The following is a 230,686-nucleotide window of genomic DNA, read 5'->3' as shown; positions in this document are numbered from 1 at the left end:
TACGACATCATCGACTGCGCCGGGCTGGACGAGGCGATCGAGGTCGCCTCCAAGCATCCGATGGCAAAGTTCGGGAAAATCGAGATCAGGCCCGTGTGGCCTTTCGGATCCTAGGCGTGGACGGCGGGGGTAGTGTGATGGGCATGGAGATGCGCCTCGAAGTTGTCCAGGTACCGGTCGCCGACGTGGATGCCGCCAAGGCGTTCTACACCGAGAAGATGGGGTTCGCCCTGGACCACGACGTCGAGTACATCCCGGGCATGCGCGTAGTCCAGCTCACGCCGCCCGGGTCGGCCACCTCGGTGGTCATCGGCACGGGAATGACCGGCATGGCGCCGGGGAGCCTCGAGGGCCTGCAGCTGGTGGTGCCGGACATGGCCGCCACCCGCACGGAACTCCTGCGCCGCGGGGCGGAGATCAGCGAGGTCCAGGACATGGGCGGGATCGCTTTCGCCTATTTCAGCGACCCGGACGGGAACCGCTGGGTGCTGCAGGAGGCCACGCGGCCCGAGGTCAAGGACGCCCCCCAGCACTGAAACCAGGTTAAAGAACTGTGGCCACTCACCCGAGGGGGGAGTGGCCACAGTGCTGTGTGCCGCGACGCGCCGTGTGCCGCGACCGGCTAGAGCCGCAGGATGGCGGTCATCCGGGCGATGTCATGCCGGGCGCGGGTCCTGCCGAGGAACAGTGCAGCACCTACCGCGGCCGCGGCGCCCAGCAGCAGGGGCAGTATCCACGGAATCCAGGTCAGGCCGGGCTGGTAGCCAAAGCCCGCAGCCATAAAGATAATCCAGCTCAGCGTTCCGACCCCGAGGGCGATCCCGGCCGGAACGGTGATGCCGTACTTTGCGTGGCGCCTGTCGTTCGCCCACACCACAAAACCCGCGGCCACGGCCACCATGGCGACCACAATCAGGGACAGCATTCAGACTCCTTTGTGAACTGCGGGTTGAGGGTTCGGGACGACGGCGCCGCTGGGCCGGGCGCGCGCCGGGTGGCTAGAGGGCGCCGAAACCGACGCGGCGGACTTCTTCGGCGCCGATTTCCACGTAGCCCAGGACGTTCGCCGGGATGATGACCAGACGGCCCTTCTCATCGGTCAGGCGGAGCTCGGTTCCTTTGGAAATGGCCTCGGCAACGAGCGTCGCCACCGCATCCGCGTCCTGGTTCGACTCAAGGGCAATTTCGCGGCCGATGTTCTGAATGCCGATCTTTACTTCCACAGCAAGGCCTCCCAGCCAATCAAAGTGTTCAGGGTGTTTTCTATTTCTACTCTAGGACTCTTTGGGGAAGCGTGAGATTCCGCGCCAAGCTAAACGGTAAATCAGGTCACTGGCCACATCGAGGTCCAGGTTTCCGTCCGTTTCGAGCCAATAGCGGGCACTGACCTGCGCCATGCCGGACAGGCCGCGGCCCAGGAGCTGGGCTTCCAGGAGCGGCAGCTTCGTGTCCTCGGCGATGACCCGGGCGATCGCGTCGGCGAAGGTCTTGTTGAAGGTTTCCAGCCGCGCGCTGACGTCGTGGTCGTTGACCAGGTCCGACTCGAAGACCAGCCGGTGCGCCTGGTCGTCGTTGGCGATGAAGCGGAAATAGGCCCGCATCACAGCCTGGACGCGCTCGTCGTTGTCCGTGGTGGAGTTCAGCGCCCCCAGCAAGAGCTCGGTGAGGGTGGATAGGTGGCTGTCCAGCAGGGCCAGGTACAGCTCGCGCTTGGACGGAAAGTGCTGGTACAGCACCGGCTTGCTCACGTGGGCCGTCTCGGCGATCTCGTCCATGGCAGCGCCGTGGTAGCCGTTGGCTACGAAAACTTCCTGCGCGGCGGCGAGCAACTGCGCCCGCCGCTCGTCCCGCGGCAGGCGCGCCGAACGCTGGGTGCCGCCCCGTGCCTGGCCTGCCGACGACTTTCCGGTGTGGCCGTGCTCGACCGGTGCCTGATGAACCACTGTAGGCCCGCCTTCCCTCGCTGTTAGCTCCACTTTACGCGGGGGTAATATGACCTGGCCGCATCTTCGGGCATACATTGAAGTATGGCTTCCCAGTTGACCGCTAACGGCACCCCCGCAACCCCGGCCCCTGCCCCCGGGCCGCTGGTTGAACCGGCCGACGCACTGACACCCGAAGAGGTGGAGCGCTACTCCCGGCACCTGATCATTTCCGAGATCGGCACACTCGGGCAGCGCCGCCTCAAAAACGCCCGCGTCCTGGTCATCGGGGCCGGCGGCCTCGGCTCGCCCGCCCTGCTCTACCTGGCCGCCGCCGGGGTGGGAACCCTGGGCATCATCGACGACGACGACGTTGACCTCAGCAACCTCCAGCGCCAGGTGATCCACGGCGTCGCCGACGTTGGCCGGCCGAAGACCGAATCCGCCCGCGATGCCATTGCGGCCCTGAACCCGCTGGTTGATGTCCGGTTGCACAACGTCCGGCTGGACGCCGGCAACGCGCTGGAGCTCTTCGCCGGCTACGACCTCATCGTCGACGGCGCCGACAACTTCGCCACCCGCTATCTGGTCAACGATGCCGCGGCGATCCTCGGCAAGCCCTACGTGTGGGGCTCGATCTTCCGCTTCGACGGGCAGGTCAGTGTGTTCTGGGAGCAATACGGCCCCACCTACCGGGACCTGTACCCGGAGGCCCCGCCGGCGGGCTCCGTCCCGTCTTGCGGCGAGGGCGGCGTCTTCGGCATGCTGTGCGCCGCCGTCGGCTCGCTGATGGTGACGGAGGCGGTCAAGCTGATCACCGGCGTCGGACGTTCCCTGCTGGGACGGGTGGCGCTCTTCGACGCCCTGGGCGGCAGCTGGCGCGAAATCAAAGTCTCCCGTGACCCGGAGGCGGAGCGTATTACCGGGCTCACCGACTACGAGGCCTTCTGTGGCATCACCCCCGCCGCGGACGCCGGAACCGAGCACACCGTCACGGCGACCCAGCTCGCCACGATGCTCGCCTCCCGGAAGGCCGGGCTCAAGGACTTCCAGCTGGTGGACGTGCGCGAGAGCGGGGAATTCGACATTGTCCGGATTGAGGGCGCCACGCTCATTCCGCAGGGCAGGATCCTCGCCGGCGAGGCCTGGGCCGAACTGCCGCAGGACACGGACATTGTGTTCCACTGCAAGGCCGGGACCCGGTCCGCGGCAGTCCTGGCAGCCGCCCGGGCCGCCGGCTACGAGCGGGTCAGCCACCTGGAGGGCGGCATCCTGGCCTGGGTGCGCGACGTCGAACCGGAAAAGCCGGTCTACTAGCGTCCGACCCAAAGCTGTCCCCGGCCACCCTGCCCGGCGACGATTCCCCGGCCCGCACGGGCCCAACCGGAGAGGCACCGCCATGACTGAAGACAGCAGCACCACCCCGCAGCACCGGATCGGGTCCGGGTTCGGCCCGCGCACGACGGCGGCGGAGGTGGTCGCCGGCGTCGACCTGCACGGGAAAACCGCGCTGGTCACCGGAGGGTATTCGGGGCTGGGCCTGGAGACGGTCCGCGCGCTGCACTCGGCCGGTGCCCGCGTGATGGTGCCGGCACGCCGCCCCGACCACGCCCGCAAGGTCCTGGACGAGGCCGGCCTCGGGGATGTCATCGTCGCCGCGCTGGACCTGGCCGACCTCGACGCCGTGCGGTCCTTCGCCGCCGACTTCCTCGCCTCTGGGTTCCTTGGCGAGCGCGGCAGCCTGGACATCCTGATCAACAACGCGGCGATCATGGCCAGCCCAGAGCAGCGGGTGGGTCCGGGCTGGGAATCCCAGTTCGCCACCAACCACCTGGGCCACTTCACGCTGGCCAACCTGCTCTGGCCCGCCCTGTCCGCCGGGGACGGTGCCCGGGTGGTGGCACTGTCCTCGACCGGCCACAAGCTCTCGCCGATCCGCTTCGACGACATCAATTTCGACACCGGCTACGACAAGTGGAAGGCCTACGGACAGGCCAAGACCGCGAACGCCCTGTTCGCTGTGCAGCTGGACGCACTCGGACGGTCCTCCGGCGTGCGGGCCTTCGCGGTGCACCCGGGCGGCATCATGACCGAGCTGCAGCGCCACCTTCCCCGCGAGGAAATGATCGCCTCCGGCTGGATGGATGCGGAGGGCAACCTCAACGAGCACTTCAAGACCCCCGCCCAGGGCGCCGCGACGTCGGTGTGGGCGGCTACCTCCCCGCAGCTTGACGGCAAGGGCGGCGTCTACTGCGAGGACTGCGACGTCGCCGATCCCACCGAGACGGGGACTCCGCTGGCCCGGATCAGGGGAGTCGACGCCCACGCCGTGGACCGGGCCGACGCCGGACGGCTGTGGCAGCTGTCGGCCGGGCTGACGGGTGTAGACGCGTTCGCGACGGAACACTAGTCCGAAGGGGAACCCGGCGCGGGCCGGCCACTGGCGAAAGGACGGCGCCGGTGCAATAGTGGCCCGATGATCAGCCAGCAGGAGCTCTGGGACGAGGACGCCGCCAAGCAGTACGACACCCCGGGGGAGGGGATGTTCGCCCCCGAGGTCCTCGGGCCCACCGTCGAGGTCCTCGCCGCGCTGGCCGGCGGCGGACCGGCACTCGAGTTTGCTGTCGGCACCGGCCGGGTGGCCCTTCCCCTCACCGAGGCGGGCGTGCAGGTCAGCGGGATCGAACTTTCGCACGCGATGATCGCCCGGCTCCGCGAGAAACCGGGGGCGGACGTCATTCCGGTGGTCCAGGGCAGCATGGTCGACGCGTCGGCCGGGACAGGCTTTTCGCTGGCATTCCTCGTCTTCAACACCATCGCCAACCTCCTGACCCAGGACGAACAGGTCCGGTGCTTCCAGAACGCCGCCCGCCACCTTGCCCCCGGCGGCCGCTTCGTCATTGAGCTGTGGGTCCCCCAGCTGCGTTCGCTGGCCCCCGGGAGGGGCGGAACTGTGGAAGTGAGCGAGCCCGGATACCTGCTGGTCGACACCTACGATGTGCTGCGTCAGCACGTCGTCTCACACCATGTGCGGTTTGGCCCCGAACTCTCGGACGGCAGGAATGCCGGGATCGGCCGGACGCCGCACCGTTACGTCTGGCCCAGCGAGCTTGACTTGATGGCGCGTCTGGCCGGCTTCGAACTGGAATCCCGCTGGGCGGACTGGGACCGCAGCGAATTTACCGCGGAGTCCCGCAGCCACGTGTCGGTGTACCGGCTCAGCGGAGGCTGACGTGGCCGAGGTGGCCTGACGCCGAGGGTCAGGCGGTTTCCCGGCGGCCGTCGACGGCGGGGAGGGAGTTGTGGTCCACCGGGCATTCGGCGGCGGCGTCGGCAGCCGGCCGTGCAGCGGCGGGCTGTTCAACCGTGATGCCGTAGACCGCCTCGAGGCCGGCCACGTAATCGTCCTGCTGGCCGTTGGCAGCAAGCTCGCGGGCCCGGACCGTGGGGACGTGCAGGAGCTGCTTGACCATCCGGCGGAGCGCGAACTCCACTTCCTCGGCAGCGGCCGTGCAGCCGTGCCGGGCGCGGACCTTTTCCATTTCGGCGTCGAGCACGTCCATGGTGTGGCGGCGCAGGGCGACAATGGCTGAATCGACGGAGCGGGACTGCCGTTCCTGCTCGAAGGCGGTCGCGGCGCCGTCAACAATCCCGCTGGCCTGGGTCAGGGACTCGGCCTGTTCCTGCGGGGCGGCCAGCCGGACCGATTCGAGGGTGAGCAGTTCCACGCCGTCGAGCTCCGCCACGGCCGGGTCAAAATCGTGGGTCAGCGCCAGGTCGATGGCGATCAGTGGCTGCGGCGAGGCCGAGCGGATCCGGGCGAGCTCCGGCGCTTCGACACGGTTGTCCGAGCCGCTGCAGCCGATCATCACATCGGCGGCCGCCACCGCGGCGGGCAGGGTTTCGCTGTCCAGGGCGGTGCCGCCGCGGGTGGCGACAAAGCCGGCGGCGCGTCCGGAGGAGGAGAAGACGGAAATGTCGGTGCAGCCCCGTTCACGCAGCAGGGACATGGTGGCCCCGGCATACGCGCCGGTCCCGAAGACCACGGCCTTTTTGCTGGACCAGTCGGGGTTTTCGGACAGATCGGTGGCCAGGTCCAGGGCGACAGAGACGATCGAGAGCCCGCGGGAGCCCAGGGCGGTTTGCGCCCCGACGTCCTTGGCGGTCTTGGAGGCGGCCTGGAAAAGGCGCACGAGTCCGGCGCTGGCCGTCCCGTCGTGCTGGGCCGCGATCAGGGCCCGGCGCACCTGGCCGGCAATTTCCCGTTCGCCGACGACGGCGGAATCCAGGCCCGAGCTGACGGCGAACAGGTGCCGCGTGACATCCGGGCCGGTGCGGGTATTAAAGGAACGGGAGACGAGCTGTTCGCTCAGGCCGCTGGCGCCGCTGATCTGGGAGACCAGCGCGGCACGCGCCGCCTCGACGTCGTCAGGGTGCGGGGCTTCGCCGTAAATCTCGAACCGGTTGCACGTGGCCAGGACAACGGCACCCGACACCGCCGGCGATCCGGCGAGGGCGGATGTGGCGAGCCCGGAAGCGCCGGTGCTCAGTTGAGCAACGGTTTCCAGGTCGATGTCGGCGTGTGTAGCCACCAATGAGAAAAGAACCACAGCACCACAATCATAGCTTTTTCGTGCCCGTGTAGAACAACTACCGGACGTGGGACTGCGCACCCCCGGCTGTGATTCCCGCCACGACAGGGGACCGGCGGCCTTCGCTGACAGGTTGTCGTTATCTTTTGGGGCCGATTTTCGGCACAATCAAAGGCATGACACCTAGCGCTGCGGCAACGAACGGCACCGCCGTCGACGGAACGGCAATCGACGGCACTGCAATGAACGGCCTCGACGCCGGCCACCCCCTGATGGACGGCCGCACCGCCGATTCACCGCTGATCACCGCGTACCGCGGCGGCAAGCCGTCCCGGCGCCCGGTGTGGTTCATGCGCCAGGCCGGCCGGTCGCTGCCCGAATACCTCAAGGTGCGCGAAGGCGTGGCCATGCTCGATTCCTGCCTGCGCCCGGAACTCGCCTCCGAGATCACCCTCCAGCCGGTGCGCCGGCACGACGTCGACGCAGCGATCTTCTTCTCCGACATCGTTATCCCGCTGAAGCTCGCGGGCGTCGGCGTCGACATCGTCCCCGGCGTCGGACCGGTGCTGGAGAAACCGGTGCGCACCGCCGCGGACGTCGCTGCCCTCCCGCAGCTGACCTGGGAAGCCCTCGAGCCCATCCGCGAGGCCGTGCGCCTCACCGTTGCCGAGCTTGGAAGCACCCCCCTGATCGGCTTCGCCGGAGCCCCGTTCACCCTGGCCGCCTACATGGTTGAAGGCAAGCCCTCCCGCGACCACCTCGGCCCGCGCACCATGATGCACGCCGACCCGGAAACGTGGACGGCGCTGGCCAACTGGGCCGCCGATGCCTCCGGGATGTTCCTCCGGGCGCAGCTGGAGGCCGGCGCCTCCGCAGGCCAGCTCTTCGATTCCTGGGCCGGCTCACTGGGGCTGGCCGACTACTCCCGCTACGTCGCGCCGGCATCGGCCCGGGCCCTGGACCACGTCCGGCACCTCGGGGCCCCGCTGATCCACTTCGGTACCGGCACGTCGGAACTCCTGGTTGCGATGCGCGATGTCGGTGTGGACGTTGTGGGGGTCGACTACCGGCTGCCCCTGGACGAAGCCAACCGCCGGCTCGGCGGGACCGTCCCGCTGCAGGGCAACATCGACCCTGCGCTGCTGTCCGCGCCCTGGGAGATCCTCGAGGCCCACGTCCGGGATGTCATCGCCGCCGGCGCCTCGGCTCCGGGCCACGTCCTGAACCTGGGCCACGGCGTGCCGCCCGAGACCGACGCCGCGGTGCTGACCCGCGTCGTCGAACTGATCCACTCGATCGACCCGGAGTAGGCCCCGGATGGCCACAGGCCCTGCCGCAGGCTCCGCCCTTCCCGCGCCGACCGCCGTCGTGGTGGGCGGCGGCATCTCCGGCCTGCTTGCCGCCCGGGAGTTGGCCCGCGCCGGCGTCCGGACCACGGTATTGGAGGCCTCCGCGGAATGGGGCGGCTGCGTGGGCAGCCACGTGGTGGCCGGCCTGACCCTGGACAGCGGCGCCGAGTCCTTCGCCACCCGGTCCACTGCGGTGGCGCGCCTGGCCGAGGACCTGGGCCTCGGCCCGCAGATCGTTCCGCCCAACCCCGGGGGCGCCTGGGTCCAGCTCCCCGAAGGGCCCCGGGAACTGCCCAAGACCGGGGTCCTGGGCATCCCCGCTAATCCCTGGGACCCCGAGGTGCGGCGTTCGCTGGGCCTGTGGGGATCCCTCCGCGCCTCCCTGGACGCAGTGCTTCCGGCCACGGCCGGCACGTCATCGCAGGCCACCAGCGTCGCTGACCTGGTCCGTATCCGGATGGGACGCCGCGTCCTGGAACGCCTGGTGGCCCCCGTGGTGGGTGGCGTGCACTCCGCGGACCCCGCCCTGCTGGACGTGGACATGGTGGCCCCGGGGCTGCGGGCCGGCATCCGGGCCCACGGTTCCCTCGCCGGCGCCGTCGCCGCGCAACGCCGCGGACCCGCCGCCGTCGGCGCGCAACGCCAGCAGCCTGCGGAGCGCCCGGAGCACCCGGAACACCCGGGGCAGGCGGCCGGCCAGCCGGGTCCCGCGAAGGCGGGATCCGCCGTCGCCGGTCTCCGTGGCGGCATGCACACCCTGATCGCGGCGCTCCTGGCCGAGCTCCGCGGCCTGGACGTCAGCCTGCTCAGTTCCTCGCGGGCGGACGCTGTGGAGCGGCAGTCCGGCGGCTGGCGGGTGACCTCCGGCAACGCCCGGTACGAGGCCGAACGGCTGGTGGTGGCAATCGAGGGGCCGGCCGCCGTCGACCTTCTCGCCGGCACACTGCCGGCCCTGGAATCACTCCGCCCGGAAGCCGGCCCCGACGTGCGGCTGGTGACCCTGGTGCTGGACCGCCCCGCCCTCGACGCCGCACCGCGCGGGACCGGGGTGCTCGTGGCCCCGCAGAGCCCCGGCGTCCTGGCCAAGGCCCTGACGCACGCCACCGCAAAATGGGCGTGGCTGGCCGAACGGACGGCGCCGGGCCGGCATGTCCTCCGGCTCTCCTACGGTCGCGGAGGGGACGAACCCGCCGCCGGCAGCCCCGCGTCCCGCAGCGACGGCGAGCTGTTTGATGCCGCGCTCCGGGATGCCTCGGCGCTGCTCGGTGTCCGGCTGTCCGCGGGCGACGTCGTCGGCTGGGACGTGGTGCGCTGGTCCGGCGCCCTGCCGTTCGCCACCCTGGGCCACCGGCAGCGGGTGGACCAGGTCCGGCGGCTCTGCGCCGCTGAAGGAAACCTCGCCGTGGTCGGGGGCTGGCTGTCCGGAAACGGGCTCGCCGCGATCGTCGCGGACACCCCGAAACAGGTGGCGTCCCTGCTCCCTTGACGGGTCCCAGCGGGCCGCCGTCCGGCTCCGGACGGGGACGCGCTAACCGGAACAGGGGTGTTTCCGCAAATTTTCCCCCGCGCCGTTCAGCGGCTAGGGTCGATGACCATGGTTATGCACAGGTCCGAGGTTCCAGAAACGCCGGCCGGTCACCATGGGGGACTTCGACGCGGCACGGCAGTGGCAGCGCTCGGAGCGGTACTGGCTCTCACCGCAGGAGTTCCTGCCACACAGGCGGCCACCCCGTCGCCCAGCCCGGACGGCCCTTCGGCCTCGATTTCCGTGGGCATCGGCGACCTGATCGGCGGCATCGTGTCGCCGTCGCCGTCGCCCTCCCCGACGTCAGGCTCCAGCAGCCCCACCCCTACCCAGAGCACCGCGCCGCCGTCGTCGGCCGCGCCGGACCCGACTGAGACGCCGGCGCAGCGCGCCACCCGGCAGGCCAGTGCACCTGCCGCACCGGGGACCACGGCCCCGCAGCCGGCGCCCGCCGTGCCCGCAACCGGCCAGGCCACCGGCACCCAGGCCTCCGGCACCCAGCAGGCACCGGCCCCCGTGCAGGCCCCCGCCGCCGGCAGCCAGGCCGCCGCGCCCGGCACGCCGTCAGAAGCCGCTACCGGCACCGCCGCCGGCAAGGCCGGCACCCCGTCGGCGACTCCGAGCGGAACGCCCCGGTCCGCCACCACCATGTCCGCCGCCAAGGAAGCGACCCCGGCGTCGCCCAGCCCGTCCGGGGACACCATGCAGGCGGCGTCCTCGGTGCAGTCGTCCGGGCCCTCCGCACTGGTGGGCTGGGGGATCTGCCTGGTGGCTGTGTCCCTCGGAGCAGGAGCAGTGGTCCTGCGGATGCGCCGGATCTAAACCCGCCAACCCCGCCCCGCTGTGAAATTGAGCACTTCTACGCCTTGTAGAAGTGCTCTGTTTCGACTTAGCCCGGGGGAGGGGGCAAACTGGTATGCATGAGCCACACTTCTGCCGAATCTGTCACTAAAACCGGAGCAGCAGCCGAGGAATCGACCGAGCAATTCTTCACGCTCTGGACGGTCTTCAAGCGCTCCGCGGACGTCCTGCGCAGCGGCGACGCCGCCGAGGACTTCGACGCCCTGATCGGGCGGCTCGCCGAAGACGGCGTTGTCCACCGCGGCAGCTACGACGTTTCGGCAATGCGGGCGGACGCAGACATCATGGTCTGGCTGCACGGTCCCCGTGCCGAGGCCCTGCAGCGGGCCGTGCGCGACATCCGCCGCAGCAAGCTGTTCACCGGCACCGAGATCGCATGGTCCGCCATGGGCGTGCACCGCGAGGCCGAGTTCGCCAAGAACCACACGCCCGCCTACTCCCGCGGCGTCGAGCCGGCCGAGTGGCTCTGCGTTTACCCCTTCGTCCGCTCCTACGAGTGGTACCTGCTGCCGGACGCCGAGCGCGGCGCAATGCTCCGTGACCACGGCCTCCTGGGCAGGGACTTCCCGCAGGTCATCTCCAACACGGTGTCCTCGTTCGCCCTCGGCGACTGGGAATGGATCCTCGGCCTGGAAGCCCCGGAACTGGTTGACCTGGTTGACCTGATGCGGCACCTGCGCGCCACCGAGGCCCGCCACCATGTCCGCGAGGAAATCCCCTTCTACACCGGGCGGCGCATCAACGCCACGGAGATCGCCGAGGTCCTCGCGTGAGCCCGATCGACGCCGCGCTCACCGCCGTGAACCCCATCACCGAGGCCGGCCGGATGGCGCCCAAGGAGTACGACGCCGTTCTGCTCGCCTCCTTCGGCGGCCCCGAGGGGCAGGAGGACGTCATCCCGTTCCTCCGCAACGTCACCCGTGGCCGGGGCATCCCGGACGAACGGCTCGAAGAGGTCTCGCACCACTACCGCGCCAACGGCGGCATCAGCCCGATCAACGAACAGAACCGCCAGCTCAAGGCCGCCATGGAAACCGAGCTCGCCGCCCGCGGCATCGGGCTCCCGGTGTTCTGGGGCAACCGCAACTGGGACCCGTACATCCCGCAGACCCTGCAGGAAATCTACGACGCCGGTCACCGCAAGGTCCTGATGATCACCACCAGCGCGTACTCCTGCTATTCCAGCTGCCGGCAGTACCGCGAGGACATCGGCATGGCCCTGACCGAGACAGGTCTGGACGGCAAACTCGAAGTGGACAAGGTACGCCAGTACTTCGACCACCCCGGCTTTGTGGAGCCGTTCATCGAAGGCACCGCCGCCGGCCTCGCCGACGTCCGGGCCCAGCTGGCCGCCGCCGGAACCCCTGACGCGCCGGTCCACATCCTGTTCGCGACCCACTCGATTCCGACCCGCGACGCCGAGGCCGCCGGACGGTCCGACGGCGAACCGCGCCAGTTCGAACAAGACTCCGCCTACGTGGCCCAGCACCTCGCGGCAGGCACCGAGGTCATCCGCCGGGTGGAAGCCGAGACCGGCCTGACCGCACCGTGGTCCCTCGTATACCAGTCCCGCTCCGGCGCCCCGCACGTGCCGTGGCTTGAGCCCGACATCAACGACGCGATCGAGGAACTCGCCGGCCAGGGAGTCAAGGGCGTGGTGATCGTGCCGCTCGGCTTCGTCAGCGACCACATGGAGGTGGTCTGGGACCTGGACACCGAAGCCCTGGAAACCTGCGGCAAGCTCGGCATCGCCGCCACCCGTGTGCCCACCCCCGGAACGCACCGTAAATTCGTGGCCGGAATCGTGGACCTCATCAGCGAGCGGACCGCGGCGAACACCATCGCCGACCGGCCCCACCTGACCAACCTCGGCCCCTGGTACGACGTCTGCCGCCCCGGCTGCTGCGCGAACTTCCGCGGCGAAAAGCCCACCATCGCGGGCGCAGACACCTCTGTTGGGACCGGGCACGACCCCTACCCGGCCGGCACGGCGTCGTCCACGGCCGGCCAGGCCGCGCTGTGACGGTCCGGATCGGCACCCGGGCCAGCAAACTGGCCCTGACCCAGACCCAACAGACCGCGGACCAACTGGCCGCCGTCGGCGGTTTCCCGGTGGAACTGGTGCACATCCGCACCGACGGTGACGTGCTGACCGGCCCGCTGTCCCAAATGGGCGGCACCGGTGTGTTTGTGGCCGCGCTGCGCGACGCCCTCCTGCGGGACGCGTGCGATGTCGCCGTGCATTCACTGAAGGACCTGCCCACCGGCGCGGCGCTCGGACTGAGCCTCGCGGCGACCCCCAAACGCGCTGACGTCCGCGATGTGCTCTGCGCCCGGGACGGCCTCACCCTCGCCGCGCTGCCGGCCGGCGCCACCGTCGGCACCGGCTCGCCCCGCCGCGCGGCCCAGCTGCGCGCGGCCCGCCCTGACCTCGACATCCGGGACATCCGCGGCAACGTTGATACCCGCCTGGGCCGCGTCCCGGGGCTGCCCGGGAACACGACGGACGACGTCGTGGAGGGCAAATCCTGCGACCTCGACGCCGTGGTGCTCGCCGCCGCCGGCCTGCACCGGATCGGCCGGCAGGACGCCGTCACCGAGTACCTCGACACCACCGTGATGCTGCCGGCCGCCGGCCAGGGTTCCCTCGCGATCGAGTGCCGCACCGGGGATGCCCCGCGGAAGGCAGGGTCCACTGAGGGATCACAGGGGGTGCTCGCCCAGGCCCTCGCGGCCCTGGACGATCCCGACACGCGCCTGGCCGTCACGGCCGAGCGCGCCCTCCTGGCCAGGCTGGAAGCCGGTTGCGCAGCCCCGGTGGGAGCCTACGCCCAACGCAAGGGCAGCATGCTGCACCTCGAAGCCGTGGTGTGTGCCGTGGACGGGACCGCAACCGTCCGGGACTCCAAGGTCACCGACGGGCTGACCGAGGTGGGGGCCACCCTGCTGGGCATCGAACTGGCCGAGGCGCTGCTCGCGGCCGGCGCTGCCGACATCGCCGACCTGGCAGCTTCCTGAGCCGGACGGATTCCAGCCTGATGGGACGCCGCAGCGCCAGCCGCCGGCCGGACGGGGAGGCCGGGCCCAGGGTGCTTGAGGGTGCCCGGGTCCTGGTGACCCGCAGTCCGGACCGAGCCGGTGCGCTGGTGGCGGCCCTCCGCGAGACCGGGGCCGAACCGTTGCTGCTGCCGCTCATCGACTTTGAGCTCGCCCCGGACCAGCACTCCCTGGACGTTGCCTTTGACGCGCTCGGCGCCGGAGCCTACTCGTGGCTGGTGGTCAGCAGCGTGACCACCGTCCAGGTCCTCGAAGCCAAAGCGGCCGAACGCGGTAAGGACCTCAGCGCCTGGCTGCCGGGGAGCCTGCAGGTCGCCGCCGTCGGCCCGGCCACCCGCCGCGTGCTGGAGGCCCGGGACATCGCCGTCGATCTCGCCCCGGCCGGGCAGCAGTCCGGCGCGGGCCTCCTCGACATCTGGCCCGGCGGCCAGGGCAGCGTGCTGCTGCCGCAAGCGGACATCGCCGACCCGCGGCTCCGGCGGGGACTGGCGGCGCGGGGCGCCTCGGTCCAGGCCGTCACCGCCTACCGCACCGTCGACTATCCTGCGGACCCGCGGCGCAGCCTCCCCGGCAGCCCGGCGGCCGCAGCCGACGACGCCGTCGTCCTGGCCATGGCGGACGCCAAGGCTGCCCTCGACGCCGGAGCCCTGCACGCCGTCGTCGCCGCCTCACCGAGCGCGGCCCGCCGCATCCATGCCGGCCTCTCGCCACTGGGTGACTGCCTGCTCGTGGCGATCGGACGCTCGACGGCGGCCGAGGCCCTCGCCCTCGGGCTCCCCGTCGCCGCCGTCGCCGAGGAACCCACCGCCACCGGACTCGTCGCCGCCGTTATCCAGGCCCTGGACCCGGTTCACCCCGCACCCCACCCTGACCCCGAGCACACTGTGAAGGACCCAACATGAGCTTCCCGACCCACCGCCCCCGCCGGCTCCGCACCACCCCCGCGATGCGCCGGCTGACGGCCGAATACCGCCTCTCCGCGGCCGAACTGATCCTGCCCGCCTTCATCCGCGAGGGCCTCAGCGAACCGAACCCCATCGCCTCGATGCCCGGCGTGCAGCAGCACACCACCGACTCGCTCAAGCGCGCCGCCGCCGAAGCCGTCCAGCTGGGCGTCGGCGGCATCATGCTCTTCGGCATCCCGGCCGAACGCGACGCCCGCGGCACGGCCTCCCTGGACCCGGACGGTGTCCTGAACAAGGCCATCCGCGACGTCAAGGCCGAGGTCGGCGACGAGCTGGTGATCATGAGCGACGTGTGCCTCGACGAATTCACCGACCACGGGCACTGCGGCGTCCTGGACGCGAACGGCTACGTCGATAACGACGCGACGCTCGAGATCTACGCCCGGATGGCCGTGGCCCAGGCCGAGGCCGGTGCCCACGTGCTTGGCCCGTCCGGCATGATGGACGGCCAGATCGCCGTCATCCGGCAGGCCCTGGAAGAAGCCGGCCACGCCAACACCGCCGTCGTGGCGTACGCAGCCAAGTACGCCTCCGCCTTCTACGGGCCCTTCCGCGAAGCTGTCGACTCGCAGCTCACCGGAGACCGGCGCACCTACCAGATGGACGCCGCCAACCGCCGCGAAGCGATCCTCGAAGTGGAACTGGACCTCGAGGAAGGCGCTGACATGGTCATGGTCAAACCCGCCATGAGCTACCTCGACATTCTTGCCGACGTTGCCGCGATGAGCCCGGTCCCCGTTGCCGCCTACCAGATCTCCGGCGAGTACTCGATGATTGAGGCCGCAGCGGCCAACGGCTGGATCGACCGGCGCGCCGCCATCACCGAATCCGTGCTCGGCATCAAACGGGCCGGCGCCAACATGGTCCTGACCTACTGGGCCGCGGAACTCGCCGGCTGGCTGAAGGACGCCCGATGAGCGCCCCGGCCACGCCCGGCCCGGCGGCAGGAGCCAACCCGACCGCCCCTGTAGGAACGGACACCATCCTGCTGGGCCTGAACACCTTCGGCGACGTCGGAGTGTTCCCCGACGGCCACCCGGTCCCGCACGCCCAGGTTCTGCGGCAGCTGCTGGAACAGGCCGAACTTGCCGACCAGGTGGGGCTGCACGCCTTCGGGGTGGGGGAGCACCACCGCAAGGATTTCGCCGTGTCCGCACCCGAGGTCTTCCTCGCCGCCGCAGCCGCACGCACCAAGAACATCCGGCTGGGTTCCGCCGTCACGGTGCTCAGCTCCGATGACCCCATCCGCGTATTCCAGCGCTTCGCCACCGTCGATGCCATCTCCAACGGCCGCGCCGAGGTGATGCTGGGCCGCGGGTCATTCGTCGAATCCTTCCCGCTCTTCGGGCTGGACCTGGCCGATTACGACGTCCTGTTCGAGGAAAAGCTGGAACTCTTCGACAGAGCCAGGGCCCAGGAACCGATCAGCTGGGAGGGCCGGACCCGCCGGCCGATTCGCGGGCTCAGCGTCTACCCGCCGCTGGAGCACCACCTGCTGCCGGCCTGGATCGGCGTCGGCGGCACCCCCGAATCCGTGCTGCGCTGTGCCGAGTACGGCTACCCGATCATCTTCGCCATCATCGGCGGCCAGCCGCGTTCCTTCGGACCGCTCGCCGGGCTCTACCGCGAAGCCATGGCCAAGTACGGGCACCCCATGCAGCAGATGGCCACCCACTCGCCCGGACACCTCGCCGCCACGGACGAGGAAGCACGGGAGGAGTTCTTCCCGCACTGGCTCGGACAGCGCAACCAGATCGGCGCGGAGCGCGGCTGGGGACCGGGCAGCCGGGAGGAGTTCGACCACCTGTGCAGCCCCGAAGGGGCCCTCTACGTCGGCTCACCGGAAACTGTCGCCACCAAGATCACGCTGCTCAAACGGAACCTGGGTGTGGACCGTTTTGACCTCAAATACAGCAACGGAACCCTTCCGCATGCCGCCATGATGCGCTCCATCGAGCTGTTTGGCACCGAGGTGGCGCCCCGCGTGCACGCGCTGCTGTCCGGCGCGGCATCCGCACCCGACCAGTCACTGAAAGAATAGGGACCATGACTTCCAGCCACCCTCGCAACGAGGAACTCTTTGACCGCGCCCGCAGCCTGATGCCCGGCGGCGTCAACTCTCCGGTCCGTGCCTTCGGCTCTGTGGGCGGTACGCCGCGCTTTATGGTCTCCGCCAAGGGCGCCTACCTGACTGACGCCGACGGCGCCGAGTACGTGGACCTGGTCTGTTCCTGGGGGCCGGCGCTGCTGGGCCACGCCCACCCCGACGTCCTCGCGGCCGTGCACGCCGCCGTCGACCGCGGCCTCTCCTTTGGCGCCTCGACCCCTGACGAGGCGAACCTCGCCGCCATCGTCCAGGAACGTGTTCCGGCAGCCGAGCGGGTCCGGATGGTCTCCACCGGCACCGAGGCCACCATGACCGCCATCCGGCTGGCCCGTGGCTTCACCGGACGCAACCTCGTCATCAAGTTCGCCGGCTGCTACCACGGCCACCTGGACGGTCTGCTCGCGGCCGCCGGCTCCGGCCTCGCCACGCTCGCGCTGCCGGGTTCGGCCGGCGTCACGGCCGCCACCGCCGCCGAGACCCTCGTGCTGCCGTACAACGACCTCGCCGCCGTCGAAGCCGCCTTCGCGGCGCACGGACCCAACATCGCCGCCGTGATCACCGAGGCCGCACCGGCCAACATGGGTGTGGTCACCCCCGGCGAGGGTTTCAACGCCGGGCTGGCCCGGATCACGCGCGAGCACGGCGCACTCCTGATCCTCGACGAAGTCCTCACCGGCTTCCGCACCGGGTACTCCGGCTACTGGGGCCTGACCGGCGGGGCCGCCGACGCCGCGGAACCGTGGACCCCGGACCTGCTGACCTTCGGCAAGGTCATCGGCGGGGGCATGCCGACGGCGGCCCTCGGCGGGCGTGCCGAGGTTATGGACTACCTCGCCCCGGTGGGCCCGGTCTACCAGGCCGGCACCCTCTCCGGGAACCCGGTGGCCATGGCCGCCGGCGTCGCGACCCTCACGCATGCCACCAAGGACGTGTACTCCTTCGTGGATGCCCGGTCACTGGAACTCTCGGGCGCGCTGTCCTCGGCGTTGGACACCGCCGGCGTGGACCACTCCATCCAGCGGGCCGGGAACCTGTTCTCCGTCGCCTTCGGCACGTCGGCTCGCGGCGTGCACAACTACGACGACGCTCAGGGCCAGGAAGTCTTCCGGTACGCGCCGTTCTTCCACTCGATGCTGGACTCCGGGGTGTACCTGCCGCCGTCCGTTTTCGAGGCATGGTTCCTTTCCGCCGCGCACGACGACGCCGCGATGAACCGGATCTTCGACGCCCTGCCGGCAGCAGCAAAGGCCGCCGCGGCCGCGCAGCCGTAAGCGGGGGCCGCGGCGGGCCGGGCCAGTAAGCCCGGCCCGGCCCGGCGACCCCGGCGCGGCCAGCCGGCTATCCCGCGCCGCGCCGATGCCCATTGCGCACGGCGGCGACCGTGTGCGAATATTCCGGTGATCGTAAATCAACCACAGGAGGTGAGACCCATGTCCGCAGTATCCACAATGGGTGCTCCCCTGAAGTCAACGATCGCGCGACGGGCATAGTCGCAGCTGGGAGCGCCCGCCAGGCAAAAACGCGAAAGGCGACTCCCATGAACACCACACCAGCTTCAACTTCCCACACTTCAGTTCCGCACACTCCGGGCCGTCGTGCACTCGTCCTGGGCGGGGGCGGGTCCACCGGCAACGCATGGCTGATCGGCGTCGTCGCCGGACTGTTCGACGCCGGACTGGACGTCAACGGGGCCGATCTGCTGATCGGCACGTCCGCAGGATCCACTGCCGCAGCCCAGATAGCCGGCGCAACACCTGGCGAACTTCTTGCCGCCACGCTCGCCGCCGTACCTCCGCGCCGGACCGGCCCCAGGGGCTCGGGCGGACAACCCGGGCCGACCGGGCAGGTGGTCAACCATCTGGAAAGAACCGACAGAATCATCGGCGCGGCCGAGGACGCGGCGGACATGCGCCGCAGGATGGGCGCAGCGGCACTGGCGCTCGCTGCGTCCTCGGACGGGTCCCGCCAGGCGCAGTGGCGGGACACTGTCGCCGCACGGCTGCCGCGGCAGGACTGGCCGGACCGTGCGGTGTTGATCACCGCCGTCGATGCCGAAACCGGTGAACCGGTGGTGTTTGACCGGCACAGCGGAGTCGAGCTGGCGGACGCCGTCGCCGCCAGCTGTTCCAGCGGCTTCGCCTACACGATCGGGAAGCGCCGGTATATCGACGGCGGCTACCGCCGCAACGAGAACGCCGACCTTGCGGCCGGCTACCAGCAGGTGCTGGTTCTGTCCCCGTTCGGCGGACGAACCCGGATGCCGCTGGCCTGGGGCATGCAGCTGGCAGCCCAGGCCGACGAACTGCGGTCCCATGGCGCCAGGGTCGAAACGGTGGGCCCGGACAGCGCAGCGGAGCATCTGTTCGGTGCCAACGCGATGGATCCGTCGCTGCGCCCAGCGGCGGCCCGGGCCGGGTACACCCAAGGCACGCTCCTCGCCGGCCAGCTCACCGGTTTCTGGGGGTGACCTGGCCCACGCCAGGCCCGCCGCCGTGCAGGCGCTGCATTTCCTGGGCGAGGGCCGGGTTGTGGTCCCGGACGTGTGCGGTGATGTTCGCCGCCACCTCGGGGGACTTGTTTTGGCTCAGCTTGGCGCGGGCGTCGAATCGGTCGACCCGCATGCGCAGGCCAACCGTGCCTTTCGCGGCCCGGCGGGTGCCCGCTTCATTCTCGGCAAGGCTGCGGCCGTCCGGCTGGTGCTGTTCGAAGTGGTCGGTGAGGCGGGAGAGCATGGCATAGTTCTCCTCCTCGCCGAGGATCTCCGGGGTCCCGTAGAGATGGGCCGTGATGTGGTTCCAGGTCGGAATGAGGTCGCCGGGGGCGTACCAGCTGGGGGAGATGTAGTCGTGCGGGCCCTGGATGATGACCAGGATCTCGTGCTGCCCGAGCTCGTGAAGTGTTTCGTCGGGGCGTCCGAAGTGGCTGACGATGGTGATGCCGTCGCAGTCGTCAACCAGGACCGGGTAGTGCGAGGCGACCAGGCCCTTCGCGGTCGCCGAAACGAACGTGGCCCAGGGGTTGCCGTGGATGAGGCGCTTCACTGCAGCGGGGTCGGTCATCAGGAAATGGGGGCTGTGGCGCATTAGACGGACTTTCTGTTGAGGCGGGTGCGGACGGCCAGGCCGGCGCAGAGGATCACCGTGATACCTCCGGCCAGCGTGGACCATGTGAGTTCTTCACGCAGGATGAGGGCGGCCCAGAGAAGACTCAGGACCGGCTGGACCAGCTGCACTTGGCTGACCTTCGCCATGGGGCCGATGGCGAGGCCGCGGTACCAGGCGAAGAAGCCCAGGAACATGCTGACGACGGCGAGGTACGCGAAGGCCAGCCACTCCGGCCCGGTGGCTGTCGGGGGCTGCGCGGCAAGGGCGGCCAGCGAGGTTGCCGCCATCACGGGGGCCGCCAGGACCAGCGCCCAGGAAACGGTCTGCCAGGACCCGATCTCCCGCGCGAGCAGGCCGCCTTCCGCGTAGCCGACGGCGGCTGCCGCTACGGCAGCGACCAGGAGCGCGTCGGACCAGCCCAACCCGCTGAGGCCGCCGTTCTGCAGGGCGGCGAAGACCAGGACCGCGGCTGCCCCCAGCGCGGCAAAAGTCCAAAAGGCGACCGTGACGCGTTCCTTGCCGCGAACGACGGCGGCGACGGCGGTGGCCGCAGGCAACAGGCCGATCACCACGGCCCCGTGGCTGGCCGGAGCCGTGGTCAAGGCGAAGGAGGTGAGGAGGGGGAATCCGGCCACGACGCCGCCGGCGACAACCGCCAGCCGGGCCCACTGCGTCCTGCCGGGCAGCCGCTGCCGGGTCAGCGCGAGGGCGGCGACGGCGAGGACGGCCGCGACGGCGGCCCGGCCTGTGCCGATGAACAGGGGAGAGAACCCGCCGGTGGCGACGCGGGTGAGGGGCACGGTGAAGGAGAACGCGGCGACGCCGAGCAGTCCCCAGCCCAGACCGGACCGGCCGGGTAACGCTTTCCCGACTGGGACGATAACGCTACTATGTACTGTCATGAACAACGATAGCACTGACCGGATTGTCTCCGGCTTGCGGCGCTGGATTGCCCAGGCTCCGCCGGGAGCCCAGGTGCCGTCCAACCGGGCACTGATGGCCGAATATGCCGCGAGCCCGGTCACGGTGCAGAAGGCGATGCGCCTCCTCGCGGCCGCGGGCCTCGTGGAGAGCAGGCCGGGCGTGGGGACATTTGTGCGCACGGTACGGCCCACCCGGGGTGCCGACTACGGCTGGCAAACGGCAGCGCTGGGCGCCCCGCCGCGCCGGTCGATGCTCCTGTCATCGACCCAGCGCGTGCCCGCCCCGGACGTGATCGGGCTGCATTCGGGCTACCCCGCCAAGGAATTACTGCCCGAGCGCCTGGTGCGCGCCGCCGTCGCCCGCGCCGCGCGGACTGAGGCTTCCCTGACCCGGTCTCCGGTGGCGGGTCTTCCGGAACTGCAGGCCTGGTTTGCCCAGGAACTTGCCGACGCCGCACCCGCCGGTGTCCGGGCGCCGTCGGTCCGGGATGCCCTGATCATCTCGGGCAGCCAAAGCGGCCTCAGCTCCATCTTCCGTGCGCTGATCGGCCCCGGGCAGCCGCTCCTGATCGAGTCGCCGAGCTACTGGGGTGCGATCCTGGCGGCGGAGCAGGCCGGGGTGGTCCTGGTTCCGGTTCCCGCGGGGGCGCAGGGACCCGACCCGGAGGAGGTGGACAGGGCGTTCCGTGCGACCGGCGCGCGCGGGTTCTACGCCCAGCCCACGTTCGCGAACCCCACCGGCGCCCAGTGGCCTGCCGAAACCGGGCGGGCCGTGCTGGAGACAGTCCGGCGGCATGGAGCCTTCCTCATTGAGGACGACTGGGCCCATGACCTCGCGATCGACTCCGAACCCCGGCCCGTGGCCGCCGCTGACGACGACGGCCATGTCATCTACCTCCGGTCACTCACCAAGAGCGTCTCACCCGCGCTCCGGGTCGCTGCGGTCATCGCCCGCGGGCCGGCCCGGGACAGGATCCTTGCCGACCGCGCCGCCGAATCCATGTATGTCAGCGGCCTCCTGCAGGCCGCAGCCCTCGACGTCGTCACCCAGCCGGGCTGGCGCGGCCATCTGCGGGGATTCCGGCAGCAGCTGAGGGGACGCCGGGACTCCCTTGTGGACAGCCTCCGGCAGTACGCCCCGGCGGCCGAAATCGCACACATTCCCGCCGGCGGGCTGAACCTGTGGGTCCGCCTGCCCGAGGGAACGGAGGTCTCCCGCCTCGCCAGGGAGTGCGAGGCCCGCGGGGTGGTCATCGCACCCGGGACCGAGTGGTTCCCGGCCGAACCGGCGGGACCCTACATCCGGCTGAACTACTCGGGCGAGAACCCCGAACGGTTCCCGGAAGCCGCCCGCATCCTCGGTGAGGCGCTCGCCGACACCGCCTGACGGGCCCGGCCGCCACCCGCCGGCGGTTGCGCCGCCCCCGGAGCCGCACCCGCCGTCGTCGTCCTTAAACACCTTCGGCACCCGCCATGGCGGGTGCCGAAAGTTGACTTGCGGTCCGGACTAGAAGGCCGGAGTCACGTCACCGTTGGGCCATTCCTTCTCAATGAAGGCCTTGACCTCGGGGGAGTGCAGCAGCTCGTCGAGCTTCTTGATCCGAGCATCGTCCTTGGAATCTTCACGCCAGGCCAGGAAGTTGGCGTACGGGTTGTTGTCCACGGACTCCACCGCCAGGGCGTTCTTGGTGCTCAGCCCGGCCTTGAGGATGAAGTTGCCGTTGATCAGGGCCAGGTCCACCGACGGGTCCTTGAGGTCGTTGATCAGCAGTTCCGGCTGGTTCTCGGAGAACTGGAGCTTCTTCGGGTTTTGCTCATCGCTGAGCGTCAGCACGGTGCTGTCATCCTTGATGTCCTTGACCAGCCCGGCCACCTGGAGGACCTTCAGGGCGCGGACCTGGTTGGAGGGATCGTTCGTGATGGCAACCTTGGCGCCGTCCTTGAGATCCTTGATGTTCTTGATCTTTTCCGAGAACGCGGCGTACGGCTCGATGTGCACGCCGGTGCCGTGGCCGAACTTGTAGCCCTTGGTCTTGACCTGGTCCTCGAACCACGGCAGGTGCTGGTAGAAGTTCGCGTCGAGGGAACCGTCGCTCAGCGCGGTGTTCGGCGTCTGGTAATCCTCGATCTCCTTGATGTCCAGCTTCAGGCCGGCCTTGGGGGCGAGTTCCTGGTTGATGAATTCAAGGATCTTGGCGTGCGGAACCGGGCTGGCGCCGACCTTCAGGGTGGCCGGTTTGGCCGGATCCAGGGTCGTGACCTGGGCGCTGGGGGTGGAGGAACCACCGCAAGCCGTCAGCGCCAGGGCAGTGACAATGCCGGTGGCCAGGAGGGTGAGTGACTTACGCATCGGATGCGTTCCTTTCGAAAGAGGCGGAGGACACGACGGCGGGCCGTGGTCCGCGCAGGTGCAGAGGGCGGCTACCCGCTGCAAGGCTGTGGTGGTTTGGTGCCTGGCTCAGCGGTGGTCGAGGCTGCGGGAAACCCGCTCGCCGACGAGCTGGATGACCTGGACGAGGACGACGATCAGGACGATGGTGACGATCATGACCGTGACGTCGAAGCGCTGGAAGCCGTAGTTGTAGGCCAGCTTGCCCAGCCCGCCGCCGCCGACGAGGCCGGCCATAGCGGAGTAGCCCACGAGGGTCACCACCGTAGTGGTGATGGCTGCAACGAGGGCAGGCAGTGATTCGCGCAGCATCACCTTGCTGATGACCTGCATGGTGGTCGACCCCATCACCTGGGCGGCGTCGATCTTGCCGTGGTGCACATCGCGCAGGCAGGATTCGACCAGCCGGGCGAAGAACGGGATGGTGCCGATGGAGAGGGACACGGACGCGGCGATCGGGCCCAGGCTCGTCCCGGTCAGCGCACGGGCCAGCGGAATGAGGGCAACCATCAGGATCGCGAACGGGATGGAACGCGTGATGTTGACGATCACGTCGCTGAGGATGCGGTTGGTAACAGGCATCGGGCGCAGGCCGCCGGGAGCGGTGACGTGCAGGAAAACGCCCAGCGGCAGGCCGATCAGCACCGTGAAGAAAGCCGAAATGCCGACCATCTGCAACGTTTCCACGATTGCGTCGGGGAGGGCCCGGACCAGGACGGGGTTACCGAAAATGTCATTCATTAGTTCACTCCTTCTTCCGCCGCTGCAGCCTCGGCGGACACGCGCTTTGCGCTGATGCCGCGATCGTGCAGGTAGCGCAGGACGGCGTCGAAGTCGGCGTTCTCGGCGAGCTGGACGCGGAGGTGGCCGAACTGCTGGCCGCCAAGGGTCTCGACGCTGCCGGCGAGGACGTTCAAATCCATGTCGAAGTGCCGGGCGACGCCGGTCAGGACGGGCTCCCTGGCGCTCTCACCGGAGAACAGGATTTCCAGGACCGGCCCGCGCTGCAGCGCGCCGTGCAGGGGTTCCGACGGCGGCAGCGGAAGCAGTGCGCGGGCCAGCTTGCTGTCGAGTTCGCCCGCGACGTCCTGCAGGGCCCCGTGTTCGATGATCCGGCCGCGGGACAGCAGGGAAAGGGAGTCGCAGACGCGCTTCACGACGTTCATCTCGTGGGTGATGATGAGCACCGTCAGCTGCAACCGCCGGGTCAGATCCTGGATCAGGTCCAGGATCTCCTCGGTGGTAGCGGGATCCAGGGCCGAGGTTGGCTCGTCGCACAGCAGCACCTCGGGATCCGTGGCGAGTGCCCGGGCGATGCCGACGCGCTGCCGCTGGCCGCCGGAGAGCTGGGACGGGTACGCGTTCTCGAATCCTTCGAGCCCCACCAGCTTCAGGAGCTCGGCCACGCGCGCGCGGATCTTGTCCTTGGGGGTCTTCACCAGTTCCAGCGGGTGCGCCACGTTGCCGGCCGCCGTCCGGGAGTCCATCAGGTTCGCGTGCTGGAAGACCATGCCGATGCGTCGCCGCGCAGCCCGGATCTCGGAGTCCCGCACGGAACTGAGCTCGGTGCCGTCAATGCTGACGGAGCCGGAGGTGGGGCGGTCCAGCAGGGTCAGGCAGCGGACCAGGGTGGACTTGCCGGCACCGGAGTGGCCGATAATCCCGTGGATCGAGCCTTTGGGCACGGAGAGTGTGACGCCGTCCAGCGCCACCACTTCCTTTTTGCCCTGCCGGTAGACCTTGCGAAGGTCGGTAACTGTGATCATTTATCCCTTGGCGGTCGGATTTGGGCGCGGAATAACACACGCCCTGTTCTGAACTAAATTATGTCAGCGGGGCAAAATGGCATCCACTCGCGCATAACATTCGTCACAAAGGGAATTTGGGTGCAGGAAATTTCGGATTCGGCGCCGGGTGGCGGGAATGGGGTGCGGGGTTGGGCGCACCGCGGAATCCCGGGGTGCCCTAAGGAGCCGCAGGGAGCAGGGACGCGGCTGTGATCTCCGTCCCAGCTACTTGGTGCCGGGCGGTGAGGGGGCTAGAAGTCGCCCCGGCCCGCGTCCTCGGGAGGCAGAACCGGCCAGTCGCCCTCGATCACGGCCGCGGGCTTGGTTTTGCGCAGGTAACTCTGGAAATCCGTGGCCTGGGCCGACGCCCACTCGATCTGGAGCTGGTGCAGATTCCCGGCCGGCATCCGCAGCTTGGGAAACTTTCCGGCCATGGCATCGAGCACCCGCAGGGTAGCCAGGGCATCGGCCGCCGAGGTATGCGCGTTGTCCAGGTTGACCCCGTACTCCTCGCAAAGGGCGGTCAGTGTCCGTTTGCCCTTGCGGTAGCGGTCCACCTGCTTGTTCATGATGAACGGGTCCAGCACCGGGAAGCGGCTCAGCTGCGGCACACCGTAGCGGGCCGACTCCGCGGCGAGCACCGTGAAGTCGTAACTGGCGTTGAAGGCGATTACGGGGACCCCGTCGTCGAACAGTTCCTGCAGGACGGCAGCCAGCTCCCGCGTCACCTCGGCGGCAGGCCGTCCCTCCCGGCGGGCCTGCTCGGTGGTGACACCGTGGACGTCGCTGGCCTCGGTGGGAATCTCCACCCCGGGATCCGCGAGCCATTCGTGTTCCTTGATGACCGCACCGTCGGCATCCACCACGGTGACGGAGGCCGTGACGATCCTTGCCGCGCGGGAGTTCCGGCCGGTGGTTTCGAGGTCAAACGCTGCGCGCGGAAGGGTATGCCAGGTGCTCATACTTCAACGCTACCCGCTGCCACCGACACTTCCGGCAACGCCCCGCGGTGAGGTCCGACGACGGTCCGTGGCGCTCCGCGACGGTAACCTTGGGTGCATGCGGACGGAGTATGTTGAGGCAGTGCTGGAGCTGGCGGCCATGGTGCCGGCGGGTACCGCCGTCGCATACGGGGATGTTGCCGAACTTCTTGGCTCCGGCGGCCCCCGCCAGGTCGGCTCCGTCATGAGCCACCACGGCAGCGCCGTTCCCTGGTGGCGGATCCTCAAGGCCAACGGGGACGCCCCACCCGGCCACGAATACGAGGCCCTCGGCCTTTACCTGGCCGAGGGGACGCCGTTGCGCGGCAGCTATGAGGACTACAGGAAAACCGGCGAGGGCCGGTGGCGGGTGGACCTCGCGGCAGCACGGTGGGCGCCGTCGGAGCAGGACTTCGACCGGATTGACGCCCTCGCCGAGCGGCTCGAACGCGACCTGCATAGATTGTCGGTCCCCAATGATGAAATGACCGTGTGAGTAGCTCAACCACCACCAGCCCCACCTCCACCAGCCAGAACCGCTCCCGCCCGGCCGCGCCCGGAACCCCGGGTGGCGGAACCGGGCTACGGCTGCTGCCGCCCCGGATGCAGCACAGCGTCGTCCCGGTGCTCTCCCCGGACCAGCGCGACGCCGTCGAGCTCCGCCACGGCTCGGGCCCGGTGCTGGTTCCCGGGGCGCCCGGCACCGGCAAGTCCACGGTGCTGGTGGAAGCCGCGGTACGCCGGGCGCAGCACGAGGGCGTGGATCCGGAACGGATCCTGATCCTGGCTCCCAACCGGCTTGCCGCCGATGCGCTGCGTGACCGCTTCACGGCGCGCCTGGACCGCAGCCTGAGCACGACGCCGGCCCGCACCTGGGCGTCCTACGCCTTCGACCTGATCCGTCGGGCCAAAGCCGAGGGCATCCTTCCCCTGCCGCGTGCCCCGAAGCTGCTCTCCGGGCCGGAACAGGACCTCATCATCAAGGAACTCCTCGAAGGCCATGCCCAGCCGGGGCTGGAGCTTCCGTGGCCGGAGGACCTCGGCGCGGCCCTGCAGACCCGCGGCTTCCGGCAGGAGGTCCGCCAGCTGTTTGACAGGATCATCGAATCCGGGCGCACTGCAGAAGACCTCGCGGACCTCGCGGTGCGCTGCGGCCGGCCCGACTGGACGGCCGCGGCGGCCCTGTACGCCGAGTACCGGGACGTCCTGGACCTGCGGATGCCCGAATCCTTTGACCCGGCCGGCATCATTACGGCGGCACGCCAGATCTTCCAGGACGCGCCCGGCTTCCTGGCCGCCGAGCGGGACCGGCTCCAGCTGATCCTTGTCGATGACATCCAGGAGGCAAACCCCGCCGTCTTCGAACTGCTCGCCGACATCGCCGCCGGAAAGGACGCCCTTGTCACGTCGTCCCCGGACACCGTGGTGCAGGGGTTCCGCGGCGCCCGGCCGGACCTGGTAGCCGAACTGCCCCGGCTGCTTGCCCCCGCCGGGGGCACTGTGCTGGAGCGGCCGCTGTGGACGGCCCACCGCCACAGCCCGGCCGTCGCGGACGCCTGGCAGGGCGTCGCCGAGCGGATTTCGCTGCGGTCAGGCGGTTCCTCGGCTCGCCGGCTCGAGCAGCCGCACCCGCCGGCATCCGGAGGCAGCGGGGTTGTTGAGGCGCACCTGCTGCCCTCCCCTGTGCATGAACTGCGTTACGTCGCCCAGCGCATCCTGGAAGCGCAGCTCAACGACGGCCGGGACCTCTCGGACATCGCCGTGATCGTCCGTAACGGCGGCCAGCTCAGCCAGCTGCAGCGCCACCTCGCCGGCCAGGGCATCCCGGTCCGGATCCCGGTGGCCGAATCCGCCGTCCGGGACGAGGTGGCCGTCCGGCCGCTGCTGGACGCGTACGCCGTCGCCCTGGACCCCGCGGTCCTGACCCCCGAAGCCGCCGTCTCGCTCCTGACTTCAAGGATCGGCGGCGCAACCTCCATCGAATTGCGCCGGCTCCGCCAGTCCCTCCGCCGAGAAGAGCTCCTGGGCGGCGGCGGCCGGACCAGCGACGCGCTCCTCGTGGAGGCGCTGCTTGAGCCGGGTGCCCTGGCCACCCTTGGCATCGAGGGGCACTCCGCCCGCCGGGTCGCGAGGATGATCCAGGCCGGCCGCGAGGCCGCCGGCGCCCCCGGTGGCAACGCCGAGACCGTCCTTTGGGCCCTGTGGCATTCCACCGGCCTCGCCCGCCGGTGGACGGAGGCAGCCCTCTCCGGTGGGGCCGCCGGAGCCCGTGCCGACCGGGACCTGGACGCCATGATGGCCCTGTTCCACACGGCCGAACGGTACGTGGACCAGCTCCCCGGATCGGGCCCGGAGCAGTTCCTCGAGTACCTGGTCAGCCAGGAACTTCCCATGGACACGCTGGCGGCCCGCGCACAGCTGGAAGACGCCGTGGAGCTTATGACGCCGGCCAGCGCGGCGGGACGCGAATGGCCGGTGGTGATCGTCCCTGGGCTGCAGGAAGGCGTGTGGCCCAACACCCGGCTCCGCGGCGAACTGCTCGGCAGCACCCTGTTCGCCGACGCCGTCGAACACGGAGTCCAGTACGCCCTGCAGCTGGATCCGATGAGCCGGCTCCGCGAGATCCGCTACGACGAGCTCCGCAGCTTTTCCACTGCGGTTTCCCGCGCCCGGGAAGTGCTGGTCTGCACCGCCGTCTCCTCCGAGGATGAACAGCCGTCCTCCTTCCTAGATTACGTCTCACCCCTGCCTCCGGATCAGGACCGCCGCGGATTCACCCCGGTGGAACGGCCGCTGACCCTGCGCGCGCTGGTCGCGGAGCTGCGCCAGTACGCCCAGCTCGACGGCGGACACAGCGACGCGGCCGAGGCGGCTGCCGTCCTCGGCGCGCTCGCGGCCGCGCAGCCGCCCGTCCCGGGAGCGCATCCGGCCGACTGGTGGGGGCTGGCGCCGCTGTCATCGACGGAGCCGGTGGTGCCGCCCGGCGGCACCGTCTTCGTTTCACCCTCCAAGGTGGAGACGGTGCAGAAGTCGCCGCTGGACTGGTTTGTGCAGGCGGCCGGCGGAGAAGCCGCCACGGATTTCGCGCGCAGCCTCGGAACCCTGGTTCACGCCATCGCCCAGGACCTCCCCGATGCCTCGGGAGGCGAGTACGTGGCCGAGCTCCTCAAGCGCTGGCCGTCCCTGGGCATGAAGGACAACTGGGAAGGGAAACTCGATTACCAGCGGGCCGAGACCATGGTCCGTAAGCTCGCCCAGTACGTGCTGGTCATGCGGAGCGAGGGCCGCAGCCTGCTCGGCGTCGAGCAGGACTTTGAAGTGAAGCTTCCCGACGTAGCCCCCGCGGAGACTCCCGGGACCGGCGAGGCGTGGCCGGCCCGGCCCGCCGTGCTGCGGGGCCAGGTGGACCGGCTGGAGATCGACGCCGACGGGCGCCTGGTGGTGGTGGACCTCAAGACCGGGAAGCGCCAGCCCGGCAAAGCGGAGCTGGAACGCCATCCGCAGCTGGGGGCCTACCAGGCCGCTGTGCTTGCAGGAGGGTTCACCGGCCCGGACGACGGACCGCCCCCGCTGCCCGGCGGTGCCGTGCTGGCCCAGCTCGGCACCAGCACCAAGAGCCCGGGCGTGCAGAGCCAGCCGCCGCTCGATCCGGACGCGAACTGGGCGCTGGATCTGGTGGGCGAGGCCGCCCGCGTGATGTCCGGCAGCACCTTCGAAGCCCGGCACGACCCCGCCAAAGGCGGCCACGGCGGCCACGGCTGCAGGCTCCCGGAAGTCTGCCCCCTCTGCGCCCGCGGAAAGCAGGTCACCGAATGAACAACCAGACCGTGACGGACGGCCGGGACGCAGCTGTGAATCCGGGCGCTGTGGAGCCGGGCGGGGCCCTGCCGGCACCGCTGCCCGAGCCCCGGTTCAGCCCAGAGGAACTGTCGGCCATGCTGGGGGAGAAGAACAGCCCCACCGCCGAACAATCACTGATCATCTCCTCGCCGCTGGCGCCCCGGCTCGTCATCGCCGGGGCCGGATCGGGCAAGACCGCCACCATGGCCGACCGGGTGGTGTGGCTGGTCGCCAACGGCTGGGTCCGGCCGGAGGAGGTCCTCGGCGTGACCTTCACCCGCAAGGCCGCCGGCGAACTCGCTACCCGGATCCGGGCCAAACTGGCTGCGCTGGCACGGATCGCAGCCGCTGATCCCGGGCACAAGATATTCCCCGCCGGACTGCTGAGTACGGACGCGCTGGAACCCAAGGTCTCCACCTACCACTCCTACGCCAGCGGGATTGTCTCGGACTACGGCCTGCGGCTGGGCGTGGAACGGGACGTGGTCCTGCTCGGCGGCGCCCAGTCCTTCCAGCTCGCCAGTGAGGTGGTGGAGGCTTTCGACGGCGACTACCAGCACTTCCGCGCGGCCAAATCCACACTGGTCAAGGCGGTCATCCAGCTCGCCGGGGAGTGCGCCGAACACCTGCAGGATCCCATGCAGGTCCGGGCATGGCTGCTGGAGCGGGTCAGTGAGTTCGAAGCCCTTCCCTACCTCGCCACCGCCCGGAAAAACCCGACCCAGGCCGCGGGCGACCTCAGCGCACTGCTCCGGACCCGCGCCAGCGTCGCGGAGATGGTGGGCCGGTACGCGGAGGCCAAACGGGCCCGCGGCGCTCTGGACTTCGGCGATCTGGTTGCCCTCGCGGCCCGGGTGGCCAACGAGATCCCGGTCGCCGCCCAGACCGAGCGCCAGCGCTACAAAGTGGTGCTGCTGGATGAATTCCAGGACACCTCCCACGCCCAGCTGGTCCTGTTCTCCCGGTTGTTCGGCGACGGCCACGCCGTCACGGCGGTGGGGGATCCCAACCAGTCCATCTACGGCTTCCGCGGCGCGTCAGCGGGCCAGCTCTTCCATTTTGTCCGCGAATTCCCGGTCAAGGTGGCCGGCAGCGGCACCCGCGATGCCGGCAGCGTGCCGGCGTTCGCGCTCGCTCCAACGTCGTACCTGACCACCGCCTGGCGCAACGGCCGGAACATCCTCCAGGCCGCGAACGTCATCTCGGCCCCGCTGAGCAAGGCGGCGGCCCAGACCGGCGCAGCGGGGGCCCGGGACAGCGCCGGGACGGTTGAGGTCCCACCGCTGCAGCCCAGCCCCGCCGCGGTCCAGGGCCGGGTGGTGATGGGCCGGTTCGGCACTGACGAGGACGAGGCCGCGGCCATCGCCTCCGACGTCCTGAAGTTCCGCCGCACGGACTTCAACGCCGACCAAGCCGAGCCGGAGCCGCCCGCCATGGCCGTGCTGTGCCGCCGCCGGGCCCAGATGGAGTGCATCCGCCGCGAATTCGAGGCGCGCGGCATTCCCTACGAAATTGTCGGACTCGGCGGCCTGCTGGACACCCCCGAAATCGTCGACCTCGTGGCGACCCTCCGGGTGCTGGCCGATCCGGGCCGCTCGGACTCCCTTATGCGGTTGCTGGCCGGCGCGCGCTGGCGGATCGGCCCGGGGGACCTGATGGCTTTCCGCGACTGGTCGAGCCACTTGGCCAGGCGCCGGGGCCGCCCGGGTTCTCCCGGGAGCGGGGACCCCGACGCCGATCCCGCCACGGACGACGACGCGGCGGCGGTCATCGAGGGTGACCTGACGGACGCCGCGAGCCTCGTCGAGGCGCTGGACTGGCTGCCCCGCCCGGACTGGACATCCGCGCACGGCCGCCGCCTGAGCCCGGAAGCGCAGGAGAGGCTGCAGCGGCTCTCGGCGGAGCTCCGGCAATTGCGGAGCTTTATGGGCGACGACCTCAGTACCTTGCTCGGCGAGGTGGAGCGGGCCATGCTCCTGGACATCGAAGTCGCGGCCCGGCCCGGCATCAGCATCCACCAGGCGCGGCGCAACCTGGACGCCTTCCAGGACGCAGCGGCTGGATTCCTGCACACCTCGCACCGCGTGGATGTGCTGGCATTCCTTGCCTGGCTGGAAGCGGCTGCGGCGGAGGAGAACGGCCTCGATGCCGCAGCGCCCGAAGTCAACCACGAGGCAGTCCAGCTCCTGACGGTCCACGCCTCCAAGGGCTTGGAATGGGACGTGGTGTTTGTCCCGGGCCTGAACGCCGGGGCCTTCCCGAGCAGCCGGGATTCGCGCTGGAGCAGTGGATCCGCCGCGCTTCCGTGGCCCCTGCGTGGCGACCGGGCCGACCTGCCGCAGTGGGACCTGGATCAGCCGGACCAGAAAGGCTGGCTGGACGCCGAGAAGGAATTCAAGTCGGCCGTGCAGGCCCACGGCGAGGCGGAGGAACGCCGCCTCGCCTACGTGGCCTACACCCGGGCCAAACATGTGCTCTGGGTATCCAGCGCGGCCTGGGTGGGTTCGCGGGCCGGACTGGCTGAGATGTCCCCGTTCCTGACAGACCTCGAGGTCCTCCCGGCAGCCGGCACAGCGGAGATCCACCCGCTCTCCGTCGCCGAGGACGCGCTGCCGGAGGAGAGTCCGCTGACGTCCGAACTTGAGGTCGCGTTGTGGCCGTACGACCCCCTGGAAGGTCCCGTGCACCCGCAGACCGGAGCCCGGCTCCGCCTCGTGCCGGGGCGCCGGGCAGCGATGGAGTCCGCTGCCGCCGCCGTCCGGGAAAGGCTGGAGCGCCAGGATGCCGGATCCCTGCCCGGGCTGGTTCCTGGAGGGGTGCCCGGTACGGCGCCGGGAGCCCGGGCGCAGCGCGGGCCTGCCGCCGGGTGGGCTCAGGAAGCGGCAACGCTCCTGGAACGGCGCTCCCTTCGGTCCGCGGGCCAGGACATCCATCTCCCGGGGCACATTTCCGCGTCCACCTTGGTGGACCTGGACGAGGACGCGGCCGCCGTGGTGGCCAGGCTCCGGCGGCCGGTTCCCCGCGAACCGGGGATGTCCGCCCGCAAGGGCACGGCCTTCCATGCCTGGGTTGAGGAGTACTTTGGCACCACCGGAATGCTGGACCTTGGCGAAGCCGCGGGCTCGGATAACCACATTGACGAGGCGTACGGCCTGGATGCCATGGTGGAGACCTTCCGCCAGTCCGAATGGGCCCACCGGGCGCCGGCGCACGTTGAGGTTCCCGTGGAAACCCGGATCGGCGACGTCGTGGTCCGTGGCCGTATTGACGCCGTCTTCCGCGACGCCGACGGCGGCTGGGACCTGGTGGACTGGAAGACCGGGCGGCGGCCCTCGGCGGGTCAACTTAAGACCAAAGCCGTGCAGCTCGCCGTGTACCGGTTGGCGTGGTCCCGGCTGAAAGGTGTTCCACTGGACGAGGTCCGGGCCGCGTTCTACTACGTGGCGGACAACGCCGTGGTCCGGCCCCACGATCTTGGTTCCGCGGAGCAGCTCGAAGGGATCGTCGCCGCGGCGCTGGCCGGCTAGGCAGGGCTAACTGGTATGGCGGCGCTAACTGGTACGGCGGGGCTAGCTGGTGCGGGTTGTGCCGCTCGACGGAACCACCGTGAGGGCCGTGGTGGAGGTGTCATCGGCCGCAGACGGCGTCGGACGATCGCGCCGGTCCTCGCTGTCGGCATCCGAGGTGGCATCCGTTGCGGCGTCCGCCTCCGCGGCGGACGTACTGGCGTCGTCGACCCCGGCCCCAGGATCGTGGTCGCCGGCCGGGGCGTGGTCGTCCGGTGCCACGGCGGGGACCTCATCGCTGGGAATCGGAGTGACGTGCACCGCGGTCGACGTTCCACCGATCGGCTGAACAGTGACGTTTGGCTTGGCAGCGACGTTAGGCTCAGCAGTGACATTGGGTTCAGCAGGGTTGTTGGGCCGAGCAATGTCATCGGGCCCAGCAGTGTCGATCGGCTGGACCGTGACCGCCGGCTGCGGCAGCGGCTCAACGCTGATGGGCTGCCCGCCGTGTTCGGCCACGTCCTCGGCCAGGACCTCCAGCATCGACTCGGCCTCACTGATCATGTCCTCGTCGCCGGCGGCAAGGCCCTTGACCAGGTACTGCGCCAGGGCGAACTCCGCGGACAGCGCGGCGCGGCGCAGCAGGTGCGCGTCAGGAACGTCCCGGCGGCTGGAGGTGTAATGCGCCACCACAGCATCCACAAAAGCCTGGTTGTTGGACGCGACCAGCCACGCCAGGTCGTCGGCGGGGTCCCCGATCCGCAGATCCGTCCATCCGGTGACCGCCGTGACCCGGGACCCGTCGACCAGCAGGTTGTCCTCGTGCAGGTCGCCGTGCACCACGCTGGGATTAAAGCGCCATAGCGAGACGTCTTCCAGCGCGTGCTCCCAGCGGCGCAGCAGCAGCGCGGGAATCTTGCCAGTGGTGGCGGCCTGGTCGAGCTCGTTCAGCCGGCGCTGGCGGAACTCGTTCGGCGTGTAGCTTGGCAGGTCGGCATTGCTGACCAGCGAATGCGGAAGGTCGTGGATGGCAGCCAGGGCGGCGCCCAACTCTCCTGCCAGGGCTGCGGAACCCGTGCTGAGGTCCTCCACCGAACGCGTGGAGCCGCCAAGGTGCGAGTAGACGAACGTGCTCAGCGTCCCCTGCCGGACGGTTCCAGCCACGGTGGGCATCAGGAAGGGAAGTTCGGCGCGGATGCCGGGGGTGAAAGCTCGGAGAACCAGGAACTCGGTTTCCAGCCGGGCGCTGGCCTCGGCGTGGCGGGGGGAACGCACCCGCCAGCGCTTGCCTTCGGAGTCCAGGAGAAGGGCGGAATCGAAGTCTGCCGGATCGTCCGGAGCGGAGCTCACGGCGGTCGGGGTCAGGCCGGGAACTGCCGCAGTTGCTACGGCTGCCAGTTCGATGGGTTCTCTTCTCACGCTTCCACGGTAGATTGACCCGCGCCCAAGACGGCGATGCATCACGGCGAGTCTGAAAGATCGGCACGAAATAGCGCAGGAAGCCTTGCCAGACAAGCTGGCAGTCCGACGCCGGCGCATCGGCAGCCCGGATGCCGGGCCGACGCCGGCGGTGGCCGCCCCCGCGACGGCGCCTGAAAATGTCAATTGTCGGCGGGGGTCGGTACGGTGGGTACATGAGTCTTGCGGAGTCACCGGAGTCCGGCGCCGGGCACAGTACCGGACACATTGATCCTGAATCTGCGCGCGCGGGCGGGGCAGCAACAGCAGACCACCTACCGGACAGCCACCCCGCCAACCACCTGCGGGACACGGTACTGCCGGTCCGCCCGGCCCTCATTGACAGGGGCTCCGCGGCCCGGCTGAAGCCGGAGATGTTGGACGAACTGCTCCGCACCAGCGGCGTGCAGGCGATGGTGCTGTCGCGGCGCCAGGCCCTCGTCAGCGGCAACGGGCTCGTCTTCCTGGACGCGGCCGCGCTCGCCCAGCGGCTGAGGGGAACCGACTACGCCCCCGAACACGTGGTCTACCTCGGCAGCGCGCTCCCCGGGGCGGGCACCGCGGCCGGCACCCAGTTCCTGCTCTTTATCCTTCCCGAACAGTTCGAAGTCCGCGCCGAGCCGTTCGAGCCGCACGTCGACGGCATCCCCGCCGGAGCCCAGTGGGCGGGTTTCCGCGAAGTGGCCGCACAGCTGGACCCGATCGACACCGCCCTGTTTATTGAGGCCAGCGCCATCGCCAACTGGCACGCCACCCACACCCACTGCCCCCGGTGCGGCGCCGCCACCGTCCCGGAAGCCGGCGGCTGGGTCCGGCGCTGCCCGTCGGATAACTCCGAGCACTATCCCCGCACGGACCCGGCGATCATCGTCACCGTCGTCGGCCCGGACGACCGGCTGCTGCTCGGCGGCGGCGGCCCGCTCGATGCCCGGAACTATTCGACCCTTGCCGGCTTCGTTGAGCCGGGCGAATCCCTCGAACAGGCCGTGGTCCGCGAAATCGGCGAAGAAGTCGGGGTCCGGGTGACCGCGTCCCAATACCTGGGCTCTCAGTCCTGGCCCTTCCCGGCCTCCCTGATGCTCGGCTTCACCGCGACGACGGCGGACACGGAGGCCACGCCCGACGGCGTCGAGGTCACCCGGGCGCGCTGGTTCAGCCGGCAGGAGCTCCAGGAAGCCGTGCTGAGCGGCGAAATCGTCATCTCCAGCAGGCTCTCCATTGCGCGCGCCCTCATCGAACACTGGTACGGGGGCGTTATCCAGGACCGCCCGGATACTACCTAACGCGCGTGTGCCAGCACCCCGGGACACCGTTTGGCGGCTTCCCGCGGGACCCATGGCGCGGCCCAACCCCGCGCACCCTCCAACAACTAAGCAGCAGAAGTGAACACTGAGATTTTTCCTTCCAGCGACCTCCCCAGTGGACAGGCGCACCACGGCAGCCCGGCCGCGGAGGCCCCGGACCAGGACAGCCGCTCCCTCGAGGACAGGATCCTTGGCGGCCTTGACGCGGAACAGCGCGAGGTAGCCAGCACCCTGAACGGGCCGATGTGTGTGCTCGCCGGAGCCGGCACCGGCAAAACCCGGGCCATTACCCACCGCATCGCCTACGGAGTGCATTCCGGCGTCTATAGCCCGCAGCGTCTTTTGGCCGTCACCTTCACCGCCCGGGCCGCCGCGGAAATGCGCAGCCGGCTCCGGGACCTCGGCGTCGGCAGTGTCCAGGCCCGTACTTTCCACGCCGCCGCGCTGCGCCAGTTGCAGTTCTTCTGGCCGCAGGCCATCGGCGGGGCACTGCCTAATCTGCTGGACCACAAGGCCCAGATGATTGCCGAGGCGGCCCGCCGCCTGAGGCTCAGCACCGACCGTGCCTCCATCCGGGACCTCGCCTCCGAGATCGAGTGGGCCAAGGTTTCCATGCTCACCCCCGCCAACTACCTGGAAAAAGCCCGGGGCAGAGGCACGCCCGGCGGTTTCGACCTGACAACCGTCGCGCGGGTCTTCCACTCCTACGAGGACGTCAAGACGGACCGGAACGTGATCGACTTCGAGGACGTCCTGCTGATTACGGTGGGCATCCTGCAGGAGGATCCGAAGGTCGCCGCCACGGTACGGGAGCAGTACCGGCATTTTGTGGTGGATGAGTACCAGGACGTGTCGCCGCTGCAGCAGCGGCTCCTCGAACTGTGGCTGGGTGGCCGGGATGATCTCTGTGTCGTCGGCGACGCGAGCCAGACCATCTACTCGTTCACGGGCGCCTCGCCGAAGCATCTGCTCGGCTTCAAAGCCCAGTACCCGGACGCCACCGTGGTCAAGCTGATCCGCGACTACCGGTCCACGCCGCAGGTGGTGAGGCTCGCCAACCAGCTGCTGGCCGGCCGGCGCAGCGGCGGACCCGTGGCCGATGCCGCCTGGGCGACGCCGCTGCAGCTTGTGGCGCAGCGGCCGGCCGGCCCGGCGCCGCAGTTCACGGAATGTTCGGACGACGAGGCCGAGGCAGCCACGGTGGCCGTGAAGATCCGAGAGCTCCTCGACGCCGGAACGCCGGCCAGCCAGATCGCCGTGCTGTTCCGCACCAACGGCCAGTCGGAGGCCTACGAACAGGCCCTCGCGTCCGCCGGGATCGGCTACCAGCTGCGCGGCGGCGAAAGGTTCTTCGCCCGGAAGGAAGTCCGCGACGCGATCCTTCAGCTGCGTGCCGCGACCCGGGCCGTCGCCGAAACCGCTGAACCGGAGCCGCTCGGCCAGCTGGTCCGCGACATTCTTTCATCCCTGGGCTACACCGAGGCGGCCCCGCATAACGGCGGCGCACTCCGGGAACGGTGGGAGTCGCTCGCCGCGCTCGTGGCCCTCGCCGACGAGCTGGTAGTCAGCAGGGGAGCGCAGTTCAGCCTCGCCGACTTTGTCAACGAGCTGCAGGAACGCTCCCTCGCCCAGCACGCCCCGACAGTGCAGGGCGTAACGCTGGCCTCCCTGCACGCCGCCAAGGGCCTGGAATGGGAGGCTGTGTTCCTGGTCGGACTCAGCGAGGGCCTGATGCCGATCTCATTCGCGGACACTCCGGAATCCGTGGACGAGGAGCGCCGCCTGCTCTACGTCGGCGTCACCCGCGCCAAGGAATTCCTGCACCTGTCCTGGTCCACCGCGAGGACCCCCGGCGGCCGGGCCAACCGGAAGCCGTCCCGGTTCCTCGACGGGCTGCGGCCCGACTCGGTGGCCAGCTCCACCGTCCGTGGTAAGGGCTCGGCGCCACGCCGTAAAGCGGCCGTGCCGGCGTCGTGCCGGGTCTGCGGCAGCATGCTCTCCTCAGGCGCCGAACGAAAAGTGGGCCGTTGCAACCAGTGCCCGCCGAGCTATGAGGAACAGACGTTCGACGCGCTGCGGCAGTGGCGGAAGGAAACGGCGCTGGGGGCCGACGTCCCGGCCTTTGTGGTCTTCACCGATGCGACCCTGACAGCCATTGCCGAGGCGCGTCCGGAGTCCCTCGAACAGCTGGCAACCCTGCCCGGCGTCGGCGCCTCAAAGCTGGAGAAGTACGGCGAGGCCGTGCTGACGGTCCTCGTGGAAAGCTCCAGCCTCTGATGGCCCGCAGTCTGGCGGACACCGGGGGCACCCCGCTGACCACTGCCGACGGCGCCCCGGTGGAGGTGCGCCGCTCGGCCCGGCGGCGCAGGACGGTGGCCGCATTCTGGGAGAACGGGACCGCCGTCGTTGCCATCCCCGCGCATTTCAGCGGCGCCCAGGAACGCGAGTGGGTGCACCGCATGCTGGAAAAACTCCGGGTCCAGGGCACCCGTGGCCCTAAAGCTGCCGGCAAACGCCGGGCCGGCAGCGACGCGGAGCTTGCCGCCCGGGCCAGCGAGCTCTCCGCTCGCTACCTCGGCGGCAGGGCCGTGCCGGCGTCCGTGCGCTGGGTGACCAACCAGAATTCGCGCTGGGGCTCGGCCACGCCGTCCGAAGGGACCATCCGGCTTTCGCACAAGCTCCAGCCCATGCCGCAGTGGGTCATTGACTATGTGCTGCTGCACGAGCTGGCACACCTGCTGGTGGCAGCGCACAACGCCGCGTTCTGGCGGCTGCTGGCGGCCTACCCGGAGACTGAGCGGGCCAAGGCGTTCCTGGAAGGCGTTTCCTTCGCCACCGCCCGCGGCCTTCCGGCCGAGGGGGAGGACGACGTCGACGGCGCCGGTCCGGCCGCCGACGCCGGGGACCCGGCCCTGCGCTAGGTTCGCCCCGGCGTGGACGGGCCGGTTAGGCCTTCGGGCTGCCGTCGCCGGGTTTGTCACCGGGTTCGTTGCCGGGCACATCACCGGAAGGCCCGGCGGGGCCATCAGTTCCCGCGGCCCCGGCAGTCCCGTCCTGCTCCGGACCGGTGGTGTCGAACCCGCCGCTGAGCAGTTTCTGCAGGGCATCGTCGACTTCGGTATCACTGGCCTCGGCCAGTTTGCGGCGTTCGCTAAAGCCCTTGGGGTCGTCCAGGTCCTCGGCGGTGGGCAGCAGATCGGGGTGCTGCCAGATGGCATCGCGGCCCTCCGCGCCGCGTTCTTCCTTGAGCTGGGCCCATAGCGTAGCGGCCTCGCGCAGCCTGCGGGGCCGGAGTTCGAGGCCGACGAGGGACGAGAACGCGTGCTCCGCGGGTCCGCCGGTGGCCCGCCGGCGGCGCACAGTCTCGCGCAGCGCAGCCGCGGAGGGGAGCATCTTGCCGGTCGCCGCGGCCGTTAGCTCATCAACCCAGCCCTCCACGAGGGCAAGGGCGGTCTCGAGCTTCTCCAGCGCCTGGTCCTGCGCGGGGGTCCGCTGCGGCATAAAGACACCCTGCGACAACGCTTCCTGGATGCCCTCGGGATTGCTGGGATCCAGGTCCCGGGCGAGCTCCTCGATCTTGGAAGTGTCGATGTGGATGCCGCGGGCGTAGGCCTCGATCGCCCCGAGCAGGTGGCCGCGCAGCCAGGGGACCTGCACGAACAGGCGCGCGTGGGCAGCCTCGCGGACCGCGAGGAACAGGCGAATGTCGTTCTCCGGCAGGCTCAGGCCCTCGCCGAACTTCGCCACGTTGGCCGGCAACAATGCCATCTCCAGGTCGGCCAGCGGGACACCGATATCGGTGGAGCTGACCACCTCGGCGGAGAGCGCGCCGATGGCCTGGCCAAGTTGCATACCGAAAATGGCTCCGCCCATGTTCTGCAGCATCGAGGAGGCGCCGCCCATCATGGACTTCATTTCCTCGGGCATCTGCTCGGTCATGGCGGAGGAAAGTGCGTTGGCGATGCTGTTGGCGACCGGCTCGGTCAGCCGCTTCCAGGTGCCCAGCGTCTCCTCGACCCATTCGGCGCGGGACCAGGCGCGGCCGATCAGCCCGGTGGCGGGGAGCCCGGTGACCTGGTCCAACCAGAGCTCGGCCAGCCGGAGGGCCTCATCCACCTCGCGTGACTGGGTGGCTGTAACGGAAGGATCGGATCCGCTGGCCGCGACCCGACGCGCATTCTCATGGGCCAGCTGCCAGTTCACCGGGCCCTCGGAGGGGGCGCTCATCATGGCCTGGACCTGCGAGAACATCTGCGCCAGCAGGTTCGGATCCTCCGGCAGCCCGGCGGCTTTGGCAAGCTCTGCCGGATCGATGTCGCCCATGCCCTTGCCGCCCATCAGGTTCTGCAGCATTTCCGCCAGCGGATCCTTGGGTTCGTCGTCCCCGTTGGACGGAGTTAGTGGGTTAGAGGTCATGATCCCGCCGATCGTCGGTGTGACTGGTGCTCAACTTCACGCTACCCCTCCGGCTCAGCGGCTGTCTCCCGAAACCGGGCCACGTTCGCTGTCGGCAAAGAGCCCCCGCGGTGCCCGAGCGCGTAGTGTTAGAGGCTGGAATATTTGCAGGCTGCGGACCGGCTACGGGGTCGCGGCCGCAGCGCCGCGGTCGCATCCGCAAGGGCACCAGGCGCCGGCACGGAGAGGTCCTTCATTGACGATTACCCAGGGCGGCCAGCCTGCCGGCGAAACCGCGCCCCGCGAACGCGGCGGCGAGAACACCACCCGGTCCTCCACCATGCTGGTCTCCGGCCTGCTGTCGCTGGCCCTCGGGCTCGCGGCGATGAGCCTCCCGGTGCCGTACGTGATCGAATCCCCGGGCCCCACGTTCAACACCCTGGGATCCGACCACGGCAAACCAGTCATTACCGTCTCCGGCCACGAGGCGTTTCCCGCCAAAGGAAACCTGGATCTGACCACCGTCTACGTCGACGGCGGCCCCAACGGCCCGGTGACGGTCTTTGAAGCCCTAAGCGCCTGGCTGAATCCCACCAAGGCGGTCTACCCGGAGGAACTGATCTTCCCCAGCGGCGTCACCAAGGAGCAGTCGCAGCAGGAAAGTGCCGTGGCCATGACCACCTCGCAGGAGAACGCGGTGGCCTCCGCCCTGAAGGAACTGGGCATCGCCTTCGAACAGAAGCTGCAGATCGCCGGCGTCCCGGACGGGTCGGCCTCGAAGGGCAAGATCGAGGACGGCGACGTGCTGGTCTCCATCGACGGTAAACCCGTCACCGCCCTGAGCGTGGTCCAGTCTCAGCTCGCGGCCGGAAACGGCAAACCGGTCACCGTCACCGTGGACCGCAACGGCCGCCAGCTGCCGCTCAGCATCACCCCGACCAAGTCCGAAAACGGCCGCTACCTCCTCGGCGTCGTGCTGCAGTACAAGTTCAAATTCCCGTTTGACGTAAAAATCTCACTCGACCAGGTAGGCGGCCCCAGCGCCGGCATGATGTTCGCCCTGGGCATCGTGGACACTGTGACCCCGGGTGACCTGACCGGCGGCAAACACATTGCCGGCACCGGCACCATCACGCCCGACGGCGTCGTGGGCCCCATCGGCGGCATTGGCCAGAAGATGGTCGGCGCCAGGTCCGGCGGCGCCACGTTGTTCCTGGCCCCGGCGGCAAATTGCGACGACGTCGTCGGCCACATCCCGGCCGGCCTGCAGGTGGTCAAGGTGGCCACCCTGGACCAGGCACGCCACGCCGTCGAGCTCGCCGCGTCAGGGGCCGACACATCCGGACTTCCTGCCTGCACCAGCAACTAGACTGGCCGCGGAACTAAGCACCGGCGCCACTCGTGGCACTAATGACGGCCGCCGCCGCCCCCTGGGCGGCGCCGGCAGTCGCTAGACTGCAGCAACACCTTGCACTTAGACAACTGAAAACCAGCAGCACTGAGACCAGCTATGAGGTACCGAGTTTGTCCCGTCCCAGCACCGTCCCACCCGGAAGGCCACAGCAACGGCGAGGCGCACTGACGCCTACATTAATTGTTGTGGCCCTGATCGTGGTGGGCTTCATTTTCTTCGCCAATGTCTGGACGGACGTCCTCTGGTACCAGCAGCTGGGTTTCTTCGAAGTCTTCCTGACCGAGAACCTCGCGCGGATCATCATCTTCCTCATCGGGTTCGCCGTTATGTTCGCGGCCGTGTTCTTCGCGATCCGGATCGCCTACATCTCGCGTCCGGTCTACGCGCCGGATTCCGAAGTCCGGGACAACCTCAACCGCTACCAGGCCCAGCTTGAGCCCATCCGCCGGGTGGTCATGATCGGGCTGCCGGTGCTCTTCGGGCTCTTCGCCGGAAGCGCAGCCGCCAGCCAGTGGCAGAAGGTCATGCTGTTCCTGAACCAGGAACCCTTCGGGCAGAACGATCCCCAGTTCAACCTGGACATCAGTTTTTACCTGATGACCCTGCCGTTCCTCGGCTTCGTCACCGGCTTCCTGATCAGCGTCGCCGTCGTGGCCGGTGTCGCGGGCATCCTCACGCACTACCTCTACGGCAGCATCCGGCTGATGGAGCGCGGTGTGTTCACGAGCCGGGCCGCCCAGATCCACCTGGCCGTCGCCGGCGCGGCGTTCCTCCTCCTGCTCGGCGCGAACTTCTGGCTGGACCGCTACTCGGCCGTCCTGAACAACGGCGGCCGCTGGGCCGGTGCGCTGTACACCGACGTCAACGCGGTCATCCCCACCAAGGCCATCCTGGCCGTCGCCGCAGGCATTGTTGCCGTGCTCTTTATTGTGGCCGCCGTCGTCGGCAAGTGGCGGCTCCCGGTGATCGGCACGGCCATGCTGGTGATCACCTCGATCCTGGCCGGCGGCGTGTACCCCTGGGTGATCCAGCAGTTCCAGGTCCGCCCCTCGGAGCAGACCCTGGAGAACGAATTCATCAAGCGGAACATCAACATGACCCGCGCCGCCTACGGTCTGGACAAGATCCAGGAGAAGCGGTACGAGGCCACCACCAACGCCACCACCGGCGCCCTCGCCCCGGACGCGCAGACCACGGCCAACATCCGCCTGCTCGACCCGAACCTGATCTCTGACGCCTTCTCCCAGCTCGAGCAGTACCGGCCGTACTACCAGTTCCCGAGCACCCTGAACGTGGACCGCTACGAAGTCAACGGCAAGATCCAGGACACGGTGATCGCGGTCCGCGAGCTGAACCCGGGCGGCCTTGCGACAAACCAGCAGTCCTGGCTCAACCGGCACGTGGTCTACACCCACGGCTACGGTGTGGTCGCGGCCAAGGGCAACAAGTTCACCGCTGACGGCAAGCCCGAGTTCCTGCAGTCCGGCATCCCGTCCACCGGTGTGCTCGGCACCGACACCAGCTACCAGCCGCGGATCTACTTCGGCGAAAACTCCCCGGACTACTCGATCGTCGGCGCCCCTGCGGGAGCGGCGCACCGTGAGCAGGACCGGCCGGCGGCCAAGGAAGGCGACGCCGGAACCCAGTACACGTTCACCGGCAACGGCGGACCGAACGTGGGCGGGTTCTTCAACAAGATCCTCTACGCGATCAAGTTCCAGTCCTCGGACCTGCTGCTCTCCGACGGCGTCAACGCCGAGTCGCAGATCCTCTACGACCGGAGCCCCAAGGACCGTGTGGAAAAGGTCGCGCCGTACCTGACCGTCGACGGAAACGCCTACCCCGCCGTCGTCGACGGCCGGGTGAAGTGGATCGTGGACGGCTACACCACCAGCCCGTACTTCCCGTACTCGCAGCAGGAGCAGCTCTCGGACGCCACGAGGGACTCACAGACCTCGGCCGGACGCACCGCCGCGCTGCCCAGCAACTCGGTCAACTACATCCGCAACTCGGTCAAGGCCACCGTTGATGCTTACGACGGGTCCGTCTCGCTCTATGCCTGGGACGACCAGGATCCGGTCCTGAAGGCCTGGCAGAAGGTCTTCCCGACCTCCTTGAAGCCCTTCTCGGAGATGTCCGGCGCCCTGATGAGCCACGTCCGCTACCCGGAGGACCTTTTCAAGGTCCAGCGTGAACTCCTGGGCCGCTACCACGTGACCAACGCGGACAGCTTCTTCACCAACAACGACGCCTGGTCTGTTCCCAACGATCCGACCGTCAAGGAAGAGGGGGTCAAGCAGCCCCCGTTCTACATGTCGCTGCAGATGCCCGACCAGGAGAAACCGGCCTTCCAGCTGACCTCCTCGTTCATCCCGCAGGTGGTCAACGGCAACGCCCGTAACGTGCTCTACGGCTTCCTGGCCGCGGACTCCGACGCCGGAAACCAGAAGGGCGTGAAGGCGGCGAGCTACGGCCAGCTGCGGCTGCTGCAGATTCCGCCCGAAGCCAACGTCCCCGGCCCCGGGCAGGCGCAGAACAAATTCAACTCCGATCCCACGGTGTCCCAGGCGTTGAACCTGTTGCGCCAGGGCGCGTCGGCGGTGCTCAACGGCAACCTGCTGACCCTGCCGGTGGGTGGCGGCCTGCTCTACGTCCAGCCGGTCTACCTGAAGTCGACGGGGGAGACCTCCTACCCGACGCTGCAGCGGGTCCTGGTGGCGTTCGGTGACAAGATCGGGTTCGCCCCGACCCTGGACGAGGCGTTGAACCAGCTGTTCGGCGGCAGGTCCGGCGCCACCGCCGGTGACGCCGCCAACAACGGCCAGGCGCCGGCCAGCCCGTCACCGGGCACCACGCCACCGGCCACCGGCGGCAGCACGGACGCCAAGGCCGAGCTGAAGGCGGCGCTCGACGACGCCAACGACGCCATTAAGGCCGGCCAGGCTGCCCTGGCCAAGAGCGACTTCGCGGCTTACGGCGAGCAGCAGAAGAAGCTCTCCGCCGCTCTGGAACGGGCGATCAACGCGGAGGCCAAGATCACGACACCCTCCCCGGCGCCGTCGGCCACCCCGTCACCGGGCGCCAGCGCATCGCCGTCGGCCACCCCGTCACCGTCCCCGAGTAAGTAAGCTCCGGAGAACGACAGGCCACCGGGCCGGATTCCCTGCCTCCACGGAGCAGGGGGTCCGGCCCGAGGCGTATGCGCCGGGGATGGGACGCACATCACGCCGCCCCGATTTGGCCTCCCGTTCACCGGCAGGTACAGTTGTTCTTGCGACGCGGGGTGGAGCAGTTCGGTAGCTCGCTGGGCTCATAACCCAGAGGTCACAGGTTCAAATCCTGTCCCCGCAACTGAGAAAGAGTCCGGAACACTGGAAGGTGTTCCGGACTCTTTGCTTTAACCTCCGGCGAGGGGCGGCCGCGGCCTCCGTCCAGCGCCGGCCGGAGACGGGCCGTGGTCGGGCCGTGGTCGGGGCGTCGGCCAAAGTAGGGTAGTGTTGATCAAGCGACGCGGGGTGGAGCAGTTCGGTAGCTCGCTGGGCTCATAACCCAGAGGTCACAGGTTCAAATCCTGTCCCCGCAACCACTGGCAGTAGGAAAAAGGCCCGGATCCAAGGATCCGGGCCTTTTCGTTGCCTGCCCCCGACGGTACTTAGGCGTCCTTCAGCCGCTGGTAAGTCTCCAGGGCCCTAGCCCGGGATTCGGGGAGGCCCACGATCGGCTCGGGGTAGTCCGGGGCCCCGCCATCGGCCTTCCACGGCTCATGCACGGCCTTGTCATCCAAGCCGGACAGCTCCGGTATGAACGCGCGCAGGTAGCGGCCCGCGGAGTCGAACTTCTTGCTCTGCGTGACCGGGTTGAAAATGCGGAAATAGGGGGAGGCATCGGCGCCGGAGCCGGCCACCCATTGCCAGTTGGCCGGGTTGCTGGCCGAATCCGCGTCGACGAGGGTGTCCCAGAACCAGGCTTCGCCCAGCCGCCAGTCGGCCAGCAGGTTCTTGACCAGGAACGAGGCAGCCGCCATCCGGACGCGATTGTGCATCCAGCCGGTCTGCCAAAGTTGGCGCATACCGGCATCCACCAGCGGATAACCGGTCGCGCCCTGCTGCCAGGCATGCAGTTCGGCGTCGGACGGTGTCTGCCATTCGAAGCGGTCAAAATCCGGGCGGTAGTTTTTGGTGGCCAGCTGCGGGTTCTCGTAGAGCAACTGCCAGCAGAATTCCCGCCAGCCGAGCTCGGAGCGGTAGATGCCGACGTCGGCCGGCGCGCCGTGCGGGTAGCGTTCCCGCAGCGCGTGCCAGACCCGGAACGGGCTGATCTCCCCGAAACGCAGGTGCGGGGAGAGCCTGCTGGTCCCCTCCACGCCCGGGACGTCCCGGCCGGTGCCGTACTCGGCGGCGGGCCCGTCGAGGAAGTCATCAAGCCTGCCGTGCGCTCCGGCCTCGCCGGGCGTCCACTCGGCCGCCAAGCCGGCGCTCCAGTCCGGATGCCGGGGGAGGAGCGCCCAGCTGGCCAGCGGTTCGCTCTCCGGCAGTTTCCCCCCTGCGGTCTTGGCCGGCCCCGGGAGGTGCTCCGGGGCGTCCAGCGGCTGCCGGGGCTCGGACGAGTCGAGGCACGCTTTCCAGAACGGTGTGAAGACCTTGTACGGGCCGCCGGAACCGTTCCGGACCGTCCACGGCTCGAACATCAGGCTGGCTTGGAAGCTGGAGGCATCGATGCCCTCTCCTGCTGCCCACTCCTTGAGGCCGGCGTCGACGGCGCGTTCCGGTCCTCCGTAGCGCCTGTTCCAGAGCAGCCGGGTGGCGCCGGTTTCCTCGACCAGGGCGCGGATGACCCGGTCTGCCTGCCCGCGGCGCAGGACCAGTCGCGATCCGGCTGCCTTCAGGTCGGCGGAGAGGGCTTTGAGGGAGTGGTGCAGCCACCACTTGACCGCGCTGCCCAGGGGCCGGATCCCGGGGGAGTCCTCGTCGAGGACGTAGACCACCGTGAGCGGCCCGCCCTGCGAGGCGGCCTCGGCCAGCGCCGGGTTGTCGTCGAGTCGGAGATCATCGCGGAGCCACACCAGGGTCGAAGACATGGCTCCACGCTACTGGATCGGAGGCTGGCCCGCCGCCGGGCTCCCCGCGGGACGGCAACGGCCGGGTCCCTGCTGGGACCCGGCCGTGCTGGTAACTCTGTGCTGCTGACTCTGTGCTGGCTGCCGGCCGGACGCGACCGGAGCGGCCTAGAGCTTGTCGAAGTCTGCCTCGTCCACGGTGCTGCCCGCGGCCGAGCCGTTCCCGGCGCCGAGCGCAGGAGTGGCGTTGCCGGACTTCAGTGCGGCCAGGCGTGCCTCGATCTCGGTCTGCTCGCCAAGGTCCTCGAGGGAGTTGAACTGGGCGTCGAGGCTGGACGCGGCGAGCTCCTGCTGGCCGCGCACCTTGGCCTCTTCGCGGCGGATCTTCTCTTCGAAGCGGCCCACCTCGGAGGTGGGGTCCATGATGTCGATGCTCTTGAGCGCGTCGTGCACCTGGGACTGCGCGGCGGCCGTCTTGGAGCGGGCCACGAGTTCGTTGCGCTTGCTGGTCAGCTCGTTGAGCTTGCCCTTCATCTGGTCCAGGCCGTTCTTGAGCTTGTCCACGACGTCGGACTGGGACGCGATGCTGGGCTCCGCCGACTTCGCCTCGTTCTCGGAGGTCATCTGGCGCTGCAGGGCCACCTTGGCGAGGTTGTCGAACTTCTCGGCGTCAGCGGTGTCGCCCTTGGCACGGTACTCATCGGCCTTGCGGGAGGCGGCAAGTGCCTTGTTGCCCCAGTCCTGGGCGTTCTTGATGTCCTCGTTGTAGTCGTCCTGGAGCATACGCAGGTTGCCGATGGTCTGGGCGACCGCCGATTCCGCCTCGGCGATGTTGTTCGTGTAGTCGCGGACCATCTGGTCCAGCATCTTCTGCGGATCTTCGGCCTGATCGAGCAAGGAGTTGATGTTCGCCTTCGCCAGCTGCGCCATGCGGCCGAAAATGGACTGCTTAACCATGGTGTTACCTTTCGTCCTATCCGGTGGTGGACACCGGATACGGTGAACAGTGAATGTACCGCTTCTACCCGCCGGCTGGAGTAATTCCGCCGGCGCCTAGTCTGTTACCGGCAGGCTAGAAGTCGCCTCCGCCGCCGAAATCGCCGCCCCAGCCTCCGCCGGAATCGCCGCCGCCACCCCAGCCACCGCCGGAGTCACCGCCGCCGCCCCAGCCTCCGCCGCCGCCCCAGCCACCGCCACCTCCGCCGCCGCCGTGCAGGATGGAGTTGATCAGGATCCCGCCGAGGATGGCGCCGCCCAGGCCGCCGCCTCCGCCGCCGCCGAACATGCCGCCCCGGCCGTAGCCCTGGTTGGCGTAGCCACCGAACTGGTCCACGTCCGCCTGGGCCTGCTGGGCCGCCTGGGCGGCGAGTGCGTGCGCCTGCTGGGCGTACTGCAGGGCAGTCACGGGGTCCGTGCGGGAAATGGACAAAGCGTAGTCAAGGTTGCGCTGCGCCTCGGCGAGACGGGTACGCGCTTCGGTGCCGACTCCGCCGCGGCGTGCCGTGATGTAGTCGGACGTGGCGCTGATCTGCGCCTGCGCGGACATGATGCTCTGCTGCAGCGAGGCCTGCGCCCGGCGGACCTGCTCCTGCTGGTCCCGGATCCCGGAAAGCGAGGCATCAAGCGACTGGTGGGCGTTCTCGACGCGCTCCAGCGTGGCGATGGGGTCGATCTTCCCGGCCTGGATCTCGGCTTTCACCTGGGCCAGGGCCGCTTCGACTCCGGCCACGGGCCCGGCGAGCTCGGGGTGCGCGCCCGACTGGATCATGGCCCGGGCCTGGGCGAGGTCCTGCGAGGTGTCTACGACGGCGGCCTCCAGGCCGTTGCGGGCCTCATCGAGGTTGCCCGCCACCTTGGCGATGGCATCGAGCAGCACGTTGGTCTGGTGCAGGCTCTCCTCGGCAGCCCGGACGGCGACGGCGGCGAGGCTGCCTTCCCCGCCGTTGAGCTTCTCCCGGGCCGTGGCGGAGGCGTTCTGCACGAAGGCCAGGCGCTCCTTGGCCTGGGTAATGTTGTCGGCCACCTGGGTCAGTGCGCTGTCCGCGTACTTTGCACGGAGCCCGTCCAGGGACTGCTCCGCCGCAGCGATTTTTGCCTCCGCGGCCTGCGCCCCGGTGCCCACCTCGGCCAGGGCCTGCGGGGCGTTCTTCTCCAGCTCCCGCAGGGAATCGAAGTCCGCTTTCTGTTCCTTCAGGGAGGCCAGGGCGGCCTCCGAGCGCCGGATGATTTCGCCGTACCAGGTGCGCTGCTGTTCCTCGGTGTCAGGGATGTGGTCATCCAGCTGCTGCTGGAGCTTGAAGGACTCACTCATGTGGGCTTTGGCGTCCTGGAGGGCTTTGGTGAAGTTCCCGACGGCGGCGTCCCCGTACTGCGCCTGGGCGAAGCCAAGTTCCTGCTCGCTGGACTTGATGGCATCGTCCGCTTCGATCAGCAGGGATCCGCTCTTGCGGCGCAACTCCTCGACGCTCAGCCCGGCCAGCGGGTCCAGCTCGGCGCCCTGCGGGCCGTACGCACTGCCCGCGGCCGCGCTCTTTTTCCGCCGGTTCCGGAGGTACAGGTACGTCCCGACACCGCCGGCGGCAACGACGCCGACGCCAACCAGCACGCCGCCTCCGGCGCCTGACGGCACCGAACCGCTGCCTCCGCCGGCGGCGTCGCCGATGGCCGCCGCGGTGTCGATGGCGGCCTGCGCATAGTCGCCGTTACGCAGCTGCGGATCGACGGCGTTCTTGATGATGTTCTCGCGCTGGGTGTTCGTGATCTTGCTGTTGACCGGCTTGCTCAGCTGGTACTTGCGGGCCTGGGTGGCGACGGCGAGCACCAGCGAGTTGGATCCCAGGTTCGCCTTCTCGGCGACGGCCTGCGCCCACTGTCCGCTGTCCGTCGGGTTCTGGAACGTCTTGACGTAAACCACGTAGAGGTTCATCTGGTGGTCGGTGCCGAGTTTCTTGATGGCCGCCTCAACGTCCGGCTTCTTGCCGCCCAGGACGCCGGCGGAATCGACAATCTTGTTGGCAGGATCCAGGGTGACCGGATCTTCCGCGAAGGCGGGCGCGGCGGGGAGTGCCAGCAGCCCGGCGACGCCCAGCACGGCGAGGAAACGTTTCGTCATTGACCGCATGTGCAACCCTTCAGCACTTCTGTGACCGGATCGGGCCGAGCCGGTCGTCTCAGAACGCAGCAGCGCCCCCACGCAGGTGTAAAGCCGCAGGTCGCTGTGGCAAGTCCATTTGATTCTATGGTGCACCCCGGAGGCCGTCCACAGCCGGGAATATGCCACCAGCGAAACGCGCTGAACCGGGCGGCAGGCCATGCCGAAGAACCCGCCGGAAGCGCCGCGGCGTTCAGGAACCTCCCAGCAAATGTTCGCCCTTGTTCCAGCGAGTGCGGCCATAATTGAGTGCAGACGAGGATGAAAGGAAGTCCCATGACTGAGAACCCACTGCAGGGCGCGTCACCGGATCCATCAGCAAAGGACCGGGAGCCGGTTGCGGCTTCCGGGTCTTCCGCCGACGCTCCGCAGGCCGCGCCGGCGGAGGACGCAGCCGGGGCCAACCCGACCATGCGGCTCGACCGCCCCGAAGACGCCCCGCGGCCCGTATACCCGCAGCGGGAACCGGCCTACGGCCAGCACGCCGCCCCCGACACACAGCAATTTGGCGGCCCTTACAACTACGGCGCCGGCGGCAACGGCGGCTACGGCAACCAGCCGCCGGCCGGCCCCTACAACCACAACTTCAACCAGCCCGGGAATGCCCCGAAGCGTAAAGCGGCCTTCGGTGTGCCCACGCTCGTCGCGAGCATCCTTGCCGCCGGCCTGGTGGGCGGCGGAGTGGTCGCCGGCGGGAATGCCCTGATCGGCAACCGTTCGCTGGCCGCCACCGGCGGCACCAGCCAGTCCGGCACCGTGATCGTCAACAATAAGGACGACGTCAACGCCATCACCGCCGCCGCCGAGAAGGCCTCACCCAGCGTGGTGACCATCAAAGCCACCAGCGGCAGCGACGGCGGCACCGGATCCGGCATCATCCTCGACGGCGAAGGCCACATCCTTACCAACACCCACGTGGTTACCCTTGACGGCAAGTCGGCGAACGCCGCCGTCGAGGTCCGCACGAGCACCGGCAAGGTCTTCAGTGCCAAGATCGTCGGCACGGACCCGCTCTCCGACCTCGCCGTCATCAAGGTGGACAATCCGGCGGGGCTGGTCCCGGCCACCCTCGGCGACTCGGACAAGCTCAACGTCGGTGACACCGCCGTCGCGATCGGGTCCCCGCTGGGCCTGACCGGTACCGTCACGGACGGCATCGTCTCCACCCTGAACCGCACCATCAGTGTCGCGTCCTCGGCCGCCCCCAAGAACGGCGCCGACAACTCCCAGGGCGGCGACCAGGGCTTCCAGTTCGCGCCTCCCGGCGGGGGACAGGCCCCCAGCACCGCTGACCAGGGCAGCATCTCGATCAACGTCATCCAGACCGACGCAGCCATCAACCCGGGCAACTCCGGCGGTGCGCTGGTCAGCAGCAAGGGTGAAATCATCGGCGTGAACGTCGCCATCGCCTCGGCCGGCGGGGACTCCGCCGGCAGCAGCAGCAGCGGCAACATCGGCGTCGGCTTCAGCATCCCGATCAACAACGCCAAGCGCGTCGCCCAGGAGATCATCAGCAACGGCAAGGCCACCCACGGCCAGCTCGGGGTGAGCGTGAAGGCCAAGGCGGCGGGCACCTCGTCCTCCGGTTTCTCTGTAGGCGCCGACGTGGCCACGGTGGAGCCAAGCTCCGCCGCCGACAAAGCCGGCATCAGGGTGGGCGACGTCATCACCAAGTTCCAGGACCGCTCCATCAGCGATCCGAACCAGCTCACGGCCGCAGTCCGCGAGCAGGCAGCCGGCGCGAAGGTCCAGGTCACCGTCCTCCGCGGCGGAAAGGAACAGCAGCTTGATGTGACGCTGGGCGCAGCCGCGGAGCAGTAACAACAGCAGCAGTAACAACAGCAGCAGTAGCGGCAGCACCTGCCGACGCGGGAAGCACAACGAGGAGCCGGCCGGCACCCTGAGGGGTGGCGGCCGGCTTCGCCGTTCCGGGCACGCACGTCAGCCCGGGACCGATCCCCGGGGGCCGCTCCCGGACGGCCTCTCCGCGGGCAGCTGACACAGGCGTTAACCGGGGCCGCGCCGTGGCGCCGCTATATGGTTAGCTTGGAGCAGCCCGGCCGCCCGGGCACCCCTGGCCACGACCCCACCCGGCTGGCCGCCCCGGCATGGAAGGCTGCTGTAAACACAGTGGAAGAGACTTTGAAAATCATCGTGCTCGTCAAGCACGTTCCGGACGCGCAGTTCGACCGGCACCTCAGCGGTGCGGCCAACACCACCGACCGGTCCGAGAGCATCCTGTCCGAACTGGACGAATACGCCCTGGAAGCGGCGCTGCAGCTGAGCGAGGCCCGCGGCGGCGAAGCCGCGGGAAACAAGGTCATCGCCCTGAGTATGGGCCCGGCCGGCGCCGTCAACGCCGTCAAGAAATCGCTGCAGATCGGAGCCACCGCGGGCGTGCACCTCAGCGACGAGGCGCTGGCCGGCTCGGATGCCGCTGCCACCTCCCTGGCCCTGGCCGCGGCGATCAGCCACCTTGGCGCCGACTCCCCGGTGGACCTCATCCTCACCGGAATGGCCTCCACTGACGGCGAAACGTCCCTGGTGCCGGCCCAGCTCGCCGAGCGCCTGGGCCTGCCCCAGGTGACCTTCGCGGCCTCCCTCGACCTGGACGGCGGCACCCTCACCGCGCGCCGCGACGGCGATTCCCACGCCGACACCGTCGAGGCCACCCTGCCTGCCGTGGTCTCGGTCACCGACCAGATCAACGATCCGCGGTACCCGAACTTCAAGGGCATTATGGCGGCGAAGAAGAAAACCATCACCACCCTGACGCTGGCAGATATCGGCGTCGAGCCCGGCGAGGTGGGCCTCGCGGGGTCCTGGACCACGGTTGAGACGGCGGACCTCCGGCCGCCGCGGACGGCCGGCACCATCATCACCGACGACGGCGACGCCGGCATCAAGCTGGTGGACTTCCTGGCCGCCCAGAAGCTGCTCTAAGAAAGTTCCAGACATGGCAAAAGCACTCGTTTTCATCGATACCCCGGGTCCGGCGCTGAAGAAATCCAGCCTGGAACTGCTCACGATCGCCCGCGGCCTGGGCGAGGTGGCCGTGGCGTTCAACGGCGGCCTGCAGGACGACGTCAGCGCCGCCCTCGCGGCCTACGGCGCGTCCGAGCTCTACGTCCCGTCGGCGGCGGACCTCAACGACTATCTCGTCGGTCCCAAAGCCGCCTTCCTCGCGGCGGCCGCCGAGGCCTCCGGGGCGGACATCGTGCTGGCGGACAACACCGCCGAAGGCAAGGAGATCGCCGCGCGGCTGGGAATCAAGCTCCGCGCCGGCGTCATCACCGACGTCGTCGCCGTGGAACCGGACGGGACCGCGCACAAATCCGTGCTCGCCGGCGCCTACACCACCACGGCCCGGGCCACCACGCCCGTCGCGGTACTGACCGTCAAAGCCAACAGCGCCGAGCCGGAGCCGGCCGCCGTCCCCACCGCCCCCCAGGCCGTGACCGTGGACGTGCCGGGCGGCGCCACCGCCTCGGCGGCCCGGGTGACCGGGCGGACCGAGAAGGCCGCCAGCGGGCGCCCCGAGCTCTCCGAAGCCAGGATCGTCGTGGCCGGCGGCCGCGGCGTTGACGGGAACTTCGGGCCGCTCGAGGACCTCGCCGACGCGCTCGGCGCCGCTATCGGAGCCTCCCGCGCCGCCACGGATGCCGGCTGGATCGGCCACGACGCACAGGTGGGCCAGACCGGCAAGACGGTGTCGCCGCAGCTTTACCTCTCCGCAGGTATTTCCGGGGCCATCCAGCAGAAGTCCGGCATGCAGACTGCCAAGGTGATCGTGGCGGTGAACAAGGACGCCGAGTCGCCGGTCTTTGAGATCGCCGACTTCGGCATTGTCGGTGACCTCTTCCAGGTCCTCCCGCAGGCCACCGAAGAAATCAAGAAACGCAAAGGCTGACCAGTGAGCACCAAAGCCCCCGCGGCGCAGAGCCCGTTCGACCCGGACCACACCCGGATCGGGCGGGTGCTTTGTTTCGCCGCGCACCCGGACGACATCGACTTCGGGGCAGCCGGCACCATTGCGGGCTGGACCGCGGCCGGCGTCGAGGTCAGCTACTGCATCATGACCGACGGGGACGCCGGCGGGTTCGACCCGGAGCAGCGTGAGGAGATCGTCGCCCTCCGGACGCGGGAGCAGGAGCGTGCCGCGGCCCTCGTCGGCGTGACGGACATCCACTACCTCCACCAGCGTGACGGCTACCTGGAGCCGTCACACGAAGTCATACGGGAGGTGGTGCGGCTGATCCGCCGGCTCCGCCCCGACGTCGTGCTGGCCATGCACCCCGAACGCAACTGGACCCGGATCCAGAAGAGCCACCCGGACCACCTGGCCGTGGGGGAGGCGGTGACCCGGGCGGTCTACCCCGCCCTGGAGAACCCGTTCGCCTATCCGGAACTTGCAGCCGCCGGGCTGGAGGCCTACAAACTGCCCTGGCTGTGGCTCTTCGCTGGCCCTGAGGAACGGGAAAACCACTTCGTGGACGTGTCGGCGAACGTCGAGCAGAAGCTTGAGGCAATCCACGTCCACACCAGCCAGCACCCCGACGCCGAGGCCATGGACCGCACGGTGCGGGGCCTGATGGCCGCCACCGGGGAACGCGGGGGACTCGCGCCGGGCCGCAGCGCCGAGGCGTTCCACGTGGTCGCTGTGAACGGCCCGGGAACCATCGCGGGCTTCTAGTGTTGCCCCGGCGTGAGCGCTGCCATATGCTTGCCTCTGTTTAAATCATATTTATTGATGGAAGGCAGACTTTAATGGCGAAGACTGCGCAGCACCCCGTTCTGGTCATCATGGGCGTCTCGGGCTCGGGCAAATCCACCGTGGCGGGCCTGCTCGCCGGGCGGCTCGGCTGGGACCTCGCGGAAGGCGATGACCTGCACCCGGCAGCCAACGTCGCCAAGATGCACGCCGGCCAGCCCCTGACCGACGAGGACCGCTGGCCCTGGCTGGACAGCATCGCCGGCTGGATCAGGGACCACACCACCGCGGACACCCCCGGCATCGTGACCTGCTCGGCCCTGAAGAAGCGCTACCGCGACGTGCTCCGCGGCGAGGGTGTGGTGTTTGTCTTCCTGGAGGGCAGCAAGGACCGGATCTCGGACCGGCTGGCCTCCCGGCACGGCCACTTTATGCCGCCGGCGCTGCTGGACTCCCAGTTCGACGCCCTGGAGGCCCCCACGGGCGACGAGAACTTCATCACGCTCTCAGTCGGGGCCACCCCGGCCGACGAGGCCCAGGAAATCATCGACCGGCTGCACCTCAACGGTGCCGACGCCGCCACCCGCTGACCGGGCACCGGTCAGCACTCTTTCTTCCCGCTAGGAACCCCTTGTGAATTCATTTGCAGTTACGCAGCTCCCCGCCGCCGTCGAGGCCTGGACCGGCCACGACACCCAGCTCCTGGTGGTCGCAGCCCTCGGCATCGCGCTGATTGTGGTGCTGATCGCCAAGTTCAAGCTCCACCCCTTCCTTGCCCTGGTGCTGGGCTCGGCCTTYGTCGGACTCGCCTCGGGTGTGGAACYGGCCAAAATCATCAGCAACTTCGAGGACGGGGTGGGCGGCGTCCTGAAGGAAGTCGGCCTGCTCATTGCCCTCGGCGCCATGCTCGGCAAGCTTCTGGCCGACTCCGGCGGGGCCAACCGGGTGGTGGACACCCTGCTCGCCAAGGCAGGCGGAAACCGGGTGGTCTGGTCCATCACGCTGGTCGCGGTGATCATCGGCCTGCCGATGTTCTTCGAGATCGGCCTGGTGCTGCTGCTCCCGGTAATCGTGCTGGTCACGCAGCGCTCCAAAATGCCGCTGATGCGCATCGCCATCCCGGCCCTGGCCGGACTGTCCGTGCTGCACGGCCTGGTGCCGCCGCACCCCGGACCCCTGATCGCGCTTAGCGCCGTCAAGGCCGAACTCGGCACCACCCTGGCCCTCGGACTCCTCGTGGCCGTCCCGACCGTCATCATCTGCGGACCCCTGTTTTCCCGGCTCGCCGCCAAATGGGTCCCGGTCGGAGCTCCCGCCGTCGCCGGCGGCATCGACACCGAACACGGTGCCGACCTGGAAGGCGTCAAGCGCCAGCCCAGCTTCCCGGTGACGCTGATGACCATCGTCTTCCCCGTGGTCCTGATGCTGCTCAAGGCCGTTGTGGACATCATCTGGCCGGATCCCGCGACCGCGCCGTGGGTCCGGGTGTTCTTTGACTTCGTCGGGCAGCCGCTGGTGGCGATGACCCTGGCGGTTCTGCTGGCCATCGGCACCTTCGGCTACGCCGTGGGGTTCACCGGTAACAAAATCACCACCAAGATCGGTGCCAGCCTGGGCCCGATCGCCGCGATCCTGTTGATCGTGGGCGCCGGCGGCGGCTTCAAGCAAACCCTGATCGGCGCCGGCGTGGGCGACGCCGTCAAGAAGTGGGCCGAGGGCGCGAACATGTCCGTGCTGGTCCTGGGCTTCCTGGTGGCCGTCGCGCTGCGCCTGGCGACCGGGTCCGCCACCGTGGCCACGGTGACCGCGGCCGGCATCGTGTCGCCGCTGGCGAGCTCGCTGACCCCGACGCATGCGGCCCTGCTGGCCCTGGCCATCGGGGCCGGATCGCTCTTCCTCTCACACGTCAACGACGCCGGGTTCTGGCTGGTCAAGGAACTCTTTGGCCTGAGCGTGGGGCAGACATTCAAGACCTGGTCCGTAATGGAAACACTGATCTCCGTGGTGGGCTTTGCCTTCGTTATGCTGCTCTCGCTGATCATCTAGCCACCCGCGGCAGCACCGCCTCCGGGCACAACAGCACCACAAAGCCGCGCCGGCCCCGACTCAGTCGGGGCCGGCGCGGCTTTGTTCTTAAGGTGTGTGGGCTGTGGCCGGTCAGGCGCCCAGCGGTGCGGCGGCCACCGTCGGCATGGTGGGCGTCTTCGAGCCGCCCACCGGTTCCACGGTGATGCCGAGGGCAGCGGCGGAGCCGATGCCCGTGACCACGGCCGGCTTGGACAACGCGGCGGCGTCCATCAGGCCCTTGGAGACCGGCGCGGAGCCGTCCTTGGGGATCAGCCACATCTGGTAGACCTTGCCCGACGGCGGGGCAGGAACGCCGTTCATCTTGACGACGGCGGCGTCCTTCGACGACGAGAGAGTCAGCGATGCCGTGCCGCCGCCGATGACGTCGACTGTGGCCTTGCGTACGTCGCTGGCCTCGAGCACCTGGTTGACGGGGTCGTTCTGGTTGGCGACATAGGCGCCCACCCCCACCCCGCCGACGGCGATCGCAGCTGCGGCTGCAACACCAATAAGCCAGTTGCGCATGCCCTGCGGCCGGCGCCGTTCCTCCCGGCGCTGGCGTGCCGCGCCGAGTTCGTCCACGACCGGACTCTCGGGGTGTTCCCGGACCGGCCGTGCTGCAACGGGGGGAGTGCCGGTGCCGGCGGGCGTGGCGCTGCCTGGCTCGGCAACCTGGACCGGCAGAGCGGCCACGATGCGGCCAAAGAGTGCCGCCGGCGGCTCCTCCTCCGCGGTGAAGCTGGTGGCCAGCGTCTCGCGGGCCTGCCGGACGCGTTCCTCGAACTCGGCGCGGACGGCCGGGGTTGCCTCCGCGATGTAGCGGTCGACGGCGGCGCGTTCGGCGTCGTCGAGGGCGTGCAGCGCATAGACCTCGGCGAGGTCAACGGCGCGGCCGGAGCTGAGGTCTCCGGCGATGTCGGTGGAGAAGCTGCCGGGTGTGCGGCTGCCGTCCTGCGGATCGATGTGGTTCATCTCAACTCACCCCCAAACAGGTTTTCAGTCGGATCAGTCCGTCGCGGATGCGGGACTTGATGGTGGGAACGGCGGCGTTGAGCTTTTCCGCGACTTCCCGGTAGGTCAGCCCGCCGTAGTAGGCGAGCCGGACGGATTCCTGCTGCGTGTCGGTCAGGGTGTCCAGGCACCTGACCACGGCCTCGGCCTCGAGCCGGCTGCCGACCTCGTCGGAGACCGAGTCGTGGTCGATTTCCTGGCTGCTGGCGCCGTAGCGGGCCTCCCGGTCGGTGGATGACTGCGACGACCGGACCTTGTCCACGGCCCGGCGGTGCGAGATCGTCATCAGCCACGCGAGCGGACTGCCGGCGTCGGCGTTGAACTTTGCCGCGTTCTGCCAGACCTGGAGGAAGACTTCCTGGGTGGTGTCCTCGCTGAGTTCGACGTCGATCAGGACCCGGCGGGCCATGCCGAATACCCGGCGCGAGGTGAGCTGGTAGAACTCGGCGAACGCGGCCTGGTCACCGTTGGCAATCTGTCCGAGCAGAACTCCGAGCCGGCGGTTTACGTCGGCTGAAGCGCTGGGGGGAGCGGCGGCCTCGGGATTCGGGGCATTCGGAGTTTCCATCATCTTCAAGCATAGGGTGCCAGCCGCCGGTCGCGGGCCAAGCCGGGGCTGAACTGTTCCGTGCGGGTCCGCAATCTGATGGGTTGGACGTCTATCCACCTGCAACGTTGTCACCTGCCGCTCCTCGCTCCCTTCGCTTCCTTCCGTGGTGTCTCACAAAAGATTCGGAGCGGGCCGGGCGCCGGATGGGCCGGACTGGAGGGCTTTTTGTGCCGGCCGCGACCGCGACCGGGGTCGGCCCGCGGTGCTTGAAGTTGGGCTATAGCTTGGCGCCCGCGAAGCCCTGCTGGCGCCAGGCCTCATAAACGGCGATCGAGGCAGCGTTGGCGAGGTTCAGCGACCGCAGGGCCGGCAACATGGGAAGGCGCACCCGCGAGGTTACGTGCGGATCGTGCTTGACCTCCTCGGAGAGGCCCACGGACTCCCGGCCGAACATCAGCACGTCGCCGGGGCGGTAGCTGATGTCTGTGTAGGACGTTTCGCCGTCGGACGTGAAGGCAAAAACGCGCTCCGGCTGCAGGGCTGCCCAGGCGGCGTCGATGTCGGGGTGCACGGTGACAACGGCGAGGTCGTGGTAGTCCAGGCCGGCGCGGCGGAGCTTGGCATCGGAGAAATCGAAGCCCAGCGGCTCCACCAGGTGCAGTTCGGCCCCGGTGATGGCGGCCAGCCGGATGGCATTGCCGGTATTGCCGGGGATTTCGGGGCTGTGGAAGAGGATGCGGAACACGCCTCCATCCTAGCCAGCCGGCCGCGGGCTAGTGCATTCCGCGCAGCAGCCTGGCGAGCACCGGGACATTCACGGTGTTCGGAGCCGGCCCTGACCCGAGGAACTGCTTCAGGCCGCGGGCCAGCCCGGCGGCGTTGACCGCCTGGACCAGTTCGTGGCTATCCGAACGGTCCCGGGCTGAGCGTCCGTGCCGGTCGATCACAGGCTCGTGCAGGTTGCCGTCCGTGCTGTGGACCACGGTCCAGCCGGTGACATTCAGTTCGGGGAAGATGTCCTGCATCCGCCGCACCACATGGGCCAGCTGGGGCGGAGCCACAGAGCGGCCGCCGTGGTTGAGGGTGCTGCCGTTCCACGCGTAGGCACCGGGCGGCAGGAGCATGGACCCGATGATGGCCAGCCGGTAGCCGGACAGCAGGACGTGGTCGATGTGGCTGTTATCCGCCGGGGACTGCAGGCCGTTGACCAGGCGGGCGGCAGGGATGGCCGGCAGGATCTGCCGGGTGATCAGCTGCACCGTCCGCATCTCACGCTGGATGCGGGCCTCGGCGCCGAAGATGCCCCGCCGGCGGGGCATCCCATGGACCTGCTGCCGCGCCGTCGACTCCGGGATCAGGGGTACCCCGCCGGCAGCCTCGACTTCCTCGAAGGACGGGACATAGACAGGGGCATCCGCGGCGGTGTTGCGGGGTGTATTGGGGCGGCGGACGTGCGCCGAGGCCCGGCTGCCGGCGGCCGGCGCGTCAAAATGTGCTCCGTCGTCGGCCGGGGCCGTGCTGCTGGAGTACGCGGTGCCGCTGCCGTAAGAGCGGTCATAATCCGCGCGGCGCCGGGCATCGATGAGCGTCTCGTAGGCGAGGGTGACCCGGCGGAACGTCGCGGCGTCGCCCCCGTGGTCGGGGTGGGCGGTGCGGGCAGCCTTGCGGTAGGCCACCTTGATGTCCTTGTCCGTCGCGGTGACGGGGATCCTGAGGACCTGGTAGTGCGAGCTGTCGGCCTGCGTCAAGCAAGATTCCTTTGTGTCAGTGGAGCCAGTCCGGCCTGGACCTCCGGCGTGGCCAGTTTAACCAACTGGGGGAATAACGAGCGCGTGACCGCGGAAGGTTCCCGCCGGCTGGCATAATTCAGCGCATGAAGATCGCCCTTGCCGTCAACCCGCGCGCGTCTTTTGGCCGCGGGCAGCATGCCGGCCGGGAGGCGGCGGCTTGCCTCCGTGCCGCCGGAGCGCAGGTCCTCGAGTTGTGTGAGGACAGCTACGACGCCCTGGCCCGCGCCGTGGACAAAGCTCTCGCCGACGGCGTGGACGCCCTGGTGGTGGTGGGCGGCGACGGCATGGTGCACCTGGGGGTGAATGCGCTCGCCGGGTCCGGCGCCGCGTTCGGCGAAACACCCCTGGGCATCATTCCCAGCGGCACGGGCAACGACATGGCCCGTGCGCTCGGCCTCCCGCGGCATGACATCCCGGCCGCGGCCGCACGGGTCCTGGCCGCACTGCCGGCGGGCGGCCGCCTGATCGACGCGGGACGGGTCAGCTCGGCGGGAAAGACGCACTGGTTTGCCGGGGTGGTCTCGGCGGGCTTCGATGCTGCCGTCAACGAGCGGGCCAACAACTGGCGCCGGCCGCGCGGGCAGGCCCGGTACAACCTGGCGATGCTGCGCGAACTGGCCACCTTCCGCGCCATCGATTACACCGTCACGGCCGACGGCGAACGCTGGCAGCAGGGGGCCATGCTCATTTCGGTGGCCAACGGCCAGTCAATCGGCGGAGGCATGAAGGTGGCGCCCGACGCCGTCCTCGACGACGGGTACCTGGACCTCTTCATCGTCCGGCCGCTCTCCCGCGCGGGCTTCCTGGCCGTCTTCCCCAAGGTCTTCTCGGGCCGTCACGTGGCCCACCCGGCCGTGGAACTGCGCCGCGTCCGGCGGGTCGAACTGGAAGCGCGTGGGGTGGTCGCCTACGCGGACGGGGAGCGGATCGGACCGCTGCCGCTGACCATCGACGTTGTCCCCGGGGCCCTCCGGGTCCTGGCGTAGGGGAGGGGATATGGCTACGCGCAACACGCCCGGAAGCCGGGCTGCCGTCCGTCTGGCAACGACGCCGCGCCCCCGCATTGGCCGCGCCCGCGTAACCGGCCTACTCCTGGCGCTGGTGCCGCTCCTGGCGGCCTGCAGTGTGGGCGTCCCGGATCCGGCAGCGCCCCGGCCCACCGGCAGCGCGGCCCCCACCCTGGCCACCCCGACGGTGACGCCGGGGTACGACGCCGACGCTGTCGCGGCCCGGAACCTGCCCCTTGCCGCGGGGGACCGTCTCGCGGCCGGAGTCCCGGTGCAGCTCTCGGACGGACTCCATGACGCGCCGCGGTGGAAGACCTCCAAGCAGGCGGTGGCCGGTGCCACCGAATACCGCAAAGCCGACGGCTGTGTGGTTGATGCCAAGGTCCGCGTAAACCAGTGGCCTTTGGCCGTCGCCGGCGACGACAAGGCGTCCACGGAGGCGCTCTTCCACTACCTGGATCCCACCATCCAGCCGGCCTACCTCAAGACCGCCACCCTGCGCTGGGGCGGCCAGCCGGACAAACCGGCGCCGAAGGTGGAAGTACTTGTCTTCGAAGACGGGAAAAAGGCCGGGTCGCGGGCAACGGCCAGCTATGCCCGGCTGTTCGCGAAGGCCGGCTCGTCCGTGTACATTTCCGTATCCTGCCCCGGGCCCGCCGCGCTCGCGGCCGCGCGGGCCGACGTCGCCGCCCGGCTCGCCGTGGTGCCGCCGTCGTCCTGATCCCTTCCGGGACGGACGAGCGGCGGCCACCAGGAGCTGCCTACCGGCCCTTTGCGGGCGAGAGGCGGTTCAGGGCCAGGGCTCCGACCAGCAGCCCGAAGTCGCGCAGGGCCACGTCGAAGAAGCTGCCCAGGACCAGCAGGTTGATGATGATGCCCAGCAGCCACACCGCCACCAGCAGGGAGCCAAAGCGCGGCCGGAACGCCACGGCGAGGCCGGCGATGATTTCGACGATGCCCACCACATACATAAAGGTCTGCGGCGGGACCGGCACCACCGAAGTCGCCACCGGCGCGAGGTACATCGTCCAGTGGGTGAGCAGGTTGGTGAACTTGTCCAGGCCGAAGATGATCGGCGCCACAGTAAAGACCGTGCGCAGCAACAGGTAGGCCTGCCGCTGCTGGCCGGCAACGCTTATGACCGGAGCCGAAAGGGTTGTTGAAGATTTCATGGGTCTACTCCTTCTAAAGTTGAATACTTTGATTTTAGAATGAGAGTGCTGAATTAAGCAACGCATCTTGTTTTTAGAGTTAGGCTGGGCCCATGAACCGAGTCCCCTGGATCAGCAGGGTGGCTGCCGTCGCCTCGCTGGGCGACGAGAACCGCCGCCGCCTGTTCGACGTCGTCACCGCAGCCCCGGACGCCGTGGGCCGCGACGACGCGGCCGCCGCCCTGGGAATGGCGCGGAGTACGGCGTCGTTCCACCTGGACCGCCTGGTGCGCGACGGACTGCTGGCCGTGGAATTCCGGAAACTCGGCGGCAAGGAGGGGCCCGGTTCCGGCCGGCCGGCCAAGTTGTACCGGGCCGCAGTCGAGGAGGTCTCCGCGTCAGTCCCGGAGCGCAATTACGATCTCGCCGCCGAGCTGCTGGTCTCCGCCGTGGAGGATTCGGCCGCCGACGGCGGATCGGCCAGGGACGCGCTGCTGCGTGCCGCCCGCGTCCGGGGCGGGGCCGCGGCTGACGCCGCCGGCGCCGACGATTTCCCGTCCGTACTGGTCGCCGAGGGCTACCAGCCGGCGGACGACGGCGAGGGCGGCCTGGTGCTGCTCAACTGTCCCTTCCACCGGGTGGCCCAGGGCCATGCCGGCGTGGTGTGCGCGATGAACGGCGCGTTCCTGGGCGGGGCCGCGGCAGCCTGCGGCGTGGACCCGGCCAGGGTGGAGGCGCTCGACATCGAACAGCTCAGGGCCGACGGAGCCGCGTCCCCGGTCCAGTGCTGCGCCCGGATCCTGCCGTTCTGAGTGCGGCCCGGCCCTTAAAGCCGGTCAGCAGCACTCCGGCAACAACCAGGAGGCCGCCGGCTACCTGAACCAGCGTCAGCGGCGTGCCCAGCGCCACCGTGATGATGGCAGTAAAGACGACCATCAGGTTCAGGTAGTTTCCTGCGGTGGCCGGCGGGGTGGTCTTCAGGGCCAGGTTCCAGAACAGGTAGGCGCCGAGGGAGGGGAACACCGCGATGTACGCCAGCGACCAGCCGCCCACCGGGGTGTCCGGGAGCCGCACCTGCAGGGCGAGGGCGAAAGGCGCCAGCATAACGGTCGCCATGGCGACCTGGACCGCCGTGGCGGCAATGGCAGGGACCTCCAGCCGGCGGGCGATGATCGTGTACGCAGCCCACACAACGATCGCACCGACCATCATCAGTTCGCCGGTGTTGAAGGAGAGGCTGAGCACCCGCTGCAGTTCCCCGCGGGTCAGGACCAGCAGCACGCCCATCAGCCCGAGCCCGATCCCGAGCCAGCCGAGTCCGGTGGTTTTCTCGCCGAGCACCACGATCGCCAGCACCACAATGAGGGCCGGGTTTACCGCCGTGATCAGGGAGGCATTGATCGCCGAGGTGTAGCCCAGCGCGCCGTACAGCAGCAGGGTGTAGCTGACCATGCCGAGGACGCTGAGCAGTAGCAGGACAGGCCACCGCCGCAGCACCGCGCGCCAGTCAGGCTTCTCCACCAGTTGGGCGAGGGCCAGCAGTGGCACGGCAGCGAGGGTCCAGCGCCAGAATGTCAGGTCCAGAGGCGTCATCGAGGCAACCGCGGCCTGGCCCACCACGAAGTTCCCGGACCAGAACAGGGTGGCCAGGATGAGGTACAGGGACGCCTTCACCGCTCGAATGTACACCAGCGGTCCCCGGGCGCCGCACAGTAGAATTGGGCTGTGCCCGTATACCTAGACCATGCCGCCACCACCCCGCTCGCCGCAGAGGCGCTGGCCGCCCTGACGCGCGAGCTGGCCCGTACCGGCAACCCGTCGTCGTTGCACGGATCCGGCCGTCGAGCCCGCCGCGCCGTGGAGGACGCACGGGAGACCCTGGCTGCCGCGGCCGGGGCCCATCCCTCGGAAGTCATCTTCACCTCCGGCGGGACAGAAGCGGACAATCTGGCCCTCAAGGGTTTGTACTGGGCCCGCCGCGCCGAAGCTTCCGGCCGGACGCGCATCCTGTGTTCCGCCGTCGAGCACCATGCCGTGCTGGACACGGTGGAATGGCTGGAGCGGCACGAGGGTGCCGAGGTCCGCTGGCTGCCCGTCGACGCCGACGGCGTGCTGGACCTTACGGTCCTGGCCGCCGAGCTGGCCGATGATCCTGCCTCGATCGCCCTGGTCACCGTTATGTGGGCAAACAACGAGGTGGGCAGCATCCAGCCTGTGGCCGACATTGTGCGGCTGGCCCACGCCGCCGGTGTCCCCGTGCACTCCGACGCCGTGCAGGCGTTCGGATCCGTGCCGGTCGATTTCCGCGATACCGGCCTCGATGCCATGTCCATCTCCGGCCACAAAATCGGCGCACCCGTGGGCGTCGGTGCCCTGCTCCTGGGCCGTGCCGTCACGCTGACGCCGGTCCAGCACGGCGGGGGACAGGAACGTGACGTGCGCTCCGGCACCCTGGACACCGCCTCGATCGCCGCCTTCGCCGCGGCAGCCGAGGCCGCCACGGGCCACCTTGCCGCGGAGTCGGCGAGGATCACCGCGTTGCGGGACCGGCTGATCGAGGGGGTCCGCGCGGCGGTTCCCGAGGCTGTACTCCGCGGCGCCCCCGGGCCCGGCCGCCTGCCCGGCAACGCCCACTTCACCTTCCCTGGGTGCGAGGGCGACTCGCTGTTGTTCCTCCTGGACCTTGCCGGCGTGGAGTCCTCCACGGGGTCGGCCTGCACCGCCGGGGTTCCGCGGCCGTCCCATGTATTGCTCGCCATGGGCCTGGATGAGGACACCGCGCGCGGTGCCCAGCGCTTCACCCTGGGCCATGCGTCGTCCGAGTCCGACGTCGACGCCCTCCTCGCGGCCCTGCCGGGGGCCTATGCCCGCGCACGCCAGGCCGGAATGGCCGGACACGAGTCCAGCATCCAGACCGCCGGGACCGTGTTCCGGCAGTCCGCCGCGCAGGGCTAGGCGTCCGGCAGCAGCTGATCCAGCGGGACGTCGGTGTCCGCCAGGGCGCCGGGACTGATGGCGGTCCGGGACGCGATGAGGGCCTTGATGGCTTTCTGGGGCTTATCGGACCGCGGCCAGTTGACGTTCATACCGGCCACCACCTGGCCGCCGCGCTGCCAGAATGCAAGGAAGGCCTTCTCCTCGAGCGAACCCCGGACCACCGGAGGGCCGTCCACCAGGCCCGGGAAGCCCGAATATTCCATACTGACGTCGAACTGGTCCGTGTAGAAATAGGGAATTGTGTCCAGTTCCGCCTGCCGGCCCAGCATCGCCTTCCCTGCGACCTTCCCGCCGTTGAGGGCGTTGGACCAGTGCTCGCTGCGGTGGTGCTTGCCGGTAAACGGATGTAGCGCGTTGGCGACGTCACCGGCGGCGAAGACTCCCGGGGCGGAGGTCCGCAGCGACGCGTCGGTGAGGATCCCGTTGTCCAGGTCCAGGCCGGCCGCCGCGGCGAGCGACGTTTCCGGAACCACGCCGACGGCGACGACCACCAGGTCTGCCGCCAGGACTTCACCGGTGTCCGTGCGGACACCGGAGACCCGTCCGGCATCGCCCAGGATCTCGGCGGCCGACGCCGGCAGCCGGAACCGTACGCCGCGGGATTCGTGCAGGGACCGGAAGAAGCGGCCGAGGTCGGGCCCGATCGCGGCTTCCAGCGGCACGTGCTCCAGCCCCAGCAGGGTAACGGTGTTGCCGTAGGAACTCGCCGCGGCGGCCAGTTCCATCCCGATCCAGCCGGAACCGACCATCACCACGTTCCGGCCGCCGCCGGCGAGGGCGTCCCGCAGCCGGCGGCTGTCCTCCACGGTCCGGAACGTCATCACGCCGTCGAGGTCCTTTCCGGGCAGCGGAATTGAGCGCGGCCGCGCACCGGTGGCCAGCAGGAGCGAGGTGTAGGGGAGCCGTGAGCCGTCGGCGAGGGTCACGGTGCGGGCGCCCGTGTCCAGTCCGGCGGCCGACACACCGGCGCGGAGGTCGACGTCGTTCTCTGCGTACCAGCCGGCCGGAACCACCGGAAGCGCCTCCTCACCGTCCTTGCCGAGTAGGTACTCCTTGGACAGCGGCGGCCGGAGGTAGGGGGCGTGTGCCTCTTCCGCCAGCAGGACCACAGGCCCGTCGAAGCCTTCCGCACGGAGTGTTTTGGCGGCGGTGGCCCCGGCCAGCCCGCCGCCCACGATCACGATGTTCTCGGTCATCTTTGCCCGCCCGTCCTGTGCTTTGTGGAGCCCTTTGTGGAGCCCGGGTTTCTAAAACCGTCAATGCCGACGTTAGAAGCCCGGGGGAGCGCCGTCAAGGCCTTTCGGCCGGCCGCCCAGGAGAGCTTTTTGGGGAGGATTCGGCGTGGCGATAGAATGGCGGAGCGGACACTGTGTTAGCTCCAGCGTCGGAGCCCGGCCGCGAAAACCCCATCTCCTAAAGAAAGCCAGCATGCGAGTTCTTGCAGCCATGAGCGGCGGCGTCGATTCGGCCGTCGCCGCAGCCCGCGCGGTCGAGGCCGGCCACGACGTCGTCGGGGTCCACCTCGCGCTTTCCCGTATGCCCGGAACGCTGCGGACCGGCAGCCGGGGGTGCTGCACCATCGAGGATTCCCGCGACGCCTGGCGGGCGTGCGACGTGCTGGGCATTCCCTACTACGTGTGGGACTTTTCCGAACGCTTCAAAGAAGATGTGGTCCAGGACTTCATCGACGAATACGCCGCCGGGCGCACCCCCAACCCGTGCATGCGCTGCAATGAGCGGATCAAGTTCGCCGCCCTGCTGGAGAAGGCGATTGCCCTCGGCTTCGACGCCGTCTGCACGGGCCACTACGCCAAGGTCATCACGGACGCCGACGGCAACCCTGAACTGTACCGCGCCGCCGACTGGGCGAAGGACCAGAGCTACGTCCTCGGCGTCCTGACCCACGAACAGCTCCGCCACTCGATGTTCCCGCTCGCAGACACCCCGTCCAAGGCTGAGGTCCGGGCCGAAGCCGAACGCCGCGGGCTTTCGGTGGCCAACAAGCCCGACAGCCACGACATCTGCTTCATCCCCGACGGCGACACCGCCGGCTGGCTGGCCGAGAAGATCGAGATGACCACGGGCGACATCGTGGACGAATCCGGCGCCAAGGTGGGGGAGCACCCGGGAGCCAACGCCTTCACCGTCGGCCAGCGCCGCGGCCTGAAGCTCGGCACCCCCGCCGCCGACGGCAAGCCCCGGTTTGTCCTGGAAATCCGGCCCAAGGAGAACAAAGTGGTGGTGGGCCCCGAGGCGCTGCTGGCCATCGATGAGATCCGCGGCATCAAGGTTTCCTGGGCCGGGCTGCCCATCGCCGAGATCGCCACCGGCGCGGAATTCGACTGCCACGCCCAGGTCCGCGCCCACGGCGACCCCGTTCCCGCGACCGCCCGAATGGAACACGCCGACGGCTCGGGCAACCTGGTGGTCACCCTGGCCGAGCCGTTGCGCGGCGTGGCCCCCGGGCAGACCGTGGTCCTGTACCAGGGCAGCCGCGTGCTGGGCCAGGCCACGATCGACGCCGCCCGGTCCCTGCAGCGCGCGGCGTTGTAGGGGACCGTTTCCTGACCGTTCCGCTGGCCCCGACGGACATGCCCATCCCTTGATCCGGTCGGCGGACATGTCCAGGTACAGCCTCGCCCGAGACCGGCATGCCCATTTCTTGCTCCGGTTGAGGGGCATGTCCATCTTTCGCGGCCACCAATGGGCATTTACTAGATATGTCCAGTGCTCGGCGCGGGTAATGAGCATGTCCATCCCTGGGGCACATGCGAAGGGCATGCCCACGCATCGTCGCCTCCGAGTGAGGGACATGCTCATTCTTTGACCGGGGAGGCGGGCATGTTGCTTCACCTGCCCGGCCGACGGGCATGTTGCTTCACTTGCCCGGCCGACGGGCATGCCCTAGTGCAGCCTCGCCCGAGACCGGCATGTCCATTCTTCGCAGCTACCAACCGGCACACATTGCAGTTATGCCCAGTCATCACTCCGGAGATTGAGCATGTCCATCCTCGGGCGTGCGTGACGAGCATGTTCGAGTCCAAGTCCCACCTCGCGCCGGGCATGCTCGTCCGCAGAACGGAGGGAGGGACATGTCCATCCCTGGGCAGCACGGTTGAGCATGTTCAGCCACAGCCGTTTCTTGTGACGCACATGTCCATTGCTCACAGCGTCCAGTGGACATTTAGTGGTTATGTCCAGTGCTCGATCCTGCAAATGAGCATGTCCATCCCTGGGGCTGTGAGACGGACATGCTCCGCCCGGTAGGCGGGCGACGGGCACAGCCCAGGGAGCAGGCGCGCACCCACCCCATGCGGCCGGCCCGTTTCTGCGACCCGGCCCACCCTCTAGCGACCCGGCCCGGCCCACCCCTCAGCGACACGGCTCACCCCTCAGCGGCCCACCCCGCCCCTAAGCGACCCGGTCCACCTAGTGACCAGACCTCGTAGCCCCCGCCGCCCCAACTCCAACCACCCCGCACCAACACCCACCCCCGGTCAAAAGTGCCGAAGATCCGGGGGAAATCGCGAAGAAAACGCTAAGTTCACTCGGTTCGTGTAAATTTTGTGTCTCAACTCACAAGATTGGACGATTCGCCCGCGGTCTTCTGGTTGAATCTAGGAATCAGGACATGGTGCTGCCCAACGAGTCAAGCTACTTCGGGCTGCGCACTAGTACTCATCGAACAGAAAGTTCACAGATGGCAATGAACAAAAAAGCCCTGCAGAGCGCCATCGCGCTCGCCGGGGTTTCCGCCTTTGCACTCACAGCCTGCACCGGACCTTCCGGCGGCGGAACGTCCTCCGGCGGTGCTGCAGGAGGCTCCATTACGTACGGCACCACGGACAAGGTGGTCACCCTCGACCCCGCCGGCTCTTACGATGCCGGTTCCTTCATGGTGATGAACCAGATCTACCCGTTCCTGATGAACTCGAAGCCCGGCACGGCTGACTCCAGCCCGGACATCGCGGAATCCGCGTCCTTCACGAGCCCGACGGAGTACACCGTCAAGCTCAAGTCCGGCCTCAAGTTCGCCAACGGCCACGCCCTCACGTCCTCTGACGTGAAGTTCTCGATCGACCGCGTCMTGAAGATCAATGACGACAACGGCCCGGCCTCCCTGCTGGGCAACCTCGCCTCGGTGGAAGCCAAAGACGACTCCACCGTGGTCTTCAAGCTCAAGCAGGGCAACGACCAGGTCTTCCCCGGCGTGCTCGCTGCCAACGCCGGTCCGATCGTCGACGAAGAGGTCTTCCCGGCCGACAAGCTGATGAGCGATGACGACATCGTCAAGGCCAAGCCCTTCGCCGGCCAGTACACGATCGAAAGCTACAAGAAGAACGAGCTCATCAGCCTCAAGTCCAACCCGGACTACAAGGGTCTGCTCGGCAAGCCGGCGAACGACAGCGCCACGATCAAGTACTACGCCGACTCGAACAACCTCAAGCTCGATGTCCAGCAGGGCAACATCGACGTCGCCGGCCGCAGCCTGACCGCAACCGACGCCGCCGACCTCGAGAAGGACTCCAAGGTCACSGTCCACAAGGGCCCGGGTGGCGAACTGCGCTACATCGTCTTCAACTTCGACACCATGCCGTTCGGTGCCAAGTCCGCTGACGCCGACCCGAAGAAGGCTCTCGCCGTCCGCCAGGCCATGGCCGACATCGTTGACCGCGATGCGATCGCCAGCCAGGTCTACAAGGGCACGTACCTGCCCGCGTACTCCGTCGTTCCCGACGGCTTCGTCGGCGCCATCACGCCGCTCAAGGACATGTACGGCGACGGCAGCGGCAAGCCCAGCCTGGACAAGGCCAAGAAGGCCTTCAGCGACGCCGGCGTCACCGCTCCGGTCACCCTGAAGCTGCAGTACAACCCGGACCACTACGGCAAGTCCTCCGGCGACGAATACGCCATGATCAAGGAACAGCTGGAGAAGTCCGGCCTGTTCAAGGTCGACCTGCAGTCCACCGAGTGGGTCACCTACTCCAAGGACCGCACCAAGGACGTCTACCCGGTCTACCAGCTCGGCTGGTTCCCGGATTACTCCGACGCCGACAACTACCTGACCCCGTTCTTCATCCCGGGCAACTTCCTCAAGAACCACTACGAGAACGCCGCCGTCACCGATCTGATCAAAAAGCAGCTCACGACGGTGGACAAGACGGAGCGCGAAAAGGTACTCGGTGACGCCCAGACGGCCGTCGCCAAGGACCTCTCCACGCTGCCGCTGCTGCAGGGCGCCCAGCTGATGGTCGCCGGCAAGGACGTCAAGGGCGTCGAAAAGACCCTGGATGCGTCCTTCAAGACCCGTCTTGGTGTGATTTCCAAGTAGGTCAATTCCCCATCCGGTCCTGACCAGCCAGTGAGGCGGGGCGCCCGCGCGGCGTCCCGCCTCTCTTGCTGAGGGCAGGACACCCGATTCCCGAAGCCCACGAAGCCGACGGAAACACGATTTTAGGTACCAATGACAACACTTATTGAGGCGCCGCCAAGCGACGCCGACGGCCTATTGCCGACAAAGAAGAAGTCGTCCGGTGGGGGACTGGGCCAATACATCCTGATCAGGTTCCTGCTGATCTTCCCGACCATTTTCATCCTGGTCACGCTCGTGTTCTTCCTGATGCGGATCACCGGTGATCCGATCACGGCTGCCCTCGGCGGCCGGCTCCCTCCGGAGCAACTGGCGGAGCGCATCCACTCTGCCGGCTACGACCGGCCCATCCTGGTGCAGTACTTCGAGTACCTGGGCCAGCTCATCACCGGCAACTTCGGCACCACACTCTCGGACAACCGCCAGGTCTCCGAGATGCTGACCACGTACGGTTCCGCAACGCTGGAACTGTCCATCAACGCCCTGCTCGTGGCCCTGCTGGTGGGCATCCCGCTGGGCATGATCGCCGCTCACCGCCGGGACAAGGCTCCCGACGCCGTGCTGCGGATCTTCGCGATCCTCTGCTACGCGACCCCGGTGTTCTTCGCCGGCATGCTGCTGAAGCTGACGTTCTCGGTCTGGCTGGGCTGGCTTCCGGTCGCGGGCCGGGCCAAGACCTCCACGGAACTGGCACTCACCGCGCTGCAGGCGCCCACCGGCATCTACTGGCTCGACGCCCTGCGCAGCGGAAACATGGCTGCCCTCGGTGACGTCTTCGCGCACGCCGTGCTGCCCGCCGTCGCCCTCGGCCTGCTGACTGCCGGCATCTTCCTCCGGCTGGTCCGCACCAACGTGATCGGCACCCTGGGCAAGGACTATGTGGAAGCCGGACGCTCACGCGGCGTCAGCGAATTCCGCCTGGTCACCAAGCACGCCTACAAGCCGGCCCTCATCCCGATCATCACGGTGATGGGCCTGCAGATCGCGGTCATGCTCGGCGGCGCCGTCCTGACCGAGACCACCTTCGAATGGAAAGGCCTCGGCTTCCAGCTGGCGACCTACCTGACGGCCCGCGACTTCGTGGCTGTCCAGGGCATTGTGGTGCTGCTCGCCGTGATCGTGGCCGTGACCAACTTCATCGTGGACATCGTGGCCGCGCTGATCGACCCCCGCGTGAGGTACTGACATGAGCATCGAACCAACTATTGCCGCAGAAAACCGCAGGGAATCCTGGTTCCGGCGCCTGCCGGTGGTCTCCCACTTCAACAAGAGCGTCGGCCTGCAGCGCGGCATGCTCGTCGCCGGGCTCGTCCTGACCTCGCTGTTCCTGCTGACCGCGATCTTCGCTCCGTTGATCGCGCCGTACGGTTTCTCCCAGATTTCCGACGACGGCGGTAACTTCCCGGCGCAGCAGGCCCCCGGCGGCCGGCACCTGCTCGGCACCACCGTGGGCGGATACGACGTGTTCTCCCGGGTCGTCTGGGGTGCGCAGACAGCGGTGATGGTCATCATCGTCGCCGTCATCATGTCGATCTTCATCGGCGTCATCCTCGGCCTGGTCAGCGGTTACATTGGCGGCTGGCTGGACCGGATCCTGGTAGTCATTGCCGACGCCGTGTACGCGTTCCCGTCCCTGCTGGTCGCCATCGTGATGGCCATCGTCATCAGCGGCGGACGCTCCAGCCTGTGGGGCGGCATCCTCGCCGCAGCGATCTCCATCACCGTGGTCTTCATCCCGCAGTACTTCCGCGTGATCCGCGCCGAAACCATCCGGCTCAAGGCCGAACCCTTTGTGGAATCCGCCAAGGTGGTGGGCGCATCCAACATCCGGATCATGTCCCGCCACATCTACAAAAACGCCACCCGGACCCTGCCGCTGATCTTCACGCTGAACGCTTCCGAAGCCATCCTTACCCTCGCGGGCCTGGGCTTCCTCGGCTTCGGCATTGAACCGACGTCGGCCGCCGAATGGGGCTTTGACCTGAACAAGGCCCTCGCGGACACCACCTCCGGTATCTGGTGGACGGGTGTCTTCCCCGGTCTGGCGATCGTCCTCACCGTCGTGGGCCTGACCCTGGTCGGCGAGAGCATCAACGATCTCAACGATCCGCGCCTGCGCGGCCGCAAGAAGGCTGTCTCCGGCAAGGGCGGACCCGATTCCGCCGGCGCCAAGGCGGCTCCCACAGCAGAAGTGAGCAGTTCATGAGTACCAATATCGGCTCCGTTTCAGACCAGCACGCCCGCAGCGCCGGACCCGTGCTGGACATCGACAACCTGAAGGTCACCTTCGCCACCGACGCCGGGGACGTCTACGCGGTGAAGGATGTCAGCCTTGAGGTCAACCCCGGCGAGGTCGTTGCCATCGTCGGCGAGTCCGGCTCCGGCAAAACGGTCACGGCCAAGACCATCCTGGGCCTCCTGCCGGAAACAGCCATCAGCTCCGGCGCTGTGCTGATCAACGGCAACAACGTCATCAGTGTCAGCCCTTCGAAGCTGCGCGAAATCCGGGGCCGCGACGTGGCCATGGTGTTCCAGGAACCGTCCACCGCGCTGAACCCCGTGTTCACCGTGGGGTGGCAGATCGCGGAGGGCATCCGCGCCCACGCCGGCCACTCCGGCGGCGGCAAGGTCAATGCCAAGGACGCCAAGGCCCGGGCCATCGAGGCGTTGCGGAAGGTGGGGATCCCCGATCCGGAAACCCGGGTCAACTACTACCCGCACCAGTTCTCCGGCGGCCAGAAGCAGCGCGTCGTGATCGCCGCCGCGCTGGCGCTCAATCCGGGGCTCATTGTCGCGGACGAACCGACCACGGCACTGGACGTGACGGTGCAGGCCGAGATCCTGGAGCTCCTCCGGGACCTTCGGGACCAGTACGGCACCTCGATCGTGCTCATCACGCACAACATGGGTGTGGTCGCTGACCTCGCGGACCGCGTCGTCGTGATGTACCAGGGCGACGTCGTCGAGGAAGCCAGCGCGCGGGTGCTCTTCGCCGAGCCGAAGCAGGACTACACGAAGAAGCTCCTGGCCGCCGTCCCGCACCTGGGCCGGAACTCCGCCTCGGCGGGTATGACCGAACGCGCCCACCAGGGCGGCAAGGTGCTGGTCGAGGCCAAAAACCTGACCATCGAGTACCCGGGCCGGCTGGGAAGTCCTGCGTTCAAGGCCGTGGACGGCGTGAACTTCACGCTGTCCGAGGGCGAGGTCTTTGGCCTCGTCGGCGAATCGGGGTCCGGCAAGACGACGATCGGCCGCGCCATCGCGGGCCTGAACAAGACCACCGGCGGAAGCCTGAAGGTCCTGGACTACGAGATGCTCAATCTCAAGGARCGCACYTTCAARCCCCTGCGCAAGCAGATCGGSTTYGTGTTCCAGGACCCGGCGGCGTCGTTCAACCCGCAGCTCACCATCGGTGASTGCATCGCGGARCCGCTSATCATCCACACCAAGCCGACGCCCGCGCAGGCACGCCAGCGGACCCGGGAGCTCCTTGAGTCGGTGCAGTTGCCGGCCGCCTACGCTGACCGCTACCCGCACGAGCTCTCCGGCGGCCAACGGCAGCGCGCGTCGCTGGCGCGGGCCCTGATCCTGAACCCGAAGCTGCTGATCGCGGATGAGCCGACGTCGGCACTAGACGTTTCGGTGCAGGCAAAGGTGCTGGAGCTATTCAAGGAAATCCAGGCCGAATTCGGCTTCGCCTGCCTCTTCATCAGCCACGACCTCGCCGTGGTGGACATCCTCTCGCACTGGGTCGGGGTCCTCTACAAGGGCAAGATGGTGGAGCAGGGCCTGGGTAACCAGGTGATGGGCAACCCGCAGCATGACTACACGAAGAAGCTGATCGCGTCCCTGCCGGTCCCGGATCCTGACGAGCAGGCCCGCCGCCGCGAGGAGTTCCGCGCGGTGCTCGGCGCCTAGCGGGCACTGAGCCGCTTTCCGTGCACAAGGGGTATGCCCGCCGTTCACTGCGAACGGCGGGCATACCCTTTTCGTTGCCCGCAAGGGGCCGGCCAAACGGCCGGCCGCGCCCGCTTAACACCGGGAAGCAATTGCCCGCCTGCCCCTAGACTGGATCAATGACCGAGCAGAACCAGAACCTCCCTGACACCGACAGCTACGACCCCGCGGCCAGTTCCCTCGCCGGGCACGTTGACCCCTTGGTGATGGCGGAGCTGCTGTCGATCCGGTCCAGCATCGACAACATTGATGCCACCCTCGTGTTCCTCCTCGCCGAACGGTTCAAGGCCACCCAGAAGGTCGGCTTCCTCAAAGCCACGCACAAGCTCCCGGCAGGAGACCCGGGCCGTGAGACGGCCCAGATCGCCAGGCTGCGCCGGCTCGCCGCCGAGGCGCACCTGGACCCGGCCTTTGCCGAAAAATTCCTGAACTTCATCATCGGCGAGGTGATCCGCCACCATGAGGCGATCGCCGAGGACCACCAGGCCGCCGCCCACCGCTCGGGTGCCTCCGCGGACTCCGCCCTGGCCGCCGAGGCCTAGGCGTGGCTGCTTTTCCGGGCCAGGTCACGGCCACCGCCCTTGGCCCGTGGCCGGGCGAGGACCCGGTCGAGGCCGCCCGCATCATCCGTGGGGAGCTGGGCAGCCCGCACCTGCCCTTCCTCGCCGAACTCCCGGACCGCGGCGTGGGCTCCGACGCGCTGGGCCGGACCGCCTCGGTGCTCGAAGGCCTCGCCGTGGACGCCCAGCCCTTCGGCTGGCGCCTGGTCGACCGGCCAGGGAAGGACCTCACCCGGGCGCGCTCGGCCCTCTCGACCGACATCAACGTCCTCGCCGACGTGATCGGGGCGGAAGACTCCCCGGCCGCAGACCTGAAGCTCCAGCTTCGCGGACCGCTCAGCCTCGCCGCGGGGCTGCACCTGCACAACGGCGAACGTGCCCTGATCGACCACGGCGCCCGCCGCGATCTTTCGGCGTCGCTCGCTGCCGGCGTTGGTGCCCACCTGGCCAGGCTGGCCACCGCGGCCCCAGGAGCCCGGCTGGTGGTCCAGCTCGATGAACCGGACATCGCCGCCGTGATGGCCGGCACCATCCCGACATCCAGCGGCTACCGCACCCTGCGGTCGGTCGCGGGGTCGGAGGTCACCGAATCCTGGCGGCTGGTGGTGGACGCGTTGCGGTCCGCCGGCGCCGCCGAGATCGTCATCGCGGTGCCGGAGATCGAGGCCCCGTTTGACCGGATCCTGGCGGCCGGAGCGGACGGCATCGCGGTGCCCCTGAGGGCCCTCACATCACGCCAGTGGGAGCAGCTCGCAGGCGCCGTCGAGGCCGGGAAACGACTCTGGGCAGGAGTCCTGCCAGTCGATGACCCGACGGCGGGGCTGCAGCGGGTGCCACAGGCGGTAGAAACGCTCTGGCGCCCCTGGCGCCAGCTCGGCCTTATGCCTGAGTCGCTGGGCGCGGTGCGCGTCACGCCCTCCGGCGGGCTCGCCGGCCACACGCCGTCGTCCGCGACGGCCGTGCTGACCCGGCTGACCCAACTGGCCGACGGACTGAACCAGCTCGCCCTCGGCTAGGGCCCGGAGACGGCCTCCGGACGAGCGCCCCTTAGACGCGGCTCTCCCAGCGGTCCGGCCGGGCGTGCGCGGGCAATTGGCCCGGTGCCGCCGCCCCGGCCGGATAGGGTTCCAGCCGGTAATCGAAGTGCCCGGCGTACACCAACACCAGCCCAATCTGCGGCTGGATCACCTTGACCTGGATCCGGTGCCGTCCCTCAACCGGCTCCCACCACTGTTCGGCGTAGGCCTTGGCGTCGAGGGCTGCCGGCAACGGGATCCGGACCGGCCCGACAAACAGCCGGGATGCCTCGGACACGCCACGCAGCCTCCCCTCGGGCGTGACGCTGAGGTTGAGGTCAGTGATCAGCCGGCGGTAACGGCCCACGTAGTCCACCAGCCGGGTGGACCCGGACGAGGAATCGGCGCTGGTGGTGTCCTGGAAGATCCGGGTGGTCTGCGGGAAGAAGATCTCGCGGCGGGCGGTTAGGCTCGAGCGGCCGAAGGGGTCCAGATGGGCGTGGTTCTCGATCCGGAACCTGATGCCCTCGCCGTACTCCGGGAAAAACGCCTGCTCACCGGTGGCGAGCCGCAGCAGCGGCCGCAACCAGGACTGGCGGCAGCCGACGACGTCGAAGACGCCCTCGCCCACGCCGTAATGCCCCGACCCCGGGGTGAGGGAAAAGTACTCCTGCAGCTCAGGCTGCAGAAGGGCAAAGTCCGGCCCCAGGCCAAGCTGGTAGATCGGGTCGTAGGTGCTCACATCATCCTCCTGGGGTCACAGCCTACCGGCGGCTTTCAACCGAATGTACGCGTCGGCGAGGGCCGGCGGCAGTTGCGCGGGTTCGGCGTCGACCACCTCGACGCCGGCCTGGCGCAGTTGGGCGCTGACCGCTTCGCGTTCCAGCAGCGCACGTTCGGCCGCCGCGGCGCGGAAGACCCCGCTGGCGGTGGACCGTTCCTGGAGCATCTCGCCGAGCACCGGGTCGCGGACAGCGGCCACCACCACCACGTGCTGTTGCGCCAGCTGGGCCGCCATCGGGAGGAGCCCCTCCTCCGGGGCGCCGCCGTCGAGCGCGGTCAGCAGCACCACCAGCGAACGGTGCGCCGAAACGGAGCGGATCTGGCCGGGAATCTGGCTCCAGTCGAGCTCAATGAGCTCCGCTTCGAGGGGGACCATGGCCTGGACCAGCTGCCCCAGGAGGTTTCCCTTGGCCGCCGAGCCTGCCCTGGCCCGCACCCGGCGGTCGAAGGCGAGGAAATCCACCCGGTCGCCGCCCCGTTCGGCCAGGACGGCCAGCAGCAGGGCTGCCTCGATCCCGGTGTCCAGCCGCGGCTCGTCGGCAATCCGGGCGGCGGCCGTCCGCGAGGTGTCGAGCAGGACCACGACGCGACGGTCCCGTTCCGGCCGCCAGGTCCGGACAACGACGGCGGAGCGGCGGGCGGTGGCGCGCCAGTCGATGGAACGCACGTCATCACCACGCACGTAGTCGCGCAGCGAATCGAACTCCGTGCCGGCACCGCGGATCTGGACTGCGGCCTTGCCGTCGAGTTCCCGCAATTGGCGCAGTTTGGACGGCAGGTGCCGGCGGGAATGGAACGGCGGCAGTACGCGTAACGAACCGGGACATGGGAGGGTGCGCTGCCGGGCGGCGAGGCCCAACGGGCCAAACGCCCGGACCGTTACATGCGCTGCGGCGAGCTCGCCGCGCCGGGTCGGCCGCAGGGTCACCGCCATCCGGCGGCGTTCGCCGGCGGGCACGTTCAGGTGCTGGCGGGGATTCTGCGCGCCGGCCGACGGCTGCCAGGCGTCGCGGACCAGTCCGCGCAGGGCCCGGCGGCCCGTGTTCGCCACCGTCAGCACCGATTCCGCCGAACCGGTGAGCGCAACACTGCCGGGATCCCCGCGCTGCACCGAGACATGGCGCAGCGGCGCCGCCAGGACCAGATCGGCCAGCAGGACGGCCGCCAGCAACAGCATCACGACAACGGCCGAAGGCCAGCCCGGGAAGAGCAGCGCGGGGACCATTCCCAGCAGCGCCAGCAGCACGAACCGTCCGGAAATCGCCATGGCTTAGCGGGGCACAGGCACGGAGGCGAGGATGCTGCCCAACACGCCGTCGGCCTGCACGCCGTCCATTTCTGCCTCCGGCCGCAGTGCCACACGGTGGCGCAGGCAGGGCAGGGCGAGGGCTTTGACATCGTCGGGGGTGACGAAGCTCCGCCCGGAGAGCCACGCCCAGGCACGCGACCCGGTGAGCAGTGCCGCGGCGCCGCGGGGTGAGACGCCCAGCTGGAAGGACGGTGCCGACCGGGTGGCGCGGACGATGTCCACGATGTAGGCGAGGACCTCCGGGCCCACCTCGACCGCGGCAACTGCCTGCCGCGCCTGTTCCAGCTCGGCGGCCCCGGCGACCGGGCGCACCCCTGCCGCAGCCAGGTCGCGGGGGTCGAAACCGGCCGCGTGCCGTCGGATGACCTCAATCTCGTCGTCGCGGCCGGGCAGCGGCATGGCCAGCTTGAGCAGGAAGCGGTCCAGCTGCGCCTCCGGCAGGGGATAGGTTCCCTCGTACTCCACCGGGTTCTGGGTCGCGGCGACGATGAACGGCGCGGGGAGCCGGCGGGAGACGCCGTCCACGGAGACCTGCCGTTCCTCCATGGCCTCGAGCAGGGACGCCTGCGTTTTGGGCGGGGTCCTGTTGATCTCGTCCGCCAGCAGGATGTTGGTGAAGACGGGCCCTTCCCGGAAGCTGAACTCTGAGGTGCTGGAGTCGTAAATCAGCGAGCCCGTGACGTCACCGGGCATCAGGTCTGGGGTGAACTGGATCCGCTTGGTGTCGAGGCTCAGGGCCGCCGAGAGGCTGCGCACCAGCAGGGTTTTGGCCACGCCCGGCACCCCTTCGATGAGCACGTGGCCGCCGCACAGCAGGGCGATCAGCATCCCGGTGACCGTGGCATCCTGCCCGACGACGGCCTTGGCGACCTCCCGCCGGACGTCCAGGAGTGCCTGCCGGACCGGGTCGTGGTGGGCTGCGCCCCCGATACTGTGGCCATCCGCCGCCGGACGGCCCGGTGCCGCGGTTGGCGGGTCCGGGTGCTCCGCCGGCCTGGGCGCCGGCCACGGGGCTGCGGCGCCGGCTGCCGGGCCGGTGTCCGTCGCTGCTCCGCCGCCAGGGATGCTGGGGTAGTCGTTCATCGCGCGTGTACCTCTTTCTCTAGTCGTTCGAGCTGCTGGGCCCAGCGCACGAGGTCTGCTTCGGTTCGGGGTTCGGCATCCAGGATGCCGGAGACGCTCTCGGGGCTCCGGTCCAGGTGCCGGGCGGCAGCGTCGGAGATGGCCGCCGCGCCGGCGTCCGGCCCCAGCCTGAGTGTCTTGGCCAGCCGCACCAGGGTTCCGGCGCGGAGGACGTCGGAGGCCCGGTCGACGGCACGGGCATCGTGGTAGAGCCGTGCCCGCCCTTCCGCGGTTTCCACGGCCTTCACCACCACCGGGAGCGGCTCGACCACCAGCGGGCCGAGCCTGCGGCCGCGCCAGAACATGGCGAGCACGGCCACGAGGGCGAGCCAGGGGCCGAGGACGCGGGTCCAGGGGGCGGCGAGGTCACTCAGGGTGACCGGCTTCTTCGCCGCCGGCACATCGGCGATTCCCGGCAGGTACCAGATCAGCCGCTGTTCCGCGCCGACACTCCGCAGCGCCAGCGCGGCGTTGCCTTCGGTGGCCAGGCCGCCGTTGCTCAGGAGTTTGCCGTTGCCGAGCACCAGGAGGCGGCCGTCGGAGCTGGCGGCATAGAGGCCGCCCCGGCCTTCCGTCTGGGCGTAGCAGACCACGGGCCCGTCGTAAAGGAAACCGTCACCGGCGGAAACGGCGCCGGCCGCGGTCGGGTCGGGTTCGCCGCAGCGCGGTTCGAGGGACCCGGTGCCGTCACGGACCACTCCCGATTGCCGGATCCCGGAGTCCAGACCCAGCAGGGTATTGAGCCGCGGGGTCACCACCACCAGCCGGTCCGCGGCGGCGGAGAGGTAGCGCAGCTGGTCACGGCCCAGGTAGCCGTTCGCGTCGTAGAGCAGGACAGCGGAACCCTCGCCGGCGCGCCGGGCATTCTCGATGGCCTGCCGCGTGGACTCGAATGACGCCGACTGTTCGACGGCGACGCCGTGCCGGCCAAGGATTTCCGCGACCGCGCGCGCCCCGTCCGGGGCGGCGTTCCGAATGGAGAGGGCTTCCTGGTCGCCGTGTGGCCGGAGCTGGATGACCGCCGTCAGGACCAGGGCGGCGACGAAGACGACGCCGAGGACGGTCCAGGTGCGGTGCCGGCGGAGCCAGCTGCGGACGGCGGCCGGAGGGGGCACGGGGGAGCCGGGGGTGGCGACGGCGGTTCCGGTCACAGCGGCCTGGCCAGGACGTCAGGGCCGGTGCCCTGATAGTCGGGCGCTGTGTCCGCCAGGGCGGCGTCGAGCCGGACCAGTGCCTCATGGTCCTGCGGCGCGGCGCCGGCGCCGCCGTAGCGTACGGCGTCGAAGGTGCGCGCTGAGTCCTCAAGGTCCCGGGCGTAGGCACTAAAGGCGCGGCCCAGCCTGGCAGCGACCTCGTCTGCTGTCCGGCCCGGCAGCGGGTCCAGGACGGTCCGCTCCTCGGCCGCACGTACGATGGCCCGGAACTGTTCAATAACGGCCGTGGACCACTCTCCCCGGGCGGCCGCCGCCGCGGCGCGGTCCCGGTGCATTTGCGGCGTCAACGCTGGAGCGGCATCGAAAACCTCCTTGGCCGGTGCCCGCCGGGCGTTCAGCCGTGGCCGGACCACCACGATGGCGACGGTTATCACCACAGCGGCGATCAGCAGCAGCAGCGGGACGCCGTAGCCGCCGTCAGCCCCCGGGGTGCCGTCTCCGGTCAGCGAACGCAGCCACCGGGCGAAGTTGGCCAGGGCCTCGTCCAGCCAGCTGGGTTGCGCGGCAACATAGGGGTCCTTGGCGAGTTCTTCGGCGGCCCAGCGGCTTGCCTCCTCCCGGCCGGGAAGTACCGGAGGCTCTGGCTGAAAGTGCGTGGCCAGAACGGCCACTGCCTGGTCCAGGGCCCTCCCGGGGGCGGTCGTCATCACCGGACCGGCGGGGGGCCGAACGGCGGCCGGGCCCAGGCGGACGGGTCACCCTGAATCACCGTTGCACCGCGTCCCGGCACGCCCGCAGGGTCGCTGCCTGTCTCAAGTTGCCGCAGGAGGTCCAGGTCCAGTCCGTCCTTGCGCATCCGCAAGTCCGCATAGAGCAGGGCCGCCGTCGAGGTCTGGAAAGCGAAGCCGACGGCGGCAACCAGTGCGGTCACCACCGTGCCCACGACCGCAGCCACGACCCCAACCGTGTGGGTTTCGGCCTCCCCACCCTGGGCGAAAACCGTGGCAGCGATGCCGTTCGTCGCAAGGCGGACGGGCAGGAGGACGATCTGGGTCAGGACGCCGACCAGGATCCCCACCACAATTGTCACACCGAGGATCCGCCACCAGTTCCTCCCGGTGAGTTGCCACGAGCGGCGGAGTCCGGCAAACGTGCCGAGTTCTTCAACCACAATCGCGGCCGGCGCGACGGAGAACCGGATGCCGAGCCACAGCATGGCAATGAACAGCCCGAAAACCAGGAGCACCATCACCGGCACGGCCGCGCGGTCCATCACGGCCGCCGACAGCACCGTCACCAGCACGCCGACGGCGATGACGGCCACCGTTCCCAGGATCAGCACGCCGGCCAGCCCCAGCAGCGCGCCGGTCCGGGACCGTGCAAGGACCCACATCTGGCGGAACCCTGTGCGCCGGTTCAACAGCGCCCGGGCGACGGGAACGGCCATGGCCCCCTGCATCACGACGGAGATCAGCACTGACAGGAGCGATAGCAGCGCGCCGATGGCGGCTGCAGTGCCCAGGGTGAGTGCCATGGCCTGCGAAAAGCCCGGGCCGCGCAGCGACAGGGCGCTCGTGGCGCCGAAGAGGGCGCCGCCCTCGATGAGCGCCGACATGATTGAGGCCAGCGACTGGGCGATGATTCCGGCCCCCAGCATGGCGGCGGGGTTCCGCCTGACGGTCTGGAAGGCGCCGTCCAGGATTTCGCCGAACATCAGGGGGCGCAGCGGGACAATGCCCGGCTTTGGCGGGGCAACGTAGCGCGGCTGGCCGTAGGGGGAGTGGCCGGGTGGTGCCATGCCGCCCGGGCCACCGAAGCCATGGCCGGGACCCGGAGGGCCCCACTGCGGCGTGGGATTCCACTGCGGCGGCTGGCCCCACTGTGGGGCGGACCCCCATGCCGGATGTTGGGCGGGCTGTTGTCCGGGCCCGGTCGGCGGCTGGCCCCACTGCGGTGCGCCGCCCCACTGCTGCGGTCCGCCCTGCTCCTGCTCGGACAAGCTTTCCTCCCCAAGAAATTGCCTACCGGACACACGCGGACACGGCGCTGGCGCCGTTGCGAACCCGTGCCCGGGCGCGTGCCCGGGGCCAGACGTGACCCCAGCCTATAGTTTCGACGGCCGGCGGCAAGTACCCGGGCCGATTCGGGCCGTGCCATTACCAGCCGGGACGCTCCGCCGGCCGCGCCGTGCCCCGTCCCCCGCGCCATGCCGGGAACGGCCCGAATACGACAAAGCCATTTCAATAGGGGAATATATAAGCTATGAAGGCACGGATTTTGGTAGTGGACGATGACGAGGCGTTGGCCGAGATGATCGGCATTGTGCTGCGCAATGACGGCTTTGACCCCGTATTCTGCGCGGACGGCAGCCAGGCCCTGGAGGTGTTCCGCTCATCCAAGCCCGACCTGGTTCTGCTGGACCTTATGCTCCCGGGCATGGACGGCATTGAGGTCTGCCGCCAGATCCGCGGCGAGTCAGACGTTCCGATCGTGATGCTGACCGCCAAGTCCGATACTTCCGACGTCGTGCGTGGCCTTGAGTCCGGTGCGGACGATTATGTCCCCAAGCCGTTCAAGCCGGCCGAACTTGTCGCCCGGGTCCGGGCCCGCCTGCGCCCCGGCGACCAGAAAGCCCCCGAAACGCTGCGCATTGCCGACGTCACGATCGACGTCGCGGGCCACGTTGTCAGCCGTGACAGCAAGCGGATCTCGCTCACCCCGCTCGAATTCGACCTCCTCGTGGCCCTGGCCCGCAAACCGTGGCAGGTCTTCACCCGTGAACTGCTGCTGGAACAGGTCTGGGGCTACCGCCACGCGGCCGACACCAGGCTGGTCAACGTCCACGTCCAGCGGTTGCGGTCAAAGATTGAACGCGATCCGGAAGCCCCTGAAGTTGTATTGACGGTCCGTGGTGTCGGCTATAAAGCAGGTTCCTGAACCGTCGGACGGCCACCCCGTTCCCGGTCCGGAGAGTGTGCCGCCGGCCGACTCCGGCCCGGAGAGTGTGCCGCCGCCGGGTCAGTCCCCGCTGTTCCGGGCGCGGATCTGGGCACGCCGGGCGCGGATCGTCACCGCCCGCGTCGTCCGGCTGGTCCGCACCGGCATCTCGAGGGTGCTGCCCGGAATCCGGTACCTGCTAAGGGCCGTGCAACGGCGCTGGCGGCGGTCCCTGCAATTCCGCACGGTGCTGACCACCCTGATGCTCGCGATCGGGTCCTTTGCCGTCGTCGGCGCGTATCTCTCGAACCAGATCGCCAACAACCTCTTCCAGGAGCGGCTGGCCCAGGCCGAGTCCGAGACCCGCTATAACGTCAAGCAGGTCCAGGACACGTTCGATGGCGCCCAGGTCACCGACCAGTCGAGCGTTATCACCCTGGTCTACGACACGCTCAACGCCGTGGAGGGCCGCGGCTCGGTGATCCAGCGCCGCTATGTCTTCGAAGCGATGCCCGAGCAGACCAAGCCGCGGAACCGCTGGGTCGAATCCCGGGCCTCGGATCAGCTGACCATCAGCGTCATCCCCACGGACCTGCGCAAGGCTGTGCAGGACTCCGGAAAAGACCAGTACTGGGCCTCCACCGAATTTCCGGTGGGCACCGAGGACCGTCCCGGGATCGCCGTCGGCAACAAGGTGACGTTCAACGGCACCGTCTACGAGCTGTACCTCATCTACGACCTCAACTCCGCGCAGAAGACCCTGGACGAAATCCAGAACGTCCTGCTGGCCGGTGCCGCCGCGCTGGCCCTGATGATCGGCGCCGTCGCCTGGTACGTCACCCGCAACGTCGTCAGCCCCGTCAGCCATGCCGCCGTCGTGTCCGAAAAACTGGCGGCAGGGCAACTGCAGGAACGCATGGTGGTCAAGGGCGAGGACGAGGTCGCCCGGCTGGGTGCCTCCTTCAACCACATGGCCGCCAGCCTGCAGGAGCAGATCACCCAGCTGGCCACCCTTTCCCAGATGCAGCAGAGGTTTGTCTCCGACGTTTCCCACGAGCTCCGGACACCGCTGACCACCGTCCGGATGGCCGCGGAGGTGCTGTACGACGCCCGCGACGACTTCGACCCGATCAACAAGCGCTCCGCCGAGCTCCTGTACAACCAGGTGGAACGGTTCCAGTCGCTGCTGGCGGACCTGCTGGAGATCTCCCGGTTCGACGCCGGCGTCGCCATGCTCGACGCCGAACCCACCGATATCATCCAGCTCATCTCGCACGTCATCGAGGGGGTTGCGCCCGTGGCCGCCGAGTACGGCTCGGAGGTGACGCTGAACGCCCCTGCGGGCAGCATCGTCGTTGATATGGATGACCGGCGCATCGACCGGATCCTGCGCAACCTGATCCTGAACGCCCTCGAGCACGGTGAGGGCAGGCCGGTCAACGTCTCCGTCGCGGCCAACGGAACCGCCGTCGCGGTGGCCGTCCGTGACCACGGGATCGGGATGACCAGCGCTGAAGCAGCCCGCGTGTTTGACCGTTTCTGGCGGGCCGACCCGGCCCGGGCCCGGACCACCGGCGGCAGCGGCCTGGGGCTCTCCATCGCGACCGAGGACACCAAACTGCACAATGGCTGGCTGCAGGCCTGGGGGAGCAAGGGCAGCGGGTCAAACTTCCGCCTCACGCTGCCGCTGCGCCAGGGCGAAGCCATCACCCGGTCGCCGCTCCAGCTGGAGCCGGCCGACGTCGGGCCCGCCGGCGTCGTGCCCGAACGGACAATGCTGCTGCTGGACCAGGCGCTCACCCACCCCCGGCCGGCGGGGCCGGGCCACGACACCACGGAGGAGCGGCCATGAGCGGTGCCCGGAAGTTCAACGGCGCTGCCGCGGCCCTGCTGGCGGTCGTCCTGGTGCTCCTGACGTCCTGCGCGCAGATTCCGCGCTCCGGACCGGTGGGCAAGAGCACCGATGAGAGCGCCGGCAAACCGAATAACGCCCCTGTCTTCTTCCCCGTGGCCCCCCGGGCCGGAGCCGGGCCGGAAGCTGTGATCGAGGACTTCTACCTCGCCGGCAGCGGTTACGAGGACGACTACGCCGTGGCCCGGCAGTACCTCACCCAGGCCTCATCGGTGAAGTGGAAGCCGGACCAGCGGGTCCTGGTTTTCCGGTCCGCCCGGGTGGTGCGGACCGCCGTCGAAAACGTCTTCAACTACGAACTGGACCTGGCCTACACGGTGGACGCCGACGGCATCGCCACACCGCTGCCGCCCGGGTCCAAGGAGAGCATCCCGGCGACGGTGACGAAGGTCGACGGCGAGTGGCGGATCGCGGAGATTCCGGACGGCACGGCCATCCCGGAGGAGACCTTCAAGGTCATCTACGGCGCGTACCCCATCTACTTCTACGACCCCACGTTTACCTACGCGGTCCCGGACATGCGCTGGTTCATCAAGAAGAAGACCGTTAAGGCCATGGCCAGCGCCCTGCTGGGCGGTCCCGCGCCGTACCTGAAGGGGGCCGTGGTCAGTGCCTTCCCGTCGGGCATGAAACTGGCGCGTGAATCCGTGCCCGTGGTCTCCGGCGCGGCGCAGGTGGACCTCACCGCGAAAGAGCTGACGGATGCCTCCAATGAGGACCGGTTGCGGATGCAGACCCAGCTGGCGCTAACGTTCCGCAGCCAGCCGGACGTGATCAACGTCGAGCTTCGCGCGAACCAGGACCTGGTGCGGGTCGAGGACGACGGAACGGTGCTGCCCCCGGTACGCGACAAGGACGTCCCCGCCCACCAGATCGCCATCAGCAACAACGACCTCGTGCGCTTCGAGAACAACAAAGTCGGTGTGCTGCCGGACATCCAGTCCGTGCGGGCCCTGGGCCCGCGGATGCCGGCCGAATCCCCGGTATCCCAGGCCGCGGCGTTCCTCAACGCCGGGCGGACCACCCTGTACTCGATCCTGCCGGGACAGCCGGCCCGTGCGCTCACGACGCGGGCCAGTCTCTCCCGCCCGTCGTTCGGCCGCTACGACTGGGTCTGGTCCGCGGGTCCCGGAAGCAGCGGGGCCACCGAAGTCCTGGCCTATCATCCGGCCGGGACCGCGCCGGGGGCGAGCATTCCGGCCGTGACGATCACACCGGCATGGCTTGCCGGGCGCAACGTCAAGGAGTTCCGGATCTCGCGGGAGGGGACCCGCGCCCTGGTCATTTCCGAGCTCAACGGCAAGACCAACGTGCAGATCACGGGCATCATCCGGACAGCCGACGGTACCCCGCGGGACCTGACCGCGCCGATTACCCTGCTGGCCACCAAGGCCCCGGACCGCGGAGTCTGGGTCAACGACACCACCGTCGCGGTGATGAAGAGCTCGGGGAGCGGCAACGTCACCCCCGAGCTGCTGTCCCTGACCGCCGCCGCCCCGCAGCAACTGGCGCCCTGGCCCGGCCTTACGGCGTTGAGCGCGGGCAACGGTCCGGCGGAGATCTACGGCCAGTCCGCCGAGGGCATCTTCCAGCGGTTGGGCAACGGCTGGTCGGCGCAGTTCAAGGGTGCCACCGACCCCGCCTTCCCGGGCTGACGCGGGCTGCCTCGGGCGTCGTCTGACTGACCTCGCTCGGGCGCGCACCTGGCTGGCGCCCGGCAACTTGGCGCGTCCGGTTGTCCACATGGCCGCGGGCGCCGCTTCCCTGAGGAAGCCCGTGGCGGCCACGCTTGGAACATGAGCAGGCACCCGCGCCCCGACCCCGACCTCGCGCCGGAAGTACCGGCCTCGAAGCACCGTGCCGAACACGCCGGCTGGGCTGCCCGGCTGGCGGACCGGACAAGCGCTGCCGCCGCAGAACTGCTGGCCCTGGCCGCGCCGGTGGAATGCGTCTGCTGCGGTGCCGAGGACAAGACGATCTGCGCCGTCTGCGCCCACCAGCTCCGGCAACTGACCCGGCGTCCGTTCCGGGCCGAGGGCCGGGCCCCGGCCCTGATGGACATGGACGGATCCGTCCTGCTGCCGGTGGTAGCAGCCGGGGTATACCGCGGCGAGCTGGCCCAGGCCCTCCTGTCCTTCAAGAGGCATGGCCAGCGCCAACTGGGGACTGAACTGGCCAGGGCACTCGCCGCAGCCGTCGCCGCGGCGGCGGGGCGGACCCAGGGGCTCCTGCTGGTGCCGGTGCCCACCAGCGCCGCCGCCTTCCGGCGCCGCGGATTCAGCCCCGTCCACCTCCTCCTTGCCCGCGCCGGGCCGCACCCCGGCCTCGCCGGAGCCGAGGTCGCCGACGTGCTCCGCCAGTCACGGCCCCTCGGCAGACTTCCCGCCGCCGGATCCACGGCAAGCTGGCGCGGCGGGCAAAAGGGCCTGGACCGCGTGGCCCGGTCACGACGGGTGCGCGGTTCCATGCGGGCCAGGCGAACTTTCGGCCGGGTGGCACTCTCCGGCCGGCCCTGCATTGTGGTGGACGACGTCCTGACCACCGGTGCCACACTGTCCGAGGCAGCGCGTGCGCTACGTGCCGCGGGGGCTTTGGTGCGCGGCGCCGTCGTGCTCGCTGCGACACGCCCGCCGGCTCATGGCGACTTTGCGGCGTCCGCCCTCGACATGGCGCGGAACGCCGGAGGAAAGGAAAAAAATAAACCAAAAAGAGATGAATAACAGGGGCCTATGAACTAACGTCGAACATGGGTACCAAGAACAGATGTACCTGTCGATAGCGGCTCGGAAAGGGGCTCGACTGTCCGTCAGACAAGCCCCCGGAAGTGCCGCTGTCGTGTCACCGAAGTCATTTGGAGGGCACCATGGAGTTCATGATCAGCGGTCGCAACTTGACAGTCTCGGACCGGTTCCGCGAATACGCCGACGAGAAGATCTCGAAGATCGCATCACTGGGGGACAAGGTCCAGAGGGTGGACGCCAAGGTTTCCAAGGAGACCAAAGCCCGGCAGACGGCAGAACTGCTCACTGTTGAGCTGACCGTGCTGGGGCGCGGCCCCGTGATCCGTGCAGAGGCCAGCGCGGCGGACAAGTTTGCGGCTTTCGACCTGGCCTACAACAAGCTTCTCGAGCGGCTGCGCCGGGCCAAGGACCGCAAGAAGGTCCACCACGGCCGGCACACGCCGAAGTCGGTCACCGAGGCCACGGCTACCCTGGAGCCGGCCAGCACCAGCGAGCCCATCTACGAGGAAGCCAGCCGGGCACCACAGTCGCCGGCGGCCGAGAAGTCGCCGTACGACGTCGAGAACGACATCCCGGCCGGCGATTCGCCCGTACTGATCCGCCGCAAGGTGTTCCCCGCCTCCTCCCTTACGCTCGACGACGCCGTCGACAATATGGAACTTGTAGGCCACGATTTCTACCTGTTCGTGGATAAGGAGACGAAGGCCCCGTCGGTCGTTTACCGCCGTGAAGGCTGGACGTACGGTGTGATCAGCCTGGACCAGACGTGCGAGCCCGGCGCGGCGGCCCTGGAGGAGAAGATCATCGCCTATCGTTCAGAGGATGAGCCGGCCAGCGCGTGAGCTGGTGACCATTCGACGAAGGGAATGACGTGCCCGCATCGCTGAGCCTCAAGCAGGCCCGGCGGATCGCACTGGCAGCCCAGGGATTGGACAAGGTCCGGCCCACCGCACCCGTGAGCGCACGGGCGGTGGGCCGGACCTTTGCCCGGCTGCACCTGGTCCAGATTGATTCCGTCAACGTGCTCTCCCGCAGCCACTACCTCCCGTTTTTCTCCCGGCTCGGCAACTACGACCGGTCCATCCTGAACCGGATGGCGGGCACCCACCCGCGCCGGATGATGGAGTACTGGGCCCACGAAGCGAGCTTCATCCGCCCCGAGCACTTCCAGGACCTAGTGCAGTGGCAGCGCCGCAAATGGGTCGGCGCGCACGCCATGGACCCGGAGTTGCGCAGCGAGGTGGCCCAGCGGGTCCTGGCGGCCCTGGCCTCGGGCCGGCCCCTGACGGCCGCGGAACTCACGGCCCGGCTGGGTCACACCGAGGAACGGCCCAAGGACAACTGGGGCTGGAACTGGAACGCCGTCAAGAGGGTCCTTGAGCACCTGTTCGAGGAAGGGCTGGTCTCCGCCGCGTCCCGGACGGACTCGTTCGAGCGCCGCTATACGCTGACCTCCCGGATCCTGGCCCCCTCGGCCGAGGGCATGGCCGGCGCCGGCCCGGAACCTGATGCGGCCGGAGCGATGCTCCGGCTTATCGACGCCGCGGCGCAGGCCCACGGGATCGGCACCGTCCGGTGCTTCGCCGACTACTTCCGGACCCCACAGCGTGACGCCGCCCTTGCCGTCGAGCAGCTCGTGGAGGACGGACGCCTGGAACCGGTCACGGTGGCGGGCTGGAACCGGCCCCTCTACCGCCACGCCGACGCCGGGCTGCCCCGCGCGGCCAACGGCCGGGCACTGCTGAGCCCGTTCGATTCCCTTGTCTTTGAGCGCCGCCGGCTGGAGGAGCTCTTCGGATTCCACTACAGGATCGAGATCTACACGCCGGAGGCAAAACGGCGGTACGGGTACTACGTGCTGCCGTTCCTGCTGCGGGACGAAATCGTTGCCCGCGTGGATCTCAAAGCTGACCGCGCGGCGGGGAGCCTCCTTGCCCGGGCCAGTCACGCCGAGCCCGGCGCGCCGGCGGATACCGCCGTCGAACTCGCCGAAGAACTGCAGCTCATGGCAGAGTGGTTGGAGCTGGACCGGGTCGTTGTAGCCCCCGTGGGGGACCTGGCACCGGCGCTCGGGCGGGCCGTGGCCGGACTGCATCCGCTCTGAGGGAACAGGCGCGTCCCGCCCTGCGTCTCTCCCGTAGACTAAACACGCCGGAATTCGGCAGCTTGAGACTGGGAGCAATTTCACGTGGCATCACTTATCGAAAAACTTCTCCGTACGGGTGACAAAAAAACCCTGCGGCAATTGCGGAACTATGCCGATTCCATCAATGCCCTGGAAAGCTCCTTCAAGACCTTCACCGACGCAGAGCTGCGCGAAGAGACGGACCGTCTCCGTGCCCGCCACGTCGACGGCGAAAAGCTCGATGACCTGCTGCCGGAGGCCTTCGCTGCTGTCCGTGAAGCGTCGTCCCGGACCCTCGGCATGCGCCACTTCGATGTCCAGCTGATGGGCGGCGCCGCCCTGCACCTGGGCAACATCGCTGAAATGAAGACCGGTGAAGGTAAGACCCTGGTCGCGACCGCGCCGGCCTACCTCAACGCCCTCGCCGGCAAGGGCGTCCACGTCATCACGGTGAACGACTACCTCGCCGAGTACCAGTCGGACCTGATGGGCCGCGTCTACCGGTTCCTGGGCCTGACCAGCGGCTGCATCCTGTCCAACCAGGATCCGGCTGTCCGCCGTGAACAGTACGCCTCGGACATCACGTACGGCACCAACAACGAGTTCGGCTTCGACTACCTGCGCGATAACATGGCGTGGGACAAGTCCGAGCTGGTCCAGCGCGGCCACAACTTCGCCATCGTCGACGAAGTGGACTCCATCCTCATCGACGAGGCCCGGACCCCGCTTATCATTTCGGGCCCGGCCCAGGGCGACACGAACCGCTGGTACAGCGAGTTCGCCAAGGTGGTCCTGCGGCTTCAGCCCGACACGGACTACGAAGTCGACGAGAAGAAGCGCACCGTTGGTGTCCTCGAGGCCGGCATTGAGAAGGTCGAGGACTACCTCGGCATCCACAACCTCTACGAGTCCGCCAACACCCCGCTCATCGGTTTCCTGAACAACGCCATCAAGGCCAAGGAACTGTTCAAGCGGGACAAGGACTATGTCATCCTCGACGGCGAAGTCCTGATCGTGGACGAGCACACGGGCCGCATCCTGGCCGGCCGCCGCTACAACGAGGGCATGCACCAGGCGATCGAGGCCAAAGAAGGCGTCGAGATCAAGGCCGAGAACCAGACGCTCGCCACGGTCACCCTGCAGAACTACTTCCGCATGTACGACAAGCTGGCCGGCATGACGGGTACCGCCGAAACCGAAGCCGCCGAATTCATGAGCACCTACAAGCTCGGCGTCGTCGCGATCCCCACCAACCGGGACATGCAGCGCATCGACCAGGCCGACCTGGTCTACAAGAACGAGACCGTCAAATTCGACGCCGTTGTCAAGGACATCGCCGAACGGCACGAAAACGGGCAGCCGGTCCTCGTGGGCACCACCAGTGTGGAGAAGAGCGAATACCTGTCCCGGCTGCTGGCCAAGGAAGGCGTCCGCCACGAGGTCCTGAACGCCAAGAACCACGCCCGTGAAGCCTCGATCGTGGCCCAGGCCGGCCGCAAGGGAGCCGTGACGGTCGCGACCAACATGGCCGGCCGCGGTACCGACATTATGCTCGGCGGCAACGCCGAATTCACCGCCGTCGCCGAACTCGCCAAGCGCGGGCTCGATCCGGAGGAGAATTCCGAGGAATACGAGGCCGCGTGGCCCGACGCCCTCGAAGCGGCGAAGCAGGCCGTCAAGGATGAGCACGAGGAGGTCCTCAACCTCGGCGGCCTCTACGTCCTGGGAACCGAGCGACACGAGTCCCGCCGCATCGACAACCAGCTCCGCGGCCGCTCCGGCCGACAGGGCGACCCGGGTGAATCCCGCTTCTACCTGTCGCTGACGGACGACCTGATGCGTCTGTTCAACTCCGGCGCCGCCGAGCGGCTGATGAGCAGCTCCGTGCCCGACGACGTCGCCCTCGAATCCAAGCTGGTTTCCCGGGCTATCGCCTCGGCCCAGGGCCAGGTGGAGGGACGCAACGCCGAACAGCGCAAGAACGTCCTGAAGTACGACGACGTCCTGAACCGCCAGCGCGAGGCAATCTACGGCGACCGCCGCCGGATCCTCGAAGGCGACGACCTGCACGAGAAGGTCCAGTACTTCCTCGAAGACACGATCACCGCCTTCATCGACGAGGCCACGGCCGAGGGCACCGGTGACGACTGGGACTTCAACCTGCTGTGGACGAACCTGAAGACGCTCTACCCGGTCAGCTTCTCGCCCCGCGACGTGATCGATGAAGCCGGCGGGAAATCGCGGATTACCGTGGAGTTCCTGAAGGAAGAGATCCTCTCCGACGCCCGCCTGGTCTACCAGGCCCGTGAAGAGATGATCGGCTCCGAGAGCATGCGCGAACTCGAGCGCCGTGTGGTCCTGTCCGTGATCGGCCGCAAGTGGCAGGAACACCTCTACGAGATGGACTATCTCAAGGAAGGTATTGGCCTGCGGGCCATGGCCCAGCGCGATCCCCTGGTCGAGTACCAGCGTGAAGGCTTCACCATGTTCCAGGCGATGATGGAAGCGATCCGCGAGGAAAGCGTGGGCTTCCTGTTCAACCTGGAGGTCGAGGTGACCCCGGCGCAGGACGTTGTGGTGGACGACGCCGCGGGCCAGCACACCGAGCACGTCGAACCGCAGATCCATGCCGCCGGACTGGAAGCGCCGGAGAAGCCCGCCACGCTGCAGTACACGGCGCCGGGCGAGGACGGCGCAGCGCAGACCCGGGTCGAGGCCAAGTCTTCGGGCCGCTCCGGCAACCCGGCGAAGGCCGCAGCGCAGGAGCCGCCGCGCCGCGCCAACAAGAAGAAGCGCCGCTAGGAACCGCTAGCAGCCGCCGGGACTTTTCCTGAGCGCCGAAGCGGGGCCGGAACGAACTGTTCCGGCCCCGCTTTTTGTTGCCTCCTCCTTTCCCGGGTTCCGGCGCAACGTCACCCGATCTCAAGCACGGTCACCCGCCACACGAGCCTGCTGCGTTCGAGCCGGAGGGCGACGGCCCGGACACGAAGCTCGTCCGAGACCACGGCGCTTGCCTCGTAGACGTCCTCCGACACCCGGCAGGCTCGCACGGAGCGCACGCACGGATTCCGGTGCAGCCGACCGGCCGTGGGGGAGGGGCCGGAGGCCACACGGCGGGTCAGCGCAGCCCGGTGTTGCAGGGCCGCCATGCAGCGTTCGTCCAGCCGGCGGGAGAGCTGCTGCGCGGGACGCGTGCCGGCGAGGACCTCCACGGCAGCCTGCACGGTAGACCGGCAGAACGCGCACACGTCACGGTCCTCATCGACCACCCGCAGGGCAGGGGGCCGGCCGTCAGCGGTGTTCCGCGGCCCGGGAGGCAGGGGTCCGGAAGGCTGGGCTGCAGGAGGCCGCGCCTGACTGGGCCGCGGCGCCGTCGGAAGTTGGATGACGGAGCCTGCGCGGAGGGCGGCAGTGGAGCTCATGGGTCTTCCTTTACTGGTTGGTGTCAGCTGGTGGTTGATCAGGTCAGGCGACGCGGTCAGGGAGTAACGGGCAGGCGGAGGACCTGCCCGGGCAGCAGCAGTCCCGGATCGGTGCCGATGACGGCGCGGTTGGCCTGGTAGAGCCGCGGCCACGCCAGGGCGATGTCGAGGTCGGACGCGAGGGGCCCCAGCTCCGCTGCGCAGATGCTCCACAGGGAGTCGCCTGCCCGGACTGTGATGCTGGCTTGGCTTTCCGCCGGGGAGCGGAACTGGCGAGGTGCCAGCGGGCCGGGATCCACGGCTGGCGGCGCCGGGGTCCAGTGCGGATCGAGGCCAAGCGCGGGAGGGACCGTACCCGGGACAGTCGGCGGTGGTGACGGGACTTCCCCTGTGGGGAGCCAGGCGGCGGAGATTGCGGGCGGCGGTGCAACTTCCGGGGCGGCCGGGCCCGTGCCGGCATGGGCCAGCGGGGCTGTAACCAGCTGGAGGCCGACGGCGGCGAGGGCGAGTCGGCGCATAAAGGCCGGGCTGAATTTTCCGGCCACAGCCGCGGCTCCGGAGCTGCCCTGGCGCTCCAGCAACGCGGCCACCATCGCGATGGCGAACGTGAGGGCCCACCAAACGACGATGATCAGGCCTGTGGTGTTCGCCGCGACTCCGAGGTGGTCCTCGAAGGACAACGACTGGCCCCGCGCGGCCGAGGCCTGCAACCGGCGGCCCAGCCCGGCGCCGGACCAGGCAAGGAAAGCGCCCAGTCCCAGAATGGCAACCGCCATGAGGGCATCGGCTCCGAGCCTGTGCTGCCGGCCGATGACTGACAACTCACTGCTCTTCATAACCGCCTCCTTTGGGTGGTTGCTCGCGGATGCACTCTCACCAACGGCAAGCATGCGACGTTTGATGCTGTTTGATGCTTTTTGATGGCTTTAGACTGAGTCTGCTCCCATTGGAACTGTTTTGTCCAGAGTTTCAGGGATCCTGTGGATTGACCGGAATCGGGGCCCCGCCTACGCTGGCGCCATGCGTTGGGACGCCCTGTTTGCAGACCTGGAAGCACAACTGGCGGCCGCCGAGCGCGCCGACCTCGACGTCGAAATCGGTGAACGGGCGCGGGTGGAGGCCGCAAACATCGAACTGGCGGACCGGCTGAGGGGGTCCCTAGGGACCAGGATCGGCGTCCACCTGGGGTCCGGCAGGATCCACGAGGGCATCCTGAGCCACGCAGGCTCGGAATGGCTGGTCCTGGACGAGGAACGGCACCAGCTGCTGATTCCCTACGCCTCCGCCGCGCACTACGCCGGCCTCTCCCGGCTGGCCGTCGGAGCGGGATCGATCGTGCGGCAACGGCTCGGACTGGCCAGTGCCCTCCGGGGCCTGGCCCGGGACCGTGCGTCCCTGGCCGTGATGGTGTCCCGCGGGGCCGCGGACGAATCCGTGCTGCACGGGCTCATCGACAGGGTCGGCCGCGACTTCCTGGACTTAGCGGTCACAGGACCAGGGGAGGAGCGACGGTCCGGAAATGTCAGCGCCGTGGTGACCATTCCGTTCGGGGCCCTGGCAGGGTTGAGGTCCGCCCGTGTGGCGTAGCCGGGTTGCGGGGGCCTAGCCGGGCGAGCGGTTCAGCGGCCCTTGGCCTTGGCCTCGTCGATCATGCGGCTGGCTTCGGCGTACCGTTCCTGGATGTACTGCTCCAGCATGGTCTCCTCGACCCGCCACTGGCCGCGTCCCCCCACCTGAATGGCTTTGAGCTGACCACTCCGTACCAGCGCGTAGGCAGCGGGGGAGTTAATCTGCAACTGCTCGGCTACGTCCGCCAGGGTCAGGAATCGGGGCATGGCACCATTTTGCCACTGTTAGCCGCGTTTGGGGCCGTTATCCACATAGTGCCGCAGTTTGCTTCGACATCTTCCCGAGCGACCGCCAATTCGTGACAATGGGGGTGTCCGGCACCGCGCCCGGGCTGCGACGAGGGGGGACTGGACGCATGAGTGTGAGCCCGGAGGCAAGCGGTGCCCGGCTGAAGAAGCCATCCTGGAAGGACCCTCGGCTTCTTGTGGGCATCCTGCTGGTTCTGGCCTCCGTCGTCGGCGTCGTATCGCTTGTGGCCGCCGCGGACCAGACCACGGAGACCTTTGCCGCCAGCGAGCCGATCGCCGTCGGGGAGAACCTGACGGCCGACAAACTCCACCGGGTCAAGGTCAGGCTGGGCGACGTCGAACAGCTCTATTTCACCCCGGAATCGGGGTTGCCGGAGGGCCTGGTGGCGGTCCAGCGCATCGGCAAGGACCAGCTGCTCCCGCGGGAAAGCTTCGGCAGGGTGGACGCGCTGGACCGTAAACCCGTCGCCGTCACCATTGATGAGGCCCTCCCGCCGCAGGCCGTCGCAGGCTCGCGCGTCGATGTCTGGGTGGCCCTGCCGGACGCCCGGAACGGCTTCAGCGAACCTGTCCTGCTCCTCGCGGGGGCCGAAATTGCCCAGCTCACCCCGGGAAGCAGCGCCCTCGGATCACAGCGGTCCACCGTCGTGATGGTGCTGGTCCCGGACGCACAAATGCCGAAGCTTCTCGGAGCGCAGGCGAACAAGGCGAAAATTTCCGTCGTCTGGAACCCCGGTGGTGCCCGCTGATGGGGATCCCGGTGGTGACGGTGGGCCAGACCCGTGATGACCTGGTGGGCGGCCTGGAACGGCTGCACGGCCCGGTGACTGTGGTTCGTCGCTGCGGTGAACTTGCCGAGCTGCTGGCCGCATGCCAGACCGGCCTCGCCAGGGCCGCCGTTGTGGCCGAAGGCAGCGGCGAGCTGACCGCCTCGCTGGTGGACCGGCTCGCCGCCGTGGGCGTCGCCGTGGTGGCGTTGACCGACCAGCCCGACGAATCCGCCAGGCTCCGGGGAATTGGCGTGAGCGCCGAAGACCCGGCAGTGGCGGCCGCCGAGCTTGCTGACCTCATTGCGGCCGCGGTGGCGCGGCTCGCCGGGGACCGGCCGGTGACCACCCCGGGTGCCGCGGCCGACGCCGTCCCGCCGCTCGCGGCCGAGGGTGCAGCCAACGCCGGCGGACTGGGAACGGGACGGATCATCGCGGTCTGGGGCCCGGCCGGATCGCCCGGGCGGACCACGGTGGCGGCCAATATCGCCGGCGAGCTGGCGGCGGAGGGAAAGTCGGTCCTGCTGGTCGATGCCGACAGTTACGGCGCCAGCGTCGCTGCGTTCCTCGGGCTGCTGGATGAGGCCGCCGGACTCGCCCAGGCGTGCCGGCTGGCCGACCAGGGACTGCTCGACGGCGCCGCGCTGCTCCGGATCGCTTTCCCGGTCACCACCCGCGCCGGAGCCTTCCGGGTCCTCACCGGCATCACCCGGGCCGATCGCTGGACCGAACTGCGTCCGGCGGCGCTAGCCCTGGTCTACGGCCGCGCCCGCGAAATTGCCGACGTGACCGTGATCGACGCCGGGTTTTGCCTCGAAGCCGACGAGGATCTTGGCTTCGATTCGATGGCCCCGCGCCGGAACGCCGCGACGCTGTGCAGCCTTGAAATGGCGGACACGGTCTATGCGGTCGGCGCGGCCGATCCGGTCGGCGTGCCGCGGCTGGTGCGCGGCCTGGCCGAGCTCGCCGCAGCGGTCCCGCAGGCCACCCCGCGCGTGGCCCTGAACAAGGTGCGGGCGGCCGCCGTCGGACGCTCACCGGAACGCCAGCTGCGCGACGCATGGGCACGGTACGGCCCAGCGGACCCCGTCTCGGCCTTCCTTCCGGCCGATCCGGCCGCCTGCGACTCGGCCCTGCTGGCCGGGTCCCTGCTGCTCGAAAGCGCCCCCGAATCGGCCCTTCGTCAGGCCATCCGAAATATGGTTTGTGCACCTGTCCAGCGAAATCGAAAATCCTCTGTTCTTTCTTCCACAGCAAAGGCCCGGCTAAGAGACTAGGCTCGCCATGAGGGCTGCAACGGTGCGGCCATGAACTTTTTGATGGAGGCGTTTGTCGATGTCGTCTGGGTCCAGCGTGGAGGATCAACCCGTTTCGATTGGTGCCGGTGAAGGGTACTTCGGGGACTACTACGAGCACCTCGCCGAGGAGGACGCCAGCGCTTACGGCACCGACGTCCTGACCGCGAGGTCCCAGGCCCATCTGGAGGCAGCCGCCGTCCGGCAGCCGGGCGTGGCCAACATTGTGATCGCGGACGAGGCCGAGTCCAGCGTCATCTACATCGTCACGGACGACATGCCCTTCCTGGTGGACTCGGTCAATGCCGAACTGGTCCGGCAGAAGTCCCCGATCCACTTGGTGATCCACCCCCTCTTCGTCGTTTCGCGCAACCGCGAAACCGGCCGGCTGGTCAAGGTTTCGCGGGTCCCCTCCCACCTGGGCATCTCCAGCGGTGACACGGCCGCGATGCCCAACCTGTCCCACCTCATTGCGCAGGGCGACAACGCCTCGCACATGGAATCCTGGATCGCCGTGGAAATCGCGCGGGTTGATGACGCCAAGCGCGAGCAGCTCATCGAGGGGCTGTCCCGGGTCCTGGGCGATGTCCGTGCCGCCGTCGAGGACTGGCCGAAGATGCGCAACCGCGCCCACGCCATCGCCGATGACCTCGACAAGGTCGCCAACCCGGCCCAGATCGCCGAGCTCCGGGAAGCCCAGGAGCTGCTCCGCTGGCTGGACGACGGCAACTTCACGTTCCTCGGCTACCGCGAGTACGACCTGACCACCGAGTCCGGCGAAGACGTGCTGGAACTGCGCGAGGACAGCGGCCTGGGCCTGCTCCGCGACGGCGCCGACACCCGCCACCAGATCCAGCACCTCACCGAAACCGGCCGCAAGAAGGCCCGCGAGAAGAGCGCACTGGTCATCACCAAGGCCAACTCCCGCTCCACGGTGCACCGCTCGGCGTACCTGGACTACATCGGCGTGAAGAGCTTCGACGCTGCGGGCAACGTCAACGGCGAACGGCGCTTCATCGGCCTGTTCGCCACCACGGCGTACGCCGGTTCCGTGCGGGACATCCCGGTGGTCCGCGAAAAGGTCGACGCCGTACTGCGCGATGCCGGGTTCCCGCCGGACTCACACTCCGGCAAGGACCTGCTCGGCATCCTCGAGACCTACCCGCGCGATGAGCTTTTCCAGATCGAGGTCCCCGACCTCGCAGCGATCACCACCGGGATCCAGCGGCTGCAGGAACGCCGCCGGACCCGGCTGTTCCTCCGGCCCGACATCTACGGACGGTTTATGTCCGCGCTGGTGTACCTGCCCCGCGACCGGTACACCACCAATGTCCGGCTGCGCATCGAGAAGGAACTCCGCGAGACCTTCGACGCCGTCTCCATCGACTACGAAGCGCGGATGACGGAATCCGCCCTCGCCCGGCTGTTCTTCCGGATCCGCCTGCCCAAGGACGCCGACGTCAGCCACGTGAACAGCGACGAGCTGGAGAAGCGCCTGGTCCGCGCGGCCCGGTCCTGGAGTGAAGGCATCGGCGAAGTCCTGCGCGCCCGCGCCGGCGCCGACGGGGAGAACGGGGCGAAGGAACTCGCCGCCGTGTGGGCCGAGGCATTCCCGGCCAGCTACCGCGTGGATTACGAGGTTGAAGACGCCCTCGAAGACATCGCCCGTTTCGAGAAGTACGGCGCCGCAGCCGAACGCGCCGGGGAGGCGGCCGGCGAACAGCCCGGCGTGCACGTTTACCTGCCCGACGGCGCCGGCGCCACCCTCGAGGAGGATGCCCGGGTCAAGCTCTACATGCTCGAGCCCAAGAGCCTGAGCCAGATCCTGCCGTACTTCCACAACTTGGGCCTTGAGGTCCTGGACGAGCGGCCCTTCGAAATCGAAACGTCCGACCACCGCGACTTCTTCCTCTACGACCTTGGCCTCAAGTACCCGGCCGGGGTGGACCCGGTGGGTACCGGAGCGCTGCTCGGAGAATCCTTCGGCGCCGCTGTCTCCGGCGCCGTGGAGTCGGACAGCTTCGACCGGCTGGTGCTCCGCGAAGGCATGCACTCGCGGCAGGTCATTGTGCTGCGCGCCTACGCCAAGTACATGCGGCAGATGGGCAACACCAACTCCTTCGAGTTCATGGCCGACACCCTGCTGGCCAACCCGGAGGTCACCCGCGGGCTGAACGCACTGTTCGCCGCCCGCTTCGACCCGGCGGTGGCACCCGGTGCCCGCGAAGAGCGCCAGGCAGAGGTCCGCGCCGCACTGGACACCGCGATCGAACAGGTGGCCACACTCGACGCCGACCGCGTCCTGCGGACGTTCAAGAACCTGATCCAGGCCACGCTCCGGACCAACTTCTACCAGAACAAAACGCACGTCAGCTTCAAGCTGGATCCCTCCGGCATCGAGGGCCTGCCGTTCCCGCGGCCGATGTTCGAGATCTGGGTCTACTCGCCCCGCGTCGAGGGTGTGCACCTGCGCTTCGGCAAGGTGGCCCGCGGTGGTCTCCGCTGGTCTGACCGGCGCGAGGACTTCCGCACCGAGATCCTAGGCCTGGTCAAGGCGCAGACCGTCAAGAACGCCGTCATCGTCCCGACCGGCGCCAAGGGCGGATTCTTCGCCAAGCAGCTTCCGGATCCCGCGGCAGACCGCGGCGCCTGGATGGCCGAGGGCATTGAAAGCTACAAGACCTTTATCCGCGGCCTGCTGGACATCACCGACAACCTGGTCACCAGCCCGGAAGGTGAAACCCTGGTGCCGCCGTCCGACGTCGTCCGGCACGACGACGACGACTCCTACCTTGTGGTCGCGGCGGACAAGGGGACGGCATCGTTCTCCGACATCGCCAACGGCCTCGCCGCCGAATACGGTTTCTGGCTGGGCGACGCGTTCGCCTCCGGCGGCTCCGTCGGCTACGACCACAAAGCCATGGGCATCACCGCCCGCGGCGCGTGGGAGTCGGTCAAGCGCCACTTCAGCGAACTGGACCTGGACACGCAGACCGAGCCGTTCACCGTCGTCGGCGTCGGCGATATGTCCGGCGACGTTTTCGGCAACGGCATGCTGCTCTCCAAGCACATCCGGTTGCTCGCCGCGTTCGACCACCGGCACATCTTCCTCGACCCGAACCCGGACGAGGCAGCCTCCTTCACGGAACGGCAGCGGCTCTTCGACCTGCCCCGTTCCTCCTGGGACGACTACGACAAGTCCCTGATCAGCGAAGGCGGCGGCGTCTTTGCCCGCCAGGCCAAATCCATCCCGGTCTCCGCGCAGGTGCGGACTGCCCTGGGGCTGCCTGAGGGCACCACCCGGCTGAGCCCGCCGGAGCTGCTCCGCGCGATCCTGCTGGCACCCGCCGACCTGCTCTACAACGGCGGCATCGGCACCTACGTCAAGGCCTCCACCGAGACCAACGCCGAAGTTGGCGACAAGGCCAACGACGCCATCCGCGTGGACGGCCGCGAACTGCGGGTCAAGGTTGTGGGCGAAGGCGGCAACCTGGGTATGACCCAGCGGGGCCGGATCGAAGCCGCGCTGCAGGGCGTCATCCTCAACACGGACGCCATCGACAACTCCGCGGGCGTTGACTGCTCCGACCACGAGGTCAACATCAAGATCTTCGTGGACCGGATGGTGGCCGCCGGCAAGCTTGCCTCGGCCGAACGCGCCGAGTTCCTGTCCTCGATGACCGACGAGGTGGGGCGCCTGGTCCTCGAGGACAACATCGACCAGAACATCCTGCTGCTCAACGACCGCATGCGGGTTGCCGAATGGAGCCCCAGCTACGAGCGCCTGATGGACTGGCTGGAGAAATCCGCCGACCTCAAGCGTGAACTGGAGGCGCTGCCCACCACCGACACGCTGCGCGAGCGGCTGGAACAGGGCCAGGGGCTGACCTCGCCGGAACTTTCGGTGCTGGCCGCCTACGCCAAGATCGAACTCGCGACGGCGCTGCGGGACAGCGACCTCGCGACCGATCCGTGGTTCCGGGACACGCTGCGCGCGTACTTCCCGAAGCAGCTCCGGGAACGCTTCGACGCCGAACTGGACACGCACCCGCTGCGCCGGGAGATCATCGCGACGGTTGTCGCGAACGACATGATCAACATGGGCGGCATTACGTTCGCGTTCCGGGCCATGGAGGAGACCTCGGCCACCGAGGCCGCCGTCGCGAAGGCGTTCGTTGCCCTCCGCGAGGTCTACGAACTGGACATTATGGTGGCCGAGCTCAACGAGCTGCCGGCATCGTTCCCGACCGAACACTGGAGCACCGTCCACCTGGACATCCGCAGGCTCCTGGACCGTGCGGTCCGCTGGGTCCTGAGCCAGGGCAACGCGGCACGGCCGATCGCTGAGATTGTGGCCGAGTTCAAGCCGCTGATGGATCCGATGCGGGCACGGCTGCTGGACTACCTGCGCGGGGATGACCGCGAGCGGGTGGCGCAGTGGCTCGAGAAGGCACGGAGCTGGGAGCTGCCCGAGGACCTGGCGCACCGCTGGGCCGAGCTGTTCGAGAGCTTCGTCCTGCTGGACATCGCCAAGATCGTCCACGTCAGCCCGGAGCCGGTGGAGAACATCGCGCACGTCTACTACACGGTCTTCAACCGGTTCCACGCCGATTCCCTGCTGGAGCGCATCACCAAGCTGCCCCGGAAGGACCGCTGGCAGGCCCTGGCCCGTGCGGCCCTGCGTGATGACCTCTACTCCACCATCTCGGACATGACGACGGCGGTCCTCGAGGCCACGCCGGCGGATATGCCCGCGGAGGAGCGGCTTGTGGCCTGGGAGGGCCAGAACGTGGAGCAGCTGGGGCGGGCCAAGAGCATGTTTGACGAGGTCAACGCGCTCGAAGCCGATGACATGGCCTCACTCTCGGTAGCATTGAGGCTCTTGAGGTCAATCGTCCGACGCTAGGGGCTGCCGGCCCCCCGCGTCGCAAATGGAGGTGCTGTGGCAATCTTTACGGACCCTATCAGGGAGCATGCTGATTTCGGGCCGGGGGATGCCGAGTGGCTGCACTTGCTCGTGGGGGACTGGCAGATGGTCGCGGACCTTGCCTTCGCCGACCTCGCCTTGTGGTTCCCGCACCCCGAACTGGGCTATGTGGCACTCGCCCACGTCCGCCCCTCCACCACGCACACGGTGTTCCACGCCGACTTCGTGGGGGAGGGGATCCGCTCGGACCTGAAGCGACTTGTCGACAAGGCCTGGGAAAGCCGCACCATTGAACGCTCCAACGAAACCAACTGGAGCAGTGACATGGCGATGCGGGTGGAGGCGGTGCCCATGGTCCGCAACGGCCGTACGCTCGCCGTCGTCACCTCGCACATGGATCTCTCCAGCTCCAGGATGCCTTCGCGGCTGGAACTGACCTACCGCCAATGCGCCTACGACCTGCTGCGGATGGGCACCCTGGGGCTCTGGCCGGACTTTGCCTCGCCCACCGGGTCGCGCCGGGGCGCCCCCCGCGTCGGCGACGGCCTGATCCGGCTCGACGCCGAGGGGATCGTGCAGTACGCGAGCCCCAACGGGGTCTCCGCTTTCCGCCGGCTCGGCGACGGCGAATCACTGGAGGGCCGTTCGCTGGCCGAGGTCACGGCCGGGCTGCTGCGGGACCGGCGGATGGTGGATGAGACCCTGCCGCTGGTGGTCACCGGGCGGATGCCGTGGCGCAGTGAAATAGAGAGCCGCGGCGTGAGCCTCTCGCTCCGTGCCATCCCGCTGCGCGATGAGCAGCAGCGCTTCGGTGCGCTGGTGCTCTGCCGGGACGTCTCCGAACTGCGCCGGCGCGAGATGGAACTGGTGACGAAGGACGCCACCATCCGCGAGATCCACCACCGCGTGAAGAACAATCTGCAGACCGTGGCGGCACTGCTGCGCATGCAGTCCCGCCGGATGGTCAGCGACGAGGCGAAGCAGGGACTCGAGCAGGCAATGCGCCGGGTCGCGACGATCGCCCTGGTCCATGAAACGCTGTCGCAGGGCCTGACCCAGAGCGTCGACTTCGACGAGCTGATCGGACGCCAGTTCCGGCTGTCCGCCGAGGTCGCCTCGCCCTCCCAGCAGGTCAAGACCCAGCGCTCCGGGCTGTTTGGCGAACTGCCGAGTGACTTCGCGACGCCGCTGGCACTGGTTATCAACGAACTCGTGACCAACGCCGTCGAGCACGGCCTGGAAGGCAGGGCCGGGACGGTCTGGCTGCTGGCCGACCGTTCGGAAAGCGAGGACGGGGACGAGTTGCTGACCGTCACGGTGGCGGACGACGGCGTCGGGCTCCCCGCCGGGTCCTACACCGAGGGCCTGGGGCTGCAAATCGTCCGCACCCTGGTCACGAGCGAACTGGGCGGCAGCATTGCCTGGAAGCCCCGCGAAGGCGGCGGCACCGCCGTCCAGGTGGTCCTGAGCCTCGCCTCACGCTGAGCCGGCACGCCCCTTGGGCGTTCCGCCGCGGCCTCAGTTCAGGGCCGCTTAAAAGATGATGGCCCCGGACCAGTTGGTCCGAGGCCATCATCTGTTGCCCGAAGGCGGAGAATCAGGAGGCACGGCGGGCACGCGCTGCGCGGCGCTTGAGGGCGCGGCGCTCGTCCTCGCTCATGCCACCCCAGACGCCGGCATCCTGGCCGGATTCAAGAGCCCACTGCAGGCAGGTGTCCACCACAGGACAGCGCCGGCAGACGCTTTTGGCTTCTTCGATCTGCAGGAGGGCAGGGCCGGTGTTTCCGACGGGGAAGAAAAGTTCCGGGTCCTTGTCAAGGCACGCTGCGCGGTTACGCCAATCCATGCTGATCAGTAACTCCATTCCTGGGAATTCGTTAAATGCCGTTTGTGAAATTATTCACTAGAGGCTTCATAAGAAAAGGGGCCTGTGGGCCCCCTCGGTCATCTGGATTAAGCGTGTCATGTTAACGCTGTGTAAACAAGGGGTATTTGCCGTACGAATCCCGCCAAATCGTGAGCGATGCGTCACATTGGCTGGCGGAACCCCCAATTCTGTTCGACTATGTCCGGTAGTGTGCCAGTGTGTCAAGACCCCCAGTGAACCCCGCCGATCCCGCCGAGCCGCAGGCCGGTGAGCCGGGGCCCCGTCCCGCGGGGCGCCCCGCCGGAGCCACCGTCATCGCACTCATTACGGCCCTTGAGGCCACGGCATTGCTGGTGGCCGCCGTCTGGTACGGCTTCCAACTCCTGACCGGGGCTCCCGTCCTGTCGTTCTGGGGTGCCGTCTTTACTTTCGGCCTGCTACTGGCTTTTTCGGCCTTCCTCTTCGCGGTGGGCCATTTCCTGTTCCGCGGCTACCGGTGGCCACGGTCCGGGGCGCTGGTGGCGCAGCTGATTATGCTCACCATCGGATTCCCGACCCTCACAGGCGGCTACCCCTTGGCGGGCCTCGCAATGCTCGTGCCGGCGGTCGTGGCGATTGTGCTGCTCTTCGACAAACGCGTCATCGCCTACGCGTCCCGGACTGGCGACTCAAGCCGCGCCCTCTAAGCCTGCTGCGGTTCCTTTTAAGCCTGCCGCGGTTCCTCTTGACCCGTCCGGAGGGCTGCCCTCCACGGCCAACTGCACCGCCGTGGGACGGCCGTCGAGCACCACAACGGCGCGGCCCGGCGGCGGGTTGTCTTCCGGCTCGAGCCGGATCCCGAAGAGGTCCGGGTCGCCAGGGGTTCGGGCGCCGATCAGGATCCCCATGCCGTGGACCCGGGCCTGCAGGGCCAGAGGCACCCGCTGCAAGACGCCCGGGCCGAATCCCGCGGTCAGCACCACTGCCCAGCCCAGGCCGTTGAGCTCCGCCAGGTACCGGTTCGTCTCCGGGCCGGCCAGGTCCGCATCGTCGGCCAGTGCAATCAGGTCACCCTTGAGTTCGCCGGCCAGGGCGCGTCTGAGGACGGCGGCCCAATAGCTGTCCGGCGACTGACCCGCGCCCGGATGTAGCCACGTCCGGCCCGGGTTGAGGCCCGGCAACGCCCGCAGCAGGGAGCTCTTCCCCGATCCGCCCCGGCCGAGGACGGCAAGGGCGCGGCCGGAGGGGAACGGGACAGCCATGGGCAGGAGTTCGTCCCCGCCGACCCCGACCCAGAGCCGGGGCCCCGGTTCAGCGAGCGCCGGACCCGAGAATGCCGGGCTGGGGCCGGCCGCCACGACCCGTGCCCGGACTTCGGCCACACCCACCCGGGCCGGCAACGGCTCCACCCGGAATGGCCTGCGGTCCGCAGGGAGGGCGGAGCGGCGGCCGGACGGGCCTGGGGAAGGCGGTTCGTAGAGTTGGGCGGCGTGCGGGGCGGGTTCGGCGAAGGGCCCCGCCACCGCGACCCTGCCGGGGACGGGCGCCAGGTCCGGCAGCCGCGGCCAGCCGTGCCGGCTCTCCTCCGTCGACCCGGCCGGGAAGAAGACACGATTCGGCAAGGCCGCGAAGAACCGCGCGGAAACCAGCTCTCGTCCCCCCGACACGATGGCCGTCACCCCGGCCGCCTGCCCGTCGCGGATGATGTCATGGACCAGGTCCTCCGCCCACGCCAGGGGACCCGAGCGGAGCGCCGACGCCCACGACCCCCAGCCGTTCAGCACCAGGACCAGCGGCGGGGCGTCGGCGGTGCCCGGGGGAGCCAGCCGGACGCGGATTTCCCCGGCCACGCGCTCCAGTACCCGGACGGCACGCCGCAGTTCATGAAGCCCCGCCCAGGCCCCGACCCGGGGCGAGTCCGCCAGGCAGTCCAGTGCACCGTTCGCGTCGAGCATGTACAGGTGGGACTCCTTTGTACTGTCCAACAACTGTCCGGCCACGGATCGGGCAGTCCCCGAGGGGCTGTCCGGTGTACCGCCGTCGGTGCTGCCGATCAGCGCCAGGTGTCCGTGGCTGCCCGGAAGCCACTCCAGCTCCTGCAGCCGTTGGAACTCCGGCACGTCACTCAGCCCCAGCAGTACGCCGGGCACTGAGGACGCAGCGGGCCGCCGTGACCGCCGGAGGGGAAACGGCAACGGCGCCGGCAGCGGGCGGGCGACCGGACGCCGGGGGAGCGGCCCGCCCTGCTCCGCCCATAGCCGGGACGCCAGCTCAACCACGGGAGCTGCCGCTTCGGCGGGGTTGGGGAGTCCGCCCATAGCCGGGACGGAAGGGAGATCGGCCGCCCCGGCCCCCAGCAGGGCCGCGGTTTCCCAGATCTGCACCCGGCCCCCGGGACCGTTCCGCGGAGGTGCCAGGGTGGCGGTCTGGAACCCCTCCGGTGCTCCGCTGCCCCGGACGAGGTAGGCGCGGCCGGGGCGGTTGAGCGGAATCGCCGCTGCGAGCCGGGAATTCATGATGTCACTGGATTCCAGCTCTGATTGGACCCGCAGCACTACAGAGCTCGTGACGTTGGCCCTGATGTCGGCCGAAAGCGCCCCCTGTGGACGCTGGGTAGCCATCACCAGGTGTATTCCCAGGGATCGCCCGATGGCGGCGATCCGCATCAGTTCGCCCAGCGCGGCGGGGGCGTCCTCAACCAGCATCCGGAACTCGTCAATCACCAGGACCAGGTGCGGCAGCGGCGGGCAGCCGGGAGCCGGGTGCCGTGCTTTTACCTGGTACGCCGCCAGATCGGGCACACCGGCCCCGGCCAGCAGTTCCTCCCGCCAACGCACCTCGGCGCGCAGCGACGCCAGGCTGCGCGCCACGTCGGGGACGGAGAGGTCCGTCAGTATGCCCACGCAGTGCGGCAGTCCCGTCAAAGGCCCCAGCCCCGAGCCGCCCTTGAAATCCACGAACAGCAGGTTGACGACGTCCGGTGGATATGTGGCGGCCAACCCTGCAACAAGGGTCCGCAGGAACTCCGACTTGCCCGAGCCCGTGGTCCCGGCGACCAGCACGTGCGGCCCGTCGGCCTGCAGGTCCAGACGCACTGGTCCCGACGCGGACAGGCCAACGGGAACGGGCAGGCCTCCGCCGGGGTCGCGGCGTGCTGCGGCCCAGCTCTGCCGGATCCCGCCGGCCGACAAGGGCAGGAGATCAGGGAGGAGGGACACATCGGGGATCCGCCCCGCGACGCCGGCGGGTCCCGGTGGCCGGCGGGCGCGCCGGCAATACCGGTCGAAAACCTCGGTGGGGACCAGATCCGGGGTGAAAGGCGTCCGGGTGGCGCCGGTGGCCAGTACCGCCCCGCGGTCAGCCAGCAGGACGCTCTGGCCAACGTCGTCGGGGGATGAGTCGTCGGGGGATGACGCGGAGCAATCCAGAACCTGCCAGCCGGCACGGGCCGCCGTCGCACACAGGGACCCGGTGTCTGCTGCCCCGGCCATCACAAACAGCACGCCGCGGTCGAAGCCTGCCCCCGGGCCGGCGGCAACCCGGGCCGCGGTTCCCGCGACGTCCGCGGACAGGGAGACCTGGGAAAGAAACCGTGCTGCGAGCGGCAAGGAGTCGGGCGGCCCGTGCAGCAGTATCCGGGTCCGCCCTGCCCTGGGATAGCCCGCTAGCTGCATAACGAGGAACCGGACCAGCCCGGCGACATCCCGGGCGGGACCCCCAACGCGGGTGGACGCGTTGGGATTCAGGCACACCGGCACGGCCCCGAGCGGCGGGGCCCGGAAGCTGGGATCATCCGGGTCCAGCCGGATCCGCGCCATACCCGGCGCCAGCCCCAGCCGCAGCCACACCGGCCCGGCCTCCTCGGCTTCGTCGTCGCCGTCCGCCTGCGCCCCGGGGCTGAGGAGAAGGTCGACGGCGGGCGGTGCGGCCCGGCGCCGGCGGGCAGCGTCTGCTGCTGCGGCGGCAGCGACCGCCGCCGCGAGTTCGCGCCGGCGCCTCCGGCCCGACAGGGCCGGGACCAGGACAGAGACGGCCGAGAACCCGGAGAAGGCAAGGAACATCCACATCCCCGTTATGACCGCCAATGCCACGCCGACCGCCAGCGGCAGGACTGCAGTGAGGACGAGCGCAGCGCGGTTGGGAGGCGCACCGGGGCTCGGGACCCGCAGCGGTTCGGTTGTATCGGAGCCGGCCCCGGACAGGGCCGCCGGCGTTCCCTCGCCGGCGGTCCCGCGGCGGCTACTCCCAACGATCAGGCCCAGTGTTGACTGGCCGCAGCCGATGACCGAATCGCTGGAGACCCGGGCGCTGCCCACCGGTGTGCCGTCGACGGTTGTTCCGTTGGCGCTGCCAAGGTCGGCGAGCATGACGCCGGAGGGCCCGACGTCCAGTTGTGCGTGTTCGCGGGACAGGTCGGGATCCGGAAGGATGAGCTCCGTTCCGCTGCGGCCCACGCGGTAGCGCCCCCGGCGCAGGGGGAGGACCATTCCGGCGCCGGGGCCGCTCAGGACGGCGAGCAGCAAGGGTGGCCCGGCAGACGGTCCCGAGTCATGGGACAGTGGCCCGCCCGAGCCATCGACCGTCCCGGCCCCGCCAACCACTCCGGCCCCGTCAACGAGTACCGCGCCGTTCACCAGAGGTTCTGCACCCGCGGTCAGCCCGGCCAGGGGCAGCCCTGCCACGGACAACATGCCGGTCCCGAAGCGCCGGGCCATGGCAGCCTCGACGTCCGCCCCGGAGCACCCTGCGGGCAGTTCGATCGTGAGTTCCACGGGCCCCGTGGCCTGCGCCGCCCCCGGGCCCCGGACAAGGGTGCATTGCAGCAACACCGGACTTCCCCTTTCTGAGTACTCCCGCACGCCGTGGCCTGCACGCAGCGGCCCAGCCGCCGTCGGACGCCCGGCTCCGCACTACCCCTCCACGCTACGGACGGACCCCGGCCAGGCGGGCACGGGAAGGCGGCCATGTGGAAAAGGACCGGATGTGGAAAAGTACCTCCGTCCAAGGCCGCAATCCCGCGGCGCGGCAGCTCCCGGGTGCCGGGCCGGCCCAGCGTGGCGCGGCCGCGATTCGTGGCTCCGGCGAAAGCCTCGGTAGTCTAGAGCAGCAGACAATGCACAACGTTGCGCTGCCCACATTCGAACCAGGAGATTTTGTGACCGCTGACCTCGTCATCGTAGGGTCGGGCTTTTTCGGCCTGACAATCGCAGAACAGGCCGCCACTGAGCTGGGCTTGAAGGTTGTTGTCATCGACCGCCGCCACCACATCGGCGGTAATGCCTACAGCGAAAAGGAGGAGCAGACCGGCATCGAAGTACACCGGTACGGTGCCCACCTCTTCCACACCTCGAACGACCGCGTCTGGGAGTACGTCAACCGCTTCACGACGTTCACCAACTACGTGCACAAGGTCTATGGCGTCCACAAGGGTGAGGTCTACTCCCTGCCGATCAACCTGGCCACCATCAACCAGTTCTTCCGCGCGAACCTTACGCCCGGCCAGGCCCAGGACCTGATCAAGGAACAGGCCGGCGAGCTCGCCGGCACGGACCCGCAGAACCTGAACGACAAGGGCATCCAGCTCATCGGCCGGCCGCTCTACGAGGCGTTCATCAAGCACTACACCGGCAAGCAGTGGCAGACGGACCCCAAGGACCTGCCCGCCGGCATCATCTCCCGCCTCCCGGTGCGCTACAACTACGACAACCGCTACTTCAACGACAAGTACGAGGGCCTGCCGACCAACGGCTACACCGCGTGGATCGAGAAGATGGCCGAGCACCCGAACATCGAGGTCCGGCTCAACACGGACTTCTTCGACGACTCGCACGAATACAGCAAAGACAAAGTGGTCGGCAACATTCCCGTGGTCTACACCGGCCCCGTGGACCGCTACTTCGACTACGCCGAGGGTGACCTCTCGTGGCGCACCATCGACTTCGAGGAAGAAGTGCTCGACGTCGGGGACTTCCAGGGCACCTCGGTGGTCAACTACAACGACGCCGACGTCGCGTACACCCGCATCATCGAGCCGCGCCACTTCCACCCCGAGCGCGACTACCAGACGGAAAAGACCGTCATCATGCGCGAATTCTCCCGCGCCGCGGAGAAGGGCGACGAGCCCTACTACCCGATCAACACCTCCGCCGACCGTGAGCGGCTGCTCAAGTACCGCGACCTCGCGGCTGCCGAGCAGGATGTCCTCTTCGGCGGGCGCCTCGGGACCTACAAGTACCTCGACATGCACATGGCCATCGGTTCGGCCCTGACCATGTTCGAGAACAAGATCCGGCCGCACTTCGAGTCCGGAACCAAGATTGAAAGCGGAGGAGTGGACGCATGAGCGTAGCCGTGGACGACTCGACCCGGACCGAAGGGCAGCGCCCCTTCCGGACAGTCCACCGCGTAGTGCTGCCGGTCGACGGCGACACCGACGTCCTCCCGCTCTACGTCGACTTCAACCCGGTCCAGCGTGTGGTGCAGCTGTCCAAGCGCGCCCTGCGCCGGGGCCGCATTTCGGCGCCGCCGACCACGCCCGCGACCTCGCACCAGCACTCCGGCTTCATCACCGGCCGCAACAGCATGACCCTGCCGGCGTTCCGGCGGGTGTCGCTGGGCACGTATTTCAACGCGTTCCCCGCCAGCTACTGGCGGAACCACACCGCCGTCGAATCCGTCCGCCTGACGGTGGACGTCGACGCCGAGGCAACGGTCATCGTCTACCGCTCCAGCCCCCGCGGCACCGCGAACCGGGTGGAGAGCACGCACGCCTCACAGGGCGGCGAGGTGACGTTCGACCTGCCGCTGAAGACCTTCGTTGACGGCGGCTGGTACTGGTTCGACCTCGTGGCCCACGGGACGCCGGTGGCGCTCAAGAGCGCCGGCTGGTCCGTCCAGGAACCCGAAGGCTTCGAGCCCGGCACCCTCTCCATCGCGGTGACCACCTTCAACCGGCCCGACTACGCGCTGCGCCACATCGGAACCCTCGCCGGGGACGCCGGCGTCGTCGACATCCTGGACCGTTTCATCCTCGTGGACCAGGGCACGGACAAGGTCCGCGCCCAGCCGCAGTTCGAGGAGCAGGCGGCAGTGCTCGGCGACCGGCTCAAGGTGATCGAGCAGGGCAACATCGGCGGGTCCGGCGGGTTCTCGCGCGGTATGGACGAGACGCTCAAGGATGGCCGCAGCAAGTACGTCATGCTGCTCGATGACGATGTCAGCATCGAAACCGAGGGCATCCTCCGCGCCGTCAACTTCGCGGACTTCACGAGGACTCCCACCATCGTGGGCGGACACATGTTCAACCTGTACGAGCGGTCGGTGCTGCACACCTACGGCGAGCAGGTCGACGACGTCCGCTACTTCTGGCGTCCCGCCGTGAACACCAAGGAAGCCCACGACTTCGGCGCCAGCAACCTGCGCACCACACCCTGGATGCACCGCCGGATCGACGTCGACTACAACGGCTGGTGGATGTGCATGATCCCCACCTCCATTGTCCGAGAGGTCGGCTATGCCCTCCCGGTCTTCATCAAGTGGGACGACGCCGAATACGGCATCCGCGCCAAGGAACACGGCATCAGCACGGTCACCCTGCCCGGTGCCGCCGTCTGGCACATGCCCTGGAGCGAAAAAGACGACACCATCGACTGGCAGGCCTACTACCACCAGCGCAACCGCTGGGTAGCCGCGCTCAGCCACTCGCCGCGGAAGAAGGGCGGCCGGATGCCGTTCGAAAGCATCGCGGTGGACGTCCGGCACCTCATTTCGATGCAGTACTCGGCTGTCGAAGTCCGGCTCAAGGCCCTTGAGGATGTCCTCAGCGGACCGGACCACCTGCACGCCACCATCGCGGACAGGCTGGACTGGGTACGCAAGACCCGCTCCGGGTTCACCGACGCACGGATCACCCCCGACCTGCATTCGTTCCCCAGGGTCCTCAGCTCCGGCGAGGTGGACGCTGACCACGAGCCGAACTACGTGGCCGAGTCGCTGGTCCGCGCCGCATCCGGACTGCTGCGGCAGCTCCGGCCCGTCCGCGAGGAGGCCATGACCAACCCGCAGGTCTCCGTCCCGGCAGCGGAAGCCCGCTGGTGGCGGCTCGCCGCCCTGGACTCGGCCCTGGTGTCCTCCTCCGACGGCAGCGGCGCCTCCTGGTACAAGCGGGACCGGAAGACCTTCGGGTCGATGCTCCTGCGCACGGTCCGGCTGCACATGAAACTGATGGCCGAGTGGGACAACAACGCCCGCAAGTACAAAGAGGCGCTCCCAGCCTTCACCGGACGGGAAACATGGCAGGAAACGTTCGCGGCCGTAGCCGTCAAGGACCAGGAAAGGGGAGAGGCGAAGATATGACCGCCACTCCATCCGGCGGCGGGACAGCGGTTTCGCCGCTGACCACCCCCGGCGAAGGGGGAGGACTGCGGGACGTGTTCCGCGAATGGTTCCTGCTCAAGCTCCTCGTGCGCAAGGAAATCAAGGTCCGCTACCGCGGGTCGGTCCTGGGCCTGCTGTGGTCCTACGTGAAGCCGCTGATGCAGTTCCTCGTCTACTTTGTGGCGCTCGGCATCTTCCTGAACCTCCAGGGCAGCACCCCGAATTATGCGATCTACCTGTTCTCCGGCATCATCCTGGTGAACTTCTTTGTTGAGGTCCTGGGCAATTCGACGCGGTCCATCGTCGACAACCGGGACCTGATCCGGAAGATCTACCTGCCGCGCGAACTCTTCCCGGTCTCGACGCTGTTGGTCTCAGCGATCCACTTCCTGCCGCAAACAGTCGTGCTGATCGGTGCCTGCCTGCTTACGGGCTGGGCGCCGAGCATCCTTCAGCTCGCGGCCGTGGTGCTGGCCTTCGTCATTGTCGGCATTCTCGCGACCGGGCTGGGGCTCCTGTTCGGCGCGGCCAACGTCTACTTCCGCGACTCCGAGAACATCGTGGACATGATCCTGATGATCGTGACCTGGGCGTCCCCCGTGCTCTACGTCTGGACCATGGTTGAGCGGGCCCTCGGCCCGTACTTCTTCCTGTACCAGCTGAACCCGATGACCGTAGCCGTCGAAATCTTCCACTGGGGCTTCTGGTACCCGACGCTGAACCCCGCCCAGCTGGCGGCGGCCCCCGTGATGCACGGGCTCGCCTCGGTCTGGGCGCCCGTGGCGCTCGGGGTGTCGCTGGTCATCCTGTTCGTCGGCCAGCTGGTCTTCCGTAAACTTTCCGTCCGATTTGCCCAGGAGCTGTGATCGCCATGCAGGAAAAGATGCTGGCGATCACGTGCAACGACGTGCGCAAGAAGTTCGTGCTGCGCCACACCCGGTCCCTCAAGGAGGCCCTGGTGTGGTTCGTCCGCGGACGCAAGGGCGACATGTACAAGGTCTTCGACGCGCTGCGCGACGTCTCCCTTGACGTCCGCCAGGGCGAGACGGTGGCGCTGCTGGGCCTCAACGGCTCCGGCAAGTCCACGCTGCTGAAGCTCATCTCCGGTGTGCTACAGCCCGACGCCGGCTCCGTCCGCACCCGCGGGCGGGTGGCCGGGCTCATCGAGGTGGGGGCAGGCTTCCACCACGATCTCAGCGGCCGCGACAACGTGTACCTGAACGGCGCCATCCTGGGGATGACCGAGAAGCAGATCAACGAGATGTTCGACTCGATCGTCGAATTCGCCGAGATCGGTGAGTTCATCGACACCGAGGTGAAGTTCTACTCCTCGGGAATGTACCTGCGCCTCGCGTTTTCCATCGCTGTGCACACGGACCCGGAGATCTTCCTGATCGACGAGATCCTCGCGGTCGGTGACGAGCCGTTCCAGCGCAAATGCATCGCGAAGATCAAGGAGCTGGCAGAAGCCGGCAAGACGCTTTTTGTCGTCAGCCACGACCTCGACCTTGTGTCTACTGTCTGCGAGCGGGGCGTCCTCCTCGAGCACGGCAACGTGGTCCTGGACGGCCCGGTCACCGAGGTCGTCTCGGAGCTGCGGCGCCGGTCGGCCGCGGCGTCCTAGTCCGCCGTCCCAACTTTTCCGAGGAGTCAGCACAGATGTCCTGGTTTGCCAGCCTGCCCGCGGTACTGACGGCGGTCCTGTTGCTGATCGTGCCGGGCCTGCTCCTGGGGCGTGCCCTCGGGCTCAAAGCCTTCGCCGTCGCCGCGCTCGCCCCGGTCCTGTCCATCGCGCTGGTGTCCGTCGCCGGGCTGCTCGCCCCGTTTATCAGGATCCCGTGGTCGCTCTGGCCGGTCGCTGGGCTGACCGCCGTCGGCGTCGTTGCGGCGCTGGGCGTACGGCGCCTCCTGCCGGCCCGGTGGCGCACGCTGCACACCGAGCGCCGCATCGACGGGCGTTTCTGGTGGGCCCTCGGCGGCGCCGCCCTCGGCGGGGTCATCATTTGCGCGCGGATGGTTGATGTCATCGGGGCGCCGGACCACATTTCGCAGACCTTTGACAACATCTTCCACCTCAACGCCATCCGCTACATCGAGGACACCGGCCAGGCGTCGTCCCTGACCCTGGGCGCCATGACGGGCGGAGCCTTTTACCCGGCCGGCTGGCACGCTTTCATTTCACTGATCGCGCAGACGACGACGGCGTCCGTCCCCGTAGCCGTCAACGCCGGCAACATCGCCATCGCCGCCGTCGCCTGGCCCCTGGGCTGCGTCTACCTCTGCCAGCAGGTGCTGGGCCAGGGCAGGGCCGCCTCGGTCATTGCCGGAATCCTGTCCGCCGGGTTCGGTGCGTTCCCGCTGCTGATGATCCACTTCGGCGTCCTGTACCCGAACCTTCTCTCGCTCTCACTGCTCCCGGGCCTGCTGGCGCTCGGCGTCCAGGCGCTGGGTCTGTCCACGGTTCCGGAGCTCCGGGGCCCGCTGCCCGTTGTGGTACTGGCACTCGGGGCTGCCGGCGTGGCGCAGGCCCACCCCAGCACCTTCCTGGCGTTCCTGGCGTTCCTGGCGCCCGCCGTCCTGTACGTGTACGTTGTCTCGGTCCGGGCCTGGCGCCGTGATTGGACCGCGAACAAGGTCCGGGCCGCGGTCTGGACACTGGTTCTCGTGGCCGGCACGGCAGCAGCCCTCGCCTTGTGGGTTGTGGCCCGGCCCTCCTTCGCCGCGGCGTTCTGGCCTCCGGTCCAATCCATCCCCAGGGCAGCCCTGCAGGTGGCGGGCAATGCGCCCCTGGGCACGTCGCCTGCCCTCCTGATCTCGGTGCTGGCCGTGGCCGGCGTCGTCCTGGCTGTGCGCAGGCAGCGCAGCTGGTGGCTGATCGGTGTCCTGCTGATCGCGGCATTGCTGTTCGTGGCTGTCTCCAGCTTCCCCGCCGGACGGCTTCGCTACTTCCTTTCGGGCACCTGGTACAGCGACAGCTACCGTCTGGCCGCCCTGCTGCCGGTGGCGGTCATTGTGCCGGCCGCCGTCGGGGCGACTGCCGCGTGGACCTGGCTCCGGTCACGGCTCGCCACGGCCCGCGCCGGTGGTTCGGCCGCCGACGGCGGTACTGCCCCCGCGGGGGCCCTGTTGTCCCGGAAGCCGGCGAGGGCCGCCTTCTCGGCCGCCGGCGCCGTCGTGCTGGTGGTCCTGACGCAGCTGGGCAGCGTTCCTGACATGGTCTCCGTGGCCCGCGGGAGCTACGCCCTGACGCAGGAGTCGCCGCTGTTGACTTCGGATGAGGCGGCCGTGCTGGCCGAACTGGACAAGTTCGTGCCGGCGGATGCGGTCATAGCCTCGAACCCCGGCAACGGCAGCGCCCTGGCCTACGCGCTGGCCGGCAGGCGCACCATGCAGCTGCACATTCTGACGAGCAACGAGAACCCCGACGACAAAATCATCCTGGCCCGGCTGCGCGATGCCCGAACGGACCCGGCTGTCTGCCCGGCCGTCTCCCGCCTGAAGATCGGCTATGTGCTGGACTTCGGCACCCAGGAAGTCAACAACGAACACCACCCCGCCCCGGGCCTCGCGGACCTCGACAAGGCCGGCGTGGCGACCGTGATCGACCAGCACGGCGGGGCGAAACTCCTGAAACTGACCGCATGCCGGTAGCCAGGCGGCCCGCCGCGCAGGCGGTAAACTCGGACCTGTCCATCGGGCCCGCACTCTTGTCTTGTTCACCACCGAAATACTGAGGATTCAACTATGGCCATGACGCCGCCGAACGGACCGACCACCGGCAAGGCGATCGGCCGGCGCGGATTCCTCGCCGCCCTGGTCGCACTGCCTCTGGCGCTGCCGGCGTGCAGCGCCAAAAAGGACGCCGCCGCCGTCGACGTCTCCGCCAGCGGCTTTCCGCTGAGCTTCACCAACAGCTACGGGACCACCAAAATCCCGGCACCGCCCAAGCGCGTTGTGGCGCTGGGCAGCGCGGACGCCGATACCTGTGCCGCGCTGGGACTGGCCCCCGTGGGGATCTCCGGCTCCGCCTCGTCGCCGTGGTTTACAGCCGCGATGCGCGACATCGATGGTGCCCCGCCGTTCCTCCTCAGCGACAAGGTCGCGATCCCGTTTGACGACATCCGCAACCTTGACCCGGACGTCATCCTGGCTGTCGGCGGCAGCGTCACCCGCGCGGATTACGCCAAACTGTCGGAGATCGCCCCCGTGGTGCTCGCCGAGTCCGCGGATTCGGGCCGGGACTGGCGCACCAAGTCCGCTCTCGTCGGCAAGGTGCTCGGCCGTGCGGACGCCGCAGCGGACCTGCAGGCCAAGACCGAGGGCGCCATCCGTGACGCCGTCCGTGACTACGCGGGCCTCAAGGGAACCACCGTCCTGTTCGCCGCAGCGTCCTCTGCTGATGGAGCCGACCTCCAGGTCTCCCCGGACAACACCGTGATGGTCAGTACCCTGAAGGACTTCGGCCTCGTGTCAGCGCCCTCGCTGGCCACAGTGGCCAAGGAAGGCCGCGCCTCCGGCGGCCAGGGCTCGCCCGTGTCCTACGTGTGGCCGCATGAACGGGCCAACGACCTCGCAGCGGACATTCTGGTTGTCTCTGTCAGCCAGGACGACATGGCCGACATCCGCGTCGGCGGTAAACTTCCGGCGGTGTCAACGGCCAAGCAGTCCTCCCTGTTCTACGCCAGCGGCATCGAGGACCAGGCCCTGCGGTCCGGGTCAGCGCTGGGCGTTGCCTGGGCCGGCCGGAACATCGTGCCGCAGCTGGCGAAGACGGCGTACTACGAGCGGCAGCAAAGCAAGGGTAAATAAGCGCAAAAACAAGAGCCAGGCGGGGACCAACGTCCCTGCCTGGCTCTTTTGTGTCCGTCCAGCAAACTGCCGGCGACCCGCCCTCAGGCCGGAGAACGCCGGCTATCCGCAGGCGGTCACCCGGAAGAGGCGGGCACTGCCCACGGCCTTGACGAGTTTCACGCCCGGTGCGGTGTTGTCCGTCAGGTCGCGGACACCAACGAGCGGCTCCGCGCGGGGAGTGATCTCGGTGTTCCCGAAGTCGAGCGCCCAGTAGGCCTTGAGTGACTTGACCGCCGGGCAGACGGCGCTGTTGTACGAGGCTTCATCCCAGTGGTCGAGGAGGAGCTGCTCTTCCGGGGTGCGGATGCCGAAGATGTGCGGGGCAAGGGCCCGGCGGCCGGAGAAGGCGTAGACCAGCGAGGCGCCGGTGCGGGGGTTGCCCACCACGACGTCTCCCGCGGGAACGATGCCCGCGACCTGCTTGAGCAGCGCAACCTCGTCGGTGGACAGCAGCGCCGCCGTCGGCGTCGTCGTAAAGATGGTGCTGATCCGGCTCTGCACCCCGGACAGCGTACCGCCCTGGGCGCCCAGGCCGAGAGCCAGCAGCACCACACAGCCCATCGCGATCCCGGACGACGCCGGCAGGCGGCCCGCCAGGCCCGACGCGACCCGGGGGAGTGCGGCCGGACGCTCCTTCGCCGTGGCGATCAGTGCCCCGGTCAGGGCGCGGGCCCGCCAGATCAGCCATTCAGCGCCGAGGACGACGACGGGAAGGGTCACCACGGGCAGGAGTGCGGCGAGCCGGAAGCTGTCCGTGTACCAGACCCCGGTGAGGAAGTTGCGGAAGAAGCCGTTGCTCCAGCTGGACACCACCAGGTAGAGCACGGCGCCGGCGGCATACATGCCCGCGACCCACCAGTAGCGGCGCAGCTGGCGGGCCACAACGTACAGTCCGATGATGGTCAGCACCAGCATGACCCAGGCTGTGGTGGTGCCCATCGGGGCGCTGCCGAGGATTTCACCGATGGCCCGCGCGTTGGTCTGGAACGGGGTCCAGCCGGCGGAGCTGAGGCTGGGGCGCGCCACCACCCAGACAGCGGTGGTACCCAGCACGTAGGCGGCCGTAAACGCCAGCCACAGCAGCGGCTGCCGCTTCGGGACGGAGCCGTCCCGCGCGGCGAGCCAGGACCGGATCAGGCGGCCGATGACCACCGGGGTGGCGAAGCCCAGCAGGGCCACCAGGGTGCTGGGGTGGGAGAGGGCGAGTCCGGGGACGGTGGCGGCGAGGGCCAGGACCGGTGCCAGCGGCGAACCCGGCGGGGTGCGGGACATTCCGAGGGCTTCGATGGCCAGTCCGAGGACTGCCGGCAGGAGGGCGATGGCGGCGTGGTTGGGGTACAGAACGCCGTAGCCCACCATCAGGTACGGGAATCCGCTGAAACCGGCGGAGAGGATGCCTGCGGCCAGCAGCGGCATCGGCCGGTAGCCCACGATGCGGCTGATCAGGAAGATACACGCCAGCGGCCAGACGACGGCGCCCGTCACGATGGTTCCCACGTTGACGACGGCCATCACTGAGGGGGCGCCGAGCATCAGCACCAGGGCCATGGAATCGTGCATGGCGGCCGGGTACAGGCCCTTCGAGGCGGCCGTGAGGTTGCCCAGGGTCAGCGTTGACCCGTTCTGGGTATCGGCGATGTAGCGGACAGCATTCAGGTGGTAGATGTTGTCGAAGGTCTCGGAGAAGCTGTCCGGCGACCCGAAACCGGCAATGTAGCGAAGGCTGATGATCGCTGCGGGGATAAGGACGGCAACAGGGATCGCCAGCCGCGCCAGCCAGATTCCGGTATCGGCGGGGGACAGCGCACCGTTGGCGCCCAGGAAGCCGGTGAACCGGGTCCCGGCCACCCCGGCGTCGGCCCGTGACCGGCGCCGGCGGAGGACCAGGCGCAGCACCGCCACCGCGGCGGCCGCGAACACGCTGACCGCGAAGTACGTCACCGGGTTAAAGGGCAGCTTCAGATACGGCAGGATGATCGCCGTCATGCCCGAAACGGACGCCGACACCGGGGCAGCCAACGCCAGCAGGTTCAACCGGCGAAGTCCGGCCGCTGCCAGGATCATCAAACCGGGAAGGAAGTAAACCAGCGCAGTCGCAGCCAGCGTAGGAAGAGTTTCCCACCAAGTCATTGAATCCAGTCTCCTAAGTTTCAGAGCCAACCCTACAAGTATGCGGACGGCGTCACGAATCCTGCGGAGGGCGCCCGGGCCGGAGGCCGGCGCCTGCAAAAGGGCGGCAGCCGCTCGTTGCTATACTTTCAAACCATGGGTAACTCACAGCGTTCCGGCGTTTTAATTGTCATGCCGGCTTGGAACGAGGCCGAGGCCATCGGCAATACCATCCGCAAAGTCCTTGCTGTAGTCCCCCAGCACTCTGTTCTCGTGGTCGACGACGGTTCGAAGGACGACACTCCGAGGATTGCCCGGGAAGCCGGCGCCACGGTCCTGCGCCTGCCCTTTAACCTTGGCGTGGGCGGGGCCATGCGGGCGGGATTCAAATACGCCCTCCGCAACGGTTACACCTCGGTCATCCAGGTGGACGCGGACGGCCAGCACGATCCTCACGACATCGACCGTGTCCTGGCAGGCCTCGAGCACGCGGACATCTCGATCGGTGCCCGTTTCGCCGGCAAAGGCAACTACGGGGCCAAGGGTCCCCGCCGCTGGGCCATGTTCTTCCTGGCCAAGGTGATCTCGGCCGTAGCAGGAACCCAGCTGACGGACGTCACCTCGGGGTTCCGCGCCGCCAACGAGACCGCGCTCCGGCAGTACGTCTCGCATTTCCCGGCCGAATACCTCGGCGACACCATCGACTCGCTCGTGGTGGCCGTCAAGTCCGGCTGCCGGGTCACGCAGGTGCCCGTCGAAATGAAGGAGCGCCAGGCCGGTACCCCCAGCCAGGGCCCCATCAAAGCATCTATTTATCTTGCGCGCTCAGGCCTGGTCCTGTGCTTCGCGCTGGCCCGCCGCCGGACTCCGCGCGCGGCCGAACTGCATGCGCCGCTGTCCGGCGACATTGCCGGAGAGGGAAGTGCCTAAGGCATGAACGTTGCAGGTTCCTTGATTCTGTCCATCGTGATGGTGGCCGTCGTCCTCATCATGCTCCGCAACGGCAGGTTGCGGGAGAAGTACGCCATCCTGTGGCTGGTCATCGGCACGCTGACGATCATCCTGGGCATCTTCCCCCGCCTGCTCAACTGGGCGGCCTCGGTGGTCGGCGTCGTCGTTCCGTCCAACCTGTTGTTCGCCCTGGCGATCCTGCTGCTCGTGGGCGTCAGCCTCCACGTGTCGCGCGAACTGACCATTCTTGAAGATGAGACCCGAATTCTTGCCGAGGAAGTCGCCATTCTGCGGTCCTCCGTGGAACGACTCCAGCGGGAATCCCAACCAATCCAGCCGACGGCAGGCGAGGCCGCGACGGCTTCCGCCGTGCCGCCAACCGAGAGAAGAAAATAGTGACTATTGACGTAATGTTCCCGTACTACGGCGACGTGGCCATGATGAAGGCTGCCGTTTCCTCCGTACTCGCACAGGACGACAAGGACTTCCGGTTCACGATTGTCGACGACGGGTACCCCGACGACACCCTGCCGGACTACTTCGCCGGTCTGGTAGCCACCGACGACCGCATCCGGTACTACCGCAACGAAGCCAACCTCGGGGCCAACGGCAACTACAAGAAATGCGTCGGCCTGGTCGAACACGACATCGTGGTCATCATGGGCGCCGATGACCTGATGCTGCCGAACTACCTCAGCACGGTCCGCAAGGCCTTCCAGGACCCCAGCGTCAGCATTGTCCAGCCCGGAGTCGAGGTCATCGACGAAAACGGCGCCGTGTACCAGCCCTTGGGTGACTCGGTGAAGCAGTTCCTCCGCCACAAGCTGGTCGGAAAGACGTCCGAAGCGATTGTCGCCGGCGAAGCCATCGCCGAGAGCCTGATGGTGGGTGACTGGCTGTACTTCCCGTCGGTTGCCTGGCGCGCCGAGGCCATCAAGAAGCACGACTTCCGTCCCCAGTACGACGTCGTCCAGGACCTCGCGCTGGCCGTCGACATCATCCTCAGCGGCGGCAAGATGGCCGTTGTGGACACCGTCTGCTTCCAGTACCGCCGCCACCGCGAATCGGACTCCTCGGTCCGTGCCCTGGATGGCCGCCGGTTCGCCGAGGAGCGTGCCTTCTTTGACGAGTGCGTCCGTGACTTCGGCGCCAAGGGATGGACCTCGGCAGCCCGCGCCGCGCGCTGGCACCTGACGTCCCGCCTGAACGCCGTTTCGCTGACCCCCAAGGTGGTCTCGAAGAAGATGTGGCCGGGCCTGCGCAAGCTCGTCACGCACGCCGTACGGCCCTGACCGCTATGGACATCCAGAACCACTACTACGGCCACTCTGCCGTTTTCGCCCTGTACTGCGGCTCCCGCAGGCTCCGCCACGTCTCCGGCCTCATCCAGCACGGCTGGACGGTCAGCAGCCCGGTAACGGCCCAGTTCGGCGATTTCGCCAGCTGGGGCCCGGCCCGGCGCCGGCTCTCCTGGACCAGCTCCTCCCGGGGCTGGAGCCCGGAAGATGCCGGCAACTTCTTCAGCGACGGCACCCCCATGCTGGACGCCATCGGCGCGCCGTACCTCTACCTTCTCGACGCTGCCCGCGCCGAGGGCGCCGTTCCGGAGCGGTCCGACCGTACCCTGGTGCTCCCGCTCCACGGGACGGCGCTGCTCAAGGTGGACGGTGACCACGGCGCGTACGCGCGGATGGTCCGGGAGAAAGAGGGCCCGGCCACGGTGTGCCTCCACATCGATGACCTGCACAACGCCGAGATCCTGGACGCCTGGCGCTCGGCCGGCCACGACGTGGTCAGTGCCGGGGACCGCCGCGACCCGCAGTTCATCGGCCGCATCCTGTGGATGATGTCCGTGGCTAAGCGGGTGGTTTCCAACCGGTTGTCGACGTCCATCATGTACGCCGCCGTCAGCGGGGCCGACGTCGCCATTTACGGGCCGGATTTCCGGCTGGGCGCCAACGCCGCCGCGGATCCGGGCCTGGTCATGCGGGACCTGTGGCCGGAATTCTATGAAGAATCAACGCCCCAGCACGTCCTGACGTCAATTGCCGAGGCCGAGCTGGGCCGCGGCGACATGCGCGCCCCGCACGACCTGTCGCGGCTGCTCGGCTGGGACACCCACACCGTGGTCCCGTTCCTGGAGTACTGGGCCAGCGGCCCGCTGACCAAGGCCCAGACCGTCCTGGGCCTGAAGAAGGTCCCCGAGGGCGCGCACGCCACCGAAAAGGGCCTCTCACCGTGGCACTGGATCAAGCATCCGCTGCAGCACCTGCCCTCGCCGCTGCCGAAGCTGCCGGCGATGGCGGCTGTGGAGCCCCTGCGGCCCTAGAGCCCGGGAGACACCGACGCCGCGCGGCGGCTGGACGGCCTGGTTACCAGGCGCTCCAGCCGCCGTCGACGGCGATGGTCTGGCCCGTGACATAGCGTGAAGCGTCCGACGCCAGCCACGCTACGACGCCGCGGAAATCGTCCTCGGTAGCCATCCGGCCCAGCGGCGTGAGCTTCTCGTAGCGCTCCGTGAAGGCGCTGTCCTGTCCGCGGGCGATGCCCCCGGGGGCGAACGCGTTGACCCTGATGCGGGGCGCCAGCACGGTGGAGAGGTAACGCGTCAACTGGACGATGCCACCCTTGGTCGCACCATAGGCGGCCGGGTTGCCCATCCGGGTTCCCTCGTAGAGGCCCATGTTCGGGGCGACAATGCCGTAGATCGAGGACACATTGACGATCGAGGCCCCCTCGCTCTCGGCCAGCTTCGGCGCCAGCCTCCGCGCGAGGGAAAACGGCGCCCGCAGGTTCAGGGAGGACGCGAGCTCGAACGCCTCATCGGTTTGCTCGTCGAACGGCACCGCGTAGCCCGGGACGCCGGAGGTTCCGGTGAACGCGGCATTGTTCACCAGGATGTCCAGCGGACCCTCGATGGCCTCGACCAGTTTGCGGGTGCCGTCGGTTTCCAGCAGGTTCGAGGCGATCCCGCGGGCTGCCACCCCGTGGCGGTCCTGCAGGCCGGCGGCAACGTCCTTGCAGGCCTGTTCTTTGATGTCGGAGATGATGATGTCTGCGCCCTGTGCGGCCAGGGCATCAGCCAGGACACTTCCCAGCGGCCCGGCGCCGCCGGTTACCAGGGCGGTCCGGCCGGCCAGGGAAAAGAGGTTCTGCGGGCTGCTCATACGGTGGGGTCCTGTTCCAGGGATGCACGGGAGGAAGTGTCGGCCCCGTTGTAGCCGGGGAGCGGGGCCAGTCCGGCCGAGACCACGGCTTCGACCAGCAGGAACTCGTTCTCGTCGTCGATGCTGAACGCGTGCGTCTCCGGAATCTCGGCGTAACCGTGGCGGCCCTCGTCGAACCAGCTCTTCTCGAGCCGGCGGATGAATTCGGCCCGCCACACGTAGAAGCTGCCGTTGATACGCAGGAACCGGGACACATCCTGGCGCCGCACCACGCCGGTGCCTTCGGCGAAGTAGCGCTGCAGTTCGATACCGCCGTCGTGCTGCGGTTTGACGCCCACCCAGGTGGGGTTGAAGAAGGGTTCGGACACGGCCACGACGCCGTCCAGCTCGCTGCTGCTGCTCAGGGTCCCGATGGCCTCGTTGACGCTCTCGGGCGTACGGGTGGGGCTGGTGGGGTCCAGCAACAGGACCATGTCATACGTGGTGCCGTCGAGGGCCTCCATGGTCTCGAGGGCGTGCCGGAGGACCACGCTCATCGGCGCGGTGTCGCTGGCGAGGTCGGCAGGGCGGAGGAAGGGGACCTCGGCGCCGGCGACGCGGGCGGCGTCGGCAATTTCCTGGTCATCCGTGGACACGATGCACCGGACATTCTCACCCAGCAGCGCCGCGAGCGCCACACTGTGGGCCAGCAGGGGTTTGCCCATCAGCGGCCGGATGTTCTTGCCGGGCAGTCCCTTGGAGCCTCCCCGGGCGGGAATGACTGCAAGGACCCGGGGCGCTGACGCTATTTCGTTCATTGTTATTTCTCAACCTCGTCGTGTGATCGCAATGGTTCTGGGCCGGATTGCGGTATCACCACAGTACCTTTTCAGTTCCGCCGGCCGCCGAGGCCAGCCTGGCCGCGTCGCAGATCGCCACTGCCAGCAGGCCTTCGCCCAGCCCGGCGGGCGAGAACAGTTCCATGGAGCGTCCCTGCACGGTGCCGGCCCGTTCCAGCACGGCCAGTGACTGGCGGGCCAGCACGACGTCGACGTCGGCATCCTCCGGGAAGACGGCGCTGACCGGCCCGGCGGGACCCTGGTCTGCGGAGGCGGCCCAGTCCAGGGTCACCTCGTTCCGGACGACGTCCCACACGAGGGCACCCTGGTCGGTGGTGATCCGGATGCTGCGTGTCTTGACCGGCGTCACATAGTCGAGCCGCAGGTGCACGCAGGGTCCGTCGCCCCACAGCATGTCGGCCGACTCCTCGGCTTCGATGCCGAGAATTCCCTCACCGAGGGTGGCCTTGACCGAGGCCGGGGCGCCGAGGAGCAGGGCGGGGTAGTCGATGTCGTGGACCAGGTCGCGCAGGACGCCGCCGTCGTCCTTCCGGGCCGAATAGCTGCTCCGGAAGTCCCGGCCGGGCCGCCAGTCCGGCAGCCACGACTGGGAGAGCACCTGGGCGCTGGTCACACGGCCAAGGCGCGGCAGGACCTCCGCCGCCAGCGCCAGGCCCTGGTGGAAACGCAGGGGTGCGCTGACTGTGATGGTGTTGGCCCGGGGATGGTCCCGCAGGACGCGGGCCTCCTCGGCGGACGGGGCCACGGGCTTTTCCAGCAGGATGGAGGCGGGGGAGCGCTCCAGCGCCTCAATGGTGTCGGCGACGTGCCGGTTGGTGTCGGTGGCGATGATGACCAGGTCCAGGGGTTCCTCCGGGTAGCCCCGCACCAGCTGCACGGAGTCCGGGTAATCCGCGTTGCGGGCCGCCCCGGGCGTTGCCGGCCGTACGGGCCACGCAAAAAGTTCCTGGACCCCCAGACGGTGCAGCACCCGCAGGTGCCTGGCCCCGATGGAACCGGTTCCGCGGACCAGGGCGCGCAGGGGACGGTCCGCCGCGGTCAGTGCGGCAGGCGTCGGGACGCTCGCCATCACCTTAGAATCGTCCAAGTATGATGAAAAGGTCATCTGGCAACTCTATTCTCAAAGGCGCTGCGACTATAAATGGATGGGCAATTCCCGAAGGAAACGGCATGGCTCATCATCGGCGCCTCAGGCCATGGACGGAGCCTGGCCTCCATCATCCGGGGACGCGGCGAGCGGGTAGCCGCCCTCAGTGACCGCGCCTTCGGGGCCCCGGACGCCGCCGGCGCCGCGCCAGGGCCGGGCCTCGCCGCCTTCACCGGCCGCGACGGCGCAGCGCCTGCCTGTTTCGCGGACGACGGTGAAGCGCTCGAGTACGCGGCGCGGGAGTCCTTGGCGATCGCGATCGGGATAGGCGAGAACGCAATCCGGTCCAAAATCGCCGACGCCATCCTTGCCGAGCCGCGGTTTGCGGCGCTGGCCGTACCGCTGGTCGCCGGCAGCGCCACCGTGGACAGAACCGCCGTCCTGGGCGCCCTCAGCCAGGTCTGCGAGCACGCCCACGTTGGCCCGCTGGCCCGCGTCGGCGACGCCGCCGTGATCAACACGAGTGCCGTCGTCGAGCACGAGGCCGTCGTCGGGGCCGGTTCGCACATCGCCCCGGGAGCGGTCCTCCTGGGGGCTGCCGTCACCGGAACCCAGGTGTTCGTGGGCTCGGGAGGCCGCATCCTGCCGGGCATCGCCGTCGGTGATTTCGCGGTCCTGGGGGCCGGGGCCGTGGCGACCCGGCCGCTGGCCGGTATGACAACATATGTGGGAGTGCCCGCACAGCCACTTGTATCTACGAAAGGTCCAGCCAATTGACTCATGACCCGATTTCCACTTCCGTAACTTTTGGCAGCCACCGCATCGGCCCTTCCGAAGAAATCTTCATCATCGCCGAGGCCGGCGTAAACCACGACGGCGACGTGGCCGTGGCCCACGAACTCATCGACCTGGCTGCCGACACGGGTGCGAACGCGGTCAAGTTCCAGACCTTCAAGCCCGAGGCCCTGGTCACCGGGTCGGCGGACACCACCCCGTACCAGAAGGCTGCAGGTTTCTCGGAATCACAGTCCGAAATGCTGAACCGACTCACCCTGCCGGAGTCCGCGTGGGCGGAACTGCGGGACCACAGCAGCGAGCGCGGCATCACGTTCCTCTCGACGCCCTTCGACTACGACAGCGCCCTGATGCTCGCCGAACTGGGCGTCCCCGGGCTAAAGATCGGCTCCGGAGAGCTCACCAATACCCCGTACCTCGCCGCGATCGCCGAGTTCGGCATCCCGATGATTGTCTCCACCGGCATGGGCACCCGCGAGGAAATCGCCGCCGCCCTCGAAGCGACGGCCAAGGCCCCGGCCACGGTGCTGCTGCACTGCGTCTCCGCCTACCCGGCCCCGCTGGAAGAAGCCAACCTTCGGGCTATCCCGGCGCTGCGCCAGGAATTCGGCGTCGAGGTCGGCTGGTCGGACCACACCCCGGGGTCGGTGACGGCTATTGCCGCCACGGCGCTCGGCTCCACCTTGCTGGAAAAGCACATCACCACCGACAAGACCCGGAACGGCCCGGATCACGCCGCGTCCCTCGAGCGGGCTGAGTTCGCCGACTACGTGCGCTTCGTCCGCGAGGCGCACCTGGCCCTGGGCGACGGCAACAAGCGCCGGATGCCCAGCGAGGAAGCCAACGCCGCCCTGGTGCGCCGTTCCTTCCACGCTGTCCGCGATATCCCCGCGGGGGCTGTCATCACGGCCGACGACGTCGCGATCCTGCGCCCCGAAGGCGGCCTGTCTCCGGCTGCCCTGGTGGTCGGCCAGCAGGCGGCGCGCGCCGTGGCTGCAGGCTCCGCCGTGACGGCTGCGGACCTCTCCTGAGATGAAGGTTCTTGCTTTCGCCGGAACCCGGGCGGATCTTTTTCCGCTGGGCCCGGTGCTGGTAGCCCTGGCTGCCGATAGCGCTGTAGGCCTGCACGTGGCAACTGCCATCGGGTTCCCCGACGGCACGGCGCTGGACCGGCTCACCGAAGCGGGGCTGGCGCCGGAGTCGTTCGAGCACCACGAACTGGGGCTGTACCTGGCGGACCCGTCCGCCGAACGCCAGGCGCTGACCGGTGCCGCGCTGTCCGCGGGCATGGCGGAGCTGCTCGCCGCGGTGCGTCCGGACGCGTTTGTGGTCCTGGGGGACCGGTGGGAACTGCTCTACGTCCTGCCGCCCGTGGTGATCAACGGCATCCGGCTCATCCACCTGCACGGCGGCGAGGTCACCGAAGGGGCCCTCGACGAGCGGGTCCGGCACGCGGTGACCAAACTGGCTGACCAGCATTGCGTCAGTACCGCCCAGGCGGCCCGGCGGGTCGCCCAACTGGGTGAGTCCGCCGAGCGGATCCACCAGACCGGGGCGCCCGGGCTGGACCGCTTCGCCCACCCCGTTCCACTGAGCGAGGAAGAATTCGAGGCCGAGTTCGGGGTCCCGCTCGTTCAGCCGCTGGTGATGGCCACCTACCATCCCCCCACCGCGGAGATGGCCACCAACGCCGGCGAGCTGGCCCGCACCGTCTTCGACGAAACGCTCAGCCAGGCGGGCACTGCGATCCTGACCTACCCCGGGTTCGACGCCGGCCGGGAAGACATCATTGCCGTCCTCGGGGAGATCCGGGACCGCAACCTTCCGGGTGTGATCATCCGCGAAAGCCTTGGCCCGCTCTACCCCCGCGTCATGGCCACGGTGCGGGCGCTGGTGGGGAATTCCTCCTCGGGAATCCTCGAAGCGGCGTCCTTCCACGTGCCCGTGGTGAACGTCGGCGACCGGCAGCGCGGGCGCGAGTACGGGGCCAACGTACTGCAGTGCCGGGATGATCGAAACGAGATCCACGCTAGTATTGAGAAGGCTTTGAGCGCGCAGTTCCACCTGATGTGCCGTAGCGTGGTCAACCCGTACGGGGATTCCCACTCCGCCGAGCCAATCGAACGCGTGATTGTGGGGAGCCCTGCCACGGGCCTGACCAAGGCTTTTGTTGACTTACCGCTGGAGAGTTGAATCTATGACCATTGAGGGACCGTTGAGTAACGTCTGCGTCGGCCCGGGCGCCACCGTGCGCCAGGCGCTGGAAGCAATCGACCGCGGCGCTTCTGCCATCGCGCTGGTCACCGACGACGGCCTCCTTCGCGGTGTTATCACGGACGGGGACATCCGCCGCGGCCTGCTCAGCGGCGCCCAGCTCGATTCCCCGGCACTGACCTTCGCCAACGTGGAACCGCACGTGGTCCGGCCCGAAGCCACCCGCGCCTCGGTGCTGGACCTGATGCGCAGCCTGCGGATCAGCGAGGTGCCGGTCGTGGACGCAGCGGGAACGCTCGTCGGGCTGCACACCCTGAACGACATCGTTGGGCGCAAGCCGCTCAGCAACATCGCCGTGATCATGGCCGGCGGCAAGGGCACCCGGCTCGGTGCCCTGACCAAGGACACCCCGAAGCCGCTGATGACCGTCGCGGACCGCACCATCATCGAGTGGATCATCCTCGGCCTGGTCGAGTCCGGCATCACCAACATCTACGTGTCCGTCGCGTACTTGGCGGAGAAGATCAAAGACCACCTCGGCGACGGCTCCCAGCTTGGCTGCAAAATCAGCTACCTCTACGAGGACCCGGCGACTCCATTGAACACCGCAGGCGCCCTCGGACTGCTCCACCACGAGGTCCCGGATATCTCCGAGCCGGTCATCGTGACCAACGCCGACCTGATGGTCCGGTACTCCGCGGCGGACCTGCTGGCCTTCCACTCCTCCAAGGACGCGGCTGTCACCGTCGCGGCCCGCCCCTACACCCACCAGGTTCCCTTCGGGGTGCTGGAAATCGGCGAGGGACGGTCTATCAGTGCCGTGGTGGAAAAGCCGACCATCGAATTCGAAATCAGCACCGGCATTTACGCCGTCTCCCCGGAGGCCCTGGCGATGGTGCCCTACATGAAACCGTTCTCCATGCCCGACCTCGTCAAGGCATGCATCGACGACACCAAAAACGTGGCCGCATGGCCCATTGAGTCCGACTGGATTGATGTCGGAACCCCCAAAGACCTAGCAACAGCGAAAGGCCAGTGATAGCCGTGAACTACCAGGACATTAAAGGCAAGACAGTGGTCGTTACCGGCGCCGATGGCTTCATCGGCAGCCACGTCACCCAGCGCCTCATCGCCGAGGGAGCKAACGTCCGCGCCCTCTGCGTCTACAACTCCAACGGCTCCTACGGCTGGCTGGATGACCTGAGCCCGGCCGAGCGCGACGCCGTCGACCTCCAGCTCGGCGACATCCGTGACGCCGAGTTCGTCTCCGACCTGGTCAAGGGCTCCGACGTCGTCCTCCACCTCGCCGCCCTGATCGCCATCCCGTACTCCTACCAGGCGCCCCGCTCCTACGTGGAGACGAACGTCGTCGGAACCCTGAACGTCCTCGAGGGCGTCCGCCGGCACGGCGTCGGCCGCCTGGTCAACACCTCCACGTCCGAGGTCTACGGCACCCCCAAGACCGTGCCGATCACCATCGAGAACGAACTCCGCGGCCAGTCGCCGTACAGCGCCACGAAGATCGCCGCCGACAAGCTGTGCGAGGCCTGGGCCAGCTCCTTCGAGACGCCGGTGATGGTCCTGCGCCCGTTCAACACCTACGGACCCCGCCAGTCGGCCCGCGCCGTCATCCCCACCGTGCTCCAGCAGATGGTCGGCGGCGCCGAAAAGATTCACCTCGGCTCGCTGACCCCGCGCCGCGACTTCACGTTCGTTACCGACACCGCGGACGGCTTCTTCAAGGCCGCGACGGCGGACATCCCGCTGCAGGGCCAGGTCATCCAGCTCGGCACCGGCCACGACGTCACCATCGGTGAACTCGTGGAAATGTCCGCCAAGGTCACCGGCTCGACGGCGGAAATCATCACCCAGGACGAGCGCGTCCGTCCCGAGGCCAGCGAAGTCATGCGCCTGCTCTCGGACCCGTCGCAGGCTCTCGCCGAACTCGGCTGGGCTCCCCAGGTCAGCCTCGAGGAAGGCCTCCGCCAGACCGCCGAGTGGATCCAGGCCCGCGGCGTTGACGCGTCCGCAGCCGCGAAGTACGCCCGCTAAACATCCGCCAGAAAGGCACACCGTGACGCGAGTCCCCCTAGCCATCCCGAACATCGGCGCCCGCGAGGCCGAGCTGATGAACGAGGCCATCAGCTCAGGTTTCGTCTCCTCCGTGGGGCGGTTCGTGAGCGAGTTCGAAACCCGCTTCGCCGAATACGTCGGCGCCAAGTACGCCGTCGCCTGCGCCTCGGGCACGGCCGCGCTGCACATCGCCATGCGGCTGGCCGACATCCAGCCGGGGGACATGGTGGCGGTCTCGGACTTCACCTTTATGGCCAGCTCCAACGCCGCGTCCTACCAGTTCGCTGAACTGCTCCTAGTCGACTCCGACGCCGAATCATGGTGCATGGACGTCGACCTGCTGCGCAAGGAAATGGAACGCCGGAAGGCCGCGGGGGAGAAGCTGCCCAAGGCCATCGAGATCGTCCACATCCTCGGCCAGCCGGCCGACGTCGCCGCCGTCGTGGAGCTCGCCCGCGAGTACGGCATCATCGTGATCGAGGATGCGGCCGAGGCGCTCGGGGCGACCTGGACGTCCGGGCCGCTGGCAGGCCGTCACGTCGGAACCGTCGGCGACATGGGCGCGTTCTCCTTCAACGGGAACAAGATCATGACCACCGGCGGCGGCGGAATGTTCACCACCGACGACGAGGAATTGGCCCGCCGCGCCAAGCACCTCTCCACCCAGGCGCGTATGCCGGACCGCGGGTACCTGCACGATGAGATCGGCTTCAACTATCGGCTGACCAACATCGCTGCCGCCCTCGGCGTCGCCCAGCTCGAACGCCTCGACGACTTCGTGGCCGCCAAGCGCGCCGTCGCGAAGCGTTACAACGACGCCTTCGCCGGCACCGCCATCCAGACGCCTCCCACCCTGCCCGGGCAGGAGTCCACCTACTGGCTCTACTCCATCCAGGTGCCCGCCGAACGCGGCCCGGGTGCCCGGGACGAGCTCCAGGACTTCCTGGCAGAGGCCGGGATCGAATCCCGGTCCCTGTGGCGGCCCCTGCACATGCAGCCGCCGCTGAAGAACGAACCGCTGGTCGGCGGGACCGTCGGCGAGGATCTCTTCGCGCGGGGACTGTCCCTGCCGTGCTCGACCGACCTCACGGAAGCTGACCAGAAGCGCGTGATTGACCGGGTCCACGAATGGCTTCAGCTCAACGGTGGATAACGTAACCGGCGGCGCCGACCGCACCGGGGCAGCCGAGCCGGCTTCCCGGACGGGACGCAACTCGGTTCTCTACCTGGCCGGGGCCCTGATGCAGGGCCTAGGCGTTTTCCTCGTCCAGCCTTTCGCGCTCCACGTCCTGAACAGCGACACCAAGTGGCAGGAACTGTTCCTCTCCGTCTCGGTGATCCAGGTTGGTGTGGTCTTGGCCGCGGCCGGTCTGCCGCTGGCCATCACCAAGGCCTGGTTCGATCCCGACGGGCCGGTGAAGGCCCGCTCCATCAGCGGGCTGCTGACCCTCGGGGGAATACTCCTTGGCTCCGTGGCCGCGGCCATCTACTGGGTCGCGGCCGGGCCAGGCCACTCCGTGAGCTTCGTGCTGGCGCTGGTGGCGATGGGACTGCAGTCGGCGGTGCTGGCCGCGCAGGCCATCCTGCGAGCGCAGGGCCGGGCCATTATGTTCGTCGTCCTGAGCCTGTGCTCATCGATGGCCGCGTACATCGGCGGCCTGGTGGCCATGCTGGTGTTTGGCGCGGAACCGGAAATCTTCATGGCGGGCTACGGCCTGCTGGTGCTCCTCAGCGCCGTGCTCTCCGTCGGTGTCGCCAGGCCGGCGTCGCCGTTCGCGCACCGGGGCGCGGTCAAGGAAGCGCTGGCGATCGGGCTGCCCGTTCTTCCCCACACCGGTGCACTGATGCTGCTGACCCAGGGCGCGGCGTTCCTGCTGGCCGCCACCGCCGCCAACGGCGTCTCCGGTGACTACGGCAAAGTCCAGATCTTCATCCTCGGAACGGTGACCCTCCTCGGCGCCCTGAACAACGCCTGGGTTCCCGCGCTGATGTCCGTCCGCGGGGATGCCCGCGTCGCCAAAATGCGGTCGACCATGACGACGGCGAGCCTGGCCGTGCTGGCGATCATCGTCGTCGCCGCCGCCGGAGCCAACCTCGTCACGCACGTGATGGCCGGCGGCAAGGAAAGCCTGATCCCCGTGGCCCAGATCATGCCCCTGATCGGGCTGGGCTACGTCCTCTACCTCAACGCCTCAACCCTTCTCTTCGCCGACAACGCCACCTGGTGGCTGTCGGTGGTCACCCCGTCCGTGCTCGGCATCGGCGTCCTGCTGGCGCTGTGGCCGGCCATGCACGGGGACCTCGTCGGGATGGCCGCGGCATCGGTCCTGACCTTCTTCCTGCTGGGCTGTGCCTACTTTGTGGTCGCACGACGGCGGGCCGCCGGGGGATGGGCGCCGAAGGTATACGCAGCCGCCTGTGTGGCCGCCCTGGCCTACGTGGCTGTCCTCCTGGCCCTGCCCCGCGATATCCTGACAGGCGTGCTCACTGTCGCCGTCGTCGGTGTGGCCCTCGCCGCAGCCGCCATCATCTGGCGCCTCCGTGCCCGCCGCGCCGCCACAGCACCCCAGAGCGGAAGGGGACAAGTACTTGACTGATGCAACGCCGGTCATCGACCGTACCGGAGCGCCGTCGGCCAAGCCCGCCGGTCCCATTATCTTCTTCGACTTCGCCCGCGGTATTTCGGCGCAGGCCGTTGTGCTGGGCCATGCCCTGAACATCTTCGTGCCGGGCATCTTTATGGTGCCCGGGCAGAGGGTCTTCTACATGCAGTCCTTCGCCGTCATCATCTTCTTCGTGCTGTCCGGCTTCCTCATCACCAGCGCACTGTTGAAGAAAAAATCCCAGCCGTCGTTCACTTTCGGGTCATACCTCATCGACCGGATCGCCCGGGTTGTCTACCCGCTGCTCCCGGCCGTCCTGCTGATCACCGTCTTCGACTTCCTCTTCTTCCACGGCTCCACCAAGCTGCCGTTCATCCGGGTCATCCTCAACCCGCAGACGATCGCCGGAAACTTCCTGCTCCTCTTCAACCACCCGATCCTGGCGGAACTGGCGCCCCGGCTGCACATGCCGTGGCTCAGCGTGGACCCGGTCGGGTCGGCTGCGCCGCTGTGGTCAGTGGTGGCCGAGTGGTGGATCTACGTCGCGTTCGGGCTGCTCGCCTTTATCGCCATCCGCCGGTTGAAGCCGGGCGTTGGCAGCATCGCGTTGCTGGTGTTCGCCATCGCCGTGCCCCTCGGCTACATGGCGAAGGGCGGGTACGAGTCCCTCGCCTGGATCATCGGAATGCTCTATGCCCTGGCCGCCACGCATCTCCGGAAGCTGCCTGGTGTGTTCCATGCACTGATCGCGCTGACGGCGACGGCGGGGTTCCTGGCCGCCCTCTACTACGGCGACCAGAACCTGCATGCGGCCAGCTGCATCGGCACCGCATCAGTTGCCTTCTGCCACCTGTATTTCTGGCAGTCCGGACGTAAGAAACCCGTCACGGCCCAGGCCGCGGACGCAGTGGTGCCGGCAGAGGCGTCAGCGGCAGCGCAGCCCGGCTGGCGGTGGGCCGGCAGCCAGTGGTTCAACCGGCTCAGTGTGTTCCTGTCCAGCTTCAGCTACTCGCTGTACCTGATCCACTTCTCGGTCATCACGTACCTGTGGAGCGTCCTGCACACCCACCTCAGTGCCTGGCAGCTGATTCCGCTGGCGCTGGTGGTCAGCAACGTCCTGGCGTACGGCTACTTCCTGCTCGTCGAGCGGCATTTCCACAAGGTAGGCAAGTTCCTCAAAGCCCGCATCCTGCGCTAGCCCTCGGCCGGCGGTAACAAGACGGCAATCAGCATCGAGGCGTCTTCAACCTAGGTATTATTCACCTGGGTGATTTGCCATCGCCCGGATCTTAATGGGGCTGCTAGTTGTTTGGGGATCATCATCGTTACCGACCGCGCCAGCGTGTGGAAATTCCGGCTGCAAAGAGTCTCGGCGCACGCCGGGCTCGCTGTGCTGTTCATCGTCGTTGCCACCCTGATGGGCCCCGGGGTGGTGTGGGGCGACACGGTGCAGTACATCCGGATCGCCGACCAGTTACAGGGCATTCCCACGGACCAGGCGTGGCTGCATGCCTTCTCCGAATACTGCAAGAACCCGTCGGTGCAGTACAAGGGCACGCTGGAGAACTGCATCACCAAGACGGTGGCCGGCCGCGGCCCGGTCATCGGCTGGGTTGACCGGAACCCCGAATATCAGGCGATTTTCTCCCCGCGGGTGGGCTTCCCGCTCCTGTCGATCCCGTTGATGCGGCTCTTCGGGGACCCTCAGGGTATGTGGATTGTTGCGATCGCGGGGACCGCCATCGCCGGACTGCTCATGGCCCGGCTGGCGCGCCTGGCCGGGCTGAACCTGCGGCCCGCGCTGCTGGTCCAGGCGGCCTTCTACGCCCTGCCCGCCAGCATCCCGCATGGAGTTGCCATGCTCGCGGAAGGACCCACCTTGGCGTCCGCGCTGGTGATGGCCATCGGCCTGGCCCATGTCCTGCGCGGGTCACGCGCCCGCGGCACCATACTGCTGGTCCTCGGACTGGGCCTGGTGTTCTTCTTCAAATATTCTTCTGCCGTGCTGCTCTGCGTGAGCTTCCTGCTCCTCTGTGTGGGGCTGCTGGTCTTCCGCACCTACCGCCGCTACAGCCAGATCCGGTTGGGGATTGTCCTTGCCACGGTGCTTCTGGTGGCCTCCCTGGGCGTCAACGCGGCCTTTGGCTTCCCGGGTCTCAACGAGAGCCTGCAGGACACCTTTACGGACCACTTCCGCAAGCCGCCCGTCGATGATCCTTTCAACCAGCTGATGGTCCTGGAACTGGACTTCCTGTGGCGGTTCCTGGCGGCATTGCCGGCCAACGCCGCCTACCTGCTGGTCTTCGCCGCCGGCGTGTGGGGGTACGTGCGCGCCATGCGGGAGAAGATCCTGCCTCCGGCCGGGTGGGCGGCAGTGGCGCTGTCCCTGTACGGGGTCCTGAGCGTCGTCGGACACCCGGTCTACACCCAAGCGGAGCGCCTTGGCTCCAGCCTGTGGGTGGGCGTTGCCCTTGGCGTGGGACTCGCCGCCCGGTCCGTGGTGGTCCGTCTCAGGCTCCGGAAGCGCGCCCGGCAGGACCTCGCCAGCAGCGAAACCGCCGGCTAGCCGCCGTCGGGCCCTACGCAAAACCGCCGGCTAGCCGCCGTCGGGCCCTGGACGGCAATGGCCGGCGGGAGTCTGTTGACTCCCGGCCGGCCATTGCTGTTGCTGCGGACGGTGGTCCTAGGAGTAGGCCACCTTGACGCCGGCGGCGGTCCACGTCATGGTCCCGCCCTGGAACCGGACGGTCTTGTATCCGCCGTACGAAATCGCCGCCTGCTGGGGATAGCCGAGTTTGCCCATCTGCCAGCCGGCCAGGCGCCACGCGTTCATGTACGGGTCGTTGACGGCGTGGGCGCCGGTGGCCGCGGTCCAGTAGAGGTTGCCGCCGCTGAAGGGCTGGTAGCAGCCGCCGCCGTACAGGCCGCAGCTGACCGAGCCGGTGGGGTAGCCGATCCCGCGCTGCCAGCCCGCTTCGCCCCAGCCGGTCCAGTAGGCGCCCGTCACGGCGTTGGCGCCGGTAGCGGCACTCCAGTAGATGTTGCCTTTGGCGAACGGCTGGTAGCAGCCTCCGCCGTAGAGGCCGCAGGTCACGGTTCCGGTGGGGTAGCCGATTGCCGGCTGGAATCCGGCGCGCTGCCAGGCCTTCCAGTAGTCACCGATCACGGCGTGCGCTCCGGTGGCGGAACTCCAGTAGATGGTGCCGCCGGAGAACGACTGGTAGCAGCCGCCGCCGTAGAGCCCGCACGTGGTCTCATTCGTGGGGTAGCCGATGGCCGGCTGGAAGCCGACTTCCTTCCAGCCGTTCCAGTAGGCTCCGGTGACGGCATGCGCCCCGGTGGCCGAGGACTGGTAGATGTTGCCGTTGCTGAAGGCCTGGTAGCAGCCGCCGCCGTAGAGCCCGCAGGTGACGTCGTTGGTGGGGTAGCCGATTGTCGTCTGCCAGCCGGCCCGTCCCCACGCGGCCCAGAAGTCGCCGGTCACCGCGTGGGCGCCGGTGGCCGCGGACCAGTAGATGTTGCCGCGCGTGAACTCCTGGTAGCAGCCGCCGCCGGCGAGCCCGCAGGTTTCCATCGACTTGGGGTATCCGATGCCGTCCTGCCACCCGGCGGCCTTCCATGCGGCCATGTAGGAGTTCTTGACCACAAACGTGCCCACGCCGGGGGTGTTGTACGCGTTTGCGCTCTGGAAGGTCTGGTGGCAGGTGGTGGTGGTTGTGGGGCACGTCGCGTCGCTGGTGGCGTAGCCGATTCCCGGCTGCCACCCGGCCTGGCCCCAGGCGGTCCAGTACGCCCCGGTGACCGGATACGCGCCCGTGGCCGAGCTCCAGTAGATGTTGCCCTTGGCGTAGGACCGGTAGCAGCCGTTGCCGTACAGCCCGCAGATCTCGGCGCTGGTGGTGGGAGCGCCCAGCGGCCCCGAGGCGCCGCCGGTGGCCTGCCACTTGGCGTCGATGGCGCCGTTGGAGCCCACCGTGCCCCGGGCAAAGGCCTGGAGCTGGGCCATGGAGCCGTTCCAGACGTTGGAGTCGCCGGCGAAGGGTCCGGTGCTGCTGAACTGCCAGATGCTGTAGGTGCTCCAGCTGGCAGGGATGGGACCGGCGTCGTTCGACGCGGAGATCGGGTAGGAGGCCAGCCACAGCGGGTTGTCGCTGAAGCCCAACGGGTTCCCGACGCAGTCCTTCCACCAGTAGTTGCCGGTGTAGATCACGGGCACCCGGCCGGTCAGGGCCTTCATGGTGTTGCTGAAGTCCTTGGCCCAGGCCGTCAACGCCGCTTTGGACATGTCATAGCAGGCGTTGCCCTGGTAGTAGCCGTTGATGGTCTGGCCCGCGTAGGGGTTGCCCTCGAAGTCTAGGACCGGCGGCATGGTGTAGCCGTCGTTGGACCAGCCGCCACCGTTGCGCACGAAGAACCGGGCCTGGTCCGCCCCGGAGGAGGCTGCCGGGTTCGCGAAGTGGTACGCCCCCCGGATCATGCCGACGGCCCGGGACCCGCTGTACTGGGTGCCGAAGATGGGGCTCGTGTAGTAGTTGCCCTCGGTTGCCTTGATGTAGGTGAAGCGTGCGCCCAGGTTCCACTGCTGCTGCCAGTTGACCGAGGGCTGGTGGGGGCTGACATCCATGCCCTTGATGCCGAACGACGGCGTCCAGGTGCCTTCGGTGGCCAGCGCCTGGGCGGAGGCTTTCCCGCCGCCGGCTGTGGTCCCGGCGCGGCCAGCCTCGCCCATTTCCGCTCCGCCCGAGCGGGTGGCCGCGGTCATGGCGGCGCGGTAGGCCTCCGTGGAGCGGTCGACGGTCGCCGGGGCGGCGGTCGCCGACGCAGCAGGCGACGGCGACGACGGCGCGGGTGCCGGCGACGACGGCGCGGGTGCCGGCGACGACGGCGGCGCGGTGGCGGCAGCCGGGGAGGGCGCAGGTGCCGGGCTCGAGGCCGTTGCGGCGGCCGCTCCCGTCGGCGCCGGAGCTGGCGTCGCCGCGGGCGCTGCCGCAGGGTCCGCAACAGCGGGGGCTACCAGGCCGGGTCCCGCCATCAGGGAGACGGCCAACAATGCGCCTCCGACCCGGCTGCAGAGAAGACTCAGGGGTGGAAGTTGGGTCCGTTTCATTTGCCGCTCCGGAACAACACGCTCGTGGCAGTGTCATAGTGATCCCACGCCCAGTTGCCGTGGAGGAGGCTGCTGTCCGGGATGTGAGAATGTCTGACTTGTCGCGCCCACCCTAACACCGACGCAAAGGGCGATCCAGAGTGTCTGGTGTTACTAGTGGGGCAATTGTTATGAACCTGGGCCGAGGTTTTCCACATAGGAGCGGCCGCACCCTTGTTCGCCGGCGCGGGCCGCCCTAGCTTTAACCCAGTTGCACTGCCTCCGGCAGAGGGGCAGCGGTCATGTTGGGGGCACCGTGGAAGCTGTGCGCATCGTCGAGGACGAAGTCCGTGAGTTGATCCGTCGCCGCGGCCTGGATCCGTTGCGGCAAAGCGGTGAAGTCCGCCGCCTCGTGGAAGAGGCGATCAGCGACTACGACGAACGGGCCCTCCTGGCGCCGCTCCCGCCCATCGGGCCCCTGGACCAGGCCCGGCGGTTTGTCTTCGACGCCGTGGCCGGCTTCGGGGCGCTGCAGCCTTTACTGGATGACCCGGCGATCGAAGAGATCTGGCTCAACGCCCCGGACGAGATCTTCGTCGCGCGCAATGGTGAATCCGAACTGACCTCCATTGCCCTCACGGACCAGCAGGTCCGCAACCTCGTGGAACGAATGTTGAAGAGCTCCGGCCGGCGGCTGGACATTTCCTCGCCTTTTGTCGACGCTGCTCTTCCCGACGGTTCACGGCTGCACGTGGTTATCCCGGATGTGACCCGACAGCACTGGGCCATCAACATCCGCAAGTTCGTCGTCAAGGCAACCCGGCTTGAACACCTCGTGGAACTGGGCACGCTGACGCCGCAGTCGGCCCGATTCCTCGGGGCGGCCGTGGCAAGCGGGCTCAACATCCTGGTCTCCGGAGCCACCCAGGCCGGCAAGACCACCATGCTGAACTGCCTGGCAGCCAGCATCGGCACCCGCGAGCGCGTGGTCACCGTGGAGGAGATCTTCGAACTGCAGTTCCCGCTGCGTGACGTTGTCGGGCTCCAATGCCGGCAGCCGAACCTCGAGGGCGAGGGCGAGATCCCGATGCGCCGGCTCGTCAAAGAGGCCCTGCGGATGAGGCCGGACCGGCTGGTGGTCGGTGAAGTCCGCGAAGCCGAGAGCCTGGACATGCTGATCGCACTAAATTCCGGAATGCCAGGGATGTGCACCATCCACGCAAACTCCTCCCACGACGCCGTAACCAAGATCTGCACCCTGCCGCTGCTGGCCGGGGACAACATTTCCAGCGCATTTGTTGTCCCGACCGTGGCGTCCTGCATCGACCTCGTGGTGCACTGCAGCCGCCACCCGGGCGGCAGGCGGCAGGTGACGGAGATCCTTTCGTTGGGGCGCAGGGTGGAGAACGGCATTATCGAGTCGTCCATGGTCTTCGACATGCGCGGCGGGACGCTCGAGGCACAAGCGAACTCGATGCCCGCGGCGGAGAAGTTCGCCCGGTCCGGGTTCGACGTCGCCGCCCTGCTGGAGCCCCGCTGATGGCGCCGCTGCTCGGGGTCCTTGGGGGTGCAGGCCTGCTGCTGGTCTGGTGGTCCGCCTGGGAGCAGCCGCGCCCCCGGAAGCCCCGGACGCGGGTCAGCCGGCTGGAGGACCTGCTCCGTTCCGCCGGCATTGAAAAGGTCAGCCGGTTCGGCCTGCTGGCGACCTGCCTGGGCGTCGGCTGCTTCGTGACGCTGGTGTTTTTCGCCGCCACCCGGTCATGGGCCATCTCCGGCTGCTTTGGCCTCTTCGGCGGCTGGTTGCCGTTTGGTTTTGTGAAATGGCGAGCCCGCAAGCGCGCGGCCGTGCTCCGTGAGCTGTGGCCCGACGTCGTCGATCACCTGCGTTCGGCGATCCGGGCCGGGCTTTCGCTGCCTGAGGCGCTGATCCAGCTCGGAGACAAGGGCCCGGCAGAGCTGCGTCCCCTCTTCCGCGACTTCGGCGCGGACTACCGCTCCGGCGGCCAGTTCGATCCCGCCCTGAGCAGGCTGAAGGAACGGCTCGCCGATCCGGTTGCCGACAGGATCGTTGAGGCCCTCCGCCTGACCCGGGAGGTGGGCGGCTCGGACCTCGGCCGGTTGCTGGGCACACTCGCGGACTTCCTGCGCGAAAACGCCCGCACCCGCAGCGAACTCGAGGCCAGGCAATCCTGGACTGTCAATGCTGCCAGGCTCGCCGTCGCCGCCCCCTGGATTGTGCTGGTGCTGATGGCGAGCCGGCCGGAAGCCATCGCGGCGTACAACTCGCCGGTAGGTGCTGCCGTCCTGGTGGGCGGCCTGCTGGTCTCGCTGATCTCTTATGCCGTGATGCTGCGCATCGGGTCCCTGCCGCAGGATGAGCGGGTGCTCCGGTGAACGCGCTAACGGCTGGCTCGGTCGCGTGCGGCCTGGTGCTCGGCTGCGGCTTGTGGCTGTTCCTCCTGCGGCTCCCGTTCCTCCGGCCGGTCAACTTTACCGAGCGCATCCGGCCGCAACTGAAAGCGCACAACCTTGAGTCCCGGCTCCTGTACACGGCTCCGGGCAATGTCACGCCGTTCGGCCCGCTGGAGCGGATCCTGCGTCCTGCGATACACGACGCGGTGCGGAAGCTGGGCCGGCTTAATCCCGGATCATCGGCACTCAAGCGCCGGCTCGCCCGGGCGGGGAGCAGCAAAACGTCCGTGGATTTCCGCGCCGAGCAGGTGCTGTGGGGCGTCGGCGCATTTCTTGCCGCCGCGGCTATCGCGTTACTGGGCGGCGCGCTGGGCCGGCTGAACCCGTTGCTTGCGGTGTTGATTGTCCTTGGCGCGGGCCTGGCGGGGTTCCTCTTGCGCGACTATCTCCTTGGGACGCAGGTCAAGAAACGCGAAGCCAGGATGATGGCGGAGTTCCCGGGTGTGGCCGAGTTGATGGCGCTCGCCGTGAGCGCGGGGGAGAGCGCCACCGGCGCCCTGGATCGGGTATGCCGCAGGACGCATGGCGAACTGTCCAGGGAATTCACCCGCGTACTGGCCGACACCCGGGCCGGGAAACCCCTGGCCGACGCCCTGCAGGAGTTCTCGTCGAGAACCGAGCTGGGCCCGCTGGTCCGCTTCGTCGACGGGCTAATCGTGGCGGTGGAACGCGGGACACCCCTCGCCGACGTCCTTCGTGCACAGGCCCAGGACGTCCGGGACACCGCGAAGCGCGACCTTATGGAGTCGGCCGGACGCAAGGAGATCGGCATGATGGTGCCCCTCGTTTTTGGCGTCCTGCCGCTAACCGTGGTCTTTGCCGTGTTTCCGGGTCTGGCCGCCATCACCCTGGGGCTCTGAACGGGCGGCCGCAGTCACCGTATTAGACGAGTAAATGCAGTAAGCGCAGCACTCAAACAAAGGGAAGCATTCAAATAAAGGGGAAACAGTGAAGAACATCGGTTTAAGCACACGGACAGTGACGTGGTTGGTTGGCCTGGCGTTATGGCTGGCCGGTGCCACCCCGGGCCAATCACGCGGACAGCGCCACGAACACGAGCGTGGCGACGTGCCGGGCTGGGTGATGATCACTCTTATGTCAGCCGTCCTGGTCGCCGCGCTGCTGGCGATCGCCGGGCCCGCGCTCGAGGGGCTCTTCAACCAGGCGATGCAAAAAGTCGGGCAGTAGGCAATGGCTGCAGCCGGGGGCCAGCACCTTGCCGGCGCGGAACGCGGCTCCGCCGTGGTGGACTTCGTCCTGGTCGGGGGACTGCTGACGTTCTTTTTCCTGGCCATCATCCAGCTCGCCCTCGTCCTGCACGTCCGGAACACGCTGATCGACGCCGCTGCGTCCGGCGCCCGCTACGGCACCCTGGCGGACCGGGGCGCCGCCGACGCGGCAGGCCGCACCTCGCAGTTGATCGGCGTGGCGCTCACCCCGGACTTCGCCAGGGACGTCACCACCACCGAGACGAACTTCGCGGGCATCCGGACCCTCGAAGTCACGGTCCGCGCTCCGCTGCCCGTCATTGGGCTGATCGGGCCCCGGGACATGCTGGAGGTGAAAGGCCATGCCGCCATCCAGCCCTGACGACGACGCCGAGCGGGGCAGCGCCGTCGTCGAATTCACCTTCCTGTCCCTGCTTCTGATGGTGCCGGTGGTGTACTTCATCATCACCGTCGGCCTGTCGACTACGCGCGAAGATTAACAATTCCCCTTCTAGATTTTCCTGACTTTAACAATTGTTAATCTCCACTACTCGGTTCAGCCGGGTAGGGTGCGTTTGCAAGGCTACACACTAGCTAGGATCACCGGATGGCTACACGCACCGTGATCGAACCTGTTGACGACCAAGATGGGTCCGAGGCGACGGAAACCGCGCGCTTTGCCCTGGATGGCAGTGAGTGCGGGACCGACCTAACCGGTCAGAACCCTGAAGAGTTGCGCGGTGTATTGGCGCGCGATGTGGAAGTATGCCGGCGTGCTGGACTCAGGATAGAAGGACGAGCATTGTTACGCCTCCGGTTTCGCGGTTCGCTCACGAGCTGGCATGTGTACGCGACGCAATGAGCACAGCGCGGCGACGGGTACGACTTGCAGGTTCTCGATACAATCTTCCAGGCGAAGGACTCACCCTCATCGCCTACACCGCAGAATCCGGCAGCCACGCCCAGAACCAACTGGACTTCCTCGCCAGCTGGAGCACCAGCAACAACACCATGACGAAAGAAGCACCAGTTATACCACCCACAACCGGCCGCTAACCTTTGCTCCATCCCGAGTCTTGAGCACCCTGACCGACTGTAAGCCGATGCTGCGCACCCGATCGTCTCGTAACCCTAGGGTTACGAGACTGCAAGGTGCCCTGGTTGACATCCCACCGCAGCCCGAGGAAATCAAGCCTTTCCTAGTCTCCGGAGCCATAGTCGATGGAGCGTTCATCAGTATCGTTCGGCGCAGGGGCGAAGGTTCGGTTCCCACCACGGCCCAGGAGATGCATTCGACGCTAGTTGCCGGCCGCGCCCTCCTACGAAGAGGCCATCTTCCTCAGGATCATCCCTGAAAGCGTCGATCCGCGATGACCGCGGCCTTGCTGAAATTGAGCGTTCCCCTAGCTCCGACGATCCACCGTTTGCTGTTCTCTGCGAGCAGCCGATTATGGGGAACGTCGTCTGCGAGATCTTCTCCGATCACGAGTAGTTGGGTGGGGGATAGTGGGAAGGAGATGGTGGAGATTTCGGCACCGTCGGTTGGCCGCCAGAGCAGGACCGCGCCGTCTCCGGTGGCGAGTCCCCTTGCCTCTCGCACCTGCCACGGCCATTGTTCGAGTCCCAACGTGGTCAGCCTGAGGACATCCTGGAAGGACTGCGACAGGAGCAACGCGTCCCCGAGGGCCAGCTCCGTATGTTCGATCCGTCCGTCTGTTCTCAATACGACCGCGGGGGCTCGGACCTTGGTTCGATCCGCGTAGCGTCCTCGGTCAAGGTGCATGTCCAGGAAGGCGATCACGGCGCGCGTTTCGGCTGTCGTCAACGGTTCCCCTTTGCGCATTTTGACGAGGGCCGGAGCGCCGTTGCTCTCAATAAGTGAGTAGTCTTGCTCAAGGTTTCGGGTGAGGACATTGGGGTCGTAGGCGTAGCTTACGACTGTGGCCTTCTCGTATGAGGAGGGGTATCCTCGACCGTCCTGGAGGTCGAGCACGTCGACAATCTTCTTGGCGTTTGCCCATGCGCGGATATAGCCCTTTGACACCATGTGTGCGGCCTTCACAGTCATGACGACACCTCCTCGCATCCCAAGGTATCCGGTTCGACCATTTCCGGCGGTTTATTTTTCGGAGTGGGAGCACATGTCCCGAATTCCACAGAAAATTGGCGACGGTGCAGGCAAACCGCCTCTGCTCGTTGAGACGTCTCGTTTGCCTAGGGATACGAGACGGGAGAGGTTTCGAGACACATCGAATCGGAGAGGGAAACCGTACCGGTCCTCCGGGGATCCCATACCGGGACACATGGAGGGAGCCAAGCGGCTCCGGTCGACGCTCGGGGTCTCGGCGGGTGCTCACTTGATGCAGCCTGACGATGTGCCGATTACTGGACGAAGCCGCCATCCCTAGCGTCCTGTCCATCGCGACATTGTTTCCCTGAAAAAGCGGCTTGCGGTCAGCAACCATGCCATACAGAAACCCAGCTGGTCCACGCTTTCAGGTGCGACCGGATTCATGGATGGTAGTTCCCAAAACGCGATCGCTGACTGGTAGCCAGAGTGACTGATTGCTGTCTCGATTAGGTACTGCGGAAGATCGTCAGGGACGGTTCCGGCTCAACAAACGCGAAGTAAGCCTGTGCGCCGCCCGAACTTGTCGGCGGCCCGTGCCAGACTCATCGCGGAGACATTCGCTAAGACGCACTTTTTGGGGGAACCACTTGATCGCCAGAGTTCGCATCCGCGGCTACCGGAAGTTCAAAACGCTCGACTTCCGACCCCACCCGACGTTCAACGTCCTCGTCGGGAACAACCAGGCAGGTAAGTCGACTCTTTTGGAAGCAATCGGGATGGCTATGACCGGCCGAATCAACGGCCGCACAGTCTCCGAGGAACTGAACCCGTACTGGTTTCACGCCCAGACCGTGGCAGAGTACCTGGCGGCGCGTGCTCGAGGGGAGAATCCGCCGCCGCCCGAGATCTTCATCGAGGTAACCCTCCAGGATCGATCCGCGTTCGCCCCTTTCATCGGCGCCGATGACCTCGATAAGCCAAGCGATCACGCGCCCGGCGTGCGCCTTCGCATCCGACTCAACCCGGAGTACCGGAACGAATTTGACGCCTACGTTGCCAAAGGAACGAAACTGCTACCGACGGAGTACTTCACTCCAGACTGGCGCTCGTTCCAGGGAAACCAGCTGACGCAGCGGCCACGTGCTCTCGCCGTCGCTGTCATCGATTCCCGAACTGTCCGCTCAACGGCTGGAGTGGATTATCACCTGCGACAGGTCATCGGGGATAACCTCACCGACGAGGAACATGCGGCGGTTTCCGCGGCTTTCCGTAGGGTCAAGGAGAACATGACCGCTGAACACCTCGGCGCCGTCAACGCAAAACTCGCCGCCGGCGACGAGCTCCTTGACGGCGGCCATGTCGCACTGGCAATGGACCACTCGTCCCGCACGTCGTGGGACAGCAGCGTGATCCCGCACGTCGACGGCGTTCCCTTCCTCCAAGCCGGGCACGGACAGCAAGCGGTGACGAAGATCGTCCTCGCAATGCGCCGCCACGCGAACGCGGCCGGCGCCGTCATGATCGAAGAACCCGAGAATCACCTGTCACACTCGAACTTGAACGTGCTGCTGGACCGCATCGGCGCTCTCAGCCACGACGACCAGCAGGTCTTCGTCGCCACTCACAGCTCTTTTGTCCTCAACCGTCTCGGTCTCGATAGGCTCCGGCTCGTGTCCGACGGCGACGTCCGACCATTCGTCGACCTCCCTGAGGACACCGTCGACTACTTCCGGAAACTCCCCGGCTTCGACACCCTCCGCCTCGTTCTCGCTCAACGCGTGGTGCTGGTCGAGGGCCCATCAGACGAACTCCTGTTCGAACGGTTCTATCGGGATCGGTGGCGCTGCCGCCCTATCGACGACGGCATCGAGGTGTTCTCAATGCGGGGGCTGTCACATCGACGGTTCCTGGAGCTGGTGAAACTCGTCGGCAAGCGTTGCGTTATCCTCAGCGATAATGATGGCCGTTCCCAGGACGAAATCGACGACGCCCGCGCCGACCTCGGCGACCTTCTCGACGAAGACCGGATGCTGCTCTTCGGCGACGTCGCACGTGGTCGAACCCTCGAACCGCAGATCCTAAACGTCAATGATGCCAACACATTACGGGCTATTTTGGGAACGCCCCGCGCCAACCTTGAGACGTGGATGGGTAACAACAAGACCGACGCTGCGTTGAAGATTTCCTCCTCGCCGACGACCATTACCTCTCCCTCATACTTCACCGAAGCCCTGGATTTCATTCATGTCAGTGGGCGGTGAACTCGTTCTCGCCGTGGCGGGATCGCGGAAAACGCAGAGCATCGTCGACGAGTGCGCGGCCGCCTCGCCGGGGCAGCGAATCCTCGTTCTCACCTTTACGCTCAACAATCAGGCGGAACTGCGTCGACGATTGAACGAAGCAAACCCGACCGCCGAAATCGAAGTGTCTGGATGGTTCACTTTCCTCATCGGCCAGTTCATCCGCCCCTATCTCCCGTTCCTTTTCCCAGGCCAGGACGTCAACGGGCTCGATGACAAGAGCCTGTATCAGGAGCGAGTTCCGCTGACAGCACGGCGTCGATACTTCACCCATTCTGGGTTGCTGCGCGGGGTTCACGCCGCGCACCTGGCAACTCTCCTGATCGAGGCATCGCGCTCTCTCCCACTGCACCGTCTGGAAGCCATCTACGATCATGTCTATATCGACGAGGTGCAGGATCTGGGCGGGTACGACTTGGAGATCGTGGATGCTCTTCTGCGTTCCACCGTTTCGTTGACAATGGTCGGGGACGTGCGACAGGCGGTCATCGCGACCAGTCCGTCGGAACGGAAACACAAGCAGTACAAGAACATGCAGGTGTGGAGCTGGTTCCGCAGCCAGGAGGCAGCCGGCAGATTGATCATCACTCACCGGTCGCAAACGTGGCGGTGCCGCCCTGAAATCGCTGCGTTCGCCGACTCGCTTTTCGACAGCACCTGGGCGTTTCCGAGAACAGTGTCATTGAATGCTACGGCTACGGGTCATGATGGCGTGTTTCTCGTCCGAAGCGAAGACATCGAAGCGTACATCGAAGGGTTCGCGCCGCAGAATCTGCGCTGGGGTGCCAGTTCCTGGAAAAGCCACGATCACTTGACGTTTATGAACTTCGGCGCTGCGAAGGGCCTCACACGTAAACGCGTCCTGATCTTCCCTACAGACAAGATGCAGAAGCTGCTCCAGAGGGGAACGCCGCTCGAAGACCTCGCGGCGGCGAAGCTATACGTCGGAGTGACTCGTGCTGAGCAGAGCGTCGCGTTCGTGCTCGATAAGTCCGGAGACAGCCAGCACCCGTATTGGCGGCGAGTCGATAACGGACGTCCCTAGCGTGCCGCTCTTGGACCGTGGCGGCACGATGCCCGTCCGACGCGGAATGGCGGGCATGCGGCACGTCGAATCATGCCCCACCCCCGGCGTGTGCATCTGATTTGGTGAAGATGGCAGACTTGCGTGAGCGCGCGCGGCAGCCCGTCGGCACGCTACATCTCCCTGGAGGTCATCTTGAGTGAACCGACCCTAAGTTTCGACGAATACCATCTCAACCTTGATGGTAATCACCTCGACGCTGCCGAGGCAGATGATGCCGATGTAGACGATACTGAGCTAGAAGACCGGCTCGGAGTGATTGCGCAGCAGGACGACGGCCACGAGCTAGTCCTGACCCGTGTCCCCCGAGACAAAAACAAAAATAGTTTCGAGGTGCTGCGGTTCGACCACGTCCAGAAGCTACTGCGATTCGCGCCAAAGGTCACCCAGTACGGGCAGCTTCAAAATCAGTTCGACCGCATCACGGAATTGCAGATCGAAAGCCCCGGTTGGGATCCCCACAGGCATTCAGCGGAACACGGTCAGTATGACCTTCTTTACGTCCTCGGTCTACCCAGGGGCTTCAGCACCATGTACGAGTACGGCCTAAGCATCAAGCGTGACTATCAAGACTTGGTACGAGGTATCGAGAAACGCACGAAATGTACAAAGGTGCGCTTTGTGACTTCGGGTGCCGAGGGGGCCAACCCAGAAGGTACGATCTTTCGGGTATCCCTACAGCGGTTCAACGACTACCGCGCAGCGGTTGATCGCAGTCGCGGTCGCGGCCAAACGGCCGTTCGACGGGTAATTGACGCCGACTCTCATAACGCCATCGCAGATCTGTTTGGTCTTGAGCTTGTCAAGCCGAAATACACCAAGAATCCGGTCATCCGCGCTCTGACGGAAGAGGTTCTTACCGGACACGTTACCGACGCCGCCGACCGTTCCATTTTGGCCAATGAGATAACGGCCGCAGCTCCAGCCATCGCCCAAGAGGCACCCGAACGACTCGTCCGACTTCGCGAAGACATCGAGTTGGTCTCACTCGAAGCCCTCTTGGATCGGTTTGAGAAGGACCTCGAGGGGCCCTACTCGCGCGATGAAGATCATTGGCAGAAGTTCTTCCAGGCCAACCACTTCGCACTGCAGCTAATCTTCTCGGCGCCCATTGTCGTGGAGCGCCAGCACGCGACTGTCCAAGCCGCGGACATCGACGGACGAGGGGCGCGCATCACCGACTTCCTCTGCGCGAACTCCGTCACGCGCACCGTCCTAATCGTCGAGATCAAGACACCAGGCACCCCGCTGATGAGCTCAGGACCGTACCGTGGCAAGGGAAACGCCGCTGTCTACCCACCCCACACGGAACTCAGCGGACCGATCACTCAGGTGCAGTCTCAGATGGCCTCCGTACCCAGAAGCCTCGCACACCGCCTCACTCCCGACCTCAACCTCGACGCGTGGAATGATCCACGCGGCGCTGTCATAACTGGACGCATAGGCACCCTCGATCCAGAGCAGCGCGAGTCCTTCCTGCGATTTCGAGCTGGCCTCTCGACCGTGACCGTACTTGGCTACGACGAAGTCCTTGAGCGACTCAAGGCTTTGCACTCGACCCTCGTTTCCCCGCCGACATCGGAGGAAGAACCGGCGATAGCTGAGGGAGCATAACGTCCCCCTTGATGCGAAGAAACGAGGTAAACCCAACGAGTGCATCGACCGAGGTGTCTGCTAACGCCGGCTGTCTCGAAACCCTTGCGTTTTGAGGCGCTTAGTTTCGAGACACCGAATAGGTTTACGAGCGCGTCGTGGCTACCTACGCTTCCGATAGGGTGGGCAAGCTCGGCCATCAAGCCATCATTGATGGCTTGATCAAGAATGGCGAGGCTTCAGCTTTGCGTGGCAATGTTGATCTCGCTCTTGGAAGTAGTTGAGGAGCTCGTCGTATCCGCCGACGCTGGTAATTACATGCGTCTTGAACTCGGGGCGCGAGAGCGCAGCTTAGGCTGGCCCAAGTTCATCTGCTGGAGACCATCCCCACGGTCACCCTCAACGCCCCCGGCGGCAATATGATCCGCAACCTGACGGAGAGCTACGCTCTGCTGCGTGGGGCGGCCGTGCAGGCCCGCGGGTCGCTGACCGATGGCTGATAAGGAACTACGAGAAACCTCATTCCACTGCCCCGGTCTGTGAACAGGCGCTGCTGCAGCGGTTCACCTACGGCCCCGATGACTCCGTGGCCAAAGTTCCGGGCTGGAACCCGGTTGGCAAGCCCCACCTGCCCCGACCGGCACAAGTTTGACTGGTCTGCAGGGGGCCCCGTTTAGCGGACGGTAAGTGACGTCCGGTAGCTGAGGTTTTTGCGGTCATTGTCTCCGCGCCAGGCAGTGAACTCTGACTGTTTGGCGCGAAGCTGCGCCTGGGCCTGTGTAGCCTGTGGGCCGCCGAGCTCCTGAGTGATCGAGTCCGGCGCTTCAACTCCCGGACCCTGCGTTCGTAGGAGCCTTGTTGTTGAGGTGCGCACCGACAGTGCGTGGACGCGACGCGGCGCCCTGCATAACGTGTACTGATGGACAACCAACCAGAACTTGCGGACAGGATTCTGCAGCGCATCTCGACAGACAAAGCCGCCCACGAAGCGATGCAACGGTGCGGCGCCGAGTCAAGGACGGCGTGTGGCCGGCATGGCGAGATGGCCGCCAACTCCGCTTCGGTCCGAAGAGATCGCGGTCATTGAAGAGTCGGGGAGACCAAAACGCCTGAGCCGCGCCAGACTCCGCTGGAGCGCCGGCAGCGGGACAAGCAGCTGCGGGCTGTTGGCTGGGCAGCTCCGGCCGTTGAAGCATGATTGTGGTCGTTGCGCGTACCCCACCGGCCGGCATATACGATCTATGGATGGATCAGTGCCTGGCTCTCAACCCCGAAGACGTCGCAAAACTTTGTGTACACCTGTCGGAGAGGATTGATGGCCTCAAGACCCAGCCCCTTGTGACCGCGTTGATCGCAGCGGCGGCAGCTGCCCTTACGGCCTTCCTCAGTACTAGTGGGTCGCTCTTCAACTCGAAGACGGAGCGCAATAGGAAAAGTCAGCGTGAAGCGCTCTACGGCGCGCAAGACGCCGCTCAGGCGCTTCGTACTGGACTGACTGGTCTGAAGGCCTGGTCCGACGCCGGGGAGGGTGGAGAGAATCCCCTTCCGACTCACAAGGAGCAGGACCTCGTCGCCGCTCTGGAGAAGCAAATAACCCGGATCTCCGACTCGTCGGTTCAAGAGCAATTCAAGTCCTGGAAGGACTGGGCCCGTCTTTACTTCACTGGGTCAGACCAACACGACATGCGAAGCGAGCGCGAACTCTGGAACAGGGCTATCGACGGGGCCGGCGTGGCTGCCCGGAAGTTGGACTAGCCTAAGCGCTGGCCATTCCCCGCGAAGTCACCCTAAGGCTGAAGCGCTTCGCTTCGCGCTGTACTTCGGCGATCCATTCGTCTCCTCCGCCGACTACTTCGACCGCGGATGGGTGCGCCTCTGCTACGCGCTTGACTAATTGAGAGACGAAGCTCTCCGTGTTGATGTCCAGGTCACGACTATCGATGATCACGGGTTCGTTGTCGACTAGGTGCGCAGAGTCCACGAGCTTGTCAGCAAGCACACGTGAACTGGCGACGCTAGGAACACTTATTTTTTTCATGTGCGACACCTTTCGCCACTTATTTTGTAAGTGTATATGGTTCTAGCGTTTTACGGCGGGAGTGGACTCGGTCCGATGCCAGTCGTTACGCAATGGGCAGAAGTACGTCCAAGATGGTGCCCACATAGGCTCCGGAATTCCCTGTCCATGGGTGCAAATTTTTCGGATTCATGTGGATCAGTGACTGACCCGAGATCAGTGAACCCCGTCCCCCATGACGCTTGATCGATTCATGGATCGACGTAAGTCCGCGGCCCCGTTCCTCGAGTCCGGTCTCTGAAGTACCAGTGACGGCCATCATGAGGGCTTCCTTCTCTGTTTGCGCGCCCGCACCCCGGAGCGTCGAGAAGATCCCAACGCCAGCGTCCGCGACAGCCAGACGAAGGATCGTGCCCCCGTTTAGAACCTGTGCCGCCATATAGCCGCAAGCCACTCTCGCGTGCTCCGGGACGTTACATCCGGCCTCCAATAGGGCCTGGGATACTGACCTCTGGAGGTCTTTCGCGATTGACTGGTAGCTGACGATCGACACGAGCGCGGCCACGTCTTCTTCGGAGGAGAATGATTGCACCTCAACGAGAGCACGCTCTGTCAGAGCCATGTTGGCGTTGACTGCCGGCAAGGCGTGTTCCACGCCCACGCTATCTAGAAACGCTGACATCCCCATTCTTGCCAGGTAGTACCTGACGTCACGGTTTGCCGGTGGAGTGAACGTTACGTGTAGTCCGGCTGAAGTCTTAGCATCCACGAACGCCGCCAAGGACGCCATCATTCCCGGGCCAACCCATCCGCTTTTAGAAAGGTCTACAAAACACTCAGACTCTGAGGAGGGTTTCTGCAGCGCTGAGAAAATCTGCGACCCTTCCACTGCGTCGCAATGCGGCTGCGCTACCCAGTCCACGCTTGACCCCAATCTCACTGCTGAATCCGATGACTCTCCGCGGAGTGGATCGGCGCTGCCTAACGATTGTACTTAGGCGCCGCCGTGATCACCATGTGAGCACACACCTCAAGACATGGGGGTACGGGACGAGCGCCCCCCAGTGGGCTGGCACGAGGTGTGCCAGCTGGCCACGCATGAGGGCGTCATCTTCGAAGCGTTCGAACTGTGGCTCGACCACGCCGAGGTGAATGGTGAACGGCTGGGAGAGGTCTATCGCGCTCATTGGTCCGATTCGAACAGGTGGGTTGACGTGGTCCCAGCAGTCTATGGCGTTCGGGCGGGCCGGATTCTCCTCGATAATTGCCCTGGAACGGCCCGTTTGGCGTCCGGTCGGGCGGTCGCGCGCTCAAAGGGGTCGCTTGGCGATTTCCTCCACCCAGGACGGGCTCTCGATGCCTTGCGTCTTGTCTGTCGAGAGCCGAAGGCGGGCTGCCCGAACGGTCACGCGCTCTTCCGCGTGGCTGATACTGCTCTGTGGATCGTTTTCATCAACGGACTTCTCGTCAGCGAAGGCGCTCATCGTCCTCGCGTCGCGCAGCGGACTCTTCCAGGCTTCAGCAATGATGAGCGTCTCCTCCTTGCCGGAAAGAGTGCTTTCGTTGAGGAGTTGCAAAGCAGCGAGGCCCACCTCACGTCTCGCCGGATCATCATCTAGGCTCGCTTCCAGCGCCCATCGTGCCCGGTGCCACCAGTCTGACTGGCTGTCAGCAATGGGCGTCTCGGAGCCAAAAGCTACGGTATCCGCGACAGTCCGCCGCCGCCGCGTGAGCCAGCCGATTGCCGCGATGAGGACGGCACAGAGGATTACGACGAAAGGCCCGAGGGCGGCAATGATCTGCCACCATTCGGTATCTGTTTCATGGATGATGATGTCGATACGGCTCGGTGAAGGTATCGGTGTCACAGAACCAGCATAGGCGCCAAGTTCATGCCTCCGAAGGGTTCATTGCATCGATCCGCACCACGGGCGAGGTCGTTCTGAGGGTAGGGATGTGGTCGTCGCGGACCTGAATCCAGTATCGGGCGGACGCGCCGAGTGCGCACAACTCGAGCATGATTAGCTCAAGTGTTTCCCCGTCGCGGCGCAGCCGCGAAAACCCCGCGTTGAGATAATCGACGACTGGGGGGCTGGCGGCCATCTGCCGTTTCACAGTTCTGGCTGTCAGATCGAGCACATAGTGGCTGCCTGTAGCGGTGGTCACGAGGTATCGGCCCGCGTCGTCATTGCGTAGCTCCTGCATCATGCTGCGAGTGTAGCTTCGGCCTGTGACACGGTTTGGGGTCTCACCGAGGACGCGCAATATCGTGCCTGGATTTGATGCCGAGGGGTTCCGAAATGCTGAGGACAAGGGGCGTGGGTGTACCGGAGGCTGGTTCACGCTAGTTCTGCACCACCCACTCGGCGCGGCTTAGAAAGCCTAGGCCGGGATGTCTGCGGAGGGCTTTGATTCCGGCGGGAGTTCCCACGATGAGCAGACCGACTGGGAGGTTCCGACGGATATGCAGTTGGTGAGCGCCGATGAGAACCGGCACCGACGGGGACAGCGGTTGGCGGACGTCCCGAAGGATCAGGAAGCCGCTCTCACGCAGCAGGGACGGATCCGGGGCCACTTCGCGGGCGACCAGCTCGTAAACCGTCCAGCCTGCCTCGCCGACTACTCGTTTGGCAGTCTCGATAACTTCTCTGCTGGCAGCGGGTCCGCTACACGTAGCGACGGTCAGTAAGGACGGTGTCCCGGGCCCATTGGCGAGGGAGTAAGCCAGCTCGGGCGCCCACTCGGCCGCGTCCATGACTCCTACTCTAGGTCAGATCTAGCGAGGAGGCAGGTCCCTAGGTGTTCCTGATGTCCAGTGGGTCAATCCGCAGAGGAGCTTGGCCAGGCCACACGAGGACGCCGTTCCCGTGCCGGGAGTTTTCCATATTGAGCACGTCTACTCTCGTGACGGTTCCATTCGAATGGCTCAACTCGTGTATGCGCCGCTGATGCCAGTGGCCGCAGAAAAGATGGGGAACGGCCAACGAATTAGCGACCTCTCCCAAGAGGTCGCGGGTTTTGTTCGCTTTCTCTGTCAGGTCTGGGCTGAGCTGGAATTCTCCCGTAAGCGGGACGCCTGCTGGCGCATCGTGGGTGATCAAGATGTCCAGAGGACCGCCGGCAATGAGTGCGTCGGCCTCTTCGCGAGTGGGTTCTTCATTAGCCCACCAGTCCTTCCCTACGGTCCTGTGCTCGCAGTCGACGCTAAACGCCCCGCCCAGTCCGCCGACGGCAAGGCCCTCGATCATGGCTCGGCCGCCTCGCGGCAGGACCCGGATATTGGATCGGATCGTCGCCAAGCCGTCGTCTTCGACGAGGAGCTTCTCCAAAGTGTCCCAGTTGTCGTGATTCCCCCCAGAAACGACAAGCGTGATCCCCAGATCGATCAGGTACTTGTTCAGCTTCGCCTCATACCGCCCCCGCTTGGCACCCGGCCAATCTAGCCCAAAGTCCCCAACGTGGATGGCAGTCCGGACCCCCTCGCGGGCAGCTGACCTGATGGAGGCTAGAGCCCAGCCGGAATCACCGTGCCAGTCACCGAAGACGGCAAGGGGCTGGGAATCAGACATCAGTCCAGCATACGTAGATGTGAACGAGTTAGCTGATTGGTTCAGGAGGAGCGCGGCATCAGCCGTGCTGCGTTTTCAGCCCCTGCCTTGGCCCATTGGCCGTCGCCCTCCTCTGAAGGGCTCATTTGACGGAAGTGACTTGGCCTCAATGAACAGGCTGTTGATGGGGACTCCTAGCACGTCAGCGACATCCCAGAGACGCTCATAAGCAACACTCTTCCGACCCCACTCAATGCCGATGATCATATTTCGGCTTAGACCCGACTCAAGGGCTAGTGCCTCCTGTGACAGGTTCTGGGATAACCGGAGTTCTCGAATCCGGGCACCCACTTTCAGTCGCCGGGTTTCCCAGCGCCGAGACTGCTCAACGGTCAGCTGGGACGGACGAGTGGGCATGCAACTATGCCATAGTGTGTGGGCACTCTTGTCTGCCCCACTAGTGATACATAAGAATTGTTTGTAAGCGCCCTCGCTCTATGACACGACGTTGGACTTCCGAGACAACCAGTCGGGGGCCATGAGGCGGGGAGATAGAGGTCGCCTTGCCCAGGCTCGTGGCCCAATTTCGTCTGGGTGCCGCCACGAATCGGAGCGGCGGCGGAACCTCCGACGGCACATCGACTAATGAGATGCCTTCCTCATTAGTGTTGGCAGGCCGTCCCAAGGTGGGTTGGCGGTGAGGATATGGAACAGCGAAGGTTTCCGATTTTGGTGCGGCCCGTCGAGGGCGAGACGCTCGTGAGTTGGCTCGATCGGTATTGTTCAGAGTTGTCGACGTCACGAAAGGACCTGTACGAAGGTGTTGGTTTGCGTCCGCTGAGTGGGAAGCAGCCGCGGGACCATGGTTTGCGCGTCTCGGAGGACCAGGCGGCCAGCATATGTGCTGCCACGGGCATTCCGCCGCATGAGATTCAGAAGCTCACGATGGCTCGCTACACGGGCGGAGTCCTGTCTTTTCGGGAGACACGTGAGGGAGCCGACTTAGGTTTTCTGTGGGCTAGGGGGAGCGGTACGCGTTACTGTCCTGCTTGTCTGCGTGAAGCGCCGGGGGTGTGGAAATTAGCATGGCGTCTGTCGTCGTCCTTCGCTTGCACCAGCCACGGGTTACTGCTGTTGGATGTCTGCCCCGGCTGTGGATTAATTCCTGGGAGCAGACCCCGGCTTGGCGACGTGCCCGCACCGAATCTTTGCGGCAACGCTGTACTCGGATCGGATGGGGGGATGGCGTCTTGCCGGGCGAACCTCTCTTATGTGCCGCCGGTTTGCCTCCCCGAGGGAAGTCCTATTCTCGCCACTCAGTCGTGGCTGGATACCGCCATCGACTCCGGGGCGCTTTCACCCGACGATCTGCACCGGCTTCTGAACGACGTCAAGTTGCTGGCAGCGCGGGCCTTGCGCGTCATGTCAGCGGGGGATCTGCGCACGTGGAATCTAACCGACCAGGTGCTTGGACTGGACTTCGAAGTCAGCCCTACGCCGAGGCGTTCAAGCCTGTTCCGTCCCGAGTCAGCTTCGGCAACAGCTCATGCGGTGTCGCTGGCCGCGGTGGTGCTCCGCAGTGACGAAGAGGTTGTCTATGTGCCAGCACTAAGACGCCTGTTCTCGGACCGCGAAGGGAAAGCGGCGAAAAAGTCTCCGTCAACCATTCTTCGGCACTGGGGGGAACCCTCGCCCGACCTTCAGCTCAAGATGCTCAAAGCACTCCACACGGATATTCGTCCGGAGAGTGCACTGCGCTACGGCACAGCAGGCCCGTCGCCGGCCCCACCGTGCAGGGGGCTAACCCACATCCTGGAAAGGGCGAGATCGGTTCCACAGCGTTTCTGGCCCCAGTGGACCAGCCTCCTACGGCTGGATGAGGCGGTGGGACCGAAAATACTTCAGACCGGGCTGAGCATCGGTGTCCTGATGCCTGGGTACGACAGGCCCGACTTGGAGCTCCAGCGGGAGACACTGGGGCTGTCCGGAACAGATAACTCGTTGTCGTATGTATGCCGCCGGTTTCCGGCGTCGGCCCGAGACGGGCTAATGAAGGCAATTTTAGCCCTGGCGAATTATCTGGATGCGCATCCTGCACCGATCGACTACGGTGCCAGGCGACGACTTTCCGTGGAAGGGCTGCTGCCCGAAAAAACATGGCAGGACATCGCCTTGAGCGACCGAAGGTGCGGGAATGATCCGGCCACGGCGAGCCTCTATGTCACTTACAGGCTCACCGGCTCCATCTCCGAATACACCGAACGTGGCGGCCAAGGCTACTTCCTGTTGCAGCACTTCATCGCATCCACGCCGCCCGGGATCCTCGACATGCTCGACGAGAGAGCGGAATCATTTCTTGCAGAAAATGGCGTGAGGGAACCTCTAAGCTGGGAACCGCCCGTGGGACTGCTAAAGCACGTGCCGCACATGCGACGGCCAAATCCCGGGGCTGATCCGGTTCTCGAATCGTTGATCGTACGGGGCCTGATCGAACCTCGGCTCATAAGCCAAATTGAAAATCGGACGGTCAAGTCCGTTGGAGCGCTAATTCCGGGACCTGACTCCATTGAGGCTCAACTACGACACTTGCTTGACCGGGGCGAATCTGTGGAAGACATGGCCGTCGCCTTGAATCGGGACCGGAGGATGATTATCCATCATATCTCCCGGCTTGGGCTTTCCCCGTCTCATGGCACCCGCGCCCCTCTCGACGCCGAAGGAATCCGCGACCTGTACCTTGTCCAGCGGCGGACGCAACAGGAAATCGCCGCGGCCACCGGGTGGAACAAAAACACCATAAGACGGCTTCTGCTGCTGACAGGCGCCAAGGCGCGAGATGTGGGCGATGGCCACGGCGGCAGCCCTTAGACCCGGGCGGCTATTCCCCTTTTCTTGCCTTCCTGAAGAAAGCACCGCCCGGACACCGAGCTCGGGCAGGTTTGCCGGCGTCCGCCAAGGTGAGCGCACACCCACATCGGCCACCGCCGTCAGAAAACTGGGGTTAAAATCAGCACGCCTTCCTATGCTCGGTCGTGGCCTTCAAGAGCGACGTTGGCGGGGCGCTCCTGGAGCATGCGGAAACGATCCAGTTCCGTTGGGGCCCTAATCTTCGCGGTAAAACGCACACGTGCAACGGCGCGCACCGCCCGCACTTTGCTACTCTGGCCGCCGGAACGTTTCAGTTGAGCAGGGCTGGCAGCAACTTCATCTGGTGCTGTCCAAAGACGTGAGGCAGACGGTTTTGATCGCGGGCACGGACTGACCGGATGCGTTTTAATTAGTATTAATAGGCCGTCCAAGGCGAATGGCGATAACGCACATGGACCAGCGCAGATTTCCGATCCGGGTGCCTCCCTTTCAAGGCGAAACGCTCGTAAGTTGGCTCGACAGGTACTGTATGGAGTTGTCGACCTCACGGAGGGACCTGTACGAAGCGGTTGGCTTGCATCCATTAGGTGGGAAGCAGCAGCGGGACCATAGCCTGCGGGTCTCCGACGAGCAGGCGGCCCGCATATGCGCGGCCACGGGCATTCGAGAGCGCGACATCCAGCAGCTCACCGTGGCTCGTTATGCGGGGCGAGTCCTGTTTCTGCGCGAGACGCGCGAGGGAGTGGACATACATTTCCTGTGGGCGCGGGGCAGCGGTTCGCGTTATTGTCCTGCCTGTCTGCGTGAAGCACCCGGGGTGTGGAAACTGGCCTGGCGCCTGTCTTGGTCCTTCGCGTGCACCAGACACAGGGTATTGCTGCTGGATGGATGCAGCGGATGCGGCTTGATTCCTGGGAGCCGGCCGCGGCTTGGGGATGTGCCTGTGCCGAACCTTTGCGGCAACGCGGTATGCGCATCAAACGTGAGCGCGCGTTGCTGGGCAGATCTCTCTCAGGGGCCGCTGGTTTACCTCCCAGCGGGGAGTACTATCCTCGCTGCTCAGTCGTGGCTGGAGGCCGCCATTGAGTCTAGGGAGCTTTCGTCCGGTGATCTGCAGCGGCTTCTGAATGACCTCAAGATGTTGGCAGGTCGGGCGCTGCGGGTCATGTCAGCGGAGGATCTGCGCAAGTGGAATCGGACTGACCAGGTGCCTGGTCTGGACTTCGAGATCGACCGCGGGCGGAGGCGGACAGGTCTTTTTCATCCTGATTCAGCTATTGCAACGGCCCACGCTGTCTCATTGGCCGCGAGGGTGCTCCGCAGTGACGCCGAGGGGATCTACGTCCCGATACTGAGACGTCTGTTGTTCGATCATGACGGGAGTGCGGTCAAAGAAACACCGTCAGGCCTCATCCGGCACTGGGGCGAACCCTCGTCCGCGCTCCGGCTCAAAATGCTCAAAGCACTTCACGCGGATATTCGTCCGGAAAGTGCCCTGCGGTACGGAACCGCGGGCCCATCGCCTTCCACGCCCTCGATGGACCGCGCTCACATTCTGGAACGGGCGAGATCAGTGCCACAACGTTTCTGGCCCGGGTGGGTAAACTCTCTGCAATTCGACTCATCGGCCGGACCGAAAATGCTGCAGACTGCGCTCAGCATCGGTGTTCTACTGCCCGGCTATGACGAATCCGATTTGTCCCTGCAGCGCGAGACGCTGGGGCTGTCCAGAAAAAACAACTCGTTTTCGTCCGTCTGCCGCGGGCTGCCGCCCCCAGAGCGGGACGAGCTAATGACGGCACTGCTGGCCCTGGCGTCCTATTTGGACGAGCATCCGGCGCCGATCGATTACGATCGCAGACGACGCCTGTCCTTGGATGGGCTGCTACCTGTGCATATCTGGCAGGACATCGCCACACCGAACGGAAGGGGCGGCAACGATCCTGCCGCCGCGCGCGTTTATCTCGCGTACAGGCTCACTGGCTCAATACCAGAACACACAGAACGTGGCGGTCAAGGCTACTTCCTTGTGCAGAACTTCCTCGCATCCACACCGTCCGGGATTCTCGACCTGCTCGACGAAAGAGCGAGGACATTTCTGGCGGAAAATCACGTCGTTGAACCCCTAAGCTGGGAACCGCCCGCCGGCCTTCTTCGTGGCTCGCACTACGCGAGACAGCAAGCCAGTGACAACCCGATCTTCAAAGCGTTGATCCAGCGCGGTCTCATCGAACCGCGACTGATCCGCCAAATCGAACACCGAGCCGTCAAATCCGTCAGGGCGCTAATTCCCGAACCTGACTCCTTTGAAGCGAGACTCCGTCAGTCGCTTGACCGTGGGGAATCCGTGGAAAGCATGGCAGTCTCTCTGAAAAAAAGCCGGAGGATGATCATCCATCATGTCTCCCGTCTCGGGCTTCCCCGCCCACAGAGCGACAAAGCGCCACTCGACCCCGGACGGATCCGCGACATGTACGTCGTCCAGCGGCGGACAGCACAGGAAATCGCGGATGCGACCGGTTGGGCCAGAACCACAATCCGGCGAATCCTATTGCTGGAAGGCGTGACATTACGAGGCGTAGGCGGCCACAGCGGGCGGATCGGGATCGACCCGGAAAGGTATTCAGCCTTTCCGGCGTTGCTCAAGAGGGCACTGCCTGGTCCTCAAGCGAAGGCGCGGTTGGAGCGCTTCGCGGTCGTGAGCACATACCCAACGTTGGACTCAGCAGTTAGCGCACTCGGGCTCAACCAGCCTGCGTTAGTCCGCCAGATCAAGGCGCTGGAACGCGATGTTGGCGGGACGCTTCTGACACGCGCGCACGGAAAACGTCCGATGCTTTTGACAGAACTGGGAAGCACCTTGGTTGAACTGGCCCGCGGGCACGGGATTGTTATTTGTACAGGCCGGTCAATACCGGAAGGCGCCGACAGATAACAGGGCCATTGGCCACTACTCCAAGAGGTGGGTCTCGGACTACTGTCTCCACATGTTGCCCAGTGGAGCTTCTTCGCCCAGCGCAAATCGGACCCCCAAGGTCCCTGCATTTAGCGTAACACTGTCACGTTTTGCCGCCAAGTGGACTGAGCCACATTTTTTCAGTAAAGGTGGCGCTGCGCTCCGTCTTCCCCATGGACCACGCAGATTGACGCAGTCAAGTGGCGCCTGATGGCTGCCCTGCCGGAGCCGGATCTAGCGCCCGGTGAGGTCCTCCTCTCCATCAAGAGAAGGGGGTTTCCCACCAAAGCGCGTGCCCTAGGTCAGGTGACGCTGGCTGACTTGGATGGAGCACAACCTTGGCGCGTTCCGGTTTATCGGAAAGGCCAGATAAACCGGCCTGGGGAGTACTGGTCTGTAGTTGAACAGGCGCATGTGAGCTACGAATCGCTTACCGAACTCAAGGTGCTTCTTGGCTTGGACAGAGATCCCTGTAGCCGGCACATTGTTGCCCAGCCGTTTCAGCTATCAGTCAATGAAACGAACGGACGGAGGTATGTGCCCGATTACCTCACTTTGTTCGAGGATCACAGGGTCGAGGTGATCGAAGTCAAGCCACGCGGCAAGAAACTCCGGCCGGCGGTCCAGGCCCGGGTTGACTGGGGCAGGCGTGAACTCGAAAACCACGGGTGGTCGTTCCGGGTGGCGACCGACCCCGACCCGCAGTACACGTACAACCTTCGCTTTCTTGCCGGGTACCGGAGACTCTGGCTGTTCGACGCCAGCCTACTGGCGACAGTCAGGTACGAAACGGACGCACCCGAATTCTTCGGCACACTCGAAGCGCGGATGGCAGGCCTGACCCACTCGCCCCGAGGAGTCGTGCGGGCCCACATGTTGCACCTCGTCTGGACCGCGGACCTCACCTGCAACCTCAATGAACCCCTGAGCGCCGGAACAGTCCTGTTCCCGGCGGAACGGTCAAGAAGGAACCAACCATGAAAAATACCAATACCGTCATCATCAGGATCGGCACACCGGTTCTGCACAACGACGAGGAGTGGACTGTTTGCGCCATCATGGGCCTGGAAGTCTGTCTCGAACGACGTAGCCCGGCAGGGGCAGCGCGAGTCCGAACCGTCTCCCTCCTAGACCCTCAAGGGGAATTCAGCATCCTCGATACGACCTCCGGTGCTGATACCGAACCGAAACCCTCCTTGGCGAGTGACCTGGCACTTCAGCTGATTCCCGAGGACCAACTCGACAAAGTCCTTGAACGCGCCTCCCACATCCGCGAGATACTCCTAGGGTACAAATCCGGCTCCAAGGAGAACGCACTCCCGGGCGAGCCCCGACAGGCTTACCGGCACGCTAAAGGACTGGTCAGCAGGTACAAAGCGAAGGCCGACGAGCTCCATGTCAGCATTCCCACGATCCGAAACTGGGTCAGGCGCTACGAACAGGACGGCGTGCTCGGTCTGGTAGACAGAAGGTCCCAGAAGCCAGTCGATCCGTTCTATGGCTGCAGCCCTGAATGGGTCGAAGTCGCCCGGACGGTTGTCGAAGAACGCATCACTCGCTCAAACGTCACAAGGCGGGGCCTGCTTCTAATCATCAATGCACGAGCCCAACATGACCGCGGGGCAGCTGCTAGTGGCAAGGCCATCACAACGCCCGGCCGGTCCGCGGCCTACAGGGCACTGAATGAACTCGTCAGGGACAAAGACCCCTCCGGGAACGCGCCCCATCGCCGGTCACTTGCTGACGTGCCGCGCGACGGCTATGGCCGATTCGACGCCTCCCGCCCCGGGCAGCTGGTTCTTATGGATACGAACAGACTCGACGTGTGGGCCCTCGACCAGATCACCTTGAAATGGGTGCAAACAGAACTGACTGTAGCAATGGATGTATATAGCAGATGCATTCTTGGGCTGCGGCTGTCCGCAGTGTCGACCAAAAGTACAGATGTGGCGTCCGTCCTGTTCGAGGTTATCCGGCCACGGGAAGCACCCTCGGACTGGCCCAAAGAGGCAGACTGGCCGTATCACGGCGTCCCCAACACTGTGTTGATCCTAGACAAAGATAACGAGGTCCGGTTCGAGGGCCCCGGACTGTTGCCTGATGCACTGACCTTCGATCACGGCAAGGTTTATATCTCCGCGCATATCACCAATGCGTGCGAGGAACTGGGAATATCCCTCCAACCGGCCAGGAAGTACACCCCGGAAGACAAAGGACCGGTCGAACGGTTTTTCCGCACCCTGGGAACCAGGTTGCTTAACCTTCTCCCCGGCTACAAGGGGAGGAATCCCCTCGAGAAAGGTATCGGAGTCGAAGATGAGGCCGTCTACCTCGTCAGCGAACTGGAGGAAATCATTCGCGAATGGGTCGGTCTTGTCTACCACCGAAGCGTGCTCGACGCTTTGAGCGAGGAGCAGATGCCCGGCCTGAGGCTTAGCCCTCTTGACCGCTACGCACACGGAATAGCGGCCGCAGGACTAATCGTCCTTCCGCGGGACCCCTTCCTGGCCATGCACCTGCTTCCCGTCGCTACTCGTGTCATCCAGAAGGACGGAGTCCATTTCAAGGGACTGATCTACAAGGGTGACATCCTCTCGAAGTACCGTTCCCACGAAAGTCCGTTTAGGAACGTCCCCGAGCATACGTGGCCCTTCAGAGTCAACACCGCCGACCTGCGCCAAATCTATTTTCAGGACCCTGCAGACCGATCCTGGCACGTCCTTACCTCCCCGACGGCCTCGCGGGTCCGCCGAGCATTCAGCTCTGACGCGCTCGACGTCGCAAAAAGCCTCGCCTCCCAAAAGGGGATCGACGTCGATGAGGCACTCATGCGGCTCTTGAGCAACGCCAAAGCCGGTCTCGAGCTGGATCCCCAACAACGGAAGGCCGCTATCCGTGCCGCGCAGGAAGACGTGAAGTTCCAGGCCTCCGTTAAGCAGATCCAGGACGAAGCGGCAGCAGCTGACGAGGTGGCCTACGACGAGGAACAGGCTGAAGACACCACGTCTCCCGAAGGACCGGACGAGCGTCCCGAACAAGCCGGCGACGGATACTACGACGACGCAGCTGGTCACCTGTGAGCGAGCGCCCGCACGGGCCGACGCGCGCCGCCCTGTCCCGCAAGGAAGGATGGTTTGCCTTTGCAAACCGATCTGAAATTCCGCAGCCGGAAAGGCTCGACAGGAGTGCCTACCGCCTCCTCAGCAGCCAAGGAAAAGCCGAATACACCACCGGCCGGCTGAAATACCTCTCCCGCCTCACAATCAGGACGCCTCAACTCGTCCACGTTCACGAATCCATTGAAGACATGATGAGTTCCGACCTGCAGGAATTCGACCGCGTCCGCTGTGCCCCCGTCATCGATGCAGAACCCGGCGTGGGAAAAACGACGGCAGTGAACATGTTCGGACGAGACTTTCACCGGCAAATAATCGCCAGAGAAGGGCATAGGGTCGGGCACGATGCCAAGCGGATCCCCGTCGTCCGCATCGGACTGACAGGTAACACGACGCCGAAGTCGCTGATACTGCAGATCCTTGAGTTCTATGCACACCCGAACAAATCAGGGACCACCCTTCAAGTCACGTCCAGCGCCCTGGACTGTGTACTGCGGTGCGACACGCGGCTGATTATCATCGACGACATACACTTCCTTAACCTCTCCCGCAGGGACGGACGGGAGGTCAGCAACACTCTGAAATCCTTGGCCAACGACTTTCCCTCCACCTTCATCTTCGTAGGCGTCGGGGTCGAAAGCCGAGGCCTCTTCGATGAAGGGCTTGGCAGGGCCGAGTCGGGAACAGCTCAACTGGGTCGGCGTTGGACCAGGCTCGAGATGCCGGCCTTCCAGATATTCAACGACCAGCAGCGTCATGATTGGAGAGTCACACTCAAAGAGGTCGAACAGGCGATTATTCTCCTCGACGCCTACCCCGGCATGATTGCAGACGACCTCAGCGACTATTTTTTCGCCCGGACATCCGGATACATCGGCTCCATGATGGAACTGGCCCGGATGGGAACACTGAAAGCAATCAAAAGCGGAACCGAGCGGATCACTAAGGATCTACTTGACACCGTGCAGATCGCCCGCGCTGCTGAAAAGCGTCGATATGAACTGGAAGCGGCCATGAAAACCGGAAAACTGCATAGCCTGCCCAAAAGCCTACGAGGCCCTAAGGGCGGATCCGAGGTCCTCGGCTGAGCCCCCGAAAATGCCGGGCGGCTCCGTAAGACAGCTGGGGACTCGCCGATGGACGGTCCAACGATGCCGTCTCACCGATTCGGCAAGGGGACGTCATTTGTCTCCGTCGCCTCGAGTCGAAGAGATACGTGCGATGGAGAGGAAAGCCCAATTGTGTCCGTATGACCAACACCTTTGAAATCTAGACGCTGCCCTGTCAGGACTGCAGCTCCTCGTAAACCAGTTCGCTCAGCATCTTCAGAAGCGCAGTCATCTTCGTCTTGTCGCCCAGGGCCTGAAGGCTCAGGTTGTAGTGGCTGTCCATGGAGTTGGACACCGCGTCGGTGACGGCTTTCTCCAGGTGCGGGCTGCTGCCGAAGTGGCTCCGGGAATTGTTCTGCGCCTGCTTCTGGAGCGTCTCGTTCTTGACCAGCTCACGCCGCACGCCTTCGACGAAGTGCGCCACAGCGTCAAGTTCCTCTCCCTCGAACGGCAGGTTGGCCTGCTGGATGACTTCCTCCCAGGTGACCAGGAGTGGGTCCCTGGCTTGGCCGGTTCCCGGATCGGTCAAGGGTTTCAACAGCTCGCCTTCACCGGAGAGTTGCAACTGGGCGTGGCCTTTGTCTTTGAGCGCGTACTTCGCCAGCACGACGCCGGAGAGGTCCAGCGCCACCTTCGCGTCATTCACCCGGAGAACCGGCAGGAGGTGCTTGTAGTAGATCGAGCGCTTCTCCAGGTCCGTGTCGGCGAAGTCGACGATCTGGGAGAGGAAGTCGTAGGCGCGGACGAACGATCCGAGGTCCTTGCGGAACAGGTCCAGCTCGTCCTGGGCGCCCTTGTCGCCCTCGGCCACGGCGGCGTTGTACCGGGTGTTGAAGCGCGACTTTGCCGGGGCCACCCAGCCGGAGAGCGCGTTGTTACCCGCCTCCAGTACGTAGGACTTCACCAGCCAGTCAACCTCGGACTCAAGGTAGATCTGGGCGGCGTCGAGCTTGGCCTGAAGATCGTGCACGACGTTGGGATCGGAGACGCCCTCGAGCGCAGCCTCGCGGAAGTAGGGCTGGAAGGATGCCAGGATCTCGTCCGGATCGTTCACAAAGTCGAGCACGAATGTCTGGTCCTTGCCCACAGCCGTGCGGTTCAGCCGGGACAGGGTCTGCACGGCGGAGACTCCGGAGAGTTTCTTGTCGACGTACATGGCGACGAGCAGTGGCTGGTCGAAGCCGGTCTGGAACTTGTTGGCCACCAGCATGATCTTGTACTCGTCGGTGGAGAACGCCTCGGGCAGCGTGCGACCCTTGAGTCCGGGATTCATGTTGAGCTCGGTGAATGCGTCGGGGCCAGATTCGTCGTCGTTGACTTCGCCGGAGAAGGCGACCATGGTGCCCAGGCCCGCGTAGCCGGCGTCGTGGATGTACTTGTCGATGGCGAGCTTGTACCGGACGGCTTCCTTGCGGGAGCCGGTGACCACCATGGCCTTGGCCTTGCCGTCGAGGCGCCAGGCGACGTTGGCGCGGAAGTGCTCCACGATGACCTGGACCTTTTGGCTGATGTTGTAGGGGTGCAGCTTCACCCAGTTCATCAGCGACTTCAGCGCCTCGGATTTCTCCACCTGGGTGTCGTGCGAGTCGTAGTCCCGGCCCTCGTGGGTGAGCCGGTAGGCCACCTTGTAGCTGGTGTAGTTCTGCAGTACGTCCAGGATGAAGCGCTCCTCGATGGCCTGCTGCATGGAGTACAGGTGGAACGGCTGCGGCAGCCCGTCCGGGCCTTTGCGGCCGAAGAGCTCCAAGGTCTTGGCTTTGGGAGTGGCGGTGAAGGCGAAGTAGCTGATGTTCTTGGCATCGGCGCGTTCGGCCATCTCGGCGGCCAGATAGCTTTCGACGTCGAACTCCCCGCCGTCGTTGACGTCCGCCAGTTCCTCCGCGGAGAGGACCTTCTTCAGCTTGTTCGCGGTAGATCCGGTCTGCGAGGAGTGCGCCTCGTCCGCGATGATGGCGAAGTTCCGGCCCTTCAGGGCCTGGGATTCGGCGATGGCCTTCAGCGCGAACGGGAAGGTCTGGATAGTGACGATGATGATCGGCGTCCGGGCCGCCAGCGCGGCGGTGAGTTCGGCGGACTTGGAGCCCGCGTTGCCGCGGATGGGAACGACGACGCCGGACTTGTGCTCGATCTGGTAGATCGCGTCCTGCAGCTGGGCATCCAGCACGGTCCGGTCCGTCACGACGATCACGGAGTCGAAGATCTTCTCGTTGCCGGCGCCGTGCAGGGAGCTGAGCTGGTGCGCGGTCCAGGCGATGGAGTTGGTCTTGCCGGACCCGGCGGAGTGCTGCACCAGGTAGCGGTGGCCGGGACCCTCGGCGCGGGCGGCCTCGATCAGGGCGTTGACGACGTCCCACTGGTGGTAGCGGGGGAACAGCAGGGATTTGCGGACTTCCCGCTCGCCGGTGACGGGATTGGTCTTGTCGCTGATCTGCAGGTGCAGGAACTTGCCGATGATGTTCAGCCAGGACTCGCGCTGCAGGACCTGTTCCCACAGGTAGCTGGTGGCCGAACCTTTCGGGTTGACCGGGTTGCCGGCGTGGCCGTCATTACCGAGGTTGAAGGGCAGGAAGTAGGTGTCCTTGCCCTTGAGTTCGGTGGCCATCTGGATTTCGTCATTGCTGACGGCGAAGTGCACCAGGGCGCGGCGGCCGAAGGACAGCAGCGGCTCGTCCTTGTTCTTGCCATTCTTGGGCAGCCGGTCCTTGCGGTACTGCTCGACGGCGTCATTGATGTTCTGCGTGAAGTCCGTCTTGAGCTCGATTGTTGCCACTGGGAGGCCGTTGACGAAGAGGACCAGGTCGATGCTTTTCATGGTGTCGACGGTGGAGTAGTGCACTTGGCGGATGACCCGGAGGCGGACCTTGCCGTACCGCTCGAGCGTTTCCGGGTTCAGGCCCATGGCCGGCTTGAACTGGCACATCTCGAACCTGGCCGCGACATCCTTGAACCCGGTGCGCAGGACGGACAGCATGCCGGCTTCCTTGGCTGCAGGCTTGTCCAGGACCTTGCACAGCCGGTCCAGCAGCAGCCGCTTGGCCACCTCATGCTCGGCGGGGGAGTCAATGGGCTTCAGGATTTTTGCCAGCTCTTGCGGCTGCGTGTCCTGCAGCCACCCGAAGACGTCCTCCGGCACAAGCGCGCGGCTTGCGTCGTAAAGTTCGCTGGCCTTGCGCTGCGGCTCGTAGATCCATCCCTCGGCGGCAAGGGCCTGACAGATCTCATCCTCGAACGTCACTTCATTGTGCTGCGCCATACGTTTCCCCCTAGAAACTGTCGAAAAAGTCCTGGTCCAGTTTTTTCACGATTACTGTGCGGTCGATTTGGACGCCGACGCCGTACTCGAACATCAGCGACGCCAGCCGTTGTCCGTCGATAAGAATCAATGTGTAGTGCGCCGTGTCGCGGGCTACCGCCCGCGCGCTGGGAGTGAAGGTCGAGGTGGTGATGAAGATGCCCTTTGTGGCGCGGAACTGGCCCAGGGCGCCGCTGAAGGCCTGGACCTCGGGCGCCCCGACATTGTTCCCCTCGGAATAGCGCTTCGCCTGCAGGTACACGCGGTCGAACCCGAGCGCGTCCTGCCAGACAATTCCGTCGATGCCCTTGTCGCCGGAGCGCTGGGTGGGTTTCAGGTTGTCTTCACGGTCTGTTCCGTAGCCAAGCGCCCTCACGACAAAGGGAATGAGGCGTTCGAAAGCTTCGGGAGAGAGTTCAAGCAGATTCCGGTAGAGCTCGTCGATGACCACCCGGTTGAGCTGTTCCGCGGACTGCTCGAGGGCCTCGGAGGGATCTGCGTCGACCGACACTTCGGAGGCCGCGGTATCCGGTTCTATGCCGGGCAGAACCGGCTTCTTGGGAGCCTTCGACGTGTTCTGGTAAGCGCGGTAGGACTCGTACTCCATCAGCGTCTGGTATGTGATTTCGGCAGTGGAGGACGCCCGGCGGAGGCCCTCATCGCTGATCTTGTATTGCCCACGCGCCTCGCGGACTAGAAGGCCAGCCTTCATGGAATCGAAAACTGCCCAGTTGATCCTGTTTGCCCAGCGTGCCTCACCAGAGGACATGACTTCCGCCATGTCCTCTTCGCTCAGCCGGGTGCGCTCCGCCACGGCGGTCCTGATTTCAGCATTCCGACGAATCTGGCCGTCCGACATGATCCTGAGGACGGGGTCAACGAATCCATGCCACTGAGGGAGAGTCATTGCTACGCTGTTCCTTCTCGAACGTCGATCTTGCCGCTGACGGCGGCAGAAATGAGGGCGGACCGACGTTCTCGCAGAAGCGAGATGGCCGCCTTGGCCCGTTGCGTCAAGCCGTCGATCCGTCCGATTGCAGCATCAAGGAAGTCGACGATGCTCCGCTGTTCTTCCCTGGAAGGCGCGGTAAGACGAAGCTCTATGAGCTTGCTGGCTTTGATTCCTAATGCAGTAGATCCGGTAGCCCGCTCTTCAAGCTGAGCTTGGAAGTACGGGGAGTTCGCGGCGTAGATGGCGAAAGCGGAAAGTAATTCAGCCTTCGGGCGGAATTTGACCACGCGCTGAGCTAGGGCCACCTTGGGATCGTCGATGAGTGCAAAATTTCCCAGAGGCGCCTCCATTGTCATAAGGATGTCCCCGATGGCTGGAATACCGCGACTCATGACGCTGTCGTAGTCTTCCGCCGCAATATATTCGGCCGATGCTGAGTAGTCAATGAAGCCCTTCCGAACATTTTTGGCAGTTACCAGGAAGACCCCGTCGTCGGTTTTCTTCGGGGTTGCGCCGCGGTAGTCCACGCGACCGGCCATGAAGTGACACATGGGTTTCTGGGTCCAGTGAGTGGGAATGTCACCGAGCCAGGGGATACCGGAGGGCTTGGTGGGGGCGTCGGGATCTAGGCCCTTGGTGACGGCGTGGGTGATGATGGCCTGGCGTTTCTCGGCGAGTAGTCCGATGAGCCGCTCCTGCTTGCAGATCAGCTCATCGATCTGTGCGGTCTCGCGGTCGAGGAAGTCGCAAGCGGCGCTCTGATAGCTCGCGCTGGCATGCGGTACTTCCAAGTTCGCGAGCTTGTCTGCGGTGAAATGACGAATCGTCGCTTTGTTGCAGAGAACGTCGAGATAAGAGCTGGCGCGAAGGGCATCAAGAGTGTACTTGGCGAACCGGATGTCGTTTCCTTGGCGGGGGCGGACGCGATGCACGCTGTTTTGAAAGATTGCAGGGCTATCGGCTTTCACCAATGCGCTGCGCCCTACGTCCCCGCCTTCGCAAACGACGAGGTCGTCGGCCCTAATACTCAGATTGCGGCGATCGGTATCGGAGGCCCACATTGATTTGAGTTTAGAGTCCTCGACATAGCCGTCTTGGACAGCAGCAGAATTCAAGTAGGGCGTCATGGAGTCTGAGGGGCTAGTTGGTTCCGTCTGCAGCATCTTTCCGAGAGTGACTGCAAACATCTGCTTGAAGCTTGTCACTGGCAGCTCGGTCATGCCGTACCAGGTCACTTCTCCACCTCGGCGAGAAGTGTCGTGATCTCGGAGATGAGCTTGTTGAGGTCCTGATCGATTTCCTCCAAAGACCTGGGCGCGACGTATTTGTAGAAGTGCCGCGTGAACGGGATTTCGTAGCCGATCTTGGTCTTGGATTCATCGATCCAGGCGTCGGGGACGTGGGGAAGGACTTCGCGTGCAAAGAAGTCGTGGATGTCCTCACCCAAGGGTACGTTTTCGGTGTCGCGCAGGTCGGAGTCGGCTTCGGGTGTTCCCTTGGGGCCCTTGCAGACGTCGGCGGCCTCGTCCCGTTCCGAAAGCCCAGTCAGAACGGATTTCAGGACCGGTGCGCCGAGCTTGAGGCCGGCGCTTGCGAGGGCCGGCTTGAGGACCTTGAGGAAAGCTTCACGGTTCTTCCAGAGCTTGATCTCGTCGTCGCCGAGCCGGGTGAGCGTCTTCTCGAGAAGCTGCCGGTCGTCGTCGGACAGCTTCTCCACCGGCTTCTGCGCCAGCACGGCAGCGATGCGCTCGGGCGTACAGGCGAAGTTGAGCTTGAGCGGGCGTTCCACGGTGATGGTGGAGTAGCCGAAGTCCTGGTTGGTGAAGATCTTCGAGGTCTCGCCGTCGTCCTCGAAGGAGCCGTAGAGCTGGACGATGCTCGTGATGTCCTTGGGGCCGAGTTCCTTGCGTTTGGAACCGAGACTCTTGCGCATCTTCTGGAAGAAGTCCACGCCGTTGATGAGCTGGATCTTGCCGACCCGCTCGGGGTGTTTCTGCTTCTTGCTGTTGGAGAGGATCCAGATGTAGGTGGCGATGCCGGTGTTGTAGAACATGTCCGTGGGCAGCGCGATGATGGCCTCCACGAGGTCGTTCTCGATCAGGTACTTGCGGATCTCGGACTCGCCCGAGCCGGCGCCGCCGGTGAACAACGGCGAGCCGTTCAGGACGATGCCGATTCGGGAGCCGCCGTCGTGTGCCGGGCGCATCTTGCGGACCAGGTGCAGCAGGAACAGCAGGGAGCCGTCGCTGACGCGGGGCAGGCCCGGGCCGAAGCGGCCGTCGAAGCCGTACTGCTCGTGTTCCTTCTGGATCTGCGGCTGGATTTTCTTCCACTCAACGCCGAAGGGCGGGTTGGACAGCATGAAGTCGAACTGCTGGCCGATGTTCTGGTCGTTCGCGAGGGTGTCGCCGACGGAGATCTTGGAGATGTCCTGGCCCTTGATCAGCAGGTCGGACTTGCAGATGGCGTAGGACTCGTCGTTGATTTCCTGGCCGTACGCGACGAGGGAGGCGCTTGGGTTCAGGGCGTGGAGGTGTTCCTGGGCGACGGTGAGCATGCCGCCGGTTCCGGCAGTGGGGTCGTAGATGGACCGGACGATGCCTTCTTTGGTGAGGACGTCGTCGTCGTAGTTCAGCAGCAGCTGGACCATGAGCTGGATGACTTCGCGCGGGGTGAAGTGCTCGCCGGCGGTCTCGTTGGAGGCTTCGGCGAAGCGGCGGATGAGCTCCTCGAACATGAGGCCCATCTCGATGTTGCTGATGGTCTCGGGGTGGAGGTCGATCGCGGCGAAGTCCTTGGTGACGTGGTAGAGCAGGTCTGAGCTGTCCAGCTTCTCGAGCGTCTTGTAGAACTCGAAGCGCTCGAAGATGTCCCGGGTGTTCTCCGAGAAGCCCTGGACGTAGTTGAGGATGTTCGCCTTGATGTTGGTGGGGTCATCCAGGAGCTTGGCGAAGCTGAACTTGGAGGTGTTGAAGAAGCTGTGGCCGGAGGCCTTCTGCAGGAAGGTGTCCAGCGGGATGTTCAGGTCCTTCTTGGCCTCTTGCTCGGCGAGAACAGCATCCTTGGTTTTCTCCAGCACGCAGTCGAGGCGGCGGAGGATGGTGAACGGGAGGACCACCGAACCGTACTGCGCCGGCTTGTAGGTGCCCCGCAGAATGTTCGCGATGCTCCACACCAGGTTTGCATTGTTATTAGCGGCCATGCCGTTGGTCCCCATATCCCCGACGTCGCCGGCTCAGCGGTGTCGGTCCATCCGTCACTCAATCCCTAAGCATCATATGTGCGCGGCAGGACAACTCAGCGACGATGTGACGCCTAGCGCAGGCGACGAACGCTTCACCCGCGCCGGGATGGAGGCCGAAGAGGCCCACCGATAATATCCTCGCCGCGTGGTTGCCTCAGATGTGCTCGCCGTACAGGCACCGAATTGTGAACCGTACCGGGTACGTTCGTATCCCGGACGGCTGAGAGTATCAGGCCGAATGCGGCCGAAAGTTTCCCCAGAAGCACGGCCGCCGGCTGCGCCTCGCTGCGGTCGATGTTGGAGATCGGTGCCCGGGACACCCCGCGCAACGGGTTCCCAATGGGGCGCTGGAGGATGATGGCCAAACGCCCATGATGTAATTGCACTCATGCCATCCAAGTCGGACCGTCGTAAGTCGCGGGTGCGGCAAAAGCGCCGGCGGGGGCAGCAGTCCCGCCCTGTAGACCCCCATGCGAAGACGATTCTGCGCTCCATGGCAGATTTCTCCGAGACGATGGACCGGCTCGCGGGGAGTGCTGATCCCCTTCAAGCCCTTGAGGCAGACCTCGCCAGCATCGTCGCCAAGCTCGCCACTCGGCTCAGCAAATTCGATGCCGTCCGAATCATCGAGGTCGCCCGTATCGTGTGCCTGCCGTGGTCGCCTGAGGGCCAGACAAATCCGGATGCGGAAGGCGGTCCAACTCGAGCAGAACTGATCGCCCTGCTTGCATTGACTTCAGCCACTTGCCCTACCGAAAGGGCCGCGAAACCCCCCGCAGCCGATGGCTGTGACGAAGCGGCGGCCTTGACACGCTCGGACTCGCATCCAACTCGGATCGACCTGGAAGCTAGGATGCCCTCACAGTCCCAGCCTCTCAACCATCTGATTCACGACACCCTGCCATTGGTTGACAAGGTGCTCCATCTGGCCCAGATGCGCGAGATGGCCCGCGCTGACCGGGAGGACCCCTTGGCCATGATTGCCGCCATGATGCGCGGCTCCGAGGTTTGGGTGAGGAACTCGTCGTATCCCGACATGGTGGCCACTACGCTCCTTCAGCTATTCGGTCAACCGCAGGTGAGCGCACAGCTGAGCACTGACCTCGGGTTCGACGCCGAGGACGCAATCACTGTCCTCCAGTCTTGCCACGATCTCCAGGTCAACTATTTCAACAACCGTATGGAGGGCATGGCTATTGCTCTCAATGCGGCCATGACGTCAAGCGGTATGGACGCCCCTGAACAGCGTTCCCTTACGAACGCTCGTAATCAGTGGCTGGCGGCATGGGAACCCGAGGCTAATGCCGTCACGATCGGCGCGGAAGAGATAACTGCCGCCAGCGGCCTGAGTGGGGACATTGTCCGAGCCGTTCTGACGTACTTCACGCTGGACGTGGGCAACTGGGACCCTGGGAAAGCCGTCGAGGAGTTCACCAGCGGCAACAACCCGCTCCGCACCAACCCTGTCATCGGAGGACCTGACGGGCGTGTCATGCTGGTCCATGACGCCCATGTTCTTGTTGCGGTCCGCGAGAACCTTGAACAGCATCTTAAGACAACCACCGTGTGGGAGGCCTACCAAAAGCACCGCGGCGATCTGCTCGAGTTCCGGACCCAGACGGCCTTCACACGAGTACTACCGACAGCCAAGGTCTGGGACGGGTTTGAGTACTATGTTCCCGCCAGTGAGGCCGAAGAGGTTGGTCCCCCCAACGGCTACACTAAGCGCGTTGAAGGGGATCACCTGATAGTTCAGGACGATGTTGCCTTCATCGTTGAAGACAAGGCGGTCGCTATCTCGCCGTCGGCACGCGCAGGAGAATCCCGCCGCCTTCGGCGTGACCTGACAGGAATCATTAAGAAGGCCGCCGCGCAGGCCACCCGGTTACAGGACCGCATTCAACAGGACAAGGGCATTCGGATCCATGGCGAAGGCTGGATCGATCTTTCCCGTGTCCGTGAAATCCACACCGTTGCGGTAAGCCTCGACGACCTTACGTACGCATCGACTGCCACCGCCGAACTCGTCAAGGCCGGTCTCCTCGGCGCCGCCCAAATTCCTTGGACTGTTTCAGTCCACGACCTTGACCTCATCACCCAACTCATCGACCGGCCCTCAGAGTTCCTCCTCTACCTCCGCCGGCGACGCGACCCTGAGGCCACTGTCTACTACACAGCCCCGGACGAACTCGACCTGTTCCTGTACTTCTTCGAAGCAGGCCTTTACGTCGAGCCGGACCCCGATGAGATCCGCAAACTGGTGCCGTTCATGCCTCCCCCCACGACCGCCGAGCGGCGCCGTCGCCGACGGCAGGTGCCGACGTTGGTCACCAGCCGCACGGATCCGCTGGACCATTGGTACTACCAGAATTTGGCAAAGGGTGCAGCAAACGGCGCCCTAGAGGAATCCGACGCCAGTATGCCCCCGGACACCGCGGATGCAGCTGCCGAGCCACGTCCGCACGAGGGCGCAGCAGCAGCCTCGACTAAGGCGCAGGTCAGCACTCCAGCCGCACCCAAGCCGAAGATGGTTTCAAGTCCACTCGGAGATCTGATTGATACAGTCCACCAGCGGGCAGACTACGCATGGCTTAGCATTGGCGCCACCCTGCTTTCGGGTGCAACCACCGCACAGAAGAAGATGGCCCGAATCCCCGCCGACCTCCTGAACAATCCGTCGGACAACGGCCGGGAACGTAGTGTGGCCATGCCCATCGCGCGTTCGCTCGAGGACGGTTGGCTGCTGGTCTGGATCACCCGTCCTCCGGGCCAGCAACCTGACAGATTCGAGCAGACCACACGTGAGTACCTGCGAAGTAAGATGCACCAGCTCTCCTTGCCCCGAGGAGTCGCATTCGCCTATGACGAGATTACGCGGACCCTGGCCGGCGTTTACTTCGACGACCACATAGGCGAGCTTGAGCCGCATTTGCAGGAACGGCTTGCTTCCCTCAAACCCGCCGGAAGCTTTGACAGCCATTTTCCTCCCCAAGCCAAGAAGCCCAGGGCGCCATCGCCCCGTGCCTCCTCGAAGAAATCGAAGAGCAGGAAGAGGAGGTAGGAGTTGGCAGGGAGGGCGCCGATCGAGTTGCTCGCCCAGTCCTGCAATCCTCATCCCTGCATGCTTGGAATGTCCGTCGCGGGAAAGGTACCACCCGAATTATTAACTTACCGCGCAAAACAGAGCCCGCAGGTTGTTCACGTTCGTTTGGGGCCCGCTGGCTAAGCGCCGCCGGGAAGGAGCGGACTCTAGGGCCCAGGAAGCGGGCAAAATTCCCCAAAATCGGGCCTTACTCGAGCCGGGCATACCGTCAGCACCCGGAGTCTGTGATCGGGCGGATGCCGTTCGTCGGTGAACATGCGAAGACTTTCGGGCCTGGCCTCTCTCCCGTGAGATCGACCGAGTTCTCTTTAGAAGGTGTAAAAAGCTAGGGTCAACACGGTACTCTGACCGTCATGAACCGGAGTGAGCACCTCGGGGCGTATCACTACATCTCCAATCGCCTGGTATCGGAGCTCTTGGCCATGCCAGAGGTTCGGGGGCCACGGCGGAGGGTACAGATCGATGAAATTAACCCAGAGTTGTCGATGGAGGGCCCCAAGCTCGGCGCGAAGGTTGCCTTTTCAGAGAATGAAGAGACGTTGCAGGATCGTGCTGGGCGTGCCACTCGTCTTCTGCAGTCAGGCCACCAAATAGGAGGCTTCTCCGAGCTGGACAAGCCATATCTCCGCATCCGTCTCGATGCATACTTGGCGACATTCAACGTCGCGCAGGGTTGGGAGTGGGGCGGTGTTCCGACTGACAGCAATGTTCAGAGCGTCATGCTGCTAGCTTCCAGTCAGGTCGTCGCTGGGCAGCGAGTCTTCGTAGGTTTGATTGGCTCTGCACACAACTTGCTCGCAAGAGGCATTACGAATCCGGTTTCCTACACACAGGGTCGAACGCCATCCGACATCAATGGTTTTTATGACTTGTTTCAACAGATCCGCGAGCGTGAAGATGCCAAAGTTCACAAGGACAGGGTTAAGTATGACCGGCGTATGACCGACCTCGAGGTCGCTCGACAGGTGATGGCTCTTGCTCAAGGATCGCCCGGTGACGGCCCCCCACGACGTGTTGAGGTCCTTCTCAAGCGGCATCGACCGCCGCTTACCGGACACGTCATTCTCGATGATGAGTTCATTGCGCCCTACAATCTCGTCATCATTGGCGCCCCCGTCTGGATCAGGGAAGTGGCAACTTCCGACGGTTCTCCAGCGTTGCCACGAATGGATGCAGTCGGACCGAATAGCCATACAGTCTTCGGTTCTCGACGTCGGGAACTCGTGGAGTTGGCCGAGGCCGCAACCGCGAGAAATATTTCATTGCGTAGGCTCCAAGACCAGTTTGAGAAATTAGGCGGACGACATAGCGGGAACGACGTACCTTCCGTAGTGGCAAAGAAGAGAGCACTTGCCGCCGACATCATCGATCTGTACCGGGCTCGGGATAACGCATGCGCCGAGTACAACGAGCACGAGGCAGCCTTCTTGGCGGATGCGAAGGACGTAGCGAACTGGCCAACCTTCGCCCAGTGGTTTACGACTCAGGCGTGTCTGGACGGGGTGCCTCTAGCTTATTTGTGCGTTGAGCGAAAGACATCTTGGTGGCGACGCATCTGGCAGCACGACCAGGCTTCCCCTACCCTTGAACAGACGGAGATAGCAGGTGTAGTCGTCACGATCTTCTCGGAATCGGACGCCAGCATCCTGGCTGCCATGATCCCACTCGGAACGTACCGGGACGCACAGAGTCGTGACCATCGGTTCCCTGGGATGAGAGGACCGGCGGAGCACGTCATGATCACGCCGAGCGGCGAACTGTACCCTGTCTCGATTTCGTCTTTCCGCAATAACGACCCTCACGCGCGCGTTGTTTTTCTAAACGCCCACTCCGGAAACAGCCAGCTCAGGAATAACGAGACACCGTCATCGGACCCAAGTCTCAAAGAACGGGCCGCGCGGGCCATGCTCGAGATGGCCATGCGGTGGCGGGTCACGCTTAGACGTGCCGTTCCGGAAGCACCTTGGCTGCACGACGAGTCTCGATTCGCTCTTATCCCTCGGACACCCATCAACGCTCCTACAGCAGCCACAATTTCATCCGTCGAGGCGATGCTCAGAGAGACAGATATTGACGAGGAGGATGAGGTTCAATCGCCGTCCGACGGCCCACCCGCAGAATGAGCGATTCGACGAGGGCCCAACAGGATACTTTTGCACTCCATTACGGCTGAGCGCCCGCCCGCGCGGGCTAGCGGCCTTCAATTGGACGCGTTGCACACCTGGTCTGCGTCCAGCGGGCCAGGACGGCGGCGGTGGACGACGACGACGGTGCCCGTATGGCTTTCTTGAATAAATGCCTCTCGCGCTGCATCAGGGTAGCGGTGCTCGGAGCGAGATGCCGCGCCGAATCAGCAGATAGACGGTCGCCAGCCCAATCCCCGAGATGTTAACTTACAGGCGGAAAACAGGGCTCATCGAGTGTTAATGTCCGTCGAAAAAGCCCCTAGACGCAGGGGCTGATTGCTAATCTTCGAGCGTAGTGGACACGGCCAGCTCCAGGGCGGGTCCTTCGCCGTCGTCGGCGCCGCTGACCAGGCAGCCAAGGTCTATGTTGCCCAGCCCGACGCGGCCGGCGGCCGGGCCGCCGCCGCGGAAGCCGTCCGGCTGGCGCTCGCCGATTATGGGCAGCCGGAGCAGAACGCGAGCCTCGAAACCAGCTGCGTGCCCGCCGACTGCACGGCCCCCGGATCCGCCGTCACCGTCACCGTCCGGCTCACGGTGCCGCTGCCGTTCGTTCCCTTCGGTGACGCACTGCGGCTCGACGCCGGGCACCTCAGCGCCTCCGCCACCCAGATAGTCGGAAGATTCCGGTGACCCGCGCGGCACCGGACCGGGGTGGAGGTGAGGACGGGCAGCTGATGGTGCTGATCATCGGCTACGTGCTGGTGGCCCTGCTGGTCACCGCGGTGGTGGCGGCCGCTTCCAGCGTGTACCTGGAACACAAGAAACTGCTCTCCCTCGCGGACGGCGCCTCGGTCGCGGCGGCGGACAGCTTCACGCTCGGCCAGCTGCAAAGCACCTCCGGTAGCCCCACGGCGGTCCTCAACGGCGCCAGGGTGCGCAGCACGGCGGCTGACTACCTGAACCGCAACGGTGCATTCGCCCGTTTCAGCGGACTGGCCGTCTCTCCGGTGACGGGAAGCCCTGACGGGTCCACCGCCGTCGTGGTCCTGAGCGCGGCCGTCCATCCGCCGATCGTGAACTTCCTGGTCCCGGACGGCATCCGGATCGAGGCGACGTCGACGGCGCGGTCCCGGCTGACGCGGTGAGGGGTCAACGGGGAGCCGGGGCGGGGGATAGCGTAGGCTTGAAAAACCATGGCTAACATTGATTTTCCCGCAGAAATCCGCGCGCTGCGCGCCACCTACGCTTCGATCGAGAACGTTTCGAATGTCGAGGCACTGAAGGAAGACATCGCCGAACTGAGCGARCGCGCCGGYGAGCCGAACCTKTGGGAYGACCCCGCGGCCGCGCAGGTCATCACCTCCAAGCTCTCGCACAAACAGTCGGAGCTGGAGCGCCTGAACAAGCTGGCCGCCCGGATCGACGACCTCGAGGTCCTCGTGGAGCTGGGCCAGGACGAGGACGATGCCGACTCCATGGCGGACGCCGCCGCGGAACTCGAATCCGTCCGCAAAGCGTTGGCTGACCTGGAAGTGGTCACCCTGCTCTCCGGGGAATTCGACGAGCGCGAAGCCGTGGTCACCATCCGGGCCGGCGCCGGCGGCGTGGATGCCGCGGACTTCGCCGACATGCTGCTGCGGATGTACCTGCGCTGGGCCGAGCGCCACGGCTACCCCACCACCATCATGGACACCTCCTACGCGGAAGAAGCCGGGCTGAAGTCCGCCACGTTCGAGGTCAAGGCCCCGTACGCCTACGGCACGCTCAGCGTCGAGGCCGGCACCCACCGCCTGGTCCGGATCAGCCCCTTCGATAACCAGGGCCGCCGCCAGACCTCCTTCGCCGCCGTCGAGGTCATCCCGCTGATCGAGCAGACCGACTCCATCGAGATCCCGGACAACGAGATCCGTGTGGACGTCTTCCGCTCCTCCGGCCCGGGCGGACAGTCCGTCAACACCACGGACTCCGCCGTCCGGCTGACCCACATCCCCACCGGCACCGTGGTGTCCATGCAGAACGAGAAGTCGCAGCTGCAGAACCGGGCGGCCGCCCTGCGTGTGCTGCAGTCACGCCTCCTGCTGCTCAAGAAAGAGCAGGAAGACGCCGAGAAGAAGGCGTTCGCCGGCGACGTGAAAGCTTCCTGGGGCGACCAGATGCGCTCCTACGTGCTCAACCCGTACCAAATGGTCAAGGATCTCCGGACCGAACACGAAGTGGGCAACACCTCCGCAGTGTTCGACGGCGAAATCGACGACTTCATCGACGCCGGGATCCGCTGGCGGACCGATAACCGCAACGCCGAAACGTAGCGCCGGAATCCCGCGACACGCCCCCGCGTTCCGGCGTCGGGGGCGTTGTCCCTGCGTATAGTCGGAGGGCCGGTGCCCTACTTCCCCCAAAAGAAAGCCCGCGCCCCGGCAGCAGAACTGGTCTGAAACATGCCCGGCTCCTGCAGGGTACTAGGGCCATGATCCGTTTCGAAAATGTCACCAAGGTCTATGACCAGAACGCGCGGCCGGCGCTGGACTCGATCAACCTTGAGATCGACCGCGGCGAGTTCGCCTTCCTTGTGGGTGCCTCCGGTTCCGGCAAGTCGACGTTCCTCCGGCTGGTGCTGAAAGAAGACCGCGCCTCCTCGGGCACCGTCTACGTCGCCGGACAGAATGTGGCGAAGATTTCCAGCTGGCGGGTCCCGCGGCTCCGTCGGGGGATCGGCGTCGTGTTCCAGGACTTCCGCCTGCTGCCGCAGAAGACCGTGTTCGCCAACGTCGCCTTCGCCATGCAGGTCATCGGCCGCAGCCGCAGCGTCATCCGCGAAACCGTCCCCGAAGTCCTCAAGACCGTGGGCCTGGAAGGCAAGGAAAACCGCCTCCCGCACGAGCTCTCCGGCGGTGAGCAGCAGCGCGTGGCGATCGCCCGCGCCGTCGTCAACCGTCCCGGCATCCTGCTGGCCGATGAGCCCACCGGCAACCTCGACCCGACAACGTCCATGGGCATCATGGGCGTGCTCGACAAGATCAACCAGAACGGCACCACCGTGGTGATGGCTACCCACGACGACGACATCGTCAACGAGATGCGCAAACGCGTGGTGGAACTGCGCAACGGCGTAGTGATCCGTGACGAGGCCAAGGCCCTGTATACCTCGATGATGCCCGTGGTGGGCCAGTCCCGCCGGCTGCGGGACGCGAGCGGCCGGCAGGCGTCCGACGTCGACGCCGCCCAAAGCGAAACCCGGCGCGCGGGGGAGGGAGCACTGTGAGGCTCGCATTCATCCTCGGCGAAATCGGCAGCGGCCTGCGCCGCAACCTTTCCATGGTGGTTTCCGTCATCCTCGTGACCTTTGTGTCGCTGACGTTCGTTGGTGCCGCCGGCATGCTGCAGCTGCAGATCAACCAGATGAAGGGCTACTGGTACGACAAAGTCCAGGTCGCCGTCTTCCTCTGCAGTGACGGCTCGACGGCGCCCGGCTGCGCCTCCGGTCCCGTGACCCAGGAGCAGCAGGCCAACCTGCGCAAGCTGCTCCAGTCCCCGTCCGTGGCGCAGTACGTCAACGATTTCCAGTTCGAATCCAAGGACGAGGCCTTCAAGCACTTCAAGGAGCAGTTCTCCAATTCGCCGATCGTGGACTCGGTCACCCCGGACCAGCTTCCCGCCTCCTTCCGCATCAACCTGAAGGACCCGGAAAAGTACGAGGTCATCAGCGAAAACTTCTCCTCGCAGCCCGGTGTTGAATCCGTCATCGACCAGCGACAGCTCCTGGAGCGGCTGTTCTCCGCGATGAACGCGGCCTCCCTGGTGGCCGTCAGCATCGCCGGCGTGATGATTGTCTGCGCCATCCTGCTGATAGCCACCACCATCCGGCTCTCGGCCTTCAGCCGACGCCGGGAGACCGGCATTATGCGCCTGGTGGGTGCTTCCAAGACAGTAATCCAGCTGCCCTTCATCCTGGAGGGTGTGATTGCCGCCGTCATTGGCGCGGCCCTGGCCTCCGGCACGCTGTGGGCCGTCGCGCACTTCTTCCTGGGCGAGGTCCTGTCCAAGCAGTACCCGGACACCGCCTTCATTTCCCCCGGGCAGACCCTGATCCTGGCTCCGGCCCTGATCGGCCTGGGCGTCCTGCTGGCCGGGACATCATCACTCCTGACCCTCCGCCGCTACCTGCGGGTCTAGCCTTGCGCAACGAAGAGGAACGCTCATGAACCCGATGGTCCGACGCACCGCACCGGCCCGCACCCCCAACCGCCGCTGCCGTATGATCAGCGCCGCGGTGGCACTGGTCCTCGCCGCCAACCTCGGCGCGTCCACCCCGGTGGCATTCGCCGACTCGCTCGAGGACCAGCAGGCCGCCCTCCGGGCGGAGGCGCAGCGGGCCCAGCAGTCGCTCGAGTTCGTCGACGGGAAAATCGCCAAGGCCGCCGGCGACCTCGTCCTGTACCAGGGCCAGCTGCCCGGCGCCCAGCAGGCGCTGCTCGACGCGCAGGGCCGTGTGGCCGGCGCTGTCAGGGAAGTCGAAGCCCTCGCAGCCCGGGTGGATCTGGCCCAGCAGAACAAGGCCAAGATCACCCAGCAGCTGGAAAACGACAAGCAGAAGATCAACGACACCCGGAAACTGATCGGACAGATCGCCACGCAGGCGTATAAGTCCGGCGGGGTACCCTCCAACCTCTCGCTGTTCTTCGGCTCCAACAAAAGCGGCAGCCTGACCGACACCATCGACCTCGCGGACCAGGCCCTGCGCAGCCAGAACTCCGCGATGGATAAGCTGACGCAGCAGAACGCCACCAACGTGAACTCCCAGGCACGCCTGCAGGCCGTCGAGGCCGAGATCGCCGATCTCAAGGCCAAGGCCGACGAGGCCCTGGTCCGCGAGAAAGCGGCGCGGGACGAGGCGGAAGCCCAAAAGGCCAAGGTGGACAAGCTCATCGCGGACACCTCCCGCCTGAGCAGCCAGCTCAAAGCCGCCAAGCCCGGCATCCAGAGCCAGATCGCCCAGGTGAAGTCCCGCCAGGCCGCCGTCGCCGCGGAAATCGTCGAACGCGACCGGAAACTGCGTGAGGCCTGGGAAGCCGAGCAGCGCCGGATCGCGGCGGCAGCAGCTGCCGCGGCCGCCGCAGCAGCCCGGGCCCAGGGCCAGGCTCCGCCCCCGCCGGCGCCCTACGTTCCGGCGCCTCCGGGACCGGCGTCGGCGTTCGGCCTGCGCAGCCCCTTCAACGGTATCCCGATCACCTCCGGCTTCGGCTGGCGTGCGACCCCGCCGGGCACCATCGACTTCTACGGCCAGGGCGGCTACATGCACACGGGCATCGACTTCGGCGCCCCCTGCGGCACTCCGGTCTACGCCCCGGCAGCCGGCACCGTCTTCTCCGCAGGGTGGGGCAACGACGGCGGCGGATACCACGTGAAGATCTCCCACGGCGTTGTCCAGGGCAACTCGTTGACCACGATCTTCTACCACAACACCTCCGTGGTGGTCTCGGACGGCCAGCAGGTCAGCCAGGGACAGCTGATCGCGTACTCGGGCACCACCGGTAACTCCACCGGCTGCCACTCCCACTTCGAGACGTGGGTCAACGGCCAGGCCGTGGACCCGATGGGCCTGCTCTAGACTGGAACTGACCCAACGTATCGATTGAGGAGTCTTACCGTGCCTAAAGAAAGTGGCCGGAAGGTAGTGGCCACCAACCGCAAGGCCCGGCACGACTACCACATCATGGATACCTATGAGGCGGGAATCGCACTCATGGGCACCGAAGTGAAGTCCCTGCGCGAGGGCCATGCGTCCATGGTCGACGGCTTCTGCACCTTCTACAACGATGAGCTGTGGATGGAGGGCATCCATATCCCCGAGTACAACCAGGGGAGCTGGACCAACCACGCCGCACGGCGCCGCCGCAAGCTGCTGCTGCACCGCGATGAGCTGACTAAGATCTCGCATAAGATCCGCGAGTCGGGTTTCACGATCGTGCCGCTGCAGCTGTACTTCGTCGACGGCCGCGCCAAAGTGGAGATCGGCGTCGCCCGCGGCAAGAAGGAATACGACAAGCGCCAGACCCTGCGCGAGCAGCAGGACAAGCGCGAGGCCCTGCGGGTGATGCGCGAGCGTAACCGCGCCTGACCCCAGGGCCGGGGCCGCGGGCGGTGCCCGGCCCGCCCTACTGCGCCGGGGAATGATTCCGGCGGACGGTGCGTTATGCTTGATAGTCCGGGAAGGATCGATCAGATCCGGACCGGTTTGGTAACAAAATACGGGGATGATCGGTTTCGACGATGTTAGTCGCGACAGGTGAAGCGGGCCGAGGATGCAGAATTATCTCGTAAACGCTGTCTGCAAACCAATAAGTGCCGAATCAAAACGCACTGACTTCGCTCTCGCTGCCTAAGCAGTAAGACAGTCCGTCAGCCCGAGGTTGCTATTGCCCCGGATCCTGGCGTCATTTAGATAGCCACTGCTGTTTACCTCCGTCATCGGGGTGAACGGGACTCTTAGATGACTGGGCCCGGATCGGCCAGCTGTTTGCAGCATGGCCGGGGCCGAGAAAATCCGACGCAAACTGCGCCCGGAGAAGCCCTGACAACACGACATCGGACGGGGGTTCAATTCCCCCCATCTCCACAGCAGGAACCCCGGCAACGGGGCTCCACCCCGTAGCAAAAGGCCGGAAGCATCAGCTTCCGGCCTTTTTGTTTGCTCACACGGTCAGCGCTTCTTGATGTGCGCTACCGGGTCAGTGTGCTCATCGACAATGTGCTTGGCCTTCTTATCGGCCCGTTTTTCCTTGATGGTTTTGACCGGCTTCTTGGTGAGGTGCCGGTGCGGCGACTTGTCAGGCATTGCGCGCTCCCTAAAGGTGGGGGCCCGGGATGAGCCCGTGCTTTTAAGGCTACGCCCCGGGTACCTCAACGTCCACGATGCCGATGAACCGGTTCCCGACGCCCTCGTACTCGCTGCGGACCAGTCCGTCGTCCAGGGGAGGAAGCTCGTAGGGGGAGTGGTGCGCGCAGCAGACGTGGCTGAAGTCAGGCCACCACTTCTTGGGCCGCGCGGTTTCTGCGAACCCGCACACGGCACAGGTCAGCTGGACCCACACCGGGCGCTTGCCCGTGCGGTTGGCCCGGGACTGAAGCAGCCACGCCGGCGGGCTGTCGAGGAGCTCGCCCAGTTCGGCCTCGGACAGGCGGGTCGGGATACCGTGACGGTTGGCCATTTCCAGCGGAATATCAAGGATCTGGGCAGCTTCTCGTCTCGTAACCATCCCTCAACTTTACGCGATCCGGGGATGCGGACCGTCAGCGGGCCCCCGGTGCTAGGCTCATTCCAAACCCGGTGCCCCGCCGTCAGGCAGGCAGTGAGGAAAGCAGCAGCCATGCCCGGCACCCCCGCCGCAGCCTTGTCAGTCCTGGAACGACGTGTCCTCTACGTCGCGATCGTCGCGTCCTTCATCGCCTTCCTTGACGGCTCGGTGGTCAACCTGGCCCTCCCCGCCATCAGCCGCGAACTCGGCGGCGGACTGGTGGTCCAGCAGTGGGTGGTGGACGCCTACCTGCTCACGCTCGGGGCGCTGATCCTGGTGGCCGGCTCCCTCTCGGACCAGTTCGGCCGAGTCCGCGTCCTGCAGTGGGGCCTCGCCGGCTTCACCGCCACCTCGGTCCTCTGCGGCCTCGCCTGGAGCGGCGAATCGCTGATTGTGGCGCGTGGCCTGCAGGGTGTGGCCGGCGCCCTGCTGGTGCCCAGTTCGCTGGCCCTGATCGTGACGGTCTTCAGCGGACCGGCCCAGTCAGCGGCGATCGGCAAGTGGTCCGCCTGGACCTCCGGCGCCATCGTGGCCGCTCCCGTACTCGGCGGTGTCTCCGTGGATGTCTTCACCTGGCGGGTTATTTTCTTCCTTAACATCGTCCCCGCGGTTGCGGTGTGGCCCGCCCTCCGGCGGCTGCGCGAACTGGACCTGGGCCGCGCCCCCGGCAGCAGCATCGACGTCACCGGAACCATCCTGGCAATCATCGGCCTCGGCGGCGTTGTGTATGCCTTTATCGAACGCGGCACCCTCGGCTGGGGCTCTCCGCAGGTCTGGATCCCGCTGGTAGTGGGCCTCGCCGGTCTCGCGGGCTTCCTGCTCCATGAACGCCGGACCCCGGCCCCCATGATGCCCCTGCGGCTCTTCACCATCCGGAACTTCGGCTGGGGCAACGTGGCCACGACGGTGATCTACGGTGCCCTGAGCCTGGGATTCTTCGTCCTGGGACTGTTCCTGCAGCAGGTCGCCGGGCTGGGTGCGACGGCGGCGGGCGTCGCCATGCTGCCCTCCACGCTGATCCTGCTCCTGCTGTCCTCCAAGGTAGGAACGCTCTCCGGCCGCTTCGGTCCCCGCTGGTTCATGACGGCCGGGCCGCTGCTCTGCGCCGCCGGGTTCCTGATGATGCTCGGCATCGGGCTGCCGCTGGACTACTTCGCCCAGGTCTTCCCGGGGCTGATGGTGTTTGGCGTCGGCCTGGCGGTCACCGTGGCGCCGTTGACCGCGGCGATCCTGGGCGCCGTGGTGCCTGAGGAAGCCGGCATCGGCTCCGCGGTGAACAACGCCGTCGCCCGCATCGCCGGGCTGGTGGCCATCGCCTTCGCCGGGCTGATCACCGGGCCGGTGATCACGACGTCGGGCCTGCACGCCACGGCGGCGGTCACCGCCGCACTCTTCCTGGTGGGTGCCGCGGCGTCCGCCGTCGGCATCCGGAACCCGCCGCAAACCGCGGTGGAGAACTAACGGGCCAGGGCCACACCGAGGGCCGCCGCGGCGAGTCCCGCCGCCAGGTTGACGGCGACATTGAGGGCGGCGGCGCGGTAGCGCGCCTCGCTGACCAGCCTGATGGTGGCCGTGGTCCAGGAACTGAATGTGGTCAGGCCGCCGGCCAGGCCGCTGGCCACCGCCGCCTGCCATTCCGCACCGAGGCCCAGGTGCGGCGTCACGCCAAGGGACAGCCCGATGATGAAGGACCCGACGACGTTGACCGCCAGGGTGGCCCACGGCCAGTGCGGGTGGGGTCCGGGCCGGTGCGCGAACCAGGAGTCGACGGCGAAACGGAGCAGGGCGCCGGCTATGCCGAAGGCCCCCACCAGCAACGCGGCGGTCATTGGGCAGTCCCGCTGAGGTCGGCCAAGGCTTTGCCGGACTTCCAGCCGGCCGCGGCCGCCCCCAGTCCCAGGACCAGCGACAGGGCCAGGTAGGCCAGCCAGACGGCATGGAAGCCGCCCCGGATCAGCTGGTCGACGGCCAGGGCCAGGGCCGAAAACGTGGTGAAGGAACCCAGCAGGCCCGGGCCGAGGCCGGCCCTGAGCCAGAACGCAGTCCGGGGACGGGCGATCCAGAGGGTGGTGAGGGCCGCCAGGACGAAGCTGCCCAGGACGTTGATCGCAAGGGTGGTCCAGGGGACGCCGCCTGGCGCCTCGGGGAACACCAGGCCCGCGCCATAGCGCAGTTCGGTCCCGATCAGGCCGCCGACGGCGACAGCTGCCCAGGCCCGCCAGCCCGGGAGCCCCGGCCGCGCGGCGGGGCGTGGTTGAGGTGTGCGGTTCATGGCGCGCCCCTTAACGGTCCGCGACGCTGCAGCCGGAGTGGGCCGCGTCGCTGTGGACCCAGAGGGCCGCCGCGACCTCGTCGGCGAGGTCGACGTCGCGCATGACGCCTCCGGCGCCGATGCGGACCATCAGCGGGCCGCCGAACGGTTTGCGTCCCAGGACCTCGACGTCGGCGTCCAGATCGATCTGTTCAGCGGCGAGGTAGCGGAGCAGTTCGGGGTTCTCGTCGCTGATGCGGGTGATTCGGCCGGTGTGGCCCTTATCGAGTTCGCTCATCCGGTAAGCGGGCGGCATCAGGACGGAGCCGTCCGCCGCCGGGATCGGGTCGCCGTGCGGGTCCCGGACCGGGTGGCCCAGCTTGGCAGCCATCCGCTCGATGAACGTTTCGGAGACGGCGTGCTCGAGCAGTTCCGCCTCGTCGTGGACCTGGTCCCAGCGGTACCCGAGCTCCTGGACCAGGAACGTTTCGATCAGCCGGTGCCGCCGCACCATGGAGAGGGCCAGCCGGACGCCATCGTCGGTCAGGGTCACGGCACTGTATGGTTTGTGGTCCACCAGGCCCTGGTCCTTGAGTTTGCGGACCATCTCCGAGACCGAGGAATTCGCGACGCCCAGCCGCTGGGCAAGTTGGGTGGAGGTGATCGGCTTGTCCTGCCACTCCGTAAAGGAGTAGATGACCTTGACGTAGTCCTCGATCGAGGAGGAGGGCGGACTGGTCTTCACAGTCCCCAGCCTACCGTCCGGCGGCGCCGGTGAAGGTGAGCCACAGCAGCACCAGGTTCAGCGCGACCACCAGGACGACGCTGACTATGGCGGCCACGCGGAGCGCCATCCCGTCGGCGAACTGGCCCATCAGGGACCTGTTGCTGGTCAGCACCACCAGCGGAACCAGGACGAACGGGATCCCGAAGCTCAGCACCACCTGGCTGAGGACCAGCGCCCAGGTGGGGTCGAAGCCGACGGCCAGCAGCACGACTGCCGGGATCAGGGTCAGCACCCGGCGCGTCATCAGCGGGATCCTGATCTTCAGCAGGCCCTGCATGATGGTGCCGCCGGCGTAGCAGCCCACGGAGGTGGAGGCCAGGCCCGAAGCCAGCAGGCCGACGGCAAAGACCACACCGACCACGGGGCCGAGGCTGGCGGAGATGGCCGAATGGGCGCCCTCGATGGTGTCAGTTCCCTCGACGCCGCCGAGGGTGGATGCGGCCAGGAGCAGCATGCCGATGTTGACGATGCCGGCGACGGCCAGGGCGGCCACAACGTCCCAGCGGGTGGCCCTGACCAGCCGCGACATCGCGTGCGGCGGGACGTGCAGGTGTGGGTTGGGCCGGTGCCGGTCGCGGGAGAGGGCCGAGTGGACGTAGATGGCGTGCGGCATCACGGTGGCCCCGAGCATACTCGCAGCCAGCAGCACGGTGTCCGGTCCCTGGAAGGCCGGTACCAGCCCGGCCAGCACACCACCCGGATCGGCGGGGCTGATGAACAGGCCGGCCAGGAACCCGACGGTGATGATGCCGAGCAGGAACATGATGACGAACTCGAAGGGCCGCTGCTGGTTCCGGCTCTGGACAGCGAGCAGCACCATCGAAACGCCGCCGACAATCACTGCGCCCAGGGGGAGGGGGAGGCCGAACAGCAGGTAGAGGGCCACGGCGCCGCCCACCACCTCGGCAAGGTCGGTTGCCGCGGCCACGATTTCGGCCTGGACCCAGAAGGCACGGCGCCAGGCGGGCCTGAGCCGCTCACCGAGGATCTCCGGCAGGCTTTTCCCCGTGACGATGCCGAGCTTGGCGGACTGGTACTGGACCAGCACGGCCATCGCGTTCGCGGCGACCAGGACCCAGACCAGCAGGTACCCGTACTTGGCGCCGGCGGTGAGGTTCGCCGCGACGTTGCCGGGATCGACATAGGCGATGGCAGCGACGAAGGCTGGACCGAGCAGGCCAAGCAGCGCCCTGCGCCGGCCCCTGACCTTTCGGGCCGGGGGCTGGGCATCGGGGCGGGGTTGGTGTCCTGTTACGTCCAGCACTGCGGGGCTCCCATTAAGTTTCCGAATGCCTGAACATAAAAGTTAGGCACACCGAAATCATAGGCGTGAGCGGGTGGCCCGTGCAATGGCCGTCGGCTGGATTGCCGGGGGAGTGGCCGGGTAGGGACTAGGCCTTGAAGGCGCGCCAGCTCTGCGTCAGGTAAGGCAGCGGAAGGATCTCGCCCGGAACGTGGCCGAGGTGCTCGTGCAGGTACCAGTCGAGGTTGCTAAGCACCTTCTGGCGGGTGGCCTCGCCGGCCCGCAGGTAGTAGCTGCGGGACTTGGCGAGTTCCATGAGGTCCTGCGTGCTGACCGGATCTTCCCAGCGGGTGAGGTGGCTTTCCAGCCCGGTGAACTCCGGGCCGACGGGCGGCCGGAAGTGGGGTTTGTGGACATCGCCGGCATGCATGATGCGGGAGAGCCGGTGTACCCAGGGCACGGAGGTGTCGAGCTGGTTCCAGATCAGGCCGAGGACCCCGTGCGGGCGCAGGATCCGCGCGGCCTCGGTGCTGGCCAGCAGGGGATCGCACCAGTGCCAGGCCTGGGCCACGGTGACGAGGTCGAAGGCGTCTGCCGGCAGGCCGGTACGTTCGGCGGTTCCCTCGACGGCGGCGACTCCGGGCAATGATGCGCGCAGTTGTTCCAGCATGTCCGTTGACGGGTCGATGGCCACGGTCCGGAGGCCGCGCCGGACCAGCAGCGCCGTGAACTTGCCCGTCCCGGCGCCGAGGTCGGCGGCGTCGCTGGCTCCGGCGGGTATCAGCCAGTCGGCGGAATCAGCCGGGTAGCCGGGCCGCACCCGGTCGTAGTGTTCCCCGCCGTCCTGGAAGCTTTGGCCGAGCTCCTGCCGCCGCTGGTGCTGCAGTTTTGGGCCCCCGCGTGCCACGTGTCGTCTCCTCCGGCAGCTTGAATTTGGTACCTACCGAATTTACCGCACGCGGGGGCCCGGCGCTTGCGGCCGGCGCTGGTGTCAGTCCAGCGTGCAGGGCGCCGCGCCGGCCGTGCCCGGGGTGTTGGGTGCCCAGTGCGGATAGCTGCGGGTGTCGTTGGCCGGGACCCAGCGGCCCGCGTCCACCACGTAGTCCCAGCCGAGCCCGTTGCGCCGGAGCTCCTGCAGCCCGGCCAGGAGCCGCTGGGCGTCGTCGAGGCGGGACCCGAGGCCAAAACTGGCACGGAGTGACCCGGCCGGCAGGCCCAGCCGTTTCAGCAGCGGGTGGGCGCAGAACCGGCCGTCGCGCAGGCCGATGCCATGCTCCGCCGAGAGGTAGGCGGCGACCAGGCCGGCGTCGTACCCGGCCACAGAGAAGTTGACCACGCCGATTGTTCCGGGCCCGTTACCGGCGGCGGTGTCCTCGAAAATGTGGTGGACGCTCACGCCGTCGATCCGTTCCAGTCCCTCCACCAGGAAGGACCGGATGGCGTCCTCGTGGGCGTGCCACTGCACGTCGTCGAGCGCCTCGATGACCTGGCTGGCCCGGGCCAGGGCAGCAGCCCCCAGCACGTTCGGGGAGCCGCCCTCGTGGCGCGCCGGTCCCGTGGTCCAGCTGACGGAGTCGAGCCTCGCGTCCCGCACGGCGCCGCCTCCGGCCAGGTGCGGGGTTCCGGCGTCGAGCCAGTCCGGGCGGCCCACCAGCACCCCGGCGCCGAACGGGGCGTAGAGCTTGTGGCCGGAGAACGCGAGGTAGTCGACGTCGTCCGCGCTGATGTTGATCCGGCGGTGCGGGGCCAGTTGGGCGGCGTCGACGGCGATCCGGGCGCCGAACTCGTGCGCCAGGGCGGCGAGCTCGCCGATGGGCAGGATCTCGCCGGTGACGTTGGACGCGCCGGTGACGGCGAGCAGGCTCACACCGCCGCGGGCGAGTTCCTGGCGGAGCCGCGCCACGGTGCCGGCCAGGGTGGGGGCCGCGACCACACTGCGGTGCGGGACGTTCTGCCAGGGCAGCAGGTTGGCGTGGTGTTCGATATCGAGGTAGAGCACCTCGCCGGTAGGGCGTCCGTCAGCCGCCGGGAGGCAACCGGCCAGGAGATTCAGGGAGTCGGTGGTGTTCCGGGTGAAGATCACCGAGTCGTCCGCACGGCCGCCCACAAAGCCTCGGACAATGTTCCGGGCGTTTTCGTAGACCGAGGTGCTGAGCTGCGAGGCGTAGCCTGCGCCGCGGTGGACGCTGGCGTAGTAGGGCAGGATCTCGTTGAGGTAGGCGGAGACCACGGACAGGGCCGGCGCCGACGCGCCGTAGTCCAGGTTGGCGTAGCGGACGTGGCCGCCCTGGATCAGGGGCGCCTGGATTTCAGCGCCGGACACGGCGGACAGCGGCCTGCGGGCGGCGTCGAACCGCGCGTCGGCCGGCACCGGGGCGCCGGCGGAAGAGGTGGGGTGGGTGGAAATGGTGGCAGTCGTCATGGGACCTCGCTTGAAAGGACCCCGCTCACAGGGGATCCGCGCTTGCCGGGTCCGCTCCGGACCGGCCAGGTCGTCACCCGGGGCACCCCGCCGCGAATGGAGGGTTGCCGGCCAGCAAACCGGGGTTTAGCGCTGGCACTCGTGACCTGGTTCGAGCCTAGGACATGGCGTGCCGCCCGGGAAAGGGAGGTCCGGAATGTGAAGCGTTGTGTTACGGCTGCCTGCCGCGGAGCGGGCTAGAGGAGGTCGTCGAGACCGGGGTTCAGGCGCTTGAGGACTTCCGAATGCAGGATGGAGTTCGTGGCGAGCGCGTTCCCGCCGAACGGGCCATCCTCGCCTTCCAGCGAGGTGAAACGCCCGCCGGCCTCGGTCACGATCGGGACCAGCGCCGCCATGTCGTAAAGGTTGAGCTCGGGTTCGCAGGCGATGTCCACGGCACCCTCGGCCACCAGGCAGTAAGACCAGAAGTCGCCGTATGCGCGGGTGCGCCAGACTTCCTCGGTGAGGCCGAGGAATTCGTCCAGATTGCCGCGCTGCTTCCAGCCGCCCAGGCTCGAGTAGGACAGCGAGGCGTCTTCGAGGCGCGAGACGTTGGAGACTTTGAGCCGGGTGGCGGCGGCCAGGGACCGGCCCATGTAGGCGCCGGCGCCTTTGGCGGCCCACCAGCGCTTGCCCAGGGCCGGGGCGCTGACGACGCCGACCACCGGCTCGCCCTCGTCCACGAGAGCGATCAGGGTGGCCCAGACGGGGACGCCGCGGACGAAGTTCTTGGTTCCGTCGATGGGGTCGATGATCCAGCGGCGCGAGCCGTGGCCGGAGCTGCCGAACTCCTCGCCCAGGACCGCGTCGCGCGGCCGGGAGCGGGACAGCTGGCCACGGATGGCTTCCTCGGCGGACTTGTCCGCGTCAGTGACGGGGGTGAGGTCCGGCTTCGTTTCGATCCGAAGGTCGAGCGCCTTGAAGCGGCTCATGGTCTGGGAATCTACGGAATCTGCCAGTACATGGGCGAGGCGCAGGTCATCGTTGTAGCTCGAAGCGGGTTGGCTCATGCCTCCAAGCTACCGTCAAAAAGCTCCCGGGACCGGGAGGCCACGTCGCTGCCGGCCGGGCGGACCCTGTTAGGAGACGCTGCCCAGCTCCTTGGTTTCCTGTGCTTCCATGCGCGGATCCGTGCCGAGGAGCCGGCGCAGGGAGGCAAGGCGCGCAGGGCCGGACGGTCCGGCGTGGCCGCCCTGCACCCAGGCGTCCACGCCGCAGTTAACGGCGGTGGCGTCGTGCTTGCAGCCCCGTTCGCAGTCCGCGGTGCCCGGCTCCAGGTCGGGGAACGAACGCAGGATCCGGTCCGGGTCCACGTGGGCCAGGCCGAAGGAACGGATGCCGGGGGTGTCGATGATCCAGCTGCCGGCGGGCGCGTCGTTGACCTTCAGCGCCAGGGCGGAGGAGGAGGTGTGGCGGCCGCGTCCGGTCACGGCGTTGACGCCGCCGGTGGCACGTTCGGCCCCTGTGAGCGCGTTGACCATGGTGGATTTGCCGACGCCGGAATGGCCCAGCATGACGGTGACCTTGCCGTCGAGGTACCCGCGCAGCTGCGAGACCGCGTTCTTGTCCAGCCGGGCGGACAGGCCGTCGTCCGAGCGGGCGTCGATGCCCGAGGCGGCCGAGTCGGCCGTCTTGGAAATGATGACGGGGAAGTCGAGGTGCTGATAGTTGGCGAGCAGCTCGGCGGGGTCCTTGACGTCCGCTTTGGTGACCAGGAGCAGCGGTTCGATGCCGGCGTCGTAGGCCGCCACGAGGGCACGGTCGATGAACCCGGTGCGGGGCTCCGGGTTGGCGGCGGCGACCACCACCACCAGCTGGTCGGCATTGGCGACGACGGCGCGTTCGATTGGGTCCGTGTCGTCGGCGCTGCGCCGCAGCAGGGTCCGGCGGTCCTGGATTTTGACCAGGCGGGCCAGCGTGTCGGCCTCACCGCTGACGTCACCGACCAGGGAGACGAAGTCGCCGGCCACCACGGGATTGCGGCGCAGTTCCCGGGCCCGGGCGGCAATGATCTTCCGTTCGCCGCTGCTGCCTTCGTCGACGACGGCGGTGTAGCGTCCGCGGTCCACGGTGATGATGCGGCCGGTCACGGCGTCGTCGTGGCTGGGCCGGTCCTTGGTGCGGGGCCTCGAGCCCTTTTTGTTGGGGCGGATCCGGACATCCGATTCGTCCCAGGAGTCAGTGCTGCGTGCCACCGGTGGTGTCCTTCTCTGCGCTGTCCTGCACTACCGGGGCCGTCTGTGCGGTCGTCTGTTGTGCGGCTGCCCCGCCGAGCATCGCCGCCCATAGCTGCGGGAAGTCCGGCATCGTCTTAGCCGTGGTGGCGATGTCCTCCACCTCCACACCAGGGACGGCGAGTCCAAGGATGGCTCCGGCGGTGGCCATCCGGTGGTCAGCGTAACTGTGCACCACGCCGCCATGCAGGGTGGCCGGCCGGATGATGAGGCCGTCGGCGGTTTCCTCGGCGTCGCCGCCCAGGCGGTTGATTTCGGCGACCAAAGCGGCGAGCCGGTCCGTCTCGTGGCCGCGCAGGTGGGCGATGCCGGTGAGCCGGGACGGGCCGGTGGCCAGGGCGCACAGGGCGGCAACAGTCGGGGCTAGTTCGCTGGTCTCGTCGAAGTCGCCGCCGGTGATCTCGGCGCCGCCGGTGACAGTCAGGGTCCCGTCGTCGAGGGAAACGGTGGCGCCCATGGCGGCCAGGATCTCGCGCCAGAGGTCACCCACCTGGGTGGTCCCGGCGGGCCAGTTGGGAATCCGGACGGTGCCGCGGGTGGCCAGGGCAGCAGCCAGGAACGGTCCCGCATTGGAGAGGTCCTGTTCGATGCGCTGGTCGAAGGCGCGGATGGGTCCGGGGGAGACAATCCAGTGGTTCGGCACGGAATCATCGACGGCCACGCCGACTCCGCGGAGCGCCGTGACCGTCATGCTGATGTGGTCCAGGCTGGGAACCGGCTTGCCGACGTGCTCCAGGTGCAGGCCCTCCTCGAACCTGGCTCCGGTGAGCAGCAGGGCCGAGACAAACTGGGAGGACGCGCTGGCGTCGATCACGAGGTGGCCGCCGCGGACTTCCCCGGTGCCGCGGACCGCGAAGGGCAGCGATGACGCGGGACCGCCGTCGGGCGCGCTTACCGCTACACCGAGTCCGGCCAGGGCCTCGATGATGGTGCCCATCGGGCGCTTGCGGGCATGCGGGTCGCCGTCGAACACGGTGGTCCCGCGGCGCAGGGCCGCGACGGGCGGAACAAATCGCATCACCGTCCCGGCCAGGCCGCAGTCGACGGCGGCGTCGGAGCCGGCAGCGCCCGCGCTGATCGGGGTGATCTCCAGGTCAGGGCCGAAGGCGCCGTCGCCGGGGACTTCCGTGATCGTGGCCCCCAGCTGCCGCAGTGCCTCGATCATCAGGGCTGAGTCCCGGGAATGCAGCGGAGCCCGCAGCCTGCAGACACCGTCCGCGAGGGCGGCCAGGACCAGGTACCGGTTGGTCAGGGATTTCGAGCCGGGAACCGTGACAGTGGCATCGACGGGGCCGTCCGCGAACGGCGCGCGCCAGTGCGGACCGCCGCCGGCCGGGGAGGAAATGGCAGCTGCGGAGGGGGTGGTGCCGGTCATTTCAGTCTTAGGCTCCGACGGTGTTGTCGACGGCCTTGCGGAGTGCCTTGTCAGCCTTCTTCAGCTTCTTGCCGGTGGTCTTCCGTGCGTCGGCGGCGAGGTGGGCCGTGGTCTTCCGCGCGTCGGCGGCGAGGTGCTCGGCGCGCCAGGCCAGGCTCGGCTTGCCCGCGGTGTCAACGGCGGCCAGCAGTACTCCGCCGGTCAGCGACACGTTCTTCAGCAGCTGCTTGCGCCGGGCGTTGCGGCCTTCCTTGGAGGAGATGTCCGCGCTGCGCCATTCAACAAAGCCGTTCAGGGCCGAGATCACGGCGAGGACGGTGGCGGCGAGGCGGGCTGACTTTCCCAGGGCGAAGAGGACGCCGGCGCCCACCTGGGTGCCGCCAATAACGCGGGCCAGAACGAGCTCGTTGGTCTGGAACGGCAGGGTGTCGGCGGCGCGGCGGAGGAGGGGAGACAGCTGTGCCGCAGTGTCATCCGCATTCTGGAGCTTGTCCATGCCTGCGAGGACGAAGCTGGAGGCGAGCATGGGGCGGGCGAGAAAGCGGACAAAGGACATGAATTTCCTCCTGGATGGATGAACCGCGGACGCTCTGCGGGAGAACCGGTTCTAGTCTTGCACTTTTGCGGAATATTTGCCCGTTGTGTGCAGTTGTGCTTGACAGGTCTCCGCGGAGAAGGGGACCGAAAAACAGGGGCAAAAACGTACAGGCAAACCCAGGGCAGCGGGCCGTTGTCCGGTCTGCGGCTGTCCGGTGCGGATGCGGTGCAGAAAGGCGGAAGTTTGGTTCTGGTAAAGGAATTCCGGGTGCAGGACGCAGCCTTGGAGGAACCGTGGGGCGTTGCCCTGACGGGAGCTTCAGGCACCCGCCGGAAGGTGACAGTAGACTTGAACGCAATGAGCACCATGGATCCGGCCGTAGCGGCCACGCACGAAGTAGCCGGAAAAGACGACGCAGCAGCCGCTGAACGCACAGCCACGGAAACCGTGGCGGCCGACGGCACCGGCCAGCCGCTGGACACGTCCGCCGAGACTTCGGAGGAACGCCGCGTCCGCTTTGAGCGCGACGCGATGCAGTATGTCGACCAGCTGTATTCGGCGGCCATGCGAATGGCCCGTAATCCGGCCGACGCCGAGGACCTCGTGCAGGAGGCGTACACCAAAGCTTTCTCCGCGTTCCACCAGTACAAGCCCGGCACCAACCTCAAAGCGTGGCTGTACCGGATCCTTACCAACACGTACATCAACCTGTACCGGAAGCGGCAGCGCGAACCGCTGCAGTCCAACTCGGACACCATCGAGGACTGGCAGCTGGCCCGCGCGGAGTCGCACACCTCGACGGGGTTGCGTTCCGCCGAGGCTGAAGCGCTGGACCACCTGCCGGATTCGGACGTGAAGCGGGCCCTGCAGTCCATTCCGGAAGAGTTCAGGCTGGCTGTCTACTTCGCCGACGTCGAAGGGTTCGCGTACAAGGAAATTTCAGACATCATGAACACCCCGATCGGGACCGTTATGTCCAGGCTGCACCGCGGCCGGCGGATGTTGCGGGACATGCTGGCCGACTATGCGGCAGAGCGGGGATTCAGGGCCGCGGGCGATCCCGCCTCGGCGGCCGCGAGCAACAATCAGGAGAACGGGAAATGAGCGACTGCCAGGGATTGGGCGACTGCGACGACACTCGGATGCAGCGCATCTACGAGTACCTCGACGGTGCCCTGACGCGCGACGACATCGCCGAGATCAAGGACCATCTGGACCAGTGCCCGGAGTGCCACGAGCAGTACGACCTCGAATGCGTCATCCGCGTTATGGTCAAACGCTCCTGCACGGAGGCCGCGCCGGAGAACCTCAAGAACTCCATCCTGGACCGGATCCACTCGGTCCGTCCGGTCGAGGCCGACGCCGGAGCGTAAGTACCGGCGCGGACGCGCCGCCACAAAGCGAAAGACCCCGGGAACCGTGAGGTTCCCGGGGTCTTCTGCTTAAAGCTGTCTATCCTAGCCGTGGCTTAGGTGTTGGGGCGCTTACCGTGGTTCGCGCCGCCACGCTTACGGTCACGACGTTTACGTGCACGCTTGCTCATAGCTGGCCTCCTTAATCTTGGTACTCAAAAGAGCTGCCCTCAAGTCTCCCACATCAGCGGGGCCGCCGCGAACCGAGACAGGGGTAGGGCCGGCTCAATCGCCCAGTGAGTTCCGGATGGAAATCCGGGCCTGGTCGAGGACCGTCTTGACGGTCTCCAGGGTGACGGGGGTGACGGGCTTGGCGCCGGCATGCCGGCGCAGTTCCACCCGGATATCGTCCCGGAAGGACTGCACCAGCATTTCGGCCTCCCTCAGCCTGCCGTCGCTTTCCTTGGAGTAACGCGCCGTGGCGGGGGACGCGGCGTTGCGGGCGGTGGAGCGGGCGGCTTCCGCCGTGGCTGCCAGGTCCGCGCGGAGCCCCTGCATGTTGACCCGGATGTCCTGGCGCAGCTTGTCCGCGAGGCGCCGGACGGAGGCGGAAATGTCGTCCTCCACCGTGGCCAGCTCCCCGCGCCGCCGGTCCAGTTCCACCAGGCCGGCAGCGGTGATGCTGTAGTTGGTGCGCCGGCCTTCGGTGTGGGTGGCCACGAGCCCTTCGTCCTCCAGCTTGGCGAGCCGCGGGTAGATGGTTCCGGCACTGGGGGAGTAGGTGCCGCCGAAGCGGTCGCTGAGGGCCTTGATCAGCTCGTAGCCGTGTTTGGGGCCGGATTCCAGCAGTGCCAGCAGGTACAGCCGCAGGGCGCCGTGGGCGAAGACCGGGGGCATCAGAGTCCCGCTTCGGTGTCCGTGCCCGGCTGGCTGTGGAAGATCGAGGTCTTGCCGGAGACCGAGTTGGTGCGCACCAGCATCAGCTTCGCGTCGGGCCCGGCGATGGTCTGCAGGGTTCCTCCGGGCTGCATGTACCGCTGGTCGTCAATGACCACAGCGCCGCTGGCCGACTTCGCGATGATGTCCACCCCGACGTCGTGCGGGAGCCGGATGGTGACGTCGCCGGAGACGGAGTTGGCGCCGAAGTCCTGCGTGAACCCGTGCAGGTCGAAGCTGAGGTCTCCGCTGACCGTGTTGGCGCGGATGTTGCTGAACTCGCCGGAGGCCGTGACCTCGCCGGAGACGCTCTTGGCAGTCAGGACGCCGTTGTGGTTGCGGGCGATCACCTCACCGCTGACGGTGCTGACACCCAGTTCGCCCTGGGTGCCGTCGGCCAAGACGGACCCGGAGACCGTGTTCAGCCGCGTGTGTCCGGTGAGGCCGGAGACCATCCCGTCGCCGCTGACCGTGCCCGCCTCGACGTCGACGCCGGCCGGAAGGGCGATGCTGATGACCACGGAGTTGCTTGAGTTGTTGTTCACCGTGCCCATGAGGTTCTTGAACCAGCCCTGCGCGCCGTGGAGCTGGTGGCGCACCTCAAGCCGGCCGTCGGTGAGGCTGACCGCCAGCGGATCGCCGTCGACCTCCGAGACCTCGATGCGCGCCACCGCCTCCTCGTGGGTGACGATGTCAAAGCGGCCGCGGACGATGCCGAGTTTGAGCGAGCGGACGCCGTCGACGTCGATCGTCTGGGGACCTGTTACGGTCCAGGAATTCTGTTCCATGCTTCCTCCGGATGCGGACGGGTGCGATCTGGCGAGCCTCGTTGCTTGCGATATATCGCGACTATGGAAACACGATATATCGCGCTTTGGGCGCGGTCAAGATATATCGCGACAGAATTATGGCGGGCCTACTCCGGGGCGTCGATGCCCAGCCACTGGAACCAGCCGCGGTGCAGTACCAGCCAGGCCATCAGTCCGTATCCGGCCTGGCCGGGGGTTCCGCCGTTGGCCGCGAGGTCCTGGCGCCACTGCTCATGGCTGAGCAGCGGGGAGAAGGTGTCCACGTACAGGTGCTTGCGGCGCGTCGTGACGTCGGCGAAAGCGGTGTTCAGCTCCCCGAGCCGGCGGTTCTGGATCGGGTCAAGTGTCGGCGGCGGCCCGACGACAAAGACCTCGATCTTGTTCTGCGACGCCGAGTCGAGGATGTTGGCGAGGTTAAGCCGGCTGCGCGCGGTGGAGAGCCCGAATTCGATGTCGCGGCCGGACAACCCGATGACCAGGCGGTTCTCGTGCTGCGGGCCGAAGCGCCGTCCGGCCTCGTCGAGCCAGCGCTCCGCCAGGCCGTCCGTGCCCTCCTGGGGGCAGGGCAGCGAATAGCTTTCGAGCGTCAACCCGTCATCCGGGGTGCGGGCGAGCACCCGTCCCAGCCAGCCCAGCGCCCGGGGGTCGCCCAGTCCGGCCAGCAGTTCGTCTCCTACGGCCGCGATCCGCAGCTTCCGATCTTCCACGACTACCTCATCATTCCCTGTGCAGGTGCCGGCTGTGGTCCGTGCCCGGCGGCTGCATTAAACGAAACTGCCCGGCCGGAGTCGTGGGGTTCCACTTCCGGCCGGGCAGCCTGGGTTTACTTACGTGCGAATGCCTGCTTGAGCAGGGCGTCCTGCTCGGCTGCGTGGCGCTTCATCGATCCTGCCGCGGTGGATGCCGAGGCGGGCCGGGAAACGAGTCGCACGCGGCGGTCGAGGGCGTCCGGCAGGTTCAGGCCGATGAACGGCCACGGACCCTGGTTCGCCGGCTCGTCCTGCGCCCAGACGACGTCGGCGTTCGGGTACTTGGCGAGCTCGGCGGCGATGTCCGCAGCGGGCAGCGGGTAGAGCTGCTCGACCCGGATGATCGCCGTCGTGGTGTCGCCGGTCTTCTGCCGGGTGGACAGGAGGTCGTAATACAGCCGGCCGGAGACCAGCAGTACCCGTTCGACGGCGTCCGCCTGCAGCTGCTCGTGCTCGGGGATGACCGGGCGGAAGGCGCCGGTGGTGAAGTCTTCCACCGAGGACGCCGCTGCCTTGAGGCGCAGGAGCTGCTTCGGGGTGAAGATGATCAGCGGCTTGCGGGGCCTGCTGTATGCCTGGCGGCGGAGCAGGTGGAAGTGCGAGGCCGGGGTCGTGGGGTTGGCCACGATCATGTTCTCCTCGGCGCACATCTGCAGGAAGCGTTCGATCCGGGCGGAGGAGTGGTCCGGGCCCTGGCCCTCGTAGCCGTGCGGCAGCATCAGTACCAGCGAGGAGCGCTGGCCCCATTTCTGCTCGGCCGAGGAGATGAACTCGTCGATGATGGTCTGCGCGCCGTTGACGAAGTCACCGAACTGCGCTTCCCACAGCACCAGGGCGTCCGGGCGCTCGACGGAGTAGCCGTACTCGAAGCCCATGGCCGCGTATTCGGACAGCAGGGAATCGTAGATCCACAGCTTGGCCTGGTCGTCGGAGAGCTGGGACAGCGGCATCCACTCGTCGCCGTTGACGCGGTCGTGGAACACGGCGTGGCGCTGCACGAAGGTGCCGCGGCGGGAGTCCTGGCCGGCGAGCCGGACCGGGATGCCCTCCATGCTGAGCGAGCCGAAGGCGGCGAGTTCGCCGAAGCCCCAGTCAATGCCGCCCTCGCGGGACATCTGCTCGCGCTTCTCCAGCAGCTGCTTGAGCTTCGCGTGGACCGTGAAGCCCTCGGGGAAGTTCACGTGTGCCTTGCCGATCCGGGCCAGCGTCTCGGCGGAGATCGCGGTGGATTCCGGGGCGCTGATCCCCGAGTCGGACTGCTGGGCGGAGGGCCGTTCCAGATCGGACACCGCGGCGGAATCGGCGGTGATGATCGGAATCGGGGAGGTCTGCGCGGCGTGCGTTTCGGCGAAGACCCGCTCGAGGCGTTCCTGGTAGTCGCGGAGCAGCTGCTCCGCTTCTTCCTCGGTGATGTCCCCGCGGCCGATCAGCGACTCGGTGTACAGTTTGCGGACCGAGCGCTTGGCCTCGATCAGGTTGTACATCAGCGGCTGCGTCATCGAGGGATCGTCGCCCTCGTTGTGGCCGCGGCGGCGGTAGCAGACCATGTCGATGACAACGTCCTTGTGGAACCGCTGGCGGAACTCGTAGGCGAGCTGTCCGATGCGGACCACGGCCTCCGGGTCGTCGCCGTTCACGTGGAACACCGGCGCCTGGATCATCTTGGCGACGTCCGTGGAGTAGGTCGAGGAGCGTGAGGAGGACGGCGCGGTGGTGAAGCCCACCTGGTTGTTGACCACCACGTGGATGGTGCCGCCGGTGCGGTAGCCGCGCAGCTGAGACAGGTTCAGCGTTTCCGCCACGACGCCCTGGCCGGCGAACGCCGCGTCGCCGTGCACCATGATCGGCAGCACGGGGAACGCTTCGCCCTGGTCCAGGCGGTCCTGCTTGGCGCGGACGATGCCTTCAAGGACGGAGTCCACGGCTTCGAGGTGGGACGGGTTGGCGGCGAGGTAGACCTTGGTCTCCTTGCCGTTGTCCGAGGTGAAGGTGCCTTCGGTGCCGAGGTGGTACTTCACGTCGCCGGAGCCCTGCACGGAGCGCGGGTCCTGGGTGCCCTCGAATTCGCGGAAGACCTGGGCGTAGGTCTTGCCGGCGATGTTGGTGAGCACGTTCAGGCGGCCGCGGTGGGCCATGCCGATCGCTACCTCGTCGAGCTCGTCGTCGGCCGCGTCGGAAATGATGGCGTCCAGCAGCGGGATCAGCGACTCGCCGCCCTCAAGCGAGAAGCGCTTCTGCCCGACGAACTTGGTCTGCAGGAACGTCTCGAATGCCTCGGCGGCGTTGAGCTTGGAGACGATGCGGAGCTGTTCGTCACGGCTCGGCTTGGAGTAGGGGTGCTCCAGCTGGTCCTGGAACCATTTGCGCTCGGCCGGGTCCTGGATGTGCATGTATTCAATGCCGGTGGTGCGGCAGTAGGCATCCCGGAGGACGCCAAGGATGTCGCGGAACTTCAGCATCGGCTTGCCGCCGAAGCCGCCGGTGGGCCACTCGCGGTCCAGGTCCCACAGGGTCAGGCCGTAGGTCAGGACGTCGAGGTCCGGGTGCTTGCGCTGGACGTACTCGAGCGGGTCGGTGTCCGCCATCAGGTGGCCGCGGACGCGGTAGGAGTGGATCAGCTGCTGGATCCGGGCGACCTTGTTGATCTCGTCGGCCGGGTCAACCTGCAGGTCCGGGCTCCAGCGCACGGGCTCGTAGGGGATGCGCAGGGATTCGAAGATCTCGTCGTAGAAGTTCTGCGCACCGAGGAGGAGCTGGTGCACAAGCTTCAGGAACTCGCCGCTGCCGGCACCCTGGATGACGCGGTGGTCATAGGTGGAGGTCAGCGTCAGGACCTTGCTGATGGCGTTGTGCGCGATGATCTTCTCGCTGGCGCCCTGGAACTCTGCCGGGTAATCAAGGGCACCGACGCCGATGATCGCTGCCTGCCCCTTGGACAGGCGGGGAACCGAGTGCACGGTCCCGATGCCGCCCGGGTTGGTCAGCGAGACGGTGGTGCCGGAGTGGTCATCGGCCGTCAGCTTGCCGTTGCGGGCGCGCTTGATCAGGTCCTCGTAGGTGTGCCAGAACTCGGAGAAGTTGAGCGTCTCCGCCTTCTTGATGTTCGGGACCATCAGCAGGCGGGTGCCGTCCGGCTTGGGCATGTCGATGGCGATGCCGAAGTTCACGTGCGCGGGCTGCACGGCGACCGGCTTGCCGTCAACGACGTCGTAGTAGACGTTCATCGAGGGGAACTGGGCCAGGGCCCGGATCACGGCGTAGCCGATGAGGTGCGTGAAGGAGACCTTCCCGCCGCGGGCGCGGGCAAGGTTGGAGTTGATGACGACGCGGTTGTCGATCAGCAGCTTGGCGGGGATGGCCCGGACGCTGGTCGCGGTAGGCACCTCCAGGCTGGTCACCATGTTCGCGGCGATGGCCTTGGCCGGCCCGCGGAGGACGGAGACGACGTCTTCCTCCGGCGCCGTGGGGGCCTTGACGTTCTTGGGGAGCTGGGCCGGGATCGGCTGCGTGCCGGCGCCGGGTTCGGCGGTCTTGGAACCGTCGCGGGCAACCGTGGCCGGTGCCTTCTGGGCGGCGGCCGGTGCGGGGGCGGCTGCAGGAGCCGGGGCCGCGGCGGGTGCCGGGGCGGCCGGTGCAGCAGCGGCGGCCGGAGCCGCGGGCGCGGCGGCCTGCGTTGCCGGGGCCTGGGCTACGACSGGAAGCTCACGGGTGGAGGGGTTGGCGACGGCCGCTGCCGAGGCGCCGTTGGTCGAGGAACCGTCGCTGGCATCGAAGGATTCGAAGAGCGGCCACCACTTGGCGTCCACCGTGTTCTTGTCCTGCTGGTACCGCTCGTACAGTTCGTCAACGAGCCACTCGTTTCCGCCAAATTCCTCGGGTAGACGGTGGCTAGGCTGCTCTGGCACTTGAAATACGCCTCTTCCATGAGTTTGATTCCCGCTGGTTTCCACGGTGCCGCAGCACGTCAATCGAACCAGTTCTCCGCGTCCAGTGAACCCAGACCTTTGCCAGTCTAGTGACGATTCCGGCCAAACCGCCAATAAGGGTGACTCAAATCATTCATGAGCCGCAAAGGCGTCCGGCCGGGCCCGCGGGACCCGTCACGCGGCCCGGGTCGGGCCCGTTGCCCGGGGTCACCTAGAATCGCACTGAGACCCTTCCTGAAGGAGCAGCCGTGCGTTTTTTGAGTGAGCCGACCACCGACCTGACCTACTCGGACATCTTCCTGGTGCCGTCCCGCTCGGACGTCACCTCCCGGCTGGACGTGGATCTCTCGGCCGACGACGGAACGGGTTCCACCATCCCGCTGGTGGTCGCGAACATGACGGCGGTGACCGGGAAGCGGATGGCTGAGACGATGGCCCGCCGCGGCGGCCTGGCCGTCCTGCCGCAGGACGTCCCGCTGGAGGTTCTGCGCAATGTCACCGCCTGGGTCAAGGCCCGCCACACGGTCTTTGAAACCCCGGTCAGCTTGAAGTCCTCCAACACGGTGATCGATGCCCTGCACCTGATGGGCAAGCGTCCGCACGGTGCGGTGGTGGTGGTGGACGACGCCGGGGCCGTGGCCGGGGTGGTCCGCGCAGCCGACTTCGAAGGCCAGGACCGCTTCGCCTCGCTTGCCTCGGTGATGCGCCACCAGCCGCTGGTGCTCGACGCGGCCGAGTTCGACGCCGGTGCGGACGCTGCCGCCGCCGCTGCCTCGCTCCGCCGGGCCTTCGATGCCATGGACGCCGCGGGGACTGACTTCGCCCCGGTGCAGCAGGCCGGAGTCCTCGCCGGCGTCCTGACCCGTAAAGGTGCCCTCCGCTCAACCCTCTACCGTCCGTCCCTGGACGGCGCCGGCGCCCTCAAGGTGGCGGCCGCCGTCGGCATCAACGGCGACGTCGCCGGCCGGGCCGCTGAGCTGCTCGCCGCCGGGGTCAATGTCCTGGTGCTGGACACCGCCCACGGCCACCAGCAGAAGATGTTCGATGCCCTGGCCGCCGTGCGGGGCCTGGATCCGGCCGTGCCGGTTGTGGCAGGGAACGTGGTCACCGCCGATGCCACCCGCGAGCTGATCCGGGCCGGTGCGGACATCGTCAAGGTCGGGGTCGGGCCCGGTGCCATGTGCACTACCCGGATGATGACCGCCGTCGGCCGGCCGCAGTTCTCCGCCGTCCTGGAATGCTCGGCCGCTGCCCGTGCCGCGGGCGGACGGGTCTGGGCCGACGGCGGCGTCCGTTACCCCCGCGACGTGGCCCTCGCCCTCGCGGCCGGGGCAAGCCAGGTCATGATCGGCTCTTGGTTCGCCGGTACCCACGAAAGCCCGGGGGACCTGCAGCAGGACGCCAGCGGGCGGCAGTACAAGGAGAGCTTCGGTATGGCCTCGGCCCGTGCGGTGCAAAACCGCAACCAGCGCGAAGGTGCCTTTGAAAAGGACCGTAAGGCTCTCTTTGAGGAAGGGATTTCAACGTCCCGGATGTACCTCGACTCCGCACGCCCCGGCGTCGAGGACCTGCTGGACATGATCACCGCCGGGCTGCGCAGTTCCATGAGCTACGCGGGCGCCGCCGATCTGGAAGCGTTCCGGGAGCGGGCTGTGGCCGGCATCCAGTCCGCGGCCGGCTACGAGGAAGGCCGCCCGGTCCCGCAAAGCTGGTGACCCCCGCAGCGTGCCGGACGTTACGGCGCCGGGCGTCACGGCGGAGGCCCGCCGTTGCTGCTCCTGTAGACTGAAATCCTTATGGACAGTAAATCTAGGTGCCGGCCTGGGGGCTGTCAGCGAGGAACCTCATACGTTCCCGCGCAGTCCACCCACAGAGCCGGCAAACCCCGTTCACGCGCCCATCACTCCTCCGCCGCCCATCGGCCATCTCTACGCGGACACAGTGCCCTACAGGAAACAGCCTCGGCCCCGGCTGACCATCCTCCGCCGGGACGTTTCCCCCGGCAGGCATCCTTACGCTCCGAAGCGGGCCGCTAAATGGAGTGGCTACTGCTTGGAGCCGGAGTGCTCCTCATTCTCGGCACCGGCTTCTTCGTCGCCGTCGAGTTCTCCCTGGTCGCCCTTGACCAGGCGACCGTCCAGCGCGCCGTGGACAACGGCGACACCGCCGCCGCGCCGCTGCTCAAATGCCTCAAATCCCTCTCCACGCAGCTCTCCAGCTGCCAGCTCGGCATCACCCTCACCACGCTGCTGACCGGCTACGTGATGGAACCGTCGGTCGGCAAGCTGCTGGAAGGCCCGCTGACAGCCCTGGGCCTGCCGGAGGCCGCCTCGACGTCGGTCTCCCTGGTGCTGGCCATGGCGCTGGCCACGCTGCTCTCCATGCTGATCGGCGAACTCGTCCCGAAGAACATGGCGATCGCCCTGTCGTTCCGGGTCGGCAAAGCCCTGGCCCGCCCGCAACTGGTCTTCACTGCCATCTTCAAGCCGGCCATCGTGGTGCTCAACGGCTTCTCCAACAAGGTCCTCAACGTCTTTGGCCTCGAGGCCAAGGAAGAGATCTCGGGGGCCCGCACGCCCGCTGAGCTCGCTTCCCTGGTGCGCCGCTCCGCCGCCATGGGAACGCTGGACGAGCGCACCGCCAACTTCATCTCCCGGACCCTGAAGTTCTCCGGACGGACCGCCGCCGACGTGATGACGCCCCGGATCCGGGTGGAGACCATCGACGGGCACCAGCCCGTCTCGGACATTGTGGAGGCGGCCAAGCGCACCGGATACTCGCGCTTTCCCGTCATCGGGGAGTCCTCGGACGACATCCGGGGTGTGGTGCACGTCAAGAAGGCCATCGCCGTTCCGGTGGACCGGCGCGCCAACCTGGAGGCCGGCGCCATCATGACCGAGGTGCTCCGCGTCCCCGAAACCATCCACCTGGACGGACTGCTCGCCGAACTGCGCGAGGGCAACCTGCAGCTCGCCGTCGTCCTGGACGAGTACGGCGGAACCGCCGGAATCGCCACCCTCGAGGATCTCGTGGAAGAAATTGTCGGGGAAGTGGCCGACGAGCACGACAAGGTCCGGCCCGGGCTGCTGCAGAGCGCCTCGGGGGACTGGTACTTCCCCGGCCTGCTGCGGCCCGACGAACTCTCCGAGCAGATACCGGGCCTGACGGTTCCGGATGAGGCTGCGTACGAAACTGTCGGCGGCTACGTCATGAGCCAACTCGGCCGCATTGCGGCCGTGGGGGACACGGTGGACGTCGTCGGCGGGAAGCTCAGTGTCACCCGCATGGACGGGCGCCGGATCGACCGGATCTGCTTCAAGCCGGCACCCGCGGAGCACGAAGCTCACGGTGACCACAACGGGCGGATCGACGCTGCCGGAAAGGCCGGTGCCGCATGAGCGACTGGCTGGGAATTCTCTGGCTCGCCGTGCTGCTGGTGGGCAACGCTTTCTTCGTCGCGGCCGAATTCGCCGTAATGTCGGCCCGCCGCAGCCAGATCGAGCCCCTCGCCGAGTCCGGGTCCAAGCGGGCACAGACCACGCTTAAGGCCATGGAAAACGTCTCGCTGATGCTCGCCTGCGCGCAGTTGGGCATCACCGTCTGCTCGCTGCTGATCCTGCAGGTGGCCGAGCCCGCCATCCACCATCTGCTGGCCGTCCCGCTGGAGGCAGCCGGTGTCCCGACCGAAATGGCCGACGTCGTGGCCTTCGCCATCGCGTTGCTGGCGGTCACGTTCCTGCATGTGACCTTCGGCGAAATGGTTCCGAAGAACATCTCGGTGTCCGTGGCGGACAAAGCGGCGCTGCTGCTGGCCCCGCCGCTGATGTTCATCGCCAGGGCGGTCAAGCCGGTTATCGTGGCCCTGAACTGGTCCGCGAACCACATCCTGAGGCTCATGCGGATTGAGCCCAAGGACGAGGTCACGTCCTCGTTCACGCTGGAAGAGGTCCAGTCGATCGTGCAGGAATCCACCCGGCACGGCCTGGTGGACGACGACGCCGGACTGATTACCGGCGCCCTCGAGTTCTCTGAATACACGGCCTCCCAGATTATGGTCCCGCTGGAAAAGCTCGTGATGCTCAAGGACGCCACGACGCCGGAGGAGTTTGAGAAGGCGGTCAGCCGCACCGGGTTCTCCCGCTTCCCCATGCTCGACGACGAGGGCATGCTCTCGGGCTACCTCCACATCAAGGACGTCCTGTCCATCCCGGAGGCCGGGTACCAGCACCCGATTGCCGAAAGCCGTATCCGGTCCCTGGCCAACCTGGCCATGGAGGACGAGATCGAGAAGGCAATGTCCGTGATGCAGCGCACCGGTTCGCACCTGGCGCGCGTGATCGGTCCGGACGGGCACACCCAGGGAGTGCTGTTCCTCGAGGATGTGATCGAGCAGCTGGTCGGTGAGATCCGCGACGCCACGCAGGCCACCGGGTACCGCAGGCTCGGCCAGGACTAGCGGCTCAGCCAACACGGCCTGCCCCTAAATAGGAATGATTCCTATTTAGGGGTAGGCTGGCTGTATTGCTAACGCTTCTCAATAACAGATCCGAGGTCCTTCTGTGCGCCGTTCCGCCGCCGCTATCCTCCTTGCCGGTGTCGGCAGTCTCCTGCTGACCGCCTGCGGGCCGACGTCGGGCGGTGACCGGGCAGGCGCCGGCGACGGCGTGGTTGACGTGGTCGCCTCCACCAGCGTGTACGGAGACCTGGTCCACGCTGTGGGCGGCGACAACGTCCGGGTCACGTCCATCATCAACCGGACCAGCCAGGACCCGCATTCCTACGAGGCCACAACACAGGACAAGCTGGCCGTCTCCAAAGCCGAACTGGTGGTGGAGAACGGCGGGGGCTATGACGACTTCCTGCACAAACTGGCCGACGACACGGGCCTGGGCGGAGCGGACCTGGTCAACGTCGTCGAGGCCTCGGGGCTGAATCCGGCGTCGTCAGCGTCGGCGGCGGCAGCGCCGGACGCGGACGGACACGACCACTCGCCCTCGGGTTTCAACGAACACGTCTGGTACAGCCCGGCCGCCATGACGCGGCTGGCCGATGTGCTGGCAGAGAAACTCGGCGGCCTTGAACCGTCCAAGGCCGCCGACTTCCGCACCAACGCGGCGGCCCTGAAGAAGAGCCTGGGCGGGCTGGAGACCCGGTTGTCAGAGCTGAAGGCCTCGGCCAGGCACGGCGGCGTCGCAGTCACGGAACCTGTTCCGCTGTACATGCTGGAGGCCGCGGGGCTGGAAAACCGGACACCGGGCGCCTACACCTCTGCCATCGAATCAGGTTCGGATGTGCCGCCCGCCATCCTGCGGTCCGCCGTCGACGTCGTGAAGTCCGGTGGCATCCGGCTGCTGGCCTACAACCCGCAGACTGAGGGACCGCAAACCCGCGCCCTTAAGGACGCGGCGGTGGCGGCAGGGGTCCCCGTGGTGGAATTCAGCGAGACGCTGCCGGAGGGCCAAAGCTACCTGCAGTGGATGTCGGCCAACGTGGACAGCCTGGCCAAGGCACTCGCCCGGGGCTAGCCCCGCCTAAGATAATCGCAACGGCGTGGCCGTCCGGCCCTGCAGAAATCGAGGAAAATCCAGTTGACACCCGTAGTGAGCCTTCGCGGAGCGTCCCTTAAGTTCGGCGACCGGACTCTCTGGGAGAACCTCGACCTCGACATCAACCCGGGCGAATTCCTCGCCGTCCTGGGCCCGAACGGCAGCGGCAAGACCACGTTCCTCAAGGTCATGCTGGGACTGCAGGAACTGAGCTCCGGCACGGCGGTCCTGGAGGGCCAGCCCATTGCCCGGGGGAGCCGCCGGATCGGGTACGTGCCCCAGCAGGAATCCTTCGATCCGGACACCCCGCTCCGGGCCCGAGACCTCGTGGGCCTGGGCGTCGACGGGCACCGGTGGGGCATCAGGCTGGGCGGGGCCACGGTCCGCCGCAGGGTGGAAAACCTGCTGGCCGAAGTGGGCGCCCAGGACTACGCCAAGGTTCCCGTCGGCAAGCTCTCCGGCGGCGAACAACAGCGTTTGCGTGTGGCGCAGGCCCTCGCCACCGAGCCGCGCGTGTTGCTGTGCGACGAGCCGCTCCTGTCCCTGGACCTGCACCACCAGCAGGCCGTCAGCGCGCTGATCAACAAGCAATGCCACGAGCACCACAGCGCGGTCATTTTCGTCACCCACGAGATCAACCCGATCATGGACTACGTGGACCGCGTCCTGTACCTGGCCGGCGGCCGGTTCCGGCTCGGCACCCCGGAGGAAGTCATGACCACCGAAGTCCTGTCCGACCTGTATGGCAGCCGCGTGGAAGTGGTCCACGCCAACGGCCGGATGATCGTGGTGGGCCTTCCGGATGCCACCACGCACCACCACGAGGACGCGCACGCGATCGCCGGGGAGGCTGGCTAGTGGACCTGGACAGCGTGATTCACTCCATCTTCAACTTCGAGAACTACGGCGAGCTCCTCGCCCTGGTGCAGAACTCCATCTGGGCCGGCGCGGTGCTGGGCCTGCTCGGCGGCCTCGTCGGGACCTTCGTTATGAAGCGCGACCTCGCCTTTGCCGTGCACGGCATTTCCGAGTTGTCCTTCGCCGGGGCCGCTTTTGCGCTGCTGGTGGGCGCCGACGTCGTATTGGGCTCGCTCGCGGGGTCGGTGGTAGCAGCCCTGCTGCTGGGACTGATGGGCGTCCGGGCGCGGGACAAGAACTCCACCATCGGGGTCCTGATGCCGTTCGGCCTGGGCCTTGGCATCTTGTTCCTGTCCCTCTATGAAGGCCGCGCGGCGAACAAGTTCGGTCTTTTGACCGGCCAGATCGTGTCCGTCGGCACCGTACAGCTGCAGGTCCTGGCGGTCGCCGCCGTTGTGGTGATGCTGGCCCTGATCGCCATCTGGCGGCCGCTGACTTTCGCGAGTGTGGACCCCCGGGTGGCCGCAGCACGCGGCGTTCCGGTGCGGGGGCTGGCGCTGGGGTTTATGCTGCTGCTCGGTGTGAGCGTGGCGTTGTCCATCCAGATTGTGGGCGCCCTGCTGGTACTGGCCCTGCTAATTACCCCGGCCGCCGCGGCCCTGCGGGTCAGTTCTTCGCCGCGCCTGGTGGTGGTCCTGAGCGTGGTCTTCGCGGTGACGGCAACTGTGGGCGGGATCCTGTTGGCGCTCGGCGGACGCCTTCCGATCAGCCCCTACGTCACCACGCTATCCTTCCTGATCTACGTGGTGTGCCGGGTAATCGGCGGCATCCGGGACAAACGCGGCAACAGCGGGCGCCTGGTACGTCCGGTGCCGTCTGCGGCCTAGTTCACTCCGGAGGTGCGGCCCTGGATTGACCGGTGGCAGTACGATGCACGCATGGGGGATGACCGGGGGAATCGGGCAGGAATGCCGCTGCTGCGGCGCCTGCGGGCCGTTGCGCTGTTGCTGCTGTTGCTGACGTCCGTTTCGGCCTGCCTGGAGGAGCCGCCGCAGCCGGATCTGTCCCTCCGGGAAGACTTCGCCCGCAGCGTTGTGACGGCGGCGGCGTCCGGCTCCGTGGAACGCGTCCAGGCGCTGGTGGGCCCGGCCCTAACCAATACGCGGCCCGAAGCCCAGCAGCTGGTCGACGCCACCCGGGGCTGGACGCCGGGGTCCTGGCAGCTGGATATCAGCAGTGATTTCCCGTCGGCGGCCAACGTCACGGCCATGCGGGATGGCCGCGGCGCTGCGGTCCACTTCGGGATCGCGTGGCGTGACGGGCGCTGGACCCTGCAGCTGGGGGAGGCCAAGGACCGGCCGACCGGCTCCGCAAGCCTCGGGGCCAAGCCCTACGGGCCGGGCTCCAACCCCAAAATCCTGCCGGGTGAGACCAGTCCGCCGCCGCAGCCGGTCGTCACCCCAACGACGCTTGGCCGGCCGCCCGCGGCCTGCCCGCGTTCTGCAGCCGCCGGGGTGGCCCCTGCGCCCTTGCAGGGAGCCGCGGCCCTGACCTGCCGGAAGTTCACCTCGACGTGGGGCTACGCCCGCGGCCACAACATGTACTGGCTGACGTCTGCGCCGCTGCACCTGGGCTTCGACACGATGAACGGAACGATGGTCCTGGTGGTCCGGATGCCGTGTGGCGTACTCAATGTCCCTGCGACGGTCGATGATTTCGGGATAGTGCCCGACCCGGCGCGTACGGCGGAGTCGGCGGACGGCTGTGTGGGTGCGGACGCGGAACACCGGGGCTGGACGAGCGCCTTCTTCAAGGCACCAATGGTGTACCAGCTGGATTCCACGGAGCTCGTGCTTACCAGCGACGCCGGCCAGATCCGGTTCAAGCAGGGCTAAGGCTGGGGCTTCTTTTCCGTAGCCAGGAGAACCGTGCACTCGGGGCACAGCCCAAAAATTTCCACGGTGTGCTCGACGGCGGAGTAGCCGTGCTCGCTGGCAATCCGCGCGGCCCACGCCTCAACCGCGGGTGCCTCGACCTCGACGGCCTTGCCGCAGTTCCGGCACAGCAGGTGATGGTGGTGGCCGGTCACGGCGCACCGACGGTACACCACCTCGCCGTCGGCGTTCCGCAGCACGTCCACCAGGCCGTCATCGGCGAGCGACTGCAGGATCCGGTAGGCCGTGGCCAGCGAGACGGAGGTGCCTTGTTCCTGGAGGATGCGGTGCAGCTCCTGCGTGCTGACGAAGTCGGCCAGCTCGTCCAGGGCGGCGCTGACGGCCAGCCGCTGCTTGGTGACGCGCTGTTCCTTGCCCTGTTCCCGGCCCTGGTCCTTGCCTGCGGCGTGTTCCGTGGTTCCGGCAGCGGCGCGGGCCGGTGCCTGGCTGCCGCCGGTGGTGGCGCCCTGGGACATGGGGAAACTCGCTTCGCTGGGGGTGGTACTGCGGGGTGGGCAGGCTCCCAGATTACCAGCCGGGTCCCGTGGACACCGCCTCGGACCGCGCCATAGGCTGGCCGGATGAAGCTGACCAAATTCACCCATGCCTGCGTCCGCCTCGAGAAGGAAGGGCGCGTCCTGGTACTGGATCCGGGCACGTTCTCTGAGACGGCGGAGGCGCTGGACGGCGCGTCGGCCGTGCTCATCACCCACGAGCACGCGGACCACATCGACGTCGACGCCGTTACCGGCGCCCTGCTGGCCAACCCGGAGCTAGAGCTCTATGCCCCCGACGGCGTGGCCTCGGGGCTGCGGGAGAAAGCGTCGGCCGCAGCCGGGCGGATCCACACCGTCGCCGCGGATGAGGCGTTCGAGGCGGCCGGCTTCGACGTCCGGAGCTTTGGCGGCCAGCATGCGCTCATCCATCCGCAGATCCCGGTGGTGGCCAACGTCGGCTACCTGGTGGATTCCAACGTCTACCACCCCGGGGATTCCTTCGCGATTCCGGACGGGATCGACGTCCAGACGCTGCTGGTTCCGATCCACGCGCCCTGGAACAAGATCGGCGAGGTGGTCGATTTTGTCATCGGCGTCCGTGCTCCGCGAGCCTTCCCGGTCCACGACGCGCTGCTGAACGACCTCGGGCGGGGGCTTGTGGAGAACCATGTCACCCGGATCGGTGCCAGGTACGGCACCGAATACCGGCACCTTTCCAGCGGCGAGTCAGCGGAGGTCTAACCCTCCGGGGCCCCGCTCCCTATGCGGGCCAGGCACCGGTCGCGAAGAATTCCTCGATAACGGCCTCATATGGGGCCGGGTCCAGGCCCTGCGCCTGCAGCCAGTCCGGGTTGCAGTAATTGCCCGAGTAGCGGTCGCCGCCGTCGCACATCAACGACACCACGCTGCCCCGGCGGCCCTCGGCGACCATCTCCGCGATCAGCTGCCACACGCCCCAGAGATTGGTTCCGGTGGACGGGCCCGCGTGGAGCCCGGCGTGCCGGCGCAGGTGGCGCATCGCGGCGACCGAGGCGGCATCGGGCACCTGGATCATGTGGTCGATGACAGCCGGAACAAAGCTCGGCTCCAGGCGCGGCCGCCCGATCCCCTCGATCCGGGACGGCAGCCCGGTGGCGTCCATCGTGGTGCCGCCGTCCCGGCTGGCTAGCCAGCCCGGGAAGAAAGCCGAGTTCTCGGGATCGACGACGGCGAGTGACGTGTGGTGGCGCTGGTAGCGCAAGTAGCGGCCAATCGTGGCACTGGTCCCTCCGGTGCCGGCTCCCACGACGATCCAACGCGGGACCGGGTGTTCCTCCAGGGCGAGCTGGCCGAAGATGGATTCCGCGATGTTGTTGTTGCCCCGCCAGTCGGTGGCGCGCTCGGCGTAGGTGAACTGGTCCATGTAGTGGCCGCCGGTGCTGCGGGCGAGCTCCTCGGCGGCCGCGTACACCTCGGAGGCATGGTCCACAAGGTGGCAAGTACCGCCGAACTGCTCGATCAGGGCGATCTTTTCGCGGCTGGTGGTCCGGGTCATAACGGCAATGAACGGCAGTCCCAGCAGCTGGGCGAAATACGCTTCGGAGACGGCGGTGCTTCCGCTTGAGGCCTCGACGATGGTGGTGCCCTCGCGGATCCAGCCGTTGACCAGCCCGAACAGGAACAGGGACCGGGCCAGCCGGTGTTTGAGGCTCCCGGTGCGGTGCGTCGATTCGTCCTTGAGGTACAGCTGGACACCCCAGTGCTCGGGCAGCGGCACCGAGTAGAGATGGGTGTCGGCCGACCTGTTGTTCTCCGCATTGATCCGGCGGATAGCCTCATCGGCCCAGGCCCGGTCCTGCTCGCGCTCGTTCGTCACCGCCCCAGCCTACCCGCGGGGGTGCCTACGCGGCGGTAGCAGTGGCACCGTTAGAGTGGGCGGATGAACACGCTGATGACTGTGGCCGACCTCAAGGACCGAATGGACTCCGGCGCCCGAACGGTGCTGCTGGATGTCCGCTGGGCCCTCGGCGACCCGCATGGCCGGGCCCACTACCGGGAGGCCCACATCCCCGGCGCGGTCTTTGTGGACCTTGCCTCCGAGCTTGCCGGTCCGGCCGACCCCGCCCGCGGCCGCCACCCGCTGCCGCCGCCCGCGCAGTTCCAGCAGTCCGCCCGCTCGTGGGGTATCCGTAACGGCGACGTGGTGGTGGCCTACGACAACACCGGTAACCTCGCAGCCGCCAGGCTCTGGTGGATGCTGCGCAACGCCGGATTCGAGTCCGTTTCCCTGCTCGACGGCGGCCTGGCCGCCTGGCGCGCCGCGGGCTTCGACGTCGAAAGCGGCGACGCCGGCGTGGAGCCGGGCGACGTCGCACTGACAGACGGTGCCATGCCGGCGATTGGCGCCAGCGAGGCGGCGGCCTGGTCCAGCCGGGGCCTGTTGCTCGATGCCCGGGCGGGGGAGCGCTACCGCGGCGAGATTGAGCCCGTGGACCCGCGCGCGGGACACATCCCGGGTGCCGTGAGCGCACCGACCACGGCCAACCTGGCGGCAGACGGCCGGTTCCTCCCGGCCGGCGAGCTCCGTCAGCGTTTCCTCGACCTGGGGGTCAGGGATGATGCGCCCACTGCCGTGTATTGCGGGTCCGGGGTGACAGCAGCCCACGAAGTGGCGGCACTGGAGATCGCGGGCTTCCCCGCGGATCTGTACCCCGGGTCATTCTCGGAGTGGTCGAACAACCCGTCCAACGATGTGGTCACCGGCGCCGACCCGGCCTAGGCAGCCGGCAGCCGCGCCGACCGGGAGCCCATCGGACCTTCGGGCAAGGTGTCGCTGCACCCTCCGCTGATGATGACGCGGATCAGGATGCGGATCGGGTCGGGGCACTGCCGGACATCCGGGCAGACGGGGAGCGGCGGAGGCATACTTGTGGCCTGTCGGCGTCGTGACCTCAATGGTGTGCGTGGGGCCAGGCCGCGGCTGGGCGCTCCACCCGGGCGTCTCCTTGGTGTGGTTGCAGGCTTCGCAGAGCCCCGCGCCGTTGCTGGCGGAGGTGGTGCCACCGGCGTGCCACGGGACCACGTGGTCCAGGTGACGGATCGGTGCGTCGCAGTAGGGGGAGCGGCAGGTGTCGTCGCGGGCCTGGATGAAGCGGCGCAGTCCCGCGGGGAAGAGCCGGGCCCGCGAGTCCATAGCCAGAAGTTCGCCGGTGGCCGGTGCGGTGTAGAGCCGGCGCAGCCAGGCGGCCATGGCCCGTCCGTCGCCGGGGCTGCGGGCGGGGCCGCTGGATAGGAGCTTCCGCGCCCACCCCGCAGGCACGATGCCGTAGCCGGGCACTCTCGCGGGCTCACTGTCTCCCTGCAACAGGGTGCGATCGGTCATAACAAGCTGAATTTCGATCCCCGACAGGCCGCCGGCTTTCCCGGTGGCGCGCTCCACTAAGGCGTCGGCCATTATCTGGCCGCGCGAGCGGGGATCGCCGTCGGAGCGCAGCGCACCGGCGTGCCGGATCAGTGCGGCGTGCACTGCCACACCAGCGGCGACGGGCAGCAAGGCTGTCAAGTAACACATGGTGTCCGGGGCCGGACGGAGGCTGACGTGTCGATCCGCTTCGGCGCGACTGGCACGGTCGGCCACGGACCGTGGGTCCCGGCGGTAGGCTGCTGCCCTCGCTGCGGCGGTAATGGCCCGGTCCCCGAAGCCCTCGAAGCTGCCTGCGTCGGCCGCCAACTCCTCATCCACTGCAGTGCGGTCTGCAGCGGACAGGCAGGCTGTTTCTCGCACCACAAGGGTCGCACGCCATTCGTTGAGCTGTCCGGTCTCCAGTGCGGCGAGGGTGTGAGGCATCTCCGTAACGAGCGCGGTGGCCAGTCCCAGGAGGCGGCCGCCCCGGGCTGGTGATTCACGGCGGGCCAGGGCAATCTGGGCGCCAATACCGGTGCCCAGCTTGTCCGCCGGTAGGCCGGCGTCGGCCTGTGCGCGGCACTGAAGCAGGTCAAAGGCAACCGCCAGCCTGGCCTGACGGGCTGAAACGGCGGACTTCAGTTTCTCCAGCTCCCGTATTTCGTCAATGAGGGCAGCCGGACTGGCCGGCGTCGGGATGCCGGGCAGGAGCTTGGCGAAGTCCCCGACCGTCACACGGTGGGTCAGGCGTTGGCCGGCCGAAACCGCGCGGGAGCGCCCCGTGGAAACCAGTGCCGGATTGCTGTTGCCGTCCATAGTCATACTGTTCCAGCGACCTCTGACAATATAAGCAGCGGCATAAGCGGCCGGGCAGCAGGGCCGCTGGTTCCTGAGACCCCTTGTGCCGCAACGGGGTGAGGCGGTCGATCTCCTGAAGCAGCGTGCTGGCCACGGCGCCCCCGCCGCAGAGCCAGATGTCCAGGGCCTGTGACCAGGGCTCCCTGCCCGGAGGACGCACTCCAACCCGGACCGCCGGCGTCGTAGCCGGCCAACCTTGGCAGGTTCCTAGTGCCCCGGCTCCAGGGCGAGCTTCAGGCCAAAGCCAACCAGGACCGTTCCTGTGATCCGGTCGATCACCCGGATGCTGCGGGCGCTTTTGAGCCACTTGGAAGCGAAGCCGGTCGCGAAGATCAGCAGCGTGAACCAGAGCATGGAGAACACGCAGTGCACCCCGGCCAGCAGCATTCCCATCAGCAGGGGAGAGGCCCCGGAAGGAATGAACTGCGGGATCGTGGCGATGTAGAAGACCCCGACCTTCGGATTCAGCAGGTTGGTGCCGGCCCCGGTGAGCCAGCCCCTGAACAGCTGGCGTCCGCCGGCCGCAGGCAGGGACGCTTCGGCGGGCCCCGCCGTCGTCCCGCCACTGCTGCGCCAGCTTTTCCAGAGCAGCGACAGGCCCAGCCAGGTCATGAACGCGGCGCCGGCCAGTGTCAGGAGGCGGTATGCGAGTTCGGAGGCCGCGAGCAGCGCCGAAACACCCACGGCCGCGGCAATGCCCCACACCATGGCGCCGGTGCTGATGCCCAGGGCGGTGGCAAAAGCGAAGCCGCGGGACCGCGAAATGGACGATCGCAGCACCAGCGCGGTGTCGATGCCGGGCACCAGGGTCAGCAGCCCGGCGACAACGGCGAAGGAGAGAAGGGCTTGATACACAGGCACCCTTTAAGGATAGGGCGGCTGAACGGCGGAAAAGCGGCAGCACGCCGGCCCCGTCCACCCCCGCCCGTGCGGGAAAACTGGCACCGAAACCGCTCCCGGGGGTAGCGTCGAGCCATGACTCCAGGACGCCCCGTACCGCCGCCCCTCGCCAAGCCGCTTCCCAACCTCACCGCGGCCGGCGCTGACGCCAGCGCCACGCTCGCCGCCGCGTACGGCGCCACCGCCAGCGACAGCGGCCTCGTCCCGCTGACCGTCGCCCGGCGCGCGCCCAAGGCCGACGACGTCGAGATCGCCATTGAGTTCTGCGGCCTCTGCCACTCGGACGTGCACGCCACCCGCGGCGAATGGGGCACCCAGAACTACCCGCTCGTTCCCGGGCACGAAATCGTCGGCCGCGTCACCCGCGTCGGCTCCGCCGTCGACGACTTCACGGTCGGGGAACGCGTCGGCGTCGGCTGCATGGTTGATTCCTGCCGCGAATGCGACAGCTGCCTCGACGGCCTCGAGCAGTACTGCGAAAACGGCATGACCGGAACCTACGGCGCCAAGGATGCCCGCAACGGCGGCGCCATCACCCAGGGCGGCTACTCGACGTCGATCGTCGTCGACCGGAACTACGTCCTCCGGGTTCCGGAAGGACTGGACCCCGCCGCCGCGGCACCCCTGCTCTGCGCCGGTATCACCACCTATTCGCCGCTCAACCACTTCGAGGTTGAAGAGGGCGACGTTGTGGGTGTGGTGGGCCTGGGCGGACTCGGGCACATGGCGGTCAAGATCGCCAAAGCCATGGGGGCAGAGGTCACGGTCTTCACCACCTCGGAGCGCAAGTTCGAGGCCGCCCGCGAGCTCGGTGCCGACCACGTGGTCCTGTCCACGGACCCGGCGGCCATGGAGGCCGCGGACCGCAGCATCGACGTCATCATCGACACCGTCGCCGCCCCGCACGACCTCAACCCCTTCTTCCGGACCCTGCGGGTGGACGGCGCGCTGTTCCAGCTCGGTCTGCCCTCCGAGGCGATGCCGCCGGTCAACCCCGGCGCCCTGATCCGCCGCCGGATCGCCTATGCCGGGTCTCTCATCGGCGGGATTGCAGAGACCCAGGAAATGCTGGACTTCTGTGCCGAGCACGGCGTGGTGTCCGACGTCGAAGTGGTCAGCGCGGACCAGCTGAACGAAGCCTACGACCGGATGGTGGCCGGCGACGTGAAGTACCGGTTTGTTCTGGACGCCAGCACCCTGGGGTCCCCGGCGGAAAAGGCGGACGCATGAGCACCCTGTTCACCAAGATCATCAACGGCGAGATCCCGGGCCGCTTCGTGTGGCGCGAGGACGACGTCGTCGCCTTCCTGACCGTGGGTCCGCTGGCCGACGGCCACACCCTGGTGGTCCCCACCGAGGAGGTCGACCGCTGGACCGATGCGTCGGCGGACACGGTGGGCAGGGTCATGGAGGTGGCCCGCAGGATCGGCGCCGTCCAGGTGAAGGTGTTCGACGCCGCCCGCGCGGGCCTGATCGTGGCCGGCTACGAGATCAACCACATGCACGTGCATGTTTGGCCCTCCAACTCGATGGCCGACTTCGACTTCGGCGCGGTGGACCAGCACCCGGACCCCGCCCGGCTGGACGCCAACGCGGAGAAGTTGCGGGCAGGGCTGCGCGACGCCGGCCACGGCGAGCACGTGCCGGACGCCTAGGGCCGCGAAGCCGCTAGGCCGGTGCCAGGGCCTTGTTCAGCACTGTCCGGATCCGCTTTTCGGAGACCGAATAGGCGGTGCCGAGTTCGACGGCGAAGAGGCTCACCCTGAGTTCTTCGATCATCCAGCGGACCTGGGTTAACTCGGTGCCCAGGCGCCGGCCCGGCAGCAGCGCCGAGACGGCGTCGTCGTAATCGTCCTCCAGGGCCTGGACGGCTGCCATGTGCTGGGCGTCGCGCTGGACGTTCCCGGGAAGCTTCTCCAGGCGCTTTTCGATGGCTGCGAGGTAGCGCGGCAGCTGGCTGAGCTGGGCGTAACCCGTGCGTGCCACAAAGCCGGGGTAGACCAGCTGTTCCAGCTGGCTTTTCACGTCATTGAGCGCGCTGATCAGGGCCAGGCTGGTGGTCCCCTTAAGCTGTTTTTCGATCCTCCGCGTGCTGGCCAGGACGCGTTCGACGACGGCGGTCACCGTAAAGACCGTGTCGATCAGCTCGGCCCGGACCAGTTCGTACAGGGCCTTGAACGACGCCTCGTCCCACGGCAGGGCCGCCGGTGTGAGCTTGTCGATCGCTGCCAGGGCGCAGTCCGCGATGAGGGCGGACACGGAGCCATGCGGGTTTTGGCTGAACGTCAATTTCTCGGTGTTGTTCAGGTGCTCCAGGACGTAGCGGTCCGGCGGCGGCACCTTCAGGGCGAGCAGCCGGATGACCCCGCCCCGCATGGCCTGTTCCTGCTCGGACGTGGTCTGGAACAGCCGCAACGCCACGGACGTACCCTCGTCCACCAGCGCCGGGTAGCCGGTGACTGTGTGACCCTTGACGGTGCCCTGTACCTGGCGCTGGACGGTCCCGAAGGTCCAGTCCTTCAGCCCGGACAGTTCAGTGAATCCGGCGGGGCCGGTAGCCTGGCGTGCCGGCGCGGCGTCAGGCGCAGCGTTCTTGCCGTCCCTCTGTCCATTGCCACGGTTACCGGACTTGGCCCCCACTGTGGAGGGCGTGGCGCCGAGGGACTCGGCAATGGCGCGGCGGGTGGCGGGGGCCAGCTTCTCCTGCAGGGCGGCGAGGTCTTTGCCTTCGTCCAGTACCTTGCCGCTGGAGTCGACCACGCGGAAGCTGACCCGCAGGTGGGCCGGCACGGCGTCCCAGTTCCAGGATCCTGCCGGGATGACCTGGCCGCGGATCCGGCGCAGCACCAGTTCCAGTGACGGCTCGAGTTCATCGGCGGCGGGATCGAAGTCGGCTTCGAGGGCTGCGACGGCCTGCCGTGCGACGTCGGGAGCCGGGACGAAGTTCTTCCGGACCTGCTTGGGCAGGGACTTGATCAGGGCCGTCACCAGCTCCACCCGCTGGCCGGGAATCAGCCAGCGGAATGCGGCGTCGTCCAGCTGGTTCAGGAACAGGACGGGCACTTCGGCCGTGACGCCGTCGGACGGATTCGGCGGCGAGCCCGGAGCCACCGGATGGAACTCGTAGCTCAGCGGCAGGTCGAAGCCCTTGTGCTGCCAGGTCTTCGGGTAGGCAGAGTCATCCAGGGCGTCGGCGTCCTCGCTGATGAGCAGTGACTGGTCAAAGTCCAGCAGCGCGGGTTCCTGCTGGCGTGCTTCCTTCCACCACTTGTCGAAGTGGCGTTCGGACACTACGTCCTTGCCGACGCGGGCGTCGTAGAACCCGAACAGGGCCTCGTCGTCCACGAGGATGTCCCGGCGGCGCATCCGGGCCTCCAGCTCCTCGACTTCCTGCAGCAGGGCACGGTTTCGGTGGAAGAACTTATGGTGGGTCTGCCAATCACCCTCCACCAGGGCATGCCGGATGAATAACTCGCGGGACAGCTCCGGATCCACCCGCCCGTAGTTAACCCGCCTGCTGGGGATGATCGGCACGCCGTACAGCGTGACCTTCTCATGGGCCATCACCGAGCCCATCTTCTTGGACCAGTGCGGCTCGCTGTAGCTGCGTTTGACCAGGTCGGGCGCCACCTGCTCGGCCCAGAGGGGATCGAATTTCGCGGCTACCCGGGCCCAGAGCCTGCTCGTTTCCACCAGCTCGGCGGCCATCACAAAGGTGGGGGATTTCTTGAACAGGGCGGAGCCGGGGAAGATCGCGAACCGGCTGCCGCGCGCGCCGGCGTACTCGCGTTTGCGTTCGTCGAGGATACCGATATGGCTCAGCAGGCCCGAGAGCAGGCTGATATGGATGCCTTCGTGGTTGCCCACGGGATCGGTGAGCCGCTTGTTATCGAGGCTGATGCCCAGCGGCCGGGCGAGCTGGCGCAGCTGGGCAAACAGGTCCTGCCATTCCCGGACGCGCAAGTAGTTGATGAACTCGGTGCGGCACAGCCGGCGGAAAGCGGTGGAGGAGAGCTCCTGCTGCTTCTCCTGCACGTAGTTCCACAGGTTCAGGTAGCCCGTGAAATCGGAGTTCTCGTCCCGGAACCGCGCGTGTTTCTCCGCGGCGAGCTGCTGCTTGTCGGTCGGGCGCTCGCGCGGGTCCTGGATGGTCAGCGCAGCGGCCAGGATCATGACCTCGCGGACGCAGCCACGCTTCCCGGACTCGACGATCATCCGGCCCAGCCGCGGATCCACCGGGAGTTGGGCCAGCTGCTGTCCGACGGCGGTCAGCCCGCCCCCGTTGCGGTTGTTGCGGTTGGTCCCGCCGTTCCGGCCGCCGCGCGCGCCGGCGTCGCCCGCGGGCTCCTGGCTGCGGACGGCATTCAGGGCGCCGAGCTCGCGCAGGAGGGAGACGCCGTCGTTGATGGCGCGGGAATCCGGCGGCTCAACGAACGGGAAGTTCTCCACGTCCTTGGGTCCCCGGGCCACGCCCATGGCGGTCATCTGTAGGATGACGGCGGCGAGGTTGGTGCGGAGGATTTCCGGGTCGGTGAACTGCGGGCGGGACTCGAAGTCTTCCTCGGAGTAGAGCCGGATGGCGATGCCGTCGGAGACGCGCCCGCACCGGCCGGAGCGCTGGTTGGCCGAGGCCTGGGAGACCCGCTCGATGGGCAGGCGCTGGACCTTGGTCCGGTGCGAGTACCGCGAAATCCGGGCGGTGCCGGTGTCGATGACGTACTTGATGCCGGGAACAGTGAGCGAGGTTTCGGCGACGTTGGTGGCCAGGACAATCCGGCGCTTGCTGCCGGGGTGAAACACCTTGTGCTGCTCCTGGAGGCTCAGGCGGGCGAAGAGCGGCAGCACTTCGGTGCCGGCGAGCCGCCGGTTGGCCTGGATCCGGGCGTTGAGCGCCTCCGCGGCGTCCCGGATCTCGCGCTCGCCGGAGAAGAAGATGAGGATGTCGCCGGGGGCCTCCGTGGCGAGCTCGTCGACGGCGTCGCACACGGCGTCCAGCGGGTCGCGGTCTTCCTCGAGTTCGTCGTCGGAACCCTCGCCGTCACCATCGGCGCCTGGACCACCGGCCGGCTGGGACAGCGGACGGTAGCGGATTTCCACCGGGAATGTCCGGCCGGACACTTCGATGATGGGGGAGGGGTCCTCCTCGCTGCCGAAGTGCTTGGCGAAGCGCTCCGGATCGATGGTGGCGGAGGTGATGATGATCTTCAGGTCCGGGCGCTGGGGCAGGATGCGCTTCAGGTAGCCGAGGATGAAGTCGATGTTGAGGCTGCGTTCGTGGGCCTCGTCGATGATGATCGCGTTGTATTTGCGCAGCAGCTTGTCGCGCTGGATCTCGGCCAGCAGGATGCCGTCGGTCATCAGCTTGACCTTGGTGGAGCGGCTGACCTCGCCGGTGAAGCGGACCTGGAAACCAACTTCCTGGCCGATCTCCACACCAAGTTCCTCGGCAATGCGCTCAGCCACGGTCCGGGCGGCGAGCCGCCGGGGCTGCGTGTGTCCGATCAGGCCGTTCTCGCCCAGTCCGAGCTCCAGGCACATCTTGGGGATCTGGGTGGTCTTACCGGAGCCCGTCTCGCCGGCGATGATGGTCACCTGGTTCGCGGCGATGGCGGCCATCAGGTCCTCGCGCCGTTCGGAGACCGGCAGTTCGGCGGGGTAGGAGATATGCAGTGTCATGGCTGAAAACAGTCTACTGTCCGCCGCACCGGGCAGAGAGTTGCCCGGTCCCTGGCGGGGCCGGGCAGCAGGTGGGGTTGGTGATTGGGGGTGCGGGGCGCCCTGCGGGCTAGAAGAACCGCAGGCTGTAGCTGGTGCTGGGAAGGTCGTGGGCCATCCAGTACTCTTCCGAACGGACAGGGGGATTGTGGCCGAGCCCGTCCTTCCGGAGGCTCCGGAGGGTGGCGGCCACGGCGGCGAGGACCAGGATGATGAGGGCAATTCCGATGAGTTCCATACCTCCATGGTTCTCCGGTACTGGATCCGAAAAAAGTGGCAGAAACGACCAAAAAACTATAATTTCTGCCACACTGGATACATGATCAAATCAGTGGCAATGATTGTGGTTCCCAACTTCTCGGTCTTCGAATTCGGGACCGCTTTCGAGGTGTTCGGTGTGGACCGGTCGGACCGCGGATCCGGGGTCCCCGCCTTTGATTTCCGGGTCTGCACGCCGGAGCCCGGGGATGTGCCCATGAAGTCGGGGCTGTCCATGCACGTGCCGCTCGGACTGGCGGCGGCCGCGGACGCGGACCTGGTCATCATGACTCCGTTCGGCAAGGACTCCGATGTGCCGGAGTCCGTGCTGGAGGCGCTGCGGGCCGCGCATGCACGCGGGGCCTGGGTCATGTCGATCTGCTCCGGGGCCTTTGCGCTGGCCCGGGCGGGCCTGCTGGATGGCCGCCGCTGCACCACCCACTGGCACTACTCGCAGGAGCTCGCCAGCCGGTACCCGGCGGCGCTCGTGGACGAAAACGTGCTCTATGTGCAGGACGGCCGAATCATCACCAGCGCCGGCACGGCCGCGGGAATCGACGCCAGCCTGCATCTGGTCCGGGTGGAACTGGGCGCCAACGTGGCAGCCAGCATCGCGCGCGACATGGTGGTTCCGCCGCACCGCGACGGAGGGCAGGCGCAGTTCATTGACCGCCCGATGCCGCGCTGCGGATCCCAGCCGATGGAGGAGCTCCTGCGCTGGATGGTCCGGAACCTGGACGAGGACCACTCCGTCAATGAACTCGCCGCGCGCGTGCATATGTCCCCTCGGACGTTCGCCCGCCGTTTCCGTGCCGAGACCGGCGCCACGCCGGCTGCCTGGCTGAACTCCCAACGGGTCCTCCGCGCCCAGGAACTCCTGGAAACAACCGACCTCAATATCGACGAGATCGCCCGTGAATCCGGGTTCGGCCACTCGGTGCTGCTCCGCCACCACTTCGCCAAGGTGCTCGACACCAGCCCGCAGTCATACCGGCGCACCTTCCGCGGGCACTTGGCGGCGGTCTAGGTCCCTCTGGCCTGGTGCTAGGACTCTGTCAAGCCTCGGCCGGCGGGTCTTCGCCGGCGGAAGCCCGGGCACAGTCAACCAGGGCACGCCAGGGTCCGGTGACGTGCCGCTCGGGCAGGGTGGCGCGGCGCTGGCCGGCACGGATCCGGTAAACGAAGCGGTCGGGCTGTCCGGTGTCGTCCCCGGGCAGGTTGTCCCACGGGCAGGCTTCGATGAGGCCCTGCCACTGGTCCATGGCGTCGGGAGTCTCCGGCTGCACGCTCCAGACACGCTGGATCCCGGCTACGCCGCCGCTGCGCTGAACCGTGATCTTCATGGGTGTCTCTCCACCGGGACTCGTCGTCGTGCTCGGTCGGCACGTGCCGCTTACAGCCTCACTTTCACAGTTTCCCACGCCTTCCGGACGGCGTCATGCTCTGCCGACTCCGCACCGAAGAGCTCCTGGGCGGAGGCCGCCGTGGCCTTGGCGAAGGCACTGAACGTGGCAGTTGGCTTCAGCGAACCTCCGGTCAGGGTCTCGTACCAGATCCGCCCGGGGGTTTCCCAGGCGTTTCCTCCGATAGCCGCCGCCACAAGGTAGAACGCGCGGTTCGGGATCCCGGAGTTAAGGTGCACCCCGCCGTTGTCCGAACTGGTGCGGACATAGGAATCCATCGAGTCCGGCTGCGGATCCTTGCCAAGCACGTCGTCGTCGTACGCGGTCCCGGGCGCCTTCATGGAGCGCAGGGCAACGCCCTGCACCTGGTCGGTGAAGAGGCCCTCGCCGATCAGCCAGCTGGCCTGATCGGCCGTCTGCTGTTTGACGAACTGCTCCACGAGCGCACCGAAGACGTCCGAGACGGACTCGTTCAGGGCGCCGGATTGATTGCGGTAGGTGAGTCCGGCGGAAAACTGTGTGACGCCGTGCGTGAGCTCATGGCCGATCACGCTCATGGAGGCCGTGAACCGGTTGAAGACCTGGCCGTCGCCGTCGCCAAAGACCATTTGCCGGCCGTCCCAGAAAGCGTTGTCATAGCGCTGGCCGAAGTGCACCGTCGCGTCCAGCGGCAGGCCGTTGCCGTCAATGGAATTGCGGCCGAAGGCATCCGCGTACAGCCGGTGCGTGTGGCCCAGGCCGTCGTAGGCCTCATCCGCCGCGGGGTCCCCGGTGGCGTTCTCGCCCTCCTTGCGGACCAGCACCCCCGGCAGGTTCTCCGAGGTCTTTGCGTCGTAGATGGTCCGCTGCGGCGGCCCCGGTGTGAGCTGCCGCAGGCCCGGGGGCGTTGCCGGCGCGGGCAGGGCCCGGGACGCCTGGAAGGTCCTGACGTGCTGCAGGGCTTCCTTGGCGGCGCGGGCGGCGATCAGCAGCCGTGGTTCATGCTGCTGGGCTGCCAGCCGGCGCAGCAGGTAAGGCGGGATGATGGAGCAGTACATGTTGAGACCCCTTAACTTCAGCCGATGCGAACAGCCTACGAGCGGGCTCCGACAATTGGCAGGGGTCGGTCCGGCAGTCACCCTCACAAACCGGCTGCCGTTGGATACGGTAGGCCCATGGCGGAATCGGAAAAGCGGAAAAAGCCCGGCTCGACCCTGGTAACGGTGATCATCGCCTTCGCGGCGAATTTCCTCGTCGCAGCGGCAAAGACGGTCGCCGCGCTGCTGTCCGGGTCCGCATCGATGACGGCGGAGGCTGCGCACTCCTGGGCGGACACCGGCAACCAGATCTTCCTGTTCTTCGCCGAACGGCGGTCGGCCCGGCCACGGGACAAGAGCCACCCCATGGGGTACGGCCGGGAAGCCTACGTCTGGTCGATGTTCGCAGCCTTCGGGCTCTTCACCGCCGGGGCAGTGGTGTCCATCATGCACGGGATCCAGCAAATCATTGCCCCCGAGCCGGCAGCGGACTTCACCATCGCCTATGTGGTGCTGGCCGTTGCGTTCGTATTTGAGGGAATCTCCTTCATCCAGGCGTTCCGGCAAACCCGGAAGGCGGCCCGGCAGCTGGACCGGCACACCCTGGAGCAGGTCCTGATCAGCTCGGACCCCACACTGCGTGCCGTCTTTGCGGAAGACGCCGCCGCGCTGATCGGCCTCGTGGTGGCCTTTGCCGGCATCTTCCTGCACCAGGTCACCGGCTCGCCGATTCCGGACGCCGTGGGCTCGATCGTCGTCGGGGTGCTGCTGGCCGTCGTCGCCGTCGTGCTGATCGACCGCAACCGGCGCTTCCTGGTGGGCCAGGGCGTCACACGGGACATCGAACGCTCCATGGCCCAGCGGGTGCTCGAGCACCAGGAGATCGCCCGTCTGACCTACCTGCACCTGGAATTTGTGGGCCCCCGGCGGCTGTACCTTGTTGCCGCCGTCGACCTGCAGGGGGACCACCCGGAACACGAGGTGGCCGTGGCCCTGCGCCGCATCGAGCGGGAACTGGAGGACCACGAAACGGTGGAAGAAGCCGTCCTGACCCTGGCCACCCCGGACGAACCGGAGCTGGAGTTCAGCGCCGGGGCCAGCCGCGACGCCAGCTGAGCGGACAACAAACACCCCGGACAGCAAAAACCCCGCCGTTTCACTGAAACGGCGGGGTTTTGTGTGTGCCCTCGATAGGATTCGAACCTACGACCTTCTGCTCCGGAGGCAGACGCTCTATCCCCTGAGCTACGAGGGCAATCAGGGATCCTGCCGTGACCGGCGGGACGTCCTAGAGCTTAGCAGGAAGGTGGGCTCCAAACGAAAATCCGCCGCCCGGGCACGGCGCCGCATCCAACAGCGCATCCATCAGGGGGAGCGGCAGCCCCGGATGATGGCGCCATAATTCCACCGGACTGCGGGCCTTCGGTAGGCTAGAACCGTGACCCCAGAAGAACTCTCCCTCGCCATATCCGCCTGCCTGAAGGACGCCGTCGCCGCTGGTGACATTGCCCTCGCCGCCACTGATATCCCGGAGGCGGTACGCGTGGAGCGGCCGAAGAACAGGGACCACGGCGACTGGGCCACCAACATCGCGCTGCAGCTGGCCAAAGCGGCGGGTACCAACCCGCGGCAGCTGGCCGGGCTGCTGAGCGAGCGGCTCGCCTCGATCGAGGGCGTCTCCGCCGTCGACATCGCCGGCCCGGGGTTCCTGAACATCACGGTCGATGCCGCGGCCGCCGGTGCCCTTGCCAAAGCCATCGTCGAGGCGGGAACCGCATATGGGACCAACACCGCGCTCGCGGGCCGCACGGTCAACATGGAATTCGTCTCCGCCAACCCCACCGGTCCGCTGCACATTGGCCACACCCGCTGGGCCGCCCTGGGCGACTCCATCGCCCGGGTCCTGCGGGCTTCCGGTGCCGACGTCACTGCCGAGTACTACATCAACGACGCCGGCTCGCAGATGGACGTCTTCGCGCACTCGGTGCTGTCCCGGCTGCACGGCCGGGGCGTTCCGGAGGGCGGCTACCCGGGCGAATACATCGCCGACCTCGGCCACGAGGTCCTGACCCGGCACCCGGACATCCGCGAACTCACCGACGTCGCTGCCCTTCCCGTGATCCGCGGCGCGGCCTACAAGGCCCAGCTGCACGACATCAAGCAGACCCTCGCGGAGTTCGGCGTCGAGTTCGATGTCTTCTTCTCCGAGCAGGAACTGCACGACGCCGGCGCCATTGCCGACGCCGTCGCCCGGCTCCGGGAACAGGGCCACGTGTACGACGACGGCGGCGCGGTCTGGCTGCGCACCACCGACTTCGGCGACGACAAGGACCGCGTGATGATCCGCGCGAACGGCGAGCCAACATACTTCGCCGCCGACGCCGCGTACTACCTGTCCAAAAAGGACCGCGGCTTCACCGAGAAGATCTACCTGCTCGGCGCCGACCACCACGGCTACATCAACCGGCTCAAGGCCATCGCGGCCGCGGCCGGCGACGATCCCGAGGTCAACATCGAGGTGCTGATCGGCCAGCTGGTCTCCGTCAACGGCGCCAAGCTGTCCAAGCGGGCCGGCAACATCATCGAACTCAAGGACCTCATCTCCTGGCTGGGCAAGGACGCCGTCCGCTACTCCCTGGCCCGCTTCCCGGCCGACTCCCCGCTGACCCTGGATCCTGAGCTGCTCAAAAAGCACAGCAACGAGAACCCGGTGTTCTACGTCCAGTACGCGCACGCCCGGTCCCGCGGCGCGGCACGCAACGCCGTGGCCGCCGGGGTCGAAAGGAGTGTGGACGGCAAGGACAGTTTTGACGCGTCCCTGCTGGACCACCCGACCGAAAACGAGCTGCTCTCCCACCTGGGCAGCTACCCGTCGATTGTGGCCAAGGCTGCCGAGCTCCGCGAGCCGCACCGCGTGGCCCGCCACCTGGAAGTCATCGCGGGGGCCTACCACCGCTGGTACGACGCCTGCCGCGTGGCACCCTTGGGCGAGGAACCCATTACGGACCTGAACCGGACCCGGCTGTGGCTCAACGACGCCACCAGCCAGGTGTTGGCCAACGGACTGGAACTGCTGGGCGTTTCGGCGCCGGAACGGATGTGAACGCCATGACCGCGACACCGGATCAAAGCAACACCGCCTCCCCGCTCGCCCCGGACTGGCTCGCCGTCCCGGACGACCTGAACGCGCTGCACACCCCGATGTGGGCGGAGGGCGTGGCCAGGAACGACGGCGGCGAGCTGGCCATCGACGGCATCCCGGTCAGCGAACTGCAGCGGCAGTTCGGGACACCGCTGTTTGTTATGAGCGAGACCGATTTCCGGGCCCGGGCCCGGGCCTTCCAGGACGCCTTCAACGAGGCGTTCGCCGATATCTGCGGGGGAGTGGACGTCTACTACGCCGGAAAGTCGTTCCTGTGCACCGCCGTCGTCCGCTGGGTGGAGGAGGAAGGGCTCCGGCTGGACACCGCGTCCGGCGGGGAACTGGCCGTCGCGGCCAGTGCCGGCATTCCCGGTGCCGCCGTGGCCCTGCACGGGAACAACAAGTCCGACGCCGAGATTCACCGGGCCCTGGACATGAAGCTCGGCCGGATCGTCGTCGACAGCCTCGACGAGCTGCAGCGCGTGGCTGCGATCGCGGCCAATCGGGGCGAGACGGCCAAGGTGATGCTGCGGCTGACCCCCGGCGTGCACGCCCACACCCACGAATTCATTGCCACCGCGCACGAGGACCAGAAGTTCGGCCTCTCTATGGCCGGCGACTCCACGGACCAGGCCGGCCTGTCCGCCGCCGAAGAGGCTGTGGCGGCCGCGGCGGGCCATGACAGCATCGAGTTGCTGGGGCTGCACTGCCACATCGGGTCCCAGATCTTCGAGCCGGACGGCTTCGCCCTGGCCGCGGAAAAACTGCTGGACTTCCTCGCCGCCATGCAGGCCAAGTACTCGATCGTGCTGCCCGAACTGGACCTTGGCGGCGGCTACGGCATCGCCTACACCCCGGTGGACACCCCGCGGCCGCCGGCCGAAATCGCCCAGGCGATGGCCGCCGTCGTCCGCGCGAAAGTCGCCGAACTCGGCATCACCGCGCCGCGGATCTCGATTGAACCCGGACGCGCGATCGTCGGAACCAGCACTTTTACCCTCTACGAGGTGGGAACCCTCAAGACGGTCCGGGTGGATGCGCCGGAAAACGGCGCAGAAAACGTTACGTTCCCGCGCCGTTATGTGTCGGTCGACGGCGGCATGAGCGACAACGCCCGCCCGGTGCTCTACGACGCGGATTATTCAGCCGTGGTGGCGTCGCGCAGCACCGATTCGGCGGCGCAGCTGTCCCGAGTGGTGGGCAAACATTGCGAGAGCGGCGACATAGTTGTTAGAGATGTATATCTGCCCGAGGACGTGGCAGCCGGTGATCTGCTCGCTGTACCGGGGACCGGCGCCTACTGCTGGGCCCTGTCAAGCAATTACAACTATCTGGCCCGGCCGGGCGTTGTCGCGGTACGCGATGGATCAGTCCGGCTCATTGTCCGCGGCGAAACCGAACAAGATCTGCTGAACCGCGACATGGGAGTCTGAATGACGGAAATGCGAACCCTGAAAGTGGCCCTGCTGGGCTGTGGCAACGTCGGAGCCCAGGTTGCGCGGATCCTCATTGACGACGCCGAGGCCCTGGCGTCCCGCACCGGAGCCCGCCTCGAACTGAGCGGCATCGCCGTGCGCAACCCGGATGCCCGGCGCGACGTCGAACTGCCCCAGGACCTCTTCACCACTGACGCCGAGGCTCTGGTCAAGGACGCGGACCTCGTCATCGAACTGATGGGCGGCATCGAGCCGGCGCGCGGCCTGATCCTGACCGCCATCCGGCATGGCGCGTCCGTGGTGACCGGCAACAAGGCACTGCTCGCCCAGGACGGACCGACCCTCTACGAGGAGGCGGACAAGGCAGGCGTTCAGCTCTCCTACGAGGCCGCCGTCGCGGGTGCCATCCCGATCCTGCGCCCCATCCGGGACAGCCTCTCCGGCGACCGGATCACCCGGGTCCTGGGCATCGTCAACGGCACCAC

The 230,686-nt window shown here is 67.2% G+C and carries 191 protein-coding genes, 3 tRNA genes, 1 other RNA gene, 3 pseudogenes and 1 riboswitch (1 of these 199 cut by a window edge); of the genes and pseudogenes, 123 read left to right on the top strand and 75 right to left on the bottom strand.

Annotation, left to right across the window (positions count from 1 at the left end):
- Together AC1DBE_RS04925 and AC1DBE_RS04920 are read left to right on the top strand one after the other, a co-directional pair.
- Positions 1-114 carry the 3' portion of a YciI family protein gene (locus AC1DBE_RS04925; RefSeq protein ID WP_476969807.1) on the top strand. Its footprint begins 213 nt before the window's first position, so 114 of the gene's 327 nt are visible here — the last part of the coding sequence; the start codon falls outside the window, past its left edge; the stop codon is at positions 112-114.
- A gap of 29 nt (positions 115-143) precedes the next feature.
- Positions 144-536: a VOC family protein gene (locus AC1DBE_RS04920; RefSeq protein WP_476969779.1), complete on the top strand. Its 393-nt coding sequence runs from the start codon at positions 144-146 to the stop codon at positions 534-536.
- 86 nt (positions 537-622) lie between these two features.
- Here the strand turns inward: AC1DBE_RS04920 and AC1DBE_RS04915 are convergent, their stop codons facing one another.
- The 3 genes from AC1DBE_RS04915 to AC1DBE_RS04905 form a co-directional block, all read right to left on the bottom strand.
- Positions 623-925: a hypothetical protein gene (locus tag AC1DBE_RS04915; RefSeq protein ID WP_476969778.1), complete on the bottom strand. Its 303-nt coding sequence runs from the start codon at positions 923-925 to the stop codon at positions 623-625.
- A 73-nt stretch (positions 926-998) separates the two neighbouring features.
- Complete coding sequence (locus AC1DBE_RS04910; RefSeq protein WP_476878216.1) at positions 999-1,223, bottom strand: DUF3107 domain-containing protein; 225 nt, start codon at positions 1,221-1,223, stop codon at positions 999-1,001.
- A 51-nt stretch (positions 1,224-1,274) separates the two neighbouring features.
- Entirely contained in the window at positions 1,275-1,943 is a 669-nt protein-coding gene (locus AC1DBE_RS04905; protein ID WP_476878217.1) for a TetR/AcrR family transcriptional regulator, read from the bottom strand.
- An 84-nt stretch (positions 1,944-2,027) separates the two neighbouring features.
- Here AC1DBE_RS04905 and moeB point away from each other — a divergent pair, with 84 nt between their 5' ends.
- From moeB to AC1DBE_RS04890, 3 genes are all read left to right on the top strand, one after another.
- The gene (gene moeB / locus AC1DBE_RS04900; RefSeq protein WP_476969777.1) at positions 2,028-3,239 is read left to right on the top strand and encodes a molybdopterin-synthase adenylyltransferase MoeB; all 1,212 of its coding nucleotides are present in this window, start codon (positions 2,028-2,030) and stop codon (positions 3,237-3,239) included.
- Between the two features lie 82 nt (positions 3,240-3,321).
- The gene (locus tag AC1DBE_RS04895) at positions 3,322-4,332 is read left to right on the top strand and encodes an SDR family NAD(P)-dependent oxidoreductase (RefSeq protein ID WP_476969776.1); all 1,011 of its coding nucleotides are present in this window, start codon (positions 3,322-3,324) and stop codon (positions 4,330-4,332) included.
- 66 nt (positions 4,333-4,398) lie between these two features.
- The gene (locus AC1DBE_RS04890) at positions 4,399-5,154 is read left to right on the top strand and encodes a class I SAM-dependent DNA methyltransferase (protein ID WP_476969775.1); all 756 of its coding nucleotides are present in this window, start codon (positions 4,399-4,401) and stop codon (positions 5,152-5,154) included.
- A 28-nt stretch (positions 5,155-5,182) separates the two neighbouring features.
- On the opposite strand, the gene AC1DBE_RS04885 is transcribed toward AC1DBE_RS04890, so the two are convergent.
- Complete coding sequence (locus tag AC1DBE_RS04885) at positions 5,183-6,532, bottom strand: glutamyl-tRNA reductase (protein ID WP_476969774.1); 1,350 nt, start codon at positions 6,530-6,532, stop codon at positions 5,183-5,185.
- Positions 6,533-6,690: 158 nt separating this feature from the next.
- Here AC1DBE_RS04885 and hemE point away from each other — a divergent pair, with 158 nt between their 5' ends.
- From hemE to AC1DBE_RS04830, 11 genes are all read left to right on the top strand, one after another.
- Positions 6,691-7,824, top strand: coding sequence for a uroporphyrinogen decarboxylase (hemE, locus tag AC1DBE_RS04880; protein ID WP_476969773.1), 1,134 nt, complete (start codon positions 6,691-6,693; stop codon positions 7,822-7,824).
- A 7-nt stretch (positions 7,825-7,831) separates the two neighbouring features.
- Positions 7,832-9,349 (top strand): protoporphyrinogen oxidase, encoded by a 1,518-nt coding sequence (hemG, locus tag AC1DBE_RS04875; protein WP_476969772.1) that lies wholly within the window; start codon positions 7,832-7,834, stop codon positions 9,347-9,349.
- 180 nt (positions 9,350-9,529) lie between these two features.
- A complete protein-coding gene (locus tag AC1DBE_RS04870) occupies positions 9,530-10,210 on the top strand; it encodes a hypothetical protein (RefSeq protein ID WP_476878224.1) in 681 nt (226 codons plus the stop codon).
- A 98-nt stretch (positions 10,211-10,308) separates the two neighbouring features.
- Positions 10,309-11,022, top strand: coding sequence for a hydrogen peroxide-dependent heme synthase (gene hemQ / locus AC1DBE_RS04865; protein WP_476878225.1), 714 nt, complete (start codon positions 10,309-10,311; stop codon positions 11,020-11,022).
- A 53-nt stretch (positions 11,023-11,075) separates the two neighbouring features.
- Positions 11,076-12,272, top strand: coding sequence for a ferrochelatase (locus AC1DBE_RS04860; RefSeq protein ID WP_476878232.1), 1,197 nt, complete (start codon positions 11,076-11,078; stop codon positions 12,270-12,272).
- Positions 12,269-13,267, top strand: coding sequence for a hydroxymethylbilane synthase (gene hemC / locus AC1DBE_RS04855; protein WP_476878226.1), 999 nt, complete (start codon positions 12,269-12,271; stop codon positions 13,265-13,267). The genes AC1DBE_RS04860 and hemC overlap by 4 nt, the downstream gene beginning before the upstream one ends.
- A gap of 20 nt (positions 13,268-13,287) precedes the next feature.
- Complete coding sequence (locus AC1DBE_RS04850) at positions 13,288-14,208, top strand: uroporphyrinogen-III synthase (protein ID WP_476969771.1); 921 nt, start codon at positions 13,288-13,290, stop codon at positions 14,206-14,208.
- Positions 14,205-15,188, top strand: coding sequence for a porphobilinogen synthase (gene hemB, locus AC1DBE_RS04845; protein ID WP_476903059.1), 984 nt, complete (start codon positions 14,205-14,207; stop codon positions 15,186-15,188). Before AC1DBE_RS04850 ends, hemB begins: the two co-directional genes overlap by 4 nt.
- Positions 15,185-16,312 carry an LLM class flavin-dependent oxidoreductase gene (locus tag AC1DBE_RS04840; protein ID WP_476878229.1) on the top strand — a complete coding sequence of 376 codons (1,128 nt, stop codon included), beginning with the start codon at positions 15,185-15,187 and terminating at the stop codon, positions 16,310-16,312. Before hemB ends, AC1DBE_RS04840 begins: the two co-directional genes overlap by 4 nt.
- Positions 16,313-16,317: 5 nt before the next feature.
- Positions 16,318-17,649, top strand: a complete 1,332-nt coding sequence (gene hemL / locus AC1DBE_RS04835; protein ID WP_476878230.1) for a glutamate-1-semialdehyde 2,1-aminomutase — start codon at positions 16,318-16,320, stop codon at positions 17,647-17,649.
- 266 nt (positions 17,650-17,915) lie between these two features.
- Entirely contained in the window at positions 17,916-18,845 is a 930-nt protein-coding gene (locus tag AC1DBE_RS04830; RefSeq protein WP_476969770.1) for a patatin-like phospholipase family protein, read from the top strand.
- Here AC1DBE_RS04830 and AC1DBE_RS04825 read toward each other — a convergent pair.
- Both AC1DBE_RS04825 and AC1DBE_RS04820 read right to left on the bottom strand, forming a co-directional pair.
- Complete coding sequence (locus AC1DBE_RS04825) at positions 18,826-19,461, bottom strand: FMN-binding negative transcriptional regulator (protein ID WP_476969769.1); 636 nt, start codon at positions 19,459-19,461, stop codon at positions 18,826-18,828. The two genes, AC1DBE_RS04830 and AC1DBE_RS04825, sit on opposite strands and share 20 nt — an antisense overlap.
- Positions 19,461-20,384: a DMT family transporter gene (locus tag AC1DBE_RS04820; protein WP_476969768.1), complete on the bottom strand. Its 924-nt coding sequence runs from the start codon at positions 20,382-20,384 to the stop codon at positions 19,461-19,463. Before AC1DBE_RS04820 ends, AC1DBE_RS04825 begins: the two co-directional genes overlap by 1 nt.
- Here AC1DBE_RS04820 and AC1DBE_RS04815 point away from each other — a divergent pair.
- Complete coding sequence (locus AC1DBE_RS04815; protein WP_476903057.1) at positions 20,383-21,792, top strand: aminotransferase-like domain-containing protein; 1,410 nt, start codon at positions 20,383-20,385, stop codon at positions 21,790-21,792. The genes AC1DBE_RS04820 and AC1DBE_RS04815 overlap by 2 nt on opposite strands.
- Positions 21,793-21,912: 120 nt before the next feature.
- Here AC1DBE_RS04815 and AC1DBE_RS04810 read toward each other — a convergent pair whose 3' ends face one another.
- The 4 genes from AC1DBE_RS04810 to AC1DBE_RS04795 form a co-directional block, all read right to left on the bottom strand.
- Positions 21,913-22,755, bottom strand: a complete 843-nt coding sequence (locus tag AC1DBE_RS04810; protein ID WP_476879497.1) for a MetQ/NlpA family ABC transporter substrate-binding protein — start codon at positions 22,753-22,755, stop codon at positions 21,913-21,915.
- A 108-nt stretch (positions 22,756-22,863) separates the two neighbouring features.
- A complete protein-coding gene (locus AC1DBE_RS04805) occupies positions 22,864-23,535 on the bottom strand; it encodes a methionine ABC transporter permease (protein WP_476879498.1) in 672 nt (223 codons plus the stop codon).
- Entirely contained in the window at positions 23,535-24,560 is a 1,026-nt protein-coding gene (locus AC1DBE_RS04800; protein WP_476879499.1) for a methionine ABC transporter ATP-binding protein, read from the bottom strand. The genes AC1DBE_RS04805 and AC1DBE_RS04800 overlap by 1 nt, the downstream gene beginning before the upstream one ends.
- A 272-nt stretch (positions 24,561-24,832) precedes the next feature.
- Entirely contained in the window at positions 24,833-25,543 is a 711-nt protein-coding gene (locus tag AC1DBE_RS04795; RefSeq protein WP_476879500.1) for an exonuclease domain-containing protein, read from the bottom strand.
- A 97-nt stretch (positions 25,544-25,640) separates the two neighbouring features.
- Between AC1DBE_RS04795 and AC1DBE_RS04790 the strand changes: the two genes are divergently transcribed.
- The 3 genes from AC1DBE_RS04790 to AC1DBE_RS04780 all read left to right on the top strand — a co-directional run bounded on the left by AC1DBE_RS04790 (position 25,641) and on the right by AC1DBE_RS04780 (position 32,928).
- Complete coding sequence (locus AC1DBE_RS04790) at positions 25,641-26,057, top strand: MGMT family protein (RefSeq protein ID WP_476879501.1); 417 nt, start codon at positions 25,641-25,643, stop codon at positions 26,055-26,057.
- A gap of 107 nt (positions 26,058-26,164) precedes the next feature.
- Positions 26,165-29,377, top strand: coding sequence for an ATP-dependent helicase (locus AC1DBE_RS04785; protein ID WP_476969806.1), 3,213 nt, complete (start codon positions 26,165-26,167; stop codon positions 29,375-29,377).
- A 119-nt stretch (positions 29,378-29,496) separates the two neighbouring features.
- On the top strand, positions 29,497-32,928 hold the full coding sequence (locus AC1DBE_RS04780) for an ATP-dependent helicase (RefSeq protein ID WP_476969805.1): 3,432 nt from the start codon (positions 29,497-29,499) through the stop codon (positions 32,926-32,928).
- A 42-nt stretch (positions 32,929-32,970) separates the two neighbouring features.
- Here AC1DBE_RS04780 and AC1DBE_RS04775 read toward each other — a convergent pair whose 3' ends face one another.
- On the bottom strand, positions 32,971-34,326 hold the full coding sequence (locus AC1DBE_RS04775; protein ID WP_476903056.1) for a phosphotransferase: 1,356 nt from the start codon (positions 34,324-34,326) through the stop codon (positions 32,971-32,973).
- A gap of 215 nt (positions 34,327-34,541) precedes the next feature.
- Here AC1DBE_RS04775 and nudC point away from each other — a divergent pair, with 215 nt between their 5' ends.
- The 3 genes from nudC to AC1DBE_RS04760 all read left to right on the top strand — a co-directional run bounded on the left by nudC (position 34,542) and on the right by AC1DBE_RS04760 (position 38,590).
- Complete coding sequence (gene nudC, locus AC1DBE_RS04770) at positions 34,542-35,648, top strand: NAD(+) diphosphatase (protein ID WP_476878649.1); 1,107 nt, start codon at positions 34,542-34,544, stop codon at positions 35,646-35,648.
- Positions 35,649-35,855: 207 nt separating this feature from the next.
- Positions 35,856-37,946 (top strand): ATP-dependent DNA helicase UvrD2, encoded by a 2,091-nt coding sequence (locus tag AC1DBE_RS04765; protein ID WP_476969804.1) that lies wholly within the window; start codon positions 35,856-35,858, stop codon positions 37,944-37,946.
- Positions 37,946-38,590 (top strand): M48 metallopeptidase family protein, encoded by a 645-nt coding sequence (locus tag AC1DBE_RS04760; protein ID WP_476878648.1) that lies wholly within the window; start codon positions 37,946-37,948, stop codon positions 38,588-38,590. The genes AC1DBE_RS04765 and AC1DBE_RS04760 overlap by 1 nt, the downstream gene beginning before the upstream one ends.
- Before the next feature lie 25 nt (positions 38,591-38,615).
- Here the strand turns inward: AC1DBE_RS04760 and AC1DBE_RS04755 are convergent, their stop codons facing one another.
- The gene (locus AC1DBE_RS04755; RefSeq protein WP_476878647.1) at positions 38,616-40,085 is read right to left on the bottom strand and encodes a zinc-dependent metalloprotease; all 1,470 of its coding nucleotides are present in this window, start codon (positions 40,083-40,085) and stop codon (positions 38,616-38,618) included.
- A gap of 235 nt (positions 40,086-40,320) precedes the next feature.
- Between AC1DBE_RS04755 and AC1DBE_RS04750 the strand changes: the two genes are divergently transcribed.
- From AC1DBE_RS04750 to AC1DBE_RS04735, 4 genes are all read left to right on the top strand, one after another.
- A complete protein-coding gene (locus AC1DBE_RS04750; protein ID WP_476878646.1) occupies positions 40,321-41,433 on the top strand; it encodes a YlbL family protein in 1,113 nt (370 codons plus the stop codon).
- 155 nt (positions 41,434-41,588) lie between these two features.
- Positions 41,589-44,606, top strand: coding sequence for a UPF0182 family membrane protein (locus tag AC1DBE_RS04745; protein WP_476969767.1), 3,018 nt, complete (start codon positions 41,589-41,591; stop codon positions 44,604-44,606).
- A 149-nt stretch (positions 44,607-44,755) separates the two neighbouring features.
- Positions 44,756-44,829, top strand: a tRNA-Met gene (locus tag AC1DBE_RS04740).
- A 158-nt stretch (positions 44,830-44,987) separates the two neighbouring features.
- Positions 44,988-45,064, top strand: a tRNA-Met gene (locus tag AC1DBE_RS04735).
- Positions 45,065-45,130: 66 nt separating this feature from the next.
- Here the strand turns inward: AC1DBE_RS04735 and AC1DBE_RS04730 are convergent.
- The 3 genes from AC1DBE_RS04730 to AC1DBE_RS04720 all read right to left on the bottom strand — a co-directional run bounded on the left by AC1DBE_RS04730 (position 45,131) and on the right by AC1DBE_RS04720 (position 49,655).
- Complete coding sequence (locus AC1DBE_RS04730; RefSeq protein ID WP_476969766.1) at positions 45,131-46,555, bottom strand: cryptochrome/photolyase family protein; 1,425 nt, start codon at positions 46,553-46,555, stop codon at positions 45,131-45,133.
- 147 nt (positions 46,556-46,702) lie between these two features.
- Positions 46,703-47,491 (bottom strand): PspA/IM30 family protein, encoded by a 789-nt coding sequence (locus tag AC1DBE_RS04725; protein WP_476878643.1) that lies wholly within the window; start codon positions 47,489-47,491, stop codon positions 46,703-46,705.
- 115 nt (positions 47,492-47,606) lie between these two features.
- A complete protein-coding gene (locus tag AC1DBE_RS04720; protein WP_476969765.1) occupies positions 47,607-49,655 on the bottom strand; it encodes a TPM domain-containing protein in 2,049 nt (682 codons plus the stop codon).
- A 306-nt stretch (positions 49,656-49,961) separates the two neighbouring features.
- Here AC1DBE_RS04720 and AC1DBE_RS04715 point away from each other — a divergent pair, with 306 nt between their 5' ends.
- The 6 genes from AC1DBE_RS04715 to AC1DBE_RS04690 all read left to right on the top strand — a co-directional run bounded on the left by AC1DBE_RS04715 (position 49,962) and on the right by AC1DBE_RS04690 (position 56,442).
- Entirely contained in the window at positions 49,962-51,506 is a 1,545-nt protein-coding gene (locus tag AC1DBE_RS04715) for a S1C family serine protease (protein WP_476969764.1), read from the top strand.
- 321 nt (positions 51,507-51,827) lie between these two features.
- Positions 51,828-52,628, top strand: a complete 801-nt coding sequence (locus AC1DBE_RS04710) for an electron transfer flavoprotein subunit beta/FixA family protein (protein WP_476969803.1) — start codon at positions 51,828-51,830, stop codon at positions 52,626-52,628.
- 13 nt (positions 52,629-52,641) lie between these two features.
- A complete protein-coding gene (locus tag AC1DBE_RS04705) occupies positions 52,642-53,595 on the top strand; it encodes an electron transfer flavoprotein subunit alpha/FixB family protein (RefSeq protein ID WP_476969763.1) in 954 nt (317 codons plus the stop codon).
- A gap of 3 nt (positions 53,596-53,598) precedes the next feature.
- Positions 53,599-54,378 (top strand): PIG-L deacetylase family protein, encoded by a 780-nt coding sequence (locus AC1DBE_RS04700; RefSeq protein ID WP_476969762.1) that lies wholly within the window; start codon positions 53,599-53,601, stop codon positions 54,376-54,378.
- A 74-nt stretch (positions 54,379-54,452) separates the two neighbouring features.
- The gene (locus tag AC1DBE_RS04695) at positions 54,453-54,986 is read left to right on the top strand and encodes a gluconokinase (protein ID WP_476880607.1); all 534 of its coding nucleotides are present in this window, start codon (positions 54,453-54,455) and stop codon (positions 54,984-54,986) included.
- A 43-nt stretch (positions 54,987-55,029) separates the two neighbouring features.
- Positions 55,030-56,442, top strand: coding sequence for a GntT/GntP/DsdX family permease (locus AC1DBE_RS04690; protein ID WP_476969761.1), 1,413 nt, complete (start codon positions 55,030-55,032; stop codon positions 56,440-56,442).
- Between the two features lie 111 nt (positions 56,443-56,553).
- On the opposite strand, the gene AC1DBE_RS04685 is transcribed toward AC1DBE_RS04690, so the two are convergent.
- The 4 genes from AC1DBE_RS04685 to AC1DBE_RS04670 form a co-directional block, all read right to left on the bottom strand.
- Complete coding sequence (locus tag AC1DBE_RS04685) at positions 56,554-57,435, bottom strand: anti-sigma factor (RefSeq protein WP_476969760.1); 882 nt, start codon at positions 57,433-57,435, stop codon at positions 56,554-56,556.
- A gap of 1 nt (position 57,436) precedes the next feature.
- Positions 57,437-58,042: an ECF RNA polymerase sigma factor SigK gene (sigK, locus tag AC1DBE_RS04680; RefSeq protein ID WP_476879452.1), complete on the bottom strand. Its 606-nt coding sequence runs from the start codon at positions 58,040-58,042 to the stop codon at positions 57,437-57,439.
- Between the two features lie 259 nt (positions 58,043-58,301).
- Entirely contained in the window at positions 58,302-58,769 is a 468-nt protein-coding gene (locus AC1DBE_RS04675) for a tRNA (cytidine(34)-2'-O)-methyltransferase (protein WP_476879442.1), read from the bottom strand.
- A 28-nt stretch (positions 58,770-58,797) separates the two neighbouring features.
- Positions 58,798-59,772 carry a J domain-containing protein gene (locus AC1DBE_RS04670; protein WP_476969759.1) on the bottom strand — a complete coding sequence of 325 codons (975 nt, stop codon included), beginning with the start codon at positions 59,770-59,772 and terminating at the stop codon, positions 58,798-58,800.
- 125 nt (positions 59,773-59,897) lie between these two features.
- Here AC1DBE_RS04670 and AC1DBE_RS04665 point away from each other — a divergent pair, with 125 nt between their 5' ends.
- A complete protein-coding gene (locus tag AC1DBE_RS04665; RefSeq protein ID WP_476903049.1) occupies positions 59,898-60,800 on the top strand; it encodes a diacylglycerol/lipid kinase family protein in 903 nt (300 codons plus the stop codon).
- Between the two features lie 10 nt (positions 60,801-60,810).
- On the top strand, positions 60,811-61,542 hold the full coding sequence (locus AC1DBE_RS04660) for a hypothetical protein (protein WP_476969758.1): 732 nt from the start codon (positions 60,811-60,813) through the stop codon (positions 61,540-61,542).
- A 40-nt stretch (positions 61,543-61,582) separates the two neighbouring features.
- Here AC1DBE_RS04660 and AC1DBE_RS04655 read toward each other — a convergent pair whose 3' ends face one another.
- Positions 61,583-61,993 carry a DoxX family membrane protein gene (locus AC1DBE_RS04655; RefSeq protein ID WP_476969757.1) on the bottom strand — a complete coding sequence of 137 codons (411 nt, stop codon included), beginning with the start codon at positions 61,991-61,993 and terminating at the stop codon, positions 61,583-61,585.
- A gap of 92 nt (positions 61,994-62,085) precedes the next feature.
- Here AC1DBE_RS04655 and AC1DBE_RS04650 point away from each other — a divergent pair, with 92 nt between their 5' ends.
- A complete protein-coding gene (locus tag AC1DBE_RS04650; RefSeq protein ID WP_476969756.1) occupies positions 62,086-62,784 on the top strand; it encodes a helix-turn-helix transcriptional regulator in 699 nt (232 codons plus the stop codon).
- On the opposite strand, the gene AC1DBE_RS04645 is transcribed toward AC1DBE_RS04650, so the two are convergent.
- On the bottom strand, positions 62,726-63,646 hold the full coding sequence (locus AC1DBE_RS04645) for a DMT family transporter (RefSeq protein WP_476969755.1): 921 nt from the start codon (positions 63,644-63,646) through the stop codon (positions 62,726-62,728). The two genes, AC1DBE_RS04650 and AC1DBE_RS04645, sit on opposite strands and share 59 nt — an antisense overlap.
- A 51-nt stretch (positions 63,647-63,697) precedes the next feature.
- Here AC1DBE_RS04645 and AC1DBE_RS04640 point away from each other — a divergent pair, with 51 nt between their 5' ends.
- On the top strand, positions 63,698-64,927 hold the full coding sequence (locus AC1DBE_RS04640) for a cysteine desulfurase family protein (RefSeq protein WP_476969754.1): 1,230 nt from the start codon (positions 63,698-63,700) through the stop codon (positions 64,925-64,927).
- Here AC1DBE_RS04640 and AC1DBE_RS04635 read toward each other — a convergent pair.
- Complete coding sequence (locus AC1DBE_RS04635; RefSeq protein ID WP_476969753.1) at positions 64,924-66,165, bottom strand: NAD(P)/FAD-dependent oxidoreductase; 1,242 nt, start codon at positions 66,163-66,165, stop codon at positions 64,924-64,926. The two genes, AC1DBE_RS04640 and AC1DBE_RS04635, sit on opposite strands and share 4 nt — an antisense overlap.
- A gap of 250 nt (positions 66,166-66,415) precedes the next feature.
- On the opposite strand from AC1DBE_RS04635, the gene mnmA reads away from it, so the two are divergent.
- From mnmA to AC1DBE_RS04600, 7 genes are all read left to right on the top strand, one after another.
- Positions 66,416-67,522 carry a tRNA 2-thiouridine(34) synthase MnmA gene (mnmA, locus tag AC1DBE_RS04630; RefSeq protein WP_476969802.1) on the top strand — a complete coding sequence of 369 codons (1,107 nt, stop codon included), beginning with the start codon at positions 66,416-66,418 and terminating at the stop codon, positions 67,520-67,522.
- Positions 67,523-68,669: 1,147 nt separating this feature from the next.
- Positions 68,670-70,301 (top strand): ABC transporter substrate-binding protein, encoded by a 1,632-nt coding sequence (locus AC1DBE_RS04625; protein WP_476969752.1) that lies wholly within the window; start codon positions 68,670-68,672, stop codon positions 70,299-70,301.
- 132 nt (positions 70,302-70,433) lie between these two features.
- Positions 70,434-71,525 (top strand): ABC transporter permease, encoded by a 1,092-nt coding sequence (locus AC1DBE_RS04620; RefSeq protein ID WP_476903046.1) that lies wholly within the window; start codon positions 70,434-70,436, stop codon positions 71,523-71,525.
- A 1-nt stretch (position 71,526) separates the two neighbouring features.
- Positions 71,527-72,546 carry an ABC transporter permease gene (locus tag AC1DBE_RS04615; protein WP_476880027.1) on the top strand — a complete coding sequence of 340 codons (1,020 nt, stop codon included), beginning with the start codon at positions 71,527-71,529 and terminating at the stop codon, positions 72,544-72,546.
- The gene (locus AC1DBE_RS04610; RefSeq protein WP_476969751.1) at positions 72,543-74,258 is read left to right on the top strand and encodes an ABC transporter ATP-binding protein; all 1,716 of its coding nucleotides are present in this window, start codon (positions 72,543-72,545) and stop codon (positions 74,256-74,258) included. The genes AC1DBE_RS04615 and AC1DBE_RS04610 overlap by 4 nt, the downstream gene beginning before the upstream one ends.
- A 158-nt stretch (positions 74,259-74,416) precedes the next feature.
- The gene (locus AC1DBE_RS04605; RefSeq protein ID WP_476969750.1) at positions 74,417-74,839 is read left to right on the top strand and encodes a chorismate mutase; all 423 of its coding nucleotides are present in this window, start codon (positions 74,417-74,419) and stop codon (positions 74,837-74,839) included.
- Between the two features lie 2 nt (positions 74,840-74,841).
- A complete protein-coding gene (locus AC1DBE_RS04600; RefSeq protein ID WP_476969749.1) occupies positions 74,842-75,873 on the top strand; it encodes a uroporphyrinogen decarboxylase/cobalamine-independent methonine synthase family protein in 1,032 nt (343 codons plus the stop codon).
- 31 nt (positions 75,874-75,904) lie between these two features.
- Here AC1DBE_RS04600 and AC1DBE_RS04595 read toward each other — a convergent pair whose 3' ends face one another.
- The 6 genes from AC1DBE_RS04595 to AC1DBE_RS04570 are packed head-to-tail and all read right to left on the bottom strand — an operon-like array spanning position 75,905 to position 82,039.
- The gene (locus AC1DBE_RS04595) at positions 75,905-76,615 is read right to left on the bottom strand and encodes a DUF4166 domain-containing protein (RefSeq protein WP_476969748.1); all 711 of its coding nucleotides are present in this window, start codon (positions 76,613-76,615) and stop codon (positions 75,905-75,907) included.
- Positions 76,616-76,630: 15 nt separating this feature from the next.
- On the bottom strand, positions 76,631-77,923 hold the full coding sequence (locus AC1DBE_RS04590) for a DUF58 domain-containing protein (protein ID WP_476969747.1): 1,293 nt from the start codon (positions 77,921-77,923) through the stop codon (positions 76,631-76,633).
- A gap of 3 nt (positions 77,924-77,926) precedes the next feature.
- On the bottom strand, positions 77,927-79,048 hold the full coding sequence (locus AC1DBE_RS04585) for an AAA family ATPase (protein ID WP_476969746.1): 1,122 nt from the start codon (positions 79,046-79,048) through the stop codon (positions 77,927-77,929).
- Entirely contained in the window at positions 79,045-80,238 is a 1,194-nt protein-coding gene (locus AC1DBE_RS04580; RefSeq protein ID WP_476969745.1) for a DUF4350 domain-containing protein, read from the bottom strand. The genes AC1DBE_RS04585 and AC1DBE_RS04580 overlap by 4 nt, the downstream gene beginning before the upstream one ends.
- Positions 80,235-80,948, bottom strand: coding sequence for a DUF4129 domain-containing protein (locus AC1DBE_RS04575; protein ID WP_476969744.1), 714 nt, complete (start codon positions 80,946-80,948; stop codon positions 80,235-80,237). Before AC1DBE_RS04575 ends, AC1DBE_RS04580 begins: the two co-directional genes overlap by 4 nt.
- Positions 80,948-82,039: a DUF7847 domain-containing protein gene (locus tag AC1DBE_RS04570; protein ID WP_476969743.1), complete on the bottom strand. Its 1,092-nt coding sequence runs from the start codon at positions 82,037-82,039 to the stop codon at positions 80,948-80,950. Before AC1DBE_RS04570 ends, AC1DBE_RS04575 begins: the two co-directional genes overlap by 1 nt.
- A 464-nt stretch (positions 82,040-82,503) precedes the next feature.
- Between AC1DBE_RS04570 and mtrA the strand changes: the two genes are divergently transcribed.
- The 7 genes from mtrA to secA all read left to right on the top strand — a co-directional run bounded on the left by mtrA (position 82,504) and on the right by secA (position 92,758).
- Positions 82,504-83,178 carry an MtrAB system response regulator MtrA gene (gene mtrA / locus AC1DBE_RS04565; protein ID WP_476879377.1) on the top strand — a complete coding sequence of 225 codons (675 nt, stop codon included), beginning with the start codon at positions 82,504-82,506 and terminating at the stop codon, positions 83,176-83,178.
- Entirely contained in the window at positions 83,150-85,030 is a 1,881-nt protein-coding gene (mtrB, locus tag AC1DBE_RS04560) for an MtrAB system histidine kinase MtrB (RefSeq protein ID WP_476969742.1), read from the top strand. Before mtrA ends, mtrB begins: the two co-directional genes overlap by 29 nt.
- Positions 85,027-86,745, top strand: a complete 1,719-nt coding sequence (locus AC1DBE_RS04555) for an LpqB family beta-propeller domain-containing protein (protein ID WP_476969741.1) — start codon at positions 85,027-85,029, stop codon at positions 86,743-86,745. Before mtrB ends, AC1DBE_RS04555 begins: the two co-directional genes overlap by 4 nt.
- 141 nt (positions 86,746-86,886) lie before the next feature.
- Positions 86,887-87,810 (top strand): ComF family protein, encoded by a 924-nt coding sequence (locus tag AC1DBE_RS04550; RefSeq protein ID WP_476969740.1) that lies wholly within the window; start codon positions 86,887-86,889, stop codon positions 87,808-87,810.
- Between the two features lie 143 nt (positions 87,811-87,953).
- Positions 87,954-88,673 (top strand): ribosome hibernation-promoting factor, HPF/YfiA family, encoded by a 720-nt coding sequence (gene hpf / locus AC1DBE_RS04545; RefSeq protein ID WP_476903042.1) that lies wholly within the window; start codon positions 87,954-87,956, stop codon positions 88,671-88,673.
- A 29-nt stretch (positions 88,674-88,702) separates the two neighbouring features.
- Positions 88,703-89,935 carry a winged helix-turn-helix domain-containing protein gene (locus tag AC1DBE_RS04540; protein WP_476969739.1) on the top strand — a complete coding sequence of 411 codons (1,233 nt, stop codon included), beginning with the start codon at positions 88,703-88,705 and terminating at the stop codon, positions 89,933-89,935.
- An 84-nt stretch (positions 89,936-90,019) separates the two neighbouring features.
- On the top strand, positions 90,020-92,758 hold the full coding sequence (secA, locus tag AC1DBE_RS04535; protein WP_476969738.1) for a preprotein translocase subunit SecA: 2,739 nt from the start codon (positions 90,020-90,022) through the stop codon (positions 92,756-92,758).
- A gap of 110 nt (positions 92,759-92,868) precedes the next feature.
- Here secA and AC1DBE_RS04530 read toward each other — a convergent pair whose 3' ends face one another.
- Together AC1DBE_RS04530 and AC1DBE_RS04525 are read right to left on the bottom strand one after the other, a co-directional pair.
- A complete protein-coding gene (locus AC1DBE_RS04530) occupies positions 92,869-93,378 on the bottom strand; it encodes an Rv3235 family protein (protein ID WP_476880477.1) in 510 nt (169 codons plus the stop codon).
- Between the two features lie 56 nt (positions 93,379-93,434).
- The gene (locus AC1DBE_RS04525; RefSeq protein ID WP_476880478.1) at positions 93,435-94,214 is read right to left on the bottom strand and encodes a LysM peptidoglycan-binding domain-containing protein; all 780 of its coding nucleotides are present in this window, start codon (positions 94,212-94,214) and stop codon (positions 93,435-93,437) included.
- Positions 94,215-94,398: 184 nt separating this feature from the next.
- On the opposite strand from AC1DBE_RS04525, the gene AC1DBE_RS04520 reads away from it, so the two are divergent.
- Positions 94,399-94,965 carry a hypothetical protein gene (locus AC1DBE_RS04520; RefSeq protein ID WP_476880479.1) on the top strand — a complete coding sequence of 189 codons (567 nt, stop codon included), beginning with the start codon at positions 94,399-94,401 and terminating at the stop codon, positions 94,963-94,965.
- A gap of 32 nt (positions 94,966-94,997) precedes the next feature.
- Here the strand turns inward: AC1DBE_RS04520 and AC1DBE_RS04515 are convergent, their stop codons facing one another.
- Positions 94,998-95,213 (bottom strand): helix-turn-helix domain-containing protein, encoded by a 216-nt coding sequence (locus AC1DBE_RS04515; protein ID WP_441402321.1) that lies wholly within the window; start codon positions 95,211-95,213, stop codon positions 94,998-95,000.
- A gap of 149 nt (positions 95,214-95,362) precedes the next feature.
- Here AC1DBE_RS04515 and AC1DBE_RS04510 point away from each other — a divergent pair, with 149 nt between their 5' ends.
- Genes AC1DBE_RS04510 through AC1DBE_RS04495 form a run of 4 tightly spaced genes read left to right on the top strand, consistent with a single transcriptional unit; the run spans position 95,363 to position 103,729 of the window.
- A complete protein-coding gene (locus tag AC1DBE_RS04510; protein WP_476903039.1) occupies positions 95,363-96,004 on the top strand; it encodes a CpaB family protein in 642 nt (213 codons plus the stop codon).
- Entirely contained in the window at positions 96,004-97,299 is a 1,296-nt protein-coding gene (locus tag AC1DBE_RS04505; RefSeq protein WP_476903038.1) for a CpaE/TadZ family protein, read from the top strand. The genes AC1DBE_RS04510 and AC1DBE_RS04505 overlap by 1 nt, the downstream gene beginning before the upstream one ends.
- Before the next feature lie 58 nt (positions 97,300-97,357).
- The gene (locus tag AC1DBE_RS04500) at positions 97,358-102,223 is read left to right on the top strand and encodes an NAD-glutamate dehydrogenase (protein WP_476969737.1); all 4,866 of its coding nucleotides are present in this window, start codon (positions 97,358-97,360) and stop codon (positions 102,221-102,223) included.
- Positions 102,224-102,259: 36 nt separating this feature from the next.
- Positions 102,260-103,729: a sensor histidine kinase gene (locus tag AC1DBE_RS04495; RefSeq protein ID WP_476879783.1), complete on the top strand. Its 1,470-nt coding sequence runs from the start codon at positions 102,260-102,262 to the stop codon at positions 103,727-103,729.
- A gap of 112 nt (positions 103,730-103,841) precedes the next feature.
- On the opposite strand, the gene AC1DBE_RS04490 is transcribed toward AC1DBE_RS04495, so the two are convergent.
- On the bottom strand, positions 103,842-104,090 hold the full coding sequence (locus AC1DBE_RS04490; RefSeq protein ID WP_003804966.1) for a WhiB family transcriptional regulator: 249 nt from the start codon (positions 104,088-104,090) through the stop codon (positions 103,842-103,844).
- Positions 104,091-104,329: 239 nt separating this feature from the next.
- Here AC1DBE_RS04490 and AC1DBE_RS04485 point away from each other — a divergent pair, with 239 nt between their 5' ends.
- The gene (locus tag AC1DBE_RS04485) at positions 104,330-104,797 is read left to right on the top strand and encodes a hypothetical protein (protein WP_476969736.1); all 468 of its coding nucleotides are present in this window, start codon (positions 104,330-104,332) and stop codon (positions 104,795-104,797) included.
- On the opposite strand, the gene AC1DBE_RS04480 is transcribed toward AC1DBE_RS04485, so the two are convergent.
- The gene (locus AC1DBE_RS04480; protein ID WP_476969735.1) at positions 104,780-108,919 is read right to left on the bottom strand and encodes an FtsK/SpoIIIE domain-containing protein; all 4,140 of its coding nucleotides are present in this window, start codon (positions 108,917-108,919) and stop codon (positions 104,780-104,782) included. The two genes, AC1DBE_RS04485 and AC1DBE_RS04480, sit on opposite strands and share 18 nt — an antisense overlap.
- 326 nt (positions 108,920-109,245) lie before the next feature.
- Between AC1DBE_RS04480 and glf the strand changes: the two genes are divergently transcribed.
- The 6 genes from glf (at position 109,246) to AC1DBE_RS04450 (ending at position 117,275) form a co-directional block, all read left to right on the top strand.
- Positions 109,246-110,433: a UDP-galactopyranose mutase gene (gene glf, locus AC1DBE_RS04475; protein WP_476879608.1), complete on the top strand. Its 1,188-nt coding sequence runs from the start codon at positions 109,246-109,248 to the stop codon at positions 110,431-110,433.
- On the top strand, positions 110,430-112,445 hold the full coding sequence (locus AC1DBE_RS04470) for a glycosyltransferase (RefSeq protein ID WP_476969734.1): 2,016 nt from the start codon (positions 110,430-110,432) through the stop codon (positions 112,443-112,445). The genes glf and AC1DBE_RS04470 overlap by 4 nt, the downstream gene beginning before the upstream one ends.
- A complete protein-coding gene (locus AC1DBE_RS04465) occupies positions 112,442-113,332 on the top strand; it encodes an ABC transporter permease (RefSeq protein WP_476879606.1) in 891 nt (296 codons plus the stop codon). The genes AC1DBE_RS04470 and AC1DBE_RS04465 overlap by 4 nt, the downstream gene beginning before the upstream one ends.
- Positions 113,333-113,337: 5 nt before the next feature.
- On the top strand, positions 113,338-114,090 hold the full coding sequence (locus tag AC1DBE_RS04460; protein ID WP_476879611.1) for an ABC transporter ATP-binding protein: 753 nt from the start codon (positions 113,338-113,340) through the stop codon (positions 114,088-114,090).
- Between the two features lie 35 nt (positions 114,091-114,125).
- Positions 114,126-116,117, top strand: coding sequence for a DUF6541 family protein (locus AC1DBE_RS04455; RefSeq protein WP_476969733.1), 1,992 nt, complete (start codon positions 114,126-114,128; stop codon positions 116,115-116,117).
- A 93-nt stretch (positions 116,118-116,210) separates the two neighbouring features.
- Complete coding sequence (locus AC1DBE_RS04450; RefSeq protein WP_476969732.1) at positions 116,211-117,275, top strand: ABC transporter substrate-binding protein; 1,065 nt, start codon at positions 116,211-116,213, stop codon at positions 117,273-117,275.
- 102 nt (positions 117,276-117,377) lie between these two features.
- Here AC1DBE_RS04450 and AC1DBE_RS04445 read toward each other — a convergent pair whose 3' ends face one another.
- On the bottom strand, positions 117,378-119,447 hold the full coding sequence (locus AC1DBE_RS04445) for a DUF6541 family protein (protein WP_476880573.1): 2,070 nt from the start codon (positions 119,445-119,447) through the stop codon (positions 117,378-117,380).
- Between the two features lie 171 nt (positions 119,448-119,618).
- Here AC1DBE_RS04445 and AC1DBE_RS04440 point away from each other — a divergent pair, with 171 nt between their 5' ends.
- The 4 genes from AC1DBE_RS04440 to AC1DBE_RS04425 are packed head-to-tail and all read left to right on the top strand — an operon-like array spanning position 119,619 to position 122,706.
- A complete protein-coding gene (locus AC1DBE_RS04440; protein ID WP_476969731.1) occupies positions 119,619-120,356 on the top strand; it encodes a glycosyltransferase family 2 protein in 738 nt (245 codons plus the stop codon).
- Positions 120,357-120,359: 3 nt separating this feature from the next.
- Positions 120,360-120,773 (top strand): DUF2304 domain-containing protein, encoded by a 414-nt coding sequence (locus AC1DBE_RS04435; protein WP_476880544.1) that lies wholly within the window; start codon positions 120,360-120,362, stop codon positions 120,771-120,773.
- Positions 120,773-121,669: a glycosyltransferase family 2 protein gene (locus AC1DBE_RS04430; protein ID WP_476880545.1), complete on the top strand. Its 897-nt coding sequence runs from the start codon at positions 120,773-120,775 to the stop codon at positions 121,667-121,669. Before AC1DBE_RS04435 ends, AC1DBE_RS04430 begins: the two co-directional genes overlap by 1 nt.
- Positions 121,670-121,674: 5 nt before the next feature.
- Positions 121,675-122,706, top strand: a complete 1,032-nt coding sequence (locus tag AC1DBE_RS04425; RefSeq protein ID WP_476903033.1) for a hypothetical protein — start codon at positions 121,675-121,677, stop codon at positions 122,704-122,706.
- Positions 122,707-122,749: 43 nt separating this feature from the next.
- On the opposite strand, the gene AC1DBE_RS04420 is transcribed toward AC1DBE_RS04425, so the two are convergent.
- The 3 genes from AC1DBE_RS04420 to AC1DBE_RS04410 are packed head-to-tail and all read right to left on the bottom strand — an operon-like array spanning position 122,750 to position 125,488.
- Positions 122,750-123,544, bottom strand: a complete 795-nt coding sequence (locus AC1DBE_RS04420; RefSeq protein WP_476969730.1) for an SDR family oxidoreductase — start codon at positions 123,542-123,544, stop codon at positions 122,750-122,752.
- A complete protein-coding gene (locus AC1DBE_RS04415; protein WP_476969729.1) occupies positions 123,541-124,341 on the bottom strand; it encodes an acylneuraminate cytidylyltransferase family protein in 801 nt (266 codons plus the stop codon). Before AC1DBE_RS04415 ends, AC1DBE_RS04420 begins: the two co-directional genes overlap by 4 nt.
- A gap of 55 nt (positions 124,342-124,396) precedes the next feature.
- On the bottom strand, positions 124,397-125,488 hold the full coding sequence (locus AC1DBE_RS04410; protein ID WP_476969728.1) for a Gfo/Idh/MocA family protein: 1,092 nt from the start codon (positions 125,486-125,488) through the stop codon (positions 124,397-124,399).
- A 36-nt stretch (positions 125,489-125,524) separates the two neighbouring features.
- Here AC1DBE_RS04410 and AC1DBE_RS04405 point away from each other — a divergent pair, with 36 nt between their 5' ends.
- From AC1DBE_RS04405 to AC1DBE_RS04365, 9 genes are all read left to right on the top strand, one after another.
- Entirely contained in the window at positions 125,525-126,247 is a 723-nt protein-coding gene (locus tag AC1DBE_RS04405) for an LbetaH domain-containing protein (protein ID WP_476878885.1), read from the top strand.
- Positions 126,244-127,296 (top strand): N-acetylneuraminate synthase family protein, encoded by a 1,053-nt coding sequence (locus tag AC1DBE_RS04400; RefSeq protein WP_476903032.1) that lies wholly within the window; start codon positions 126,244-126,246, stop codon positions 127,294-127,296. Before AC1DBE_RS04405 ends, AC1DBE_RS04400 begins: the two co-directional genes overlap by 4 nt.
- A gap of 1 nt (position 127,297) precedes the next feature.
- Positions 127,298-128,458: a UDP-N-acetylglucosamine 2-epimerase gene (neuC, locus tag AC1DBE_RS04395; protein WP_476903031.1), complete on the top strand. Its 1,161-nt coding sequence runs from the start codon at positions 127,298-127,300 to the stop codon at positions 128,456-128,458.
- 4 nt (positions 128,459-128,462) lie between these two features.
- A complete protein-coding gene (locus tag AC1DBE_RS04390) occupies positions 128,463-129,518 on the top strand; it encodes a sugar phosphate nucleotidyltransferase (protein ID WP_476878888.1) in 1,056 nt (351 codons plus the stop codon).
- A gap of 5 nt (positions 129,519-129,523) precedes the next feature.
- Entirely contained in the window at positions 129,524-130,531 is a 1,008-nt protein-coding gene (locus AC1DBE_RS04385) for an SDR family NAD(P)-dependent oxidoreductase (protein ID WP_476878889.1), read from the top strand.
- Between the two features lie 22 nt (positions 130,532-130,553).
- Positions 130,554-131,705 (top strand): aminotransferase class I/II-fold pyridoxal phosphate-dependent enzyme, encoded by a 1,152-nt coding sequence (locus tag AC1DBE_RS04380; RefSeq protein WP_476903030.1) that lies wholly within the window; start codon positions 130,554-130,556, stop codon positions 131,703-131,705.
- Entirely contained in the window at positions 131,698-133,149 is a 1,452-nt protein-coding gene (locus tag AC1DBE_RS04375; protein ID WP_476878891.1) for a lipopolysaccharide biosynthesis protein, read from the top strand. Before AC1DBE_RS04380 ends, AC1DBE_RS04375 begins: the two co-directional genes overlap by 8 nt.
- Complete coding sequence (locus tag AC1DBE_RS04370; RefSeq protein WP_476878892.1) at positions 133,142-134,353, top strand: acyltransferase family protein; 1,212 nt, start codon at positions 133,142-133,144, stop codon at positions 134,351-134,353. The genes AC1DBE_RS04375 and AC1DBE_RS04370 overlap by 8 nt, the downstream gene beginning before the upstream one ends.
- 111 nt (positions 134,354-134,464) lie before the next feature.
- Positions 134,465-135,721, top strand: coding sequence for a glycosyltransferase family protein (locus AC1DBE_RS04365; RefSeq protein ID WP_476878893.1), 1,257 nt, complete (start codon positions 134,465-134,467; stop codon positions 135,719-135,721).
- A 117-nt stretch (positions 135,722-135,838) separates the two neighbouring features.
- Here the strand turns inward: AC1DBE_RS04365 and AC1DBE_RS04360 are convergent, their stop codons facing one another.
- Complete coding sequence (locus AC1DBE_RS04360; protein ID WP_476969727.1) at positions 135,839-138,202, bottom strand: GH25 family lysozyme; 2,364 nt, start codon at positions 138,200-138,202, stop codon at positions 135,839-135,841.
- A 355-nt stretch (positions 138,203-138,557) separates the two neighbouring features.
- On the opposite strand from AC1DBE_RS04360, the gene AC1DBE_RS04355 reads away from it, so the two are divergent.
- The 7 genes from AC1DBE_RS04355 (at position 138,558) to AC1DBE_RS04325 (ending at position 142,783) form a co-directional block, all read left to right on the top strand.
- A complete protein-coding gene (locus tag AC1DBE_RS04355; RefSeq protein ID WP_476880267.1) occupies positions 138,558-139,781 on the top strand; it encodes a CpaF family protein in 1,224 nt (407 codons plus the stop codon).
- The gene (locus AC1DBE_RS04350; RefSeq protein WP_476880268.1) at positions 139,781-140,635 is read left to right on the top strand and encodes a type II secretion system F family protein; all 855 of its coding nucleotides are present in this window, start codon (positions 139,781-139,783) and stop codon (positions 140,633-140,635) included. The genes AC1DBE_RS04355 and AC1DBE_RS04350 overlap by 1 nt, the downstream gene beginning before the upstream one ends.
- Positions 140,632-141,573, top strand: a complete 942-nt coding sequence (locus tag AC1DBE_RS04345; protein ID WP_476880269.1) for a type II secretion system F family protein — start codon at positions 140,632-140,634, stop codon at positions 141,571-141,573. The genes AC1DBE_RS04350 and AC1DBE_RS04345 overlap by 4 nt, the downstream gene beginning before the upstream one ends.
- A 136-nt stretch (positions 141,574-141,709) precedes the next feature.
- Positions 141,710-141,901 (top strand): hypothetical protein, encoded by a 192-nt coding sequence (locus AC1DBE_RS04340; protein WP_476880273.1) that lies wholly within the window; start codon positions 141,710-141,712, stop codon positions 141,899-141,901.
- A 3-nt stretch (positions 141,902-141,904) separates the two neighbouring features.
- Positions 141,905-142,303 carry a TadE family protein gene (locus tag AC1DBE_RS04335; protein WP_476969726.1) on the top strand — a complete coding sequence of 133 codons (399 nt, stop codon included), beginning with the start codon at positions 141,905-141,907 and terminating at the stop codon, positions 142,301-142,303.
- Positions 142,284-142,421, top strand: a complete 138-nt coding sequence (locus AC1DBE_RS04330; RefSeq protein WP_476969809.1) for a hypothetical protein — start codon at positions 142,284-142,286, stop codon at positions 142,419-142,421. Before AC1DBE_RS04335 ends, AC1DBE_RS04330 begins: the two co-directional genes overlap by 20 nt.
- A 107-nt stretch (positions 142,422-142,528) precedes the next feature.
- Complete coding sequence (locus tag AC1DBE_RS04325; protein ID WP_476969725.1) at positions 142,529-142,783, top strand: Lsr2 dimerization domain-containing protein; 255 nt, start codon at positions 142,529-142,531, stop codon at positions 142,781-142,783.
- Between the two features lie 483 nt (positions 142,784-143,266).
- On the opposite strand, the gene AC1DBE_RS04320 is transcribed toward AC1DBE_RS04325, so the two are convergent.
- The gene (locus AC1DBE_RS04320; RefSeq protein ID WP_476969724.1) at positions 143,267-143,989 is read right to left on the bottom strand and encodes a DUF4238 domain-containing protein; all 723 of its coding nucleotides are present in this window, start codon (positions 143,987-143,989) and stop codon (positions 143,267-143,269) included.
- A gap of 650 nt (positions 143,990-144,639) precedes the next feature.
- Here AC1DBE_RS04320 and AC1DBE_RS04315 point away from each other — a divergent pair.
- The 4 genes from AC1DBE_RS04315 (at position 144,640) to AC1DBE_RS04300 (ending at position 150,724) form a co-directional block, all read left to right on the top strand.
- Positions 144,640-146,253 (top strand): ATP-dependent nuclease, encoded by a 1,614-nt coding sequence (locus AC1DBE_RS04315; protein ID WP_476969723.1) that lies wholly within the window; start codon positions 144,640-144,642, stop codon positions 146,251-146,253.
- Complete coding sequence (locus tag AC1DBE_RS04310; RefSeq protein WP_476969722.1) at positions 146,243-147,337, top strand: UvrD-helicase domain-containing protein; 1,095 nt, start codon at positions 146,243-146,245, stop codon at positions 147,335-147,337. The genes AC1DBE_RS04315 and AC1DBE_RS04310 overlap by 11 nt, the downstream gene beginning before the upstream one ends.
- Positions 147,338-147,460: 123 nt before the next feature.
- Positions 147,461-148,990 (top strand): Shedu anti-phage system protein SduA domain-containing protein, encoded by a 1,530-nt coding sequence (locus tag AC1DBE_RS04305; RefSeq protein WP_476969721.1) that lies wholly within the window; start codon positions 147,461-147,463, stop codon positions 148,988-148,990.
- A 1,224-nt stretch (positions 148,991-150,214) separates the two neighbouring features.
- Positions 150,215-150,724 carry a hypothetical protein gene (locus AC1DBE_RS04300; protein WP_476969720.1) on the top strand — a complete coding sequence of 170 codons (510 nt, stop codon included), beginning with the start codon at positions 150,215-150,217 and terminating at the stop codon, positions 150,722-150,724.
- Between the two features lies 1 nt (position 150,725).
- On the opposite strand, the gene AC1DBE_RS04295 is transcribed toward AC1DBE_RS04300, so the two are convergent.
- From AC1DBE_RS04295 to AC1DBE_RS04270, 6 genes are all read right to left on the bottom strand, one after another.
- Positions 150,726-151,007, bottom strand: a complete 282-nt coding sequence (locus tag AC1DBE_RS04295; protein ID WP_476969719.1) for a hypothetical protein — start codon at positions 151,005-151,007, stop codon at positions 150,726-150,728.
- 85 nt (positions 151,008-151,092) lie between these two features.
- Positions 151,093-151,875, bottom strand: a complete 783-nt coding sequence (locus tag AC1DBE_RS04290) for a hypothetical protein (protein WP_476969718.1) — start codon at positions 151,873-151,875, stop codon at positions 151,093-151,095.
- A 421-nt stretch (positions 151,876-152,296) separates the two neighbouring features.
- Complete coding sequence (locus AC1DBE_RS04285; RefSeq protein WP_476969717.1) at positions 152,297-152,854, bottom strand: hypothetical protein; 558 nt, start codon at positions 152,852-152,854, stop codon at positions 152,297-152,299.
- 22 nt (positions 152,855-152,876) lie between these two features.
- The gene (locus AC1DBE_RS04280) at positions 152,877-153,194 is read right to left on the bottom strand and encodes a hypothetical protein (protein WP_476969716.1); all 318 of its coding nucleotides are present in this window, start codon (positions 153,192-153,194) and stop codon (positions 152,877-152,879) included.
- Positions 153,195-153,781: 587 nt separating this feature from the next.
- Positions 153,782-154,555, bottom strand: coding sequence for a metallophosphoesterase (locus AC1DBE_RS04275; protein WP_476969715.1), 774 nt, complete (start codon positions 154,553-154,555; stop codon positions 153,782-153,784).
- A 75-nt stretch (positions 154,556-154,630) separates the two neighbouring features.
- A complete protein-coding gene (locus AC1DBE_RS04270) occupies positions 154,631-154,951 on the bottom strand; it encodes a helix-turn-helix domain-containing protein (protein WP_476969714.1) in 321 nt (106 codons plus the stop codon).
- Positions 154,952-155,239: 288 nt separating this feature from the next.
- On the opposite strand from AC1DBE_RS04270, the pseudogene AC1DBE_RS04265 reads away from it, so the two are divergent.
- The 7 genes and pseudogenes from AC1DBE_RS04265 to AC1DBE_RS04235 form a co-directional block, all read left to right on the top strand.
- Positions 155,240-155,656 (top strand): annotated as a pseudogene (locus AC1DBE_RS04265) (TniQ family protein); the annotation flags it as partial.
- 69 nt (positions 155,657-155,725) lie between these two features.
- Positions 155,726-157,402 (top strand): hypothetical protein, encoded by a 1,677-nt coding sequence (locus tag AC1DBE_RS04260; RefSeq protein WP_476969808.1) that lies wholly within the window; start codon positions 155,726-155,728, stop codon positions 157,400-157,402.
- A 436-nt stretch (positions 157,403-157,838) separates the two neighbouring features.
- Positions 157,839-158,270: pseudogene (locus tag AC1DBE_RS04255) on the top strand (TniQ family protein); the annotation flags it as partial.
- Positions 158,271-159,041: 771 nt separating this feature from the next.
- On the top strand, positions 159,042-160,337 hold the full coding sequence (locus AC1DBE_RS04250; protein ID WP_476969801.1) for a LysR family transcriptional regulator: 1,296 nt from the start codon (positions 159,042-159,044) through the stop codon (positions 160,335-160,337).
- A gap of 231 nt (positions 160,338-160,568) precedes the next feature.
- Entirely contained in the window at positions 160,569-161,339 is a 771-nt protein-coding gene (locus AC1DBE_RS04245) for a TnsA-like heteromeric transposase endonuclease subunit (RefSeq protein WP_476969713.1), read from the top strand.
- Positions 161,336-163,438, top strand: coding sequence for a Mu transposase C-terminal domain-containing protein (locus tag AC1DBE_RS04240; protein ID WP_476969712.1), 2,103 nt, complete (start codon positions 161,336-161,338; stop codon positions 163,436-163,438). Before AC1DBE_RS04245 ends, AC1DBE_RS04240 begins: the two co-directional genes overlap by 4 nt.
- Positions 163,435-164,562 (top strand): AAA family ATPase, encoded by a 1,128-nt coding sequence (locus AC1DBE_RS04235; RefSeq protein ID WP_476969711.1) that lies wholly within the window; start codon positions 163,435-163,437, stop codon positions 164,560-164,562. The genes AC1DBE_RS04240 and AC1DBE_RS04235 overlap by 4 nt, the downstream gene beginning before the upstream one ends.
- 196 nt (positions 164,563-164,758) lie before the next feature.
- On the opposite strand, the gene AC1DBE_RS04230 is transcribed toward AC1DBE_RS04235, so the two are convergent.
- From AC1DBE_RS04230 to AC1DBE_RS04215, 4 genes are read right to left on the bottom strand one after another with little or no spacing between them, the layout of a single operon-like run.
- A complete protein-coding gene (locus AC1DBE_RS04230) occupies positions 164,759-167,836 on the bottom strand; it encodes a type I restriction endonuclease subunit R (RefSeq protein ID WP_476969710.1) in 3,078 nt (1,025 codons plus the stop codon).
- A gap of 10 nt (positions 167,837-167,846) precedes the next feature.
- The gene (locus tag AC1DBE_RS04225; protein ID WP_476969709.1) at positions 167,847-168,782 is read right to left on the bottom strand and encodes a restriction endonuclease; all 936 of its coding nucleotides are present in this window, start codon (positions 168,780-168,782) and stop codon (positions 167,847-167,849) included.
- Between the two features lie 2 nt (positions 168,783-168,784).
- The gene (locus tag AC1DBE_RS04220; protein WP_476969708.1) at positions 168,785-170,062 is read right to left on the bottom strand and encodes a restriction endonuclease subunit S; all 1,278 of its coding nucleotides are present in this window, start codon (positions 170,060-170,062) and stop codon (positions 168,785-168,787) included.
- The gene (locus AC1DBE_RS04215) at positions 170,059-172,029 is read right to left on the bottom strand and encodes a type I restriction-modification system subunit M (protein WP_476969707.1); all 1,971 of its coding nucleotides are present in this window, start codon (positions 172,027-172,029) and stop codon (positions 170,059-170,061) included. Before AC1DBE_RS04215 ends, AC1DBE_RS04220 begins: the two co-directional genes overlap by 4 nt.
- Before the next feature lie 535 nt (positions 172,030-172,564).
- Here AC1DBE_RS04215 and AC1DBE_RS04210 point away from each other — a divergent pair.
- The 10 genes from AC1DBE_RS04210 (at position 172,565) to ssrA (ending at position 183,919) form a co-directional block, all read left to right on the top strand.
- Positions 172,565-175,132 carry a hypothetical protein gene (locus tag AC1DBE_RS04210; protein WP_476969706.1) on the top strand — a complete coding sequence of 856 codons (2,568 nt, stop codon included), beginning with the start codon at positions 172,565-172,567 and terminating at the stop codon, positions 175,130-175,132.
- Positions 175,133-175,527: 395 nt separating this feature from the next.
- Entirely contained in the window at positions 175,528-177,297 is a 1,770-nt protein-coding gene (locus AC1DBE_RS04205) for a DUF7019 family protein (protein ID WP_476969705.1), read from the top strand.
- Between the two features lie 339 nt (positions 177,298-177,636).
- Positions 177,637-177,990: a hypothetical protein gene (locus tag AC1DBE_RS04200; protein ID WP_476969704.1), complete on the top strand. Its 354-nt coding sequence runs from the start codon at positions 177,637-177,639 to the stop codon at positions 177,988-177,990.
- 44 nt (positions 177,991-178,034) lie between these two features.
- Complete coding sequence (locus AC1DBE_RS04195) at positions 178,035-178,445, top strand: pilus assembly protein TadG-related protein (RefSeq protein ID WP_476969800.1); 411 nt, start codon at positions 178,035-178,037, stop codon at positions 178,443-178,445.
- A gap of 48 nt (positions 178,446-178,493) precedes the next feature.
- The gene (gene prfB / locus AC1DBE_RS04190; protein ID WP_476969703.1) at positions 178,494-179,609 is read left to right on the top strand and encodes a peptide chain release factor 2; all 1,116 of its coding nucleotides are present in this window, start codon (positions 178,494-178,496) and stop codon (positions 179,607-179,609) included.
- A gap of 158 nt (positions 179,610-179,767) precedes the next feature.
- Entirely contained in the window at positions 179,768-180,562 is a 795-nt protein-coding gene (ftsE, locus tag AC1DBE_RS04185) for a cell division ATP-binding protein FtsE (protein ID WP_476877710.1), read from the top strand.
- Positions 180,559-181,473 carry a permease-like cell division protein FtsX gene (gene ftsX / locus AC1DBE_RS04180; protein ID WP_476903026.1) on the top strand — a complete coding sequence of 305 codons (915 nt, stop codon included), beginning with the start codon at positions 180,559-180,561 and terminating at the stop codon, positions 181,471-181,473. Before ftsE ends, ftsX begins: the two co-directional genes overlap by 4 nt.
- Before the next feature lie 25 nt (positions 181,474-181,498).
- Positions 181,499-182,908, top strand: coding sequence for a peptidoglycan DD-metalloendopeptidase family protein (locus AC1DBE_RS04175; protein ID WP_476969702.1), 1,410 nt, complete (start codon positions 181,499-181,501; stop codon positions 182,906-182,908).
- A gap of 39 nt (positions 182,909-182,947) precedes the next feature.
- A complete protein-coding gene (gene smpB / locus AC1DBE_RS04170; protein WP_476877713.1) occupies positions 182,948-183,418 on the top strand; it encodes an SsrA-binding protein SmpB in 471 nt (156 codons plus the stop codon).
- A gap of 132 nt (positions 183,419-183,550) precedes the next feature.
- Positions 183,551-183,919, top strand: a transfer-messenger RNA (tmRNA) gene (ssrA, locus tag AC1DBE_RS04165).
- 81 nt (positions 183,920-184,000) lie between these two features.
- On the opposite strand, the gene AC1DBE_RS04160 is transcribed toward ssrA, so the two are convergent.
- Positions 184,001-184,135: a hypothetical protein gene (locus AC1DBE_RS04160; RefSeq protein ID WP_307035254.1), complete on the bottom strand. Its 135-nt coding sequence runs from the start codon at positions 184,133-184,135 to the stop codon at positions 184,001-184,003.
- Between the two features lie 49 nt (positions 184,136-184,184).
- Positions 184,185-184,556 carry a hypothetical protein gene (locus AC1DBE_RS04155; RefSeq protein ID WP_476877714.1) on the bottom strand — a complete coding sequence of 124 codons (372 nt, stop codon included), beginning with the start codon at positions 184,554-184,556 and terminating at the stop codon, positions 184,185-184,187.
- A 111-nt stretch (positions 184,557-184,667) separates the two neighbouring features.
- On the opposite strand from AC1DBE_RS04155, the gene AC1DBE_RS04150 reads away from it, so the two are divergent.
- Positions 184,668-186,056, top strand: a complete 1,389-nt coding sequence (locus AC1DBE_RS04150) for an MFS transporter (RefSeq protein WP_476969799.1) — start codon at positions 184,668-184,670, stop codon at positions 186,054-186,056.
- Here AC1DBE_RS04150 and AC1DBE_RS04145 read toward each other — a convergent pair.
- The 10 genes from AC1DBE_RS04145 to AC1DBE_RS04100 all read right to left on the bottom strand — a co-directional run bounded on the left by AC1DBE_RS04145 (position 186,053) and on the right by AC1DBE_RS04100 (position 195,502).
- Positions 186,053-186,424 (bottom strand): fluoride efflux transporter FluC, encoded by a 372-nt coding sequence (locus tag AC1DBE_RS04145; RefSeq protein WP_476877715.1) that lies wholly within the window; start codon positions 186,422-186,424, stop codon positions 186,053-186,055. The two genes, AC1DBE_RS04150 and AC1DBE_RS04145, sit on opposite strands and share 4 nt — an antisense overlap.
- Positions 186,421-186,867, bottom strand: coding sequence for a fluoride efflux transporter FluC (locus AC1DBE_RS04140; RefSeq protein ID WP_476969701.1), 447 nt, complete (start codon positions 186,865-186,867; stop codon positions 186,421-186,423). Before AC1DBE_RS04140 ends, AC1DBE_RS04145 begins: the two co-directional genes overlap by 4 nt.
- 10 nt (positions 186,868-186,877) lie before the next feature.
- Positions 186,878-187,591 (bottom strand): metal-dependent transcriptional regulator, encoded by a 714-nt coding sequence (locus tag AC1DBE_RS04135; RefSeq protein ID WP_476877717.1) that lies wholly within the window; start codon positions 187,589-187,591, stop codon positions 186,878-186,880.
- 10 nt (positions 187,592-187,601) lie between these two features.
- Positions 187,602-188,897, bottom strand: coding sequence for an Nramp family divalent metal transporter (locus tag AC1DBE_RS04130; protein WP_476969700.1), 1,296 nt, complete (start codon positions 188,895-188,897; stop codon positions 187,602-187,604).
- A gap of 127 nt (positions 188,898-189,024) precedes the next feature.
- Positions 189,025-189,783: a class I SAM-dependent methyltransferase gene (locus AC1DBE_RS04125; protein ID WP_476969699.1), complete on the bottom strand. Its 759-nt coding sequence runs from the start codon at positions 189,781-189,783 to the stop codon at positions 189,025-189,027.
- 84 nt (positions 189,784-189,867) lie between these two features.
- Positions 189,868-191,298: an aminotransferase class V-fold PLP-dependent enzyme gene (locus AC1DBE_RS04120; RefSeq protein WP_476969698.1), complete on the bottom strand. Its 1,431-nt coding sequence runs from the start codon at positions 191,296-191,298 to the stop codon at positions 189,868-189,870.
- 33 nt (positions 191,299-191,331) lie between these two features.
- Positions 191,332-191,445: riboswitch (SAM riboswitch) on the bottom strand.
- 89 nt (positions 191,446-191,534) lie between these two features.
- Positions 191,535-192,347: a histidinol-phosphatase gene (hisN, locus tag AC1DBE_RS04115; protein ID WP_476863165.1), complete on the bottom strand. Its 813-nt coding sequence runs from the start codon at positions 192,345-192,347 to the stop codon at positions 191,535-191,537.
- A 69-nt stretch (positions 192,348-192,416) separates the two neighbouring features.
- On the bottom strand, positions 192,417-193,532 hold the full coding sequence (rsgA, locus tag AC1DBE_RS04110; RefSeq protein WP_476877721.1) for a ribosome small subunit-dependent GTPase A: 1,116 nt from the start codon (positions 193,530-193,532) through the stop codon (positions 192,417-192,419).
- Entirely contained in the window at positions 193,516-194,946 is a 1,431-nt protein-coding gene (gene aroA / locus AC1DBE_RS04105) for a 3-phosphoshikimate 1-carboxyvinyltransferase (RefSeq protein ID WP_476877722.1), read from the bottom strand. The genes rsgA and aroA overlap by 17 nt, the downstream gene beginning before the upstream one ends.
- A 7-nt stretch (positions 194,947-194,953) precedes the next feature.
- Positions 194,954-195,502 carry a DoxX family protein gene (locus AC1DBE_RS04100; protein WP_476969697.1) on the bottom strand — a complete coding sequence of 183 codons (549 nt, stop codon included), beginning with the start codon at positions 195,500-195,502 and terminating at the stop codon, positions 194,954-194,956.
- Positions 195,503-195,841: 339 nt separating this feature from the next.
- Between AC1DBE_RS04100 and AC1DBE_RS04095 the strand changes: the two genes are divergently transcribed.
- Both AC1DBE_RS04095 and rsrA read left to right on the top strand, forming a co-directional pair.
- The gene (locus AC1DBE_RS04095) at positions 195,842-196,588 is read left to right on the top strand and encodes a sigma-70 family RNA polymerase sigma factor (protein WP_476877724.1); all 747 of its coding nucleotides are present in this window, start codon (positions 195,842-195,844) and stop codon (positions 196,586-196,588) included.
- Positions 196,585-196,857: a mycothiol system anti-sigma-R factor gene (rsrA, locus tag AC1DBE_RS04090; RefSeq protein ID WP_476877725.1), complete on the top strand. Its 273-nt coding sequence runs from the start codon at positions 196,585-196,587 to the stop codon at positions 196,855-196,857. The genes AC1DBE_RS04095 and rsrA overlap by 4 nt, the downstream gene beginning before the upstream one ends.
- Positions 196,858-196,952: 95 nt before the next feature.
- On the opposite strand, the gene AC1DBE_RS04085 is transcribed toward rsrA, so the two are convergent.
- From AC1DBE_RS04085 to AC1DBE_RS04065, 5 genes are all read right to left on the bottom strand, one after another.
- Positions 196,953-197,027: a 50S ribosomal protein bL37 gene (locus AC1DBE_RS04085; RefSeq protein WP_369299106.1), complete on the bottom strand. Its 75-nt coding sequence runs from the start codon at positions 197,025-197,027 to the stop codon at positions 196,953-196,955.
- Between the two features lie 94 nt (positions 197,028-197,121).
- Positions 197,122-197,733 carry a PadR family transcriptional regulator gene (locus AC1DBE_RS04080; protein WP_476877726.1) on the bottom strand — a complete coding sequence of 204 codons (612 nt, stop codon included), beginning with the start codon at positions 197,731-197,733 and terminating at the stop codon, positions 197,122-197,124.
- The gene (locus AC1DBE_RS04075) at positions 197,733-198,560 is read right to left on the bottom strand and encodes a DUF4097 family beta strand repeat-containing protein (protein ID WP_476903023.1); all 828 of its coding nucleotides are present in this window, start codon (positions 198,558-198,560) and stop codon (positions 197,733-197,735) included. The genes AC1DBE_RS04080 and AC1DBE_RS04075 overlap by 1 nt, the downstream gene beginning before the upstream one ends.
- A 128-nt stretch (positions 198,561-198,688) precedes the next feature.
- A complete protein-coding gene (locus AC1DBE_RS04070) occupies positions 198,689-199,288 on the bottom strand; it encodes a GDSL-type esterase/lipase family protein (RefSeq protein ID WP_476969696.1) in 600 nt (199 codons plus the stop codon).
- Positions 199,289-199,404: 116 nt separating this feature from the next.
- On the bottom strand, positions 199,405-203,235 hold the full coding sequence (locus AC1DBE_RS04065) for a multifunctional oxoglutarate decarboxylase/oxoglutarate dehydrogenase thiamine pyrophosphate-binding subunit/dihydrolipoyllysine-residue succinyltransferase subunit (protein WP_476969695.1): 3,831 nt from the start codon (positions 203,233-203,235) through the stop codon (positions 199,405-199,407).
- A 269-nt stretch (positions 203,236-203,504) separates the two neighbouring features.
- Between AC1DBE_RS04065 and AC1DBE_RS04060 the strand changes: the two genes are divergently transcribed.
- From AC1DBE_RS04060 to AC1DBE_RS04030, 7 genes are all read left to right on the top strand, one after another.
- A complete protein-coding gene (locus AC1DBE_RS04060; RefSeq protein WP_476969694.1) occupies positions 203,505-204,971 on the top strand; it encodes a GuaB1 family IMP dehydrogenase-related protein in 1,467 nt (488 codons plus the stop codon).
- 321 nt (positions 204,972-205,292) lie between these two features.
- Positions 205,293-206,654 (top strand): hemolysin family protein, encoded by a 1,362-nt coding sequence (locus AC1DBE_RS04055; RefSeq protein ID WP_476877731.1) that lies wholly within the window; start codon positions 205,293-205,295, stop codon positions 206,652-206,654.
- Entirely contained in the window at positions 206,651-207,712 is a 1,062-nt protein-coding gene (locus AC1DBE_RS04050) for a hemolysin family protein (protein ID WP_476969693.1), read from the top strand. Before AC1DBE_RS04055 ends, AC1DBE_RS04050 begins: the two co-directional genes overlap by 4 nt.
- A 103-nt stretch (positions 207,713-207,815) precedes the next feature.
- On the top strand, positions 207,816-208,781 hold the full coding sequence (locus AC1DBE_RS04045) for a metal ABC transporter solute-binding protein, Zn/Mn family (RefSeq protein WP_476969692.1): 966 nt from the start codon (positions 207,816-207,818) through the stop codon (positions 208,779-208,781).
- Positions 208,782-208,856: 75 nt separating this feature from the next.
- Positions 208,857-209,660, top strand: a complete 804-nt coding sequence (locus tag AC1DBE_RS04040; protein WP_476969691.1) for a metal ABC transporter ATP-binding protein — start codon at positions 208,857-208,859, stop codon at positions 209,658-209,660.
- Positions 209,660-210,547 carry a metal ABC transporter permease gene (locus AC1DBE_RS04035; RefSeq protein WP_476969690.1) on the top strand — a complete coding sequence of 296 codons (888 nt, stop codon included), beginning with the start codon at positions 209,660-209,662 and terminating at the stop codon, positions 210,545-210,547. The genes AC1DBE_RS04040 and AC1DBE_RS04035 overlap by 1 nt, the downstream gene beginning before the upstream one ends.
- Positions 210,548-210,598: 51 nt before the next feature.
- On the top strand, positions 210,599-211,555 hold the full coding sequence (locus tag AC1DBE_RS04030) for a hypothetical protein (RefSeq protein ID WP_476969689.1): 957 nt from the start codon (positions 210,599-210,601) through the stop codon (positions 211,553-211,555).
- On the opposite strand, the gene AC1DBE_RS04025 is transcribed toward AC1DBE_RS04030, so the two are convergent.
- A complete protein-coding gene (locus AC1DBE_RS04025) occupies positions 211,552-212,070 on the bottom strand; it encodes a Fur family transcriptional regulator (RefSeq protein ID WP_476969688.1) in 519 nt (172 codons plus the stop codon). The genes AC1DBE_RS04030 and AC1DBE_RS04025 overlap by 4 nt on opposite strands.
- 105 nt (positions 212,071-212,175) lie before the next feature.
- Between AC1DBE_RS04025 and AC1DBE_RS04020 the strand changes: the two genes are divergently transcribed.
- Complete coding sequence (locus AC1DBE_RS04020) at positions 212,176-212,832, top strand: MBL fold metallo-hydrolase (RefSeq protein ID WP_476969687.1); 657 nt, start codon at positions 212,176-212,178, stop codon at positions 212,830-212,832.
- Positions 212,833-212,851: 19 nt separating this feature from the next.
- Here the strand turns inward: AC1DBE_RS04020 and AC1DBE_RS04015 are convergent, their stop codons facing one another.
- Complete coding sequence (locus AC1DBE_RS04015; RefSeq protein WP_476969686.1) at positions 212,852-213,946, bottom strand: PLP-dependent cysteine synthase family protein; 1,095 nt, start codon at positions 213,944-213,946, stop codon at positions 212,852-212,854.
- A 63-nt stretch (positions 213,947-214,009) separates the two neighbouring features.
- Between AC1DBE_RS04015 and AC1DBE_RS04010 the strand changes: the two genes are divergently transcribed.
- Entirely contained in the window at positions 214,010-214,849 is an 840-nt protein-coding gene (locus AC1DBE_RS04010; RefSeq protein WP_476969685.1) for a sulfurtransferase, read from the top strand.
- Here AC1DBE_RS04010 and AC1DBE_RS04005 read toward each other — a convergent pair.
- On the bottom strand, positions 214,787-216,289 hold the full coding sequence (locus AC1DBE_RS04005) for an HNH endonuclease (RefSeq protein ID WP_476969684.1): 1,503 nt from the start codon (positions 216,287-216,289) through the stop codon (positions 214,787-214,789). The two genes, AC1DBE_RS04010 and AC1DBE_RS04005, sit on opposite strands and share 63 nt — an antisense overlap.
- A gap of 249 nt (positions 216,290-216,538) precedes the next feature.
- A complete protein-coding gene (locus tag AC1DBE_RS04000) occupies positions 216,539-217,192 on the bottom strand; it encodes a LysE family translocator (RefSeq protein WP_476969683.1) in 654 nt (217 codons plus the stop codon).
- Positions 217,193-217,306: 114 nt separating this feature from the next.
- On the opposite strand from AC1DBE_RS04000, the gene AC1DBE_RS03995 reads away from it, so the two are divergent.
- Both AC1DBE_RS03995 and AC1DBE_RS03990 read left to right on the top strand, forming a co-directional pair.
- Positions 217,307-218,461, top strand: a complete 1,155-nt coding sequence (locus tag AC1DBE_RS03995; protein ID WP_476969682.1) for an NAD(P)-dependent alcohol dehydrogenase — start codon at positions 217,307-217,309, stop codon at positions 218,459-218,461.
- Positions 218,458-218,886 carry an HIT family protein gene (locus AC1DBE_RS03990; protein WP_476969681.1) on the top strand — a complete coding sequence of 143 codons (429 nt, stop codon included), beginning with the start codon at positions 218,458-218,460 and terminating at the stop codon, positions 218,884-218,886. The genes AC1DBE_RS03995 and AC1DBE_RS03990 overlap by 4 nt, the downstream gene beginning before the upstream one ends.
- A gap of 13 nt (positions 218,887-218,899) precedes the next feature.
- Here the strand turns inward: AC1DBE_RS03990 and hrpA are convergent, their stop codons facing one another.
- Positions 218,900-222,907, bottom strand: coding sequence for an ATP-dependent RNA helicase HrpA (gene hrpA / locus AC1DBE_RS03985; RefSeq protein ID WP_476969680.1), 4,008 nt, complete (start codon positions 222,905-222,907; stop codon positions 218,900-218,902).
- 109 nt (positions 222,908-223,016) lie between these two features.
- The gene (locus AC1DBE_RS03980) at positions 223,017-223,184 is read right to left on the bottom strand and encodes a hypothetical protein (RefSeq protein WP_476877746.1); all 168 of its coding nucleotides are present in this window, start codon (positions 223,182-223,184) and stop codon (positions 223,017-223,019) included.
- 81 nt (positions 223,185-223,265) lie between these two features.
- On the opposite strand from AC1DBE_RS03980, the gene AC1DBE_RS03975 reads away from it, so the two are divergent.
- Entirely contained in the window at positions 223,266-224,231 is a 966-nt protein-coding gene (locus tag AC1DBE_RS03975) for a GlxA family transcriptional regulator (RefSeq protein WP_476969679.1), read from the top strand.
- Between the two features lie 28 nt (positions 224,232-224,259).
- Here AC1DBE_RS03975 and AC1DBE_RS03970 read toward each other — a convergent pair whose 3' ends face one another.
- Together AC1DBE_RS03970 and AC1DBE_RS03965 are read right to left on the bottom strand one after the other, a co-directional pair.
- A complete protein-coding gene (locus AC1DBE_RS03970; RefSeq protein ID WP_476969678.1) occupies positions 224,260-224,547 on the bottom strand; it encodes a protealysin inhibitor emfourin in 288 nt (95 codons plus the stop codon).
- Positions 224,548-224,597: 50 nt separating this feature from the next.
- The gene (locus AC1DBE_RS03965; protein ID WP_476969677.1) at positions 224,598-225,644 is read right to left on the bottom strand and encodes a M4 family metallopeptidase; all 1,047 of its coding nucleotides are present in this window, start codon (positions 225,642-225,644) and stop codon (positions 224,598-224,600) included.
- Positions 225,645-225,761: 117 nt separating this feature from the next.
- Between AC1DBE_RS03965 and AC1DBE_RS03960 the strand changes: the two genes are divergently transcribed.
- Positions 225,762-226,739, top strand: a complete 978-nt coding sequence (locus AC1DBE_RS03960; protein ID WP_476969676.1) for a cation diffusion facilitator family transporter — start codon at positions 225,762-225,764, stop codon at positions 226,737-226,739.
- Positions 226,740-226,805: 66 nt separating this feature from the next.
- Here the strand turns inward: AC1DBE_RS03960 and AC1DBE_RS03955 are convergent.
- Positions 226,806-226,878, bottom strand: a tRNA-Arg gene (locus tag AC1DBE_RS03955).
- A 183-nt stretch (positions 226,879-227,061) separates the two neighbouring features.
- Between AC1DBE_RS03955 and argS the strand changes: the two genes are divergently transcribed.
- From argS to AC1DBE_RS03940, 3 genes and pseudogenes are all read left to right on the top strand, one after another.
- Entirely contained in the window at positions 227,062-228,726 is a 1,665-nt protein-coding gene (gene argS / locus AC1DBE_RS03950) for an arginine--tRNA ligase (protein ID WP_476969675.1), read from the top strand.
- Positions 228,727-228,731: 5 nt separating this feature from the next.
- Positions 228,732-230,198: a diaminopimelate decarboxylase gene (gene lysA, locus AC1DBE_RS03945; protein WP_476969674.1), complete on the top strand. Its 1,467-nt coding sequence runs from the start codon at positions 228,732-228,734 to the stop codon at positions 230,196-230,198.
- A pseudogene (locus AC1DBE_RS03940) lies at positions 230,199-230,686 on the top strand (homoserine dehydrogenase); the annotation flags it as partial. It abuts the gene before it with no gap.

Source organism: Arthrobacter sp. 10T416 (assembly GCF_056394165.1).
The sequence above is the reverse complement of the archived record's forward strand: the minus strand, read 5'-3'. Positions and strand labels throughout refer to the sequence as shown.

Bases quoted from the DNA above. Each gene is read 5' to 3' on its own strand.
- ftsE (WP_476877710.1), top strand. From the start codon at position 179,768: ATGATCCGTTTCGAAAATGTCACCAAGGTCTATGACCAGAACGCGCGG.
- AC1DBE_RS04635 (WP_476969753.1), bottom strand. From the start codon at position 66,165: ATGACCGAGAACATCGTGATCGTGGGCGGCGGGCTGGCCGGGGCCACC.
- AC1DBE_RS04160 (WP_307035254.1), bottom strand. From the start codon at position 184,135: ATGCCTGACAAGTCGCCGCACCGGCACCTCACCAAGAAGCCGGTCAAA.
- AC1DBE_RS04570 (WP_476969743.1), bottom strand. From the start codon at position 82,039: ATGGCACCACCCGGCCACTCCCCCTACGGCCAGCCGCGCTACGTTGCC.
- AC1DBE_RS04320 (WP_476969724.1), bottom strand. From the start codon at position 143,989: ATGACTGTGAAGGCCGCACACATGGTGTCAAAGGGCTATATCCGCGCA.
- neuC (WP_476903031.1), top strand. From the start codon at position 127,298: ATGAAGGTTCTTGCTTTCGCCGGAACCCGGGCGGATCTTTTTCCGCTG.
- AC1DBE_RS04330 (WP_476969809.1), top strand. From the start codon at position 142,284: ATGCCGCCATCCAGCCCTGACGACGACGCCGAGCGGGGCAGCGCCGTC.
- AC1DBE_RS04295 (WP_476969719.1), bottom strand. From the start codon at position 151,007: ATGAAAAAAATAAGTGTTCCTAGCGTCGCCAGTTCACGTGTGCTTGCT.
- AC1DBE_RS04525 (WP_476880478.1), bottom strand. From the start codon at position 94,214: ATGAAGAGCAGTGAGTTGTCAGTCATCGGCCGGCAGCACAGGCTCGGA.
- AC1DBE_RS04470 (WP_476969734.1), top strand. From the start codon at position 110,430: ATGAGCGTAGCCGTGGACGACTCGACCCGGACCGAAGGGCAGCGCCCC.
- AC1DBE_RS04335 (WP_476969726.1), top strand. From the start codon at position 141,905: ATGGCTGCAGCCGGGGGCCAGCACCTTGCCGGCGCGGAACGCGGCTCC.
- AC1DBE_RS04250 (WP_476969801.1), top strand. From the start codon at position 159,042: ATGCTGCAGACTGCGCTCAGCATCGGTGTTCTACTGCCCGGCTATGAC.
- AC1DBE_RS04280 (WP_476969716.1), bottom strand. From the start codon at position 153,194: ATGATGCAGGAGCTACGCAATGACGACGCGGGCCGATACCTCGTGACC.
- AC1DBE_RS04410 (WP_476969728.1), bottom strand. From the start codon at position 125,488: ATGACCTTTTCATCATACTTGGACGATTCTAAGGTGATGGCGAGCGTC.
- AC1DBE_RS04155 (WP_476877714.1), bottom strand. From the start codon at position 184,556: ATGGTTACGAGACGAGAAGCTGCCCAGATCCTTGATATTCCGCTGGAA.
- AC1DBE_RS04780 (WP_476969805.1), top strand. From the start codon at position 29,497: ATGCTGGGGGAGAAGAACAGCCCCACCGCCGAACAATCACTGATCATC.
- AC1DBE_RS04660 (WP_476969758.1), top strand. From the start codon at position 60,811: ATGGCTACGCGCAACACGCCCGGAAGCCGGGCTGCCGTCCGTCTGGCA.
- AC1DBE_RS04145 (WP_476877715.1), bottom strand. From the start codon at position 186,424: ATGACCGCCGCGTTGCTGGTGGGGGCCTTCGGCATAGCCGGCGCCCTG.
- AC1DBE_RS04650 (WP_476969756.1), top strand. From the start codon at position 62,086: ATGAACCGAGTCCCCTGGATCAGCAGGGTGGCTGCCGTCGCCTCGCTG.
- AC1DBE_RS04790 (WP_476879501.1), top strand. From the start codon at position 25,641: ATGCGGACGGAGTATGTTGAGGCAGTGCTGGAGCTGGCGGCCATGGTG.
- AC1DBE_RS04550 (WP_476969740.1), top strand. From the start codon at position 86,887: ATGAGCAGGCACCCGCGCCCCGACCCCGACCTCGCGCCGGAAGTACCG.
- AC1DBE_RS04055 (WP_476877731.1), top strand. From the start codon at position 205,293: ATGGAGTGGCTACTGCTTGGAGCCGGAGTGCTCCTCATTCTCGGCACC.
- hemG (WP_476969772.1), top strand. From the start codon at position 7,832: ATGGCCACAGGCCCTGCCGCAGGCTCCGCCCTTCCCGCGCCGACCGCC.
- AC1DBE_RS04020 (WP_476969687.1), top strand. From the start codon at position 212,176: ATGAAGCTGACCAAATTCACCCATGCCTGCGTCCGCCTCGAGAAGGAA.
- AC1DBE_RS04705 (WP_476969763.1), top strand. From the start codon at position 52,642: ATGGCAAAAGCACTCGTTTTCATCGATACCCCGGGTCCGGCGCTGAAG.
- AC1DBE_RS04730 (WP_476969766.1), bottom strand. From the start codon at position 46,555: ATGTCTTCGACCCTGGTGTGGCTCCGCGATGATCTCCGACTCGACGAC.
- AC1DBE_RS04215 (WP_476969707.1), bottom strand. From the start codon at position 172,029: ATGGCCGCTAATAACAATGCAAACCTGGTGTGGAGCATCGCGAACATT.
- AC1DBE_RS04270 (WP_476969714.1), bottom strand. From the start codon at position 154,951: ATGCCCACTCGTCCGTCCCAGCTGACCGTTGAGCAGTCTCGGCGCTGG.
- AC1DBE_RS04810 (WP_476879497.1), bottom strand. From the start codon at position 22,755: ATGCGTAAGTCACTCACCCTCCTGGCCACCGGCATTGTCACTGCCCTG.
- AC1DBE_RS04830 (WP_476969770.1), top strand. From the start codon at position 17,916: ATGAACACCACACCAGCTTCAACTTCCCACACTTCAGTTCCGCACACT.
- mnmA (WP_476969802.1), top strand. From the start codon at position 66,416: ATGAGCGGCGGCGTCGATTCGGCCGTCGCCGCAGCCCGCGCGGTCGAG.
- AC1DBE_RS04415 (WP_476969729.1), bottom strand. From the start codon at position 124,341: ATGAACGAAATAGCGTCAGCGCCCCGGGTCCTTGCAGTCATTCCCGCC.
- AC1DBE_RS04275 (WP_476969715.1), bottom strand. From the start codon at position 154,555: ATGTCTGATTCCCAGCCCCTTGCCGTCTTCGGTGACTGGCACGGTGAT.
- AC1DBE_RS04505 (WP_476903038.1), top strand. From the start codon at position 96,004: ATGGGGATCCCGGTGGTGACGGTGGGCCAGACCCGTGATGACCTGGTG.
- AC1DBE_RS04800 (WP_476879499.1), bottom strand. From the start codon at position 24,560: ATGATCACAGTTACCGACCTTCGCAAGGTCTACCGGCAGGGCAAAAAG.
- AC1DBE_RS04785 (WP_476969806.1), top strand. From the start codon at position 26,165: ATGCAGCACAGCGTCGTCCCGGTGCTCTCCCCGGACCAGCGCGACGCC.
- AC1DBE_RS04010 (WP_476969685.1), top strand. From the start codon at position 214,010: ATGAACACGCTGATGACTGTGGCCGACCTCAAGGACCGAATGGACTCC.
- AC1DBE_RS04860 (WP_476878232.1), top strand. From the start codon at position 11,076: ATGGCGCCCAAGGAGTACGACGCCGTTCTGCTCGCCTCCTTCGGCGGC.
- AC1DBE_RS03990 (WP_476969681.1), top strand. From the start codon at position 218,458: ATGAGCACCCTGTTCACCAAGATCATCAACGGCGAGATCCCGGGCCGC.
- moeB (WP_476969777.1), top strand. From the start codon at position 2,028: ATGGCTTCCCAGTTGACCGCTAACGGCACCCCCGCAACCCCGGCCCCT.
- AC1DBE_RS03995 (WP_476969682.1), top strand. From the start codon at position 217,307: ATGACTCCAGGACGCCCCGTACCGCCGCCCCTCGCCAAGCCGCTTCCC.
- AC1DBE_RS04915 (WP_476969778.1), bottom strand. From the start codon at position 925: ATGCTGTCCCTGATTGTGGTCGCCATGGTGGCCGTGGCCGCGGGTTTT.
- AC1DBE_RS04715 (WP_476969764.1), top strand. From the start codon at position 49,962: ATGACTGAGAACCCACTGCAGGGCGCGTCACCGGATCCATCAGCAAAG.
- nudC (WP_476878649.1), top strand. From the start codon at position 34,542: ATGAGTCTTGCGGAGTCACCGGAGTCCGGCGCCGGGCACAGTACCGGA.
- AC1DBE_RS04815 (WP_476903057.1), top strand. From the start codon at position 20,383: ATGAACAACGATAGCACTGACCGGATTGTCTCCGGCTTGCGGCGCTGG.
- AC1DBE_RS04460 (WP_476879611.1), top strand. From the start codon at position 113,338: ATGCAGGAAAAGATGCTGGCGATCACGTGCAACGACGTGCGCAAGAAG.
- AC1DBE_RS04500 (WP_476969737.1), top strand. From the start codon at position 97,358: ATGTCGTCTGGGTCCAGCGTGGAGGATCAACCCGTTTCGATTGGTGCC.
- AC1DBE_RS04080 (WP_476877726.1), bottom strand. From the start codon at position 197,733: ATGCCCCCGGTCTTCGCCCACGGCGCCCTGCGGCTGTACCTGCTGGCA.
- AC1DBE_RS04615 (WP_476880027.1), top strand. From the start codon at position 71,527: ATGAGCATCGAACCAACTATTGCCGCAGAAAACCGCAGGGAATCCTGG.
- AC1DBE_RS04300 (WP_476969720.1), top strand. From the start codon at position 150,215: ATGGATCAGTGCCTGGCTCTCAACCCCGAAGACGTCGCAAAACTTTGT.
- AC1DBE_RS04555 (WP_476969741.1), top strand. From the start codon at position 85,027: ATGAGCGGTGCCCGGAAGTTCAACGGCGCTGCCGCGGCCCTGCTGGCG.
- AC1DBE_RS04605 (WP_476969750.1), top strand. From the start codon at position 74,417: ATGACCGAGCAGAACCAGAACCTCCCTGACACCGACAGCTACGACCCC.
- AC1DBE_RS04685 (WP_476969760.1), bottom strand. From the start codon at position 57,435: ATGAACCACATCGATCCGCAGGACGGCAGCCGCACACCCGGCAGCTTC.
- AC1DBE_RS04445 (WP_476880573.1), bottom strand. From the start codon at position 119,447: ATGACTTGGTGGGAAACTCTTCCTACGCTGGCTGCGACTGCGCTGGTT.
- AC1DBE_RS04515 (WP_441402321.1), bottom strand. From the start codon at position 95,213: ATGCCCCGATTCCTGACCCTGGCGGACGTAGCCGAGCAGTTGCAGATT.
- AC1DBE_RS03975 (WP_476969679.1), top strand. From the start codon at position 223,266: ATGATCAAATCAGTGGCAATGATTGTGGTTCCCAACTTCTCGGTCTTC.
- AC1DBE_RS04760 (WP_476878648.1), top strand. From the start codon at position 37,946: ATGGCCCGCAGTCTGGCGGACACCGGGGGCACCCCGCTGACCACTGCC.
- AC1DBE_RS03980 (WP_476877746.1), bottom strand. From the start codon at position 223,184: ATGGAACTCATCGGAATTGCCCTCATCATCCTGGTCCTCGCCGCCGTG.
- hemQ (WP_476878225.1), top strand. From the start codon at position 10,309: ATGAGCCACACTTCTGCCGAATCTGTCACTAAAACCGGAGCAGCAGCC.
- hemE (WP_476969773.1), top strand. From the start codon at position 6,691: ATGACACCTAGCGCTGCGGCAACGAACGGCACCGCCGTCGACGGAACG.
- AC1DBE_RS04225 (WP_476969709.1), bottom strand. From the start codon at position 168,782: ATGACTCTCCCTCAGTGGCATGGATTCGTTGACCCCGTCCTCAGGATC.
- AC1DBE_RS03960 (WP_476969676.1), top strand. From the start codon at position 225,762: ATGGCGGAATCGGAAAAGCGGAAAAAGCCCGGCTCGACCCTGGTAACG.
- AC1DBE_RS04695 (WP_476880607.1), top strand. From the start codon at position 54,453: ATGGCGAAGACTGCGCAGCACCCCGTTCTGGTCATCATGGGCGTCTCG.
- AC1DBE_RS04510 (WP_476903039.1), top strand. From the start codon at position 95,363: ATGAGTGTGAGCCCGGAGGCAAGCGGTGCCCGGCTGAAGAAGCCATCC.
- AC1DBE_RS04820 (WP_476969768.1), bottom strand. From the start codon at position 20,384: ATGACAGTACATAGTAGCGTTATCGTCCCAGTCGGGAAAGCGTTACCC.
- AC1DBE_RS04755 (WP_476878647.1), bottom strand. From the start codon at position 40,085: ATGACCTCTAACCCACTAACTCCGTCCAACGGGGACGACGAACCCAAG.
- AC1DBE_RS04840 (WP_476878229.1), top strand. From the start codon at position 15,185: ATGAGCGCCCCGGCCACGCCCGGCCCGGCGGCAGGAGCCAACCCGACC.
- AC1DBE_RS04075 (WP_476903023.1), bottom strand. From the start codon at position 198,560: ATGGAACAGAATTCCTGGACCGTAACAGGTCCCCAGACGATCGACGTC.
- AC1DBE_RS04405 (WP_476878885.1), top strand. From the start codon at position 125,525: ATGGATGGGCAATTCCCGAAGGAAACGGCATGGCTCATCATCGGCGCC.
- AC1DBE_RS04005 (WP_476969684.1), bottom strand. From the start codon at position 216,289: ATGGACGGCAACAGCAATCCGGCACTGGTTTCCACGGGGCGCTCCCGC.
- hisN (WP_476863165.1), bottom strand. From the start codon at position 192,347: ATGAGCCAACCCGCTTCGAGCTACAACGATGACCTGCGCCTCGCCCAT.
- AC1DBE_RS04520 (WP_476880479.1), top strand. From the start codon at position 94,399: ATGCGTTGGGACGCCCTGTTTGCAGACCTGGAAGCACAACTGGCGGCC.
- AC1DBE_RS04585 (WP_476969746.1), bottom strand. From the start codon at position 79,048: ATGAACGACTACCCCAGCATCCCTGGCGGCGGAGCAGCGACGGACACC.
- AC1DBE_RS04890 (WP_476969775.1), top strand. From the start codon at position 4,399: ATGATCAGCCAGCAGGAGCTCTGGGACGAGGACGCCGCCAAGCAGTAC.
- AC1DBE_RS04420 (WP_476969730.1), bottom strand. From the start codon at position 123,544: ATGAGCAGCCCGCAGAACCTCTTTTCCCTGGCCGGCCGGACCGCCCTG.
- mtrA (WP_476879377.1), top strand. From the start codon at position 82,504: ATGAAGGCACGGATTTTGGTAGTGGACGATGACGAGGCGTTGGCCGAG.
- AC1DBE_RS04575 (WP_476969744.1), bottom strand. From the start codon at position 80,948: ATGACGACCGCCCCCGGGAGGGCCCTGGACCAGGCAGTGGCCGTTCTG.
- aroA (WP_476877722.1), bottom strand. From the start codon at position 194,946: ATGACCGGCACCACCCCCTCCGCAGCTGCCATTTCCTCCCCGGCCGGC.
- AC1DBE_RS04350 (WP_476880268.1), top strand. From the start codon at position 139,781: ATGGCGCCGCTGCTCGGGGTCCTTGGGGGTGCAGGCCTGCTGCTGGTC.
- sigK (WP_476879452.1), bottom strand. From the start codon at position 58,042: ATGGAAACTCCGAATGCCCCGAATCCCGAGGCCGCCGCTCCCCCCAGC.
- AC1DBE_RS04120 (WP_476969698.1), bottom strand. From the start codon at position 191,298: ATGACGACTGCCACCATTTCCACCCACCCCACCTCTTCCGCCGGCGCC.
- hrpA (WP_476969680.1), bottom strand. From the start codon at position 222,907: ATGACACTGCATATCTCCTACCCCGCCGAACTGCCGGTCTCCGAACGG.
- AC1DBE_RS04850 (WP_476969771.1), top strand. From the start codon at position 13,288: ATGGGACGCCGCAGCGCCAGCCGCCGGCCGGACGGGGAGGCCGGGCCC.
- AC1DBE_RS04440 (WP_476969731.1), top strand. From the start codon at position 119,619: ATGCCGGCTTGGAACGAGGCCGAGGCCATCGGCAATACCATCCGCAAA.
- AC1DBE_RS04140 (WP_476969701.1), bottom strand. From the start codon at position 186,867: ATGAACCGCACACCTCAACCACGCCCCGCCGCGCGGCCGGGGCTCCCG.
- AC1DBE_RS04100 (WP_476969697.1), bottom strand. From the start codon at position 195,502: ATGTCCTTTGTCCGCTTTCTCGCCCGCCCCATGCTCGCCTCCAGCTTC.
- AC1DBE_RS04030 (WP_476969689.1), top strand. From the start codon at position 210,599: ATGGGGGATGACCGGGGGAATCGGGCAGGAATGCCGCTGCTGCGGCGC.
- hemB (WP_476903059.1), top strand. From the start codon at position 14,205: ATGAGCTTCCCGACCCACCGCCCCCGCCGGCTCCGCACCACCCCCGCG.
- AC1DBE_RS04530 (WP_476880477.1), bottom strand. From the start codon at position 93,378: ATGAGCTCCACTGCCGCCCTCCGCGCAGGCTCCGTCATCCAACTTCCG.
- AC1DBE_RS04390 (WP_476878888.1), top strand. From the start codon at position 128,463: ATGACCATTGAGGGACCGTTGAGTAACGTCTGCGTCGGCCCGGGCGCC.
- AC1DBE_RS04425 (WP_476903033.1), top strand. From the start codon at position 121,675: ATGGACATCCAGAACCACTACTACGGCCACTCTGCCGTTTTCGCCCTG.
- rsrA (WP_476877725.1), top strand. From the start codon at position 196,585: ATGAGCGACTGCCAGGGATTGGGCGACTGCGACGACACTCGGATGCAG.
- AC1DBE_RS04490 (WP_003804966.1), bottom strand. From the start codon at position 104,090: ATGGATTGGCGTAACCGCGCAGCGTGCCTTGACAAGGACCCGGAACTT.
- AC1DBE_RS04195 (WP_476969800.1), top strand. From the start codon at position 178,035: ATGGTGCTGATCATCGGCTACGTGCTGGTGGCCCTGCTGGTCACCGCG.
- AC1DBE_RS04805 (WP_476879498.1), bottom strand. From the start codon at position 23,535: ATGAATGACATTTTCGGTAACCCCGTCCTGGTCCGGGCCCTCCCCGAC.
- lysA (WP_476969674.1), top strand. From the start codon at position 228,732: ATGACCGCGACACCGGATCAAAGCAACACCGCCTCCCCGCTCGCCCCG.
- AC1DBE_RS04450 (WP_476969732.1), top strand. From the start codon at position 116,211: ATGGCCATGACGCCGCCGAACGGACCGACCACCGGCAAGGCGATCGGC.
- AC1DBE_RS04720 (WP_476969765.1), bottom strand. From the start codon at position 49,655: ATGCGGTCAATGACGAAACGTTTCCTCGCCGTGCTGGGCGTCGCCGGG.
- AC1DBE_RS04655 (WP_476969757.1), bottom strand. From the start codon at position 61,993: ATGAAATCTTCAACAACCCTTTCGGCTCCGGTCATAAGCGTTGCCGGC.
- AC1DBE_RS04725 (WP_476878643.1), bottom strand. From the start codon at position 47,491: ATGGTTAAGCAGTCCATTTTCGGCCGCATGGCGCAGCTGGCGAAGGCG.
- AC1DBE_RS04590 (WP_476969747.1), bottom strand. From the start codon at position 77,923: ATGGCGATTTCCGGACGGTTCGTGCTGCTGGCGCTGCTGGGAATGGTC.
- AC1DBE_RS04895 (WP_476969776.1), top strand. From the start codon at position 3,322: ATGACTGAAGACAGCAGCACCACCCCGCAGCACCGGATCGGGTCCGGG.
- AC1DBE_RS04825 (WP_476969769.1), bottom strand. From the start codon at position 19,461: ATGCGCCACAGCCCCCATTTCCTGATGACCGACCCCGCTGCAGTGAAG.
- AC1DBE_RS04435 (WP_476880544.1), top strand. From the start codon at position 120,360: ATGAACGTTGCAGGTTCCTTGATTCTGTCCATCGTGATGGTGGCCGTC.
- AC1DBE_RS04455 (WP_476969733.1), top strand. From the start codon at position 114,126: ATGTCCTGGTTTGCCAGCCTGCCCGCGGTACTGACGGCGGTCCTGTTG.
- AC1DBE_RS04175 (WP_476969702.1), top strand. From the start codon at position 181,499: ATGAACCCGATGGTCCGACGCACCGCACCGGCCCGCACCCCCAACCGC.
- AC1DBE_RS04620 (WP_476903046.1), top strand. From the start codon at position 70,434: ATGACAACACTTATTGAGGCGCCGCCAAGCGACGCCGACGGCCTATTG.
- hpf (WP_476903042.1), top strand. From the start codon at position 87,954: ATGGAGTTCATGATCAGCGGTCGCAACTTGACAGTCTCGGACCGGTTC.
- hemL (WP_476878230.1), top strand. From the start codon at position 16,318: ATGACTTCCAGCCACCCTCGCAACGAGGAACTCTTTGACCGCGCCCGC.
- AC1DBE_RS04795 (WP_476879500.1), bottom strand. From the start codon at position 25,543: ATGAGCACCTGGCATACCCTTCCGCGCGCAGCGTTTGACCTCGAAACC.
- AC1DBE_RS04665 (WP_476903049.1), top strand. From the start codon at position 59,898: ATGAAGATCGCCCTTGCCGTCAACCCGCGCGCGTCTTTTGGCCGCGGG.
- AC1DBE_RS04210 (WP_476969706.1), top strand. From the start codon at position 172,565: ATGGCAGATTTCTCCGAGACGATGGACCGGCTCGCGGGGAGTGCTGAT.
- AC1DBE_RS04465 (WP_476879606.1), top strand. From the start codon at position 112,442: ATGACCGCCACTCCATCCGGCGGCGGGACAGCGGTTTCGCCGCTGACC.
- AC1DBE_RS04920 (WP_476969779.1), top strand. From the start codon at position 144: ATGGAGATGCGCCTCGAAGTTGTCCAGGTACCGGTCGCCGACGTGGAT.
- AC1DBE_RS04240 (WP_476969712.1), top strand. From the start codon at position 161,336: ATGAAAAATACCAATACCGTCATCATCAGGATCGGCACACCGGTTCTG.
- AC1DBE_RS04150 (WP_476969799.1), top strand. From the start codon at position 184,668: ATGCCCGGCACCCCCGCCGCAGCCTTGTCAGTCCTGGAACGACGTGTC.
- AC1DBE_RS03965 (WP_476969677.1), bottom strand. From the start codon at position 225,644: ATGTACTGCTCCATCATCCCGCCTTACCTGCTGCGCCGGCTGGCAGCC.
- AC1DBE_RS04325 (WP_476969725.1), top strand. From the start codon at position 142,529: ATGGCTACACGCACCGTGATCGAACCTGTTGACGACCAAGATGGGTCC.
- AC1DBE_RS04050 (WP_476969693.1), top strand. From the start codon at position 206,651: ATGAGCGACTGGCTGGGAATTCTCTGGCTCGCCGTGCTGCTGGTGGGC.
- AC1DBE_RS04095 (WP_476877724.1), top strand. From the start codon at position 195,842: ATGAGCACCATGGATCCGGCCGTAGCGGCCACGCACGAAGTAGCCGGA.
- AC1DBE_RS04230 (WP_476969710.1), bottom strand. From the start codon at position 167,836: ATGGCGCAGCACAATGAAGTGACGTTCGAGGATGAGATCTGTCAGGCC.
- AC1DBE_RS04205 (WP_476969705.1), top strand. From the start codon at position 175,528: ATGAACCGGAGTGAGCACCTCGGGGCGTATCACTACATCTCCAATCGC.
- AC1DBE_RS03970 (WP_476969678.1), bottom strand. From the start codon at position 224,547: ATGAAGATCACGGTTCAGCGCAGCGGCGGCGTAGCCGGGATCCAGCGT.
- AC1DBE_RS04025 (WP_476969688.1), bottom strand. From the start codon at position 212,070: ATGTCCCAGGGCGCCACCACCGGCGGCAGCCAGGCACCGGCCCGCGCC.
- AC1DBE_RS04245 (WP_476969713.1), top strand. From the start codon at position 160,569: ATGGCTGCCCTGCCGGAGCCGGATCTAGCGCCCGGTGAGGTCCTCCTC.